Source organism: Flagellimonas sp. S3867, assembly GCF_014698935.1.
GTDB lineage: Bacteria > Bacteroidota > Bacteroidia > Flavobacteriales > Flavobacteriaceae > Flagellimonas.
In genome coordinates this window covers 304590-535275 of sequence record NZ_JACVMN010000003.1, presented here as the reverse complement: position 1 = coordinate 535275, position 230686 = coordinate 304590, and the positions used below count along the sequence as shown (strand labels likewise).

The 230686-nt window shown below is 39.1% G+C and carries 199 protein-coding genes, 3 tRNA genes, 1 pseudogene and 2 riboswitches (1 of these 205 running past the window's edge); of the genes and pseudogenes, 83 read left to right on the top strand and 120 right to left on the bottom strand.

Going from position 1 to position 230686, the window contains the following annotated elements; translation table 11 throughout:
* The 11 genes from IAG46_RS15780 to IAG46_RS15730 form a co-directional block, all read right to left on the bottom strand.
* Nucleotides 1-544, bottom strand: partial view of a dicarboxylate/amino acid:cation symporter gene (locus IAG46_RS15780; RefSeq protein ID WP_190811350.1) — the beginning only. Its footprint begins 773 nt before the window's first position; only the first 544 of its 1317 coding nucleotides appear in the window; the start codon lies at nt 542-544; the stop codon falls past the left edge of the window.
* Nucleotides 545-573: 29 nt separating this feature from the next.
* Nucleotides 574-1878 carry a fibronectin type III domain-containing protein gene (locus IAG46_RS15775; RefSeq protein ID WP_190811349.1) on the bottom strand — a complete coding sequence of 435 codons (1305 nt, stop codon included), beginning with the start codon at nt 1876-1878 and terminating at the stop codon, nt 574-576.
* A 14-nt stretch (nt 1879-1892) separates the two neighbouring features.
* Nucleotides 1893-3422 (bottom strand): glutamate racemase, encoded by a 1530-nt coding sequence (locus tag IAG46_RS15770; RefSeq protein WP_223826727.1) that lies wholly within the window; start codon nt 3420-3422, stop codon nt 1893-1895.
* Nucleotides 3423-3460: 38 nt separating this feature from the next.
* On the bottom strand, nt 3461-4984 hold the full coding sequence (locus tag IAG46_RS15765; protein ID WP_223826726.1) for an amidohydrolase family protein: 1524 nt from the start codon (nt 4982-4984) through the stop codon (nt 3461-3463).
* Between the two features lie 13 nt (nt 4985-4997).
* The gene (locus IAG46_RS15760) at nt 4998-6185 is read right to left on the bottom strand and encodes a M14 family metallopeptidase (protein ID WP_190811346.1); all 1188 of its coding nucleotides are present in this window, start codon (nt 6183-6185) and stop codon (nt 4998-5000) included.
* A gap of 342 nt (nt 6186-6527) precedes the next feature.
* Nucleotides 6528-7688, bottom strand: coding sequence for a hypothetical protein (locus IAG46_RS15755; protein WP_190811345.1), 1161 nt, complete (start codon nt 7686-7688; stop codon nt 6528-6530).
* A gap of 14 nt (nt 7689-7702) precedes the next feature.
* On the bottom strand, nt 7703-9304 hold the full coding sequence (locus IAG46_RS15750) for a SusD/RagB family nutrient-binding outer membrane lipoprotein (protein WP_190811344.1): 1602 nt from the start codon (nt 9302-9304) through the stop codon (nt 7703-7705).
* 20 nt (nt 9305-9324) lie between these two features.
* Nucleotides 9325-12756, bottom strand: coding sequence for a SusC/RagA family TonB-linked outer membrane protein (locus IAG46_RS15745; RefSeq protein ID WP_190811343.1), 3432 nt, complete (start codon nt 12754-12756; stop codon nt 9325-9327).
* A gap of 82 nt (nt 12757-12838) precedes the next feature.
* Nucleotides 12839-14047, bottom strand: a complete 1209-nt coding sequence (locus IAG46_RS15740; RefSeq protein ID WP_190811342.1) for a FecR family protein — start codon at nt 14045-14047, stop codon at nt 12839-12841.
* A 159-nt stretch (nt 14048-14206) separates the two neighbouring features.
* On the bottom strand, nt 14207-14794 hold the full coding sequence (locus IAG46_RS15735) for an RNA polymerase sigma factor (protein ID WP_190811341.1): 588 nt from the start codon (nt 14792-14794) through the stop codon (nt 14207-14209).
* Nucleotides 14795-14924: 130 nt separating this feature from the next.
* Nucleotides 14925-16160 (bottom strand): hypothetical protein, encoded by a 1236-nt coding sequence (locus IAG46_RS15730; protein ID WP_190811340.1) that lies wholly within the window; start codon nt 16158-16160, stop codon nt 14925-14927.
* Between the two features lie 135 nt (nt 16161-16295).
* Here IAG46_RS15730 and IAG46_RS15725 point away from each other — a divergent pair, with 135 nt between their 5' ends.
* The 8 genes from IAG46_RS15725 (at nt 16296) to IAG46_RS15690 (ending at nt 27458) form a co-directional block, all read left to right on the top strand.
* Nucleotides 16296-18626, top strand: a complete 2331-nt coding sequence (locus IAG46_RS15725) for a TonB-dependent receptor (RefSeq protein WP_190811339.1) — start codon at nt 16296-16298, stop codon at nt 18624-18626.
* A 105-nt stretch (nt 18627-18731) separates the two neighbouring features.
* A complete protein-coding gene (locus tag IAG46_RS15720; RefSeq protein ID WP_190811338.1) occupies nt 18732-20795 on the top strand; it encodes a hydantoinase/oxoprolinase family protein in 2064 nt (687 codons plus the stop codon).
* 2 nt (nt 20796-20797) lie between these two features.
* A complete protein-coding gene (locus tag IAG46_RS15715) occupies nt 20798-22459 on the top strand; it encodes a hydantoinase B/oxoprolinase family protein (RefSeq protein WP_190811337.1) in 1662 nt (553 codons plus the stop codon).
* Nucleotide 22460: 1 nt separating this feature from the next.
* Nucleotides 22461-23258, top strand: a complete 798-nt coding sequence (locus IAG46_RS15710; RefSeq protein ID WP_190811336.1) for an aspartate/glutamate racemase family protein — start codon at nt 22461-22463, stop codon at nt 23256-23258.
* Nucleotides 23258-23581 (top strand): hypothetical protein, encoded by a 324-nt coding sequence (locus IAG46_RS15705; RefSeq protein ID WP_190811335.1) that lies wholly within the window; start codon nt 23258-23260, stop codon nt 23579-23581. Before IAG46_RS15710 ends, IAG46_RS15705 begins: the two co-directional genes overlap by 1 nt.
* A gap of 4 nt (nt 23582-23585) precedes the next feature.
* Nucleotides 23586-24785: a cytosine permease gene (locus IAG46_RS15700; RefSeq protein WP_190811334.1), complete on the top strand. Its 1200-nt coding sequence runs from the start codon at nt 23586-23588 to the stop codon at nt 24783-24785.
* Between the two features lie 2 nt (nt 24786-24787).
* On the top strand, nt 24788-25870 hold the full coding sequence (locus tag IAG46_RS15695) for a DUF917 domain-containing protein (RefSeq protein ID WP_190811333.1): 1083 nt from the start codon (nt 24788-24790) through the stop codon (nt 25868-25870).
* A 4-nt stretch (nt 25871-25874) separates the two neighbouring features.
* Nucleotides 25875-27458: a hydantoinase/oxoprolinase N-terminal domain-containing protein gene (locus tag IAG46_RS15690; RefSeq protein ID WP_190811332.1), complete on the top strand. Its 1584-nt coding sequence runs from the start codon at nt 25875-25877 to the stop codon at nt 27456-27458.
* A gap of 416 nt (nt 27459-27874) precedes the next feature.
* Here the strand turns inward: IAG46_RS15690 and IAG46_RS15685 are convergent, their stop codons facing one another.
* From IAG46_RS15685 to IAG46_RS15670, 4 genes are all read right to left on the bottom strand, one after another.
* Nucleotides 27875-28588, bottom strand: coding sequence for a VIT family protein (locus IAG46_RS15685; RefSeq protein WP_190811331.1), 714 nt, complete (start codon nt 28586-28588; stop codon nt 27875-27877).
* Between the two features lie 41 nt (nt 28589-28629).
* On the bottom strand, nt 28630-29274 hold the full coding sequence (locus IAG46_RS15680) for a class I SAM-dependent methyltransferase (protein ID WP_223826725.1): 645 nt from the start codon (nt 29272-29274) through the stop codon (nt 28630-28632).
* Between the two features lie 52 nt (nt 29275-29326).
* A complete protein-coding gene (locus IAG46_RS15675) occupies nt 29327-30232 on the bottom strand; it encodes a hypothetical protein (RefSeq protein WP_190811330.1) in 906 nt (301 codons plus the stop codon).
* A 95-nt stretch (nt 30233-30327) separates the two neighbouring features.
* A complete protein-coding gene (locus IAG46_RS15670) occupies nt 30328-30999 on the bottom strand; it encodes a DUF6799 domain-containing protein (RefSeq protein WP_190811329.1) in 672 nt (223 codons plus the stop codon).
* Between the two features lie 258 nt (nt 31000-31257).
* Here IAG46_RS15670 and ppdK point away from each other — a divergent pair, with 258 nt between their 5' ends.
* From ppdK to IAG46_RS15650, 4 genes are all read left to right on the top strand, one after another.
* Complete coding sequence (ppdK, locus tag IAG46_RS15665; RefSeq protein ID WP_190811328.1) at nt 31258-33987, top strand: pyruvate, phosphate dikinase; 2730 nt, start codon at nt 31258-31260, stop codon at nt 33985-33987.
* A gap of 271 nt (nt 33988-34258) precedes the next feature.
* On the top strand, nt 34259-35509 hold the full coding sequence (locus tag IAG46_RS15660; protein ID WP_190811327.1) for an NAD(P)/FAD-dependent oxidoreductase: 1251 nt from the start codon (nt 34259-34261) through the stop codon (nt 35507-35509).
* A 19-nt stretch (nt 35510-35528) separates the two neighbouring features.
* Nucleotides 35529-35837, top strand: a complete 309-nt coding sequence (locus tag IAG46_RS15655) for a TusE/DsrC/DsvC family sulfur relay protein (RefSeq protein ID WP_190811326.1) — start codon at nt 35529-35531, stop codon at nt 35835-35837.
* Between the two features lie 51 nt (nt 35838-35888).
* Nucleotides 35889-36365 carry a DsrE/DsrF/DrsH-like family protein gene (locus IAG46_RS15650; RefSeq protein ID WP_190811325.1) on the top strand — a complete coding sequence of 159 codons (477 nt, stop codon included), beginning with the start codon at nt 35889-35891 and terminating at the stop codon, nt 36363-36365.
* Between the two features lie 84 nt (nt 36366-36449).
* On the opposite strand, the gene IAG46_RS15645 is transcribed toward IAG46_RS15650, so the two are convergent.
* Nucleotides 36450-37760, bottom strand: coding sequence for an OmpP1/FadL family transporter (locus IAG46_RS15645; protein WP_190811324.1), 1311 nt, complete (start codon nt 37758-37760; stop codon nt 36450-36452).
* A 337-nt stretch (nt 37761-38097) separates the two neighbouring features.
* Between IAG46_RS15645 and IAG46_RS15640 the strand changes: the two genes are divergently transcribed.
* From IAG46_RS15640 to IAG46_RS15625, 4 genes are read left to right on the top strand one after another with little or no spacing between them, the layout of a single operon-like run.
* Nucleotides 38098-39318: a sulfite oxidase gene (locus IAG46_RS15640; RefSeq protein ID WP_190811323.1), complete on the top strand. Its 1221-nt coding sequence runs from the start codon at nt 38098-38100 to the stop codon at nt 39316-39318.
* Nucleotides 39318-39806 carry a monoheme cytochrome C gene (locus IAG46_RS15635; protein ID WP_190811322.1) on the top strand — a complete coding sequence of 163 codons (489 nt, stop codon included), beginning with the start codon at nt 39318-39320 and terminating at the stop codon, nt 39804-39806. The genes IAG46_RS15640 and IAG46_RS15635 overlap by 1 nt, the downstream gene beginning before the upstream one ends.
* A complete protein-coding gene (locus tag IAG46_RS15630) occupies nt 39790-40740 on the top strand; it encodes a sulfurtransferase (RefSeq protein WP_190811321.1) in 951 nt (316 codons plus the stop codon). The genes IAG46_RS15635 and IAG46_RS15630 overlap by 17 nt, the downstream gene beginning before the upstream one ends.
* A 3-nt stretch (nt 40741-40743) precedes the next feature.
* Nucleotides 40744-41622 (top strand): sterol desaturase family protein, encoded by an 879-nt coding sequence (locus IAG46_RS15625; protein ID WP_190811320.1) that lies wholly within the window; start codon nt 40744-40746, stop codon nt 41620-41622.
* A 121-nt stretch (nt 41623-41743) separates the two neighbouring features.
* Here IAG46_RS15625 and IAG46_RS15620 read toward each other — a convergent pair whose 3' ends face one another.
* Nucleotides 41744-42424 (bottom strand): hypothetical protein, encoded by a 681-nt coding sequence (locus tag IAG46_RS15620; RefSeq protein ID WP_190811319.1) that lies wholly within the window; start codon nt 42422-42424, stop codon nt 41744-41746.
* Between the two features lie 50 nt (nt 42425-42474).
* On the opposite strand from IAG46_RS15620, the gene IAG46_RS15615 reads away from it, so the two are divergent.
* The 12 genes from IAG46_RS15615 to IAG46_RS15560 all read left to right on the top strand — a co-directional run bounded on the left by IAG46_RS15615 (nt 42475) and on the right by IAG46_RS15560 (nt 52680).
* Entirely contained in the window at nt 42475-42699 is a 225-nt protein-coding gene (locus tag IAG46_RS15615) for a hypothetical protein (protein ID WP_190811318.1), read from the top strand.
* On the top strand, nt 42672-42932 hold the full coding sequence (locus tag IAG46_RS15610) for a hypothetical protein (protein WP_190811317.1): 261 nt from the start codon (nt 42672-42674) through the stop codon (nt 42930-42932). The genes IAG46_RS15615 and IAG46_RS15610 overlap by 28 nt, the downstream gene beginning before the upstream one ends.
* Before the next feature lie 936 nt (nt 42933-43868).
* Entirely contained in the window at nt 43869-45023 is a 1155-nt protein-coding gene (locus IAG46_RS15605; protein WP_190811316.1) for an AraC family transcriptional regulator, read from the top strand.
* A 173-nt stretch (nt 45024-45196) separates the two neighbouring features.
* The gene (locus tag IAG46_RS15600; RefSeq protein ID WP_190811315.1) at nt 45197-46417 is read left to right on the top strand and encodes an alpha/beta fold hydrolase; all 1221 of its coding nucleotides are present in this window, start codon (nt 45197-45199) and stop codon (nt 46415-46417) included.
* A gap of 101 nt (nt 46418-46518) precedes the next feature.
* Nucleotides 46519-46728, top strand: a complete 210-nt coding sequence (locus IAG46_RS17860) for a DUF2834 domain-containing protein (RefSeq protein ID WP_190811314.1) — start codon at nt 46519-46521, stop codon at nt 46726-46728.
* A gap of 348 nt (nt 46729-47076) precedes the next feature.
* Nucleotides 47077-47754 carry an outer membrane beta-barrel protein gene (locus IAG46_RS15590; RefSeq protein ID WP_190811313.1) on the top strand — a complete coding sequence of 226 codons (678 nt, stop codon included), beginning with the start codon at nt 47077-47079 and terminating at the stop codon, nt 47752-47754.
* 21 nt (nt 47755-47775) lie between these two features.
* Nucleotides 47776-49026: a glycosyltransferase gene (locus tag IAG46_RS15585; RefSeq protein WP_190811312.1), complete on the top strand. Its 1251-nt coding sequence runs from the start codon at nt 47776-47778 to the stop codon at nt 49024-49026.
* A gap of 3 nt (nt 49027-49029) precedes the next feature.
* Nucleotides 49030-49473 (top strand): SRPBCC family protein, encoded by a 444-nt coding sequence (locus IAG46_RS15580; protein WP_190811311.1) that lies wholly within the window; start codon nt 49030-49032, stop codon nt 49471-49473.
* Nucleotides 49474-49705: 232 nt separating this feature from the next.
* On the top strand, nt 49706-50197 hold the full coding sequence (locus IAG46_RS15575) for a deiodinase-like protein (RefSeq protein WP_223826735.1): 492 nt from the start codon (nt 49706-49708) through the stop codon (nt 50195-50197).
* A gap of 102 nt (nt 50198-50299) precedes the next feature.
* Nucleotides 50300-51523: an alpha/beta fold hydrolase gene (locus IAG46_RS15570; RefSeq protein WP_190811309.1), complete on the top strand. Its 1224-nt coding sequence runs from the start codon at nt 50300-50302 to the stop codon at nt 51521-51523.
* Nucleotides 51524-51635: 112 nt separating this feature from the next.
* Nucleotides 51636-51815, top strand: a complete 180-nt coding sequence (locus tag IAG46_RS15565) for a hypothetical protein (RefSeq protein WP_190811426.1) — start codon at nt 51636-51638, stop codon at nt 51813-51815.
* 319 nt (nt 51816-52134) lie between these two features.
* Nucleotides 52135-52680, top strand: a complete 546-nt coding sequence (locus IAG46_RS15560) for a BfmA/BtgA family mobilization protein (protein ID WP_190811308.1) — start codon at nt 52135-52137, stop codon at nt 52678-52680.
* Between the two features lie 109 nt (nt 52681-52789).
* Here the strand turns inward: IAG46_RS15560 and IAG46_RS15555 are convergent, their stop codons facing one another.
* From IAG46_RS15555 to IAG46_RS15480, 16 genes are all read right to left on the bottom strand, one after another.
* Nucleotides 52790-54013: a site-specific integrase gene (locus IAG46_RS15555; RefSeq protein WP_190811307.1), complete on the bottom strand. Its 1224-nt coding sequence runs from the start codon at nt 54011-54013 to the stop codon at nt 52790-52792.
* Between the two features lie 229 nt (nt 54014-54242).
* Nucleotides 54243-54316, bottom strand: a tRNA-Arg gene (locus IAG46_RS15550).
* An 8-nt stretch (nt 54317-54324) separates the two neighbouring features.
* The gene (locus IAG46_RS15545; RefSeq protein WP_190811306.1) at nt 54325-54777 is read right to left on the bottom strand and encodes a GatB/YqeY domain-containing protein; all 453 of its coding nucleotides are present in this window, start codon (nt 54775-54777) and stop codon (nt 54325-54327) included.
* A 102-nt stretch (nt 54778-54879) separates the two neighbouring features.
* Nucleotides 54880-56832, bottom strand: coding sequence for a cell division protein FtsZ (ftsZ, locus tag IAG46_RS15540; RefSeq protein ID WP_190811305.1), 1953 nt, complete (start codon nt 56830-56832; stop codon nt 54880-54882).
* Nucleotides 56833-56862: 30 nt separating this feature from the next.
* Nucleotides 56863-58188, bottom strand: a complete 1326-nt coding sequence (gene ftsA, locus IAG46_RS15535) for a cell division protein FtsA (protein ID WP_190811304.1) — start codon at nt 58186-58188, stop codon at nt 56863-56865.
* A gap of 3 nt (nt 58189-58191) precedes the next feature.
* Nucleotides 58192-58911 (bottom strand): cell division protein FtsQ/DivIB, encoded by a 720-nt coding sequence (locus IAG46_RS15530; protein ID WP_190811303.1) that lies wholly within the window; start codon nt 58909-58911, stop codon nt 58192-58194.
* Nucleotides 58901-60253, bottom strand: a complete 1353-nt coding sequence (gene murC / locus IAG46_RS15525) for a UDP-N-acetylmuramate--L-alanine ligase (protein WP_190811302.1) — start codon at nt 60251-60253, stop codon at nt 58901-58903. The genes IAG46_RS15530 and murC overlap by 11 nt, the downstream gene beginning before the upstream one ends.
* Nucleotides 60250-61338, bottom strand: coding sequence for an undecaprenyldiphospho-muramoylpentapeptide beta-N-acetylglucosaminyltransferase (murG, locus tag IAG46_RS15520; RefSeq protein ID WP_190811301.1), 1089 nt, complete (start codon nt 61336-61338; stop codon nt 60250-60252). The genes murC and murG overlap by 4 nt, the downstream gene beginning before the upstream one ends.
* Complete coding sequence (locus IAG46_RS15515) at nt 61325-62533, bottom strand: FtsW/RodA/SpoVE family cell cycle protein (RefSeq protein ID WP_190811300.1); 1209 nt, start codon at nt 62531-62533, stop codon at nt 61325-61327. Before IAG46_RS15515 ends, murG begins: the two co-directional genes overlap by 14 nt.
* A 10-nt stretch (nt 62534-62543) precedes the next feature.
* On the bottom strand, nt 62544-63878 hold the full coding sequence (gene murD, locus IAG46_RS15510) for a UDP-N-acetylmuramoyl-L-alanine--D-glutamate ligase (RefSeq protein ID WP_190811299.1): 1335 nt from the start codon (nt 63876-63878) through the stop codon (nt 62544-62546).
* The gene (gene mraY, locus IAG46_RS15505) at nt 63879-65099 is read right to left on the bottom strand and encodes a phospho-N-acetylmuramoyl-pentapeptide-transferase (protein ID WP_190811298.1); all 1221 of its coding nucleotides are present in this window, start codon (nt 65097-65099) and stop codon (nt 63879-63881) included.
* 8 nt (nt 65100-65107) lie between these two features.
* Nucleotides 65108-66571: a UDP-N-acetylmuramoyl-L-alanyl-D-glutamate--2,6-diaminopimelate ligase gene (locus IAG46_RS15500; RefSeq protein WP_190811297.1), complete on the bottom strand. Its 1464-nt coding sequence runs from the start codon at nt 66569-66571 to the stop codon at nt 65108-65110.
* The gene (locus IAG46_RS15495; RefSeq protein WP_190811296.1) at nt 66568-68577 is read right to left on the bottom strand and encodes a penicillin-binding protein; all 2010 of its coding nucleotides are present in this window, start codon (nt 68575-68577) and stop codon (nt 66568-66570) included. The genes IAG46_RS15500 and IAG46_RS15495 overlap by 4 nt, the downstream gene beginning before the upstream one ends.
* Nucleotides 68577-68894: an FtsL-like putative cell division protein gene (locus IAG46_RS15490; RefSeq protein WP_190811295.1), complete on the bottom strand. Its 318-nt coding sequence runs from the start codon at nt 68892-68894 to the stop codon at nt 68577-68579. The genes IAG46_RS15495 and IAG46_RS15490 overlap by 1 nt, the downstream gene beginning before the upstream one ends.
* 93 nt (nt 68895-68987) lie before the next feature.
* Nucleotides 68988-69890, bottom strand: coding sequence for a 16S rRNA (cytosine(1402)-N(4))-methyltransferase RsmH (gene rsmH / locus IAG46_RS15485; RefSeq protein ID WP_190811294.1), 903 nt, complete (start codon nt 69888-69890; stop codon nt 68988-68990).
* Nucleotides 69883-70338: a division/cell wall cluster transcriptional repressor MraZ gene (locus IAG46_RS15480; RefSeq protein ID WP_190811293.1), complete on the bottom strand. Its 456-nt coding sequence runs from the start codon at nt 70336-70338 to the stop codon at nt 69883-69885. The genes rsmH and IAG46_RS15480 overlap by 8 nt, the downstream gene beginning before the upstream one ends.
* Nucleotides 70339-70602: 264 nt before the next feature.
* Between IAG46_RS15480 and IAG46_RS15475 the strand changes: the two genes are divergently transcribed.
* From IAG46_RS15475 to IAG46_RS15460, 4 genes are all read left to right on the top strand, one after another.
* Nucleotides 70603-71367, top strand: coding sequence for an alpha/beta fold hydrolase (locus IAG46_RS15475; RefSeq protein ID WP_190811292.1), 765 nt, complete (start codon nt 70603-70605; stop codon nt 71365-71367).
* Between the two features lie 3 nt (nt 71368-71370).
* Entirely contained in the window at nt 71371-71985 is a 615-nt protein-coding gene (gene yihA, locus IAG46_RS15470; protein ID WP_190811291.1) for a ribosome biogenesis GTP-binding protein YihA/YsxC, read from the top strand.
* Between the two features lie 140 nt (nt 71986-72125).
* Nucleotides 72126-72821 (top strand): hypothetical protein, encoded by a 696-nt coding sequence (locus IAG46_RS15465; RefSeq protein WP_190811290.1) that lies wholly within the window; start codon nt 72126-72128, stop codon nt 72819-72821.
* A 47-nt stretch (nt 72822-72868) separates the two neighbouring features.
* Entirely contained in the window at nt 72869-73984 is a 1116-nt protein-coding gene (locus IAG46_RS15460) for a helix-turn-helix domain-containing protein (RefSeq protein ID WP_190811289.1), read from the top strand.
* Here IAG46_RS15460 and IAG46_RS15455 read toward each other — a convergent pair.
* Entirely contained in the window at nt 73981-74355 is a 375-nt protein-coding gene (locus IAG46_RS15455) for a GTPase (RefSeq protein ID WP_190811288.1), read from the bottom strand. The genes IAG46_RS15460 and IAG46_RS15455 overlap by 4 nt on opposite strands.
* Nucleotides 74356-74551: 196 nt before the next feature.
* Between IAG46_RS15455 and IAG46_RS15450 the strand changes: the two genes are divergently transcribed.
* A complete protein-coding gene (locus IAG46_RS15450) occupies nt 74552-75052 on the top strand; it encodes a hypothetical protein (protein ID WP_190811287.1) in 501 nt (166 codons plus the stop codon).
* Between the two features lie 3 nt (nt 75053-75055).
* On the opposite strand, the gene gldC is transcribed toward IAG46_RS15450, so the two are convergent.
* Both gldC and gldB read right to left on the bottom strand, forming a co-directional pair.
* The gene (gene gldC, locus IAG46_RS15445) at nt 75056-75388 is read right to left on the bottom strand and encodes a gliding motility protein GldC (protein ID WP_190811286.1); all 333 of its coding nucleotides are present in this window, start codon (nt 75386-75388) and stop codon (nt 75056-75058) included.
* A complete protein-coding gene (gene gldB / locus IAG46_RS15440) occupies nt 75389-76378 on the bottom strand; it encodes a gliding motility lipoprotein GldB (protein WP_190811285.1) in 990 nt (329 codons plus the stop codon).
* A gap of 66 nt (nt 76379-76444) precedes the next feature.
* On the opposite strand from gldB, the gene nadE reads away from it, so the two are divergent.
* The gene (gene nadE / locus IAG46_RS15435; RefSeq protein ID WP_190811284.1) at nt 76445-77233 is read left to right on the top strand and encodes an NAD(+) synthase; all 789 of its coding nucleotides are present in this window, start codon (nt 76445-76447) and stop codon (nt 77231-77233) included.
* A gap of 155 nt (nt 77234-77388) precedes the next feature.
* Complete coding sequence (locus IAG46_RS15430; RefSeq protein WP_190811283.1) at nt 77389-78018, top strand: response regulator transcription factor; 630 nt, start codon at nt 77389-77391, stop codon at nt 78016-78018.
* 54 nt (nt 78019-78072) lie between these two features.
* On the opposite strand, the gene dnaG is transcribed toward IAG46_RS15430, so the two are convergent.
* The gene (gene dnaG, locus IAG46_RS15425; RefSeq protein ID WP_190811282.1) at nt 78073-80046 is read right to left on the bottom strand and encodes a DNA primase; all 1974 of its coding nucleotides are present in this window, start codon (nt 80044-80046) and stop codon (nt 78073-78075) included.
* 152 nt (nt 80047-80198) lie between these two features.
* Here dnaG and IAG46_RS15420 point away from each other — a divergent pair, with 152 nt between their 5' ends.
* The 5 genes from IAG46_RS15420 to IAG46_RS15400 all read left to right on the top strand — a co-directional run bounded on the left by IAG46_RS15420 (nt 80199) and on the right by IAG46_RS15400 (nt 83471).
* Complete coding sequence (locus IAG46_RS15420; RefSeq protein ID WP_190811281.1) at nt 80199-80780, top strand: hypothetical protein; 582 nt, start codon at nt 80199-80201, stop codon at nt 80778-80780.
* Nucleotides 80781-80792: 12 nt separating this feature from the next.
* Nucleotides 80793-81674, top strand: a complete 882-nt coding sequence (locus IAG46_RS15415; RefSeq protein WP_190811280.1) for a hypothetical protein — start codon at nt 80793-80795, stop codon at nt 81672-81674.
* A 74-nt stretch (nt 81675-81748) separates the two neighbouring features.
* On the top strand, nt 81749-82633 hold the full coding sequence (locus IAG46_RS15410) for a bile acid:sodium symporter family protein (RefSeq protein WP_190811279.1): 885 nt from the start codon (nt 81749-81751) through the stop codon (nt 82631-82633).
* 195 nt (nt 82634-82828) lie between these two features.
* Complete coding sequence (locus IAG46_RS15405) at nt 82829-83164, top strand: DUF6150 family protein (RefSeq protein WP_190811278.1); 336 nt, start codon at nt 82829-82831, stop codon at nt 83162-83164.
* 70 nt (nt 83165-83234) lie between these two features.
* The gene (locus IAG46_RS15400; protein ID WP_190811277.1) at nt 83235-83471 is read left to right on the top strand and encodes a zinc-ribbon domain-containing protein; all 237 of its coding nucleotides are present in this window, start codon (nt 83235-83237) and stop codon (nt 83469-83471) included.
* A gap of 90 nt (nt 83472-83561) precedes the next feature.
* Here the strand turns inward: IAG46_RS15400 and IAG46_RS15395 are convergent, their stop codons facing one another.
* From IAG46_RS15395 to IAG46_RS15380, 4 genes are all read right to left on the bottom strand, one after another.
* Entirely contained in the window at nt 83562-84632 is a 1071-nt protein-coding gene (locus IAG46_RS15395; RefSeq protein WP_190811276.1) for a hypothetical protein, read from the bottom strand.
* An 87-nt stretch (nt 84633-84719) separates the two neighbouring features.
* The gene (locus tag IAG46_RS15390; RefSeq protein WP_190811275.1) at nt 84720-85445 is read right to left on the bottom strand and encodes a hypothetical protein; all 726 of its coding nucleotides are present in this window, start codon (nt 85443-85445) and stop codon (nt 84720-84722) included.
* Between the two features lie 9 nt (nt 85446-85454).
* Entirely contained in the window at nt 85455-86027 is a 573-nt protein-coding gene (locus IAG46_RS15385; RefSeq protein ID WP_190811274.1) for an RNA polymerase sigma factor, read from the bottom strand.
* 132 nt (nt 86028-86159) lie between these two features.
* Nucleotides 86160-87137: a polyprenyl synthetase family protein gene (locus IAG46_RS15380; protein ID WP_190811273.1), complete on the bottom strand. Its 978-nt coding sequence runs from the start codon at nt 87135-87137 to the stop codon at nt 86160-86162.
* Between the two features lie 31 nt (nt 87138-87168).
* Here IAG46_RS15380 and IAG46_RS15375 point away from each other — a divergent pair, with 31 nt between their 5' ends.
* Nucleotides 87169-87306, top strand: a complete 138-nt coding sequence (locus tag IAG46_RS15375; protein WP_190811272.1) for a hypothetical protein — start codon at nt 87169-87171, stop codon at nt 87304-87306.
* Between the two features lie 23 nt (nt 87307-87329).
* On the opposite strand, the gene rlmN is transcribed toward IAG46_RS15375, so the two are convergent.
* From rlmN to rsgA, 8 genes are all read right to left on the bottom strand, one after another.
* Nucleotides 87330-88370: a 23S rRNA (adenine(2503)-C(2))-methyltransferase RlmN gene (gene rlmN / locus IAG46_RS15370; RefSeq protein ID WP_190811271.1), complete on the bottom strand. Its 1041-nt coding sequence runs from the start codon at nt 88368-88370 to the stop codon at nt 87330-87332.
* 80 nt (nt 88371-88450) lie between these two features.
* A complete protein-coding gene (gene queA / locus IAG46_RS15365) occupies nt 88451-89500 on the bottom strand; it encodes a tRNA preQ1(34) S-adenosylmethionine ribosyltransferase-isomerase QueA (protein WP_190811270.1) in 1050 nt (349 codons plus the stop codon).
* Nucleotides 89501-89587: 87 nt separating this feature from the next.
* A complete protein-coding gene (locus IAG46_RS15360) occupies nt 89588-90817 on the bottom strand; it encodes a 3-phosphoshikimate 1-carboxyvinyltransferase (RefSeq protein ID WP_190811269.1) in 1230 nt (409 codons plus the stop codon).
* A gap of 69 nt (nt 90818-90886) precedes the next feature.
* Nucleotides 90887-91213, bottom strand: a complete 327-nt coding sequence (locus IAG46_RS15355; RefSeq protein WP_190811268.1) for a nucleotide pyrophosphohydrolase — start codon at nt 91211-91213, stop codon at nt 90887-90889.
* A gap of 3 nt (nt 91214-91216) precedes the next feature.
* Nucleotides 91217-93160, bottom strand: coding sequence for a transglutaminase domain-containing protein (locus IAG46_RS15350; RefSeq protein ID WP_190811267.1), 1944 nt, complete (start codon nt 93158-93160; stop codon nt 91217-91219).
* Between the two features lies 1 nt (nt 93161).
* The gene (locus IAG46_RS15345) at nt 93162-95069 is read right to left on the bottom strand and encodes a DUF3857 domain-containing protein (RefSeq protein ID WP_190811266.1); all 1908 of its coding nucleotides are present in this window, start codon (nt 95067-95069) and stop codon (nt 93162-93164) included.
* A gap of 80 nt (nt 95070-95149) precedes the next feature.
* Nucleotides 95150-95602 (bottom strand): D-aminoacyl-tRNA deacylase, encoded by a 453-nt coding sequence (gene dtd / locus IAG46_RS15340; RefSeq protein ID WP_190811265.1) that lies wholly within the window; start codon nt 95600-95602, stop codon nt 95150-95152.
* Nucleotides 95603-96553 (bottom strand): ribosome small subunit-dependent GTPase A, encoded by a 951-nt coding sequence (gene rsgA, locus IAG46_RS15335; RefSeq protein WP_190811264.1) that lies wholly within the window; start codon nt 96551-96553, stop codon nt 95603-95605.
* A gap of 93 nt (nt 96554-96646) precedes the next feature.
* On the opposite strand from rsgA, the gene IAG46_RS15330 reads away from it, so the two are divergent.
* Both IAG46_RS15330 and IAG46_RS15325 read left to right on the top strand, forming a co-directional pair.
* Nucleotides 96647-97087 (top strand): hypothetical protein, encoded by a 441-nt coding sequence (locus IAG46_RS15330; RefSeq protein WP_190811263.1) that lies wholly within the window; start codon nt 96647-96649, stop codon nt 97085-97087.
* A 117-nt stretch (nt 97088-97204) separates the two neighbouring features.
* On the top strand, nt 97205-97645 hold the full coding sequence (locus tag IAG46_RS15325; protein WP_190811262.1) for a hypothetical protein: 441 nt from the start codon (nt 97205-97207) through the stop codon (nt 97643-97645).
* Between the two features lie 58 nt (nt 97646-97703).
* Here IAG46_RS15325 and IAG46_RS15320 read toward each other — a convergent pair whose 3' ends face one another.
* The 5 genes from IAG46_RS15320 to IAG46_RS15300 form a co-directional block, all read right to left on the bottom strand.
* A complete protein-coding gene (locus IAG46_RS15320; protein WP_190811261.1) occupies nt 97704-98378 on the bottom strand; it encodes a head GIN domain-containing protein in 675 nt (224 codons plus the stop codon).
* Nucleotides 98379-98504: 126 nt separating this feature from the next.
* On the bottom strand, nt 98505-99587 hold the full coding sequence (locus IAG46_RS15315) for a bifunctional 3-deoxy-7-phosphoheptulonate synthase/chorismate mutase type II (protein ID WP_190811260.1): 1083 nt from the start codon (nt 99585-99587) through the stop codon (nt 98505-98507).
* Between the two features lie 8 nt (nt 99588-99595).
* Complete coding sequence (locus IAG46_RS15310) at nt 99596-100456, bottom strand: prephenate dehydrogenase (protein WP_190811259.1); 861 nt, start codon at nt 100454-100456, stop codon at nt 99596-99598.
* An 81-nt stretch (nt 100457-100537) separates the two neighbouring features.
* Nucleotides 100538-101683, bottom strand: a complete 1146-nt coding sequence (locus tag IAG46_RS15305; RefSeq protein ID WP_190811258.1) for a pyridoxal phosphate-dependent aminotransferase — start codon at nt 101681-101683, stop codon at nt 100538-100540.
* Complete coding sequence (locus IAG46_RS15300) at nt 101680-102510, bottom strand: prephenate dehydratase (protein ID WP_190811257.1); 831 nt, start codon at nt 102508-102510, stop codon at nt 101680-101682. Before IAG46_RS15300 ends, IAG46_RS15305 begins: the two co-directional genes overlap by 4 nt.
* A 378-nt stretch (nt 102511-102888) precedes the next feature.
* Between IAG46_RS15300 and gldA the strand changes: the two genes are divergently transcribed.
* Nucleotides 102889-103782 carry a gliding motility-associated ABC transporter ATP-binding subunit GldA gene (gene gldA / locus IAG46_RS15295; protein ID WP_190811256.1) on the top strand — a complete coding sequence of 298 codons (894 nt, stop codon included), beginning with the start codon at nt 102889-102891 and terminating at the stop codon, nt 103780-103782.
* A gap of 9 nt (nt 103783-103791) precedes the next feature.
* On the opposite strand, the gene IAG46_RS15290 is transcribed toward gldA, so the two are convergent.
* Both IAG46_RS15290 and IAG46_RS17785 read right to left on the bottom strand, forming a co-directional pair.
* On the bottom strand, nt 103792-106116 hold the full coding sequence (locus IAG46_RS15290) for an outer membrane beta-barrel family protein (protein WP_190811255.1): 2325 nt from the start codon (nt 106114-106116) through the stop codon (nt 103792-103794).
* A 65-nt stretch (nt 106117-106181) separates the two neighbouring features.
* Complete coding sequence (locus IAG46_RS17785) at nt 106182-107165, bottom strand: LuxR C-terminal-related transcriptional regulator (RefSeq protein WP_305069279.1); 984 nt, start codon at nt 107163-107165, stop codon at nt 106182-106184.
* A 124-nt stretch (nt 107166-107289) separates the two neighbouring features.
* Between IAG46_RS17785 and IAG46_RS15280 the strand changes: the two genes are divergently transcribed.
* A complete protein-coding gene (locus tag IAG46_RS15280) occupies nt 107290-108726 on the top strand; it encodes an aminotransferase class V-fold PLP-dependent enzyme (protein WP_190811254.1) in 1437 nt (478 codons plus the stop codon).
* A gap of 8 nt (nt 108727-108734) precedes the next feature.
* Here IAG46_RS15280 and IAG46_RS15275 read toward each other — a convergent pair whose 3' ends face one another.
* The 24 genes from IAG46_RS15275 to metK all read right to left on the bottom strand — a co-directional run bounded on the left by IAG46_RS15275 (nt 108735) and on the right by metK (nt 137040).
* Nucleotides 108735-109136 carry a group III truncated hemoglobin gene (locus IAG46_RS15275; protein WP_190811253.1) on the bottom strand — a complete coding sequence of 134 codons (402 nt, stop codon included), beginning with the start codon at nt 109134-109136 and terminating at the stop codon, nt 108735-108737.
* A gap of 194 nt (nt 109137-109330) precedes the next feature.
* A complete protein-coding gene (locus tag IAG46_RS15270; protein ID WP_190811252.1) occupies nt 109331-109939 on the bottom strand; it encodes a MarR family winged helix-turn-helix transcriptional regulator in 609 nt (202 codons plus the stop codon).
* Between the two features lie 55 nt (nt 109940-109994).
* Nucleotides 109995-110258, bottom strand: a complete 264-nt coding sequence (locus IAG46_RS15265) for a DUF2024 family protein (protein WP_190811251.1) — start codon at nt 110256-110258, stop codon at nt 109995-109997.
* Nucleotides 110258-110980, bottom strand: a complete 723-nt coding sequence (locus tag IAG46_RS15260) for a hypothetical protein (RefSeq protein ID WP_190811250.1) — start codon at nt 110978-110980, stop codon at nt 110258-110260. The genes IAG46_RS15265 and IAG46_RS15260 overlap by 1 nt, the downstream gene beginning before the upstream one ends.
* A 44-nt stretch (nt 110981-111024) precedes the next feature.
* Nucleotides 111025-111258 (bottom strand): thioredoxin family protein, encoded by a 234-nt coding sequence (locus tag IAG46_RS15255; RefSeq protein WP_190811249.1) that lies wholly within the window; start codon nt 111256-111258, stop codon nt 111025-111027.
* 54 nt (nt 111259-111312) lie between these two features.
* Nucleotides 111313-112383, bottom strand: a complete 1071-nt coding sequence (locus IAG46_RS15250; RefSeq protein WP_190811248.1) for a serine hydrolase — start codon at nt 112381-112383, stop codon at nt 111313-111315.
* A 73-nt stretch (nt 112384-112456) separates the two neighbouring features.
* On the bottom strand, nt 112457-113209 hold the full coding sequence (locus IAG46_RS15245; protein WP_190811247.1) for a head GIN domain-containing protein: 753 nt from the start codon (nt 113207-113209) through the stop codon (nt 112457-112459).
* On the bottom strand, nt 113206-114306 hold the full coding sequence (locus tag IAG46_RS15240) for an acyloxyacyl hydrolase (RefSeq protein WP_190811246.1): 1101 nt from the start codon (nt 114304-114306) through the stop codon (nt 113206-113208). The genes IAG46_RS15245 and IAG46_RS15240 overlap by 4 nt, the downstream gene beginning before the upstream one ends.
* Nucleotides 114307-114447: 141 nt before the next feature.
* Nucleotides 114448-115401: a methylenetetrahydrofolate reductase [NAD(P)H] gene (gene metF, locus IAG46_RS15235; protein WP_190811245.1), complete on the bottom strand. Its 954-nt coding sequence runs from the start codon at nt 115399-115401 to the stop codon at nt 114448-114450.
* A 2-nt stretch (nt 115402-115403) separates the two neighbouring features.
* On the bottom strand, nt 115404-118109 hold the full coding sequence (gene metH, locus IAG46_RS15230) for a methionine synthase (RefSeq protein ID WP_190811244.1): 2706 nt from the start codon (nt 118107-118109) through the stop codon (nt 115404-115406).
* An 18-nt stretch (nt 118110-118127) separates the two neighbouring features.
* A complete protein-coding gene (locus IAG46_RS15225; RefSeq protein ID WP_190811243.1) occupies nt 118128-119132 on the bottom strand; it encodes a homocysteine S-methyltransferase family protein in 1005 nt (334 codons plus the stop codon).
* A 72-nt stretch (nt 119133-119204) separates the two neighbouring features.
* Nucleotides 119205-119351: riboswitch (SAM riboswitch) on the bottom strand.
* A gap of 141 nt (nt 119352-119492) precedes the next feature.
* On the bottom strand, nt 119493-120554 hold the full coding sequence (locus IAG46_RS15220) for an NAD(P)/FAD-dependent oxidoreductase (RefSeq protein ID WP_190811242.1): 1062 nt from the start codon (nt 120552-120554) through the stop codon (nt 119493-119495).
* Nucleotides 120555-120638: 84 nt separating this feature from the next.
* Entirely contained in the window at nt 120639-121415 is a 777-nt protein-coding gene (gene cobA / locus IAG46_RS15215) for a uroporphyrinogen-III C-methyltransferase (RefSeq protein WP_190811241.1), read from the bottom strand.
* On the bottom strand, nt 121408-123498 hold the full coding sequence (locus tag IAG46_RS15210; protein WP_190811240.1) for a HEPN domain-containing protein: 2091 nt from the start codon (nt 123496-123498) through the stop codon (nt 121408-121410). The genes cobA and IAG46_RS15210 overlap by 8 nt, the downstream gene beginning before the upstream one ends.
* Nucleotides 123499-123576: 78 nt before the next feature.
* Nucleotides 123577-124824 (bottom strand): sulfate adenylyltransferase subunit 1, encoded by a 1248-nt coding sequence (locus tag IAG46_RS15205; protein ID WP_190811239.1) that lies wholly within the window; start codon nt 124822-124824, stop codon nt 123577-123579.
* A gap of 55 nt (nt 124825-124879) precedes the next feature.
* Entirely contained in the window at nt 124880-125782 is a 903-nt protein-coding gene (gene cysD / locus IAG46_RS15200; RefSeq protein WP_255512549.1) for a sulfate adenylyltransferase subunit CysD, read from the bottom strand.
* A 58-nt stretch (nt 125783-125840) separates the two neighbouring features.
* Complete coding sequence (locus tag IAG46_RS15195) at nt 125841-126464, bottom strand: phosphoadenosine phosphosulfate reductase family protein (RefSeq protein ID WP_190811238.1); 624 nt, start codon at nt 126462-126464, stop codon at nt 125841-125843.
* An 11-nt stretch (nt 126465-126475) separates the two neighbouring features.
* Nucleotides 126476-126739, bottom strand: a complete 264-nt coding sequence (locus tag IAG46_RS15190) for a DUF2061 domain-containing protein (RefSeq protein ID WP_190811237.1) — start codon at nt 126737-126739, stop codon at nt 126476-126478.
* Nucleotides 126740-126914: 175 nt separating this feature from the next.
* On the bottom strand, nt 126915-127328 hold the full coding sequence (locus IAG46_RS15185; protein ID WP_190811236.1) for an Rrf2 family transcriptional regulator: 414 nt from the start codon (nt 127326-127328) through the stop codon (nt 126915-126917).
* A gap of 61 nt (nt 127329-127389) precedes the next feature.
* A complete protein-coding gene (locus IAG46_RS15180) occupies nt 127390-128565 on the bottom strand; it encodes a PLP-dependent aspartate aminotransferase family protein (RefSeq protein ID WP_190811235.1) in 1176 nt (391 codons plus the stop codon).
* A 38-nt stretch (nt 128566-128603) separates the two neighbouring features.
* Nucleotides 128604-131993: a bifunctional aspartate kinase/homoserine dehydrogenase I gene (gene thrA / locus IAG46_RS15175; RefSeq protein WP_190811234.1), complete on the bottom strand. Its 3390-nt coding sequence runs from the start codon at nt 131991-131993 to the stop codon at nt 128604-128606.
* 80 nt (nt 131994-132073) lie between these two features.
* Nucleotides 132074-133366, bottom strand: a complete 1293-nt coding sequence (locus IAG46_RS15170; protein ID WP_190811233.1) for an O-acetylhomoserine aminocarboxypropyltransferase/cysteine synthase family protein — start codon at nt 133364-133366, stop codon at nt 132074-132076.
* A 173-nt stretch (nt 133367-133539) separates the two neighbouring features.
* Nucleotides 133540-133647: riboswitch (SAM riboswitch) on the bottom strand.
* Nucleotides 133648-133761: 114 nt separating this feature from the next.
* Nucleotides 133762-135696, bottom strand: coding sequence for a CocE/NonD family hydrolase (locus IAG46_RS15165; RefSeq protein ID WP_190811232.1), 1935 nt, complete (start codon nt 135694-135696; stop codon nt 133762-133764).
* 90 nt (nt 135697-135786) lie between these two features.
* Complete coding sequence (metK, locus tag IAG46_RS15160) at nt 135787-137040, bottom strand: methionine adenosyltransferase (RefSeq protein WP_190811231.1); 1254 nt, start codon at nt 137038-137040, stop codon at nt 135787-135789.
* Nucleotides 137041-137263: 223 nt separating this feature from the next.
* Here metK and IAG46_RS15155 point away from each other — a divergent pair, with 223 nt between their 5' ends.
* The 3 genes from IAG46_RS15155 to IAG46_RS15145 all read left to right on the top strand — a co-directional run bounded on the left by IAG46_RS15155 (nt 137264) and on the right by IAG46_RS15145 (nt 142166).
* Nucleotides 137264-140554, top strand: a complete 3291-nt coding sequence (locus IAG46_RS15155) for an amidohydrolase family protein (RefSeq protein WP_190811230.1) — start codon at nt 137264-137266, stop codon at nt 140552-140554.
* A 124-nt stretch (nt 140555-140678) separates the two neighbouring features.
* Nucleotides 140679-141293 carry a deoxynucleoside kinase gene (locus tag IAG46_RS15150; protein ID WP_190811229.1) on the top strand — a complete coding sequence of 205 codons (615 nt, stop codon included), beginning with the start codon at nt 140679-140681 and terminating at the stop codon, nt 141291-141293.
* A gap of 171 nt (nt 141294-141464) precedes the next feature.
* The gene (locus tag IAG46_RS15145; RefSeq protein WP_190811228.1) at nt 141465-142166 is read left to right on the top strand and encodes an energy transducer TonB; all 702 of its coding nucleotides are present in this window, start codon (nt 141465-141467) and stop codon (nt 142164-142166) included.
* A 163-nt stretch (nt 142167-142329) separates the two neighbouring features.
* Here IAG46_RS15145 and IAG46_RS15140 read toward each other — a convergent pair whose 3' ends face one another.
* From IAG46_RS15140 to IAG46_RS15125, 4 genes are all read right to left on the bottom strand, one after another.
* Nucleotides 142330-144690: a sodium-translocating pyrophosphatase gene (locus tag IAG46_RS15140; protein ID WP_190811227.1), complete on the bottom strand. Its 2361-nt coding sequence runs from the start codon at nt 144688-144690 to the stop codon at nt 142330-142332.
* Nucleotides 144691-144805: 115 nt separating this feature from the next.
* A complete protein-coding gene (locus tag IAG46_RS15135) occupies nt 144806-145330 on the bottom strand; it encodes an inorganic diphosphatase (protein ID WP_190811226.1) in 525 nt (174 codons plus the stop codon).
* A gap of 76 nt (nt 145331-145406) precedes the next feature.
* Nucleotides 145407-147902, bottom strand: a complete 2496-nt coding sequence (locus IAG46_RS15130; RefSeq protein WP_190811225.1) for a DUF5686 and carboxypeptidase-like regulatory domain-containing protein — start codon at nt 147900-147902, stop codon at nt 145407-145409.
* Nucleotides 147903-148061: 159 nt separating this feature from the next.
* A complete protein-coding gene (locus IAG46_RS15125) occupies nt 148062-149039 on the bottom strand; it encodes a pyruvate dehydrogenase complex E1 component subunit beta (protein WP_190811224.1) in 978 nt (325 codons plus the stop codon).
* Nucleotides 149040-149213: 174 nt separating this feature from the next.
* Here IAG46_RS15125 and IAG46_RS15120 point away from each other — a divergent pair, with 174 nt between their 5' ends.
* The 8 genes and pseudogenes from IAG46_RS15120 to IAG46_RS15085 all read left to right on the top strand — a co-directional run bounded on the left by IAG46_RS15120 (nt 149214) and on the right by IAG46_RS15085 (nt 155937).
* Nucleotides 149214-149960: an electron transfer flavoprotein subunit beta/FixA family protein gene (locus tag IAG46_RS15120; protein WP_190811223.1), complete on the top strand. Its 747-nt coding sequence runs from the start codon at nt 149214-149216 to the stop codon at nt 149958-149960.
* Nucleotides 149961-149982: 22 nt separating this feature from the next.
* Entirely contained in the window at nt 149983-150951 is a 969-nt protein-coding gene (locus tag IAG46_RS15115; protein ID WP_190811222.1) for an electron transfer flavoprotein subunit alpha/FixB family protein, read from the top strand.
* A gap of 90 nt (nt 150952-151041) precedes the next feature.
* A complete protein-coding gene (locus IAG46_RS15110) occupies nt 151042-151674 on the top strand; it encodes a bifunctional nuclease family protein (RefSeq protein WP_190811221.1) in 633 nt (210 codons plus the stop codon).
* Nucleotides 151675-151683: 9 nt separating this feature from the next.
* On the top strand, nt 151684-153147 hold the full coding sequence (locus IAG46_RS15105; protein ID WP_190811220.1) for a NupC/NupG family nucleoside CNT transporter: 1464 nt from the start codon (nt 151684-151686) through the stop codon (nt 153145-153147).
* Nucleotides 153148-153239: 92 nt separating this feature from the next.
* Nucleotides 153240-153580: pseudogene (locus tag IAG46_RS17780) on the top strand (four helix bundle protein).
* A 131-nt stretch (nt 153581-153711) separates the two neighbouring features.
* Complete coding sequence (locus tag IAG46_RS15095) at nt 153712-154536, top strand: thymidylate synthase (RefSeq protein WP_190811219.1); 825 nt, start codon at nt 153712-153714, stop codon at nt 154534-154536.
* Between the two features lie 8 nt (nt 154537-154544).
* Nucleotides 154545-155039 carry a hypothetical protein gene (locus IAG46_RS15090; RefSeq protein WP_190811218.1) on the top strand — a complete coding sequence of 165 codons (495 nt, stop codon included), beginning with the start codon at nt 154545-154547 and terminating at the stop codon, nt 155037-155039.
* 106 nt (nt 155040-155145) lie between these two features.
* Nucleotides 155146-155937, top strand: a complete 792-nt coding sequence (locus IAG46_RS15085) for an FRG domain-containing protein (RefSeq protein WP_190811217.1) — start codon at nt 155146-155148, stop codon at nt 155935-155937.
* A 128-nt stretch (nt 155938-156065) separates the two neighbouring features.
* On the opposite strand, the gene IAG46_RS15080 is transcribed toward IAG46_RS15085, so the two are convergent.
* Nucleotides 156066-156260, bottom strand: coding sequence for a hypothetical protein (locus IAG46_RS15080; RefSeq protein ID WP_190811216.1), 195 nt, complete (start codon nt 156258-156260; stop codon nt 156066-156068).
* Between the two features lie 232 nt (nt 156261-156492).
* Between IAG46_RS15080 and IAG46_RS15075 the strand changes: the two genes are divergently transcribed.
* Nucleotides 156493-157353 carry an isoprenylcysteine carboxylmethyltransferase family protein gene (locus IAG46_RS15075; RefSeq protein ID WP_190811215.1) on the top strand — a complete coding sequence of 287 codons (861 nt, stop codon included), beginning with the start codon at nt 156493-156495 and terminating at the stop codon, nt 157351-157353.
* Between the two features lie 65 nt (nt 157354-157418).
* Nucleotides 157419-158228 (top strand): phytanoyl-CoA dioxygenase family protein, encoded by an 810-nt coding sequence (locus tag IAG46_RS15070; RefSeq protein WP_190811214.1) that lies wholly within the window; start codon nt 157419-157421, stop codon nt 158226-158228.
* A gap of 528 nt (nt 158229-158756) precedes the next feature.
* Here the strand turns inward: IAG46_RS15070 and IAG46_RS15065 are convergent.
* Entirely contained in the window at nt 158757-160994 is a 2238-nt protein-coding gene (locus IAG46_RS15065; protein WP_190811213.1) for a spondin domain-containing protein, read from the bottom strand.
* A gap of 226 nt (nt 160995-161220) precedes the next feature.
* Between IAG46_RS15065 and IAG46_RS15060 the strand changes: the two genes are divergently transcribed.
* The 5 genes from IAG46_RS15060 to IAG46_RS15040 are packed head-to-tail and all read left to right on the top strand — an operon-like array spanning nt 161221 to nt 165910.
* Nucleotides 161221-161934 (top strand): response regulator transcription factor, encoded by a 714-nt coding sequence (locus IAG46_RS15060; protein ID WP_223826723.1) that lies wholly within the window; start codon nt 161221-161223, stop codon nt 161932-161934.
* A gap of 15 nt (nt 161935-161949) precedes the next feature.
* Nucleotides 161950-163443, top strand: coding sequence for a cell wall metabolism sensor histidine kinase WalK (locus IAG46_RS15055; protein ID WP_190811212.1), 1494 nt, complete (start codon nt 161950-161952; stop codon nt 163441-163443).
* Between the two features lie 36 nt (nt 163444-163479).
* Nucleotides 163480-164640 carry an ergothioneine biosynthesis protein EgtB gene (gene egtB, locus IAG46_RS15050; RefSeq protein ID WP_190811211.1) on the top strand — a complete coding sequence of 387 codons (1161 nt, stop codon included), beginning with the start codon at nt 163480-163482 and terminating at the stop codon, nt 164638-164640.
* Nucleotides 164641-164656: 16 nt separating this feature from the next.
* Nucleotides 164657-165625, top strand: a complete 969-nt coding sequence (locus tag IAG46_RS15045; RefSeq protein WP_190811210.1) for an L-histidine N(alpha)-methyltransferase — start codon at nt 164657-164659, stop codon at nt 165623-165625.
* Nucleotides 165626-165628: 3 nt separating this feature from the next.
* The gene (locus IAG46_RS15040; protein ID WP_190811209.1) at nt 165629-165910 is read left to right on the top strand and encodes a DUF427 domain-containing protein; all 282 of its coding nucleotides are present in this window, start codon (nt 165629-165631) and stop codon (nt 165908-165910) included.
* 24 nt (nt 165911-165934) lie between these two features.
* On the opposite strand, the gene IAG46_RS15035 is transcribed toward IAG46_RS15040, so the two are convergent.
* Both IAG46_RS15035 and IAG46_RS15030 read right to left on the bottom strand, forming a co-directional pair.
* Nucleotides 165935-166231 (bottom strand): isoamylase early set domain-containing protein, encoded by a 297-nt coding sequence (locus tag IAG46_RS15035; RefSeq protein ID WP_190811208.1) that lies wholly within the window; start codon nt 166229-166231, stop codon nt 165935-165937.
* A 161-nt stretch (nt 166232-166392) separates the two neighbouring features.
* Entirely contained in the window at nt 166393-167472 is a 1080-nt protein-coding gene (locus IAG46_RS15030) for an aminotransferase class V-fold PLP-dependent enzyme (RefSeq protein ID WP_190811207.1), read from the bottom strand.
* A gap of 55 nt (nt 167473-167527) precedes the next feature.
* On the opposite strand from IAG46_RS15030, the gene IAG46_RS15025 reads away from it, so the two are divergent.
* Nucleotides 167528-167917 (top strand): 2TM domain-containing protein, encoded by a 390-nt coding sequence (locus IAG46_RS15025; RefSeq protein WP_190811206.1) that lies wholly within the window; start codon nt 167528-167530, stop codon nt 167915-167917.
* The gene (locus IAG46_RS15020; RefSeq protein WP_190811205.1) at nt 167914-168405 is read left to right on the top strand and encodes a dihydrofolate reductase; all 492 of its coding nucleotides are present in this window, start codon (nt 167914-167916) and stop codon (nt 168403-168405) included. Before IAG46_RS15025 ends, IAG46_RS15020 begins: the two co-directional genes overlap by 4 nt.
* A gap of 5 nt (nt 168406-168410) precedes the next feature.
* On the opposite strand, the gene murI is transcribed toward IAG46_RS15020, so the two are convergent.
* From murI to IAG46_RS14980, 8 genes are all read right to left on the bottom strand, one after another.
* Nucleotides 168411-169190, bottom strand: a complete 780-nt coding sequence (gene murI / locus IAG46_RS15015) for a glutamate racemase (RefSeq protein ID WP_190811204.1) — start codon at nt 169188-169190, stop codon at nt 168411-168413.
* Between the two features lie 90 nt (nt 169191-169280).
* The gene (locus IAG46_RS15010) at nt 169281-169790 is read right to left on the bottom strand and encodes an OmpH family outer membrane protein (RefSeq protein WP_190811203.1); all 510 of its coding nucleotides are present in this window, start codon (nt 169788-169790) and stop codon (nt 169281-169283) included.
* A 45-nt stretch (nt 169791-169835) separates the two neighbouring features.
* Nucleotides 169836-170672 carry an OmpH family outer membrane protein gene (locus IAG46_RS15005; RefSeq protein WP_190811202.1) on the bottom strand — a complete coding sequence of 279 codons (837 nt, stop codon included), beginning with the start codon at nt 170670-170672 and terminating at the stop codon, nt 169836-169838.
* 99 nt (nt 170673-170771) lie between these two features.
* On the bottom strand, nt 170772-173444 hold the full coding sequence (locus tag IAG46_RS15000; protein ID WP_190811201.1) for an outer membrane protein assembly factor: 2673 nt from the start codon (nt 173442-173444) through the stop codon (nt 170772-170774).
* Nucleotides 173416-174156, bottom strand: coding sequence for an isoprenyl transferase (locus IAG46_RS14995; RefSeq protein WP_190811200.1), 741 nt, complete (start codon nt 174154-174156; stop codon nt 173416-173418). Before IAG46_RS14995 ends, IAG46_RS15000 begins: the two co-directional genes overlap by 29 nt.
* A 1-nt stretch (nt 174157) precedes the next feature.
* Nucleotides 174158-174841, bottom strand: a complete 684-nt coding sequence (locus IAG46_RS14990) for a DUF6089 family protein (protein ID WP_190811199.1) — start codon at nt 174839-174841, stop codon at nt 174158-174160.
* Nucleotides 174842-174953: 112 nt separating this feature from the next.
* Nucleotides 174954-175835, bottom strand: coding sequence for an NAD kinase (locus IAG46_RS14985; RefSeq protein ID WP_190811198.1), 882 nt, complete (start codon nt 175833-175835; stop codon nt 174954-174956).
* Between the two features lies 1 nt (nt 175836).
* Nucleotides 175837-176493: a CBS domain-containing protein gene (locus IAG46_RS14980; protein WP_190811197.1), complete on the bottom strand. Its 657-nt coding sequence runs from the start codon at nt 176491-176493 to the stop codon at nt 175837-175839.
* Between the two features lie 85 nt (nt 176494-176578).
* On the opposite strand from IAG46_RS14980, the gene IAG46_RS14975 reads away from it, so the two are divergent.
* The 7 genes from IAG46_RS14975 (at nt 176579) to clpX (ending at nt 183715) form a co-directional block, all read left to right on the top strand.
* On the top strand, nt 176579-177295 hold the full coding sequence (locus IAG46_RS14975; RefSeq protein ID WP_190811196.1) for a pyridoxine 5'-phosphate synthase: 717 nt from the start codon (nt 176579-176581) through the stop codon (nt 177293-177295).
* On the top strand, nt 177295-178065 hold the full coding sequence (locus IAG46_RS14970; protein WP_190811195.1) for an alpha/beta fold hydrolase: 771 nt from the start codon (nt 177295-177297) through the stop codon (nt 178063-178065). The genes IAG46_RS14975 and IAG46_RS14970 overlap by 1 nt, the downstream gene beginning before the upstream one ends.
* A 132-nt stretch (nt 178066-178197) precedes the next feature.
* Nucleotides 178198-179778 carry a G-D-S-L family lipolytic protein gene (locus IAG46_RS14965; protein WP_190811194.1) on the top strand — a complete coding sequence of 527 codons (1581 nt, stop codon included), beginning with the start codon at nt 178198-178200 and terminating at the stop codon, nt 179776-179778.
* Between the two features lie 75 nt (nt 179779-179853).
* Nucleotides 179854-180204 (top strand): phage holin family protein, encoded by a 351-nt coding sequence (locus IAG46_RS14960; protein ID WP_190811193.1) that lies wholly within the window; start codon nt 179854-179856, stop codon nt 180202-180204.
* A 93-nt stretch (nt 180205-180297) separates the two neighbouring features.
* Nucleotides 180298-181620, top strand: coding sequence for a trigger factor (gene tig / locus IAG46_RS14955; protein WP_190811192.1), 1323 nt, complete (start codon nt 180298-180300; stop codon nt 181618-181620).
* Nucleotides 181621-181709: 89 nt separating this feature from the next.
* A complete protein-coding gene (gene clpP / locus IAG46_RS14950; RefSeq protein WP_190811191.1) occupies nt 181710-182390 on the top strand; it encodes an ATP-dependent Clp endopeptidase proteolytic subunit ClpP in 681 nt (226 codons plus the stop codon).
* A gap of 89 nt (nt 182391-182479) precedes the next feature.
* Complete coding sequence (clpX, locus tag IAG46_RS14945; RefSeq protein WP_190811190.1) at nt 182480-183715, top strand: ATP-dependent Clp protease ATP-binding subunit ClpX; 1236 nt, start codon at nt 182480-182482, stop codon at nt 183713-183715.
* Nucleotides 183716-183717: 2 nt separating this feature from the next.
* On the opposite strand, the gene IAG46_RS14940 is transcribed toward clpX, so the two are convergent.
* Nucleotides 183718-184257: a hypothetical protein gene (locus tag IAG46_RS14940; RefSeq protein ID WP_190811189.1), complete on the bottom strand. Its 540-nt coding sequence runs from the start codon at nt 184255-184257 to the stop codon at nt 183718-183720.
* Between the two features lie 159 nt (nt 184258-184416).
* Nucleotides 184417-185940, bottom strand: coding sequence for a GH3 auxin-responsive promoter family protein (locus IAG46_RS14935; protein WP_190811188.1), 1524 nt, complete (start codon nt 185938-185940; stop codon nt 184417-184419).
* A gap of 100 nt (nt 185941-186040) precedes the next feature.
* Here IAG46_RS14935 and IAG46_RS14930 point away from each other — a divergent pair, with 100 nt between their 5' ends.
* From IAG46_RS14930 to IAG46_RS14915, 4 genes are read left to right on the top strand one after another with little or no spacing between them, the layout of a single operon-like run.
* Nucleotides 186041-186835 carry a DUF2797 domain-containing protein gene (locus IAG46_RS14930; RefSeq protein ID WP_190811187.1) on the top strand — a complete coding sequence of 265 codons (795 nt, stop codon included), beginning with the start codon at nt 186041-186043 and terminating at the stop codon, nt 186833-186835.
* A 24-nt stretch (nt 186836-186859) separates the two neighbouring features.
* On the top strand, nt 186860-187591 hold the full coding sequence (bla, locus tag IAG46_RS14925; RefSeq protein WP_190811186.1) for a subclass B1 metallo-beta-lactamase: 732 nt from the start codon (nt 186860-186862) through the stop codon (nt 187589-187591).
* 25 nt (nt 187592-187616) lie between these two features.
* Nucleotides 187617-187853: a DUF1059 domain-containing protein gene (locus IAG46_RS14920; RefSeq protein WP_190811185.1), complete on the top strand. Its 237-nt coding sequence runs from the start codon at nt 187617-187619 to the stop codon at nt 187851-187853.
* 40 nt (nt 187854-187893) lie between these two features.
* Nucleotides 187894-188718 (top strand): endonuclease/exonuclease/phosphatase family protein, encoded by an 825-nt coding sequence (locus tag IAG46_RS14915; RefSeq protein WP_368668188.1) that lies wholly within the window; start codon nt 187894-187896, stop codon nt 188716-188718.
* Here IAG46_RS14915 and IAG46_RS14910 read toward each other — a convergent pair.
* Genes IAG46_RS14910 through sppA form a run of 3 tightly spaced genes read right to left on the bottom strand, consistent with a single transcriptional unit; the run spans nt 188715 to nt 193920 of the window.
* On the bottom strand, nt 188715-191408 hold the full coding sequence (locus IAG46_RS14910; RefSeq protein ID WP_190811184.1) for an AsmA-like C-terminal region-containing protein: 2694 nt from the start codon (nt 191406-191408) through the stop codon (nt 188715-188717). The two genes, IAG46_RS14915 and IAG46_RS14910, sit on opposite strands and share 4 nt — an antisense overlap.
* Before the next feature lie 39 nt (nt 191409-191447).
* Nucleotides 191448-192155, bottom strand: a complete 708-nt coding sequence (locus IAG46_RS14905; protein ID WP_190811183.1) for a queuosine precursor transporter — start codon at nt 192153-192155, stop codon at nt 191448-191450.
* A gap of 4 nt (nt 192156-192159) precedes the next feature.
* On the bottom strand, nt 192160-193920 hold the full coding sequence (sppA, locus tag IAG46_RS14900) for a signal peptide peptidase SppA (RefSeq protein WP_190811182.1): 1761 nt from the start codon (nt 193918-193920) through the stop codon (nt 192160-192162).
* A gap of 69 nt (nt 193921-193989) precedes the next feature.
* Here sppA and folK point away from each other — a divergent pair, with 69 nt between their 5' ends.
* Nucleotides 193990-195135 carry a 2-amino-4-hydroxy-6-hydroxymethyldihydropteridine diphosphokinase gene (gene folK / locus IAG46_RS14895; protein ID WP_190811181.1) on the top strand — a complete coding sequence of 382 codons (1146 nt, stop codon included), beginning with the start codon at nt 193990-193992 and terminating at the stop codon, nt 195133-195135.
* Nucleotides 195136-195240: 105 nt separating this feature from the next.
* Here the strand turns inward: folK and IAG46_RS14890 are convergent, their stop codons facing one another.
* A complete protein-coding gene (locus IAG46_RS14890) occupies nt 195241-195792 on the bottom strand; it encodes an RNA methyltransferase (protein ID WP_190811180.1) in 552 nt (183 codons plus the stop codon).
* A gap of 143 nt (nt 195793-195935) precedes the next feature.
* Between IAG46_RS14890 and mutS the strand changes: the two genes are divergently transcribed.
* The 3 genes from mutS (at nt 195936) to IAG46_RS14875 (ending at nt 198794) form a co-directional block, all read left to right on the top strand.
* Nucleotides 195936-198518 (top strand): DNA mismatch repair protein MutS, encoded by a 2583-nt coding sequence (gene mutS / locus IAG46_RS14885; RefSeq protein WP_190811179.1) that lies wholly within the window; start codon nt 195936-195938, stop codon nt 198516-198518.
* An 82-nt stretch (nt 198519-198600) separates the two neighbouring features.
* Nucleotides 198601-198676, top strand: a tRNA-Gly gene (locus IAG46_RS14880).
* 34 nt (nt 198677-198710) lie between these two features.
* A tRNA-Leu gene (locus IAG46_RS14875) sits at nt 198711-198794 on the top strand.
* Between the two features lie 226 nt (nt 198795-199020).
* Here the strand turns inward: IAG46_RS14875 and IAG46_RS14870 are convergent.
* The 5 genes from IAG46_RS14870 to IAG46_RS14850 all read right to left on the bottom strand — a co-directional run bounded on the left by IAG46_RS14870 (nt 199021) and on the right by IAG46_RS14850 (nt 207120).
* The gene (locus IAG46_RS14870; RefSeq protein WP_190811178.1) at nt 199021-199359 is read right to left on the bottom strand and encodes an SdrD B-like domain-containing protein; all 339 of its coding nucleotides are present in this window, start codon (nt 199357-199359) and stop codon (nt 199021-199023) included.
* Between the two features lie 106 nt (nt 199360-199465).
* The gene (locus IAG46_RS14865; RefSeq protein WP_190811177.1) at nt 199466-201463 is read right to left on the bottom strand and encodes a SusD/RagB family nutrient-binding outer membrane lipoprotein; all 1998 of its coding nucleotides are present in this window, start codon (nt 201461-201463) and stop codon (nt 199466-199468) included.
* 11 nt (nt 201464-201474) lie between these two features.
* A complete protein-coding gene (locus IAG46_RS14860; protein WP_190811176.1) occupies nt 201475-205053 on the bottom strand; it encodes a SusC/RagA family TonB-linked outer membrane protein in 3579 nt (1192 codons plus the stop codon).
* A gap of 185 nt (nt 205054-205238) precedes the next feature.
* Nucleotides 205239-206387: a FecR domain-containing protein gene (locus IAG46_RS14855; RefSeq protein WP_190811175.1), complete on the bottom strand. Its 1149-nt coding sequence runs from the start codon at nt 206385-206387 to the stop codon at nt 205239-205241.
* Nucleotides 206388-206529: 142 nt separating this feature from the next.
* Nucleotides 206530-207120 carry an RNA polymerase sigma-70 factor gene (locus tag IAG46_RS14850; RefSeq protein ID WP_190811174.1) on the bottom strand — a complete coding sequence of 197 codons (591 nt, stop codon included), beginning with the start codon at nt 207118-207120 and terminating at the stop codon, nt 206530-206532.
* A 424-nt stretch (nt 207121-207544) separates the two neighbouring features.
* Here IAG46_RS14850 and iolG point away from each other — a divergent pair, with 424 nt between their 5' ends.
* Both iolG and IAG46_RS14840 read left to right on the top strand, forming a co-directional pair.
* Nucleotides 207545-208555 carry an inositol 2-dehydrogenase gene (gene iolG, locus IAG46_RS14845; RefSeq protein WP_190811173.1) on the top strand — a complete coding sequence of 337 codons (1011 nt, stop codon included), beginning with the start codon at nt 207545-207547 and terminating at the stop codon, nt 208553-208555.
* Between the two features lie 3 nt (nt 208556-208558).
* A complete protein-coding gene (locus IAG46_RS14840; protein WP_190811172.1) occupies nt 208559-209551 on the top strand; it encodes an SMP-30/gluconolactonase/LRE family protein in 993 nt (330 codons plus the stop codon).
* Here IAG46_RS14840 and IAG46_RS14835 read toward each other — a convergent pair.
* The 10 genes from IAG46_RS14835 to IAG46_RS14790 all read right to left on the bottom strand — a co-directional run bounded on the left by IAG46_RS14835 (nt 209548) and on the right by IAG46_RS14790 (nt 223583).
* Nucleotides 209548-210960 carry a DUF2231 domain-containing protein gene (locus IAG46_RS14835; RefSeq protein ID WP_190811171.1) on the bottom strand — a complete coding sequence of 471 codons (1413 nt, stop codon included), beginning with the start codon at nt 210958-210960 and terminating at the stop codon, nt 209548-209550. The two genes, IAG46_RS14840 and IAG46_RS14835, sit on opposite strands and share 4 nt — an antisense overlap.
* A 3-nt stretch (nt 210961-210963) precedes the next feature.
* Nucleotides 210964-211881, bottom strand: a complete 918-nt coding sequence (locus tag IAG46_RS14830; RefSeq protein WP_190811170.1) for a hypothetical protein — start codon at nt 211879-211881, stop codon at nt 210964-210966.
* A 19-nt stretch (nt 211882-211900) separates the two neighbouring features.
* Nucleotides 211901-213352, bottom strand: a complete 1452-nt coding sequence (locus IAG46_RS14825; protein ID WP_190811169.1) for a DUF1501 domain-containing protein — start codon at nt 213350-213352, stop codon at nt 211901-211903.
* Nucleotides 213352-216309: a PSD1 and planctomycete cytochrome C domain-containing protein gene (locus tag IAG46_RS14820; RefSeq protein ID WP_223826722.1), complete on the bottom strand. Its 2958-nt coding sequence runs from the start codon at nt 216307-216309 to the stop codon at nt 213352-213354. Before IAG46_RS14820 ends, IAG46_RS14825 begins: the two co-directional genes overlap by 1 nt.
* Before the next feature lie 81 nt (nt 216310-216390).
* Nucleotides 216391-217395: a LacI family DNA-binding transcriptional regulator gene (locus IAG46_RS14815; RefSeq protein WP_190811168.1), complete on the bottom strand. Its 1005-nt coding sequence runs from the start codon at nt 217393-217395 to the stop codon at nt 216391-216393.
* An 88-nt stretch (nt 217396-217483) separates the two neighbouring features.
* Nucleotides 217484-219082, bottom strand: a complete 1599-nt coding sequence (locus IAG46_RS14810) for an endonuclease/exonuclease/phosphatase family protein (protein WP_190811167.1) — start codon at nt 219080-219082, stop codon at nt 217484-217486.
* Nucleotides 219083-219261: 179 nt separating this feature from the next.
* Entirely contained in the window at nt 219262-219969 is a 708-nt protein-coding gene (locus tag IAG46_RS14805; RefSeq protein ID WP_190811166.1) for a DUF6090 family protein, read from the bottom strand.
* Nucleotides 219970-219990: 21 nt separating this feature from the next.
* Nucleotides 219991-221178 (bottom strand): acyltransferase, encoded by a 1188-nt coding sequence (locus IAG46_RS14800; protein ID WP_190811165.1) that lies wholly within the window; start codon nt 221176-221178, stop codon nt 219991-219993.
* Nucleotides 221179-221299: 121 nt separating this feature from the next.
* Complete coding sequence (locus IAG46_RS14795) at nt 221300-222187, bottom strand: AraC family transcriptional regulator (protein ID WP_190811164.1); 888 nt, start codon at nt 222185-222187, stop codon at nt 221300-221302.
* Nucleotides 222188-222578: 391 nt separating this feature from the next.
* Nucleotides 222579-223583 (bottom strand): carboxylesterase, encoded by a 1005-nt coding sequence (locus tag IAG46_RS14790; protein WP_190811163.1) that lies wholly within the window; start codon nt 223581-223583, stop codon nt 222579-222581.
* Between the two features lie 88 nt (nt 223584-223671).
* Between IAG46_RS14790 and IAG46_RS14785 the strand changes: the two genes are divergently transcribed.
* On the top strand, nt 223672-224925 hold the full coding sequence (locus IAG46_RS14785; protein WP_190811162.1) for an NRAMP family divalent metal transporter: 1254 nt from the start codon (nt 223672-223674) through the stop codon (nt 224923-224925).
* Here IAG46_RS14785 and IAG46_RS14780 read toward each other — a convergent pair whose 3' ends face one another.
* The 3 genes from IAG46_RS14780 to IAG46_RS14770 all read right to left on the bottom strand — a co-directional run.
* Nucleotides 224926-226866 (bottom strand): OmpA family protein, encoded by a 1941-nt coding sequence (locus tag IAG46_RS14780; RefSeq protein ID WP_190811161.1) that lies wholly within the window; start codon nt 226864-226866, stop codon nt 224926-224928.
* A 1-nt stretch (nt 226867) separates the two neighbouring features.
* Nucleotides 226868-227866 (bottom strand): type IX secretion system membrane protein PorP/SprF, encoded by a 999-nt coding sequence (locus IAG46_RS14775; RefSeq protein ID WP_190811160.1) that lies wholly within the window; start codon nt 227864-227866, stop codon nt 226868-226870.
* A 7-nt stretch (nt 227867-227873) separates the two neighbouring features.
* The coding region (locus tag IAG46_RS14770; RefSeq protein WP_190811159.1) for a gliding motility-associated C-terminal domain-containing protein at nt 227874-230686 on the bottom strand (2813 nt) is incomplete at its 5' end.

The window sequence follows — 230686 nt, the reverse complement described above, 5'->3', positions numbered from 1 at the left end:
CGGGAATCAAGATCAACCCAATGCCAAAAAAAATGGCGAAGAAAATTACCTGCAGCATATTTCTGTTGCTTGTGGCCGAGGCAAAAATGTTATCGGTGACCAAATCTTCCAAGGGCTTTAACGGGCCAGCTTCTTTTTGCTGCTTTGCTGTTTCTTTATAGGTCTCAGTGCTCTGGGAATAATTTGAGACCATTTCCGTGCGGGTAGATTCACTGATTGAGGACCCAGGTTTTATTAAATTTACAAGAAAGAGCCCGATACTCACCGCCATAATGGTAGTTGTTAGATAAATACCGATAGTCCTACCTCCCATTTTGGAAAGTTTTGAAATATCCTTTAAATCGGAAACACCTTTGATCAATGCTGCCAAAATGAGGGGGATGGCAATAAGCTTTAGGGCGTTGATAAATATTTTACCAAAGGGTTTTATCCAATCTTGCACAAATCCCTTGCCCCAATCAAAGTTGGATAGTATTAGCCCCATTAAAACACCCAAAGCCATTCCTATCAAAATTCTCCAGTGAAGTGCCAATTTTAGTTTCATTGATTTAAGTTTTGTGGTTGATTTATTTTTTAATTGAAAACACTTTCCAGGGCATTGCTCATTTTGGCCCAGCCGGTCGCATCATCACGTAATTTGGTTTTTTCTTGCTCGATATGAATAAATCTTCCCGATGTTGCCGTTGCAGAAGTGGAACATGGGTTAGTTGAACCATTGATTAATCGCCCTTGGGTGTTGGTAAATCCAATCAAGCGTGTCCAATCAGTATCAATATGGGCTATTTTAAAGGTTAAAGATGCATCCTCAACCAACAACGCATCCCTAATCCCAACAGCGTAATCCGCTGTTGGGGTTTCCCTTGTTCCATTGCTCAATATTACAAAGGGGTCCGAATCATTTTTGCCAAAGCCGTGTAATTGGATAAAGACCGAATTGGCAACAGAGTTAAATACATTTTCTGTTGTTTTCTGAAAAACTGAAACGGTGTTGTGCGCCAAATCTGAAATTCTATAAGGTTGCGACCCAGAGTTGCAAGTGCTTGTTGTTCCGGAACAGGAAGAAGCACCACTGTGGTTACAACGATGCGTACCACTTATAAAAACCGCTTTGGCCATGGTGTTCTTAAAGCAATAAACCGCCTCCTTTCCTGTATTAATGTCATTTTTTATATGTGGAGCTTGTATAATGAGGTTATCAATTGTCGGTGTTTTGCTAAACACATATGTTCCCCAATAGTTGGATTTCGGACTTTTTTCTTCAACAACATAAAAGGCCATACTTGGAGTTACCGAAGTATCGGTGAATTCGTTTATTTGGTAATTCACCTCAGCTGATTTTGACACCGCTGTCGTGATGTCCTCATTCAAAATGGCATCAACAACCATATTCCATGTGTTCAATTGTTCTGTGGTTGGTTGTTGATAATCGTTTCCAGAATCTCCGGGAGCAGTATCGATAAAGTCTCCTAAATAGGTTTCGATATCCCCTGATGTGGTTACCAAAGTCGCCGTATTGTCTTCAGTCTGAACATTGATGGCATTGCTGAACCCAGATTCGTTACCAGCTGCGTCCCTTGCCTTAATTTTAAAGGAATATGTTGTATTGGCTGCAAGTCCGTTCACCGTGTGGGATGTGGATGGAGTGGAAACCAAAGCCACATTATCTTGAAAGACACTATAACTTGTTACTCCAACATTATCGGAGGATCCCGTCCAATTCAAATCTGTGGAAGAAATCGTTGTATTGGAAGCAGAGAGGTTTGTAGGTGCATTTGGAGCCGAGGTATCCGAAGAAGAGGGTCCTTCGGAAGAACTATCGCTGGAGCATCCTAATAGGATAAAAAGAACGGCAAAAAAAAGAGGTTGATAAATCTTCATCGTATTAGAATGCTTTAAATTTTACTTTCTTCCTTTAATTCCTTCACTTTTGAGCTGGTTTGGTTAAAATTTTGCATCAGCTGGTATACATAGGGAATCTGTTTTTGGAATCGAGTTAAAATATCATCCGAAATATTATCTCTGCTAAACGGAACTATTTTTACATATTCCTGAATTTCCCCAGCATTCCGTCCATATTTATAATCGTATGGAAACCGTCCTGTTTGGTCAATTACATTTGTTTTGTTATCTCGATTGGCCACACTGATGTAGAATTCGCTTTTCTTCATATTCCCTTCTGGATTAAACAGTGATTGTTCTTTTAAATGGGCATAAAGTTCTTTTGCGGTATAGACTGCCGGGTCTATCAATTTAATATCTTCCACCATGAAAGTGCGATATAGATAATCGCCATTTTTTAATTTGTAGTTGTAGAGTTCGTGTAAAATCTTTCCAATTTCTTCGGTCATGTACGGGTAATGGGTACACCCCAAAATCAATGATTTAAGCTTGTTATTAGTGCCCGATTTCCTGATTTTCTCCATGAGGGTAACCAAATGATAACGCACATAATTTTCGGCATCATTGATTTGCAACATCGAACAGTCATCAACATTTTTGGAATCACAGAGCATTTTGTTGCTATCAAAATCAAAATTGTAGATATCAAAAAGTGTTTTGTCTATTTTGAGGTTCCCATCTAATCCCGGGCCTTTGTAATCTTTTCGTGGAGCTTTTAAATTTTTATTGAAATAATCTGGGTCTTCATCCACTGCTTCGGCAATACCTACCCCTCCTTGTGAATAGACCTCAATATTACCGGTATATCCCATTTCATCCTTGAGTTGTAGTATGGTATTGTGGTATCCTTTAGAGGATACGGTGCCTGCAGTGGCCAAAACACCAATAATGGCATCTTCAGATTTATCGATTCCGTTCAGCGTTCCCCTTACCCCTGCATCAATGACTCCGATTACTTTTAGATCCGTATTTGCTTTCTTTAGAAACTCTTCAATGTATTCTTTACCATAAGCTGTAGCAGTATTACAGGCAATAACTAATGCTTTTACCGGTTTTTTGTCCTTATTCACCTCCTGGTCAGCTTCATTGGTGTAGTATTTGTTTCCTAATAGAAACTGGGCATCTTTGATGATGTGCTCTTTCAATAAATCAATTTTTGCGACTTCAGAATAGTTGCCGTAGGGCATATTTGCCTGATCACCTAAATAAATAAAGGTTTCGTTGTCAAAATCAAGTTGCCCGTCACTTCCATTAGTTAATAATCCATTGTTGTTTTGGTCATAATTGACAATCGCCTTTAACACGGTCAATCCCCCGGTGCCCGAATCAAAAACTCCAATCGGAAGGGTTTTATCATTGATGGGGTAATTTTTAAAATCGATATGGTAAAAATTATCCTCATTATTGATGATGGTGTTGACAATATCTCCTTTAGCTACCTCGGATTGTTCATTGTTGATAACTGTCTTTTGTTTGCAGGCAACAACAAACAACACTGCTAAAAGTGAAGTAAAAATCTTCATTCTTTTCATGTTTTTTATGTTTCAGTTTTTTGATGAAACTATTTTTCCAATACCCTTCCGTTCAAGTTTTTGGTGAACTCACCTTTTTCCACGGAAACCTTTCCATTGATGATACTGTACTCCAATCCCTCTGAAAATTGGAATGCATCTGAGTAATCTGCCTTGTCCTTGAAAGTGTTAGGGTTGAATATGATGATGTCGGCGAAATAGCCTTCCTTAATCTCACCTCTATTCGGAATTCTGAAAATTTTAGCTGTCTTAGAGGTACTTCCATTTATAAAAGTGGCCAAATCCATTACGCCATCTTGTTTTACATATTTATGGTATTTTCTGGGAAAGGAACCATATTTGCGCGGGTGCCCGGTGTTCCCGTCAGATCCCGTAACCACCCAATCCTGTTTCATGAAATTTTCAATGTCATATGGGTTCATATTGAAGGAGGCCACACGAACATATCCAGTTTCCAAAATGGGATAGACTGCTTCTTCCGGAGGAATCTCCAAAGTTTTGGAAGCTTCCAATAACGTTTTGCCAAGAAACCTATTGTCATCGCACTTCACTATCAATAATTTATCAGGGCCTCCCCGCTTGGTAATGTTCTTTTTGGTTTCAGTAAAAACCTTTTTTTTGATTTTTGGGTCTTTTGCCCTGATCAACAATGAATCTTTACCTCCACTCTCGGCCCATCTTGGCGAGACAGCTGCATTCAGGCTGGTGGCAGAAGCGTCATAGGGATATTGGTTTGCCGTAACCTCCAAACCCTTGGCACGGGCACTTTCCACAAGTTTTATAATAGAGTCACTTTTGTGCCAAACATCGACCCCTAAACATTTGATATGTGATATATGAATAGGCAGTTTTGCCTGTTGTCCTATTTCAATGGCCTCCTTTACCGCATTGACCAAACCAACATTGCTGGAACCTTCATCACGAAGATGGGTATCATAGACACCTCCGTTTTGGGCTACCACTTTTGCGAGTGCCACTACTTCATTTGTCTGGGAATAGCTGCCAGGGGCATAATACAGCCCTGTTGACATTCCAAAAGCACCGGCTTCCATCTCTTTTTGCACCAACTGTTGCATTTTCTCAATTTCCGATGGTGAAGGCCTCTTGTCACTTCTGCCAAGTACTGCTTTGATAATTTCATGGTGTCCCAACAGGGGAACCACATTTGTGCCTATACCCTGTTCTGCGTACAGCTGTTTATATTTTGATAGCGGATAAAAACTGTTTCCATCGTTGCCAACAATAGTTGTAGTAATGCCTTGCATCAAAAAAGGGAGGTTGTGTGCGATTTCGGGTTTGTTTAAATCCCTATCTGCATGGGTATGCGGATCAATAAATCCCGGAGAAACGATTAAACCGGAAGCATCAATTGTTTTCTGTGCGGTTATGTTTTCTGATTTATCACCAACAAAGACAATCTTGTCATCCTTTAAGCCAATAGCGACCTCTGAAGGCTCAGCATCGGTACCATTGTACACCTTGCCATTTACAATGAGTAAATCTATATGCTGTTGTGGCCCGGAACAGGAAATTACAGTGGACAATAGCCCCATTAGGAATAAAACTTTACTTTTTAAACACACCATCTTTTTGTTTTTCCAATAAGGTTTGCATTAGGTTTTCGGCATATACTGCAGCTCTTTTTCGAATTGTATCCCGATCAATTTCATCGCCATCTTCATAGGTGACCGCTTCGGCTCCACAGTTGTTGAAGAAATAGTTGTAACAATAGGGCAGCGCTTGACTTCTTCGCCTTGTTTCCACTTTAAAGGATGAATTTGATTCTATCTGCGCTATCCAGTTTGGAATGATTCCTGAAGTTTTGATTTCATTTATCGAATCCAACACCAATACATATGGGCCACTATAGGAAGTATGAAAATCCAAAGCGAAGCGAACTTTTTTACCCTGTTTTAGCTTATTCTCCACAAAACGTTTGACCATTTTGGTCTCCGGTTGGGTGAAATCGACCCAATCCCTGTTTAAATCAACACCTTTGGCATTGTGCCGCCAATTTCCCATATCCGCTCCATCTGGATTTAGCAGTGGAAAGGTGTATATATTGAAATGTTTTCTAAATTCTTTTGAGATATCGGAATCAGAAACCATGGTTTCATAAAACTTCTTGAATGCAATGGTTCCGCCTGGAACCTCTGGAGGGTGTTGCCGGGCAATTAAAACAACACAGTCTTCTGCTTCCGTTTCATGCTCCAATACATAATTGGGTTTGTTAAGTGCGGTTTTCCCAGCCTCTTTAATATTGATGCCATAGTTGCCATTGGCATAATTGTTCATCCAACTATAGGTCTCTGCAGAGGTTTCAATTTCTTGGGCTGCGACATATATTTTTTGAGGGGATACATCAAGAATTAATGTGGCATCCCCATTAAGGGTGTCCATTTTTACCTTGGAAGTATCCAGTGCTTTCCAATGGATCTTATTTGTGCTGATTTTGGGGATATAACGGTGGGGATAAGCTCCATAATCAAGTGTGATCTGAATGGATTTTTTATCATTTGCTGTTACACCAAAAGCAAACCATGGGCTATTGTTGACGGGTTCGAATTCAGGAAAAATTTCACCTATATATTGGTTTTCCTCTAACCGATAAACTTTACTGAGTCGTGCACCATTAAAAGAAGTATCAAAAGTAACCCCATCACCCAAAAGAGGAGTTTCTGCATTTCTTTTCTGCTTGCAAGCAAAAATCAGTAGGCAAAAACCACATAATGTTACTATTTGTCTAGTTGACATGATTTTTTATTGATGGTTGGATCCGTGTTAAACTAAAATCGCTGAAAATCGTGTTGCTTTTTGGTCTTTAAAGAATTACTCCTTGAATCTTTTTTAAAAGAAGAATCTAAATTCATTTTTTATCCCATTGGCAGGCCGTTCCATTCCAGCAAGAACGACCTGCTTTAGAGAACAAAAACATAATCACTAAACTCAAACTAACCCTATGGTGTGTTTTCTGACCTTTAATAAGAAGCTGCCCGAGATGTATTCAAACAGCTTCTTATTTTACCAAACAAAATCTAGCTAATTCTTGATTTTTGAATGTCATTTTTTAACGCAGAAGCCTTAGGAAGTATGTGCCTAATCTTCTGGTTCAAAAACTACAATATTATCAAAGTCAAAAGATTCTGTTGTTGCTCCGCAGGATGCCTCAATCACCAATTGATAGGAACGCACTCCTTGCAGAAATCCAGTATTATATTCATTCCATACTCCGGCAACGGCTTCAACATCATCATCGAAAATATCGACCATGTCGATGGTATCGTTTCCTGAATCGGTGGTTATGTTAACAAAGGCATGTATGCCATCTTCCGACTCCCAAGAGGTGTCTCCAAAAAAGGCTTGGAATGAAATTCCAGAATTGTTCTGTCCAGCAGGAACATCAACGGTATCGAATGTAATTCGGATACCTCCATCGGCATCTTCAATATGATATCCTTGAGTACCATCTGGGTAGGCTTCGTAGTCTTCAAATAGGCTATATACGCCTATTCGTTCCTCAGAAAACCCTAAACTACTACTGCTGATACCGGGTATGGCAAAATATTCTGTATTAAAGCCAATTTCATTATCCGCACCTGTTCCAACAGCCGTGTAATCCACAAAAGGTGGATTGATCCCATTGATTAGGTCTCCTGTTTCATCATTTCCTCCGTTACGATCATACACATCATCGGTATTAGGACCAATGGCAACTTCTTCGAAGGATGTGCTTCGTATCGTTTTTGCCGGTGGTAAAAAGAAAGTGACATCAAATTCTATGGCATCTTTTAAGCCGGTCGCTTTTAATCGTACTGTTGAATCACCACCCTGATTTACGTTGTTTTCATCATAGGCCGGAGTCTCCCCTGAGAAAACACCGGTTGGTGTTGTAACCATCGCCACTAGGGTTATTCCCTCGCTTAAACTAAGATCGCTGTTGGTAATGCCCAAGGAACTTAAAATATCGCCAACTGAAAGATTTAAGTCTGCAGGAAAAGATGTTATCTCAACAATATTGTTGGCCACATTACCGTCATAAACGGCAGATAGTGAATAACTGGTTATATTGTTGTTTGGATCGACCAATCTTGCAGAAATCGTTTGGGAATCTGCTTCCAATATGTTGAAATTTAGGTCAGGGACGTCGACAAACTGTACAAACCCACCTCTTACAGCTATATCTTCCAATAGGTTATTATCATCGGAACACCCCATTATCAGAAAAAAGCAGCTTAGTATTTTGATTATTTTTTTCATGCTCTTAATTTTTGTTATTTAATGAACCCATCAGGATTTGTGTCCCAAAATACTTTGACTGTATTTTGTTTTTGTGAAATTGATGCATTTGTTGAAACGGCATCATCTGCGTATGGAAAACTCCTTGGAAATGTTGGATTGTCATCATCGATGGGTATTTGGATGTTCGACGGATATCCGGTTCTTCTGTATGCATTATATGCCTCAATAGAATTCCCAAATGCCGCCAAATAATACTCGGTTACAATAACATCCAATCTTTCTTCGTCTGAAGTGGCAGCAGCATAATTGGCCAAAACCTCATTTACATAGTCATCAACATCGGCACTTGTTGCGGCCAATGTTGAAGTCACTCCTCCAAATCCTAGAACTTTTTCCATTGATGCCCTAATCGCTTCTTCCAACAAAGAGGCTGGGTCTCCGTTCGTGCCCAATACCAAGGCCGCCTCTGCGGATAGGAATTTTACGTAGGATGCGGTTAGTATCGGTAAAAAGCCGGCTCCTGCTAAATTTTGAGTATCCGGAGATTCTTGAAACTGATCTTCATCAAATGACCCACCAGCTGGGTAAACTCCATAAACAGTCCTTAACAGATTGTCACCACGCCCGGTTCTACTTTCTCCATGATCAAGCCCCCAATATTGGTCGCCCACATAACAAAAATCCACTTCTGGGTCTCCTTGACAAGCCAAGAATGGAGGTCCACTGAATGGATCCTCGTTGGACTGACGATAGAGGTAATAGCGAATTCTTGGATCACTAATGCTCTTGGAATCCTTCAACATAAACATAAAATAATTTCCGATGTACTGGGAGAAACCATTGATATAGCCTCTTGTAAAATAGGGGTGTCTGCTTTCAGGTTCTTCAACAGCCGCATGGTTGTAGACAAAATCCTCAGATTCGCTATCAATAATATTTGAACTCAACAAAGTATTTATCTCACTTTGTAGATTTCCAACATTCAAATCTCCCCCTGCCAACCTGGCTTGTACCAACAGTCTAAGCTTAAAAGAATTGGCAAATGCAATCCATTTTGCTTTATCACTTCCATAGAACAAGTCAGATGAAACATTAAAGGTAGCTGCATTGATATCCGAAATGGCTTGATCAATATCGCTCAAAACCTGTCTGTATAAATCCACACCACTGTCTAATTTTGGACTTGGAAACTCGCTCGGATTTCCAGCCTCTACGTAAGGTATACTACCTACATAATCTATCATGGTAATGGTGAGATAGCCCAATAAGAGCTTATTAATCGCATTATGAAAGAGTAAATTTGAATCTGATGAAGCTTGATCTTCAATAGTTCTTGAGATGTTCAATGCTTCATAGAATCTTTCCCACTCGGCATTGAGAACAGCTACATCGGCTACATCTCCATAACTATCGGTCATTGCTTCATAACGCATGATATCATCTGTATTGATGATCATAGCGCCCATGATATCTTGAAATAGATATTGTACTTCGTTGAGTAAAAATTCAGGGTCTGCGCTTTCCGGACTTAAAAAGTTTGGGTTCTCCTGCAAATCAAAATCACTGACCTCACAGGACAAAAGCATCAGGAAAGCAGCTACACTTAAACTGAAATATTTTGATATTCTTTTCATCGTATTACTGTTTTTTTTAATTAGAATGTCACTGTTAGGCCAAAGGCAAATCGCTTTGTGGAAGGAATGTTGTTCCTACCTAAACCGCGATCGTTTTCTGGATCATAGTTCACATATTTTGGAAAGTTTGGTGCTACATACCATAAATTCCGTCCTGTTAATGTGAAATCGATTTTTTCAAAAGGAAGCTTATGGATGCTCTTCCCTTGCAGTGTATATCCCAGTGAAATTTCCCGTATTCTAAATACGGAAGCATCCCACATGCTCAGATCATTGGCATTATAGAAATTGGAGAAAACGGTTCTTAATCCGTTCAACTGAATGGTATTGGGTATTTTGTTTCCGTTAGGGTCCAATAATAGTTCTCCAGTATCGTCATCGGCCAAAAAGCCAGGAAGTACAAATGAGCCTTCCCTATTTTCTGTATCACGTGTCACACCTCTTTCCAAAATATCTTCTACGGACCTTGAGGAAATTTCTCCACCGTGCCTGTATTCCAACTGAGTAGAAAATGAAAAGTTTTTATAGGTAAGATTGTTGATGGTTGTCAACCTCCAATCAGCGTTTGGATCACCTATCACTCTATTATCCAAACCAACATCAGAGCTAACAATAACTTCACCGACCCTAGAACTAGATCCATTGCCACTGATTAACAAATTGCCTTCGCTATCCCTTAAGGCATAATCACCAACTATGGCGTTTATAGGTCTTCCTTCAACAGCCCATCTATCTGCATCAGTAGGTGATAGTCTGATATCGGCACCGGTTTCAGTGGTTTTGACCACTAAAGACTCATCTGCAGTAAAAATGTTCCTCCAGTTCCATCTAAAGTTTTCTTTTCTAATCAAATCAATGCCCAAATCCACTTCAATACCCTTGTTATCTACCCGACCCAGATTAATAAACTGAATGTCAAATCCTGTTGAAGGGGATAAAGGTGATTCTACAATTTGGTCTTCTGAAATCCTTTTGTACAATGATGTTTCTAGGGTTACCCTGTTGTTGAAAAGCTTTGCTTCAATACCCACTTCAAATTCCTTATGCAATTCGGGCTTTAAATCTGGGTTCGCAAATATTCTACTGAATCTATTGGTTACAGGAAAAGTTCCATCGGCTGCGGCGAAGCGGTTAGCATCAATGATCAAGGTGTTCCTTGTTCTAAAAGGTTCCGGGAATCCAGAGGAAGTGGCGTAAGCACCTCTAAACTTTAAATAGTTGACAAAACTGTCTCCAAAATCAAAGGCCGAAGTAGGCACAAACGACACCGAAGCACCTGGATAAAACAAGGTCTGGTTTTCAGATTCTACGGTACTTCCCCAATCGTTTCTTCCAGAAAGTGTGGCGTACAAAAAGGTCTTATAGCCTAGTTGAAACTGTCCAAAAGCGCCGGCAATATTCTCTCTTGACGATGCAAAATCAGTTTCCGAAGTACCATAATTGCTAGGTCTTAAAAAACCATAAACAATTTGTCCATCGGAATCCGATGAAATTCGTTTTGACCTTGTCAATTTGGAGTTAAATCCAATTTGGGCATCTAAATTTAAGTTCTCTGTTAGGTATTTATTATACCCAAGAATTACGGTCTGATCCACGGTTACTTCCTTTCTGTAATCCAAATCCAAATAACCATTTCTAAATTCGTCGTCCCTAAACCCTCCTTTATTGGAGTAGTCAAATGTGTCCCAATGCTCACTGTCATAACCAACCCTATACGTAAGGTTAAGGGCATCATTAAACTGATAATTGGCATTTACCGTTCCGAAAACACGGACAACATCATCCCTAATTCCAGAGTTGTTAAGCACCCAAAGCGGATTTGTGTCATTTCTATAATACACAGATTCGCCAGTCACCGGATTTTGGAATGGCAGCTCCGTAATATCAATGTTTCTAGGTAAGTAAAAGATCCTCCTAAATATTTCCTGCGTTTGGATTCGATCTACCTTTCGGGTCGAATAATTTAAGGTTGCAGAAATGTTTAAGTTGTCCGTCACCTGAGCATTACCTCCAATGCCAATATTGAACCTTTTCAAATCGTTATCACCGATTATTCCTTTTTCATCGGTATAACCTGTTGAAATATTATAGGCCAGTTTCTCTTTTGATGAAGAAACGGTAAACGAGTGAATGGTCCCAAAACCAGTATTGAATAGATTTCGAACATTATCTGGTTTTGCTTCATACGGGATTGTGGCATTTTCGAACTCAGGGAAGATATCGCTTTGCCCTGCAAAAGGATGGGCTACTTCATCCAACTCGGAGAAAGCAGGCCCCCATACAGATAAAAATGTAGGGATAAAATTACCCTCTTGTCCTTGACCAAAGGTGTTTTGGTATTCAGGTAATTGTGAAACCGTGTTTACATAGGTTGTTGTTGAATACGATGCGGTTGTCTTGCTCTCACCTAATGCGGTATTTCCGCTTTTGGTCTGAATCAAGATAACTCCGTTTCTACCCTCGCTACCATACAAGACCGCGGCATTGAACCCTTTCAGTACATTCATACTTTGGATATCGTTGGGATCTATGTCCCTAATACTACCGGCAAAGGGAACATTATTAACAACCAGTAATGGTGCGTTGGACTGGGTAAGGGATATTGAACCCCTTATTCTAATTTGTGCCGCCGACCCGGTTTGACCATCCGTAGTAGAAATATTTACCCCGGCGATTTTACCTTGTAATGTTTTTGCCAAATTGGCCTCTGGTCTTTTTTCTACATCTTCTGAATTCAATTTTGTAACGGAATACCCCAGCGCCTTTTTAGATTTCTTTATACCCTGAGCGGTTATCACTACCTCTTCCAAAGATTGAGCATCTTCTTTTAAGACCACATTTATTACGGTCTGATCACCTACTGAAATCTCGGTTGTGGCATATCCGATATAACTGATTACCAAAACAGTATCTGTGTCGGGAACTTCAATGGAGAAGTTTCCATCAAAATCCGTTGTTGTTCCAGTGGTGGTGCCCTTAATTACAACACTTGCACCGGCCAATGGCCCCAAATCATCACTGATCACACCAGTAACCGTAATTTGTGCTTCATCTACCACCTGCGGTTTTGCCACCACAGGCACTTCGTCTTTTTTGAGCACTACCTGTCTACCATTTATATGGTAATCAATATGGTTTGGCTTAAAATGACGCTTCAATGCCGCATCAATAGTCTGGTTTTTAATTTTAAAGTCCCCCTTTTTTTCGTTTAAGGCAGGTAATAGATCTTCACCATACATGAAAACAAACTCACTTTGATCCTCGATGCTATAGATTATATCTAATAGTGTGGCATCTTTTAGGTTGACTTTTAACTTTGTCTTTTGTGAGTAAGCGTCCGTGTAAGAATAAAGTGTGAAGAGCAATAAAAATAGTGTCAGAAACCTCATCACTTTTTTGATTTTGTCCATAAAATTGCCATGGCAATCATATGGAAACCCCTTTTTTTCCATAATTTAGTTAGTTGTTTGTTTAAACAATTCCTGTTTTTTACAGGTTACACGCCAGAGCATGGTACGAACATGCTCTGGTTTTTTATTTAGTAATCACATATGCATTGATTCCATTTTTTTCATATTTAGCTGAAGCAGATATGGCTAAATTCTCCATAGTCTCTTCAATTGAATCGTTAAGATCCAGTTTGCCTGTTAACCTAAATTGTTGGTTGATATCTTCTGCTAAGCTTATTTCGACATTATAATAAGTTTCAACACGTTCTATAATATCTTGTAATGTCTCTCCCTTGAATATTAATAATCCCCTTATCCAAGAAATATACATTTCGGTGTTCACCTTCATTTTGCTTTGGATAGCTTTGGCCGAAACACTCCATTCTGCAAGTTCTCCGGGCTTCATAACAGTTTTCTTTTCTTTGCCGAACAATTTATTGGATTGGTTGGTCAAATGAACTTCCCCTTCGGCCAAAACCGTAGTTACCTTGTCATTTTTGCTATAGGAATTAACATTGAACTTGGTTCCTACCGCAGTGATGGAAAACCCTTCATCCTTGATCACATTAACTGTAAAAGGTTTGTCAGTGTTTGACTCCACTTCAAAAAAGGCTTCGCCATCTAAATACACCTCTCTAGAGTTTCCTGTAAATCGTTTAGGAAAAACAATTCTAGATCCTGAATTTACATGTACAATAGACCCGTCGCTCAATGTAATCTTACTGTGCTTTCCGAACGGAACGATCAACTGGTTCATTTGTGGAACATCTGAGGTGTTTTCACCACCAATATCCAAGGTGTCTTTTTTGTTGATGACCAAATTGTCCTTGTTTGAGTAGTTGATCACTGATCTCTTTTGATCAATGGCTATTTCCTGATCGTTTTCAAGAATCAATTTTGTGTCCGTTGCAGAATCAATGGAAACTTGTAGCAATGCCTCTATATTGACCTTGTTCTCCTTAGGAGTTCCGAGGCTGAAATAGATCGCGGAACCAATAAGAACCACAAAAATCGCTGCATATTTTAAAATGCTTAAATAGATAGGGCCACCTTTGGACTTCTCCAGACCCACTTTGCTATATATTCTACCTAATATTTCCTTTTTTTCATCTTGTGAGAGCTTTTTGTCTGTTGCCTCCAAGGCCTCAAGGAATTCCTTTAATATTTGGATTTTCGTTTCCTCGTCAGGATTTTCTAGGATATAAGTTTCCCAGTAAGCATTTTTTTCCGCTGTAGGATGGGCTATCCAATCCACAAATTTTTCATCATCAAGATATCTGGTAAAATCGTCCAATTCTATGCTATTTGTTCTATAGGGACAGAAGTTTGCATTTTGTAGACACTTTTTTTAAGATTTTTTTAATAATTCATTTAATTCCCTGCATTTTTAGAAATGAAGGCTTTAAGTTTTACTACAAAAATGGTTTTAATAAAAATCGAAAATCAAGAAGAATTAAAAAATTCTTAGAGTAGAATAAAAGAGGACAATCCCCTTATAATCGTCAAAAGCTTTACTATTCCTAAGTTTCTTTACAGCCCTGTATACTTGTTTTCGAACAGAGGAATGGTCAATGTTTACAATTTCTGAAATGTCATTGTAGCTAAGGCCCACACTAAAGCGCAGGTACATTATTTCCTTTTGTTTTGATGAAAGAGAATCCAACGCTTCGTTGACCAATCGCTTTTTTTCCTCATCCAATTCGGACAAAATTCTTTTGTCCTCAAAATTGTGTCCAGCACTAAAACTAAGTGGCGTTTGTTCGTGCAATTGTGCTTTTTTTCGTTCTTTTTTTTGCTTTTTGAAAATAGTGTGCTTAAGTGCCTTTAGAATATAAAACTTGATGTTATTGGGTTCGGATATCGCGTTTCTATGCTCAAAAATGTCTATAAACACCTCTTGTATACTATCCTTGACCAATTCCTTATCTGAATCCAACTTTAGGCCATATGCATACATATCATCAATGCATGATTTATAAACTAACTCGAAAGCAGCTTTGTCACCGGCTCTAAATTTTGACCATAAATTGCCCTGATCCATATATAATCGAGTAATTAACTGAGCATAGACCCTGCCCTAGTCTTCAGTTGACTATAAGCAAACTTAAAAAATATATTTAATCTTGTTGGAAAGCCAACTTCTCCGTTTAAATCGGAAATTCTTTATGTTGTCAAATGATTCCTGATATTTTTACGATACCAGAAACAATGTTGTTGTTTATGTCCACTCCATTAAAATTTCCTTCTATTCCTTTGTTGTGGTCAATAAAATCGATCGCATTAATATAAATAGACGTTTTTTGAAGGTGAAACATTCCAGAAATTGCAAAATCAAGGTTTAGAATCTGCCCTTTGTTCAGGACAAGGACTTTATCCTCCTCAATAATTATCGAATCATTCAAACTCACAATATTGTAATGGTATTTTTCTATTCTTAGTTTTAATCCATGTTTCTTACCCTCTATGGCAAATTCAAATAAATAATCTCCGGCAGATCTAGTCAAAACTTGTGCATATGGGCTCTTTTTGGAGAACATCAAAGGGTTTTTTCTTATACTGCTTTCCACAACCAACCTGACTTTATTAAGGTCTTGGCAAATAATGGGGTCAAATGATTTGTTGTTTACCTCATCTTCAATTTCCGTTTTGGTGCCGTATTTTTTTAAAATCATTTTTCCGGCTATGGCCCTGTCATATTTATCGAATCCAGAATAGGTCCCTATGAGATATTGCCGTTCATTGGCGGATGACTTCCCGATAAAAAAAATGAATTTTGCTCCCTCACTTTTCTTGTTTCCCACAAAATACTTCGTATCGAAATGGGCAAAATCTTCACTTTGACTTATAGTTCCATAAAAGGTATAAATGCCCTTAGCTCCATTTTCATCAACATAGACATATATCATTTCAACAGTTTTCCAATCATTGTAAATGATCACTTGCCCCTTGTTCATCTTGTTGTCTTCCCCAAAATAATAACACACGTAATAATGATCAATTAAACTGCCTCGTCGACTTAACAAATCAAATTGTTTATCGCGTTGTTTGGAGGTAAACAAATCACTTTCAATGAATTCAATAACATCCCTATATCCCAAATAGTTAAAAAATAGTGACCTATATTCCCTACTTATCTTAATTATCGGTTTGCCTGAGGAAGCCTCCCTATGTTTGTTATACAAGTACTTTCCGTTCACATATCCGCGTAGGACCAGTTCCAAGTCATTTTTTAGATTGGGTTTTTCAGTATCATAGTTTCCAAAACCATACAATTGAGAGTCTTTATACTTTCCATCGATATGATGTGACACTTTGAAATGAGATATAACATTGTCTAACAATAGATTAAATACCAGTTTTGTCAACAGCAGTGTCTCACTTTCGTTTCTCTTCAATACATTTTCCATTATTTTCCATATTATTAAATAGGAATTACTAAAATAGAATATATAATTGGGAAAAAAAATTTAGGAAAATTGACCTGTCTATATTTAACCAACTAATTTTTAATCAGATAACCAATGCTACGATCAACTTTACTAATGATATTGCTACTTCCACTTTGGGGCTTATCCCAAAACATTGAGGTTAGCGGTAATGTTCAGTCTTCAGATGGACCTCTTTTAGGTGTTTCAGTCATTGAGCAAGGAACAGCCAATGGTACTACAACAGATTTTAAGGGCAATTATGCTATCAGGGTGAATTCAGGAGCAACCCTGGTCTTCTCTTATCTTGGTTTTAAAACCCAAGAAATTACCGTTAACGGTAATACGGTAAATGTAACTATGGAGGAAGACGCCTCTCAACTTGAAGAGGTTGTTGTCAAGGGGTTTGACAATGTTGTAGGTAGGGCACGACGACGCGCCGAATCCGTGCAATCCATTCCAGAATCCGTTGTCACATTTACGGCCCAAGCCATCGAAACCAAGGGTATAAATAATGTGCAGACATTCGCAGATCAAATTCCAAACGTAAATTTTACCAATTCACAGAACATTGGGAACAATTTTATCACAGTTAGGGGAATTTCACACATACGTAATGGCGAATCTCCCATCGCATTTGTTATAGATGGAGTCACCTTGCCCGATGCCAATTTAATCAACCAAGAATTGTTTGATTTGGCACTTATTGAGATTGTAAAAGGACCTCAAGGAGCACTTTATGGTAGAAATGCCATAGCTGGGGCAATCAATATTGTTACCAACGAGCCTACAAACACATCACGTAATAAGATTCAATTTGGTTATGCCAATGGAAATCTTTTACAGGCGCAACTATCATCCACCGGGCCTTTAGTAAAAGACAAACTTTTCTATAGGATTTCTGGTTCCTATAAAAAAGGAGATGGTTTGTTAAACAACGTTACGTTGAATACGGCTCCAGATTTTGTAGAGGATGTATCCATAAGGGGACAGTTAAAAGCGATATTATCATCCAATACCACCGCTACGCTTACAGGTCAGTTTATAGATGCAGAAGCCGGAGCGGTATATTATGCCTCTCCGACAACGGGAAATGCAACTATTGACCCAGATGATTTTGACAATCTTGCTATTCAAGGAGATCAGTTCGGCCGGTCTACACTTGATGCTATCTACGGAAACCTAAAGTTTGATTTTAATCTTGGCAATGTGAAGCTCACATCCTCTTCTTCCTATAACAAAGGAGAACGTAACCACATTGGTGATTTGGATTTTACTGCGGCCGATGTTTTAAGACAAATTCAAGATAGCAATACCGAAACTATTAACCAGGAATTTCGATTAAGTTCGACTGATACTGACAGTAAGGTTGCTTGGGATTTAGGAGCTTTCTATCAAAAATTGGACAAACAGCTCATTACAGACGCAACTGCTGACTTTGGATTTTTTGGACCGCCATTTCAACCTACAGGAACACAATCCAGATTAGCGATTGGAAACTTTACCAATACCTACAATACTATTGCTGCGTTCGGTTTTATGGACCTCCAAGTTTCAGATAAGTTGACAGTATCCGCTGGACTTCGATTTGACAGAGACAACATTCAACAAGATAACGTCACGGAAAATACCAATCCAGAAAAAACGAACACACAACTGCAACCAAAGCTGTCGTTGGCCCTAAACGCAACTGAAAACATGCTATTGTATGCTAATTACGGTCGTGGGTATAGAACTGGAGGCTTTAACCAGGGTACTACCGTAAGATATGATTCGGATTTTGAAGCGGAAACTACCGATAATTATGAAATTGGAATGAAAAACACCCTATGGGGTGGCCGTTTCATATTGAACTTATCAGGATATTACATCGATTTCAGTAACCAACAGCTATACGCCCTTGTGCTTGACGGTGGTAACGGAAGCATACTCATTGGTAATTTCAATGTTCCGGAAAGTGAATCTGTCGGGTTTGAAGCAGACTTAAAATTGAGGGCCACAAGTTGGTTGGATATCTTAGGAAGTTATGGCGTAAGCAAGGCCAGAATCACCGAGGGTACTTCCACAGTGAGCACTGGTGCCAATGAAACCATAAATGTATCAGGAAACAACACTCCGCTAGTACCGCAAGACAGTTATAGTTTTGGTTTGGAGTCCAACTTTGATATTGCGCGGAATGTCTCCTTTAATGGGAATGTCAATTTAGAAGGAACCGGTAAAATCTATTGGCACGAAGACAATGCCGCAGTGTCTTCGGGCTACAATCTTTTGAATGCTAGGCTTGGTGTTAGCTTCGATAAGTTTTCAATAAACCTTTGGGGCACCAACCTTACCGATACAGAGTACATTACCGAATTTTTTGCGCAAACATTTTCCAATGGTGGTTCTGATCTAGCATGGCTTGGACAACCAGCCACCTACGGGGTCAGTATAGCCTACAAGTTCTAACTCCAGTAGGCCCGATTAAGTTTTGAGTTAGTTTAAGTGATCCATTGCAAATGCAAAGCCACTAAAACCCATTAGTGGCTTTCTTTAAAATTTATCAATAATACTATGAGAGTCGCAACAGATATAGGCGGGACTTTTACGGACCTTGTTTGCCTGGAGTTTGACAAAAAAACAGGTAAACCAACAGGAGTAAAAGTTGCAAAATCAGATACCACACCTTCCAATTTTGAACAGGGTATATTGGATACCATAGAAAAAGGAAAGGTAGATTTAAAAGAAATAGAGTTCTTCGCACACGGCACCACAGTGGTCATTAATGCACTTACAGAACGTAAAGGTGCAAAAACGGCCCTGATAACCACCAAAGGATTTCGAGATGTGTTGGAGATTGCTCGTTGCAATAGACCTGACCTCTTCAACTTCAATTTTGTAAAACAACCTCCTTTCGTTCCAAGGCATCTAAGGTTTGAGGTGGAAGAACGAATAAATTACAAGGGTGAAGTCATCAAAGAGTTGAATCTGGCCACCTTAAAAGCCATTCTAAAAATCTGTAAGGAAGAAAACGTTGAAGCCCTTGCGGTTTGTCTTTTACATGCCTATAAAAACCCAGAACATGAGATCCAGCTTATTGAGGAATTGTCCAAGCTCGAAAGCTCTATCGAAATTATCGCATCACACAATGTTACTCGGGAGTGGCGCGAATATGAACGAACAAGTTCAACGGTATTATCCGGCTATGTCTTGCCCATTGCCAAAAAATACCTAAACCAGCTCAAAGAAAAATTGAGTTTAAAAGGGTTACAGGACACCCCTTACATAATGCAATCCAATGGTGGCATCACCACTTTGAACGATGTAAAGAACAATCCAATAACCATGGTAGAATCTGGTCCTGCAAGTGGTGTTTTTGGAGCTATTGCTTTGGGAAAGGTAATTGGAAAGAAGAATCTGATTGTTTTGGACATTGGCGGAACCACTGCTAAATGTGCCTTAGTGGAAAATGGACAGGTAAAAATCACCACCAATTATAAAATTGAGCATTCAAGAACTGAGGCCGGTTATCCTATCCAAACCCCAGTAATCGATATTGTTGAAATAGGTAACGGAGGAGGAAGCATAGCTTGGATTGATGAAGGAGGAAAAATGCATGTAGGCCCCAAGAGTGCTGGAGCCATGCCCGGACCCGCAGCTTACGGCCGTGGCGGAAAAAATCTAACAACAACTGATGCCAATATCATCACAGGACGAATACATCCTGATTATTTTTTAGGAGGAGAGCTTCAACCCGATTACCCAAGTATTGAAAAAGCATCCAAAGTGTTATGTGAGAAACTAAATGCATCAAAAGAAGACATTGCCAAAGGTATTCTACGAATCGCCAACTCCAATATGGTAAATGCCTTAAAACTTATTTCCGTAAATAAAGGACATGACCCCAGGGATTTTACCATGGTTGTCATCGGAGGCGGAGGTTCAATGCATGGAGCCGATCTTGCAAGAGAGCTTCAAGTATCGGAACTGATTGTGCCACCACACGCCGGAGTGTTTTCCGCTTTCGGGATGCTCATGTCCGATATCCGAAGGGACTTTATCAGAACCAATGTGATAACCTTAGAACCAGAACAAAGGGCCATTATCCAATCAACCTTCTCAGAAATGGAAAATGAGGCCATCAAAAACTTCAAATTGGATGGTTATACAAACGACGATATCAAGTTTACCTATTATACCGATTTACGCTATGCCGGTCAAGAACACTATGTAAAAGTGTTGCTGTCCAATTTTGATGACAATACTCCACTGGATACCATTATCCAGCATTTCCACAAAGAACACAAAAAACATTATTCATTTGAACTGGATGCAATTGTCGAGTTGGTGAATTTTCATTTAGTAGCAGAAGTAGTAGTGGACAAACCGGATTTTCCTAAACTGCTTACAACAGATAAAAAAGTCGAGGACGCGTTATTTGACACTAGGGAGGTCGATTTTGATGATTTGGGAATTCATCAAACAGCCTTCTATCACAGACATCTTTTAGAACCGAAAATGAAGATTCAAGGACCTGCCGTAATTGCCGAAAAAGCTACCACCACCATGGTTACCCCATTGCATGTTTTACATATAGATGAGTATGGTAACCTAATCCTAACATTACAAAAAGCCTAGCTATGGAAAAATTCACCTTAGAAATCATACAAGATACGCTGGTGGCTGCTGGTGATGAAATGTTTCAGACGTTACAGCGGACCAGTATGAGTCCCATCATATATGAATCACTTGACTATGCCGTGGGCATAACCGATGCGAAAGGGGAACTTTTGGCCCAAGGTAACGGAGTAACAGCATTTTTGGCAGCTTTGGATTCTGTTGTAAGGGCCACCTTGGAAAAATTCAACGCAGAAAACGCTTTGGAAGAAGGAGATGTGGTTATAGCCAATACACCCTATGCAGGTGGGGGAACCCATTTATCCGATGTGTCGGTGATATATCCTGTTTTTTATAAAACTGAACTTGTTGCATTTACAGTCAACAAAGCACATTGGACCGAGTTAGGGGGAACATTCCCAGGTTCTGTTTCCACAGTAGCCACAGAAATTTATCAAGAAGGGCTTCACTTTCCATTTATAAAAGTGAGGGAAAAAGGTAAAATTAATCAAGCCATTGTTGACCTGATAAAATCCAATGTTCGATTACCAGATAGTACCCTTGGTGATCTTTATGCGGGAATAGCAGCATCGGAAGTAGGTGCTCGAAGGGTAATTTCAATTATTGAGAAATACGGTTTGAAAACATTTATCAAAGCAAAAGAAGATTTCCTCGATTACGGGGAGCGCATGTGCATTGAAGCCTTAAAGAAGATTCCAAATGGAGTGTATGAAGGACTGTCTGAAATTGAAGACAATGGTTTTGGAGAAGGCCCATTTCCTATCAAAGCTAAAATCACGATTACAGACAATGAGTTCATAGCCGATTTTAATGGTTCACACCCTCAGGTAAAAGGTGCTACCAACTTAGCTTTTAGTGGGTTGGTCACGGGTTGTCGAAGTCTTTTTAAGGCCATAACCACACCACGAATGGACGCCAATGGTGGTGCATTCAGGCCCATGAAAGTCATCTGTGAACCGGGAACCATTGTTAGCGCCGAAGCACCTTCGGCAGTATCGGTTTACTATGAAGTTTTGATTACCTCCATAGATTTAATCTGGAAAATCTTGGCGCCAATGATTCCCGATAAATTACCGGCGGGACATTTACGTTCGGTCTGCGCCACATTTATTTCTGGAATGCATCCGGACACAGGTCAGTTTTACATTCAGGCCGAACCGCTAGCTGGTGGTTGGGGAGCTTCTTCTACACATGATGGAAACCGAGGACAACTCTCCTGTGGTAGTGGTGAATCTTACAATATTCCCATAGAAATCCGTGAAATGCGCTATGGCATTCAGGTTGAACAGTATGCTTTTCACAATGAAGGAGGTGGGTATGGTGAATATCAAGGAGGCAACGGACAGTACGTAGATTATAAAATTGTTTCCGACGGAGCTCATGTTACAGCTGCATTTTTAGGCGAAAAAACAAAAACCTGGGGCATGAATGGAGGGCATGATGGGTCCTATAATTATTTCCTGATCATCCGAAAAGATGGAATAGAAGAAAGGCATAGCCTGGGCACCAACATAGCCTTGGAAAAAGGAGATGTCGTAAGATGTGTTACCGCAACCGGAGGTGGTTACGGAGACCCTAAAGATCGTCCAAAGGAGAAAGTACTCCTAGATGTGAAAAATGGATTTATCACTAAAAAAGAAGCAAAAGAATTCTATCATATCTAACATGGAAGATATACTAAAAATAATGTACCTGAACCCAGTTGGCTTTGATGCATACGACGCATTTTTTGCCGAGATGATCAAAGAAAATAAGAATCTAAACACCGAAGTTCATGTTACCTCTTTAAAATCATCAGTGGGTCTAATGGATAACCTAGAGTATAGAACCTACAATGCACTTATTGCCTCTGATTTGATCAAGGCCACGCGGCAAGCTTCAGTAGAAGGTTTCGACGCAATGATCATTGGTTGTTTTTACGACCCTTATCTATTGGATGCCAGAGAGATTTCTGGTGATATGGTCGTCGTTGCCCCTTGCCAATCCTCCATCGAGATTGCCTTAAAGCTATCCAACAAATTTTCTGTAATCATCGGTCAAAAAAAATGGGAACATGAAATGCACTCGACCATAAAAGAATATGGTTATGGAGAACATTTAGCATCCTTCCGGGATGTTGGCATGAACGTCTGCGAGTTTCAAAAGGACCATGATATCACGGCCAACAATTTGTTTACAGCAGCTAAAAAAGCTGTAAATGAAGACTTTGCAGAATCCATCATATTAGGCTGTACTTGCGAATTTGGCTTCTTTAATGAAATTCAGGAAAAACTTAAGGTACCTGTTATTGATCCCTCTTTAGCTGCACTTAAACAGGCAGAACAGGCAGCCATTTTAAAAAAACAATATGGATGGAAACCATCAAGAAAATGGAGCTGTGAACCCCCTTCGGAACAAGATATTACACAATTTGGATTATTCTCCGAGCCCTATCAATTTGGTAATAGAATCATCGTGAGTTAATGGAGATAAAAAAAATCACATACCCATTGCCCAAAGAGCATTATAACAAATCCCTTTTTCATATTCAGAAAGAGCAGACAGAGTTTCAATTTGGTACCGTATCCTTAAAAAAAGGAACCAGAATCCCAGAAGTTGGGTTTACAAAACATCCAAGTCATGAAATTTCCATTATTCAAAAAGGAAATATTGAAATGCTCAATGAAGATGGTTCAATTAAAGGTTATCTAAAATCAGGGGATGTAGTTTATCTGGAAGCTTTCGAGGCCCAAGCAGGAAATGTACTGGAGGACACAAAACTCATTTATATATTAATCAAGGCATGAGCATATGGAAAACAATCAAACTAATACAAAATGGTATAGCCTTGCTGGCATTTGGTTCGGCGGTATTGTAAGTGTACCGGCTTTGCTCATCGGAAGTTCTTTGATAAGTGCCCTAAGTTTTGGCTCCTCTATTTGGGCAGGTCTTATCGGTTTCGGTTTTGTGGTGCTGTTTATGTCGTTCTTGAGCATGGCAGCTGTTGACAGAAGAAAAGCTACCGTAGCGTTGGCTTCGAGTAGTTTTGGTGAGAATGGGGCCAAAGTAATTGTAGCACTGGTCATTGGTTTATCCACCTTAGGGTGGTTTGGAATCCAAAGTAACATCGCTGGGGCTTCCTTTTCAAAAATTCTCTTGGAAATGGGTGGACCTGAAATCCCCATATGGGCAACCTCAATTTTTTGGGGTATCATCATGGTTCTTACCGCAGTTTTTGGGTTCAAATACCTAAAATGGCTCAATTATGTGGCTGTACCAGCAATCGTTTTATTACTGATTTACGGTCTTGTTATCACCTTTAAAACCCATAGTTTTCAAGAAGTATTGGATTTTAAACCTGAGAGCAACATGCCATTTTTACAAGCTATAGGGCTCACTATAGGGTTTATCTCCGTAGGCGGTGTCATTTCACCAGACTACAATCGTTTTGCGGCAACTAAAAGGGATGCCGTTTTGGGTTCAATCTTTGGAATCATTCCTTCAGCATTATGTCTTCTGGCCATTGGAGCAATTTTAGCCATTACACAGGGAACTTATGACATTGTTGAAATATTTTCAAGTTTAGGATTCCCGTTTTTTGCCATGTCTATTCTTATCCTGGCTACATGGACTTCCAACGTTATGAATATCTATTCCTCTGGATTGGCCTTTAATGACCTTTTTAAGTTAGAGGACACCTCTCGTTCCAAGACCACTTTACTGGTTGGAATTGTTGGAATACTGCTTGCAGCCATTGGAATTCTGTCTCATTTCATGAGCTTTATTACTCTTCTCACCATTACAATTACCCCAATAGCCGGAGTCATGATTTCTGATTATTACATTGCCAAAACATACCAAGAAGAAGCCGCCAAAATAAACTGGAAAGGAATAGTTTCTTGGGCTGCAGGAGTAACAATTATGTTGATCATGGATTCTGCAGTGAAAAACATTTTGGGGATTGTAATCGCGGCAATGGTCTATTATATCCTTAAAAAAATTATGAAGTAAGTATGCGAAAAATCGATACGAAAGACATTGAATATATAGCTATGGGGTCCACTGTTTTGGGGACAGGAGGCGGAGGTGACCCCTATATTGGAAAGCTTCTGGTAAAACAAGCCATTAACACCTATGGTGAAGTTTCCCTTATCGCAGCAGAAGAACTAAGAGATGATGCGCTGATAGTTCCCATAGCGGCTTTCGGAGCACCTATGATTCTTGTTGAAAAGCTTTTTTCAGGAAATGAATTCATCAAGGCCTTTGAAATGATGGAGGAATATTTGGGAAAAAAAATAGATGCTGTTATGCCTGCTGAAGCTGGTGGACTAAATGGAGTAATCCCCTTTGCGGTGGCCGCTGAAAAAAATATTCCCATAGTGGATGCTGATGGTATGGGAAGAGCATTTCCCCGTTTGGAAATGGTTACGTTTACCCTACATGATATTCCTGTTTCACCTATAGCACAAGCCGATGAAAAAGGGAACAGAAACATATATCACACCATTGATAATGTCTGGGGAGAAACCCTTGTCGGGGCCACTACAATTCAAATGGGAGGCAGTTGCGCCATTGGGTGTTATCCCATGAGTGGTGCACAAGTAAAGAAAGCCGCCGTGCACGGTATTGTTACCTACGCCCAAAAACTTGGAGAAGCCATCCTGGATGCAAAAGACAAAAACCGTAGTCCACTAAACTCTTTGATAAAAGAAGCTTCGGCCATCAAACTTTTTACAGGAAAAATAAGCAATGTTACCATCAAAACGGAGGGCCGATGGAATAAGGGAATTTGCGAGATTATGGGTCTTGATGAAAATCAAGGGTCATTTATGGAATTGGATTTTCAAAATGAGTTTTTAATGGCGAAAAAAGACGGGCAGCCTGTGGCTATCACTCCAGATTTGATTGTACTTATAGATGCAGAAAATGCACAGCCTATAACTGCGGAATCAGTTCAATTTGGCACCAGAGTAGTGGTTTTGGGCATGAAAGCCGATGTGCAATGGAGGACCTCAGATGGTATTGCCCTAGGAGGTCCGCAAAAATTCGGCTATGAGGAAAAATTTATTCCTATCGAGGAGTTGAACAAAAATTAGAAAAATGTATTACAAAATAGGGGTCGATGTCGGAGGCACCAATACAGACGCCGTATTGGTATCCCATACCAATGAAATCTTGGCTAAAACCAAGCAGACTACCACGTTGGATGTTAGCACTGGCATCAGAAATGCTATCGGTGCGGTTATTTCCAAAGTAGATGTTCCTAAAGCGGACATCAAATACATCATGTTGGGTACGACACATTGTACCAATGCCCTGGTGGAGCGAAAAGAGTTGAACAGAATTGGGGCCATTAGAATTGGTCTTCCTGCTAGTAGTTCCATACCTACCATGGCAGACTTTCCCGAAGATTTGAAAGCACTTTTGGGAGAGCATAATTATATGGTTCATGGCGGTTATGAATTTGATGGTCGATTGATAAGTCCTTTAAATGAGAAGGAAGTAAAAAAATACCTTTATGCCATGAAAGGGCATGTTGAATCTTTGGCTATAACTGGTATTTTTTCCAAGACCCTTCCCGATCAAGAACTACAGGTAGCTGTCTGGGCCAAGGAAATCTTGGGTAACGAAGTAAGAACAAGCTGTTCTCATCAACTTGGTGGGCTCGGTTTACTGGAAAGGGAAAATGCAGCCATTTTAAATGCTGCACTTCAAAAGGTAGCTTCTAAAATGGTGAATGCCTTTAAGGACACTGTGCACGGGCTGGGACTATCTTCCCAAATGTTCATTGGACAAAATGATGGAACCCTAATGTCATTGGAGCAAGTACAAGATTATCCAGTGCTCACTATTTCTTCCGGACCTACAAACAGTATTCGAGGAGCTGGAGCTCTATCCAAAGTAGAAAATGGAATTGTAATTGATGTTGGCGGCACTACCTCCGATGGTGGGGTGTTGGTCAACTTTTTCCCAAGAGAAAGTACCCAAGCTGCACAAATAGGTGGTGTGCTCACCAATTTTAGAATGCCAGATGTTGTAGCAGTTGGAATTGGGGGTGGAACCATAGTGCGATTCGCAGATGGCGAATGTTGTCTAGGTCCAGATTCCGTTGGGTATCAACTTAAAGAAAAGGCCATAGCTTTTGGGGGTGATACACTAACCTTATCAGACTTTTTTATTGCAAATAATGAATTGGAAATAGAAAGCGCCGAAGAAGCATCAACCTTGCGTAAAGCAATTGAAAAAAATGTGGGCAGTACATTTTCAGAGGCACTTTCCGCTGCAAAATATCAGATTCAGTTGACCATTGAGAAGTTAGTTGACAAACTAAAAACAGATTCGAAAGAAATTCCTGTTATCGCATGCGGTGGCGGGGCATTTTTATTACCTAAAAAAATCAACGGTGCTTCAAAGGTGATTTTTCCAGAACATTTAGAAGTGGCCAACGCATTCGGCGCTTGTATAGCCCAAATAGGTTGTGAGGAAGAACTGGTAATCAACACTATGCAAAGCGATGAGACTGAAGCTTTGGAACAGCTTCTTCAAAAAGTCAAGACTGAGCTATTGAAAAACGGAGCGTTTGAAAATAGCATTAATATACTTGCTAAAGAATCAATACCGTTAGCATATCTTCCAGGAGCAGTCAAATTAAAAGTAAAGCTTTGTGGCGATTTGATTAAATAATTCGGAAGGAACTCAATAAGAAGTTCGGACAAATAAAAAAGCTTTGGAAAATCGATTTTTTAAGGCTTTGATTTATCGTGACCACGGTAGGGTGTTTGAACTCTCAATATCTATCCGATATTCAAAAAGTTATAATTTCGTTTGTTCTGGGTGCGCACCGAAATGCCAGCTGGATTACACTTGGATTTTAAATGAACTTATTTAAAGATAAATTTAACCATTTTTTTCAGTTCAAAAGCAACAAGGTCAATCCATATGAAGAAAGAAAGTTTGTAGCGAATTAGTTTACATAAAGGTGGGGTTGTTTCCATATATGAAAAGTTCCAAAAAACCTTCTTTTTATGAAACTATTGAAAATGCATTGTTGTTAATTAAAAATTGGAAAATTCAGCCTCGTTGTTGTGTACAGTTATTTACTATCCAACATTCACATTAAACAAATACCCAACGAGCGCGGTCAATCCCATCGCGATTGTTCCCCAAAATGTAATTCTCAATATGGCCTTGCCAATACTTGAACCTCCTGTTTTGGCTGCCAATGCTCCCAAAACAACAAGAAAGAAAATAGCAAAACCGTATAGATAATACTCCATGCCATGTAAAGGCAGAAAAAGGGCTACTAAAAAAGGAAGTATTCCCCCTCCGGTAAATGCAGCGCCTGAAGCAAATGCAGCCTGTATTGGTTTGGCCTGGCTTATCTCGTTTAAACCCAATTCGTCACGAATATGTGCTCCCAACGCATCGTGTTCAGTCAATTCTTTAGCGACAACTATTGCAGTTTCTTTTTTCAAACCTCTCTTTTCGTAAATTTCCGCTAAACGTTGTAGCTCTATTTCGGGCATTTCCTTCAATTCTTCCCTTTCCCTTTCAATATCAGCTTTTTCCACATCTGTTTGTGAACTTACTGAAACATATTCTCCTGCTGCCATTGACAAAGCACCGGCCACCAACCCTGCCAAAGTTGCTAGCACAATGGGGTCCCTTGAACTGCTTGCTGCGGCTATACCGATTGCTAGACTTGCGGTTGATAAAATCCCATCATTTGCACCAAGAACAGCTGCTCTTAACCAATTACTTCGAGTTATGTAATGAGGGTCCAAATAATTATCCAAACTGTCAGTCTTCTCCATCTTTATTGTTTTAAATCTTTAATATAATTTAATTCCTTATTTCAGAGTTCTTTTATTCTTAGGTTCCTGAAACTACAAAAAACAAAGTTTTGTATTGTGCCAGATGGTGTTATATGGTCAACAATCTTACATCCTATTTTTTTAAAGTATTTTTTGAATTTTTGGGCCATACTCGTTTCTGAGTATTGCCGGATTTCGATTCCACTACATTGCTTTGGCCCTTTATTGGAAAAGGTTCCCAGTATCAGAATCCCGTTGGGTTTTATGCCCCGATAGGCATTAATGAGATAGCTTTGGATATCTTCTTCCTCCGTTAGAAAATGAAATGCGGCACGGTCGTGCCAAAAATCATATATTTCGATAGGTTTAAAATCCACGATATCGGTGATGATCCAGTTTACTTGAGAAGCTTTTTCACCTAGTCGCTGTTTTGCTCCTTTTATTGCAGCTCCGGAAATATCCAAAACCGTGACATTGGTATAGCCCAAATCGAGTAAATGGTCTACCAAAAAGCTATTTCCACCACCTACATCAATAATTTTTGCATTTGTCGGGGGATTAAATTGTTCTATTAACCGCAAAGAAGTTTCAGGATTGGGTTGATACCAGCTGACCTCGTTAATCTCCTTCATCCTATATAGATTTTCCCAGTGCGTTTTTCTATCAAATTCTTCGATTCTTGTCATAAATTATGTTCTCATTTATGTAGGTAATGGCCAAGTAGAAGAAGCGGTGGGGCTACTGCTCCCTCTTTTTGGTGTTAAACCAATAACTCATCCCCACCGAGAAGTAGAAAACACTTTTTAAATCCTCGGCTATTATTGAATCTTCAACGGTAATCGTGGCGCTGCTTTGTGGCAGGGCCAAGGCAGGAGTAAAAGAAAGAATAAACCGTTTATGATGGTATTGAATGGGAAGACTCAGTTCCACATTCAGGATATTGAACTCCGAAGCTTCCTCAATCTCAATTGTGGTAGCTGCAGCAATATTTGAGGCACCCGTTTGACCTTGTCCCCGAACCTTTCGGTTTCCAAGACGGCTTGTTCGATAATATTCCTGATAAAAATATTGAGATCCAGCATAAACAGCGATGGTCGGATCGATCAAAAAATTTTTATCATTGCTGTAAAAAATACGGTCTAGTATCAATCCAGTAAAAATATCCGCAGAACTTCCATCATTAAAATAGGTACTTGCCATTAGAGATACTTCCAATGCCTTGAAATCATAACTCAGAAAGCCTGAAATATCTCCTACGATTTCTGATTTTACGTTGTAGCTATCCTCGTTAAAAAAATATGCTGTACCCGAAATACCTCCGTTGAATTTTTCAGCATCTGACACATAACCAGTACTGATCAGAAAGAGGTCAATCCGATTCTCTTCTGAGCTGACTAAATAGGAGGCCGAGGCATCGATAAAAACACCTGATTTATCATAATACCCAATGGAAGCAAAAATGTAAGGAGTAGAAATGGAATCACGCCTGCCCATAAAAACGGCATCGTTGATATAGCTGACATCCATTAGGACATAGGATTCCCCATTACTTGACATTTCTTCTGCGGATTTCTTGTTGTTCTGAGCCAATACGAACGTAGGCAGAATGACTAAATTGAAAAAGAAAATGAACCAAGCTTTCATAATGAAGATTTTAAAATTGTCATAGATTCGGAATGCCCGGGAAGAAAATCCACCTCAAGTTCCGTCTTACATCCAAAACATTCCTTTTAAAAAACCTATAATGTGCTCTTCTTCTTCTTTTTCATTGAAGTTTTGCCCGCTTTGTTCTTCATCATATTTTTACGGGACAGCTTATTTTTTTGAATCATCATTTTACGATGTTGGTACATATTTGTGAATTTGGCACCATCCATATTAATGCACTCACCATCGCGAAGACGAAGTTGTTTTTGCTGTGCATTTTGATAACTTCCATCTGGATTCACCACTAGACCATCACCAAGATTGACTTGATTTTGAAGCCGGTTCTGTTCCCGGTTTCTAATTTGAAAGGCCTGACCATCAATCACCATAACTTGGTATCTATTTTGGTTTCGTTTTTGAATTTGGGCTTGCGTCAATCCATTGTTTTCTTTTTTCACTTTGTACCGATATTGATACTCGTTGCGATATTTGATACCATCATTGTCCAAACATTCACCATCGCGCAAACGTAACCTGTCCCGGTCTCTTGTCATGTAAGAACCATCTGGGTTTACCACAGTACCGTCATTTAAGGTAATCGGATCTTGCAACCGTATTTGGTCACGATCACGAATTTGAAGTACATCGCCATCTACCATCATCAAACGGTCCTGGTCACGATCTTGTACCCTGTCCTGATCTTGTGCATTGAGCATGATAGCTCCTAGAACTACAAATGCTACTGTTACCATTATCTTTTTCATTGTAAAAGGTTTTATTTAATATCTGGGTAAAGGTATTTTTCAACTGGGGCAAGTGAAATGACCTAGGTCAGCAGCCCCAATAGGTGTTCATGTTTTGCGAACTTTCTTTGTAACCATGATTGAACTCAACTTTTTTAGGAAATTTCCCTTCCTGTTTGGTTACCATTACTTGGCCTACTTGATATATATCATAAAAATGTACCTGGCGAGATAGTAATTTTGACAACTATTTACAGGTACTCATTTAATATATTAATTATGGAAGCATTGCAAGAAGTCCAGACAATAGTTTATCAATTTGGAAACAAAACTGCAGATGGAAATAGCAAAATGAAGAACCTCTTAGGTGGCAAGGGGGCCAATCTGGCAGAGATGAGCGCCATAGGAGTTCCTGTACCGCCTGGCTTCACAATTACCACTGAGGTCTGTACTGAGTATAATCGACTTGGTAAGGATGCCACAATAAAGATGTTGGAAGAAGATGTTGCAATGTCCATAACTAATATCGAATCCATAATGGACGCCAAATTTGGTGACAGTGAAAATCCATTGTTGATTTCCGTTCGATCTGGGGCTAGGGTTTCCATGCCTGGCATGATGGATACCGTGTTGAATCTCGGACTTAATGATGAAGTGGTTCAAGGTTTGGTGGACAAAACCAATAATGAACGTTTTGCTTGGGATTCATACCGTCGTTTTATTCAGATGTACGGAGGTGTGGTCTTGGGAATGAAACCTGAATCCAAAGATGATATAGATCCGTTTGAGGAAATCATGGAGCATCTAAAGGAAAAAAGAGACATTCAATTAGATACCCAATTTACTGTTCAAGATTTAAAAGATTTGGTCTACGATTTCAAAGACATCGTAAAAAAGCGCACAGGGCATGATTTTCCCACAGACCCATGGGAGCAGCTATGGGGTGCGGTAATGGCTGTATTCGATAGTTGGAATGGTGACCGGGCCATTTATTATAGAACCATGAATGGGTATCCTGCCGATTGGGGAACCGCGGTCAATGTTCAGGCGATGGTGTATGGCAATATGGGTGAAAATTCTGGAACAGGGGTATGTTTTACAAGAGATGCCGGAACCGGAGAAAATGTATTTAATGGAGAGTATTTAATAGATGCCCAGGGAGAAGATGTGGTTGCCGGGGTTAGAACTCCCCAACAAGTCACTAAACTTGGCTCTGAGCGTTGGGCTAAACTAGCAAAGATTGAGGAAGCAGACCGTTTAGAAAATTATCCTTCGCTGGAAGAGCTAATGCCTTCTATTTATGAAGAGCTGAAACAGTATCAAGATGTTCTTGAAAAACACTATCGCGATATGCAAGATATGGAGTTTACTATTCAAGAAGGAAAACTCTGGATATTGCAGACACGAAATGGTAAACGTACGGGAGCAGCAATGGTGAAAATCGCTATGGACCTACTAAAAGAGGGGCTTATAGATGAGCAAGAATGCCTATTGCGAATTGAACCCAACAAATTGGACGAGCTACTTCACCCAATCTTTGATCCCAGGGCATTAAAAATGGCCAATGTGATAGCTCAAGGCCTACCCGCTTCACCAGGGGCGGCGACGGGTCAAATTGTATTTTTCGCGGATGAGGCAAGGATGTACAAGAACACCATCTTGACCCGGATAGAAACCTCTCCCGAAGATTTGGAAGGCATGAATCTGGCAAAAGGAATATTAACCGCACGTGGTGGAATGACATCCCATGCGGCAGTGGTAGCAAGAGGAATGGGGAAATGTTGTATCTCTGGAGCCGGAGCCTTGAAAATAGACTATAAAAAACGTGTCCTGACCGTTGACGGAAAAGAATACCATCAAGGCGATTGGATTTCGTTAAACGGTTCTACAGGGAATATTATAGAAGGAAAGGTTGCTACCATGGAACCTGAACTGAGTGGAGAATTTGCCCAAATTATGACGTTGACCGATAGGTATGCAACCATGGAGGTTAGAGCCAATGCAGATACCCCAAAAGACGCTAAAATTGCACGTAGCTTTGGTGCAAACGGAATTGGTTTGACGAGAACCGAACACATGTTTTTTGAAATTGACCGGATTCGGGCCATGCGTGAAATGATTTTGGCCGATACTGTTAAAGGCAGAAAGCATGCTTTACAAGAATTACTGCCCATGCAAAGAAGTGATTTTGAAGCTATTTTTGAGGTCATGGAAGGGCTTCCTGTAACAGTTCGCCTACTAGACCCTCCACTACACGAGTTTGTACCCCATCAATTAGCGACTCAAAAAGAATTGGCTGAAGATATGCACATTTCTCTCGCTGCAGTCAAAAACAAGGTTGCCGAACTGGAAGAATTTAATCCTATGCTTGGACATAGGGGATGCAGATTGGGAAATACCTATCCAGAAATCACCGAAATGCAGACAAGGGCCATTATTGAAGCAGCTTTGAACCTTAAAGAAAAAGGTATTACAACCAAGCCTGAGATCATGGTGCCATTGGTAGGTACCTCAAATGAGTTTATTGAACAAGAAAAGGTGATTAGAGAAACTGCAAATAAAGTATTCAAAGAACGAAATGATTCCATTGAGTATTTGGTAGGAACCATGATTGAAATCCCAAGGGCCGCTTTAATGGCTTCTGAAATCGCAAAAAGGGCGGATTTCTTCTCTTTTGGCACTAATGACCTTACTCAGATGGCCTTTGGTTATTCACGAGATGATGCTTCCAAATTTTTGCCTGTTTATATAGAAAAAGGAATTTTAAAAGTGGATCCTTTTGAAGTATTGGATCAAGAAGGTGTCGGACAGTTGATTCAAATGGGTACTGAACGAGGTAGAGACACAAAGCCAGATTTGAAAGTTGGCATTTGTGGAGAACATGGAGGCGAACCCAGTTCAGTTGAGTTTTGTCACAATACAGCAATGAACTATGTCAGCTGTTCACCATTTAGGGTTCCGATTGCTAGACTGGCATCTGCACAGGCTGCCGTTAGAGCAGCAAGATGAAATGACATCAACCACTTTTATAGAGTTATGAGGAGAATGGGACAATGATCACAAACGGGGGCAAATGCTCCCGTTTTTAGTTTCACATAAGATTTAACTCAGTTTCACATTTCAACACCAACACCCATGCTTCCAAAGCATTAAAAAACAACACATTATACAATTTAAGTTACCAAACTTTTTCAAAAATATGACAATCGTCATACCCTCTGAGGTGCTCATCAAATATCTTTATTGCTGTAAAAAGAAGGATAAACAAAATTAAAGAAAGATGAAAAATTTGGTCATATTGGGTGCAGGGACTTCAGGAACGATGATGGCAAACCATCTCATTAGAAAACTCCCCAAAAAGGAATGGAATATTACGATCGTTGACCAATATAAAACGCACTATTATCAACCAGGGTTTTTATTTCTTCCTTTTGATATTTATACGACCAAGCAGGTAAAGAAAAATGGCACAAAATTTATTCCCAAGGGAGTTAATTACATTCAAGAAAAAATTGAATTGATTGAGCCAGAAAAGAATATCGTTCAGTTGGAAAAGGGCGGGCAACTACCATACGACATACTTATTATTGCAACAGGCACCGATATTGTTCCTGAGGAAATTGAAGGTATGAAAGGCCCTAAATGGCAAAAAAACATCTTTGATTTTTATACATATGACGGCGCTAAAGCCCTACGAAATAAATTAAGGGAATGGGAAGGGGGCAAACTAGTGGTCCATATTACCGAGATGCCCATAAAATGTCCTGTTGCACCATTGGAATTTGCCTTCTTGGCCGATTCATTCTTCAAGAATAAAGGAATGCGTGATAAAGTGGACATTACGTTTGTAACCCCACTTGGTGGTGCATTTACTAAACCAAAGGCCACAAAGGCCCTTCATTATCTTCTAGAAGAAAAAGGCATTAAGGAAGTAACCGACTTCAATATTGAACGTGTCGATTATGAAAACAACAAGATTATAGATTACGGTGATACCGAAGTGGATTATGATTTGCTGGTAACGGTTCCCACAAACATGGGCGACGCACTGATTGAACGTTCTGGCATGGGTGATGATCTAAACTTTGTGCCCACGAACAAAGCATCCTTGCAGACCCTTGCTCATGAAAACATTTTTGCCATTGGTGATGCCACCAACCTGCCCGCTTCAAAAGCAGGTTCTGTTGCACATTTTGAAGCAGAAATTCTGACGGAGAATATTATAAGATATATCAATGGGGAATCCTTGAAGGAAGAATTTGATGGCCATGCCAACTGCTTTATAGAGACCGGTAATGGTAAAGCCCTGTTGATTGATTTCAACTATACCCATGAACCTGTTGAAGGAACATTCCCTTTTCCAGGGGTTGGACCGCTACAGCTGTTAAAGGAAAGTAGAACAAACCATATGGGTAAAATGGCCTTCAGATGGGTGTATTGGAACATGCTCATCAAAGGTATACATATCCCTTTTGTATCGGCCACCATGTCAACCAAGGGAAAACAATTAGAGGAAATAAATAATAATTAAAAGTATAAATTCCAATAACATGAGAAAGCTAATAGCACATACGGAAATTGAAGTGAACGAAGAAGGGTATCTGACCAATTTCAGCCAATGGACTAAAGAGATTGGCGAATGTATCGCAGACGAAAATGGCATATGCATGAACGACAGACATTGGGAAGTCATCAACTATATCCATGAAAAGTACAATAATGAAGAACCTTTATCCATTAGGGGCATCAAAAAAAGTGGGGTTATAAACATTAAGGAGTTTTACAGCCTTTTCCCGGGTGGCCCACTCAAGAAAGCGACCATGATTGCCGGAATACCAAAGCCTAAAAGTTGTATCTAAAATTTTAAGGCTATCAATACAAAAAACAGATAATTATTAAATACTAAGATTATGAGCGGTACCAAAGTCAAAAAAATGCTTTTCATTCTTTCAAAAGGAACCATTGAAAATGCGTACGCTGCGTTTGTTATGGCTAACGGAGCTAGAATGGAAGGTATTGAATCGGAGATATTTTTCACATTTTTTGGTCTAGAGGCCATACAGAAGAAAAAATTGGAGCACCTACGAGTTGCAACAGTGGGCAACCCCGCAATGCACATGCCAACTATGTTGGGTGGATTACCAGGTGTTGAGGCCCTTGCCACAAAGATGATGAAAAAGGAAATGGAGAAATTGGATATGCCACCAGTAGGTGAGTTTTTAGAAATTTTATCAGATTCAGGATGTAAACTATGGGGCTGTAAATTAGCGGTTGATATGTTTCACTTAGAAGAGGAAGATTTGATTGATGAATTGGATGGTGTTATAACTATTGGTGACTTTTATAGCAGAGCAGATCAAGAGGGAACGCACTTGCTATTTATCTAGAAGGTTCAGAACAAGACCTTAAAAAGGCGATATCTATACGAGATATCGCCTTTCCTTTTTGTTATACCATACTGTTACATCCCTTTACTTTATAAAGGTGTAACTAGCACCAACCATGATCATTGAAGTGGTCATGTCATAAGAAATCTCACTACCGGGTATAGCACCATACGGAGGAAAGTTTGGCATAAACTGTGGGTTTAGCACAGGTCCGGAAGTAGCATCACCACTATCTCCATAATGAAATACAGCATCCAAAGAAAACCTCTCACTTGCTTCATAGGTCAAACCTAGCTGAAATGCATTTTTGATGATCGCCGTTGCTGGGATATTAAAAAAAGCTACATCATCGTTAATCGGGTTAGAGCTATAGGTGTAGCCAACACGAATGGGCAATTTGTCGACACCTTTATATTGTATACCAGCAGAAATGATATTGATATTCTCCCAACCAAATCCGGACACTGAGGCAGTTGGTGTCCACCCTGTTTCCGAAAAACCATCAGTATTTTCATAATCCACAAATCTATAATCCACGGCCATATCAACATTGCCCAAAGAATATCCTAAACCCAATGATAATATCGCGGGATAGTCTATATTAAACTCATTGGTTGCAGTAGAACCATCCAGATAAGTATTGTCCAATTCAAAATCACCAAAGTACTGGGATGTTTTGTACGAAGCCCCTACTTTGAACCCCGAACCAGAATCAAAGAACAAACCAACCTGCCCTCCAAAACCGATTGCTGAGGCATTGTCAGTGGAAGGATATCCAGATTGATTTGGATTTGCCGTTGGATTCGGAATCAATTCCAAAGAGGCATAGTTTGCCGTAGGTTGTAAACCTATCGAGAACTTGTCTGACAATTCATAGGCCCATGTAAAGCCAACTTGCAACAAGGAATAATCAGATTCAATTCTGCCAAAACCTCCTTGATTTTGGGGCAAATTTATGGGATTGGTAGTACTTTCTGGAAAAGTGACCCCAAAACCGCTGATTCCAAATGCCGAAGCGCCGAAAGTATGCTTACTGCCTTCCTTGCTCCAGACAAATGCTAGCGCCGGAAGTGGAGAAACACCCCGGTCATCTTCTGTAACACCACTGAAAAAATTACCTGTTGGCTGTCCACCAGTATCAAATTCAGGAACTGTTGAACGCAATTCTGGTGAAGAAAAGAAGAATCCAATATCAAATTTCAAAGTGGTTTCATCAAAAGCCGAAATTGTGGCTGGGTTCCAATGCAAGGCACCAGAGATATCCAAAGGTTGTGCTGTGGCAGCACCACCCATTGACATGTTTACCGACCCAACACCCTGCATAATGTGGCCTGCTTGTGAAAACATGGCCGTTGAAAAGAGCAAAACCAAAAAATTTAAATAGTTGTTTCTCATGATTTTATAGTTTTAATTTTTGAACATAAAACAATGCCGTAGCTATTATGAAATCGCAGGTTAGAGATATGCTGATTTTAATAGCTAAAGTATCTGATATTTAGACAAATAAGGATGATTAAAGTCATTGTTCAAAAATGGGAAGGAACATACTTTTATACTAAATTCGGGTCTTCCGATAATATAGAAGATTACTTTGGTTAGACCCTTGCCAATTTATTCATATGCTATTTGTTTTTAGATACGTTCACTTATTTTTCAAAAGTGACTCATATCACCTGAGAGAGTTAGAAAAAAAAATAACTTAGTATCATATTGGTTTTTTAAATAAAAGCAAATGAAACGAAGAAACTTTGTTAAGCATACCATGCTGGGTTCAATGACAGCAATCATTGGCACAGAGATAGTTTTTGGTTCATCCATGCCACAAGGTTATATGCCTTTGGCACTTCAAGATCCGGATCCGTTTAAGATGTTCAATAAGAATAAGGAAATGGTTGTCCTAAACGACAAGCCATGGAATATTGAGGCCCAAGCCCATTTATTGGATGATAAGATTACCCCAAACAAGTATATGTTCATTCGCAACAACGGATTAATTCCAGAAAATATCGAAGCAGATAAATGGACTTTGACCATTGAAGGAGAATCCGTAAAGCAAAAGAAAACATTTACACTTGCTGAAATAAAGTCAAAATTCCCACAATATACCTATCAACTTACATTGGAATGTGGTGGCAATGGCCGTAGCGAATTTAATCCGCCTGCTAAAGGAAACCAATGGACCGTGGGTGCCGTTTCCTGTGCCACATGGACAGGGATAAGACTTAGGGATGTGCTTGCCGATGTGGATATAGCAGACGATGCCATTTACATAGGCTATCATGCTGCCGATGTCCATTTGAGCAGGGACCCAAATAAGGAACCTATTTCACGAGGTGCTCCTATGTCTAAGGCAATGCAGGAGGAAACACTTTTGGCATTCAAAATGAACGGAAAGGATATTCCATTGGCACATGGTTTCCCACTGCGATTGGTAGCAGGTGGTTGGCCAGCTTCGGTCTCAGGTAAGTGGGTTAACCGGATTAGTGTGCGCAACAAAGTCCACGACGGAGCAAAAATGACAGGAACAGCCTATCGAGTTCCGTGTAATCCGGTGGCGCCAGGTGAAAAAGTAAAAGATGAGGATATGTGCATCATCGAATCAATGCCTGTAAAATCATTGATTACCTATCCTAAATCAGGGGCCACAATACAACAAGGAAAAAAACTGAATATTAGGGGACATGCCTGGGCAGGAGAGCTGGAGGTCTTCAAAATGGAATATTCTATCGATTTTGGGTCTACATGGGCCACCTGTCCCATAGAAAAACCTGTGAGTCGTTTGGCATGGCAGCATTTTTCAGCCAGTATAGAATTCCCGAAAAAAGGCTATTACGAAGTATGGGCCAGGGCTACCGACCAACACGGTGTGTCCCAACCCATGGTTTTGCCAGGTTGGAATCCAAAGGGCTATTTGAACAATGCATGTCACCGAATCGCAATTAAAGTAAGTTGATGGATAATTCGGAAAACGTTAGAAAAGCGATAAAGCAGGTATCTCGGTTAATGACGGTAATATTTGTTGTATTTGGTGTTATGGCAGCCATACTCGTTTACCTGATGGTGGATCCAACGCTTTCTGCCTTTAACCCTGCTGCCCCTACTGAAGAATATGTAACTGTCCCACTTATCGATAGCGACGAAGACTTTGATAAAATTGAGAATGGCATTCATGTACGTACAGGTCTTGTGGAGGCCGAAGGGTTGATGGAGGTGGTGAATAATTGTACCAATTGCCATTCAGCTAAATTGGTTACCCAAAATAGGATGGACAAAGAACGCTGGATAGCTACCATAAGATGGATGCAGGAGACCCAAAATTTGTGGGATCTGGGTAACAATGAGGACATCATAATCAATTATCTGGTCATTAACTATCCAGCCAAGAAAAAGGGAAGAAGGGGGATATTGACAAATATTGAGTGGTATGAGCTTCAAGAATAACATATGGCTCATTTTATTCATATCTGTTGCACTGTCATGCAAAAGAGACAAGGACAATCCCCTAGCAGATACAAAAACCTATGCAAGTGTCGAACATATTATTGAAGCAAAGGAACTGCTGAAAATGGATTGGCTTGAAAAAGTTGTAATAATCGATTTTAGAAAAGACGAAGAATATATAAAAGGCCATATTGAAGGTGCCTTAAATATTTGGCGAACTGATGTAGAAGACGCCTCTTACCCATATAGTGGAATGGTGGCAAGAAAAGAGCAAATCGAGACACTTTTTAGCAAATTGGGAATTAACAACAATGATATTTTAGTGGTCTATGGCGACAAAGGCTCCAGTGACGCAGCACGGTTATGGTGGCTATTGAAGTATTATGGTTTTGATTCGATCAAATTATTGAACGGAGGACTAGATGCTTGGATAAAGGCAGGAGGAAATATCAGTTCCAAAATTAACAATAGAGAACGGTCAACTTTTAGGCTTCCAGTTAAAAAGACTTTGGATGTATGGACAGGCAAGGATGAACTTTTTGAAATAATAAATTCAAACAACAATGTTATCATCCTAGATGCCAGAAGCGAAGATGAATTTAGCGGAAAAAGAAGAAAGAAAGGGGCCGCCAAGGCTGGAAGAATACCAAAAAGTATATCTATTGATTGGGCAAACGCAATTGATTATGAAGGAACAAAGAAGTTTAAAACTTTCGCTGAATTGGAAGCTGTTTATGGCAAAATGGAAGCATCCAAAGATGATACCATCATTGTGTATTGCCACACCGGTGTAAGATCCGCAAATACAGCTTTTGTTTTGACCGAATTATTGGGCTATGAAAATGTGAGAAACTATGATGGTTCCTGGACGCAATGGAGCCAGTTTGATGAATTACCTTTTGTAAAAGACAGTATAACAATAGTAAATAAATAAATTATGGAAAAGTATTTAGAAGCATTTGGAGCTTCCTTTATGGGCAGCTTGGAATGGACCTGGAAATCCATTTTGTTTGAGGTTCCGTGGTACACAAATTATGTTTGGGGCCTTACGGCCATTTCATTAGTGGTATGGATATTGGAAATTCTGTTTCCATGGCGAAAGGAACAGTCTATCTTTAGAAGAGATTTTTGGTTGGATGCTTTCTATATGTATTTCAATTTTTTCATTTTCGCCATAGTTATCAGTGGTTTTTACAAATTGTTGGAAGTTTTCTTTTTGGATATTGGGGTTACTGCCAAGAGTCTAGCCATCGTAGATCTTACAACGATGCCCATGTGGTTGCAATTGTTGTTCTTTTTTATCGTCCTCGATTTTGTACAATGGTTTACGCATGTTTTACTCCATAAATATCGTTTTTTATGGAATTTTCACAAGGTACACCACTCAGTCAAGGAAATGGGATTTGCAGCTCATCTCCGTTATCATTGGATGGAAAATATTCTCTACAAACCCTTAAAGGTTTTTGGCGTCATGATATTAGGAGGTTTTGAACCCGAACAGGCCTATGTTGTTCATTTTGCAGCCATAGCCATAGGACATCTTAATCATGCCAACATTAAAATTACCTGGGGACCTCTAAAGTATATTTTCAATAACCCAGTAATGCACCTGTATCATCATAGCTATGTACTTCCAAAAGGTTCATATGGAGTTAATTTTGGCATTAGCCTTAGTCTTTGGGACTACATTTTTAAGACCAACTATATTCCTGAGGACAGCGGCACTATTGAGTTAGGCTTTCCGGGAGACAAGAACTTTCCCCAGGATTTTATCCATCAAGAAATATATGGGTTTAGAAAATCTAAAAAGTTATAATTCGGAAACCCTACATGGCGATTTAATTTTGAGGGACAATACATTTTAATGTTAGCAAATACAAGCCAATAAGAGGTTGGTATTTGCTAACAAAAATTTGAATCCTTGATTAATAGTGACATCAAGTTTTGGGTTCTGGAAGTTTTATTCCTTGGCGCAATATGAATATTCCCATAACCATCAACCAAACAGCTTTGATATGAAAAATTGGTTTGTAAATTTCGAAGTTGTCGGGTATACCCATAACAATTCCCATGGCCGCAAGACCCAATAGAACCGTAAACCAACTTAGCCATCCAGAGATAATTTTCCATTTCACAAATCCCAAGCCCAACAATACTAGACCAACTCCTGAAAAAACACGCCCAAAGCGCACAAAACATGTAACATACTGGTTCGTATAAAGGATTTTATCCATAAACTCTTGAATTTCTGCAACGGACTTGCCAGCGGTAAGGCCAACACCCCAGGCACCGAAGTTATAATAGAATGCAGACGCAATGGCCAAGGTGAAAGTTCCTGCCACTACCATCCCTGCACCAGGTAATATTAGAGTTCGATACGGTTTTTTAAATGTTATTGATACAAGGGCAAACAAAGCTATTGCCATGGTGACCCATCCAAAAATATGAATTCTATACATCCAAATCCAATACCATAAATCCTCTCCAATTGCGGTAAAGTCCGAGGCAACTAAATACTCCCCTACATGATGTGGAGATAAAAACCATCCACCCCAAAGCAGTGCTGCAGCAACAATAAATGTCCAACCCGTAAACTTAGTTTCAAAATCTTTTTTCATAATTTTTCAATATTTCGTTCCGAAAGTATTTAGAAACAATGTTTTGTGAAATGATCAACATCATTTTTGAGCTACTGGCACAAGACGAAGAAGCTAGTGATTTTTATGAGGCATTGGATGAATTTAAGGGAGACGAAGACCTGATAGAAATCGATACAATTACCGGTGCCAAATTTATGGTCGCCAAACCTTTTAGTTATACAATGAATGCTGCAGGCTTTTTGAATGGTGTTTTTTTAATAATCAGATGGTCAGTATTACACTGGACAAATTGATTCAGCATAATCAATTTGAAAGTAATCAGGAATCTACCCATCCAAATTACAATCTAGATTATGGCTATTCAGATTATTTGATGGCAATATTAAAATTTCCAAATGATATAGAAATACTGGATATTGATAGGTATGATATTGATTTTAAGAATGAATATGGGGAATATCATTTAAATCGGTTGGGGGCAATTAAGTCACGCTTAAATCCAATTATAAAATCAATATGGAAATGATTCCTAAGGATGAATACGAACAGTTGAAGAAAATAAACCTATTGCTTCAGAAAATCAAGAACAGGAGTAGACTAATTACATAAAAGTTAATCCTAAAAATGCCACACCATGATTCCATTTACAGAAATAACCCATGGGGCAAAAACTAACTCTTACCGATCGTCAAACCTAATGCATTGACTTCAAAAAAATATTCTCCACGGGGTAAGAAAATTACATTTCCAAGTGATTGAAAATCAGTAAAAAGTAAAGATAGCTTGATTAATTTTTATTTTAGTGACCACGGAGGGATTTAATATCCATACAAAGCTCCGTTTTTAAAATCAAAAAGCTCCACTAACAAAATCAAGTAAACTTGATTTGACGCGAAGCATTTTGGTTTATTCGTGACCACGGAGGGGTCGTTATACCTCAATTATCCATCTGATATTCAGAAAGTTATAACTTTATTAATTCTAGGTGCGCACCGAAATGCCAGCCGGATCGCACTTGGATTTTAAATGAACTTATTTGACCCTAAATTTAACCATTTTTTTCCAGTTCGAAAGCAATAAGGCCAGTCCATCTAAAGAAAGAAAGTTTGTAACAGAATTAGTATGGATAAAGGTGGGGTTTATTACTACTTACCTAAAGGATTAAAAGCTCCGAAAAAGGTTCTTTTTGTGGAACTAATTTTTCAAGTAAATAGTCATTTTTTGAGAGTCCAACTTTTTTCCTATTCAAAGCATAATTCCATAAAACGGTTGATCGAACGGAAAAAAGAAAAAGCAAACCACAGTCTCAATAGTGTTATTTTTAAGGGCTAATACCTATTTACATCAAACCTTTAGACATATTGGCTATATTTAAAAGTGTAATGGGTATTCTTTAAAACTTATTTATAACCAAAATCCCTTTAATTGATTTTAAAATTTCCATGCAAATAGAGTATATACTATGATTTTCATCAATATCATCGGTATCGGTATTCTTGCCATTTTCCTTTTATTCATCATTCAAAAAAAAGGGAAGGTGTTAAGCGACTATATGCTTATTCTTACAATAATCCTCATCAGCACTATTTTTATAAGTAATTTATGGATTAGTAATGGGCTTAATGATTTCAATTTTATTCTAGAAAAATTACCAAGTTTTTATATCGTCCCTGCTTTTCTAACTTATTCAATGCTCCTTATAAGTGATGATAATAAATTAAAGAAAAAATGGTGGTGGTTTGGTTCTTTCGCAATAGCCTTCACTATTTTTATTTTCGTTGACTTTACTTTTTTGACTAATTATAATGGTGATAAATTGGAAATTCAACATAAAACACCCTCTTTATTTTATCAATTTTTTTATAGGGGAGGTAATATTTTTGTGTTCTTTGCTCTACTGTGGTATTTGAAAAAATTGAAGGAATATCGTAAAAATCTAAAGAATGATTATTCCTATATTGAAACCATTAGCTTGACTTGGCTGCGGAATTTTACATGGGTTTATTTTATAAATAACCTCTCAATCTTGTTACTATCTTTAGCTTTTAGTTTTTTGCATATAGGTAGTCTGGACGCCCTTTATTTGATTGTTTATGCTTCTATTATAATTTCTTTATTTTATTTATGTTACAATGGTATTAGACAATATACTTTAACGGAGTATGAGAACTACTTAAAACAAAATGGAACAGACTTAAGCATTAGAGATAAATCAGAGAAAAAAAACATAGCTCATTCTACCTCTAAATATAAATCTTCATCACTTTCCGAGGATGAAATGAATAACTTACATATAGCGATTAAAAGGTTTTTTGAAATTGATGAAATTTATTTAGAGCCGCAACTGAAAATCGATGAAATTGCTACACAATTGGGAGTTACCACTCATAAAGTATCCCAAACAATTAATACTATATCAAAGAAATCGTTTTACGATTATGTAAACCATTATCGGGTTGAGCATTTTAAAAATTTACTTTCTAATCCCAAAAACCGAAAATACACCATTTTAGCATTGGGAATTGAAAGTGGTTTTAACTCCAAGGCCAGTTTAAATAGAATATTCAAAGGTTATGTGGGGCAATCTCCAAAAGAATTTCAAAAGTCACAATTTTAAAACAAAATTACCTCAAAGAATACCCCTCCCCCATTATCTACTTAATTCAAAGACTCAATTTATAGGATAAGCCTTTTTCATACTGAACAATAGGTATCAACTTACCGTTTGAAGCATTTCATAGTTACCTCTCTTTCATATTTGCAACTTATAACCATAAAATAAATGCAATCATGAATAAAATTAGATTAATAGCACACTTGGTCATTTTAATAGTAACTGTCTTATTGAGTATTACAAGTTGTAGTGTCGAAGTTGATGTTGATGAGGTGGTGACAATTGGACCTAAGTTTGAAGACCTTCAAAGTTGGGAGTTATTGGCAACCGTATCGGAGAATCAAATTAGAAATTTGGTAAGTCAAAATGAACCTGGACTAACACCAATTATCACTAGTAGACAACTAAAAGACATAAAAGTTTATAAAATCACTTATAATACCATAGATGTTGATGGAAACAATATTATAGTCTCTGGGCTAGTGATTATACCTAAAAACAGCGTTGACCTTCCTTTGGTATCCTATCAGCATGGGACACTACTTACTGATGATGACGCTCCTTCGAGCTACAATACTGAAAAACTTGCCACTCTTTTTGCAATGACGTTAGCTTCAGCCAATTATGCGGTAATAATGCCTGATTATTTGGGGTATGGCGTTTCTAGGAATTACCCACACCCTTTTCAGCATAGAAAAACTTTAGGAAGTACATCTTATGATATGATAAGGGCAGTAAAGGAAGGACTTAATTTTGTAGACAATCTAATTATAAATGATAAACTGTTTATAACCGGTTACTCCGAAGGAGGGTTTGCCACCTTGGCTTTGCAAAAACATATTGAGGAAAATTCAATTTTGGAAGTAACAATGAGCGCACCTGCGTCTGGCGTTTATAATAGTTCTGCTTTCTTTCAGGAAATGATGTTGCTAAATGAAGATTACAATTATCCTGGCCTGGCAATGTGGGTTTTTGATTCCTATGATAGGATATATAATTTAAACCGTGATTGGAGTGATTATATTAATGAGCCATACGCTACTATCATTGAGGACGTAAGCCACCCATTTGATTTTTTTAGTACGGACATTTCTAAAAATCCTCAAGACCTGTACACAGAAGAATTTAGAAATGGATTGGTCAACGGTTCAGATATTGAGTTCTTGAATATCATAAGCGATAATGATGTTTTCAATTGGACTCCAAATTACCCTATTACATTTTTCTATGGTACAGATGATAATTTAGTATTCCCATTAAATTCCGAAACGGCATATGAAAATCTTTCAACTGATAGTGCAAATGTTGATAGGGTCATTTATGAAGGTGAAGATCACTTTACTACTGGAATACTTTATATCAACGATGTATTTGAATTGTTTGAGTCTTTAAGATAGAATTATGATTAAAAAAGTATATCTCTCTTCTATTTTATAAATTTAATTATAAGTACAGTTCATTAAGAAATAAGAAAGAAATTAAAAAAACAATATATTTATTGCTGACCATAATAGGATTCATTTTACCAACAATATTGGTTATCATAGAATCCATCGACATGGGTAATATCTTACTTTATGCAGACCCTCTAGCAACTCTGAACGGAATGTTTGCAAACAGTATATCCTCAATATTTGCGATTGATCTTTTCTTTACGGTCCTAGTCTTTTTTATTTGGTCTTATCATCAAGCAAAAAGTTCAATCTAAAATATCTATACTTCATTTGGTTGTTTACTTTGTTATTTGGTTTGGCAGGAGGTTTTCCTTTATTTCATTTTCTTAAAGAATCTCAAATCAACAAAGAGGGAAGGCATGAATAGTACCTCCTCCGTTATATGTTCTTTGTACATGCAGTTTCTGTACTCTGCATTTACCCAAGCTCCAAACTTCTTAAAACCAATCCAATGTAGCACTGTACATAATTACACCAAACTAAATTCTCTTGCTTTTTGACCAATTGATGTTTGATATTTAATATGTCTCAACTTATCACTTGAAGCATTTTATAGATTATATATGACAATTTTTGTCCAACAATCACTAAAAATAAAAATCATGAATCTAAAATTAATTAAATACGGAAAGTTAACATTCAAGCGTGCAAGCTTGTTATTGATAGTTTTTTCTGCTTCTATTTCAGTAGCCCAAAATCAAGAGGGAAAATCAGATATACATAAATATTTTGATGGATTCCACGTAGGGCTGAGCTTTGGCTCACAGAACATATTTGGTGGGGCCTTCATTGACAATCTAGATGTGCTTGGTCAAAAATCGGGGTTTGTTATTGAACTTTCTTCGGGATATAGAATGCAGCTGTTAAATGATAGATTATTAGTTGGAGCTGAACTTCAATTTGGAATTACCGATGGCGGTTTGACACAAACTGACTCTAGAAATCAATTGGATATTGAGTATGAAAACAATAGTCAATTTGGCTATGGAATTAACTTAGGTTTGGTGCTTGGAAAAAAGAAAAATATACTAGTGTATACCTATGGCAGTATAACTAAAAGAAACTTTGACATTACAATTCTGGACACCTTTGGAGCATCTTTTAATCAAGAAGACGGGCAACGATTTTTACGATATGGTATGGGATTAGAGACACCTGTTTATAAAAAGTTCAATATCAAGGCAGCGGTTGGCCGAGTTAGTAATGATTACGATGAAGAGATCAATATGGATGTTGATGATAAATTCGATTTCATCTTAGGTTTGGTGTACCAATTTTAGGCTGTCAATAAATTTTGAACTATGAGAGTACTCCTTATTTCGGTCGGTACCCGTGGAGATATAGAACCTTTTTTAACAATCGCAGAAATGCTGCGGCAAAAAGGACATAATACTATTTGCTGTTTTCCTGAACAATTTAGGGAAATGGTTACAAAATCTGATATTGAGTTCTTAGGGTTGAACTCCAAATTTCTTGAACTATTGGACAGTCGTGCCGGTAAAATAGCCATGGGAGGCAAAGCTTCCATTTTGGAAAAAACAAAAGCTTATTACCATTTATATAAAAAATCATCAATCATCAATAAAACCCTTATAAAGCAACAACATAAATTCATACAAGAAATAAACCCGGACAAAGTAATCTATAATATTAAATCCATCTATCCATTGGCTTGGAGCGTTGAGAATATGCAAAAAACAATTTTAGTAAGTCCAATACCTTACCTAATTCATTACACAAAGAATCATGGACATATTGGTTTCAACAGGAATTACGGTCTATTTTTCAACAGAATTACATATACCTTGGCGAATTTCGCATTCATAAGAAATGTGAAGTCAGTAATGAATGAAATACCGCGATACCGCGATGTAGGGCATAGGCAACTAAAAAAAATACTATCGAGTACTCCAATGCTTTTCACTGTTGCGCCTGCAATTATTCCAAGACCAGATTATTGGAAAGAGAATGTACAAGTAGTGGGTTATCCAGAGAAGCCTCAAAAACAAAGCAAGCTTCCATATGATTTAGAAACATTTTTTGCTAAACATAAGAAGGTGCTTTTTATCACTTTTGGGAGTATGGTGAATGAGGCTCCCGAAGAAAAAACAAGATTAATTGTAAACCTTTTAGAAGACTATCATATTCCGGCAATTATCAATACAGCTTCTAACGGTTTGATTGAAACAGAATCATACAATCCTGAATTGATAAAGTTTGTACATGGCATCCCATATAATGCTGTATTTCCTAAAGTTCATGCTGTGGTTCATCATGGTGGGGCGGGCACTACACACTTAGGGCTAAAACATGGTTGTTCTTCCCTTATTATACCTCATATCATAGACCAATTTCTGTGGCAGAATATTATTTACAACTTAGGGGTCGGGCCAAAAGGAATAGCCATAAAGAAAATGAACAGACAGAATTTGGAACCCCGGCTATTAGACCTTTTCCAAAATAATGTTTACAAGGAAAGGGCAAAACAAGTTTCTGAAGAAATGATGGAAGAAAGAAACAGTGATTCATTATACAAATTCATTGTCAATTAAACCATGAACAAAACCATAGACATATCTGCGCCAGTAGTCAGTAACAAAATAGTTTTAATAAATGCCTCTCCTGAAAATGTTTGGGAAGTTTTGATCAATATTGACCAATGGTCAACTTGGCAAAGCGATGTTACCAGTTCCAAATTAAAAGGAGAATTCGGGTTGAATTCAACTTTTATCTGGAGATCGGGTGGAACAAAAATCAATTCAACCATTCATACAATAGAACCCTTTGAAAATTTTGGGTGGGCAGGAAAAACACTTGGTCTATTAGCCGTACATAATTGGAAATTAATAGACATTGATGGGGGAACAATAGTTAATGTGTCGGAAAGTATGAATGGCTTTTTGGCGAAACTATTTAAAAGGCAATTAAAAATGGCCATAGAAAAGGGAATGCAAAATTGGGTTGATATGTTGAAAATTGAATGTGAAAAGACAACCTAGTTAATCATAATAATGGTCTAACAAATTAAGTCCGAAAGCATAAAATCAGTTAAATGCAATTTTGTACGAATGATGAAAACAAAAAAAACAAATACAATTACAAAAACTTTAAACCAGAATATTATGATATGCGTAATTTTTATGGACCCAAAGCCGGAGATAAATATATAGTATTGATTTGTATGGTCTAGATGGTGTAAAAACACCTCTTTCTTCATTGAATTATAAGCCTATGGTTATTGAAACAGGTAGTAATACTTGTCCTATGTACGTCAAATGCGTGCCAAAAATGGAAATTTTTAGGGAAATGTGTCCTGAAGTTAATTTTCTAATGGTTTATGTTAGAGAAGCACATCCAGGAGAAAGAGTTAAAAGTCATGAATCATTGACTGACAAAATTATTGAAGTACGGAAAGTTCAAAAACTTTATAACGATAATAGAACGGTGCTTGTAGATTCTATTGATGGACTTTTTCATAAAACTTATGGATCACACCCTAATATGGTTTATGTAATTAATGCAGAAGGAATAGTATTATTTAGAGGCGATTGGAATAACATATCAAAATTAAAAAAAGTGCTAAACAGTATAAATGATAACAAAATATATACTGAAGAACATTTTGAACCAACAAAACCTAATCCTGCGGTAGCAATTAAAGCACTAACGCATGGTGGGGCTATTGCAGTTTGGATTTTATTAAAGGAATTCTTGGGCTTATAAAGATGCACAGAAATGCTAATAGACATTATTTAAATAAAGAATACTAGTTTGACCAAACGAGACAAAAAGTACTAGTGATGAGATTTGATAAATACAGCCATTATGAAAGTTAGTATAACTTCTATAGAACTAAAATCTCCTTTAAGTTTTTTTAAACTGTCTTTTTTAGCTCTACATATAGCAAATCAGCTGAAAATCTCACCGTATATTGAGTTTAAGAAAAAAGGTTTTTGGACAAAGCATTACGCCATGACTCTATGGAGGAATGAGGGAGATATGAGAAGGTTTTTTCATAGCGAAGCTCATCTTGAAGTAATAAAGAAATCTGAATCAATAGCAAAAGAAATTAAGATTATAACAATCGAGGTCGACCGATTACCTCATTGGAAGGAAGCCTGTATTCTATTAAAAAACAAGGGGGAAGTATATAGGTCAAACCCATTTCAAAAAAAATTCATATCATCATCAATCTACAAAAGCGACCATGTCAAAACTGAACTTTTAAAGCTATATAACAAGAAACAAAAAAGTTTAAAAATCCCAACAGAAGATATCTATGTAGATACATTTGCAGGCAGAACACATATTCTTGCCTCTGGCGATGTTCACAATCCGCCTGTAGTGATATTACATGGAATCAATGCCGGTGCTCCAATATCCTTAGAGGCAATTCAAGGAATATCAAAAAATTTCAGAATCTATGCTTTAGACACTATAGGTCAAACAACCAAAAGTGCTGAAACTAGATTATCCGCTAAAAATGATGATTATGGAAAATGGCTGGAAGAGGTCCTAATATGTCTAAAGATTGAAAATGCATGTTTTGTTGGAATTTCTTATGGCGCTTTTTTACTACAAAAACTGATTCAATTTGCACCTGAAAGAATTAATAAGGTCATTTTAGTTGTTCCCGCAGGTATTGTCAATGGTGATTTTTTGAACTCAATGAGTAAACTGACTTTTCCCTTGCTTAAGTTTTTAGTAACAAAAACAGAAAAGAGCTTAGTCCAATTCATGGATGCTTTTTATATGACGAAGAAGGAAGATGATATTTTGTTCCAGAAAAACATTCTTCTAGGTACCAAAATGGATTATAGAAGACCACCTTTATTGAAGAAAGAAAATCTAATTCACTTTAATTCGCCAACATTTATAATGGCAGCGGATATGGATGTGTTTTTTCCAGGACACAAAGTTCTTGGTAGAAGTATAGAACTCTTTAATAATTTGAAAGATTATCATGTATTAAAAAAGACTAAGCACATTCCAGATGAAAGCATTTACTCTGAAATAGAAAACAAAATCATCGATTGGTTAAACTATTGAAACATAAAATGAATATTACCGAAATCACGCATGGGCTTGATTCTGGTGAAGAAATTGTGACCAATGGGACCTTCACAGTGGATGCCGCGGCACAATTGCAAGGCAAAAAAGTATGATGAACAAAACTGGCGGCAAGACTATGACGGGCAATGAGGGCTATATGGGGATGCAGAAAGATACGGGTTCAGACAGTTCGGGAGAAATGATGAAAATGGAATTTTCGGATGGTTTTATGAAAGATTTCGAGGCAGTATTGCCTGCCTACTTAAAATTAAAGGATATCAAAAGGTGATCGATGAATTTCCGTGAATCTTAAACGATTGATGCATTATTTGTAAAACGCTCCCATTCAATTCCTTAAAATCCGTTCAACCCGATTCTCTTTTTAAAGTGCCTTTTACCTTAATTTAAAAGGTTCTTCGAAATCACCTTTGGTGATTGTTGGGAGAAGCGAGAGGGTAGCACGGCAAGCCGGTGCTACGATAATATTTTTGCTCCGCAAAACCCTATGAACAAAGGAGTTAATGGAAAAATGAAGATTCCCGTGGAATTGGGAATTTACTGTAAACCCTGTCGAAGAACCCTGAAACACTGAAAAAAGTTACTGTAAAATGGTCCAGAAAGTAAAAGAACATGGGTTTTCAGCCATCAGCATCAAGGTAAATGTCGCAAAAAGGTTCCGTTGTTTCTCCAAGAGGATCGCCAGGTCACATACCGAAACATTGACGTGCATTATGGACTTTTTTGAGTGGCACGGGTTCACTCCCAATGAAAAATTCGAAAAGAACATTCTTCAAGAAATCCTTAAGAACCGGAAACGTACTGAAGCGTCAATAGCCATCATCCGTGATATTGAGATAACGCAGACAAGACCCACCAATGCCATTCTTAACGCCTTACTGGAACAAAAGGCCAAGCATGAAAAACCGATGAGGGTTGAACAAAAAGCAGTCAAGAAACGGCCTGAGATCGAAGTAACCGTTCCCAGGATTCGATATGAGCGCCTAACAGATAAAATGGAAATGCTCAAAAGAGAGAGTCAATATGTAATTGACCATGTGAGCTTGACAAAGCCCTCTTTTGGGAAACCCTATCTGAAGTTGGAAATCACAGAAGGGGAATTGGAGAATTATAAACGGACACTTCAAAACCTATAGATAATTTACGAACTGTGATTTAGCTTTGCACCAAGCTCAGCAGGTTTGTTTTGGTAAGATTGGGCTTGCAGCGCAAAACCCGGTTTTGCTCGCTGATCTTGTATCCATATCATCCCCCGATCTTGAATTTGGCCCTTACCAGCTCCATGTCCTCCATAAGTTTTTTGTCCAGCACCTTGGCATAGATCTGAGTGGTCTTTAAAGATTGGTGCCCCAACATTTTACTGACCGATTCTATGGGGACCCCATTGGCAAGGGTGACGGTCGTGGCGAAAGTGTGCCTCGACAAATGAAAGGTGAGCCTCTTTTCAATGTTGCATAGACGCGCAATTTCCTTTAGATAAAGGTTCAATTTCACATTGCTGACCACAGGGAGAAGCCTGCCCGTGTTGTCCGTTCCGTTGCATACACTGTATTTGTCCAATATCTGTTCGGCGACCTGCAACAACGGGACACTGCTCTTGGTATCGGTCTTTGTGCGCTTTATCTTTATCCATTTCTTTCCATCCATTGCCAACACGATATGGTTGCCCGAAAGTTTTTGCACATCGATATAGGAAAGGCCGGTAAAACAGCAAAAGACAAAGATGTCCCTCACCTGGTCCAATCTTTTTGAAGGAAGGACCTTTTCCATTATGGCTTTCAGTTCCCGTTCATTGAGGATCTCACGATCCACCTTTTTCCATTTGGCCTTCCAATGGTAGAAGGGATCCTTTGAGATCCAACCATTGGCATAGCATATCCGCATTATCTTCTTGAGATTCGTCACATATTTGGTCACTGTGTTCTGCCCACAGTCCTTCAAAGTTGTCTTTAGGAAATGTTCAAAACGGTTGATGAATTTCAGGTCCACCTTTTTTACACCGATGTCACTATAGCCATATTCTTTCTTTATGAAAGCTTGTAAATGTTTAGCGGTCCGTAGATGTCTTTGGTATGCCCCCGATGAGAATTCCCTTCCGACCAATTCTGAAAGTTCTTCATTATGGTCGCCATAAATTGATAAAAGTGTTTTTTGCCCGTTGCCCTTTCCCTGAAAGGCATTTAGGACCATGTCCGAGGTATAGGGAATGCCATCGGAGATGAATTCCCCCTGTATCTGATAGACCCTCGATACTGTCCCATCGAGGAACCGGTTCAGTTCCAGGGTGGAAGGAACCGTGCCCCTGACCCTTCCTTTTTTAGGGTCCCATTTCTCGGGCCTTGCCTTTCTTTGCAGGCTCATCTCTGACCTCTTGCCATTGACGGTGACCCGCAAATAGATAAGGCTCATGCCATTTTTATCGAGCCTACTGCCCCGGATGTAGAACAATGTAGAAAAGGAATCTCTCATTTTTTCCAAACTTTAGGTTACTGAATTTCTAATAACTTTCCGTTTAAAAACCCCATCTCCGGTTCTTTAACACATATCGGATATTCTTTTTACGAATCATGAAAAAGAGCGCACCGAATCGTCCACCGAATTGCATGGTTTTATATGATATCAGATGGATTTGGTAAAAATGAAAAAGTCCGTAAACCATTGATTTACAGACTTTTCGAATTTGGATGATAATCCTCAGTGACCACGGAGGGATTCAAACCCCCGACCGCTGGAGCCGAAATCCAGTGCTCTATTCAGCTGAGCTACGTGGCCGTTTTATATTACGAGCTTAATTTAGCTCTTACAATGGTAGAAATGGTCTTTCCATCAGCTTGACCAGCCAATTCTTTGGAAACCATGCCCATTACCTTGCCCATATCCTGCATTCCTGATGCACCAATGGAATCAATTGTTTGCACTACCACCTTTTCAATTTCTTCTTTAGTGAGCTGTTCGGGTAAAAACTTTTCAATTACTGCAACTTGCTCCAATTCGGGTGCTGCGAGATCTTCTCTTCCCTGCTCTGTGAAAATGGATGCACTGTCCTTACGCTGTTTTACCAATTTCTGAACCAGTTTCACTTCATCTTCTTCCGAAAGCTCTCCGCCACCGCCCTTGTCGGTCTTTGCCAATAAAATTGCCGATTTAATGGCTCGCAAAGATTCCAAGGCAACAGTATCCTTGGCTTTCATAGCCGTTTTCATCTCTGTCATTACTTGTTCTTGCAAACTCATTTTCTCGTTATTTTGGGCTGCGAAGATAAAAAATAAACCCGAAAGTCTCTTAACTAACGGGTTTAGGTTTTCCATTAAAAAATGGAGTCAATTTAAACACTACTAATCAACATTATCGTGCAAGAAGGAGTTGTTGGAACGCAATTGCAAATCGTCATTGCTATCCTCACTCAAGGTTGTTCTGGACACCTTCTGTTCTTGTGGGGTATCATCCAAATCAACGCCCTGTCTTTTATACGCAGGTTGTTTTTCGATTTCGTCTATACTGTTTCTATTGTTTTGAAATTTATAGTTGAAATTTTTCAGCTTTTTTCTCCGTTCATCAGCTCTATCTTTCAACAAATCACTGATAGAACTATTGAATGGGTCAACATTTCCTGATGCATCTTCATTTTTTGTAGACGCTTCAGTTTTAATCGTTTTCTTTTCAAAAACAAGTTCATCTTCTACCAATTTGGGCTCATGGGTCTCGGCCACTGATCTAGCGCCGGTCAACTTCGTTTCCAATTCCATGTATTCTTCAAGGTCGTAACGGGTCTCTCCTTCTTTTTTATACTCCAAGACGGGTTTAACCTCAACATATTCGTTTACGTCGATGTCCTTTACGCTATCATCTAAATTAAAAGTGATGGTATGTTCTTTTTCCTCCTCTACTTGATTCGTATTTAAAGGCATATCAAAACTCAATGCAAATTGATCTTCAGATGCATTGGGAGAAACTGTTTCCGGCTCAACGACCTCAATGTCATTTAAAATGCTTTTAGCCTCGATGATCACAAAATCATCTTCCACATTTTCAGGAACTACTTCTTCATAAAAAACGTTGAAGTTTTTAATGTAATTGGTAGTCGGAATAAGTTCAGATTCTGGTTCTTTGGGTTTCACCTCCTCTGGTTCCTCCATTTCCAGGGTATGACGCACAACTTCTGGCTCTGGCTGCGCAGATGTTTTTTCTATTTTGATATCTTGAATAGCGGTAGCTTCAGTGGTCAATTCTTGCTCTGCAATTTGCTCATCTTCAAGGGTATAAAAAACTTTTTTGGTTTCGGTGTTTACGATCTCATCTTGTTGATCAATATTAAAACCCGTCGCTATTACAGTAACTGCAATAGCATCGCCCAAGTTTTCGTCTTCACCCACACCCATTATGATGTTGGCACCGTGACCTGCTTCTATCTGGATATAATCATTGATTTCCCCAATTTCATCAATAGTGATTTCTTGGGAACCTGATACAATTAACAGGAGTACATTTTTAGCTCCGTTTATCTTGTTATCGTTCAATAATGGAGAGTCCAATGCTTTGGCAATTGCTTCACCTGCTCTAGCTGAACCAGATGCTGTAGATGAACCCATGATGGCAGTGCCACTATTGGAAAGTACCGTTTTGGCATCTCTAAGGTCAATATTTTGTGTATAGTGATGTGTTATAACTTCTGCAATACCCCTTGCTGCAGTTGCCAATACTTCATCTGCCTTGGAAAATCCGGCCTTGAACCCCAAATTACCGTATACTTCCCGAAGCTTATTGTTATTGATTACAATTAACGAATCTACATTGGCCCGTAATTTTTCAATACCTGCCTGAGCCTGCTTGTTTCGCATAGCTCCTTCAAACTGAAAAGGAATAGTAACAATTCCCACGGTAAGAACATCCATTTCCCTGGCCACTTTGGCAATAACGGGAGCTGCACCAGTTCCTGTTCCCCCGCCCATACCAGCGGTAATAAAGACCATTTTAGTGGTATGCTCCAGCATAACCTTAATGTCTTCCATACTTTCCAGTGCTGCTTGTTCACCAACATCAGGATTGGCTCCAGCGCCAAGTCCTTCGGTCAATGAAACGCCCAATTGAATTTTGTTGGGAACGGAACTGTTCTGCAATGCCTGCGCATCTGTATTGCAGATTACAAAATCAACTCCGTTAATTCCAGCTTGGAACATGTGATTTATGGCATTGCTACCTCCACCGCCAACGCCAATAACTTTTATAACGTTGCTCTTGTTCTTTGGAAGGTCAAAACCAATATTGTCAAATTCGGTGCTATTACTCATGACAGTTTTTTGTTTGTTGTTTAGGGGTTATTATTCTGCATTGTCCAAGAAATCCTTCAATTTCTCAGACCATTTATCAAAAATTGATTTTCTGGGTGCTGTCTGTGTATTTACAGACTTACCGGCCACACTCTCTTGTCCAACCAACATTTCTTCCTCTGCTTGCTCCATTTCACTTTCCAGCACATTATTGTTGGTTGTTTCCAAAGCATTCATAAGCAGTCCAACTGCAGTGGCATATAAAGGACTGGCAACTTCTTCATCTGAATCTCCGGCCAAATGTTCGTTGGGGTATCCAATACGGGTATCCATCCCGGTGATGTATTCCACCAATTGCTTCAAATGTTTCAATTGGCTTCCGCCGCCTGTTAAAACAATTCCGGCAATCAGTTTTTTCTTCTGCTCTTCGTGTCCGTAATTCTTAATTTCAACATATACCTGCTCAATTATTTCAACTACACGGGCGTGGATTATTTTGGACAGATTTTTTAATGTTATCTCTTTTGGTTCACGGCCTCTTAAACCGGGAATGGAAACAATCTCATTGTCCTTGTTCTCTCCTGGCCAAGCTGAACCGAATTTTATCTTGAGCAATTCTGCTTGCTTTTCGATAATGGAGCAGCCTTCTTTTATATCTTCTGTAATCACATTTCCTCCAAATGGAATCACAGAGGTATGACGGATTATTCCATCTTTAAAAATGGCCAAATCGGTGGTTCCACCTCCTATGTCTATCAAAGCAACACCTGCTTCTTTTTCTTCTTGGCTTAAAACTGCTTCTGCGGATGCCAGTGGTTCTAGTGTGATATTTCCAAGATCAAGTCCTGCACTTTTGATGCATCGACCAATATTTTTTATAGAGGAAACCTGACCGACCACAACATGAAAATTGGCTTCCAGTCTGCCGCCATACATTCCCTTGGGTTCTTTTATTTCACACTGACCATCTACTTTATACTCTTGTGGTAAAACATGAATAATCTCTTCACCCGGAAGCATGACCAGTTTATATACTTGGTTGCACAATTTTTCCAAATCATCATCATTGATTACTTCCTCAGAATTTGGTCTGGTTATGTAATCACTATGTTGCAGACTTCTGATATGCTGACCTGCTATGCCCACGACAACGGAGCCGATCTTTAATCCTGCATCCACCTCTGCCTGCTCTACAGCTTGCTGTATAGAGGAAATAGTTTGGGTGATATTATTGACCACTCCACGGTGAACCCCCAAACTTTTGGATTTTCCCGTTCCTAAAATCTCTATTTTGCCGTATTCATTTTCCCTTCCAATGATCGCAACGATCTTGGTAGTTCCAATGTCCAACCCAACTGAATAATTACCTTGTTCCATATTTTAAATTTTGGTACAAACCACTTGATTGTCAAATTCTAAACTAACAATGGCATATTTCTCCAAAGATTTGTCTTTGGTTGCTTTTGCATAGAAAGCCATAAAATTTTTGAACTTCTCATTGAGGTTCTCCACCCCTCCTAAATTCACCACAAAGTTTTCCAATCGAAACTTGAGCTGATATTTTCCTTCTTCCTCAATATGAATGCCAATAACATTTTTTCTTAAAAAATCATCCTCGTTTATATAATTGAGAATGGTGTAGGCATCTTCCAAGGTTTTACCCGTGATTTCGCCTGTTATTATAGGTACTCTTGCCGAATGATTCTTGGAAAGTGGCATACGCTCTCCTATATCATCCAAATAAAATTTAGAGACTCCTTCTATTCTCCCAATCGGTTTACGCTGAACAATCTTAGATATAAGTTCTCCATTTATAGTAAGATAGACCTGGGCTTTTTTCACCATATCGTTGGACAGAATTACCTGCTCTATGGTATTCAAAGCTAACTGTTCTTTAGGCCTATTTTTTAGGCTTCCATAATTTTGTATTAACAATTTATTAACTGAAGCTTCAGTTAAATATAAACTGTTGTCTCCCAAAAAATTAATGGAGATATCCGCCACTTTTTTCTGCTGACTCCGGTAGTCAGCAAAGCCATAAAGTCCGATTACGGCCACGCCCAAGACCGTTAACTTGATGTGATTCCAATTAACTCGCATAAGCCAATTCTTTTTTGATTTTTGGCACTTCCAATCCAATGTCTCCAGCTCCCATGGTTACCAAAACTCCAGTTTTACAATTCGTTATTTCTTCTATTAGGTTTGATTTTGAGATCAATTTCTTTTTGGGATTTTCGATTTTATCCAACAACCAAGTCGATGTTATTCCTTCAATGGGTTCTTCACGCGCGGGATAAATCTCCATTAATAAGATGGTGTCAAATTTTGACAGGCTCAAAGCAAATTCATCTCCAAAATCCCTTGTTCTTGAAAACAAATGCGGTTGAAAAACTACGGTCACCTTGTCATTTGGGTGCATTTCCCTAATTGCTTCATGAACTGCATTTATTTCGGTAGGATGATGCGCATAATCATCAATGAACACAAAATCCTTTTCTTTCAATTGGTACGAAAATCTGCGTTGTACACCCTTGAAAGTCCCCAAAGCTTTAGCTAGGCGGCGGGGTGGGGTCCCTGTTTGCACCGCCATTGCAAAAGCAGCTAATCCATTGAGCAGATTATGCCTTCCCGGCTTGGTAAAGCGAACTTGCTTCAATACTTCGGAAGGCGTGATTAAATCAAATACGTAGGTGCCACGTTCAATTGAAATATTTTCTATGCGATAGTCAGCATCGTCTCCGATACCATAGGTATATCCAGTCAAAGGCAGCCCATTTCTCACGAAAAGGACCCCTTCGGGTTTTATTTTTTTAGTGAAATCAACAAAAGATTGTTGCAATGCTTCATCCGTTCCATAGATGTCCAAATGATCGGCATCCATCGAAGTTATGCAAGCCACATTAGGTGATAACTGTAAAAAGGAACGATCAAACTCATCTGCTTCCACAACAGAATATTCGGTTCCCTCAAGCACAAAGTTGCTATTAAAATCTTCTGAAATTCCACCTAAAAATGCGGTAAGCGGTGTTCCAGTTTCTTTTAGGATATGTGCCAAAATACAGGATGTCGTGGTCTTTCCATGAGTGCCAGCTACCGCAAAACAGAACGTATCTTTTGTAACGATGCCCAAGACTTCTGAACGCTTTTTCACCTCAAAACCGTTGTTTCGAAAAAATTGTAATTGTGAATGCGACTCGGGAACCGCAGGGGTATAAACCACCAATGTATTTTCTATGTTTTTGAAAGATTCGGGAATCCAACTCAATTCGTCTTCAAAATGAACTGCTATTCCATTTTCAACCAGTTCATCTGTGATTGGAGTTTGTGTTTTATCATATCCCATAACTTGCTTTCCAACAAAATCGAAATATCGTGCCAATGCAGACATACCTATCCCTCCAATGCCAATAAAGAAGACGTTATGTATATCTTTTAGATTCATTGTAGCAATTTTTCTATTTCATCAACAATATGTTCCGTAGCCTTTGGCAAAGCCAATTTTTTGATGTTAGCACCCAATGATACTTGCATATGGTCGGAATTCATTAATTCCAAAAAGGTGCTTTCGAACTTTTCATCCAATTCGTTTTCTTTCAATAGTATGGCTGCCTCTTTCGAAACCAAAGCATTCGCATTTTTAGTTTGATGATCCTCTGCAACATTGGGGGATGGGATAAAAACAACCGGTTTTCCTGTCAAACAAAGCTCAGATACTGACCCAGCTCCTGCTCTTGATATGATAATATCTGCAGAGGCATAGGCATAATCCATTTTATTTAGAAATGCTTTTACCTTAACCCTATTGGAATCATATTTTTTATAGTCGTTGTGATAAAGTTTACCGCATTGCCAAAGTAATTGGATTCCATTTTTTTTAAAAAAACCAAGTTCTTTTTCAATCAATTGGTTGATTCTTCGCGCGCCTAAACTTCCGCCGATAATCAATACGGTTTTTTTACTCGGATTCAATCCGAAAAATTGAATCGCTTCAGACCTATCAACCTGAAGATTGACCAAATCGGAACGCACCGGATTTCCAGTTTTAATTATTTTTTCTTGCGGAAAAAATTGCTCCATTCCATCATAAGCGACACAAATGACCTTTGCTTTCCCGGCCAATAGTTTATTTGTAATTCCCGCAAAAGAATTTTGTTCTTGAAGCACACAAGGAACTCCGACCCCGACCGCCATTTTCAATAATGGTCCGCTAGCAAAACCACCAGTCCCGATGGCTACATCTGGTCTAAACCTTCTTACTATGCTACGCGCTCTAATCAAACTACTTATCAGTTTAAAAGGAAACATCAAATTTTTTAAAGTCAGTTTCCGTTGTAATCCACTTATCCAAAGGCCTTCAATTTTATAACCAGCCTGCGGCACTTTTTCCATTTCCATTTTATCCTTGGCACCCACAAACAAAAACTCCGCTTTTGGATATCTTTTTTTTAGCTCGTTGGCTATGGCTATTGCCGGATAAATATGTCCTCCCGTACCCCCTCCAGAAAGTATAAACCTATAATTGTCCACTTAATACTTCTAAAGGATTGGTTTCATCTATATCGTAGGATTCCTCCTCTAAATTTTCTTTTTTGTTGCTCGCACTCAGTACAATTCCAATGGCCATACAGGTCATCCAAATGGATGTTCCCCCCATACTGATCAATGGAAGGGGCTGCCCGGTCACGGGAAACAACTGTACCACCACGGCCATATTAATAAAAGCTTGAAAAACGATGGGCAAACCCACACCTATCACCAATAATTTTGAAAAAACGGTTTTGGCTGAATTGGCCACTACCACTATCCGAAATAGCAAGAGCAAATAGAAAAATAGCAGCGCTCCTCCTCCCAACAGTCCATATTCTTCAATAATGATGGCAAAAATAAAATCTGATGTACTTTGGGAAAGCATGTTCTTGATCACGCTTTTTCCCGCACCTTTGCCCACTACTCCCCCTTCTGCAATGGCAATCTTAGCCAAAGTCAATTGGTGTAAATCATCTTTTCCTGCTTTTTCCGGACTCCAAAAGGTTTCAATTCTTGATTTCCAGGTGGTGGCCCTTTGTCCTGGAATCACCTCTGGGGTTTTAAAAATCACAAACAAAAACATGGAAGCCAGCACGAGACCTGCTCCTACAATACTGAGTAAATACTTTAAGGGATATCCTCCTAAAAAGCACAATACCAATACTAAAAAGCAGATGATAGCCGCTGTAGAAAAGTTTTCTGGTAAAATTAGCAAGACCACTAAAGCAGTCGGTAACCAAAGCGGCAGTATACTTTCCTTAAATGTGATGGCCACATCTTTGATCTTGGTCAAATAGCGAGCAATCCAAATCATCAAAACAACCGAGGCCAAAGTCGAGGTTTGGAAATTAACCCCTACAAATGGAATTTTTATCCACCTGTTTGCGGTTACCCCACCAATTTTGGTCTCTACAGTTAAAGTGTAACCCAAAAGAATCAGTACAATGGGCAAAGCTATGATTGAGAGTCCTTTAAAATAATGAGTTGGTATGCGATGGACGGCGTAAATAATTCCGAAGCCCAAAAACAAGAGTATAGCATGCTTTATTAAGTGTCCGATGGTTGTCCCATCGTCATTTACATAAACTAAATTGGTGCTGGCACTGTACACCGGTAAAAATGAGAAAAGTGCCAATAGGGCCACTACGCCCCAAATGGCTTTATCACCTTTCAAATTTTTAAATACTGCCAACATTTTACTCTATTTATAGATTTTTTATTGCTGCCTTAAATTGATTTCCCCTATCCTCATAATTTTCAAACAGGTCGAAACTTGCACATGCCGGAGACAGTAAAACTGAATCTCCGCGCTCTGAAATTTTATAGGCCACTTTTATGGCTTCTTCCATGGAATAGGTCTCAACCATCAAGTCAATTACATTTCCGAAGGCATCTTTTAATTTGGAATTATCCATTCCTAAGCAGATGATTGCCTTTACTTTTTCACGAACCAAAGGCATCAATTCTGAGTAGTCGTTGCCTTTATCAACACCCCCTGCAATCCAAACAATGGGTTTTTTAATACCATCAAGCGCATAATAGGTTGCATTCACATTGGTTGCCTTGGAATCGTTTACGTATTCCACATGGTTAATTTTCAGTACTTGCTCCAATCGGTGTGGAACGCCTTGGAATGTTTGGATACTATTACGGATGGTTTCCTTCCTCACGTTGACCAACATAGCAGCCAAACCCGCCGCCATGGTATTTTTAACGTTGTGCTGCCCTTGCAGGGCCAAAATATCTGTACTCATTTCCAAGGTTTTATGTTCTACGTTCACTTTTATTATTTCATTTTCGAGCCATGCTCCTTGTTCTTGCTTTTCCTTTAAGGAAAAGGGAACTAATTTGGATTGAATTGGATGTTTTTTTAACCAATCTTGAATCACATCATCATCGGCATCATAAATCAGGTAATCATTACTATCCTGATTCAGTGCTATTCGAAATTTAGAAGCGATATAATTTTCAAACCGATAATCATATCTATCCAAATGGTCAGGTGTGATATTGGTCAAAATGGCGATGTGAGGTTTAAAATCCACAATGCCATCCAATTGAAAGCTGCTTATTTCCAATACATATTGGTCAAAATCCCGCTCTGCCACCATTTTAGCATAGCTGTCGCCAATGTTGCCGGCCATGCCCACATGAAAACCATCATCCTTTAACAAATGGTGTGTTAGCATAGTTGTGGTGGTTTTTCCGTTGCTTCCTGTAATCCCAATTAAGGTTGCATCGGTGTATTTTGATGCAAACTCAATCTCTGAAATCACTGGAATTTTCTTTTCGACGAGTTTTTTCACCAATGGCACCTTGTCTGGAATACCGGGGCTTTTCATTACCACATCTGCATTTAGAATCTTGGATTCCGTATGTTTACCTGACTCCCATTCAATCTCAAAATGTTCAAGAACGTTGCTGTACTCTTTTTTTATTTCTCCTTTGTCCGAAACAAAGACTTCAAATCCTTTTTTCTTGCCCAGAATGGCTGTTCCCACCCCGCTTTCACCTCCCCCAAGAATCACCAAACGAGTCATTTATCTGATCTTAAGCGTCACAATACTAATGATGGCCAATAGAATTCCTATAATCCAAAATCGTGTGACTATTTTGCTCTCGTGATATAATTTCTTTTGAAAATGATGGTGTAAGGGAGCCATCAGGAACATGCGCCTACCTTCACCAAATTTCTTCTTGGTATGCTTAAAATATCCTACTTGTAACATCACAGAAAGTGATTCTGCAAAGAAGATTCCGCATAACATGGGAATCAACAATTCTTTTCTTACAATTATGGCTATCACCGCGATAACCCCACCGATGGTGAGACTTCCCGTATCACCCATAAACACTTGGGCCGGATAGGCATTGTACCAAAGAAAACCAACCAGAGCTCCAACAAAAGCCGCTAAAAAAACCACAAGCTCTTCTACTCGTGGCAAGTAGAAAATGTCCAAATAATCCGAAAACTGAATGTTTCCGGAAACCCAGGCAAATATTGCTAATGCCATCGCTATTATGGCGGATGAGCCAGCAGCCAAGCCATCAATGCCATCAGTTAAATTTGCGCCATTGGATACCGCGGTAATAATAAAAATTACTACTGGAATAAAAATCAACCATGCATAGTCTGCCATTCCTTCTCCTGCCCAAGAAATCCAATCGGCATAATCCAATTCGTTATCCTTCATGAAGGGAACATTGGTTTTAACCGTCTTCATTTCCTGTCCAAAGACTTCTTCTACTCTAAAATCTTCCGTAATTCGAGTGGTATCTTTTTCCTTGATTGTTACTTGCGGATGGAAATACAAAATAGAGCCCACGATTAAGCCCAGTCCCACCTGACCCATTATCTTAAATCTCCCTTTTAGACCTTCTTTATCCTTTTTGAAGATTTTGATGTAGTCATCTATAAAACCTATGACACCCATCCAAATGGTGGTTATTATCAGAAGGATCACATAAATGTTCTTGATATCGGCGAACAACAGTACAGGTAAAAGTGTGGATATGATAATGATCAATCCACCCATTGTTGGGGTTCCAGCTTTTTGTTTTTGGCCTTCCAAACCTAAATCACGAATGCTTTCACCTATCTGCTTCTTTTGAAGAAAGAGAATGATTCGCTTACCATATACCATTGCGATTAAAAGTGACAACAACACAGCCATGGCCGCTCTGAAGGTCAAGAACCCAAAAAGACTTGCTCCAGGCAGTTGGTACTGTTGTTCTAAATAATCGAATAAGTAGTATAACATTGGCTACATTATTTGTTTAAATCGGTCAATGCCGCTTTTACTTCTTTAAAATCATCAAAATCCACTCGAACCCCATTGGTTTCCTGGTAGGTTTCATGTCCTTTGCCCGCCACCAAAATGATATCATTGGCCAAGGCCAACTTGCATGCTGTTTTAATAGCTTGCTTTCTATTTTCAATGGACAAGATCTTTTTGGTATTATGGGCCTCAACTCCTGCTTCCATTTCCTCAATAATTATGGAAGGTGATTCTGTTCTTGGATTATCGGATGTGAAAATGGCCTGATTGCTCATTTCGGATGCGATATGACCCATAACCGGACGCTTAGACTTGTCACGGTCACCACCACACCCCACTACGGTGATGACGTTTTCATTTCCAGTCCTCAATGCATTGATCGTAATCAACACATTTTTTAGCGCGTCCGGAGTATGGGCATAATCAACAATTGCCGTTATTTTATCTTTTGATATGTAATATTGAAACCTGCCATCGACGTTTTCAAGTTGACTGATCAACTGAAGGGTTTCCATTTTTTCAAGACCCAAAATATCTGCAGTGGCATAAATCGCTAATAAATTGTACGCATTGAAATCTCCTATTAACTTAGACCAAAGCTCATTTTTATCAATTTTCAGTAGCTGTCCGTTGAACTGCTTTTCCAAAATCTGTGCTCTGTAATCTGCGTACGATTTTAAAGCGTAGGTATGTTTTTTTGCTTTAGTATTCTGCAGCATGACCAAGCCATTTTTATCGTCTATATTGCTCAAAGCAAAGGCTGTTTTGGGCAGGTCATCGAAAAGTTTTTTCTTGGTGTCGCGGTACTCAGCAAAAGTTTTATGATAATCCAAATGGTCATGGGAAAGATTGGTAAAGATCGCTCCTTCAAAATGTAAACTCTCCGACCTTTTTTGATGGATTCCGTGCGAACTCACCTCCATGAAGCAAAACTCCACACCTTTTTCATTCATTTGGGAGAGATACTCATTTATTGTAAGTACATCTGGTGTGGTATGGCTGGTTGGATGTTCAGTATCATCCACCATTACCTTAATAGTGGAAATTAATCCAACTTTAAACCCTGCTTTTTTAAACAGACGGTACAATAAGGTGCTCACTGTTGTTTTACCATTTGTACCGGTGATACCCACCAATTTCAAATTCTTCGATGGATGTTCGTAAAAGTTGGCGGCTATGGTTGCCAAAGCGCTATTGCTATTTGGAACTTTAAGGTAAGTAACACCACCGACCAATATTTCAGGAAGCTCCTCGCAAACCACTGCCTTGGCCCCTAACTCCACAGCCGTTCCAATGTATTTATGCCCATCGGTGATTAAACCTCGTACAGCAACAAAAATATCGTCCATTCCAACTTTTCTAGAATCAAAGTGGACATTGTTGACCATAACATTGGTATCACCACTCACGGCGGCAAGGCTAACCTTATATAATATGTCTTTCAATAATTTCATGAAAGTTCCAATACAATTTTTTTAACTTGATCAATATTTGTTCCGTGATCTACTGATTGCTTCTTAACCTTTCCATTACCTCTCACCTCTACCTGCAATCCCAAATTCTCTAAAAGTGAAATGGCATCCATACCGCACATTCCTTTTACATTTGGGACTTGGGCATGGTTCTTTTGCACTTTTGCGTAGTACTTTTCATATTTTTCCTCCAACTCCTTTTCATTTAAGGCCTTCCCTTCGACCTCATCAACTGTTGGGGATGTGGTATAGATTTTTTGTGCCATCGATTTGAAAACCGGTCCGGAAACGTCCGCCCCATAATAGCCTACACTTTTATCTGGTTCGTGGATAACCACAATGCAAGAATATTTTGGGTTGTCCGCCGGAAAATATCCTGCGAAAGACGAGATATATGCCATCTTATCGGGGTCTTTGGCTACATAATTCTTCTGGGTAGTGCCTGTTTTTCCTGCCATAGAAAAACTCTTGGAGTAAAGCCTATGTCCTGTTCCATAATCTTTCTCCACGACATCTTTTAGCAATTGCTGAACCTTTTCCACAGTTTCCTTTGAGCAGATGGATGGATTTACCACTTCTTTGTCAAAGCTCTTCAGGACTTTATTCCCTTCCCGTACGGCTTTGATCAACCTAGGTTTTACAAATTCACCATCATTGGCAATGGCATTGTAGAATGCAAGTGTCTGTATAGGGGTCATAGACACCTCATATCCATGTGACATCCATCCGAGGGATATCCCTGACCAGCCTTTATCTCCAGGATACCGAATCACAGGCTTTCCTTCACCGATTATGGGTAATCCCAATTTTTTATGGAGTCCCATATTCATCAAGCGATTGACAAATTTTTCAGGGGTTTCTTTATAGTTTTCATGAATAATCTTGGCAAATGCCGTGTTTGAGGAGACCGCAAAGGCATGTGCAGCTGATATTTTGCCATATCCTCCCCATTTTGAATCTTTAACAACACGGTCATAAATACGATACCTTCCTTTTTCGGTATCGATTACAGTGCTGGTGTCAATGACCTTATCTTCAAGTGCTGCCACCATGGACATCAATTTGAATGTTGATCCCGGTTCATGGGATTCACCAACTGCATAATTCAGTTTTTCGTAATATTTTCCTTCGGAAGTACGGCCTAAATTGGAGATCGCCTTAATCTCACCTGTCGCAGTTTCCATTACCACAACACAACCGTGATCTGCATTGTATTTTTCAAGCTGTGCCAAAAGTTCGTGATGCGCTATGTCTTGAATGTTTATATCGATAGTGGAAACCACATCCAGCCCATCTTGGGGCTCAACAATATTATCCAGACCGACCGGCTTCCATTGTCCTTTGGCTATTTTTTGTTTGAGTCGCTTTCCTTCCTTACCTCGTAAGTATTGCTCACCAAAAGCGCCGTCAAGTCCTACTCGAGTATAATAACCGTTTTCATCTACACGCTCATATCCAATGCTTCTGGCTGCCATTTTACCCAAAGGGTATTCACGAACCACCCGGTGCGTTTCAATAAAACCACCCTTATAAGGTCCCAGTTTGAACAATGGAAATTGTTTGATTCGAACGTAGTCCAAATAATCCACATTTCTTGCGACAAGTTTATAACGATTGCTATTGGCCTTTGCCTTTCTGAAAAGCTGTCTGTAATACGAAGAAGGTCTATTAAAAAGATTGCCCAATGAATCGGACAGGGCCGCTACATTATTTTGAAAGTTTTCTTCGGATACTGTTTTGGCATCAAATCGGATCTCATATTTTGGAACGGAAGCGGCCAACAAACTACCATCGTCAGAATAGAGATTGCCCCGGTTGGGCTCAATGGTGAACATTTTTTCAGTTTTGTTCAGTGCCAGTTCCTTGTAGTCCTCACCCTTGATCATTTGGATATCTACGAGTTTCACTATCACACAAATAGCGAAGACCAGCAGACCCCCTGCAACCAAGTAAAGTCTGTTCATGATATTTTTTTCGGTTATCGCCACTACTTATTCGATTTAACCTTTATTTTTTGCGGAGGAATTTTTGATGGCTTCAGTCCTTCAACCGCGACAGTCTGCCGCAGGGTGGACTCCAGTTTCATTTGCTGAACCATGGACCGATGTTCGAAGAATTCGCTCTTAAGCTTTCGTACTTCTTCGCTCAAGGCTGCGATTTCATGAACTTTTTTATCTGCATTGTGGCTACTGGAAATCATCATTGCTGCCAAAAAAGAGGCGAACAACAAAAACATCCAGTTTTTGGGAGCATCCCCGCTCACCAAAAACTTTCCTTTTAATAAATCCAGTATTCCCTTTTTCATTTTTGTGTTCGGTTATTTATTTTCTTATGCACTTCGGTAATGCTCAGTGCAGGTAAGCTCAGTGTGACATTCTCAAGGAGACCATCTCAACTTTTATATTCGTTCTGCGATACGGAGTTTTGCACTCCTTGCACGGTTATTTTTTGCAATTTCTTCAGCCGATGGAACTATTAATCCTCCGACTTTTTTTAATGGAACATCTATATTTCCATAAAAGTCCTTTTCTGCCAACCCTTCAAAACGTCCGTCTCGAATGAAACGCTTTACCAATCGGTCTTCCAATGAATGATAGCTTATCAAACTCAACCGTCCTCCTTCTTTCAACACTTCAGGTGCTTGGAGTAAAAATTCCTTGAGCACCGCTATCTCTTGGTTTACCTCAATCCGAATGGCTTGATAGATCTGAGCCAAAATCTTGTTCTCCTTCATTTTTGGCAAAAACCTAGTCAGCACCTTCTTCAAATCATCTGTGGTTTTTATAAAGTTCCCTGCCCTTGATTCGACAATTGTTTTTGCCATGGCGTTTGCATTGCGCAATTCGCCGTATTGAAACAGAACTGAAGCCAAATCTTTTTGGGAATACTTGTTGACCACTTCATAGGCGGATACCTCATTGTTTCTGTTCATCCGCATATCCAAATCCGCATTAAAACGAATGGAAAAACCTCTGTCCGCCTCATCGAACTGATGTGAAGAAACACCGAAATCTGCTAAGATTCCATCAACTTTCCGAATGCCATAGAACTTCAAATATTGTTTGAGAAACTGAAAATTTTGATTGATCAATTGAAACCTCTCATCATCTATCACATTTGCCAGGGCATCTTCATCTTGATCAAAGGCAATCAATCTGCCCTCACTTCCCAATCTTTTCAGAATCTCTTTGGAATGTCCTCCGCCACCAAAAGTGACATCAACATACACTCCATTTTTTTTAATGTCCAACCCATCAACTGATTCTTGGAGCAAAACTGGGTTGTGATATTCGCTAGTCATCGTCGTCAAAAATCTCCTCTGCTAAATCGGCATAATCTTTTTCACCTTCTGCCAAGACGGCCTCATAGTTATCCTTGTTCCAGATTTCTATTTTATCGAAAACCGCATTGAGAACCACTTCTTTTCCAATTTCGGCATAGGCGACCAAATTTTTCGGAATCTGTAATCTACCTGTATCGCCATCAATAGTGACCTCTTTCATTCCCGCTACAAAATTTCTAACGAAGGCATCGTACTTTCGGTTAATTTTGCTTTTCTTCATGACCTTTTGCATCAAAACATCGAACTCCTCTTTAGGGTACAACTCCAAACATTGCTGAAAAACGGATCGTTTGATCACAAAGCCGTCCTTTAAAACAGGCAACAACTGATTCTTTAGGGAAATGGGTAAAATCACCCTTCCTTTGGCATCAGCTTTACAATCATGTTGTCCTATGATATGGGTCACTAGAAATCAATTGGTTAAGAATAATAACTCAAATATATAGATTTTATTTCCACATTTCTCCACTAAACGACACATTGTTGATAAATTTTCCACTTTTTGATCTATTTCATCATGTTTTTCCCAAAAAACTGAATCCCTATTTGTTTTTGATAATTAACACCCATTAAGCAGCAACAAAATAGATGTAAACAGAAGGCAATAATGCAGAAAATGGTGTGATATGAATTGCCTATATTTGCCCTTCTTAGGACCAACTAACTTTAGATGGAAGAACAAATCATCAAGGAAGGCAAATACCGTTACATTGAAAAAGGAGAAGGCACTCCCATGATTATTTTACATGGATTAATGGGTGGATTGAGTAATTTTCAAGGGGTATCGGACAATTTCCCATCCAAGGGTTATAAGGTGCTTATTCCAGAGCTTCCTATTTATGAAATGCCCATGTTAAAGACCACGGTGAAAAACTTTGCCAAGTTTTTAGAGGATTTTATCGAGTTCAAGGGGCTAAAGGATGTAATTCTATTGGGAAATTCCCTAGGAGGTCATATTGGACTCTTGCACACCAAAATGTTCCCTGAAATGGTCAAAGCTTTGGTGATTACTGGTAGTTCTGGTCTTTATGAAAGCGCCATGGGAGATGGATACCCTAAACGTGGGGATTATGAGTTCATAAAAAAGAAGGCACAAGATGTTTTCTATGACCCAGCTGTAGCAACCAAAGAGATTGTGGATGAGGTATTTGCCACGGTAAACGATCGTATGAAATTGGTAAAGACGTTGGCCATTGCAAAGAGTGCCATTAGACATAATATGTCTAAGGATTTACCCCATATGAAAACACCCACTTGTATTATTTGGGGCGAAAATGATACGGTTACCCCCCCCAAAGTAGCTAAAGAATTCCACGAACTGCTGCCCGATTCTGATCTGTTCTGGATTGAAAAGTGCGGACACGCGCCTATGATGGAGCACCCAGAGGATTTTAACAAGATTCTAGAGGCCTGGCTCAACCAAAGGAACTTCTAACTTATGAAAATTACTTCGGCCGAATTTGTGATGAGCAACTCCAGTGTGGCCAAATGTCCGAATGAGCCATTACCCGAATATGCTTTTATTGGACGTTCCAATGTTGGCAAATCTTCTTTGATCAATATGCTTGTAGATCAGAAAAGTTTGGCCAAAACTTCTGGTCGCCCCGGAAAGACCCAGCTTATAAATCATTTTAAAATCAATAAAAATTGGTTTTTGGTGGATTTACCTGGATACGGATACGCCCGTGTTTCCAAAAAGGACAAAAAAGTCTTTCAGAAATATATTACAGAGTATTTTCAAAAAAGAAAACAATTGGTCTGTGGTTTTGTTCTGGTCGATATCAGGCACGAACCGCAACCTGTAGATTTAGAGTTTATGGAGTGGTTGGGAACACACCAAATTCCGTTTGCCATTATTTTTACGAAGGCTGATAAATTAAAACCGGCTGTAATCGACAAACAGGCGGGTACTTATCTTCAAAAATTATTGGAGGGTGCTTGGGAAGAAACCCCTCCGCACTTCATTACCTCTTCGGCGAACCGTATTGGCCGTGACGAATTGCTCGATTATATTGATGAAATCAATCAGGAGTTTTTCGGACAGAACACTTAGCCGTAATACCTTTACAGACCATATTTAGCCATCTTAAGTTTTATGTAGTACGCTTACGGTATATGTACGTTTTGCGTCCTATTTTCTTTTAATTCAGGCGTATTCCTCCATTACATTTGGCCAAACAAAATTACATTCTTATGAAATCATTAAAAAAACAATTCCCTACACTCTTATTGATCCTTTGTGTTTCAACCACAATTGCTCAAGAAAAGAAAATCGCTTTCAATTTTAAAAAGGGACAGGTTTTCGATATTATTTTTTTAAATCAAAAACCGGATAAGGGCGATTTGCTGCAAGAATATTTTAAACTAGCATTTCCTGTAGCGATTAAAAATGGGTACAACAAACAACCTGGTTTTTCCATTAAAAAATCCACACAAGGAAATTATCATCCCCAAAGTATGATTTTCGGTTATTGGAACACTTTGGATAGTAGATCCAAGTTTCTTGTCGAAATTGAAAATGTACTCCCAGATTTCCATAAGCGAAGAAGAGATCTATGGTCAACGTTTGCACTTACCTACTGGGAGTTGAAAGAAGATCTTTCATTTGAGATAAATTCCAATAAGTACAATGTGGTCACCTCCTATTGGAAAAAGGAAGGGAAATCTATTGACCCATTTATAAATAAATGGTCAAGCAAAGCAAAACAACAAGGTGCCAAAATAAAAGTAGCCCTTGTTAATGGAGCTTCACCTTTTGGGTATTATTACAACCCAGATTGTTTAATTATTACAGAATGGGAAAATGAAGCTGCCTTTAATGCATTCCTTAAGTCCAATTTGGCTATGGACCACAAGGTTGTGGAGCATGTAAATCAATTTATTCTTTAACAACAACCGAGCAGATCATTTAACAATGGTCTGCTTACTTTAGCACCATGCAAACAGTAATTAACCAGTTCGTATATTTCGCTTACTTCCAATGCCTCTTTTTACTGTTCATTTATGCTTTTTCTCCTAATAACCGAAAAAACATTAATGGCTATTTGGTTTTTTTGGTGTTGCTATTGGCGATAGGTTTAACAGGCCGTATTATTTCTATCTCAGAACTTTTTGAGGAGAACTTTCGTTTCTATGCATTTTCCGAATTTTCAATCTTAATGTTCGGCTCTACCATTTATCTGTTTACCCGTTCATCCCTTACCGGGAAAAAATTTGAGGCAATGGAATTGCTTCACTATCTCCCCGGTACAATTTATATACTCATCATCATTTTCTATTTCATGATACCTTCTGACCAGGTGATCGGGGAAAGATTTAAAAGTGGCGAACTAAATCGAACAATTACTTTGCTTGTTGGTATCGGACTAGCATTTAATATTACATATTGGATATTGAGCTGCCGCCTCTTTTTTGTGACCAAAAAGAAATTGCGCAACGAGCTTAGCTATGCAATTAAGACACGATTTTTCTCAAATTTTCTTATTGCAATAGGATTATGCCTTGTAAGTTGGCTAATCATATACTTGGTAAGCACTTTGGAACACAATACTTTGGAAAGAACAGCACGCAGAACCATTTGGTTGAGTATTGCCCTAATTATTCTTTTTATAACCTATTATGGCATGAAAGAACCGGAACTATTTAAGGTAGGCGAGCAGGTGAAACCAAGAAAGTACCAACAGTCAAAACTTTCTATAGCAGAGCTCGATAATCTGAAAATCCGGTTAGAAGAGTTGATGATTGAGAAAAAACCATACCTCAACAGAAAATTGGTAAAGTCTGAACTTTCAGAAATGCTCGGTATCAGCAATCCAGAAATTGCTCGACTGTTGAATGAACGTATTGGAATGAATTTTTTTGAATACATCAATTATTACAGAATCAAAGAATTTGTAGCATTGGCACAATCTGATAAAGCCAAAAACTTAACGTTTTTTGGACTAGCCCAAGAAGCTGGGTTTAACTCAAAAACTACGTTCAATAAATCTTTTAAGAAACTGATGGGCACATCGCCGAAGGAATATTTTAATCAATCTATCTCACAACTCTAGGTTTGCTTCTCTATTGACTCGACTAAATCTTGGGCTGTCTTTAATTGATTTAATTCTTCGGTAGAAATGAAAATTTTCAATCCTTTTTCGCTATCGGAAAGTACAATGGGAAGGGTGAATTTATTTACCAATTTAGATCCATATGCTCTAGCAAATTCATCTTTGTGGAGGAACACCATCTTATATTGACTTTCCTGCCTGAACTTTTTCCATGTTTTGTTTTCAGAAACAATTCCAAAGGTAATGTCGCAAAGGTTGCATTCATATGTAGAAGGGCTAAAAACCTTATGCATACTATCTAGAATGGTATTTCGTATTCCTGAATTAGCATTGTAGACAAATAAGAGTTTGGCTGTTTTTTCCCTTTTCATTGCTCAAAATATACGGATTAGTCTTAAAAAGGATCCATAATTGACAATAACAGCTTTGTATTTTGCACCCACCTATTAAAAATATCAAACCAAACCCTATATCTTTTATTTCACATAAGGGTTTAATCAATTGACACATAAGTGTTATGATTATTTTACATTCCTTTATATATTAAGGAACCCTAGAATCATTTGTATGGAAAAACAACCCAATCAAACCACGCCCGGTGGATTTATTTGGAACTTGTCCGTCATACATTTGGGGCTGGCAATTAGCTGCATTGTTTTTGGGATACTTGCTTATCGGGCAATACCAAACACCCATTTTAGTTTTAGGGAAGTGGACAACATGTTCTTAATTGTTGTTCCTGTTTTTGCCTTAGTATGCATATTTATAGGACATTTTATTTATAAACAGTCCGTCAAAAACATTCCACCTACAGCAGCTCTTAAGCACCAGTTGGTCCAGTTTCAAACAGCTTCGATTATTAATTATGCTTTGATTGAATCTGCTATTTTATTCGGAATCGTCTCTTTTTGCATCAACAAAAATCTCATTTTCCTTCTCCTATCATCAACAATCTTATTGTATTTTTTTCTAATCAGGCCTACAAAACAAAAAATTGTTCGTGACTTAAATCTAAAAGGGCCTAACAAGGATTTGTTCTATAGACTGGATCAACAGTTAGATCCATAAGGTTTATTTAAGCTCCAATTTTTCCGCGAAGTATTCGCAAAAATCTTTCATCGTAGCGGTCATTTTCTCATCCTGTGTAGCCTTCATAAAAGTATCCGCCATGGTTACCAGGGTTTGATGAAAAAAGATCTTCATCTCATCCACTGGCATTTCCTTGGTCCACAAATCTATTTTTAAGGATTCTCTATTCTTACTATCCCAGACCGAAAGCATCATTGCTTTTGCATCCTCATTTTCCACGCCTCCATCTTCAGCCGACCATGTCAGCGTTTCAGGAACACGATTTTCATCCAATCCTACCGTTAGTTTTATTTCAGAAGTATGTGCTATCGCCATCTATTTTCTTGGTTTGTATTTTGATTTATTAAAAATTTCGTCGGCAGGCAAGCCCAACAATTGCTGTAAGGTAATATCATTTTTATCCATAAAGGCTCTTACAATTTGCCATCCTATGTACCGTCCCACTCTGCCTGGTGATTCACTATCCAACTCTAGTCTAAATTTTGAAAATGGGGCTGGATCCAAAAAACGCCTATCCAATTCAGATTTTGTACTATAAAGCAATTCGTTTTCCACGAAGTAGCGCCACATTTGCTCTTCATTTTCCCTTGCCCATTGTATTTCTTCATCTGTATATCCAATTTTTTGGGCATCGGTAATCTGTGGAAGCAACTTGTCCTTCAAGTATAATTCTTTACCATAATGTACCATTCTTGATAAGAATGTTCGATTTCTTGGATATTTCAACACTTTCTTGGCAAAGGCACTTGCCACATCAGAGGTAAGGTATTTTTCATCTAGCCCGGCAGCTATATAACGTTGAATACCTTCGTAAAAATGGTGTTGTGCACCCAAATAATTATCCAATCCAACCAATAAAAGGGTATCTGTCAATATTATTCTGTCGTTGTATCGGACGTCGGAAGTAACCGTAACCACCTTTGGAATGTTGAATTTTGGGAAATAATAGGTAATATGCCGAAAAAGCGACTCCAAATCCGTGGATTGTTCTGTGAAATCGCCAAAAGCCTTATCAACTTCTTGAGATAGCTCTAGCTGTATGGTATCCGTGAGTTTGGCCACCCAAATACTATCTGGAAACTGAGATGGAAACAAATAGGGATATTTACTTTTTAATAACGAAATCCCATCTGGCTCTGCACGGGCAAACTCTCTATCAAAACGTGAAATGGTCAGGTCAATAGGAATTTTGGCAATTGATTCTTCGGTCTTATCAACTTCCTTACATGCCAAATACAGCGTTGAAATCAGAAAAAGTAAAAGGATATGCGGGTGAAAGTCCAAGTATTTTGACAACCTCTTCATTTTTAACACAACAGCGTTTAAATTTACAGCCAACAAAGGTAATTTATTGAATCTAAAAAGAAAGGCATGCAAACCGAAAAGGTAATAGAACACATTGTTGAGTGGTTAAAGGATTATGCCACAAAGGCAAAGTGCAAAGGTTTTGTTATAGGTATTTCCGGTGGAATAGATTCTGCTGTCACCTCCACGCTATGTGCCAAGACCGGTCTTGACCTTTTATGTTTGGAAATGCCCATTCACCAAGGAAAAAATCAAGTAACCCGAGCTGATAGGCATATTGAGTGGCTCATTGAGCATTTCCCAAATACCGCACGCCAAGAGGTAAACCTTACCCCGGTGTTCGATAGCCTGGTCGAATCCTTTCCAAAAGTTGATAGCGAAGAAGAGCGGTTTATGTCGCTAGCCAATACTAGGGCAAGGTTGCGCATGACCACATTATACTACTTTGCGGCCTTAAAAGGGTATTTGGTAGCCGGGACCGGCAATAAAGTAGAAGATTTTGGTATCGGATTCTATACCAAATATGGTGATGGAGGTGTAGATCTTAGTCCAATTGCCGACCTATTAAAAACAGAGGTCTACGCACTGGGCAAGGTATTGGGTGTTAACCAAGATATTATGAATGCCGCTCCAACCGACGGGCTTTGGGGTGACAGCAGAACAGATGAAGATCAAATTGGCGCATCTTATCCAGAACTGGAATGGGCCATGGAAATGGAAAATAACGGAAAAACAGTTGACGATTTTTCTCACAGAAAAATGGAAGTATTCTCTATCTATAAAAAGTTTAATACATCTAATAAGCATAAGATGATTCCTATACCCATTTGTGAAATCCCTGAGCACTTAAAATGACCTTTCAACCTAAAAATCCCAGCTTAAGACGAAAAAAACCATAGAAATTCTATGGTTTTAAGAAAAATTACAGAGTTTTACGCTTACAAATTGTTATCTTGCTCGCCACGCCGCGTAAGTAATTAAGTACTAAACACGAATAAAACTCAAACCAAATGATTAAAGTATTAATAGCTGACAACCATCCCATAGTTCGACTCGGCATTAAGCAGGTGCTCGAATCTAGTTCAGATATTGAAGTCATTGCTGATGTTTCTACCACTTCTGAACTATTTGAGCTTTTGGAGAAAGTCTCTCCGGATGTTGTAATGCTCGAAATGGATATTCCTGAAATCAATGGGATTGCTACCCTTAGAAAAATGAAACAGGAGTTCCCCAACGTAAAAACCCTAATGTACAGTGGACAATCTGAAGATGTCTATGCCCTAAGCACCATTCGTGCAGGAGCCTTCGGTTATCTAGCAAAGTCTGCCGATTTGGATTACATTATCACTGCTGTTCGCAAAGTAAGCGAAGGCAACATGTTCATCACCAATGAATTGGCCCAGCGCCTAGCGTTTGATGAGGGAACACAAAAACCTCGAAGGTTCTTTAGAAAGTTATCCTCCCGTGAAGTTGAAGTACTAAAACTTCTAGCCAGCGGAAAACGTAACAAGGAAGTTGCCGAAGGGTTAAACCTAAACGAAAAAACCGTAAGCACCTATAAGGCACGTTTAATGAAAAAATTGAATGTGGACAATTTGGTAGATCTTTTGCAACAAGCAAAAGCGTTGGAGCTTTATTAAAATAACCAGTTCAAACTGATGAAAATCTCGGGTATTAACTCGGGGTTTTTGTTTTTAGGAAAGTACTCTATTCAATTTAGCATTCAGCAATTTGTTGAGTTGCAAATAATTGACAATTTCTTCCAATACCTCAGAGTTATCCCCATTGTTGTCTTCTGTACTTTTCTGAAGTTTCAAAATGCGATTTTTTATCAAGTTGCATCGCAAAGTTAGGATCGTCTCCCCTACCAACTGGGCCACTCCTTGCTGTTTCTCTTTGGGATAAATATCCTTTCGGGTCCAATCATCCAAAGCATATTTTTCCTCTTCCATCAAAATAGAAGAGACCTCACTAACCATTTCTTGATCTAAATTGGACAGAAATGTGTTTACAGCAAAATCTTCACTCTCGTTCAGGTCCTCAATAAGTTTATAGTAGATTGTCCTAAACTGCTCGTTCGTTAACTCAATTTCATCCTCCTGAAGGTCAAGGTATACCTTCTCATATACCCTGGCTTCAACAACCTCTGGTTCTAGCACCAAATCGCCTTCTTCATTTTCCTTCAGTACCAAATCCTCAAACTCCTGTTTTTGATTTCCGTATAAAAGGAGCATTTCAATGATCTTCCGCTCTAATTCGTACTGAACATCTACTTTTTCAACGGTCTGTTCGTTTTTTACTACTTCAAAAGCCTTTTGCTCTTGTTTAAGCTTCTTTGAGGCGTCGGTAAACCCCTTTTTTTCAATTTGGGCCAATGTATTATAGAGCACCTCTTCTGAAATCTGCATTATTTTAGCACATTCCTGAATATAGATCTCCTTTTTTATGCGATCGGGAATCTTGCTGATACTATTCACAATGTCCCTTACCGTATCAGCACGTTTTATAGGATCATTGGCTGCTTCCTTGGCTAAAAGAGAGGTCTTGAACTGGATAAAATCCTTTGCGTTCTCTTCCAAATAAAGCACTAAATCCTCATAGGTGTTGCTCTTGGCAAAACTGTCGGGGTCCTCCCCTTCGGGGAAACTGCACACCTTAACGTTCATCCCCTGTTCCAAGATCAGGTCTATTCCTCGAAGCGAAGCCCTTAGACCCGCAGCATCTCCATCAAAAAGAACCGTGATGTTCTTGGTAAGCCGATTGATCAGTCGGATTTGTTCTGGAGTCAAAGCAGTTCCACTGGAAGCCACTACATTTTGTACACCCCGTTGATAAAATTGAATCACATCGGTATAGCCTTCCACCAAATAGCAATTATCCTCTTTGGCAATGGCCTGTTTAGCAAAATAGATACCATAGAGCACTTTGCTTTTATGATAAATTTCGCTTTCAGGAGAGTTCAAGTATTTGGCCGCTTTCTTGTCGTTGGTCAATATTCTTCCACCAAAACCGAGCACCCGTCCACTCATGGAATGAATAGGAAATAGGACCCGTCCTTTAAAACGGTCAAATTTTCTGGACTCTCCCCCTGCCTGCTCCTTAACAATGGTCAAACCGGTTTTTTGCAAAAATTCTAGCTGATATCCATTTTCCAACGCGGTTTTGGTAAAGGCTTCCCACTCATCAAGAGCATAACCCAATCCGAATTTTTTAATCGTATCATCCGTAAAACCACGTTCCTTAAAATATGTGAGTCCAATGGCTTTTCCTGGTTCGGAATCCCAAAGGGTTTCTGCAAAATTTTTCTGGGCATATTCAGATACCAAGTACATACTTTCCCGCTCATTGGCCTGCTCCTTCTGTTCATCGGACTGTTCCGTCTCCTCAATTTCAATATTGTACTTTTTGGCGAGGTATTTTATGGCCTCGGGGTATGTAAAATGCTCGTGTTCCATTAAAAATGCAACCACATTGCCCCCCTTGCCACTACTAAAATCCTTCCAAATCTGCTTTACCGGTGAGACCATAAAACTGGGAGTACGCTCATCGGTAAAAGGGCTCAGTCCCTTAAAATTGGAACCCGATTTCTTCAACTGTACAAAATCCCCGATGACCTCCTCTAAACGGGCGGTTTCGTAAACTTGGTCTATGGTGGTTTTTGAAATCAAATCAGCGTTTTATAATAGCCATTAAAGGTAACCAAAAAACGAAATTTTCCTAGAAATGGATTTTTGGTCAGATCATATTGGACTTTCATTAGTTACGGGTAAAATTAATGGTAGATTCTTAAGATATTATATGAACAAAATAAATCACCGCCATGAGGTTTTTTTTATTCATTTTTTCTCTTTTTAGTTTAATTGCCTGTAATCAATTCGAACAAAGTAGCAATGCAAAAATTAAAAAATCAATTCCTGCAAAAGCAAATGACTCAGTGAAAAAAGTGGAAGTTATTAACTATGCAGAACTTTCAAAGTTAACCATTGGAGAAAATTATATAACCAATTCAAGTCTTGTTGATTTCAATACCAAATTTAAAGTTATCGATTCCGTTATTCACTCCAAAGATGAATTTGGAGATGGTGATACAATTGCAACATTTTTTATTGGTAAATCTAGATTCAACTATTCTAATTCAATAGTATACTTCACTCATCTAGATTTAAGCGATATGAAAGTTCAGTACCAAGGTTTACCTTTGAATTTCCTTCATATAGATTCAATTCACAATAATCTAAGTATTTCCCAAGAAAAAATGGAAGTTTCTAAAGATTCCGTTGGAAATTCTATAAAGCGGATTTTTCTTAATACTAAATCGAATGAATTAACGGATGACCAAATGATTCTGGTTTTTGTTAATGATATCCTTAAACAAATTCAATATTTCAATGGAAATGACTAAATACCACAAGAAATGAAGCTGTTATACTCGAAAATCTTATTCACAATCTTCACAACTACAGCCATTGTTACATCTTGCAGCACTGATAAAAATACCCCTATCAGTCCCAAACTCATCTTTAAATTTAAATTCGACCCTGACCAAGAACGTTTGGGGAATTTTGGCGAACCCCAATCCATCCCTGAAGGGCACGCCGCCCAAACCCCAACTTTTAATCTTATGGGTGCACATTATATCGAATTGGCCAAAAAAAATGACATTCCAGCTTACAATGGCACCTTGGTGTATGAAAGTCCCGTGACCAGCAAAGGTGGGTCCGAAGCCATAGATTTTGATCAAGCACTGTACGCCTCGGATGGCGAAATTTTCTATGAAACGGATTTACGGAGTATCGAATCCGGAACTTACCAATATTTACGGATATCGCTTTCCTATCAAAACTACGACATTGCATTTCGGGCGCAAAATTTGGGCTTTACCGGAACCATTGCATCCTTTGTTGGTGCCAATACCTATATCGAATCCTTCGAGGTGAAGAATCAGGCAGTAGCAGTGAACGGTAATAAATTGCAAGGGTATTGGGCTTTTGAAGCTGATATTCCCAGAATTTCCGTTTTGGAAGGGCAAGCTCCACCCAATGCCACAACGGTTCCAAATCCTATTAGTGAATTTTCTCCAATTCCTCCCGGTTCTTGTTTGGTGACGGGATCTTTCATAACTCCATTCGAAATTACTGGCAATGAAACCGAAGATGTTGTCATTATATGCTCTATCTCCGTCAATAATAGCTTTGAGTGGGTAGATGGTAATGCCAATGGCAGCTTTGAACCCACCGAAGGCGATGTGGTGGTGGATATGGGAGTTCGGGGGCTGGTTCCCATTGTGGAGCAATAAACAACTGATCATCTTCAAATAAATTGTACTTTGCCCAATACAACCTCACCATTTAAAATAGAAATAACCAACCTATGATCACTACCATATTGACAAAAGTGGCACTTCCGCTATCTCTCGCAATTATTATGCTCGGAATGGGAATGACTTTAGTCCCTGCTGATTTTGCTAGAATTGCAAAATATCCTAAAGGAGTTTTATTGGGCCTTACCAATCAACTCATTTTTTTGCCTCTTATTGGTTTTTTTCTCGCCTGGGCTTTTAATTTAGATTCCACCATGGCGGTTGGCATTATGATCTTGGCAGCTTGTCCCGGTGGCCCTACCAGCAACCTTATTACTCAGGTTTGTAAAGGTAATATTGCACTCTCTGTAACTTTAACCGCCATCGCCAGTTTCATAAGCATACTCACCATTCCTTTTATTATTTCATATGCCTTAAATCACTTTGGTAGTGGGGGTGACATTGTGATAAAACTTCCTATTTTGGATACGATTCTACAAATAATGGTAATTACAGTAGTACCTATTTCCATGGGTATGATTATTCGTCGATTAAAACCTGATTTTGCCCATAAAATGGAACGGCCAATGCGAATTGCCTCGACTGTCATTTTTACTCTCATATTTATTGCAGTGATCGCGGCCAATTTCAGTCTGCTCGGGGAAGCCATGAAAAAAGTTGGCCCAGTTACATTGCTCCTTAACATTGGTACCATGGGAATGGGATATTTGACCGCCAAATTTCTTCGACTGAATCTAAAAGATGCCATTTCAATTACAGTGGAAAGTGGCATTCAGAATGGCACTCTTGCCTTTGTAATTGCAACCACGATCCTAAACAATATAGAAATGGGAATTCCTACAGGTGCTTATTCCATATGGATGTTCGCAACAGGAGGGATTTTGATGTGGACATTAGGGAGGCGCAAGGAATTGAAACCCAATCTAGGCCAATAATATACCATGCCTAATTGTAAACCTTCTTATCTGCCAATTTAACAAGCAGATTGCTAACTTTTCAATAATCTTCTTTTTGGCAAAATCGCCAATGAAACTCTTTTAAACGACCATGATTCCATCTTTTGGAACAAAACTTGATATAAAAAACCCATTATATTGTTGCTTTGATAGCTTACTATTAAAATTCGGAATATGAAAGTATTACTTCCTCTAGTTCTGTTCTTGTTCGGCATTGATGGTTTAAATGCACAAAAAGTTTACTCCACTGACCAAGATTATAAAGCCGATGTAAAAATCTACGTGGTCAATCAAGAGTATAAGGCCGATCTTTTAGTATACAAGGTAGATGCGGCTTACAAAGCCAAAGAAAATAATGGCAAGTGGTACTTTACCGATGCGGAATATAAATCACAAAAGAAAATTTACTTTGTTGACGCGGATTACAAAGCTGATCTCAAAGTTTATTTTGTGGATTCAGACTATAAGTCTGGTTGGAAGGATAAATCAAAGCAGTACTTAATGTATTGACATTTAAATACTCCACTTTTCAAATCCTTTTCATTGAAGTTTTTTGAAAGTACTTTAGATTTGCAATACTATGATTCTCTTCTTTGGTACAAAATCAGGTAAAAAAGAAACCAAAACATTATTTAATGTTTCTTGTCCGCATTGTACCCAAACGGGAACATTGACCGCCGTTTCGCAAGCCAATTATGTGCACTTGTTCTGGATTCCCATTTTTAAATTGAAAACTTCGCAATTTGCAGAATGTTCGCATTGTAAAAGAGGGTTTTATAATGAAGAATTCTCACCTGAAATGAAAAGAGCGATTTAAAATTCTCGCGCATGAAGTCAAAACGAACAAAGCCGAGTGGTGGATTAAATTCTCGACTTCGCTCGAATTGATAATATAGAGGTTGATTGGTTATAAATCGAACCGAAGGCCCAAGGAAATGTTTCGTTGTTCTACAACAGCATCCTTAAATATGGGATTCAAATCATATTTCACATACAACAGCACCCCATCATATCCGGCATATGCGCTGAGCCCGTAAATCAGGTCGGTGGTATTATAATCCCTTTTGAATTTATCTTTTACCTGCTGCCCATCACGGGAGTATTTTAATTTTTGACGAGTTCCCAAATTGAAACCACCGTAGCCTCCAATTCCAAACCTAACTTGATCTTGAATAGAATATCGAACACTTTTTTCGGTTTCTCGGAATCGGGAAGGACCAAATTCAAAATGAACAGGAAAAACCAAATTGTCCATCCGTAGTTTTGACTTATCCAAGTCAAACTCAAATTCCTCCAGAGTGGTTTGATTACCATTTTGGACAAAAATTTGATTGTCATCTGGTTTTAGACCATTAAACTGAAAAGAAAAACCATAATGGAAACGTAACCAATTAGAATTTCTAAAAACTCGTGTTCGCCATTGCCACCCCATTTCAAAAAAGCGACTTCCACCAACTTTATAAGGAGAATCATCCAAAGATTGTCCATCGATAATTGCATTGTTTAGTCCAATCGCAAAAACAAAATCGGAGTAGGTACGTCTGTCATAAGTGATTTCTCTATCATGTCTACGACTTTTGAAGGAGAAAGCCCGCTTGCCGTCAATATCGATTCCAAATCTTACCCGGGAACCATCTATGGAGTCTGTTTCCGTCAAAGTCAAAAGCTGACCTTGGTTTCTTTGAACCAATAGTATCTTATTTTCTATAATGGCAACGCGATTTTCAATATTTAAAGCTCTTTTTCTGGCCACTTCAGCCTTTAGGAGCTTTGCTTCCTCAGAAGTCAAGGCTCCGCGTTCCATTCGCCGGTTAATATCTTTTACTTCTTGTTTTAGCGCTTCCTTTTCCTGTTGTACAATTTGCTCCTTTTGTGTCTTTAAGTCCTCTATTTCTCGTTTATACCCTTCTTGTCCAAAGAGGTTTTGACTAAGTAAAGACAATAACATTACTGCGAAAAACAGTGTAATATTTCTCATGATTGATTTTGATTTTATCCCTTCTTTCCTCCCCTTCCCAAAAAAGGGGAAGGGAAAGTAAAAAGGTCTTTTGATTGATGAATATTTTTAATTGTTCCGGTCGGCGACGGCGGTTCGTAGTTTAACGTAGCCATCTTTAAGGGCGTCAAATATTTGATCCCTAAAGGACTCGTCCAGTTCATCCTCCACTTCGGTCAACAATGCCATGGCATCAACTTTGTCCGATTTAAATATTTTGTCTGAAAGAATTTGTCGTTGAGCTGCTCTTAAAAGAGAGTCAATCTCTACATCACTAACCTCATTGTTCATATTTTCCAACAATGTAACTTGGGCCACCACTTCATTTACTTTTTGGGCTATCAAGCCATCTGGAGTTTTTAAGATATCATCCTTTAAAGGTTGATTACTGGCTGTTTCGGATATCGTTTCTTTGGATGTTACGGATGCAATCTGGGCTAAATCTGAATTTTCGACTGGTATATTTTTCATGTCAGTTTCAGTAACCTCGTTTTGATTTTGCTCCATTTCCAATGGAACCAGATTATCATTGCCTGGTTGGACAGATTCTTCTTGTGGATTTTCTTTATCTACAACTTGCGGAGTGTTTTCAAATGGCTTCTTTGTTTGGAAAAAGAATACGGAAACCAAAATTATTCCGATAAAACTGGCAGCCACTGAATACATAAACCATCTATTGTTTGAATGCTTTTCGGGTACCTTAAACTGGCCAGAAACCTTGTCCCAAGCTTGGGCAGACGGAACAATTCTCCGTTCTTCCAAAGTTTTTTTGATATGTTTTTCCAACTTTTCCATGATACTAAACTATTGCCCCCTAGTCTTCACTTGAGGTGATATTCCTTTTAATTTTAAATTTTCTTGGAGCATTTTTCGTGCCTTGAACAGCTGTGATTTCGATGTGCCTTCTGAAATTTCCAATATTTTAGCTATTTCATGGTGTTTGTATCCTTCTATCGCATAGAGCAAAAACACCATTTTATATCCCTCGGGCAGGTTATCTATCAATTGCTGCACATATTCTTCATCCAATATGGATGCACTATCATCTGATTCTTTGGGTCTAGATTCCAATATCTCATCATCATAGACCACAAACTGTTTTTTGCGCAAGTATGAAATACTCTCCCTCACCATTATTTTCCGTATCCAACCTTCAAAACTTCCCCGATGTTGGAACGAATCCAAATTTTCAAAAACCTTCACAAAGCCATTTATCATAACGTCTTCTGCAAACTGTACATCCTTTACATATTGTCTGCAAATGCTCAACATTTTCGGGGCATGTTTCTCATAAAGAAATTGTTGTGCTTGCCGATTGCCCGAAATTGATCTTTTGATCAACTGCTTCTCGTTATTATATAAAGAAATAATCTTCAAAAGTGGTTCTCGGTTTTGTTTCTATAAAGATAGACGAGGTGAATTCTAAAAAGGTTGCCTGGACCGGAATTTTTTAGTGCCTATCCTTCGACAAACTCAGGGTGACTCATTCACGTAAAAACTATGTCGATATTATTTTTTGCGGTCCACAACATAGTTGACCATAAGAGTAAGGGCACTTTTGTAATCAGAATCTGGGTAGTTATCTAACAAAGACAATGCTTCATCTTTAAACTCAAGCATTTTGGTCACAGCGTATTCCAGTCCACCCATTTCTTTTACATAGGCGATTACTTCTTTGACCCTTTTTTTGTCCTTGTTATGGTTTTTTACGGAATTGATCAACCAACGCTTTTTTTCACTATCACTTTTGTTGAGTGCGTAAATTAGAGGCAAAGTCATTTTCTGTTCCTTAATATCTATCCCGGTAGGTTTTCCGATTTTAGCGGCGCCATAATCGAAAAGGTCGTCCTTGATTTGGAAGGCCATTCCGCAGAGCTCCCCGAACCTTCTAAAAGTTTCAACATGTTCGGAATCGGGTTTTACAGAGCAGGCACCCATGCTACAACAAGCAGCAATTAAGGTAGCTGTCTTTTGGCGTATAATACTATAGTATACTTCTTCGGTTATGTCGAGCAAGCGTGCTTTTTCAATCTGAAGGAGTTCACCCTCACTCATATCCTTGACCGCGTTGGAAATGATATGGAGAAGATCATAATCTTTGTTCTCCAAGGCTACCAAAACTCCTTTTGAAAAAAGGAAATCTCCCACCAAAACCGCAATCTTGTTTTTCCAAAGGGCGTTAATGGAGAAAAAGCCCCTTCGTTTATTACTGTCGTCCACAACATCGTCATGCACCAAGCTTGCTGTATGTATCAATTCGATAATGGAGGCTCCACAATAGGTGCGGTCGTTAACCTTGCCACCATTGATCAGTTTGGCGGTAAGAAAAACAAACATGGGACGCATTTGTTTTCCTTTACGGTTTACAATGTAATATGTAATACGATTGAAAAGGGCCACTTTAGATGACATGGATTTTAAGAACTTTTCTTCGAAAAGCTCCATTTCCTGCTCTATGGGCTCCCTAATTTGCGAAACTACCTTCAATGCAACCCTGGTTTGGTGAATTCGGTTTTGAATGTCTAAAAGTAGGGAAAATGAAAGAGTTGATGGTCAGAATCTTTCATATTTAGGTCGGTCGGGTAAAACCATCGATAATCTACAACACGAAGCGGTCAATGGACTACTACAACTAACAATGGACAATGATAATTGATAATTGATAATTGATAATTGAATTTAGCTTTTATTGGCCAACTGTCCACAAGCGGCATCAATGTCTTTGCCCCTAGATTGTCTAACAGTTACTGTAATTCCGTTTCGTTCCAATATATTGGTGTACATCTCGACTGCGTCTGCAGATGCTTGTTGGAACTCTCCATCGTCAATGGGATTGTATTCGATTAAGTTGACTTTTGACGGGGCGAATTTGCAGAATTTGACCAAGGCATTGGCGGCTTCAGGCGTGTCATTGATACCTTCCCAGATTACATATTCGTAGGTAATCCTGTTTTTGGTCTTGCTGTACCAATACTCCAAGGCTTCTCTTAAATCTTTGAGTGGAAATGTGGCATTGAAGGGCATAATGGAGGTTCTCACTTCGTCTATAGCGGAATGCAATGAAACGGCCAATCCAAATTTAACCTCTTCGTCTGCCATTTTTCTAATCATTTTTGGTACACCTGATGTAGAAACAATGATTCGTTTGGGAGACATTCCAAGTCCTTCTGGGGAAGTTATTTTTTCAATGGCCTTAAGTACATTCTTGTAATTCATCAAGGGTTCACCCATGCCCATAAACACAATATTGCTCAACGGTCGATTGAAATACAATCTACTTTCTTTGTCGATGGCAACCACCTGATCATAAATTTCATCTGGATTAAGGTTGCGCATTCGTTTTAACCGTGCTGTAGCGCAAAATTTGCAATCCAAGCTGCATCCAACTTGACTGGACACGCATGCTGTTGTTCTTGTGTCCGTAGGAATCAGTACAGATTCGACAATCAATCCATCGTGGAGTCGAACCGCATTCTTAATTGTCCCGTCAGAACTCCGTTGCATCTGGTCTACCTGAATGTGGTTGATGACAAAATTATCTTCGAGCATCTTCCGGGTCTCTTTGGAAATATTTGTCATTCCATCGAAGGAGTGTGCCGATTTCTGCCATAACCACTCATACACCTGGTTTCCACGAAAGGGTTTGTCGCCCTGCTCTTCGAAAAAGCTGCGAAGCTGTTCTTTTGAAAGTGCGCGTATATCCTTCTTTTTTACTTCCACGGATCAAATATAGTCAAGAAAAATCCCGTAAGGTTTTTACCAAACGGGATTTCTATTATGGTTAACTTTTGTAAAGTTTTTTAAATAATCAGCATGGCATCTCCGTAGGAGTAAAAACGATACCCCTCTAAAATGGCCTGTTTATATGCTTTTTTCATTAGATCATGACCAATAAATGCCGAAACCATCATTAATAGGGTTGACTTTGGCAAATGAAAATTGGTAATCATGCAATTCGCAATACTGAACTCATACGGGGGGAAAACAAATTTGTTGGTCCAACCTTCAAATGTATTCAGCGTATGCTCCGATGAAACTGCGCTTTCCAAACCTCTCATCACAGTGGTTCCTACAGCACAAATACGTTTCTTGTTTTCCTTGGCGCTGTTTACGATTTCGGTTGCCTTTTCATCAATCACCAATTCTTCACTATCCATCTTGTGTTTGGATAGGTCTTCTACCTCAACAGGATTAAAGGTTCCCAATCCTACATGCAGTGTTACTTCAGCAAAATCAAGTCCTTTGATTTCCAATCTTTTCAACAAATGTTTTGAAAAGTGTAGACCAGCTGTTGGTGCGGCTACCGCTCCTTCATATTTCGCATAAATGGTCTGGTAACGTTCTTCATCTTCTGGCTCAACATCTCTTTTGATGTATTTTGGTAAAGGTGTTTGACCCAATTCTCGAAGTTTTCTTCTAAAATCGGTATAAGACCCATCATAAAGGAAACGTAATGTTCTTCCTCTAGAGGTTGTATTGTCGATAACTTCAGCCACCAAACTCTCATCTTCCCCGAAATACAATTTGTTTCCTATACGAATCTTTCTGGCTGGATCTACCAAAACATCCCAAAGACGCTGTTCTTGGTTTAACTCGCGCAAAAGAAAAACCTCGATACGAGCCCCAGTTTTTTCTTTATTTCCGTATAATCTCGCTGGAAATACTTTGGTATTGTTCAAGACCATCACGTCTCCTTCATCAAAATAATCGATTAGGTCCTTGAACATTTTGTGTTCAATTTTTCCAGTTTCGCGATGAATCACCATCAGCTTGGATTCGTCCCTGTTTTCAGCAGGATACTCCGCCAATAATTCATCAGGTAATTCAAAGTTGAAGTTTGATAATTTCATGTAGGCTTTATTAGGATGTTTTTAAAAGAGCGCTAATATACAATCTCGACATAGGGGATGTCAAGTATTTTGGTAATTAAATGCGAATTACAGCTCGTTGATTGAAAAGCCCAATGTTTTTAGATCGTTCCAGAAATCGGGATAGGACTTAGAAACCACTCCTGCATCATTGATTTTCAGGGATGTACACAATCCCAAGGGTCCAAATGCCATCGCCATCCGATGATCATTATAGGTATCTATGGCAACCTCTGATTTTATGGTTTGACAGGGTCGAAGGGTCAAACTTTCAGAATCAATGTTCACTTTGGCTCCAAATTTTTCCAATTCGGTCTTCATTGCACCTAAACGATCTGTCTCTTTAATAGGCAATGTATGGAGACCTGTAAGATAACAACCCATTCCAAGTCCAAGGCAAGTGACAGAAATGGTTTGCGCAATATCCGGCGCATTGGATAGGTCATAAGTGACCTTTTCGAGATTGCAAATTTTTGTTTTTGAAAGGGTAATCTGATTGTTTGAAAATTTGGTCTCTACACCAAAATCGGTATAGATTTCTGCTAAAACGCTATCGCCTTGCAAGGAGTTCTCTTTGTAGGAAGATAATTGAATTTCCGTTCCCACATCGCACATAGCGACAATGCTATAGAAATAACTGGCAGAACTCCAATCGGATTCCACCACCAAAGTTGTATCGTTCACTTTTTGGGATGGTGCGACTTTGATGGAGTTCCCTTCAAAATGGGTTTCAATTCCTATCTGTTCCAAAAGTCCCAATGTCATTTTTATATAGGGCACTGATGTTATTTTCCCTAAAAGCTCTATTTCCAGACCGTTTTCCAAACTAGGTGCTATCAGCAACAACGAGGAAATATATTGGCTACTGATGTTTGCGGGGAGCGAAACTTTGTTTTTACTCAGTTTCTTTCCCGTAATTTTTATGGGCGGGTATCCCTCCTGGTTTTCATAGGCTATTTGCGCACCCAATTTCCTTAGTGCTTCGACCAAAACTTTTATGGGACGTTCCTTCATTCGTTTAGAACCTGTCAACACCACTTCCTTTCCTTCTTGAGTAGCAAAATAACCGGTTAAAAACCGCATGGCCGTGCCCGCGTGATGGATATCCACCTCTTCTGAAGTTTTTTTCAAACCTGCCTGCATTACCCGGCCATCATCAGAGTTGGACTTATTTTCTATAGTAATATTGGGAAAAAGTGCTTGTAATAATAAAGATCGGTTGGTCTCACTTTTGGAGCCTGTAATCTTTATTGATTTAGTGATTTTTTTATTGTTCGGAAAGGAAAGTCGGAGTCTCAATTACTTCTGGTTTGATTGAAACACCAAAACTAGAAAAAACCGCTTTATCATGCTGTGATGTAAACCGTTTTATTTAAGTTTTTCGTTATTCTGGTGACGATCGTGGTCACGTTTGGTCTTTAGCTCCAATTTTTTATCAAAAGCGTCTTGTAAATCTACTCCTGTTTGATTGGCCAAACATAAAACCACAAACATGACATCGGCCAGCTCTTCACCCAGATCTTTGGTTTTATCGGATTCCTTTTCACTTTGTTCACCGTAACGTCTTGCAATTATTCTTGCCACCTCACCTACCTCCTCGGTCAACTGGGCCATATTGGTAAGCTCGTTAAAATAGCGAACGCCATGGGCCTTAATCCATTCATCTACTGCTTCTTGGGCGTTTTGGATGTTCATCGTCTATATTTTTGACAAAATTAGCTGTTCTGATTCTTTAGCAATAATTTGTTTGAAAAATTCCCTTAAAAAAGGGTAAGAATCGGACGCAATCATTTCCCTATTTATTTCAAAGTTTACCCGAACACTAACCTTTTCAGGCGCTTGCGCTACAATGTATCTGAAAGTGCCCAATTTTTCCGGCAAACTTACAACTACCGATTCTGGTGCATGTTCAACTTTATAACCTTCTGGAATATTAATATTGACCATATAGGTATCCTTGAATGAATATCCAAAATCAACAGGGTACTCTCTTTTTTCCTTTTTAAAAGGATTTTCTTTCATTGACAGAAACCCGAGCGGTTTCAAGAAAAGTTTTCCATCAATGGCATCAGCTCCATAGTCATCAAAAAAGTCAAACGATTCACTTACATTGCCTTCATGACTATCTGCGTTCTTGACCGTATAATTATCGATTTCAATATTGGATAACTTGTTTTCTTTACTTGTTAGGTAAGTATCTACATCCTGCCCATTATATTTTTTTCTAAAACTCATCGCGCTATGCCTGTTAAACCTTGTCTTGCAAGTTCCTTCACAAGACCCATCATCTTGTAAATTGATGTCCATAACATAGAAACTGGTAGATTTACCTGGAGAGGCAATATCGATTTGTTTCCAAACTTTTTTGTTATTGTCGATAAGAATGCCTTTCCAATTATAATCTCTTGTCGGTAGCACGTTTAGGTCACTGAATTCTTCGGTAGCATCCATAAAATATTGCTTTTCATCTATAACAGCATATGCCAACACATAATTCAATCTGTTTATGGTAGGAAAAAATGGGATTAAATTGTCTTTTGTACTTATAACAACTGGATTGGAATCTATACCTGCGTATCTCAGCATTGCCACCACCAATAGATTTATGTCAGCAGAGTTTCCTTTTTTCTCACTCAGTGTTTTCTTAATTCCATGGTAAAAATATTTACCGTCTACCCCGTTCCAAGTGATATTGTCTTTCACATATTTAAAAATGGCTTTCATTTTGTCCTCTTGACTTTCTTTGCCTTCTAAAAGAGCATCGATTTCGTCATCAAAAGACCTTGTCCTATCTAACTGATTTTTATAGTCATCTGAACCACCAATTACCTTTGCCACATCTCCCCAGGTTCGTGAATAACTCCTAAAATAACCTGGAAAGTCAACTGAAACCAACTCAAAAACTACTCCTGAGCGATAATTATCAATGTTATCCACATAGCTCTCTTGCTGCAATGCTGGCATATTGTGAATATTGTACTCTCTAACCACAACCTCCATTCCAATGCGGTTATCCTGTTTGGTATATGTTTTGGGATAAACATTCTGAAATCCCTTTGGGGTTTGCTTAAATCTAAATCCTTTTGGTGTTCTAATTTCTGCCTTCATCCACTTTACGGGGATGTCGTATTGAAAACGAAACTCGTCTATGTTCCAAATAAAAGGAGAGGTTACTTTATATGTAAATTCGACAATCGAACCTACTTTTACGTTTGGCATTGTAAATTTTACTTGATTATAGTTTGGGCTAGCTTCCGTCTTAAATATCTCTTCTTTCTGAAGTTCACTTTCAATTATCTTTCCGTTTTCCAAGTTATAGGTAACGGCTTTTATTTTTTTCACCTGCTCATCATCGTTGCCACTTTTAAAAAGATTGATTTCTTCGGTAGCATAGTCAAAACCGTCATTACGATATATCTTGATTTTTTCATGTATCTCGGTCACCAAACGGCTAACACCATTGTTTGAGAGCAAATAGGTGTTTCTATGTTTGTAAAGAATAACTGCGCTTGCGGACTCATCATTCACATATTCTGTCTCCTCTAGTTCAGCTTTCTCAATTTGTCCAAACTTGATTTCCTGAGCTACACTAGGTGTAAAAATCAACAATAGTAACGCTGAAACAACTATTTTTTTAATCATACTATATCTTTTGTATTAATACTGCTTTTGAGTTATCAAATTTTACGATGCTTCTTTTAAAACTGCGGTATAATTTGTAATCTGAGCTCGGATATGTGCCTTCTTTTATAAACAACCTTCGCTTCACTCTGATTTTATTCGCTTCTTTTTCAAATTCCATTTGGTATTCGCCGAATTTGGTTTCTAAATTTACGTTTTGAGGTAGGGATTCTAGACTATAGCTTTCCGGCAGTTGCAATTCATATTCATCTTCATCCAGGTATCCTCGGGAAATTTCTAATGGAAATCTTCTATTTCTGCTTCGGGCAGGTACATATTGGGAATTATTGAATGCATTTAAAACCAAAATCAATCTATCATCAGACGGAATACCGTATTTAGTGGCTGTAATCTTTATGTTTTCTTCAAAAACAACATCGTTTTTGTTATTCTTTGTGGAAAACTCCTCAATTTTAAGATTATTGATGTTAGACCAGTAATTTTTATAGTATTTATCTACTTCCAAATCTGGAATTCCTTCTAACGCGAAATGCTGGTCATACTGAATACCTTTTGTCCAAATTGTAATATCGCCTGTAATACCTCCTTTTTCATTTAGTATGTATTTGGCTTTGGTCAATTGATGATTGTCTTCGTTCACATATGCATCGGTATTTGCAATTTCACCACCATCTGGTTTCATAAGTAACACTTTTCGGTCATCGGTAAAATCTCCAAGAAACCCAAATGGGTGTACCTGCGATGTACAATCAATCCAATAATATTGATTGTTATGTGGAATGGCCAAAATAACATGGTTACCTTGACCAAAAGAGGCCATATTATCTTCAAAGTCTACCTTATCTTGCCCAGCTTCCACATGTACATAATACGATTCAATATCGATAGCTTTTAATAATGCCTTGGTGTAATTTGCAAGTCCTTTGCAATCTCCATATTTAACCCTGTCGACCTCTATCGCACTTATGGGTCTTAACCCTCCTATGCCCACTTGAACGCTGATGTATCGCGTATTTTCCTGAACATACTGGTAAATCTTTTTTGCCTTTTCCAAGGGGTCTTCAATTTCCTCAACCAATTTTTTTGCAATTGAAATGGTGGAAGGAGTCAGTTCGTCCTGATCTTTTAGAAGATTGTTGTTCATCCAGTGTCCGGCCTCTTTCCAATTTGTGATATGCCCATTATATCCTTCATAATAAAAGTTTACTGGACTAACCATTAGTCTTGGAAAAATTTTATGAAGGGGTGGTCTTAAGTTTTCATCTTTGAGAGGTTCTATATCCCTGGCTTCATAACTAATCTGATTGTCGGATTTTTGGGGTGTGATATTGTAATCACCAAAATTCTTTTCAAGAATGGATGGTTTAAGATTCTGATCAGAGAACTTGACCGTATATTTCGAGTACTCGGTGCTCACTAAAAACCCCGACAAAAAATACCAGGAGGGAATAGTGCCGGTATTATCGGTTTTCATTTGATAGGAAAACTTAACGGTATACGGATAATCAACGGGCAAATATCCCATATAAAGAACTCTGGAATCAGAATATAAGGTTCCTCCGTCAACGGCGCTTACGTCCAAAAAGTCCTTTTTCCTAATTTTTTTTATGCTTTCACCTTTCTTATCGTAGACTTCGGCATAGATTCCCTTTATAGTAATCGCATTGTTATAATGGACAAAAGCCTGAACATGTTGGTTCCCTTTTTCATTGAGAACGGTAACCGTTCGTTTATAATTGACCAACATTTCACGCCTAGAAACCAATTCCACATCCATTTGATGGTCTCTTACAATTGCATTTGCACCGGATATTAAGTGCTGTGGAATTGAATCTGTAGTTATGTTGCTATCCTGAGAAAATGAAAAAAAAGAAATTAGCACAAAAAGGGGAAAGGTAAGAATTCGCATTAAGGTTGGTAGGTTGATTTAGATGGTACTAAAATGCTGATTTTCCTACAAATTATAAAAACAAATTCGATTAAAGGTTATTATTCCTTGTTTTTTGTATCTATAAATATCGTGACCGGGCCATCGTTCAACAAATCAACTTTCATGTCTGCCCCAAAAATGCCTGTCCCAACTTTTTTACCAAGATCCTGTTCTATTTGCTGGACAAAACTCTCATATATAGGAATGGCTATGTCCGGTTTTGAAGCTTTGATATAGGACGGACGATTTCCTTTTTTGGTCTGGGCGTGCAGGGTAAATTGACTTGCCACAATAACATCTCCATCCACGTCTTGAAGCGAGCAGTTCATTACCCCTTCTTCATCATTAAAAATTCTAAGGTTGACAATTTTTTTTGAAAGCCAGCTTATGTCTTCATTATTGTCGGTATCCTCAATTCCCAATAAAACCAAAAGCCCCTCATCAATCTTTGAGATTATTTTTCCATCCACAGTGACGCTTGCTTTCGAAACTCTTTGAATTACAGCTCTCATTTAACGCTCTTTATGTATATCAATCCTGTAATTGTCATCTTCACCTGTAAGCATTTGAACATAGCTGCGATAGCGGCTCCATGAAATTTCATCATTTTCCAAGGCCTTTTTTATGGCACACTTGGGTTCATCCAAATGCATGCAATTGTTGAACTTACATTCTGGTTTAAGCTTAAAAAATTCGGGGAAATAATCTCCTATTTCATCTTGTTCCATATCCACAATACCAAATCCCTTTATTCCCGGGGTATCAATAATCTGTGCATCAAAGGATAGGTCGTACATTTCTGCAAATGTGGTCGTATGCTGTCCTTGAAGGTGCTGCTGGGAAATTTCTGCGGTTTTTAGTTTCAGTCCAGGTTCCAATGCATTGACCAAAGTTGATTTTCCAACACCGGAATGGCCTGCAAACATGCTGGTTTTTCCAATCATTAAATCCTTTACCTGATCTACATTATCCCCTTCTTTTGCCGCTATTTCTATACATTGGTATCCAATTTCTCGATATAATTGGACCAAATAATCCACTTCCACCATTTCGTCCTTATCATATACATCCATTTTGTTGAACAGTAGTACGACCGGAATTTCATAGGCTTCTGCAGTAACCAAAAAACGATCTATAAAGCTTGTGTAAGTTTGAGGATTGTTCAAAGTAACCAACAAAAACACTTGATCTAAGTTGGCAGCAATAATATGGGTCTGTTTGGAGAGGTTTACGGATTTACGGATAATGTAATTCTTCCGTTCCATGATCTGGGAAATCACAGCAACAGTTTCATCACCAACCTTTTCCAAATCAAAAATAACCTCATCTCCAACGGCTAAGGGATTGGTGCTTTTAATCCCCTTTATTCGGAACTTACCTTTTATACGGCATTCATAAAAACTACCGTCTTCCGACTTTACGGTGTACCAGCTTCCGGTAGATTTATAAACAGTTCCTTGCATTATTCGTTAAAATTTTCACTGCAAAGAAACAATAATCCTCTAATTGGTACGATATATGTAGTTAACAGTTTATTAAACCAAAAAAATCCAATCATGAAAAAAATCTTTTTTATCGCAGTGATAGCCCTAGCTGCAACAGTTGAAATTAATGCACAACAATTTAAGGTTATTACCAGCGTAGAGTCCATTGTACCAAACGGTTTGGGACGTTCCAGAATCGTTAATGCTTTGGAGGATAAAGATTACAGAGAATATACCAGCGTGCAGACCGATGAAGACAACACAAGGAACAAGTCCAAAAGGGGCGATATCCGTGTGAAGAACTTTGAGGAAACCAAATTGTTGAACTTCTACAATCTTGGCGGTATTCGTTTTCAGAATATAGCTGCCAATGATGCTTTGATCACTTCTATGATCAACGACATGGTTGCCAACGGATGGGAACTTGCCTTTGTGAACAGTGCTGTTGAAAGTGAGGGAGGAAAAGGCGATGGCCAAGGTATTTTTATCACTCGATATATCTTTAAGAAATAAAACATAGCGTTTTTAATACAAGAGGCCCTTTGATTTTTCAAAGGGCTTTTTTTATTTGTCATATGCAACCTTTTGATCTTCACACTTGTCTTTCTGGTATCATAAAGAAAAATAATCATGAAGAAATTTTTATTAGTTGCAAGTTTAGCCTTGACCATGAACTTTGGTCTAAGCGCTCAAGAGTATAAGGTAATCACCAGTGTAGAGTCTATCGTTCCCAATGGATTGGGGAGGTCTCGAATTATTAATGCTCTGGAAGATAAAGACTATCGCGAGTACACAAGTGTACAAACGGAGGATGACAATACCCGAAACAAATCGAAAAGAGGAAAAATCAGGGTGAAAAATTTTGAAGAAACCAAACTGTTGAACTTTTTCAACATTGGTGGAATCCGTTTTCAGAATATTGCAGCCAACGATGCCTTACTGTCGTCCATGATCAACAACATGGTAATCAACGGCTGGGAACTCGCTTTTGTTAGCAGCGCCGTTGAAAGTGATGGTGGTGAAGGTGATGGCCAGGGAATTTTTATTACCAGATATATTTTCAGGAAGTAATCATGGAAAAAATAAAAGCCCCTTCTTAAGAAGGGGCTTTTTGTTAATCAACTTTTTGTTAATCCACCATGTACACCCTTCCGCCAATAAAAGTATTCTTATATACTTTCTTGGGTTTTCCATAGACATGCACATCTCCGCCTGCCTTTACGCTGATATCCACAACTTCAGAGGCAAACACATCGGCTTCACCTCCAGCTGAGATTTTAATATCGGTTGTGGCCGTGCGCAAATCCTTACCGTCGAAAATACCACCTGTGTTGATTACAATACTTTGATTTTTAGCCAATCCGGTCGCTTGAACAACTCCTCCGGTCACCGCTCTTATATCTGCATATTCTACATCCATCCCAATACGAATGACGGCACCTTCTTGTGCTCTAAGTTCTATTTTATCCTTCTTCACCATTTCATTGCACGTTATTTTGGCACCTTCATTGCCATCAATAACATCCAAATTGGTGTAGAAGACCTCAATCAAGGTATCTTCTCCCAAGAATTTTTTATCCAACTGCATGCGGAGCTTCAAAACTCCATCCCTGTTCATCCAAATAATATCGTCCACATTTCTACCCTTGATCACAATCCGATCTTCATCGGCTTGAATCAAATTCACTTCTATCAAATCAAAAACCTTGATTTTATTGAATTCACCCACTTCCGTATCGATCATACGTTGTGAAAAAATGGCCGTAGTTAGTAAAAAAAGACTTAGTGTGAAAAGTGTTTTCATAGTAGTGTTATTTAATATAACAAGGATACGGTTTTTTGATAGCTGTTACAGTTTTAAACAAAAAACCATTTAGAACAGAAAAACATCCCGCCCTAAATGGTTGAATACCTCTAAAAAAATCAAAAACTATTTATTGATGATCTTTTCTTGGTGGTTGATGGATTCTTGGTGAATGGCTTTGAACATTCGTAAAACGAATTCTTCGCTAAGCCCACGTTGTTCACCTTCAAGAATCATGTTGCCCAAAATGGCGTTCCATCTGTTGGATTGAAGTACGGCAACATTCTTTTTCTTCTTAAGTTCTCCTATATCATCCGAAATTTTCATCCGCTTGCCCATGGTATCGATCAATTGGTTGTCAATAACATCTATCTGGGCCCTAAGGTTACTCAATTTGCTATTATATTCGGCTTCTTGATCGGTTTCTTTACGTATGCGAAGATCTCTCATAATCTGAACCAAGGTTTTTGGGGTTACCTGCTGGGCGGCATCACTCCAAGCATTGTCAGGGTCATGGTGCGTTTCAATCATCAAACCATCAAAATTCAGATCCAAAGCAGTTTGTGAAACATCAAAGATCATATCTCGTTTGCCTGTGATATGGCTTGGGTCATTTATGATGGGCAAATCAGGAAACTTGGACTGCAATTCAATCGCCATTTGCCATTCTGGAATGTTTCTGTATTTGGTCTTTTCATAGGTTGAGAAACCTCTATGAATGACGCCTAACTTCTTGATATCGGCGGTATACAGTCTTTCAACTGCTCCTAGCCATAACGACAAATCAGGATTCACCGGATTCTTGACCAACACTATCTTATCCGTTCCTTCTAAAGCATCAGCAATTTCCTGAACTATAAATGGGCTTACAGTAGAACGGGCACCAATCCAAAGTAAATCCACATCATGTTCCAATGCAAGATCTACATGAGCTCTATTGGCCACCTCTGTAGCCGTTTTTAAACCGGTTTCCTCCTTTACTTTTTGCAACCACTTTAATCCGATGGCGCCTACTCCCTCAAAGTTACCCGGACGTGTTCGGGGTTTCCAGATTCCCGCACGATAGTAGTTTACATCCGTATCTTTTAGGTCGTGGGCAATTTTGAGTACTTGCTCCTCCGTTTCAGCACTACATGGCCCAGCTATTACCAAAGGATGTGGTAAATCCATACCATCCAGCCATTTTCTCATTTCCTTACTGTTTTCCATCTTCTTTTTTATTTTTTTGTAAGTGGTATTCCTTTTAATATTTGTTTGATTCTATTGGTATTACTCATTTCGTTGTAAACGTTCTCAAAATCGTTGTCGACAAGCAATTGTTTAAATGTTTCCAGATTTTGAATGTACTCTTCCAAGGTTTCGATTACATTTTCCTTGTTTTGTTCAAAAATCGGTGTCCACATGTCCGGAGAGCTTTTCGCCAAGCGCACTGTGCTTTCAAAACCACTGCCAGCCATGTCAAAAATATCACGTTCATTTTTTTCTTTTTCAATAACCGTCTTTCCCAACATAAACGAGCTGATGTGTGATAAATGGGATACATAAGCTATATGCTTATCATGTGCTTCAGGATTCATATAACGAATGCGCATTTTCAATTGTTGAAAAATCTCCAATGCCCTTTCTTGTAGCTTGAAAGCTGTTTTTTCAACCTCACAGATAATATTGGTCTTTCCTTCGTACAAGCCAGAAATCGCTGCCGAAGGACCTGAAAATTCAGTTCCAGCAATGGGATGACAGGCTATAAGATTCCTTCGTTTTGGATGGTCTGCTATTGCTTCACAAATCAGTTTTTTGGTAGACCCGGCATCTATAACAACGGTGTCGTCACCTACTACATCTAAAATCTTCGGCAATTCCTTCACAAGAGCATCAACAGGAATAGATACAAAAACCATTTCGGTATCGGCAAGAGCATCATATGAACCTTTTTGATCAATAAGTCCAAGGTCCAAGGCCTTATCCAGATTTTCCTCACTCGCATCGATTCCAATGATATTGGAATCGGGATGCAACAACTTAATATCCTTTGCAAAAGAACCTCCTATTAACCCAACTCCGATGATAGCTATATTCATTTATTAGATTTTGGATGTGAGTGTTGGGATTCTCGATTCGCCGTTTCCATTTTTTATCAATAACTGGTTTCTCATAGCTGACTACTCAAATCTATTTATCGCTTCTTTTATCTTTTCTTCTTTCACGCAAAGTGAAAATCGGATATATCCTTCTCCATTGCTCCCGAAAATGGTTCCGGGAGCAATAAATATGTTCTTTTCAATTAGGATATTATCTATGAATTCTTCGGACGAAGCGGCATCTTCTGGAAGTTTACACCATACAAACATGCCTACAGCATCTTTTAAATATTCACAGCCCAGTTTTTCAACCAGTTGGAGCATAAGTTTCCTTCGTTTGGTATATACTTCATCAAGGGCTTCAAACCATTCAGGTCCGCTTTTTAACGCAGCGATTGCCCCTTTTTGGATACCATAGAACATTCCCGAATCCATATTGCTTTTAACCTTGAGCACCGCATTGATATGTTCGCTACTGCCCAAAAGCATCCCAACTCTCCATCCTGCCATGTTAAAAGTTTTGCTTAAACTATTGAGTTCAAGTGTGCAGTTTTTGGCTCCTTCGATAGACAAAATACTTATGGGGTTGTTGGATAGGACGAAGCTATACGGATTGTCATTCACCAATAAAATTTCATGGGTATTGGCAAAATCCACCAATGCTTTGAGTTGCTCAATATTCGCAGTAGCTCCGGTCGGCATATGCGGATAACTTACCCACATTACTTTGGTTTTGGACAAATCTTGCTTTGAAAGTGCTTCTAAATCCGGAAACCATCCTTTGTCAGCATTTAAATCATAGGTTTTGGGTACCGCTCCAACCAATTTGGTCACTGAAGCGTAGGTAGGATATCCTGGGTTGGGCAACAACACCTCATCTCCTTCATTCAAAAAGGCCATACTGATGTGCATGATACCTTCCTTAGAGCCCATTAACGGCAATATTTCAGTGGCTGGGTCGGCTTGCACCTCAAATTTCATCTGATAAAAATCAGCTATGGCTTCGCGAAGCTCAGGCAATCCCTGGTAACTTTGGTATTGGTGTGCCCCAATATCGTCCATGGAAGCTTTTAAGGTCTCCAGCACCTTTGGTGATGGGGCCAAATCAGGACTTCCAATTCCCATATTAATAATAGGCTTTCCAGCATTGATCATAGCTCTGACCTCCCTCAATTTTCTAGAGAAGTAGTATTCCTGAACTGTATTTAGCCGCTCAGCTGTTATCATGATATTAGTGCGTTTTTATATTCTCCCAAAATCCTAAAATCTTCTGACATAATTTCCAGCAACGATTTAGCCTTGGCAAATTGATCATAAGTGTCAAATGTGACATCGACAAAAAAGGCATACTTCCATGGCGTCTCAATCACAGGTAGGGATTGGATTTTAGTCAGGTTCAAATTGCAATCGCTCATTACATTCAAAACAGTTGCCAAACTTCCTCTTTTATGATCGGTAATAAATCTTAGCGAAGCTTTGTTGATTTCTTCCTTCGGAAGAACCTTGTTCTGTTTTTTAAGGACTATGAAACGCGTTGCGTTATTCTTTATAGTCTGAATCTCCGGCGCTATAATTTCCAAATCGTAGAGTTCAGCAGCTTTTTTAGGGGCAATTGCCGCAATGTTGGTTAGTCCTTGCTCACTTATCCTGTTTGCAGTTTCTGCGGTATCCACACTTTCCACCAACTTGATTTTGGAATATTTTCTGAAAAATTCCTTGCACTGCAACAATGCCATAGGATGCGAATGTACCTCCTCAATATCTTCAATAGACCTTCCTGGCAAAACCATCAAATTATGATGAATACTCAAGTAATGCTCTCCAATAATGTGGATATTGTTATGGTAAACCAGATTATAATTTGGGATTATGGAGCCGGCAATGGAGTTTTCAATGGCCATAACACCTTTATCAGCGGTTCCACTGCACAAATGGTCGATCATGGCATCAAATGAGAGGCATTCCACCAAATCAATGTCGTTCCCAAAAAAGTCATTCGCTACCTGATGATGGTTGGATCCTTTAATTCCCTGTATGGCTACTTTTAAACTCATGGCAAAAAAAAATCCCGATTTACATCGGGACTTCATATCTTTTTTATACTTAATGCATATCTAGAACAGTCCCGTACTTCTCTTAAAAAAGAAGTAGAAATAAAAACCGTTCCAGAAATACGTCTTTGTCATTTCATTAAATTCTTGGGCTAAGATAGGTATTCAATTGAAAAACAAAAGACAAACCCAAAATTTTTTCGATTTTTAGTAAAATTGTTCAATTTGTTACATTTTGCTTCATAGAAGCATCGATTTTTTAAGGATTTGGAATTTCAGGAAGCCTAAAGATCCATTCAAATCGCTAATAGAAATCCAAAATATGATTTCGATTTCCCATAGAGAATTCTAAAACAGTATTTTTGATTTCAAATTCACATCATGTCGATTACCGTTAATAATATCACCAAAACTTTCGGAAAACAAAAAGCATTAAATGATGTTTCTTTTTCCATTGAAAAGGGAGAGATTGTTGGTTTTTTAGGACCCAACGGTGCTGGAAAGTCAACCATGATGCGAATATTAACTACCTATTATAAGGCCGATCAAGGAGAAGCCGCCGTCAACGGACATGATGTCCTTACCGCAGAAAAAAATGTTCAAAACAGTGTTGGATATCTACCAGAACACAATCCTTTATACCACGAAATGTATGTAAAGGAGTATTTGGCCTTCAATGCCGATGTCTACAAAACGCCCAAGACTAGAATCGAAGAGGTTATTGAACAAACTGGGCTTTCACCAGAAGCACATAAGAAAATTGGGCAGTTATCCAAAGGATATAAACAACGGGTAGGTTTGGCGGCAGCACTGTTGCACGACCCCGATGTCCTGATTCTTGATGAACCTACCACGGGACTTGACCCCAACCAATTGATTGAAATCCGAAAACTTATTCGTTCCATTGGTAAACAGAAGACCATTTTACTTTCAACCCATATCATGAAAGAAGTTGAGGCTGTCTGTGATAGGGTTATTATTATTAATAAAGGAAAACTGGTAGCCGATAAAAAACTGGAGGAACTACGTGAAGCAACAGAGCAGATTATTGAGGTGGAGTTTGACTATCGAGTGGAGGAAGTATTGTTGAAAAGCTTACCGCATGTTTCTCAAATAAAAAACACAGGAGGTTTTGTTTACGAGATAACATTTAGTACTTCGGAGGATATGCGGCCTGCTGTTTTTGATTTCGCACATGACAACAAGTTGAAAACGCTTCAGCTGAGCAGAAAGAACAAAAATTTGGAAAGTTTGTTTACAGAGTTGACCTCATAACCTAATTCCTCAATTAATTCGCTCTAAATTAGAATCCACATCTCTATTTTTAAAATTGGTGTTGTTGTTATTTCCAAATCGATATTTCAATGAAAGTGCAACTTCTTTAACATCCGCAAAATATACCCCATCTGCAATAACTCCATTTAAAGCGTACCGTTCCTCAAAGTTCATTGCTCGCGTAATATCATTGAGCCGGAATGTACAATCCCAATTTTTGAAAAAGGTTTTGGAAAGGGAAGCCTCAAAAACCGCAAGGCCATTTCTTTTAAAGATACCCACTTGCCTTCTGCCCATGGCCCAAGCTCCTAAAACCAAAGTGGTATCTTTTGCAATCTTCAATTGGTGATTGGTGTAAGCGTAGATATAAGGTTTAGCTGAAGAAAAGGTCGCACCAGTATCTTTCAACTTGTTGTAATTTAAAGTCACTGTGTTGTTCGAGGTCCAAATTCCTTTGGAATAGGGCAGGGTAACTCCAGCATAGAATCCGTTTTCCTTTTCAAGGTTCACTAGGGAAAGTAAGGCGGTATCGGCTTGGGGGTCGTACGAGATGGTAAAATTGGTAGGATTTGAACTTTTGTAATATGTCATGAATAATGTTTTATTTCCTTTTTGATAGTTTATCGAAAGTTCATTGGTCAACGTAGGTCTTAAATTAACGTTGCCAGATCCTTCCAAAAACGGGTTGATAAATGCAGTAATGGAACTGGTTCTTGAGAAATCTGGTCGTCGAATGCTTTTGGCATAATTGAAGCTAAGTGTTTGGGTACTGTCCAAAACGAAAGAAACATTGGTCTTTGGGAACAGATTGGTGTTTGCCCTGAAAATAATTGGGGAATCTTCGGAAGCAATAGCACCATCAACGGTGTTGTGCTCAATACGTAGACCCATCTCAAAATCAGTCTTTTTAGTTAGTTTTCCCGAAACAGAACTGTATGCCGCATATAGTTTTTCTTCATAACCAAAATCGATAAGCGTTTCATTATCTGTTGAAAATTGCTGGATTTCTGTAAAAGCATCCGCTTTGGCCTGACTTATATTTACACCTAATTCGCATTTTAAATCGTCTGAAAATGTCTTTTCAACATCAAGTCGAAATGCCAGCGAGTTTATGCTATATTCTTGCGCTCTTGTTTGGTCCAAGATAAATTCAGAATTATCAATGTTGTTTTCAATTTCAGTCGCCAAAGTTTGTTTGAACCCTGAATATTGAACCCCAGTAAAAAGATTCCAACTATTGGTCAATTTTTTATTGAAGTTGAATGAAGCAGTGTAATAGTCTTTTGCATTGTCATTTCCGGTTTGGGTTTGTATAAATTCTTGATAATTGCCATCCCTCAAAAAAGTATCCGTGAAAAAGGGAGCATCATCGGTTTGTGTGCGTATTGTGGAATTGAATGAAATATAATCGGCATCATTCCATTGAAAATACACCCCAAAGCCTCCATTTAATTGAACCCTATCATTTCTTGGAATCAATACAATATAATCTACCAAGACATCTCTTTCTGGAATTTCAAACAAAAAGCTATTGCTTTCCCATTGTTGTAACTGATTGTACCCTAAATTTCCTCGAACTGTCCAATTTTCGTTCGCGAAACTTGTATTGAATCCTAAATAATTGTTGAAGTTCCGTCTTGCGGATGCTGTCTCTGTCACACTTCCACGCAAACCTTGGTTTGTTTCTTTTTTTAGGGCTATTAATATAACTGCTCGACCTTCAGCTTCGTATTTGGCCGATGGATTATTGATCAGCTCAATCGTTGCAATACCATCAATGGGCAACGCGCTGAACTCCTCCATGGAAATACGTTGATTTCCCAAATACAGTAACGGATTACCCATGCCCAAAATCGATACAGATTCCCTGTCTGGAGACAATTGCACATTGGGAAGACGGGACAACAGATCCAATGGATTGGGAATTGATGAGAAATATGGGTTTTGAACATCCACTTTTAGATTGCCCCCTTTGTATGCAATAGGGTTTTTAGCTGCAATGACTTCAACTTCCTTCAACTCCGTTACTTCTTCATTTAAGGTTATGGTGAAGTTTCGATTTCTATTTAAGGACAAGGTTTCTTGGTGCGCTTCAAAACCCAATGCCGAAATCTGTAGCATATAATCGCCTTGAGGAACGGTTTCCATAACAAAAATACCTTCCAAAATGGTAGTGTACTTCTCTAATGTATTTGTCTCGGCTTCAAGCAGTAGCACATCTCCTATCGAAATGACATCCCCATTTTCATCAAAAACATGCCCTTCCAAACTGTAGAAATCTTGAGCATATATGCTACAGGTCAACAAAAGGAATGCTAAAGTAATTCGTCTCAAAGTATTGCGTTTTGAGACAAAATAAGTTCGGAAAACAACTTAATGCAGCATCTTTGGGGTCTGATTTAGGTACTAGTCCCCGTACTTTTTTGTAGTAGCTCCTTTCTATTGGCTACGTTTAGCTTGCTATAAATATTGGTGATATGGGTTTTTACAGTACTTAAACTTATAAAAAGCTCATTGGCAATTTCTTTGTTACTTTTTCCCTGAAGAATGAGATTGCGGATGGTTCGCTCTTGTTTGCTCAGGTCCGAAACCAGAAGTGTATATCGTTTTCTTCTTATTTTCAATGCTACCAAACTTAAAACTAGGGTCAAGAAAAATAACCCTACATTCAACCATTTGCTTTGCGCTAGCTTTCGTTCCAAGTCTACATTGGTCAAATAAGCCAGTTTTCGCTCTAAAAATGCATAGGTAGATGGATTCAATTCACTGGACTGTAATTCTGAAAGCAAGTTTAAGTAATAAGCTTCATTTTCGGTAATGTCCTTTTCCAACAATTGTTTGCTCTCCAATTGTTTTATTCCAACCAATTTTACCAATAATATCTGCAAAGAATCTTTTACAAAACCTTTTCTAGGTTTTACCCTTTCATCCTGGGCCAAATATTGGAGAACCAGTTTTGACTCGAAGTCTTTTAATTTTTGCCATTCCCTGTCCGCTTGGTTGGTAGTGATATAATCACCAAAAATCTGTGTGCCTTTTTTAAATTCAATCCTATCTTTTTCGGATAACATGAAAGTGACATTCTTGATAATTGTGTCATTTACAATTTTTTGTATCCGTTCAACATGTAATCGGTATATCTTGTCGCTGTTTGAAAAATGTTTTTTATCAAACTTGAAGAAGCCATTTTTTTGAACATCTTCAATAGCAATGGTCTTTACTTTCGCATTATTTTCGATATCGGATAAATCCACCTGACTGAGATAAATTTTAAGCTTCCAAGAATCAGAATCATCAAAATTTACAAATCCGGAAACAGCCTGCTGTGCAGTAAGCTGCATTCCAAGGAAAACAAAGACTAGAACTACTACTTGTTTGAGCATCGGTAAAACTTACTGAATAAAATTACGGTATTTGCATGGTAGATGCAATTCCAATTTTATATCAAATATCATGTTATTGCCACCTCCAAATCGGTATTTTTGCAGTTCCGGCTAAACTGAATAAATGAAAAGGAACCCTTCCAAACTAGAACTATCTTCAGAAGACATGAAAACCTATGGTTATCAAGTTGTAGATGCCATTGTAGAACATTTTGATTCCCAAAAAAACAAGTTGCCCGTTGCTATGGGATCCAGGGAAGAAATGGATTCTCTTTTTCTTGAGGAAGCTCCGGAAAAGGGCACTTCCCCAGATAAGGTAATAGATTTTGTTCTTGAAAAGGTAATGACGAATAGTACGGATATGTCGCATCCAAAATCTTATTCTTTTGTTCCAGGTCCAAGCAACTATGTAAGTGTTATGGCCGATACATTGGCCACGGGATTCAATATTTTTTCCGGTGGATGGGTGGCATCACCTGCCGCGGCGGAACTTGAAATCATTACCATTCAATGGTTGCTAAAAATATTCGGTTTTCCCCAAAAAAAGGGTGGCGGAATTTTTACCAGTGGTGGATCTATGGCCAATTTAACAGCTATTACAACAGCTCGAAAGGTCAAATGTGGTGAAGATTTTTCCAAAGCCGTAATTTATCTTTCTGATCAGGCACATTCTTCCAACATTAAGGCCATTCAGGTTTTGGGATTTAAGAAAGAGCAAATTCGTATCATTCCAACCGACATTGAATTCAAGTTTGCCATTAATAAACTTAAAAACTGCATTGCCAAAGATCGGTTGGAAGGACTTCATCCTTTTTGCCTGATTGCCACATCTGGGACAACAAATACAGGTACGGTCGACCAACTATCAGATTTGGCCAAAATTTGCAAAAAAGAGGACATTTGGTTTCATATCGATGGTGCATACGGCGCAGCAGCCATTCTTTCACCAAAGGGAAAACAATTGATGAAGGGGATTGAAAAGGCAGATTCCCTGACCGTTGATCCACACAAATGGTTTTTTCAGCCTTATGAGATGGGGTGCCTTTTGGTAAGAAATCATAAGCATTTAAGCCACACCTTCACCGAAAAACCTGAATATTTAAGAGATATCGAAGGAAATACATCGGAAATCAACTTTTACGACCATGGAATTCAATTGACTAGAAGGTTTAGGGCGCTTAAATTTTATATGTCGATTAAAACCTTTGGCCTTCAGGAGTTTCGAAACGCCATTAGCTATAATATTGATTTAGCAGAGGAAGTGGAATCTATTTTACGGAAAAGCGGAAAATGGGAGGTTGTATTTCCTGCGACTCTGGCAGTGATCAATTTTAGGTACAATCCGATTGGGAAAAAATATTCTCAAAAGAAATTGGATGAAATCAATCAATACATTTCAGAAAAGGTCGTTTCCTCTAGAAAAGCACTTTTAGTTACCACTATTCTTCACAGCCAAATAGTTTTGCGCATGTGCCTCATTAACCCAAGAACAACTTTGGATGATGTAAAGGAGACATTAGCACTTTGCGAAGGTTTTGCCCAAGATTATCCCGATAATTAAAACGTTGGTTATTTAGCAGAAAGACGCTTTCGATGCTCAAAAATGGTAATGAACATGCGTACACTGATATTTCTGGCCCTTTGTTTAGCCTTTTCGGCGTTGTCTCCTATGAAATTGGTATCAATAGTATCAATCCAATGCCTTAACCAAATTCCGAAATGCTCGTTGGTAATGGTTTGGTCCACTTTTTCATCTACCTCGGCATGAACCACTAGTGGATTGCCCTTATATTTTTGAACAAAAAACAGATTGGTTTCCCAAAAGTTGGTCAACTTTTCAATATGCTCCGGCCAATCTTCTATGATTTCGTTAAAAAAATGACCTATTTCTTCATCTTTTCTGACCTTTTCATAGAATTTGGTCACCAAAAATTTCACGTCTTCCCGTGTTTCGATATTCTTTCTAGACATACTATAGCAAATTTAGGATTAATACCACAGTACTGAGCACTATACTAATAATAAACAAGTTAAAAACCACTTTTGGTCTTGCCAGAGCCCACTTGGCAGAAATATCGCGCCTGAGTATCAACAGCAAAGAGTACTTCTCTTTTTTACGAGATGTGTTTCTGAAGCTCCGTACTTTTTCAACAATGCTTCCGAAATCATGATCTTTCTTCAAATTCCACACAATCCAATCGGATATCGGAGTGTTTCAATTGTTTTTCCAATAGATTACAGTAGTGGTTATCAGCCGATTTTGCATAGAACTTGCAGGCAAAACATGTGCGTTGCACGGTCAATACCCCAATTTGATTCAGTTGATAAATCAATTTGCTCAAGGTTTTGAATAGATTTTCTTTTTCAGCAGATTCAACAAACTCCAATTGTTCTACCAGAGGATTGGCAAAATGCTCGGTCTCGGTTACCATTTTTTTGCCTTCGCCAGAAAGAAGAAGCGAATAACTTCGATTATCGCTTGAAGAATGGTCTTTGACCACTAACTCTTTTTTCACCAAAACACGTATGGCATCACTGATAGTAGGTTTGGTCACATTGAATTCTTGGGCCAAAAAACTCACATTGTTGAATTCGCTTTTATGATAAGCTACAAAAATCAAGATTTGAATCTGGATGGGGCTTAACCCCAATTGTTTTGCTTTTTCCCATAAAAGGGCTTTGAACGCTTGTGAAATACGTTCCAATCCAGCAATTATTTTGCTCGAAAGATCATCTTGCTGCTGTTTTGGGTCAAAAACGCTTCTTTTATCCATAGTGAACAATGCCTGCCGAGAGTCTCGACAGGCAAAGTTAGTTATCCTAATTAAATTAGGAACAATTTTCCATTTCAATGATGTAATATCCTTCCGCTTTAATGTTTTCTACCACATTGGCAGGAGCTGATTGCATATGACAGAATCGGCATTCATTCGAAGCCAATTTTCCAGTCTGAAAAGGTTTGGACCGTAAATATTCTCTTCCATGCTCAAAAATAACATCAGTATCCGTCGTGGACGATGGAACCAGAATGTCAAAATGCATCACTTTACCATCTTCCCTAGGCACATATGTGTCCCAAACCGAAACTTCCATTACTTCACGGTATAGGGTAAGGACAAGTCGCCACTTGCCACGCTAAAAACTTCATACACTCCAAGCATCGGCTTATCTTCTATACTTGTATTCACCTTCATAAAAGCAGCAACTCCATCATATTTAAAATCGATTTTGTTGTTGATTCTATAATTGGGCACAACAACTTTTATGCTATTGCTTTTAGTTGTTACAGGATACCCAGGAGAATCCATATACATTGGCATACCAGGGTTTGTTGGCGGTAACACAATTGTTTCATCGGCTTTTTTGAACTGTTTTACCGAAAGTCCACCTGCTACCCGTTTGTCTTCAGAAAGTATAACCCAATGGGGATGCCATATTATTCCGTCGTTGTCAAAAATTGAATCACTGTTCTCGTCCCATAACGGGGTGTCATCAAAATCGGGATGTGAGGTCAGGGCCAAAGCCACAATACCTTCTGTTGCGTTAAAACCAACATCGGTGGGTTTTAGACTAGTTGGAAAAACATAACCCAAAACGGGTGCTCCATCCAACTGTCCAGCTGGTACTGGAACCGTAGAGCCAGCTTGACCATTTACAGTAATCTCCCAAACCAACACTCCCAAGTCAGCTTTGTTGCTAACTTCAACTGTTTTAATTTGAAAATCCGCATTGTCGTATGGGCCTTTCTGGGCGCAAGAAGTAAACAGACCACAGCCCAACAACAAGCTTAGCATAAATAAATTTTTGTTTTTCATTTTGAATAAATTTTATTAGGATTCCTAACTTTAAAGAATAAAAATTAATTCTTTAAATCTTCAATAGACGCACCATAATTAATATGTAATACGTTACCATTGGGAGTTACCAAAGCAGGAACTGATTGAACACCTCTCCCCTCAGCTTCACTTATACTTTCTTTGTTTTGACCTATATTTATAATGGATACATTTTCAGAACCAAGAAGATTTACCAAATCTTGTTCTGCACTTACACATACAGGACAACCTGCATGATAAAAAATTGATTTACTCATTTCTTTAAATTTTTGAGTTTTTGCAATATTGCTTTACAAATATAGTAAGGATTCCTAATTAAATAAAATATTTATCAAATCAAGTTCTTTTTGAACTTTAGGATCAGTACAATTAATCAAAATGGAAACCACAATTTTCTTGTTTGGATACACATAAAAATTGGAATATGCCCCAACACTGTTACCAACATGTCCAACAAAATTTTTACCATTGGCATCTTGGCTCACCTGAAAGCCCAAGCCATAGTAAGTTGGATTCCCGCTAACATTTTGTGACGTAAGAACAGCCTTAAGAATTTTAGGTTCTATTACATTGTTGTCCAATATTGCGTTACCCAATTTGGCAATATCACTACTTGTAGATAAATAACCACCTCCTGCCATCTTGTAATGATTGTTTATGGATGTGGCCTTTTTAAAACCAGTTGTTGATGTGGTGTAACTTTCAGCAAGGTTATCCACACCATTCAAATTGGCCTTATTTGAATCAGGAGGAAAAGTATTGTTCATACCTAAAGGATCCAGAATTTTTTCCTTGACATAGTCTTCAAAAGGGATTCCGGCAGCTTCTTGCATTGCTAGGGAAAGTAACACAAAATCGAAGCTATTGTACAAATAGCCTTTTCCTGGCTCAAAAACCAAAGGGTCATTCTTAAAAACCTCAATACTATCTTTTATGGAGAAAGGGCGGTTCAGAGCAAATTCTTTTCCTCTATACCCACGGATTCCAGCTGTATGTCCTGCTAATTGTCGAAGTGTAAAATCATAGTTCTTTTTCGGATAATATGGCACGTATTTATAGAATGAAGTATCCAGATCTATCAACCCCTCCTCTATCATTTTGGCCAAAGCCATTCCTGTAATACATTTTGAAATACTGGCTATCCGAATTATGGTGTTTTGGGGATCTACAGGGATTCTTTTTTCCAGATTGGCATAGCCATACCCTTTTTCAAGCATGGTCTTACCTTCATTCAAAATGGTAACGGCCATTCCGGGCACTTTCCCTGCTGCCCATAAATTATGGAACATGGTATCAGCCTTTTTTATTCCCTGCAGACCTTCCAAAGATTTAACCTGATAGGAGTCTAAAAGATTCCTAAAATATGTGAAGAGTGATTTCAAATGTGTAGATTTCCTTGAATCGAATTTAATGAGAAATCAAAGACTCTGTTTAATTACGGTTTTTAACTTTCGATTAATTCCTAAAAATTAGCCGCCCATTAAATAGTTCCTCTACCTCAACAGTCGGTGGGCGGTTGACACTAATGACATCTCCTGTACCTCTTATTATTCCCGAAATTCTCAGTTGGGGATTCACCAATATATCATTGGACCCACGATGGTTCAAACTCACATTCTGTGTGATTAACCTCTCTGCTTCAATACGAGAATCACCTGCAGCCAAAGTGATATTAATATTATCGGTTGTTCCCTGCAACTTAAAAAAGGCTATTCCATTGACAACAATTCCGATATTTTGAGCATTTACATTCAAATCAAAAGAACCATCTGTGGTTTCCGACTCCGGATTATTGAAACTTTCAGAAATCAAGCTAAGATTCGGGTAATTCAGAATCCCATCACTGGACACCAACAATCCAGTACTGCTGCGAATTTGGGTAATATTGGGTGAAGTCACATAAATAGTGGTCAAACCATAATCCCGAATAAAATTACAACCATTTTCGTTTCTTAAAATGAGTCGATTATCTTCTACCGATGCTGTAACATCATTTTGCAAAAACTCTCCAGTCTCAATTTCTACTTGCTGTTCGGTTCCTTGTCTTATGACCAAATTGATATTCTCGAAAACTGTAATGGTCGTGAAACTTGGAACTTCAACCGTTATCCTGACTAAATCACCGGCATTTTGGAAACAATCGGGAGTGTTTTCCCCATTACAGGCAATTAAAAGCAGGGCTAGATATGTGATTATTCCTTTCTTCATAATCGAACTCCTATTCCAAATTCAACTGTTTCCGCTTTGGCTCCGTGAGACTTTAAGGTGATGGCCCCAAAAACTTTATCCCCAAAATAGCGTTTCAATCCAATCCTATTGTACACCTTGCCTTCAAAATCAAACGGGTAATAGACATAATAACCCAATTGGGTCTCGACACTCATTTTATTGATGAACAACTCATGCCCAACAAACAATCCAATACGTTTAAAATCGGTATCTGCATCCACATTAAGTTCAGGAAAAGCAATAGATTGAAAACGAATTAATTCCTTCAAAAAATTGGAAAAAAACACATCTGTTCCGAATTGAATTGCACTTATTCTTCCCAAACGTTTGTCGGCATAAGCTGAAAGTATCCAAAATCCATATCGCCCTGAATTGATCACATCACTTTCGTTTACTCCTGTTCTTAAGGCTAGATTATAACGAATTGGTTCTGAGATTTTTTCTTTGGATTCCCGAGTTATAAATTCAAAATCATCCCCTCCATCCAAATCATAGGTCAAACCTACATTTAATGCCATGCTATTTGTGGATGTATTAGGTGCTTTAAAGTTGGCATTGGAGTAATGAATCAACGAAAGTCCCGCTTTCAACCCTAGTTTTGAGAATAAATTTTCTTTATGATAATTAATCATTACCAAAGTTGACGCCAACAGATGAGAGCCGTAGGCATTGTTACGGAAATTGGTATTCTTGTCGTATGGATTTGTATTATAGGCCACTCCTTGACCCACACGAAACTGTAAATTCCGCCTAAGAAAATAGAAGTTATAATGGGCATATAACCCATAATTTTCGCCCAAGGTGAAATTGTTCATATTCTGATAAACAAAAGAAAAACCAGTGTCTGGATATCCATAAAGTGATTCCCATTCATTGTTACCGAACCTTTTACGGTTAAATCCAAGGATTAGACCACCGGGATGGTTGGTTATCAGATGGGAAATGTCAGTGTTGTGGAGTAGTACCGAACCATAAAACTGGCTCACATCCAGCACGTATTTTTTAGGAATTTCCTTGTGCTGGGAAAATCCATAGGAGCTGCATAAAAAAAAACATAAATAAAGTAGGCGCTTCATGAGGCGCAAAAATAGACATATTTGGTTGATGTGGGAAAATGTTGGATGTTGGATGTTGGTAAAAATACCTCTTCAAAGAAGTTAGTCCAATTCGTGTCAAACCGTGAATATAAAAAAGTTGTTCCTTAAACTTTAACTAACCTAGAAAACCTCCTTGGCAATCGCTTTGATATTATCTGATTTCCCCATGGAATAGTAATGCAATACCGGAACACCAGCTTCTTTAAGCTCTTTGGATTGCTGGATGCACCACTCCACCCCCACCTGCCGTACCTCTTTGTTATTTTTACAGCCCTCAACAGCATCAATCAAATCTTCAGGAATGTCTACCCTAAATACTTGTGGCAATAACTGCAGATGCCTTTTTACGGCTATGGGCTTGATTCCGGGAATTATAGGCACATTTATCCCCATTTTTCGAGCTTCATCCACAAACTCAAAATACTTTTTATTATCGAAGAACATTTGAGTCACCACATAATCGGCTCCCAAATCCACCTTGTGTTTTAACCGCTTTAAATCGGATTTTAAGGAAGGGGCTTCCATATGTTTCTCGGGATAACCGGCCACACCCACGCAAAAATTGGCACAGTTATCCGTCTCTATGACCTCATGCAGATAGTTACCCTTGTTCAAATCATTGATTTGCTGTACCAAATCTGACGCAAATTGATGCCCGCCACTAGTAGCCAAAAAATATTTTTCTTCTTTCATGGCATCACCCCTTAGCGCCATCACATTGTCGATTCCTAAATAATGACAGTCTACCAAAAGATACTCGGTTTCTTCTTTGGTGAACCCTCCACACAACACATGGGGAACAGTATCAACATTGTATTTATGGGTAATGGAGGCACAAATACCAAGTGTTCCTGGACGCATTCGTGTCAATTTTTTGTCCAAAAGCCCATCACGATCTAAATAAACATACTCTTCCCTTGAAGTGGTGACATCAATAAATGGAGGCTTAAATTCCATTAAAGGGTCGATGTTGCCATAAAGTTCTTGGATACTTTTTCCTTTTACAGGGGGTATAATCTCAAAACTGAAGAGTGTTTCTCCTTTTGCTGCTTGTATGTGGTCGGTTACTTTCATTATTATTCATCTATACTATTGGGGGCAAGCCATTTTTGTGCTTTCTCCAATTCAATTTCTTTTCTTTTGGCAAAATCCTTTACTTGATCTTGCTTAATTTTTCCCAATCCGAAATATTTGGACTGCGGATGTCCAAAATAATATCCGCTAACACTAGCTGCCGGCCACATGGCCAAACCATCTGTTAGTTTGACCCCTATTTTTTCTTCTACACCCAATATTTCCCAAATGGTGAGTTTTTCTAAATGATCAGGACAGGCAGGATAACCAGGCGCAGGTCGTATTCCCTGATATTTTTCATCAATCAATTCCTTGTTCGAAAAACTTTCACTACAAGCATAACCCCAATGCTCCGTTCGTACTTCTCTGTGAAGGTATTCGGCGAAAGCTTCAGCAAGACGGTCCGCCAGTGCCTTTACCATGATAGCGGAGTAATCATCCAGTTTTTCTTCATATTCCTTGGCCAATTCTTGGGTTCCAAAGCCTGTGGTCACACAAAAACAGCCCATATAATCTTGTATTCCCGAAGTTTTCGGAGCAATAAAATCGGCCAAAGCGATATTCGGAACTCCTGCTCTTTTTTTTAATTGTTGGCGGAGAGTTCTGAAAATGGATTTCTCACCTTCGTTCGAAATGACTTCGATATCATCTTGGTTTTCCGAATTGGCAGGAAACAATCCAAAAACGGCCTTTGCTTTTAGTTGCTTTTCGTCCAAAATTTTCTTCAACATCTTCTGCGCATCCTCAAAAAGCTCTGTTGCCTGTTTTCCTACTACCTTATCCTTTAGGATGTTGGGATATTTTCCATGTAAATCCCAGCTTCTGAAAAATGGAGACCAATCAATGAAATCCAGCAGTTCTTTTAAATCAAAATCTTCCAATACTTGAATTCCGGTTTGCTTGGGTTTCGCTATGTCAGCAGGATTCCACTTGATTTGTAGTTTGTTATTTCTGGCCTCTTCGAGGGTCAAATATTCTTTCTGTTTGCTTCGGTTCAAGAATTTATCTCGAAAACTCTCATAATCCAGCTTGATGGATTTTTTATAGTTATCCGATGATTCTTTTTTCAATAGATCGCCAACAACTGTTACTGCGCGCGAGGCGTCGTTTACATGCACAACAGCTTGGCTGTATTGCGGGTCGATTTTAACCGCTGTATGGGCCTTGCTAGTAGTAGCTCCGCCTATCAACAACGGTACAGCGAACTGCTGGCGCTCCATTTCTTTAGCTAAAAAGACCATTTCATCCAATGAAGGGGTGATCAAACCACTCAAACCAATAATATCGACCTGTTCTTCTTTGGCTTTATTGATGATTTTTTCCGGTGGGACCATCACACCCATATCCACAATTTCATAATTGTTACAGGCCAAAACCACACTGACTATATTTTTTCCAATATCGTGAACGTCTCCCTTTACCGTCGCCATTAAAATTTTACCTGCAGCTGATGTGGTTGCATCTTTAGATGCTTCTATAAATGGGGTAAGATGTGCAACAGCTTTCTTCATCACCCTTGCAGATTTCACCACTTGGGGAAGGAACATTTTTCCGCTACCGAATAAATCGCCAACTACGTTCATTCCGGTCATTAGATTGCCTTCAATCACTTCCAATGGTCGGGAAGCAGCCAATCTTGCCTCTTCAACATCTTCAACTATATATTGATCGATTCCTTTGACCAAGGCACGTGTGATTCTGTCCTGCAATGGCTCTTCCCGCCATGATAAATCCACCTTGCTCTCCTTGGCTTTCCCTACTACAGTCTCCGCGAATTCCAACAAACGTTCTGTAGCATCATCCCTTCTATTCAATATCACATCTTCGACATGCTCTAAAAGGTCTTTGGGGATATCATCATAAATCTCCAGCAAAGCTGGGTTCACAATACCCATATTCATTCCAGCTTTGATAGCATGATATAAGAAGACGGAATGCATGGCTTCCCGTACAGGATTGTTTCCCCTAAAAGAGAAAGACACATTACTGACCCCTCCACTCACGCTGCAATGCGGTAAGTTTTCACGCACCCATTTGGTTCCCTGGATAAAATCAAGGGCATTGAGTTTATGCTCGTCCATTCCTGTTGCCACAGGAAAGATATTAAGGTCGAAAATGATGTCTTCTGGTGCAAAATTCACCTCATCAACCAAAATATGGTACGAACGTTCGGCGATTTCAATTCGTCGCTCATAAGTATCTGCTTGGCCAACCTCGTCAAAGGCCATAACGATAACAGCAGCCCCATATCGTTTAATCAATTTGGCCTGCTGGATAAACTGCTCTTTTCCTTCTTTTAAGCTGATGGAATTCACCACACATTTTCCTTGAACCACCTGCAGCCCTGCTTCTATTATTTCCCATTTAGAACTGTCGATCATAATAGGAACACGGGCAATATCAGGTTCGGCGACAATGAGATTCAGAAACCTAACCATAGCCTCTTTTCCGTCAATAAGGCCATCATCCATGTTAATGTCTATGATCTGCGCTCCTCCTTCTACCTGGTGTCGGGCAACATCCAAAGCTTCATCAAATTTTTCTTCTTTGATTAGACGAAGAAACTTTTTAGATCCGGCCACATTGGTCCGCTCCCCTACATTGATGAAATTACTTTCCGGGGTTATGACCAAAGGCTCAAGGCCTGACAAACGCAATGGACGTTTATGGTTAACGGTTGATGATTGATGGTTATCTGTCTGCTTCATATGAATCCTTGTCATTAACTAAAAACTATGAACTGTCAACTTACGCGGAGCGTATTCTTTAACCAAATCGGCAATGGCCTTAATATGTTCTGGGGTTGTACCGCAACATCCACCAACAATATTTACCAATTCTTTTTCCACATATTCCTGTATTTGGGAGGCCATTTCTTCTGGAGATTCGTCATATTCCCCAAAGGCATTGGGCAAACCAGCATTGGGGTGTGCAGAAACACCATAATCCGTTTTGGCTGAAACTACTTCCAAATGCGGAACTAGTTGTTTTGCGCCTAAAGCACAATTAAAACCGACCGAAAGAATGGGGATATGGGAAATGGAAATCAAAAATGCTTCTGCGGTCTGACCTGAAAGTGTCCTGCCTGATGCATCGGTAATGGTGCCACTCACCATAATGGGAACTTCAATATTTCGCTCATCTTTTACCTCTTCAATGGCAAATAATGCAGCCTTTGCATTTAAAGTATCAAAAATAGTCTCCACTAAAAGGATATCGGAGCCCCCATCCAATAAAGCTTCCACCTGCTCTTTGTAAGCCTCTCTAAGTTCATCAAACGAGACAGCCCTAAATCCAGGGTCATTGACATCTGGAGACATACTGGCCGTTTTATTGGTCGGACCAATACTTCCAGCTACAAATCGAGGTTTATTAGGTTCTTTGGCGGTAAATTCGTTTGCTACTTCTTTTGCTATTCGGGCAGATTCATAATTGAGTTCGTATACCAATTCTTCCATATGGTAATCTGCCATGGCGATGGTAGTTCCTGAAAAGGTATTGGTTTCAACAATATCTGCTCCGGCGGCAAAATATTTTCTATGGACTTCGGCGATTGCTTCCGGCTGGGTCAAGGACAATAAATCATTGTTTCCCTTCAAAGGGTGTTCCCAATCCTTAAAGCGTTCCCCTCTAAAATCCTCTTCTTCGAATTTATGGCGTTGCAGCATGGTGCCCATAGCTCCGTCCAACACCAAAATTCGTTCTTGTAATATTTCTTCGATATTCTTCATAACACAACTACCCTTTTAAAGGGTTATATATGGTATCAAGAAAAATGTAGGAATATGATGTAAAATCTTCCTGCGTTATCCTTCCCTGACATGAACGGTTTTTTCCTCCATGAGGTCCTGAAACTAGTTCAGAACAGGGTAGAATTTAGCACCTTCTTTATAAGTAAAGGGTTGCTAAGGTTTCACAGGGTCCAATCCCTCCACCTTTCTTGATAACAATTTCAATCTTTTAATGAACTGGGGACAAAATAACCACACTTTATAATCAAAAGCAACTTTAATATCCCTTTTTTCTACGTTAAAACCTTCCAAAGTGGAACAATGGAAGGTTTGACTAACTCAAATAACCTAAAAAAACTTTTAGACTATACTTTGTACCACTTCTTTTTTAGCTTCTTTTTTAGAGCCATCAAAACCTTCTACGCCTCCTACAGTGGTATATTTCATCACAAATCGTTTGTCGGGATTGATAATTTGGTAAGCATATTGGCACATCACCGCAGCTTCATGGAATCCTGACAAAATCAATTTTAATTTTCCTTCATAGGTATTTACATCGCCAATGGCAAAAACTCCAGGTATGTTGGTCTGATAGTCTTTTGCATTATTTACTTTGATGGCATTTTTCTGAATTTCCAAGCCCCAGTTTCCAATTGGACCCAGTTTTGGTGAAAGTCCAAAAAGTGGAATAAAATGGTCTGTTTCCACATAGGTTTGTCCTTTAGCTTCGTCATTGTGCTTGACAACCACAGCTTTTAACTCACTTTCTCCATGTACTTCTTTTACCTCTGCTTCTGTAAACAATTGGATTTTACCCAATTTGGCCAACTCTGAAGCTTTTTCAACAGAATCCAAAGCTCCTCTAAATTCGTTTCTACGGTGTACAAGGGAAACTTCGGAGGCTACATCAGCCAAAAATATGGCCCAATCCAATGCCGAGTCGCCCCCTCCGGCAATAACCACTTTTTTGTTTCTGAACACTTCCGGGTCTTTGATGATATACGAAACCCCTTTGTCCTCATAATCCGCTATGTTGGGAATTATAGGTTTTCTGGGTTCAAATGAGCCCAATCCGCCGGCAATTACAACAACCGAAGCATGGTGCCTAGTGCCTTTATTTGTAGTAACGATAAAAGAACCGTCTTCCTGTTTGTCTAAAGTCTCAGCACGTTCACCTAAGGTGAATCCAGGTTCAAAAGGCTTAATTTGTTCCATTAATTTATCCACTAAATCTCCCGCCAAAATCTCTGGATAAGCTGGAATATCGTAAATAGGTTTCTTTGGATAAATCTCTGAGCATTGACCACCTGGTTGGGCAAGTGCATCAATCAAATGCGTTTTCAGCTTTAACAAGCCAGCTTCAAAAACGGTGAACAGTCCTGTAGGTCCTGCTCCAATTATTAGTATATCTGTTTTGATCATAATCTTAATTTAATGGTCTTGACTGCTCCATAGCTAACACTTCGACAAGCTCAGTGCGACAATGGTGACAACTCGACTTGATATTTAAACTTTTTCGAACAATTTTATTCCCTCTCTTGTATGGTTCTTTTGAATCTCTATTATTTTTTGTCGATGGTTAACAACTTCGCCAATCACAATGATAGCCGGATTTGACAGCTGTTGTTTTTTTGCCTTTTCCACGATTGTGGAAATAGTGCCAATTCCTACTTTTTCATCTTCCGTTGTACCATTTTGAATGATGGCAACAGGTAGATTGGATTTTCCTTCTTTTTTAAAAAGCTCTGCTATTTCCACCAATTTTGACATACCCATCAAAATCACAACAGTTGCGTTAGATTTTGCTGCCAAAGCAACATCTGCAGATAGTTTATGTTCTTTTGTGGTGCCTGTAATCACCCAAAAACTCTCCGTTGCACCTCTTTTGGTGACTGGAATATTTTGGGACGCAGGTACGGCAACAGCAGATGAAATTCCAGGAACGACCTCAACTTCCAACCCATTTTCAGCAGCGTATTCCATTTCTTCAGCTCCTCTTCCAAAAACAAACGGGTCACCTCCTTTTAAACGTACCACATGCTTGTTTAAACCCGCACGTTGCACAATCAACTCATTGATTTGATCTTGTTGAAAGGCGTAGCATCCTTTACGTTTACCCACAAAAATATGCTCAGCATTTGGGGCATAATTCAACAATTCAGCATCCACCAAGGCATCATACAGTACAACATTGGCATGCTGTAATGCTTTGATGCCCTTTAAGGTTATCAAATCTACATCCCCGGGGCCTGCCCCTACCACTGTTAATTTTCCGTTATACATGTGCCAATTCCAATTTTCTATAAGCTTCCAATCTATCCAAGATTATTTTTGCATCTTCCATATAGGCTTGTGCAAATTCTTTCGAAGGTTTGTTCTTATTCAATTGAAGTGTCAATTCTTCAAAACTTCCCGTGAAATCAATCTTTCCGGACTCAACATACAATCTGTCAAAATCCCTAATGATTCCAGAATGGGTATTTACTTTAACTTTTTCAGATGTTAAAAGTGCCTTTGCAGAGTTGACAATGGATTGATAGGAGTAGTAAATACTTGCCGCCCATTTTTCTTCGTCCAATGCTTCTTCTGCCTTTTCAATCTTTTCCTGACTTTCAAAAAATAGGGTAGCGACCAAATCCACAATTACCCCAGCGCATTCTCCAATTCCAATCTCCTTTTTATATTTTACTTCGGTACCCCAATCAATAAAGTCGTCTTGGGTAAGGTTTTCAATATCGGAAAGTGGTTTAAGAAACTCATAGAAATAATGTTCTCCTTTTTCCCAATAGTAATCCGCAAAGGAAGCCCCATTGCCATTTGCATTAAAATCATCCAGAATCAATCGGAGGGCTTGGGGGCCTCTCTTACTAGGAATTTTTACCACTTTATCGGCAAAACGTGCTTTACCATTTCCAAAGTTTCCACCGCCCAACAACACTTGAAGTGCCGGAGCCACCAATTTATCCTTGGTACGGATGGACATTCCCTGGAATCCGATGTTTGCCATATTATGTTGTCCACAAGCGTTCATACAACCGCTTATTTTAATAACCACATCTGGATTGTTGATGTATTGTGGATATTCTACCTTGATCATACGTTCCAATTCCTCGGCGATTCCCGTACTACTGGAAATTCCAAGGTTACAGGTATCGGTTCCCGGACATGCGGTAATATCCAATGCCTTGTTGTATCCAGCTTCAACAAATCCTAATTTTTTGAGTTCTGAATAGAAAAATGGAACCAATTCCTCTTTTACATATGGAATCAGGATATTTTGACGAAGCGACAAACGAATTTCTCCTGCGGCATATTCTTGGACCAATTTGGCCAATTCCCTAGCCTTATCGGTATAAAAATCCCCCAATAACACCTTGATTCCGATGGCTACATAACCTTTTTGTTTTTGTGAAACCAAGTTCGTGGATTTCCATTGTTGAAATTCCTCATTCTCCTCAATTTGAATTGATGGTGCTTCAGCATTGGCAATCACAGGTTGTGGATAGCTTTCAAAATCTATGGGATAGGTTTTAATTGGAATGGCCAATTGTTCTTCTTCCAACAACACTTTGAATCCTTCAAGACCAATATCCTTCAGCAAGAATTTCATCCGCGCTTTTGCACGGCTCCTACGTTCTCCGTATCTGTCAAAAACACGGATTACACCTTCCATTAATGGAACAATTTTGTCTGTCGGTAAAAAACTGTAGAGTTCATCGGCATGACGGGGTTGTGAACCCAAACCACCGGCCAACATCACTTTAAATCCTCTTTCTCCATTTTTGATTTTTGCGATAAAACCAAGATCATGCATATAGGAAAGTCCTGTGTCGGCATCGCTAGACGAGAAGGAAACTTTAAATTTTCTACCCATTTCCTGCCCGATAGGATTCCGAAGAAAGTATTGGAAAACAGCATGGGCATAGGGAGAGACATCAAAAGGTTCGTCAATATCGATTCCGGCTGTTTCACTAGCGGTTACATTTCGAACGGTATTTCCGCAGGCTTCGCGAAGCGTAACATCATCCTTTTCCAGTTCGGCCCAAAGTTCTGGGGTACGGTCAAGGTCCACATAGTGGATTTGAATATCTTGACGGGTGGTAATGTGCAATCTGCCTCTTGAATATTCGTCAGAAACATCGCAAATGCGAAGCAATTGGTTGGAGGTTACTTTACCATATGGTAACTTAATACGTACCATTTGAACTCCTTGTTGACGTTGTCCGTAGACTCCACGAGCTAGACGTAGGCTTCTGAATTTTTCTTCGTCCAATTCGCCACCTTTGAATTGGCGAATTTTTCTTTCCAATTCTATAATGTCCTTTTCAACAATTGGGCTCTCTATTTCTGTTCTAAAGCTTCTCATTATTCTATTTTTCCTATCTGGTTAATAGATTTTATTCACAACTATGTTATCACCTATGCATTCTGGTCTGATTTCTTTTTAGTTTATGAAACCAACACCTGCAGTGGTATTTGTTCTACTATCGATAATTATAAAGGAACCGTTTGTACGATGGTCTTTGAACCGATCGTAAAAAATGGGTTTGTTGAATTTCAACCTCACCTTTGCAATGTCGTTCATTTGTAGGGTTGAAACATTTTCTTCAATACCTGAATAATCGGGATGAATCTTATGTTCAATGGCATCAACTTTTGCCAATACTTTATTTATTCCATGTTGTACCACATATTTGCCTCCTGTGGTAAGATTATCTGAGTCCATCCAGGAAATTGTGGCGGTCAACTGCTTGTCTATGGTCGGCAAGTCACCTGCTTTGACCAACATATCTCCTCGACTTACGTTTACCTCATCTTCCAAAGTAATGGTCACAGATGACCTTCTTGGCGCGGTTTGGTATTCTTTATCGTAGAAATAAATGTTTTTAATCTTGCTTCGGGTCATTGACGGTAATACGACAACTTCGTCACCAACATTTAATTCACCACCATATACCTTTCCAGCAAATCCACGAAAATCATGAAAATCCTCTGTCTTGGGTCGGACTACGTATTGTACCGGAAATCTTGGGGTTCCCACGTTGGACACGGCAGCCAAATCCAAGCTTTCCAAGTGTTCCAGTATGGTTTCGCCATCATACCAAGGTGTATTCTTGGATTTCTCTACTACGTTATCTCCTTTTAATGCGCTAACGGGGATAAAGGTGATTTTTTGTCCTGCATAATCACGTTTGCTCATCAATTGTTCGAAGTCGGCCTTGATGGCGTTGTATTTCTCCTCAGAGAAATCTACCAAATCCATTTTATTTACGGCAACAATAACTTCTTTTACACGCAGTAGGTTGTTGATGAAAAAGTGTCTGTTGGTCTGCTCAATCACACCTTTTCGAGCATCAATCAATATGATTGCCGTCTGTGAAGTAGATGCTCCAGTAACCATGTTTCTGGTATATTCCACATGCCCTGGGGTATCTGCTATGATATAGCTTTTTTTCGCCGTTGAAAAATAGATATGTGCAACATCGATAGTAATTCCCTGCTCTCTCTCAGCTACCAAACCATCGGTTGCCAAAGAAAAATCAAGGTAATCGTACCCTTTTTGCTTACTAGTTTTTTCAATGGCCTCCAATTTATCGTCGGTCAACGATTTGGTATCGTATAACAGTCGACCAATCAAGGTACTTTTACCATCATCTACACTACCTGCGGTAGCTATTTTTAGTACTTCCAATTTTTTTATTTTTTATTCTTTTGGATTCCCGCCTGCGCGGAAATGACAAATTGATTTAGAAATATCCTTGTTGTTTACGTTTTTCCATTGCTGCTTCGGAACGTTTGTCATCAATTCTGGCTCCGCGTTCTGAAATTTTTGATTCTCTGATTTCAGCCACAACTTTTTCTATGGTATCGGCATGGGATGCAACTGCCGCAGTACACGACATATCACCCACAGTTCTAAAACGGACCATTCGCTCTTCAACAACCTCATCATCTGCCCTAAATACCACACCATCTTCCGCCGACCAAATCAATCCATCTCTTAAAAAGATATTTCTTTTATGCGCAAAATAGATGGAAGGAATCTCAATATTTTCTTTTTCGATATAGCTCCAAACATCGAGCTCCGTCCAGTTACTGATTGGAAAAACTCGCACATTTTGTCCCATTTCAATTTCACCGTTCAGCATATCGAACAATTCTGGGCGCTGATTTTTTTCATCCCACTGACCAAAATCATCACGAACAGAAAATATGCGTTCTTTGGCACGAGCTTTTTCTTCATCTCTACGCGCTCCACCAATACATGCATCGAATTTGAATTCTTCAATCGCATCTAACAATGTTGTAGTCTGCAGCATGTTTCTACTGGAATATTTTCCGGTTTCCTCAACCACTTTTCCTTGATCTATGGAATCTTGAACGTTTCTTACAATAAGTTCAACCCCAAGTTCCTCCACCAATTTATCTCGAAACTCAATGGTTTCGGGGAAATTATGGCCGGTATCGATATGCATTAACGGAAAAGGAATTTTTGCAGGCCAAAAGGCTTTTTGTGCCAATCTTACCAATGTTATGGAATCCTTTCCGCCTGAAAACAACAATACCGGTTTTTCAAACTGTGCCGCAACCTCACGCATGATATAAATAGCCTCATGCTCCAATGCATTGGCTTTTGGTCTTTTTTCCAAATCCAATAGTTCTGGTTTTTGTATTTCTTCTAAAAGTGTACTCAATGTCCGATTTCTTTTATGTATGTAATCCACACTCCCGGTTTTCTAAAACCTTTGTGGGATCAAAATATTTATGCTCGTTAGGTAAATTACGCTGGTTCAAATATGCATCCAATTGGGTGTCGCTCCAGTAATAAAATGGGCTTACTTTAAGTACGCCATCTTTGCTCAAGCTCAACACATCCAATGAATCTCTATGGGTGGTTTGCCCTTTTCGCAAGTTGGTAAACCAAACATCGGGCTTGTGCTCTTCCATTGCTCTTTTAAAAGGTTCAAGCTTTACTTGTTCGGTAAAAATGGCATGTCTTGGATCATCTATTTGTGGAATTCCCATAACTGCATCACGATGTGCAGCTGTTTGCCTTGGCACATATAATTTGATGTTCAGGTCCAATCGAGAGGTCAACTCATCAGCATGCTTATAGGTATTTGGTGTATTATATCCGGTATCACACCAAATCACAGGAATGCTGTTATCAATATCCGTTACTGCATGAAGTATGGCCACTTCGTAAGGACGAAAATTTGTGGTCACCACTGGAGACTTTCCGTTCGCAATCGCCCAAGAAATTATTTCTTGGGGATCAATGCCCTTAAAATGCTTATTTAATTTCGCTATGCTTTCTTGTGAAAATGCCATGACATAATAATTTATTTACCCCAACCTATCTTGTTCCAAAATCTTTCATGGAAGAAGTACAGAATCATCTTGGTAACAAAATCTATAGAGGCTATAGATGCTGCCAATATCACTTCTTCAACAAAAAAATAGGAGATAATCAACGTGTCCAAGGTTCCAATAACCCTCCAGCTAACCGCTTTGGCAATACTTCTAATTGGTCTCTCGGAATTCTTATCCTTTTCAAAGGATGTCTTGGTTTCTTTCGAATTCAATATTAATTGGTCTGCTATCATAATATTACCCTATCGATTTACTAGGAAATACAAACATAAATGTTTTATTTCAATGGAATCGTTAAAAGCTGCATAAAATTACTATTACCCTATAGTTTTTATAGATTTTAATGGATGAACGCACAAATTTTATGGATTTATTGATCTTAAATGCCAAATACTGCAGAATATAGACCTAAGAAGCTATCAAATCGGCTAAAGTATTGCTTCGATAGACTTCCAACGCACTATCTCGCACTTGAAGCATCAATTTGTTTACTGAACATTTGTTTTCATCGGGGCAGTCAGCACATTTTTCGTAGAAGTTTAGGCTAACACAGGGCACCATTGCAATAGGGCCTTCCAAAACCCGCATTACCGCGGTCATTAAAATGTCTTCTGGTTCTTTGATTAGATAGTACCCCCCTCCTTTTCCTTTTTTGGATCCTAAAAATCCATTTCTTCGAAGGGTGAGCAAAATGCTTTCCAAAAACTTTTGTGAAATGTTCTCGTGCTTGGCTATTTCAGCAATTTGAACGGGTTCCCTAGTTTCTAAAGAAGCTAGGTAAGTAAGTGCTTTTAAACCGTATTTTGTCTTCTTGGAGAGCATCTAACGAAGATAGCGAAAATTAACAATCGACTGTTCTAATTTGGTTGAAAGTCAAGATTAGTTAGTCCAACGCCTGTTCAATATCAGCGATGATATCGTCAATATGTTCCAAGCCAACGGAAATGCGCACTGTTCCATCTGAAATTCCCACCGATTTTCGTTCTTCAACGCTCAATTTGCTATGTGTTGTTGACGCTGGATGGGTAACAATACTTCTTGAGTCTCCCAAATTGGCGGAAAGAGACAGCATTTTAACGGAATCGAAGAATTTTCTTCCCGCATCAAGACCTCCCTTTACTTCAAATGCCACAACGCAACCTCCTGCTTTCATCTGCTTTTTTGCAACCTCATATTTGGGGTGCGATTTTAAAAAAGGGTATTTAACCCACGCTATCTTCGGATGGTTTTCCAAGTATGTTGCCAATTGCAATGCATTAGCACAATGCCTATCTACTCTAAGTGCCAGAGTTTCTAAGCTTTTGGATAAAACCCAAGCGTTAAACGGAGAAAGTGCAGGTCCTGTTATCCTTGAAAAACGGTAGACCTTATCAATAAGGTCGCTATTACCAACAGTGATTCCGGCCAAAACCCGGCCCTGGCCATCCATCAATTTTGTTCCTGAATGAATAATCAAATGGGCACCAAACTTAATGGGTTGCTGCAAATAAGGCGATGCAAAACAGTTGTCGATAATAAAAATCAAATTATGTTTTTTGGCAATGTTGCCCAAAACTTCCAGGTCCAAAACATCCACTCCTGGGTTGGTAGGGGATTCGGCATAAATAATCTTGGTTTTATTCGTAATCAAACCTTCAACCGCATCTAAATTATTTACATTAAAATAGCTCGTTGAAATGTTCCATTTTGGAAAAAACTGAGTAAAAAGCGTATGGGTAGAGCCAAAAATGCTCTTACACGAAACTATATGGTCTCCACTTTCCAGTAAAGCAGCAAAAGTACCGTATACCGCGGCCATACCTGATGCAAATGCGAAGCCGCTCTCAGCTCCTTCCATTTTGCATACCTTATCGATAAATTCCGAAGAATTTGGATTGGAATATCTTGAATAGATATTTCGGTCTTTTTCTTCAGCAAAGGAAGCTCTCATATCTTCGGCATCTTCAAAAACAAAGCTAGAGGTCAGATACATTGGACTGGAATGTTCCAAGAATTGTGTTCGCTCTATTTGCGTTCGAATCGCTTCAGTTTCAAAATTTCGTTGCTTATTATTTTTCATAAAAACACCCCTAAAATCCCCTTAAGGGACTAATACTATTATATTTTTTCTGCTATTCTTAAAATATCTCCAAAAACACCTCTAGCGGTAACCGCTGCGCCAGCTCCTGCTCCTTGAATCACCAATGGATTTTCTCCATAGGATTCTGTATAAATCTCAATAATGGAATCTGAACCACTCACCTGCCCCAACGCACTTTCTTTGGGCACGGACACCAATTTAACATCCAAATTACCCTTGTCTTGCTGTAAATCGCCATGCAAATCTCCAATATATCGAAGAACATGATCTTCTTTTTGTGATTTCTTGACTTTGCCATATACCTCATCCATAACCGCAATATGTTCCATAAATTCATCAAAATCCAAAGATTGCAATTCCTTCGGAATTAGGTTTTCAACCTTGATATCCGAAAACTCATTTTGCAAATCGAGTTCACGGGCCAAAATCAACAATTTTCTACCCACATCATTTCCTGAAAGGTCTTCCCTAGGGTCTGGTTCGGTAAACCCTTTTTCCATGGCTTCTTTTACAATATGGGAAAATGGGATTTCATTTTCTGAAAATGTATTAAAAATATAACTCAACGAACCAGAAAACACGCCTTTGATTCTGGTAATATTCTCACCGGAAAGGTGCAATAGCTTTATAGTATCTATAAGCGGTAGTCCTGCACCCACATTCGTCTCGTACAGGTATTGCTTTTGATTTTTCTCAAGATGCTTTCTTATGGATTTATAGTAATCAAAACCTAAAGTGTTCGCTATTTTGTTTGAAGAAACCAAATCAAATCCATTATCGATGAAGCTTTCATAGTTTGATACAAATGCTTCGCTGGCTGTATTGTCCACCGCAATCAAATTTTCTAAATGATTTGCCTTTGCAAATTCGATTATATCCTCGATTTGATAGGGAATCCCGTTTTTATCCAGATCTTTCTTCCAATTTTGGGATATACCTTCGGTATTCAACACTACTTTTTTGGAATTGGAAACAGCAAAAACTCTGAGGTCAATGTCCTTTCTTCTTTCAATGCTCAGCTTGGAATCCAATATTTGGTCAATCAAGGTTCCGCCAACATTACCATGGCCAAAAACCGCAAGGTTCACCTTCTTGGCAATGCCAAAAATTTGCCCATGCACCACATTGATTGCTTTGTGCAAATCGGATTTTTTTAAAACCAAACTCACATTTTTACCCGTCACCGTGTTATTAAAAAGTAATGGAACCACTTGATTTTTAACCAGCGCGTTATATGGTTTGTGAAAAGTGCTCAGGTCCATTCCCACAATAGAAATAACAGAAACATCCGTCACCACGGTAATTTGGTTGACATCATGGGAAGAATAGTCTGTTTCAAATTCTAAATCCAGTACTTTTTTGGCTTTCTGAGCTTCTTTTGCATCAACCACCAAACCAATGCCCCGTTCTGAAGATCCTTGGGAAATGATTCCAACATTAATGTTATTCTGTCCGAGTGTCTTAAAAATTCGGGCATCGATTCCAATTTTGCCCAAAAGTCCCCTTCCTTCAAGATTGATCAAGGCAACATCTTCCAAAACGGACAAGGATTTAATTCTACCGTTATCGGTTTTCGGTCCAATCAGCGTTCCATTGTTGTCATCATTAAACGTATTGAGAATCCGCAACGGAATATTTTTTTCAATAAGCGGAATAATGGTCTTTGCATGTAATATAGTGGCCCCAAAATTGGCCAACTCATTAGCCTCGGCATAAGAAATGACATCGATAAGTTTGGCATCGGATACCAAATCAGGATTTGCTGTGTAAATTCCATTTACATGGGTATAATTGAGCAATTCACTGGCATCTAAAAAATTTGCCAGAAGTGCTGCGGAATAATTAGTCCCATTTCTTCCCAAAGTAGTGGTCTCTCCTTCACTATTGGATGCAATGAAACCTGTAACTATTGGAATTACATCTGAATCCAAATTTTTAAAACATCTGATTACATTTTCTTTGGAGATTCCCTCTTCTACTTCTGCATTTGTGAAGGTATCGTCAGTTTTAATCAATGCTCTTGAATCTATCCATTGGGCATTGACACCCAATTGTTGTAATAGGGTAGTTACCGATTTACCAGAAATCAACTCGCCATGTGACATAAGTTCATCTTTGGTTTTTGAACTGTAGTCACCTGTAAGTGAAACTCCTTTTAGTATTTTTTCAACAGTCTGAAGTTCATTTTCAACTACGGAAATATCCGATAGGCCCTCTTTTTGATAATCAGAAAAACGTTTCAATTCGTTATTAAAATCATCACCGGTTGCTGCCGTTTTGAGCATGGATTCCAACTGATCAGTTGCTCTTCCACGTGCAGAAACCACTACGGCAAATTGTTCTTTTGTATTGGCTTTATTTGAAATGATCTTGAGAACTCGTTCAATTCCCTCGCCATTGGCCAAGGATTTACCGCCAAATTTTAGAATTTTGATACGCTCCGGCTTTCCATTTTTTTGGAACACTGGTTCCAAGAGTTTTTCCAACTGTTCAAACTCCATCAAAAAAGCATCATGGCCATGAAGTGACTGTACTTCACCATAGGTGACGTTGGTATTTACCAATGCCAATCGCCTGAAAGTCTCCTTGTTTTCTTCAGCTGTAAAAAACAAATCTGAGTTAACCCCAATAATATGAATCTTGGTATCACTTTCTTGAAGCGCTTTGAAAGATTCATCTCCTTCTCTGGTGATATCGATGGTTCTCAACAATTGGTTCATCAATTTATACGCAGATAACTGAAATCTTTCTTGCAACTTTTTCCCGTGGTGCATCAACCAACTTTCCACATTGAAAACCTGAAGTTCTTCATTGGTACTCCGTTGGAATCGCTCTTTGAACGATTCCGGCGTGCGATAACAAAGCATGGCATGCATCCGAGCATCATGCACAGGTTGTTTTGAGTTGATCAAAAACTGCTCTTGAATCTGGCAATTTGCAATCAACCAGTCTGTAGACTTCCAATCCGAAGCTACCGGAATTAAATGTTCTGTTATTTTAGGGTTTAACGCCGTCATTTCCCAAGCAATGCCCCCTCCCAATGAACCGCCAATAATGGCGTACAATCGGTCAACTTTTAACCGTTGTAATCCTTGCAAAAAGAGTCTTGCAATATCTCCGGCCACAAAATCTTTATAATTATCAATGACAAAACCATCGTATCCATTTCCAGGGATATTGAAGGCCAAAATCGTGTACTTGTCGGTATCAATGCTTTTGTTTTTGCCAATTATTTCTGACCACCAACCTGAATCTCCAGTTACGTTGGAGTTTCCTGTCAACGCATGATTGACCAATACAATGGGTGCTGTATGCAATTCCTTTCCGAAAATCTGATAGGAGAGCTGGAAGTCTTGCAAGACCCCATTTATGGTGGTGAAATTCTTTATTTCTGTTTTGTGGAGCATTTCTTAAAAATTGATGCTGATTCAAGGACAGTCGAGATACTTAAAACAAGATCATCTCGACTGCGCTCAATATGACATTTTTAGGCTAAAACTGATTTATCAATGGTTGCAAATGCTTGCTCCAAATCGTTCTTTAAATCGGATAAATCTTCGAGTCCCACCGACAATCGAATCAAATCTTTGGTCACACCAGCAGATTCTTGCTGGGCCTCATCCAATTGTTGGTGCGTAGTGCTAGCAGGATGAATGATCAAAGATTTAGTATCACCTATATTGGCCAATAATGAGAAAATATTGGTTTCATCCGCAATTTTCTTGGCTGATTCAAATCCACCTTTTACACCAAAAGTGACAATGCTGCTCTGTCCGTCGGGTAAATACTCATTAGATAGTGATTTGTACTTGCTTGATTCCAGTCCCGGATAGTTAACCCATATTACTTCATCCCGATCTTCCAACCATTTTGCCAATGCCAATGCATTCTCACTGTGTTTTTTCATGCGAATTTCCAAAGTTTCGAGTCCTTGGATAATTTGAAATGCATTGAATGGACTCAAACAAGCTCCATGATCTCTTAGACCTTCAATTCGAACTTTAGCAATAAATGCAGCTGGACCAAGCGCTTCATGATAAACCAATCCGTGATATCCTGCAGATGGCTCGGTAAATTCAGGAAATTTTCCATTGGCCCAATCAAATGTGCCGGCATCAATAATCGCACCACCCAAAGCGGTTCCGTTTCCATTGATGTATTTGGTCAAAGAATGGATTACAATGTTGGCTCCGTGCTCAATAGGATTCAATAAGGCAGGTGAGGCCACCGTATTGTCCACAATAAAAGGAACCTTCGCCGCTTTCGCTTCTTTGGAAATTGCTTTGAGGTCTAAAACGTCCAATTTGGGATTCCCCAAAGATTCCACAAAAAATGCCTGTGTATTTTCTTGAACGGCTTTTCCAAAATTGGATGGATCGGAAGGGTCAACAAAAGTTGTGGTAATTCCCAAACGTGGTAGAGTTACGCTCAAAAGGTTATATGTTCCTCCGTAAAGACTATTGGAGGCAACAATATGGTCGCCAGTCTTTAACAATACCAACAATGCCGTGTTAATTGCACCGGTCCCGGATGAAGTCACCACAGAAGCAATTCCACCTTCCAAGGCTGCTAAACGCTGTTCCAGAATATCGTTGGTAGGATTGTTGATTCGGGAATAAATGTTTCCAAATTCGGCCAATGAAAAAAGATTGGCAGCATGGTCAGCATTATTGAACACGTATGCCGTACTTTGGTAAATGGGCACCGCTCTTGTTCCTCCATTAAGGGTTACATCGTGGCCTGCATGTAAAGCATTGGTTGAAAATTTTTGATCACTCATGATTTTTTGTTTTTAATTAAACCTGTTCTGTTTTTAGATTCCCACTTTCGTGGGAATGACAATGCTTTTCAATTTCATTTAAAAAGCATAAAAAAGCCAAACCCTACTCGACTATTCTGTCGATAGGAAAAATCAAAAAGTTATAAGAAAGTGAAACCAAAATAAATTGGTCGTTGTTATCTATTCCCAAATGGGATAGAATTTAGCACCTTCTTGACATTGGAAGTCAAGGGTTGCTAAGGCTTCATAGGGTCTATTCCCTCCACCTTTCTTGATAACTATTCAATACGTGTTTGAACTTGTGAGGACAAATATAAAGGCAGAATCTTTTAATATCCTAATCTTTTGCGAAAAATTCACAGAAGATTGCAAATGGTTTAAAAAAACCACCCATTTTATCTCAAAACCGAAAATTCCACATTAGAATCAGTAAAAACCGTATGTGTCTGGGTCTTAAAATCCTCCTCATCAGCCTTAAAAATGTTGTCTACATAGGTCTGTGGATTTAAATCTATTAAAGGAAACCATGTGCTCTGCACCTGAATTTGAAGTTTATGTCCCTTTTTAATGGTATGAAAAACATCTTGTAGCTTAAGGTTTACATCTGTTTTCTTATTTGGTGTAAAGGGTTCGGGGTTGGAAAAACTGTTTCTGAACCTTCCCCTTAACACCTCACTACGAACCATGAGATGATAATTGGCCATTTTTAAATGGTCTTGCATCTCCTCGTTGGTTTCTGTTTCCGCTGGATGTACGTCGATTACTTTAACAATCCAATCAGCCGCGGTTCCAGTCGTTGCTACCTTTAACTTTGCCAGAATATCACCGGCCAAAGTCAAATCTTCTTCCAATACATCTGTTTCAAAAATGAGCACATCTGATCTGCGAGCTGCAAATCGCTGATCATCGGTCATGTACTTTCTGGGTGTAAACACAGACTTGATATCCTCTGAGTAAGGAACCGGTTTTTTTACATTGCTAACAAATTGAATGCCCGAAACTTCTTTTTGTTCTGAGGTCAATTTTTGATTTTCTGAAAGAAACCTGGTCTCTTTTTCAACTCCTCTCGGAGGCCATGAGTCATATGTTTTCCATTCTTTACGACCCGAATCGAAAACATAGGCTTCTGGAAGTCCACTATTCTCATCCCCTTCTCCTTTTAAAAAATGGTTGAAGAATTTCGTTTCAATATTTTTCTGGTAGAACAGCGAAATGGAATCTCCGAAATAATAATTGCCAACTACATTCCTATCCTTTTTCCGTGCCCATCCACCATGATCCCATGGTCCAAAAACCATGGTATTGTAGTTGCCTTCGTTATGTTGTTCAATATTTTTATAAGTCTCCAGTGGGCCATATAAATCCTCCGCGTCAAACCATCCACCAACGATCATGGTGGCAACATTGGTCTTTACATTTTTTAGATGTTGAATGATTCCCCTACTCTGCCAAAGTTCGTCGTAGTTAGGATGTTCCTTCAGTTCGTTCCAGAAAAAGTCGTCAGTAACCCCGTCAGGTCGCATTGTCGGTGTGTCTACCGTTTCATATTCAAAAAAGGAGTTCAAGTTCTCTAAAGGGCCTACATCCAAAAAGAATTGATACTGGTCTTCCGTTTGAATATCCGGTAAAGTGTACCAAGCCGTGTCTATGGGTTGATCGTTATTGGGTCTTGGTGTTCCAAAAAGTGATGTTGCCCTAAAATAACTCAGTAAATATGCTCCGTTATGGTGGAAATCATCAAAAAAGAAGTCCCCAATACAAGCTTGCGGTGAAGAAGCTTTTAAAGCTGGGTGGGCATCAACGGTTGCGTAAGTTGCATAAAATCCAGGATATGAAATGCCCCAAACGCCCACTCTACCATTGTTGTTCTCCACATTGTTCACCAACCATTCAATGGTATCGTAAGTATCCGAACTTTCATCAACATCCTGATCAGAAGTCTTATTGGGAATATACGCCCGCATGTTCTCATAATGTCCTTCACTCAACCATCTTCCTCGAACATCTTGGTAGACAATGATATTTCCTTCCTTCATTAAATGCACATTGGGACCAATCTGCTTTCTAAAATTTTCTTCACCATATGGTCTAGAACTGTATGGTGTCCGCTGCATTAAAATGGGATATTCCTTTGAGGTATCTTTTGGCGAATAAATGGTGGTGTGCAATTTTACTCCGTCCCTCATCTCAATATCCACTTCTTGCTTGTTGTAATTATCAGCTACGTAGGTATCCTCTTGCTGAATCTCCTTTTTGACGGTTTTTTTGCAGGATGATATTGCCAATGCCAAAACGAACATTAGCATAACCGGACGAAGTACTCTTTTCATCTTAATAAAATTTTGATTGACGCCTAAAACTACAAAGAAATCTTTAGCTGATATTTCTTCAAGACGGGTTAGAAAGAAACAGAAATGAGCTTAAAGCCCAAAAACCTCTTTTACGGCTTCGACCTTGTCCAATTTTTCCCAAGTGAAAAGTTCCACTTCTTTTTCAACTCTTCCGTTGTAAGGTGATTCAAAAACCTTGGCGATTTTTTGCGGTTGTTTTCCCATATGACCGTATGCCGCGGTCTCCAAATAAATCGGATTTCTCAATTTTAAGCGTTCTTCAATGGCAAAAGGTCTCATATCGAATAATTGCGAAGCCTTTTCAGCAATTTCACCATCAGATAGATTCACGTTTGCCGTACCGAAGGTATCCACAAAAATGGAGGTTGGCTCAACCACGCCGATAGCGTAGCTTACCTGTACCAATATCTCATCTGCCACCCCAGCTGCCACCAAGTTTTTAGCCGCATGTCGCGCTGCATAAGCTGCACTTCTATCCACTTTGCTTGGGTCTTTTCCACTAAAGGCACCACCGCCATGTGCGCCTTTTCCTCCGTAGGTATCAACGATGATTTTGCGTCCGGTCAGTCCGGTATCTCCATGCGGACCACCTATAACAAACTTACCTGTTGGGTTAATATGGTATTTAATGTTGTTATTGAAAAGCACCTGAATGGATTCCGGCAACAACTTTTTTACTTCTGGAATTAAAATAGTAAGAATATCCTCTTTGATTTTAGCCAACATCTTTTCATCAGCATCGAAATCATCGTGTTGGGTAGATACGACTATGGTATCTATTCGCTGCGGCACATTATCATCCGAATATTCGATAGTCACTTGGGCTTTGGCATCCGGTCTTAAGTATGAAATTTTTGTTCCCTCTTTTCTTAAATCTGCTAAAACTTGAAGGATCTTATGTGAAATATCCAATGCCAAAGGCATATAATTCTCAGTCTCTTTGGTTGCATAGCCAAACATCATACCTTGATCACCTGCTCCCTGTTCTTCTTTGCTTCCCCTATCCACCCCTTGGTTGATATCTTGAGATTGTTCATGAATCAGAGAAATAACGCCACAAGAATCTCCACTAAACTGATATTCACCTTTGGTGTATCCTATTTTATTAATGACCTCCCTGGCAATATTTTGAACATCTAAGTAAGTGTCACTTTTAACTTCTCCTGCCAAAACTACTTGGCCCGTGGTTACCAAAGTCTCGCAAGCCACTTTGCTTTCGGGGTCAAAAGCTAAAAAGTTGTCTAAAAGCGCATCACTGATTTGGTCGGCTATTTTGTCTGGGTGTCCTTCACTAACAGATTCTGATGTAAACAGATATGGCATGTACTTCTATTTTATGTGGTGAGATTTGACGATGCAGCCCAAAAAAGTTTACACACCTTTTTTAGCATTTTTTTTTGGAGGTTGCAAGCAGTCAAATCTTTCCTCATTAATCGTGGGCAAAAATATGAAAATGTTTTGGTCTTAAAAACCTAATATTTTTAAAAGCCTTATATCTATTATAAGTGGTTTATCCGTATTTTGCTGTCCGACTAATTTACATATCATGAAAAACAAAGCATTACTTTCATTTCTCTTATTCTCATTTACATTCTTAGTTGTAGGTCAAGATAAAAAGGATGAAAAAAAGTGGGATGTATCCAATCCCTATTCTGATTGGAAAATCAATGACGTTGCTTTATCGACTGATGAAGGCACATGGATGAATCTAGATGTCAGCCCAGATGGAAGGCAAATTGTTTTTGATATGCTTGGGGATATATACATCATGCCCGTTTCGGGAGGAAATGCAAAAGCTTTGCGTACTGGATTGCCTTTTGAAGTTCAACCTCGTTTTAGCCCAGATGGAAAAAAGATATCCTTTACTTCCGATGCTGGAGGCGGAGACAATATTTGGGTGATGGATATTGATGGCAGCAATGCGAAACAAATCACCAAAGAAAACTTCAGATTGTTGAACAATGCCGTTTGGACACCGGATGGCAACCATTTGATTGCCAGAAAACACTTCACATCGCAACGTTCCTTGGGTGCAGGCGAAATGTGGCAATATCATATTACAGGTGGAAGTGGTTTAAAGTTGACAAAAAGAAAAAATGACCAACAAGATGTCAACGAACCTTCGGTTTCTAATGATGGTAAATACTTGTACTACTGCGAGGATATGTACCCAGGTGGATTTTTTCAATACAACAAAGATCCCAATTCACAGATTTATGCCATCAAACGTTATGATTTTGAAACCGGAAAGACCATCACCATAACTGGAGGTCCTGGTAGTGCTTCAAGACCAACTGTTTCACCTGATAACAAAAAGCTTGCTTTTGTAAAACGTGTTCGAACTAAAACTGTTCTGTTTATCCATAATTTGGAAACAGGTGAAGAGTGGCCTATTTATGATGCTTTGAACAAGGATCAGATGGAAGCTTGGGCCATTTTTGGCACCTATCCCAACTTCAGCTGGATGCCAAATGGCAATGAAATCGTTTTTTGGGCAGGAGGTAAAATTCAAAAAATCAATATTGAAACCCTTCAGGTCGGGTCTATTCCATTCCAAGTAGATACAAAAATTAAAATTGCCGAGACGCACCGGGTTCAACATCAAGTAGATGCAGATGAATTTACAGCTAAGGTAATTCGCCATGTTAAGACTTCCCCAGATGGAAAAAGAATTGTTTTCAGTGCATTGGGACGCCTTTGGACCAAAACTTTACCAAATGGTAAACCAAAACGCCTAACAAAAGGTACTGATTTGGAGTTTGAGCCTTCTTTTTCTCCTGATGGAAAGGAAATTATTTATGTGACCTGGGATGATGAGCTGCTGGGCGCCATTCATAAAATAGCATCAACAGGTGGCAAATCGACCAAACTGACTTTGACCAAAGGAATTTATCGTTTTCCCGCTTTCTCAAACAGTGGAAATTACATTGTTTATGGGAAACAAAGCGGTAGTAATGATCAAGGTAGAACGTTCACTAAAGAGTCTGGTATTTACACGATGGCCACCAATGGAAACTATATCAAAAAACTTACCGAGAATGGGTTAACGCCAACATTCAGTGCTGATGACCTTCGTGTCTTCTTTCAAACCGGTGGAAAATTCTTCGGATCGTTGACGAAGGAACTTAAAAGTGTTGATTTGAATGGTAAGGATGAACGCGTTCATTTCAAGTCCAAATACGCCAATCATATTGTGTCATCACCTGATAACAAATGGTTGTTATTTTCCAATTTACACAAAGCGTATGTGGCGCCGATGACCATGACGGGCCAAACCATTGAATTTGACCCAAAAAGTAAAGCGTTCCCTGTGACACAAGTAGCCAAGGATGCGGGTTATAACCTTCATTGGTCCAATGACAGCCAAAAACTACATTGGACTTTGGGGAGTGAGTATTTCTCCAACGATGTGAAGCAAAGGTTCACCTATCTTAAAAATTCTCCAGACAGCATTCCACCCATAACCGAAAAAGGCATTGAAGTGGGGTTAATTGCCAAAACGGATAGACCAAAAGGCAGAATTGCGTTTACCAATGCTAGAGTCATCACCATGGAAAATGATGAAATACTAGAAAATGCCACAATAATTATCAAAGACAACAAAATTGAAAGCATAGGTACCGCTTCAGAAATCACCATCCCATCAAATACTGAAATAATTGATGCCAAGGGCAAAACCATAATGCCCGGTATTGTAGATGCCCATGCCCATATTGGGGCTTTTAGATCAGGCTTGAACACCAAAAAACATTGGCAATTGTATGCCAATCTCGCTTTTGGCGTCACTACATCACACGATCCTTCAGCCAACAGCGAAACGGTTTTTGGCTTATCTGAACTTGTAAAAAGTGGTGAGATGGTCGGACCCAGAATCTATTCAACCGGTTTTATTCTTTATGGGGCCGATGGAGATTTCAAGGCAGTTGTCAATAGTTTGGACGATGCCCGTTCCGCCATCCGAAGAACAAAGGCCTTTGGAGCTACGTCTGTAAAAAGTTATAATCAACCTCGACGTGAACAACGACAGCAAGTAATGCAAGCTGCCAAAGAATTGGGTGTCAATGTAGTGCCCGAAGGGGGATCTACCTTTTTTCACAACATGAGCATGATCATGGATGGTCACACAGGAATAGAGCACAATATTCCAGTGGCTCCAGTTTACAAGGATATCATCGCGCTTTGGAGCAATAGCCAAAGTGGATATACCCCCACTCTTATTGTAAATTATGGCGGTTTAAATGGAGAGTATTTCTATTATGAACGTGACAATGTCTGGGAAAATGAAAAATTGTTGAAATACACTCCTAGGCATATTATTGATTCTAGAAGTCGTCATCGAACCAAAGCACCGCAAGAAGAATATACCAATGGCCATGTTTTGGTTTCAAAAACGGTTACCGATTTGTCCAATGCTGGGGTCAAGGCCAATCTTGGTGCCCATGGTCAATTGCAAGGTTTGGGAGCCCATTGGGAACTTTGGATGCTTAAAGCCGGTGGAATGAGCAATATGGATGCCTTAAAAGCTGCTACCATCAATGGAGCCGAATACATTGGTATGGGCAATGAAATTGGCTCGTTGAAAGTAGGCAAGCTAGCTGACCTAATTGTTTTGGATAAAAACCCACTGGAGAATATCGAAAACACCAATTCTGTTCGCTATACGATGATCAATGGACGCCTGTACGACACCGAAACCATGAATGAAATTGGCAACGAGCCTGAAGAGCGTGGCAAATTCTATTGGGAAAACAATAAATACAATCAAGCTTTTCCATGGCATGAACAAACCCAGAGTTTTACCATTCCCGGTTGCAGTTGCCATGCATTAAAGCACTGATAATGGTTTTTCATCGAAAGGTTGACAAAACCATCAAGGTTGGTTTTACCTTCCACAAGATTCGTTGTATATTGTATGCCTTTGCAACTAAACACTGTAAAATAACCATTCAAGATCAACACGCATGCACATTGCCGTAGCCGGAAACATTGGAGCAGGAAAAACCACATTGACCACCTTACTGGCCAAACACTACAAATGGAATGCCCAGTTTGAAGATGTTGTTGACAATCCTTATTTGGATGATTTCTACACTCAGATGGAACGCTGGAGTTTCAATCTTCAGATTTATTTTTTGAACAGTCGTTACCGTCAGATTCTCAAAATCAGGGAAAGTGGAAAAAATGTAATACAGGATCGGACCATATATGAGGATGCGCACATTTTTGCACCTAACCTCCACGCTATGGGACTGATGACCAACAGGGACTTCGAAAATTATAAAAGTCTCTTTGAGCTGATGGAAACTTTAGTGCAACCACCCGATCTGTTGATTTACTTGAGAAGTTCCATTCCCAATTTGGTGAATCAAATTCACAAACGCGGTCGGGAATACGAAAACAGCATCTCTATAGATTACCTCAGTCGATTGAACGAACGTTACGAAGCTTGGGTGAACACCTATGAAAAAGGCAACCTTTTAGTAATAGATGTTGACAATATCAACTTTGTTGATGAACCCGAAGACTTGGGGCAGGTAATCAATAAAATTGATGCTGAGATTCATGGTTTATTTTAGCTGAACAAGGCAATTCATAACTTCTTTTTGTATTAATCTCTTTTTCCCTCACTGAGAAGGCCTATTCACTCATTCTTGGTTTTATTCCCTTTGTTTTCAACCTAGTTTTAGATTAGGGTTAACACCCATAATTTCTAACTCGAAGCTTTTTGCTTCATAAATTTTGCAAACATGGAATTAAAGAAAAATCCAAAATTAGAACTGAAAAAGAACAGTACGCTCTATTTTTTGATAGGGTTGACCGCTATTTTACTATTTGCTTATGTCGCCATCGAATGGAAGACATATTATAAAACCCCGGAGTTTGTCCAAAACTTAGATATTCCTGATAGCCTAGATGAAGAACCTCCTATTACTTTTCATGAACTTAAGCTCCCCCCACCAAAAATTCAGGCACCCCCCGTTATTGAAATAATTCCTGATGACCCTGATATTGAAGACTCCATAATTGCTTCTACAGAGATAGACCATACGACCGAAATTGTTCCCATAGATGATATTCCTGTAATTGAGGATAATATTCCTGACGAAATATCTTTTATCGTAATTGAAGATGTGCCCATTTTCCCAGGTTGTGAAAACGAAAAGAATAAACGAGCTTGTTTTCAAGAAATGATGCAAAAGCACGTTCGAAAGAATTTCCGTTATCCCGAAATAGCCAAAGAAATGGGATTACAAGGTCGGGTCAATATCATTTTCACCATTCAAAAAGATGGAAGCATCGATGAAGTTCGAATGCGAGGTCCGCATGAAACTTTGGAAAAAGAAGCGGCTCGAATCATCTCCAAATTGCCAAAAATGACACCTGGAAAGCAACGAGGCACTCCGGTTAAAGTTCCTTTTTCCATTCCCATAACTTTTAAACTACAATAGATATGTCATAGTGAACAAATCAGGTTGTCGGCAATGAGGCGTGGAAATGATTTACAGGTTGATTGTGTTCATGGTGACAATCCGTGATGTCCAACAAAATGGACAGCACAAAAAAGGGCCGCACTAAAGTGCGGCCCTTTCGTATATTAATTGAGAATTGAAGTTACTCCTTCGCTTCTTTGTATTCATTTACCAACTTTTCCACTTCTTCTTTAGTAGCAGCAGTAAATTCTTTTGCTTCTTCTGTAATATTTCCATCAACTTCAGACGTAGTTATTACAATGGCTTTGAAAGCACCATCTTCAGTATTGCTCATCTCAACATTAATGTGCTGCTCCATTTGTCTTTCAACAACTTCTGTGGCAACATTAGTTTCGTTATATGCCATCATCTTATCTGCACTTATTGCAATACTCGGAGCAATAACCAACGCTACAACTGACATCAATTTCAACAAAATGTTCAAAGATGGACCTGAAGTATCTTTAAATGGATCACCAACTGTATCGCCTACAACAGCAGCTTTATGGGCATCTGTTCCTTTACGACCATCAGACTCTATCATTTTCTTTGCATTGTCCCAAGCTCCACCTGCATTAGATTGGAAAATTGCCATTAAAACACCAGCAGAAGTAACACCGGCCAATAGACCACCTAACATTTCGGCTCCACCAATAAATCCTACAGCAACAGGAACCGCTATCGCCAAAAGACCTGGTAATACCATTTCTTTAATTGATGCTTTTGTAGAAATATCAACACATTTGTCATATTCAGCATAACCATCGGCAGCATCAAAAGTAGCACGCTGCTCCGGAGTCGCTTTAGACATATCTGAATCAACAGCTCTCATTACCTCTAAGGCCGCTTTCAATTGCGGAATATCCCTGAATTGACGACGTACCTCTTCAATCATTGCCATAGCGGCACGACCTACTGCATTCATCGAAAGTGCAGAGAATACAAAGGGTAGCATTGCACCTACAAGGAGTCCTGCCATTACCGTAGGTTTAGAAACATCAATAGATGTAACGTTTGCAACTTTCATAAAGGCAGAAAATAACGCCAAAGCCGTTAAGGCAGCAGAAGCAATTGCAAAACCTTTACCAATAGCAGCAGTAGTATTACCAACAGCATCCAATTTATCAGTACGCTCGCGAACTTCTGGGTCTAGTTCAGCCATTTCAGCAATACCTCCAGCATTATCAGAAATTGGTCCGTAAGCATCAACTGCTAATTGGATACCTGTATTTGCCAACATACCAACTGCAGCGATAGCAATACCGTAAAGACCTGCAAAATGGTGTGAGACCAAAATCGCAGCAGCAATTAAAAGAATAGGAATCATTGTTGACATCATACCAACACCTAAACCTGCAATAATATTTGTAGCAGCACCAGTTTCCGATTGTTTTACAATAGAATTTACTGGTTTTGTACCTGTACCTGTATAGTACTCTGTAATCTTACCAACACCTAAACCAGCAACTAGACCGGCCAATGTTGCCCAAAAAATACCCATAGCTCCAAAAGGTAATCCATCGACTGTCTCAGGAATTAGAGCATTAATAATGAAATAAGAAGCAACGACCATTAAACCAGCCGATCCAAATTCACCAATATTTAATGCTGTTTGTGGATTTCCACCATCTTTAACTCTTACAAAGAAGGTACCTATAATTGACATTATTATTCCTACCGCAGCTAATACCAATGGAAGGTAAACTGCACCTAAACCGGCAAAATCAGGAGTAATAATAAATGCTCCCAAAACCATTGTACCGATTATGGAACCTACATAGGATTCAAAAAGGTCAGCTCCCATACCTGCAACATCACCAACGTTGTCTCCAACGTTATCCGCAATTGTAGCCGGGTTTAATGGATGATCTTCAGGAATACCTGCTTCAACCTTACCTACTAAATCTGCACCAACATCCGCAGCCTTGGTATAGATACCACCACCAACACGTGCAAAAAGTGCAATAGATGATGCACCTAGTGAGAATCCAGATAATACATTCAATACTAAACCAAGATTATCAGCTCCAGGCCACATATTTTGATAGACAATAAACAATCCACTTAGTCCCAATACCCCAAGACCAACAACGCCCAAGCCCATTACGGCACCTCCGGCAAAGGCAACTTCCAAGGCTTTTCCCAAAGACGTTTTAGCTGCTTGTGTAGTTCTTACGTTTGCCTTTGTAGCAACACGCATACCAATGAATCCTGCCAATGCAGAACAAATTGCGCCTACAACAAAGGATAGGGCTACCATACCGTTGGAGCCAGTTTCACTACTGCCTTTGAAATAAAGCAATACAGCTACGGCAATTACAAAAATTGATAGAATTTTATACTCGGCCTTTAAGAAAGACATAGCGCCATCTGCAATATTTTTAGCAATTCTTGCCATTTTTGCATCTCCTTCATCTTGCTTTCCAACCCACATATTCTTTATGAATACGAAGACAAGTGCCAAAACACCAAATACCGGTAAATAGTTTACGATCAGTTCCATTTTATTTGATTATTTATATTTTTTTTAACGGATGCTAAAGTAGTAAAATACGGACTAATAAAAAAAATGCGCTTTTGGCAATCAAAAGCGCATAAATCTTTACTTGATTTTTACCTTAAATGGTAAAAGTTCTTTTCTTTTTGTGCTCACTTTCATCGTAGCGTTTCACACATTGATGATAGATTTCTATGGCTTCATTAACGTCTCCCCATCCACCGGTATCCACCTTCTTCTCTTCCAAATCTTTATAGACCGCAAAAAAGTGTTCAATTTCCTTTTTCCTATGTGGATTTATATCAGTAATATCCGCTTTATTGTTCCAAACAGGATCATGCACAGGCACACAAATAATTTTTTCATCAGGTCCTTTTTCATCAGTCATATGAAATACACCGATTGGCTTCACCTCCATAACTACCATAGGGTAGGTAGGTTCAGTACCTAACACCAATACATCCAAAGGATCTTTGTCCAGGGCAAGTGTTTCTGGAACAAAACCATAATCTCCAGGATACATCATAGATGAGAACAAAGTTCTATCGAATCGAATTTTGTTCAGGGTAAAATCATATTCATATTTATTTCTACTTCCTTTTGGAATTTCAATCAGCACATCGAAGGTTACTTCTTTCTTAGACATTGTAAGGTTTTAAATTTTTTGCAAAAATAGTATGCAAAATGGGAATAAGGTCAACAAATCTCAACCTTTCTGTTATTTAAAAATTAAATCCGAAGGTCCCCGTGACACCAAATGGCCGGGCATCTGGATTGTCGAGATAATTTCCTCTGAAGTTGAAGTCAATTCGGAAAATCTTGAAGATATTCCCGACCCCAAAAGAATACTCCCAATAAATCTGGTCTTCAGGAGCTATCAGCGGGATATTGGTAGGTGAGCTCAAAGCTTTGTTCTCATCTGAAAGTTGTCCCCATGCGCCTCTTAAACCAACAATTTCTCTTAGATTCCAGTTTCTTAAAATTGGTATTCTTGAGAATAATCTACCATTAAAATTATGCTCCAAATGCACAGTAGCGTAAGTATCGGTGACGAACTCGTAAAAATCCAGATTGGGAAAAACATTGTACAAGGAAAAAAGGGTTTGATTACCTGGCACCACACTCAACAGACTCAATGGCACCTCTCCAAAGGTCTTTCCAAGTTCAATACTACTCGTCAATCTTCCAAAACCTCCTATCTGCCAGGGTTGGCGATATGAAAATTGCAGTCGTTCGTAGTCAAAATCGCTTTCCAAAAATCCGCTGATTCCCTTGGTGTAATTTAAAAGCAGCGTACTATGATTATCATTAATATTGGCACGTTCCACCCCGTAGCCTATTGTTCTTTTTCCAGGAGTATATATTAAGGTAGTATTAATGTCGAATTGTTTTACCTCTGATGATATTCCAGTTGGTGACTCGGGGTCTATATAATCAAGACTAAAGGCATCTGGCAGTGCGGAACTCAACGTACGAAATGAACTTCCCAATCGAACCCTAAAGTTTTTTACAGGTTCCATTTCCAAGTTAAAGGTGGATAAATTGATGTTGGTCAATCGGTCATTAGCGCCGACAGTTACCAGTGAAGAAGAGGCAATACTTCTACCCAGCACATCATTTGTACTGGTCAAACTGAGTCCCAATTGCTCCACATCCCGTCGATTTCCTCCAGAAAGAATAAGCCTGCTCTTTCTATCTAATAAGAATTTACCAGATAAGCCATGTTTCGCTTTTTTGTCGGTAAATCCATAGGCCATATAACCTTCCAGTCGCCAAGTATCATTTTGCCCAAAATAGGTTCTAGCACCGAGCCTGACCCTGGTTCCTTCAGCGTCATTAAAACCAAGAACACTGTAAATATTCCCGATGTCAATGTTCCATTTGTCTATTTCAATATATCCAGAGCCCAAAATGCTGACAATATCATAATATGTTCTAAACTTGGGTACCGTTTTTAAGGTATCCAAAAGTTTGAATATGCCAGATTCATCTTCATTAAGGGTTTCCAATCGGGCATTTTTCCAAAAGGTACTATCCCTTGCAAACACCCGGGGGTCGTAAGGATCAGACTCCGCCTTGTAGAATTCTTCAGGGCGATTTGTGTCAAACTGATAATTATCGTAAACCGTGGTTCGCTTGCCATACACTCCTCGTGATTTTTCCTTTTTGGAGAAACTAAAATCACTGAGCATATAATCTCGTTGCAACAGAAAAATGGAATCGTTCACCACATCAAAATCTTGTTCAATATAGATTTCCTTTACCCAGTTGATGTTGGCGCTTTTGGTAACTTGTAGATTGATTTTTTTGATGGCATAGGTAGAATCGTTCACCCAAAAATCCCCTTTAAAGGTCAATTCATTTTTCCTCCGCGGATAATATATAATATTATAGCACCATTTATTATCTATAAAAGTACTGTCAGAAAGTACATAATTATAAGTGTCAACTCCGGTTTTTGATAACGGACTGGTAAAGCTCTTGTCAAAAAATTTGAGGTAGTTGTTATATATGTCGTAATCGGAATACAGGTCCTCTACAAATGCGGTTATAGCCTGATTTCCACTAAAACCTGAGTTTTTGTTCCCTAGAACATCTTCCTTTTCTTCTCCCAGAACATTATCTCCATAAACTTTGGAGAAACTTTCGTTCAAGAACATCGGTAGATAGGTCTTTCCTGTGATTCGGGAGGTATCCAAATCTGCAAACATGAATTCCAACCCCTTGAACATTTTGCTTTTGATCAAAGCACTATCTATAGTATTAAGGTCAAACTCTACTTTTTCGTACTTGTCGTATTGGTATTGTTTGAACTTGCGAACTCCATTCTCCCGCTTTTTGGCCCAGATTTTCTTTAAAATATCTATGGCCGGATTGTTCTTTTTGGATTGTTTTCCAGTATACACGATAACCTCTCTAAGTTGCTCGGTAGATTCGGCCAATACAATCTCCATGTTGAAATTTACCTTCTTTTCTAGCTGAATTTCCTTGGTTTCATAGCCAATAAAAGAAACAAGGATTGTGTTGTAGGTTTCATCCGATTCAATATAAAACCGCCCATTATCATTGGTGATGGTTCCTTCCGAAGAATCCTTGAAAACAATATTGGCAAAGGCAACGGGTGAACCAGAATCGTCCAAAACGATACCGCCAACTTTGGTCTGGGAAAATGCAAAAACGCTAAACGTAAGAGAAAAAACTAAAAGGAATCTTTTCATGTTTTGATATGTGTCATCTTTGAAAACCCTAAGCAAGGATTTTCAAAAACGAAATGGTCATTTTGGTTTAAAAGTAATTTCTTATCAAAAACTGTTCCTTAAAAAAAGCCTTGACGACATTCGTCGACAAGGCTAATATACCTTACAAATATAAGTTAGCTATTTATATAACACTTTCTTAACAGCTTTGACAACATCTTTGGAATTTGGTAACCATTCCGCTAAAAGCACCGGAGAATAAGGCGCAGGGGTGTCTGCCGTGTTAATTTTCACTATCGGAGCATCCAAATAATCGAAAGCCTTGTCCTGTACATGGTAAATAATCTCCGTGGCAACATTTCCAAAAGGCCAAGCCTCTTCCAAGATCACCATTCGGTTTGTTTTCTTTACTGAATTTAAAATGGCATCATGATCCATTGGTCGAACAGTTCTTAAATCGATGATTTCGCAATTAATTCCTTCCTTCTCCAATTCATCAGCAGCTTTGTACGCTTCTTTGATGATCTTTCCAAAGGAAACAATAGTTACATCCGAACCTTCTCTTTTTATTTCTGCTACGCCGATTGGAATAGTGTATTCACCTTCAGGAACTTCACCCTTATCACCATACATCTGTTCTGACTCCATAAAAATAACCGGGTCATCATCTCGAATTGCAGATTTCAACAATCCTTTAGCATCAGCAGGATTGGAAGGCACAACTACTTTTAGACCTGGACAGTTGGCGAACCAACTTTCAAATGCCTGTGAGTGTGTAGCCGCCAATTGACCTGCAGAAGCTGTTGGCCCCCTAAAAACGATAGGGCAAGCAAACTGACCACCAGACATTTGCCTGATCTTAGCTGCATTATTTATAATCTGGTCTATCCCGACCAAAGAAAAGTTAAAGGTCATGAACTCAATAATTGGACGGTTGCCAATCATAGCAGAACCAACCCCGATACCGGAAAAGCCCAATTCAGAAATGGGAGTATCCAAAACCCTTTCAGGTCCGAATTCGTCCAACATTCCTTTTGAGGCTTTATAAGCGCCATTGTACTCGGCAACCTCTTCACCCATCAAATAAATTGTATCGTCCCTGCGCATCTCTTCGGACATAGCCTCCTTGATAGCCTCTCTGAACTGTAGTGTTTTCATTAAGTAGTACTAAAAAGTTTAGTTTGTGTGCATTAAAAAATGCATGCAAAAATAGCAAAATCTGCAAGAATAACCCCCGCGTACAATTTAAAAAAAGAATGAAATTTTATTATGCATGCATAATAAATATAGAATATTTATGGCTATCTTAGCGGCGTTAAATTCAAATAGACTATGAAGATTTTAGTTTGCATCAGCAACGTACCGGATACCACTTCCAAAATCAACTTCACGGAAGGGGACACCAAGTTTGATACAAATGGTGTTCAATTTGTTATTAATCCCAATGATGAGTTCGGACTTACCCGCGCCATGTGGTTCAAGGAAAAACAAAGTGCAACGGTGCATGTGGCCACTGTAGGAGGTCCACAAACCGAACCTACCATCCGAAAAGCTTTGGCCATTGGAGCTGATGAAGCCATTCGAGTAAATGCAGAACCAACAGACGGTTTTTTCGTAGCCACGCAGCTTGCGGAAATCGTAAAAACCGGTGGATATAATCTAGTTATTGCTGGTAGGGAATCCATAGATTATAATGGTGGAATGGTCCCAGGAATTTTAGCTACGCTTCTGGATATGAATTTTGTGAATACCTGTATTGGTTTAGAAGTTGATGGAACCAATGCTACCGCCACTCGCGAAATAGATGGCGGAAAAGAAAAATTAAGCACCTCATTACCTTTAGTAATAGGAGGTCAAAAAGGCTTGGTGCAAGAAAGTGATCTTCGCATTCCAAATATGAGGGGAATTATGATGGCAAGAAAAAAGGTGCTCAATGTAGTTGAGCCCGTTGATGTCGTAAAGCACACCCAAGATCAAAAATTTGAAAAACCTACACCAAAAGGACAGGTAAAATTGGTTGATGCAGAAAATGTCGGAGAATTGGTCGAGCTATTGCACAACGAAGCTAAAGTGATTTAAGAACTAGAATCCAGAAAAAATTATGTCAGTATTAGTTTATACCGAATCAGATAAAGGAAAATTTAAAAAGAATGCCCTCGAGGCAGCTTCCTATGCGCACAAAGTAGCTCAGGAAGTCGGCGGAAGTGTAACCGCTGTTACCATAAATACAGAAGATGATGCTACTTTGGGCAATTATGGTGTATCCAAAGTACTAAAGGTTTCCAATGGTCAGTTGGACACGTTCAATGCAAAGGCCTATGCCAATGTTTTGACCCAGGCTGCTCAAGCTGATGGTGCTAAAGTCATTATTGTCAGTTCAAGTGCCGATACAAAGTTTTTGGCTCCAATTTTGGCTGCCAAATTAAGTGCAGGCTATGTTCCTAATGTAGTTGCCGCACCAGAGAGCACATCACCCTTTGTTGTAAAAAGAACCGCTTTTAGTAACAAGGGCTTTGCACATACCGAAATAAGCTCTGATGTCAAAATCATTGGAGTATCCAACAACGCATACGGAATTCATGAAAATGGAGGTTCAGCCAATGTGGAAGATTTTAGTCCATCACTTTCCGGTGCGGATTTTGCTGTAAAGTCTATTGAAGTGGATAAAGTAGTCGGCAAAGCTACTATTGCAGATGCAGATATCGTGGTTTCTGGAGGTCGTGGCCTAAAAGGTCCTGAAAATTGGGGCATGGTTGAAGAATTGGCCGATGTATTGGGAGCTGCTACCGCTTGTTCCAAGCCGGTGTCCGATTTAGGATGGCGCCCACATGGCGAACACGTTGGCCAAACCGGAAAACCTGTTGCCAGTAACCTTTATATTGCCATTGGTATCTCAGGGGCAATTCAACATTTGGCTGGAGTAAGCGCCTCCAAAACCAAAGTAGTCATCAACAATGACCCCGAAGCTCCCTTCTTTAAGGCCGCGGATTACGGAATCGTTGGGGATGCCTTTGAAGTGGTACCAAAACTCATTGAAAAATTAAAAGAATTTAAAGCCCAAAACGCTTAAATTTTGTTAATTTGCCTTTTGCAAGGGGCTGTTCAGATAACAGGTATTGCCACTTATTTGAACAGCTTTTTTGCGTTTTAGGAAGATCATATGAGCTTAGTACGGTTAAAAATAAAGGGGATTTCATACAGCCAGACACAAAATGGTGCCTATGCCCTTATTTTAAATGAGGTTGATGGAGATAGAAAACTTCCCATTGTCATTGGTGCCTTTGAGGCACAATCCATTGCAATTGCACTTGAAAAAGAGATAAAACCACCCAGACCATTGACACATGATCTGTTCAAAAACTTTTCGGACAGATTCGAGATTGTGGTCAAACAGGTCATCATCCATAAATTAGTTGATGGCGTTTTCTATTCCAGCATCATCTGCGAACGTGATAAGGCAGAAGAAATCATCGATGCAAGAACCAGTGATGCCATTGCATTGGCTTTACGCTTTAACGCGCCCATTTTCACTTATAAAACCATCTTGGACAAAGCTGGCATTTTCTTGAAGTTCTCTTCCAAGGAAGATGAGGAAAATGAAGATGATGACAGCATCGTAGTGGATGAAATCCTTCAGGAAGGAGAAACCGTGGAAATTGAGTCCGGGGCTTCATCGCAAGGGTATAGGGAAATGACCTTGGAAGAACTCCATAAAGAATTGGATAAAGCAGTTGCCAACGAAGACTACGAAAAAGCTGCCAAACTACGGGACGAGATTTCCAAGCGCAAATAAACCAACTACATGCCGAACCAAACCAGAAGTTTACTCATACTTTTATTCTTTACCTGTGCAGTCACTTTTGGTCAGAACGCACTTCCAACAGATTCGCTAAACCTTGCTGTTGAAACCACAGTTATTGACGATATCACCCCTCAGCAAACGCCTGAACTAATTGCAAATCAGGGATTTTCCATAAATAGTCTTTGGCGCGGTGCCCTGGGTATGGCCGTTTTGATTTTTATATCTTTTCTTTTTAGTTCTAACCGAAGAGCCATCAATTGGAGAACCGTGGGCATTGGTCTTTCACTCCAACTATTAATTGCAATTGGAGTTTTAAAAGTTCCTTTTATAAAGCTGGTATTTGAAAAAATTGGACAAGTATTTGTCAGCATCCTCGATTTCACTAGAGCAGGAAGTAAATTTCTATTTGAGGGCCTTGTGGTGGACATGGATACCTTCGGATTTATTTTTGCCTTTCAAGTTTTGCCCACAATCATTTTCTTTTCGGCATTGACATCCGTGCTCTTCTATATGGGAGTGATTCAAAAAGTGGTAAGAGCTTTGGCATGGTTACTCACAAAATCCTTAGGAATTTCGGGAGCGGAAAGTCTTTCAATCGCAGGAAATATCTTTTTAGGCCAAACCGAAGCTCCTTTGCTCATCAAAGCATATTTGGAAAAGATGAACAAGTCGGAAATCCTTTTGGTGATGATTGGGGGAATGGCCACTGTGGCCGGTGCAGTATTGGCAGCTTATATTGGATTTTTAGGTGGGAGTGACCCTGCATTGCGTCTCGTCTTCGCAAAACATTTATTGGCCGCATCCGTGATGGCAGCTCCCGGAGCTATCGTGATTTCCAAAATTTTGTATCCACAGACCGAAAAAGTAAATACCGACGTAAAAGTGTCCACAGAAAAAATTGGCTCCAATATTTTGGATGCCATTGCCAACGGAACCACCGAAGGACTAAAATTAGCCATGAATGTGGGGGCTATGCTGCTGGTTTTTGTGGCTTTTATTGCCATGATCAATGGAATTTTAGGTTGGGTTGGAGATATCACCACATTAAACGGTTGGATTGCCATCAATTCACCTTATGATAGCTTCTCGCTTGAGTCCATTTTGGGAACCGTCTTCGCTCCTTTGATGTGGTTGATCGGCGTTTCAGGTGACGATGTTATGCTTATGGGGCAACTTTTAGGTATTAAACTGGCGGCTAGTGAGTTTATCGGATATATTCAGCTTGCCGAACTCAAAAACATGGGCAACAGTTTACATTTCACCTATAACAAATCGGTAATCATGGCCACCTATATGCTCTGCGGATTTGCCAATTTTGCTTCCATCGGTATCCAAATCGGCGGTATCGGTTCTTTGGCGCCAGGTCAACGTAAAACACTCTCCGAATTCGGCATGAAGGCCGTTTTAGGGGGATCACTTGCTTCCCTCCTTTCAGCTACCATTGCTGGGATGATTCTTGGATAATAGGGTGAAGGGGTAAAGTTTAGCCACCGAAATAAACATATAAAATCAACCTCAAGATTTTAAAGGTTTATACCATGTGAAATTTTCGAGAGCTGGAGATTTGGAAAGATGCCAGAAAATTGGTCAAAGAAGTTTATTATATCACCTCCCAACTACCTGAAACTGAAAAATACGGACTAGTCTCACAAATCAACAGATGTGTTGTTTCCATTCCAGCAAATATTGCCGAAGGTTCCAGCAAGTTTTCGCAAAAGGATTTTGTCCGTTTTTTTAGATCAGTTTAGGTTCGGCCTTTGAGCTTGAAACGCATATCATTTTATGCCAAGATTTGAATTTTATCCTCCAAGAACAATCCGTTCCACTACTTCAAAAAATCCAACGCTTACAAAAGAGAATCACCGCACTAATAAAGTATAACAAACAATATCCATAACCCTTCCACCTTTATTCCCTTTTCCCTTTTCCCCTTTTACCTTCACCCCAACCCATCGTTAATAAAATCTAATAAATCACAACCCTTCACCTTTTACCTTTCCCACTTTACCCATTATCTTTAACCCCATTATGAAACAATACCACGACTTACTAAAACACGTATTGGAACACGGAAACCAAAAGGGCGACCGTACAGGAACAGGAACAAAAAGTGTCTTTGGCTACCAAATGCGGTTTGACCTCTCCGAAGGATTTCCCATGGTGACCACCAAAAAATTGCATTTAAAATCCATTGTACATGAATTGCTTTGGTTTTTAAAAGGAGATACCAATGTGGGTTACTTGCAGAAGAACGGCGTACGTATTTGGAACGAATGGGCCGATGAAAACGGAGATCTAGGCCCGGTGTACGGACACCAATGGCGCAATTGGAACAGCGAAGAGATCGACCAGATCAAAGAAGTGATAGAAACTTTAAAAAACAATCCCAATAGCCGTAGAATGTTGGTCTCTGCCTGGAACCCCAGTGTGTTACCAGACACTTCGGTGTCTTTTGGTGAGAATGTGGCCAACGGAAAGGCAGCCCTACCCCCCTGCCATGCTTTTTTTCAGTTTTATGTGGCTGATGGCAAACTCTCTTGCCAGCTCTACCAACGTAGTGCCGACATCTTTTTGGGCGTGCCCTTTAACATTGCCTCCTACGCCCTGTTTACCATGATGATGGCCCAAGTATGTGGCTATGAGGCCGGGGATTTTATACACACCTTTGGTGATGCCCATATTTACGACAACCATATGGAACAAGTGGAGCTACAACTGAGCCGCGACCCACGCCCCTTGCCTACTATGCGGTTAAACCCCAGTGCACAAAACATTTTTGACTTTACTTTTGACGATTTTGAACTGTTGAACTACGACCCCCACCCACATATTAAAGGGGTTGTTGCTGTATAAAAATCTAATTGGACTCAGAAAAACTTAAAATAATTGATTGGAAGCCAAAATGGGATGGTGGCGCGCCAATGCCTAAGGTATACAATGGTGACTTTAAAACTTATCTGACCTATGTTGTTGCTGACTGGGATGAGGAATCCATTTCTGAATTTAAGACCCTGGAACATGATGGCTATGCCGAATATTTTGCCTTGGTTGGATTTCATGGAAAGACATTCAAATTCGGGATTGCCAACGATGAAGTTTTTAGCGGCTTACCTCTATATTCACAAGGACTTGAATGGGCTCAAACAATTGAAAACTCAAAATGGATTGAGGAACTAAAAACAATTCATAAGGTTCACCCATATTTTAACGAATCCAAATGGGAAAATCGAAAACACTACCTTTTGACTTTTAAGGATGAAATTTTTGAGATAATAGCCACAGGCTTTGAAATTGAAATTTTCAAAACCTCTTATAAACGTATGGCCCAAGAGGTTGTTGAAAGAATAAATGGATAACCTCTGGGATAACACTATAAAGAATTAAAACATACTGTTTTATGCCATATTTAGGTGTATATGAATGCATTTTACATCTATGCAAAAAGTAGGTAAAATGTGAAAAATGATTGGACCCGATATTAATAGTTGGAAAGATTGGACTGATTTCATTGAACATAAAATGAAAGGGCACATTATTGACTTTGGTGATGCTATTCAATTTAGGGGACAATCTGATTATTACTGGAATATAAACTCTTCTTTTGCTCGTTTAATCAAAGGCGATAAAAAAAGTGAATCTTTAGCAGAGTATTATGAAGCCCAATCTAAAATGGAATTTAATTCTCAGGTTCATCTGCTGGATCCAAATATGAGCTATGAAAATGTAGATTCAACTTCTTTATTATTAGATATGCAACATTATTCTTGTCCGACAAGATTAGTTGACTGGACTTTATCACCATATGTAGCTCTCTATTTCTGTGTTTCTGAAAATTTACAAACAGACGGAGCTTTTTATGCTTTCGATTTTAAAAATTACAATAATAATTTAATAACCAACCATCCAGATTTTAAAATGCCAAAAAATCAAGACTTTCTTGACTTTAAAGAGTTTGATATTATAAATGTAATTTATCCGATTAAAAAAAATCATAGAATTGTGAGACAACAAGGATGTTTTCATTATTCGAATAACATTTTACGAGACCATGATGACATAATTGAATCGGAATCAAACGAAATAGAAAATTTTAGCGGTTTATTTAAATTGAAAATACCTGCTGAACTCAAAATGGAATTTGTTGCCCGTTTAAGAACTATGAATATCACCGCAGAAAGTTTATTTCCTGGGTTAGATGGACTTGGAAAATCATTACGTGATATGATGTTGGTTAGAAAATGGAGAAGAAAGTAACATTATCTAATATTGGTTTTAAATAAACCTTTGTTATGGCTTAATTCTAATATCCCTATAAAATGCTCAGTCAGGTGTATCCTTACAAGTTAAGAACAAAACCATACAACTGCGCCTAGTCCAAAACGCTACCCTCTCAAAATCCCAACAATCTCTCTAATGGCGGTGACCACATGCTGTATTTCCCTTTGGGAAAAGGCACCTTCCTCTATATAAAAAAGCATTTCCACACCCAGATCTAAAACATTGGCCATTTCGGCCGGGTTGCCATAGCCTTCTTTTATAAGTTCTTCTAAATTTTCAAGTTGTTTCGTATCCAACATCTGTGCTTCAATTACCTTTTACCCTTCACCTCTTCGCAATGATTTTCCAAAAGTGCAAAACCTTCTTCAAACTAGTAGCCCTATATATCGGTCAAAGATAAATCTCACTGTGGTTTTAAGGGTCATAACAAATTATGACTTTGCTATATTTTGAGATAAGCTGTCAAATTTTGATTGTTCTTTTTTCAATAATATTTGCATCTTTAAGCATCATAAACCATAATTCTAGTATTTGAAAGGAACGGCCTATTTAGTACAATCTACCCTTATCCTGCTTTGGTGGTTGGGATTATCCATAAACCCCAATTTCTTTGCAGCGTTCCAATTTCCCGAAATCAGCAGTCTAGCATTCAATTCGTTTTTAGCTCCTGATATTATAATTATAACAGTTCTATCAATTATAAGGGCTTATCGCTCCATAAGGGATTTAGAACTTATTATTCTTGGAGGTTTTGCCTACGGAAGTTTTTACTGCCTTAATGCATCCATACTTTCAGGAGGAGGCTATTTGGCAACAACTATCATGTTGCTTGGTTTAGGCTACAATTTATTTTTAGTCTATTACGATCATGCCTTCAAAGAATCAAAATCCAGTAACATATGGGTAAATGCCTTAAAAACATTTGTTCAGATCATTTGTGTTTGGGTTATAACCCTTGTATTCTTCCCGTGGTTGATCATACAAGCATTTGAAATAGATATAAGCTCGAACAACATAATTTTTGTTTCAAGCATTGTTCTATTTGTGCTTTCAAGTTTTCTGGGCCTTTTTAGTGCTTACTCAATTGTAAGTAAAGGAGAAGGTACACCTCTACCCATTGATCAGACCAAAAAGTTAGTTACCTACGGTCCATACAGATATGTTAGAAACCCTATGGCCATTGCAGGTATGGGACAAGGAATTGCAATAAGTTTATGCTTTGGCTCAATTCATATCTTGGTCTATACCTTAATTGGAGGGTTGGTTTGGCACATTGTTGTAAAACCGATTGAAGAAAAAAATATGACCAAACGTTTTGGCGACGAGTATATCGCCTATCAAAGAAAGGTCAGGTGTTGGATTCCAATCCTAAAAACACGGAAATCTTCCTAATTGTTGGCGCTTCTTTTATAACTTGCTGTTTTAGAACTTTTAATCCTTCACCTTTTACCCAACCTATGAATCTCAATATCCTCCAACAACCTTTCACCTTGACCCAGGCACAAATCGATTTTTACCAACAAAACGCCTTTATAAAGATCAAGGAAGCGTTGCCGCCGGAGGTAGTTGGGCACATCAACACGGTAATATCCACCAAAGTGGATGAATTGAACACCCAAACCACCGCCCTAAAAGATCGGGACACCTACGGCAAGGCCTTTTTACAGATTTTCAACCTCTGGACTCAAGATGAGCAGATTAAGGAAATTATGTTCAGTAAACGACTGGCTCAATTGGCCACTGATCTTATGGAAGTGGATGGGGTTCGCATGTACCACGATCAAGCCCTTTTTAAAGAAGGTGGCGGAGGCATCACGCCCTGGCATGCCGACCAGTATTATTGGCCGCTATCCAATAACAATGTTATTACCGCTTGGATTCCGTTGCAGGGCGTTCCCATGGAAATGGGTCCATTGGAATTTGCATCCGGCAGTCAAAATATATTAACTGGAAGGGATTTGTCCATCAGCGATGAAAGCGAAACCTTGATCGGTGAAAAATTACGATTGACCGATTGCCCGAAAGTTGCAGAAGCTTTTGATATTGGGGAAATCAGTTTTCATTCCGGCTGGATTTTTCATCGTGCAGGGGCCAACACCACCGATCAAACCCGAAAAGTGATGACCTGCATTTATATGGACAAGGACATCACCTTAAAAAAACCGGAAAACGATGGCCAAGTCAATGATTGGGAAACTTGGTGCCCCGGTGTGGAAATCGGTGCCGTCATTGATTCGCATTTAAACCCAATTCTTTTTGAGCGGTAATCTTCAATTTTAAAGCATCACACCGAGCTCGTCGAAGTGTGGGAAATAGATAGAAATTTTCATCCTTCGACAGGCTCAGGATGACATCAGCTCCTAATTCAACATGAATTCCGTTAAATATTTTAAGTCCCAACTGTCACTTCGAGCGCAGTCGAGAAGTAATTTAGGTCTCACTCCCCGACCCCACTCAAGATGACATCAGCATCCAATTCAACTCCACTTTAATGCGTTCAACGATGAAGTTTTCCCAGAAATAGCTGTAAATCGAGCATAATTGCGTTTTGCACAGCAAAAAAGAACATGGAGCGTTTGGATTTATCAGCGATTTTGTGATTTTATCGCAAAAATTTCCTTGAAATCTTCTTGAATTTTTGGCTTGGTTTATCCTGAGCGAAGTCGAAGGGTTTTGTTTCTAGACAAAATGAACACACTAATTCATATAAACAAAAACACCCAGGCTGATCAACCTGGGTGTCTTTTTACAAACAATTAAACAAACTACCTACTCAATTTTCTCTTTCATAGCAATTAATTGGCAGTGATGGTAATCTTGATCATGTCGGCAATAGCAGGTACGTTTGCTGGAATGTCCGTTTCCAACGCAACATATCCGTTTTCATCTTTTCCAGTATTTGGTCCAGATTGTCTAGGAGCCTGATTGGCACCCGCACCGGGATATTCGTCCACCTCGGTTCCAGAATCGTAGATACTGAACTTATAGGTGATATCTCCAGACAGAGCTGTATCACCATCAAATAGGGCAATGTTGTTAGCGCCAACTACCCAATCGTTGGACTGTACCAACATCGTTGCCAATGAAAGTACATCCCCTGCCTGTCCCGTAAATTCAAAACTGTAGGCTTCGCCAGGGAATATGGGTGCTGGCCCTCCCGCTCCCACAGGAGTGTTAAAGACGTTGTCATATCCCGAAGGGTTACCGTCCTCGGCCAAGGCTTCGAATGCTGCTGAAGAAACCTCTCCCGTGGTAAATACCTGTCCGTTGATCTCGTATGCACCAGGTGCAAAAGGTGAAACCAGTCCGCTGGCAGCGGACAACTCGGCATCGGATATGCTCACATCACCGTCTTCGGCAATATCTTCCAAGCCTTCTGAAGCTGGTTCTCCTTCCACAAAGAGCGGCGTTTGTCCACCACTATGGATTACCCACGTGCCGGGCGCAAAAGGCGTCGCAATGGAACAGGTGTTGGAAATGTTATGAATGGTTAGTGTAAATTGCGTTCCTCCGTCGTGCTCCAGTTTAACCTTTATAGTCTCTGAAACTGCGGGATATGAATAACCGTCATTGATATTCTGAATCAATTCAACGGTTCCATTTTCGGCATCTCCCGTGTTTGGACCCGACTGTCTTGGTGCCTGATTGGGTCCAACCCCAGGTTCTTCGTTCACTTCGGTACCCGCATCCCATAATTCAATTTTATGGGTGATGTTTCCAGTTTTTGCATAACCATTGGAATCATACAAAGCTATTCCTCCTTCATCCGGCGCAAAAAACAAGTCATTACTCTGTACAAACATGGTAGCAAAACTCAAATAATGTCCCACACCGGCGTTAAAAGTGATCGATTCTGAATTACCAGGTTGAATTAACCCTGTGGTTCCATTGGCAAAATAACTCCTAGGCTGGAATACATTTTCAATGGTCACCTTAAAACTGGTGGATTGCAAGGCATTGCGAGTAACCTTTATGGAGTTTGAAAGGGCATAATTTCCACTAAAATCGGCCACATTTTTACCAGCTTCCAATCCTTCAAGGTTATCTTCATAGGTCAAATGCCAAATAAAGCAAGTGCCCGCTCCAGCGGCATCAAAGTCTACCCCTTCCACAGCCTCAAGACTTGGTGGTAAACCTAATATTTTATTCTGGTCATCCGTGATAACATAAGTCTGGTTGGTTCCATTAAGTTCTGCATCATCCAAAGTGATACCACTTACCATATCAGGAGTTCCATCAACTGTAAAAGTGAAAGGTCCACCAGAAAGCATCCCTGCATTTAGACCATTCCTGGTCACCATTATGGAGTTGGAAAGTGCATAATTTCCGCTAAACCCAGCTACGTTTTCGCCAGCTTCCAAACCTGAAAGTCCTTCTTCGTAGGTCAAATGCCAAATAAAGCATACCCCAGCACCTGCTCCATCGAAATTTACTCCTTCAACATCAGTAAGCGTCGGTGGAAGGCCTAAAATCTTGTTTTGGTCATCTGTGATCACATAAGTTTGATTGGTCCCATTAAGATCAGTATCATCCAAAGTGATTCCGCTTACCATATCAGGAGTACCGTCAACCGTAAAAGTGAAAGGGCCGCCTGCCAGTATTCCAGCATTTAAACCGTTCCGTGTAACCATTATGGAATTGGAAAGCTCATATTCTCCAGATAAGCCATCGGTATTTTCTCCCATTTCCAGCCCGGAGAGGCCAGTTTCGTAGACAATATGCCAAATAAAGCAAACGCCAGCACCTGCTCCATCAAAGTTCACTCCTTCAACGTCTGCCAATGTTGGGGGTAGTCCCAAAATTTTCCCCGTATCATCGGTAATAACATAACCTCTGTTGATTCCTACAACATCGGAATCATCCAAGGTGATTCCGCTTACCATGTCGGGAGTTCCATCAACAGTAAAGGTAAATGGTCCTCCAGATAATGTTCCAGCATTCAATACCAATGGCGCATCATCCGATTCCGCGTCACACGAAATCAGAAGCATACCCACGCCCAATAACATTAATAAAGATTTTAAGTTGCTCATTTTCTTGTTCTTTTAAATTGTACTACAAATGAAAAAGGAAGATGTTGCAGAAATATCACGTAAAAGTCAAAATTCATTACGCGTTGAATTTCAAATAGTTATGATTTAAAAGAGCGAAATATGTAAAGATTTACCCCAAAAACAGACTGTTAAGGAGGTATACTATCAAAATTTTATACGGAATGGTGAACTTTCCGTGATATTTTACTTTTTACTTCGCTGTATCATGAAAAAAGTGTTGATTGTTGAGGATGATGTTGAAATCATTCGTCTATTGGAAATACATCTAAAGGATTTGGGCTGTTATGTGATAACAGCGAATCGAGGCGACATTGGCCTGCAAAAGGCCGTTGATGAAAATCCAGACCTTGTTATATTGGATGTAATGCTACCCGAAATGGATGGCATTGAAATTTGCCAGAAGCTACGTGCGCGCGAGATCAAAACCCCGATCATGATGTTAACCGCCCGTTCCGAAGAAATTGATAAGGTATTGGGACTTGAGGTTGGAGCCGATGACTACCTAACCAAACCTTTTAGTGTTAGAGAATTTATCGCAAGAGTAAAAGCCATATTCCGACGACAAAAGATGGATACCACGGAGCTTTCTTCAGAAGAGAACCCTAAACTGATGGAGTTCGACATTCTTTCGATAGATGTTGATATGCGGAAAGTGTTGCTCGATGGCAGAAAAATTGAACTTTCTCCAAAGGAGTTCGAGCTACTGGTGCTGCTATCCTCCAATCCCGGAAAAAGTTATGACAGAACCAAACTTTTAAATATGATCTGGGGATATGATTTTAAAGGATATGAGCATACTGTAAACTCACATATTAATCGACTTCGCTCTAAAATTGAGCCCGATATGAGCAACCCAATGTTTATTTTGACCACATGGGGCGTAGGATATAAATTCAATGAGGAACTTAGAGGTGCCTGACCAAAAAACTGACCAATGAAAAACAGCATTCTTTCCGGAAGATTCATCCTAAAGCTTTCCCTTTCTTTTTTGGCAATTTTATTGTTGGCAGGAATCGGGTATACCGTAACCTCCATATATCTTTCGAACAAATATTTCCATGAGACCACGCAACGGTTGCATGCTAATCTTGCCCAGGATCTTATTGATGAAAAGTTTAAGAACGAACACCCTTTTGACTCAACCGGAAATGTAAACAAAGCTTTGTTCGGTGACCTTATGCATGATATGATGGCCGTAAACAGGGCCATTGAGGTCTACTTATTGGATAATGAAGGGTACGTACAATATTCGGTCGTCTTAGATCATGATGCTCCTGAAACCAAACAAAAAAAGATAGATCTAACACCCATAAAAACGTTCATTAATGAAAATGGGACTAACTACACCCTTGGGGACGACCCCAAGGATCTTGCGAAGCAAGCCATCTTTTCTGCTGCCCATTTCAATAAGGATGGGCATGAGGGTTATGTCTACATCATTTTGGCCGGAAAGGACTTTTTAGCAACCAGAAGTGACCTTTTCAATAGCTATTTTATGCGTTTAGGGCTTGGTGGTTCCATATTGACCCTGATTTTTGCCACTTTATTAGGTGTACTTGCCATTTGGTACTTGACCCGAAGTTTACGGAAAATTATATACGCTGCTAAACGTTTTCAACAGGGCGATTTGGAATACCGCATTGAAAATGCTGAAAAAACAGACTTGGCAAATGTAGCCAGCACATATAACCATATGGCGGATACAATCCTGTCCGATATTGAAAAAATAAAATCCGTAGATCAACTTCGTCAGGAACTTATCGCCAATATTTCGCACGATCTGCGGACTCCGCTTTCCATTATTCAAGGATATATTGAAACCTTGCATATGAAGGATAGTGAGTTAAGTGCAGAGGAAAGAGGAGAATATTTAAAGACTATCTCACGAAGTAGTGAACGTTTATCGAAACTGATTTCCCAATTGTTCGAATATTCCAAACTCGAAGCCAATCAAATTCAACCTCAAAAAGAGCCTTTTCTAATCAGTGAACTGGCCAATGATATCCACCGCAATTATATGCTGTTGGCCGAGCAAAAGAATATTGATTTAAAGCTTTCCATGGCCAAGACCACTCCTTTGGTCTTTGCTGATATTTCCTTGGTGGAAAGGGCCATTCAAAACTTGATGGACAATGCTCTTAAATTCACTCCAGAAGGAGGAAAAGTTACTGTAAAAATCGAAACAGAGGACGACCATGTCGAGGTAATCATCAAAGATTCCGGCCCGGGAATAAAAAAGGACAATCAAGCATTGATCTTTGAGCGTTACAGACAAACCAAAGCGGGTGAGCAAAAAGAAGGTGCTGGTCTGGGGCTTGCCATTGTTAAAAAAATTGTTGAAATACACGATAGCAGCATCAAGGTGTTCAGTAAGCCCAATGAAGGCACTTCCTTCAGTTTTAGTCTTCCAGTTTACGCCGTTGGCTAAACCATATTCGTTATCTTTAAGGAGTAAAAAGCAGCTATGATCTTAACCGATTCCTTGTTGGGTTTCTTTCTCGAAACCAGAAAACATTCCGAATCTATTTGTGAACCTTTGGAAATTGAAGACTACGTGGTGCAACCCGTTGTGGATGTTAGTCCGCCCAAATGGCATTTGGGCCATACCACCTGGTTTTTTGAGGAGTTTATTTTAAAACCTCACTTTGATGGCTATGTTCAATTTGATGAGGATTTCTCCTTTGTCTTTAACAGCTATTATGAAACGGTAGGTAAAAGAGTGGTACGTTCAGATCGTGGAAATCTTTCAAGACCTTCGGTGAAGCAAGTTTATGCATATCGAAAGTATGTCACCAAAAACATCCAGAAACTTTTTGAAACTGCTCAAAATAATGAACTGAATTCTTTATTGGAAATAGGCATTCATCATGAAAAGCAACATCAAGAGCTTTTGCTGACGGATATCAAATATATTTTGGGAAACAATCCTTTGTTACCTGTTTATTCCGAGCAATTCCAAGATCATCCTATCGAAACGCATGAGCAAGAATGGATTTCCATGGAGGAAGGCATTTATGATATCGGACATAATTCTGAAGGTTTTTGCTACGACAATGAATTGGGTAAACACAAAGTGTTTCTGCACACTTATGAGATTTCCAATAAACTGGTCACCAATGGTGAATTTATCGAATTCATAAATGATAAAGGGTACGAGCGTTTTGACCTTTGGCATGCCGAAGGTTGGGATTGGGTCAACCAAAACCAAATTACTTCTCCCCTATATTGGCATAAAATAGATGGGGAATGGCATCATTACACTTCTAAAGGCCTTGAAATAATCAATTCGGATACTCCATTGACCCACATTTGTTATTTTGAGGCTTTTGCTTATGCGCAATGGAAAGGCCATCGATTACCCACTGAATTTGAATGGGAAGTTGCCCAGGCTTACTTTCCTTGGGGAAAACGCTGGGAATTGACCGAGAGCTCGTATCTCCCCTATCCCAATTATCAAAAAGCTGATGGAGCCCTTGGTGAATACAATGGCAAATTTATGGTCAGCCAAAAAGTATTACGTGGCGGTTCGGTGGCCACACCCGAAAAACACACCCGACATACTTACAGAAACTTTTTCCACCCCTATTTACGTTGGCAGTTTACCGGTTTAAGGTTGGCCAAATAATTTCGACATAGATTCCATGCAAAAAAAACAAGCTCCAACTCTTATTTCAGCCTTTGAACAAGAAGTTTATGAAGGATTGACTGCTTTTCCCAAACATCTATCCTCAAAATATTTTTATGATGAGATAGGTGATAAGCTTTTTCAAGATATTATGGCCATGCCGGAATATTATCTTACCGATTCCGAGTTCGATATTCTTGAGGCCAACAAGGTAGAAATCGCAGAACTATTCAAAAAGGATGGTCAACCTTTCAGCATATTTGAGCTAGGGGCGGGTGATGGCAAAAAGACTAAAATTTTGCTCAAGTATTTTGCAGAAAACCAAATTTGTTTTGATTATCGACCTATTGATATTAGTCAGAACGCTTTAGATCAACTTGAAACATCCATCACCAAAGAAATTCCGCAAGTTGAGATCAATACGCTGCAAGGCACCTATTTTGAAACGCTTCGGGATATCAGTGAAGTCAATGGAAGACGCAAGGTCATCCTATTTTTGGGCTCCAATATGGGTAACTTATTGCACCCACAAGCTGTGGAGTTTTTAAAAAATATGCGAGAGTCCATCAACGAAAATGACCTGATCTTTATGGGGCTGGACCAAAAAAAGAATCCACAAACCGTTTTGGATGCCTATAATGACAAAACTGGAATTACGGAGGCTTTCAATAAAAATATCCTCACACGTATCAATACCGAGCTGGGAGGAAATTTTAATGTGGATAGGTTTCTACATTGGGAAGTCTATGATCCTGAAACGGGTACCGCCAAGAGTTATTTGGTTTCCAAAGAGTCCCAAGTGGTCAGGATTGAAAGTTTAGACTTGGAAGTACGTCTTAATGCCTGGGAAACCATCCATACCGAGATTTCCCAAAAATATGATGACACTGTTGTAGCATGGTTGGCGAATCAGGCCAATCTCAAAATTGTCACATATTTTACAGATGACAAACAATGGTTCAAAAACTATGTTTTAAAAAAATAAGATATGAAGGCAATTTGGAATAATACCGTGATAGCAGAAAGTGATGATACCGTGGTCATAGAAAACAACCATTATTTTCCTGCGGAAAGCATCAAAAAAGAATTTTTCAAATCAAGTGATACCCATAGCACATGCCCTTGGAAAGGTGTTGCATCTTACTATACTTTGGAAGTTAATGGAGAAGAAAATGCCGATGCAGCTTGGTACTACCCAGAAACCAGTGAATTGGCCAAGGGTATTAAAGGAAGGGTCGCCTTTTGGAAAGGAGTCACCATTGAAGCGTAATGCTCCAATGGCGACATTGATAGGTTAAAGTTCTAGAACAGCGTTCTCTGTTCCAGCGTAATCGTTCCACTGATAACGGTCTGCCTCAGCATCGTTGATATAGGTGCTATCCACCAAATATCTAAACTCGAAAGTGTTTTCCTTTGGAAGGTCAAAAGTGCCTTTGAAAGTTCCATTTTTTAGCTTTTTCAAGGTACTTCCTTTAGGGTTCCAGTTGTTGAAATCACCAACAACAGCTACTTTTTTAGCTTCTTCTGCAGGCACTGTAAATGTAACTTTACAAACAGGCTTGCTTTTTAGGTATTGCTTTTTTATTGCCATGGTATTTTATTTTCTGATTAAAAACTAGGGCAAAACAATAGATAAAACCTCTTATGCACAACAAGTTAAGTACGATTTATCAAATTGATAAAATGTGCCTAACAATGGGATTACTTTTATAAAATAGAGGGTGGTTTTTTTAATAAAAGAAATATTGGCAACTAAGATTTGATGATATCCATAATCCTATCAATTTCATTTTCTGTATTGTAGAAGTGAAAACCTAATCGGATTCCGTTGCCTCGTGGTATGCACACCACGTTTTCGTTCAATAATTTAGTATATAACTGGGTATCTCCTTTGATATTGAATATGGTACTGTGAACCGCCCTGTCTACCACTGTATTCTCCAATAAGCCCTGAGAAGCGAATCCATTCCTCGCTTTTTGCGATAGTTTTTGCAGTTGGGCTCCGATATGGTCCATGCCAATGGTATCCAGAAAGTTTAAAGAAAATTCGAGGCTTCCAAAATTGAATGAATCCAAATGTCCAGGTTCCAAATATTTGCAAAATGGGATGGAATTTCTTTTATCGATATCCCTGTCAACGGAACCATTTCCAATAAACTTGGGCTCAAAACGTTCTTTGGCCATCTCTGAAACCAAAATAAAGCCATTTCCGTAGCCTGCCAAAAGCCATTTATAACCACTTGCCCCTAACACATCAATTCCGGAATCGCTAAAGTCAAAAGCTTGTGTTCCGCAGAATTGGGTTCCATCGGCAATAATCAAAAGATTCGGATAGTCTTTTTTAAGTTTTTTAATGAATTCAAGGTCAATTTTAATTCCATTTATCCATTGTATCATACTGAATGCCAAAACATCCACCTTTCCAGATTCAACTTTGGAATAGATGTTTTCTTCTAATCGCCCGTCTATTTCGACATAATCTCGGTTAAAATTCCTAGTCTCAAAAGGCCAGTTCAAAGATGGATAGTCATTTTCAAGTAAAAGTACTCGACTGTTCTTGGGTAATCCTTCTAATAAGATATTTAAGCCCAGTGTAAAATTTGGGACCAGACCTACATTTTCCGATTTACATCTGAAAAATCGACCAACAGCATCCCTGATTTTAAACATGTTTTTAAAATTCTTTTGTTTGGCATTGCTGCCTCCTATTAAATAATCCAGATCATGCTCTTGTCGCCATTCCAATAAGTCTTCATACAATAATCCAGTAGCGGGAGTGTTTGCATAAATACACTGTTTTAGTACAGGGAATTTTTTTCGGAGATTCTGCATTACCAATTATTTTGAGTCTAATTAAGTTATATTTGTTGATAAAGATAGCCATTCAATGTTATCCAAAAAGAAGCCCGAAAGTACTGTTGATATTGAACAGCATGAGCTGTTGGAAAAAGCCCAAAAGTGGGTAAGACAGAAGAAAAAACTGTTTTCCCATTTTGTTATGTTCTTGATTGGGAGTGTACTATTGTTGCTCGCAAATAAAATTCTGAAATATGGTGAAGGGTACGACTGGTCTATTTGGGCCATTCTTGTTTGGGCTTTTTTGTTGATCCTACATACATTTAATGTTTTTGTGACCCATAGATTTATGGGAAAGGATTGGGAAAGACAACAACGGGAAAAGTTGGTGCAAAAGCAAAAACAACGTATTTCAGCAATACAAAAGGAAATAGAAACGGATTTCCCCATTTCCAATATCAATAAAAAAAAAGATCAATGAAACAATTGATCATCATTGCAGCAGCAGCCGAAAACAACGCGCTGGGCATTAACAATGACCTTCCTTGGCACTTACCTGACGATTTTAAACGTTTTAAGGCCTTGACCTCGAATCATAAAATTATTATGGGCAGAAAGACCTTGGAAAGTTTTCCGAAGGCATTACCCAATAGGGAACATATTGTGGTCACCAGAGACCAAGGATATAAACCCAAGTTTCCGTGCACAGTGGTCCATACCTTGGAAAGTGCCATTGAATTAGTTGAGACTGATGAGCGTGCTTTTATTATTGGTGGAGGTGAAATTTATAAACAGTCATTGGTATTTGCCACCGACATTGAATTGACCCGCATACATCATGCATTTGAGGCGGATACTTTTTTTCCTGACATAGATGATTCCATTTGGGAATTGGTGAAGGAAAAATATCATCCAAAGGATGATGGGCACAAATACGACTTCACCTATCTTACCTATAAAAAGAAGTAGCCTAACTAAAAATCTAAATAATTAATTGTAATGCTCGGACCCTTGACCAAGTCTTGCAACACCATAATTGGTGCGTTGGAATAAAAATTATGTTTGGATGTCCGGCTTTCGGAAATCTTCATTCCATTTTTAATGAGTACGGCCTTCGTTTGACGCGCCACAGCTTCTCCTGAATCAATAATTGTGATGTTTGTTGGAAGTATTTCTTTAAGTACGGGTATCACATATGGGTAATGAGTGCAACCTAAGACAAGGCAGTCCATTCCTTGTTCAAGCATGGGGTTCACATAAGTTTGAAGAAGGTTTCGCATTTCCTCGGAATCTACCTGACCTGCCTCGACCAAATCCACCAATCCTTTTCCTTCTTGTTCAAAAACTTCGATTCCTTCGGCAAACATTTTAGAGGTATTGTGAAAAAGACTGCTAGAGAGCGTTCCTTTGGTTGCCAAAACTCCCACCTTTTTGGTTTTGGTATGAAAGGCTGCTGGTTTTATGGCTGGTTCAATACCTATGAAGGGCACTTTGTAGTTTGAACGCAAATAATCTATGGCATTTGTAGTAGCCGTGTTGCAAGCAACCACAATAAGTTTGCAATTTTTTTCGAGCAAAAGCTCGGTGTTCTTTATACTTAGTTGAAGTATTTGTTCTTTGGATTTTGCACCATAGGGTGCATTTTTACTATCCGCCAGATAAATAGTGTCTTCTGAAGGGAGCATCGTATGAATCTCTTTCCAAATTGAGGTTCCCCCAACACCCGAATCAAAAATGCCTATTGGATTGTGCATGTTCAAAAATATGTACTATTGAATCAATGGAATAAAAAAACCGCCTTTTTCTGTTGAAAGAAGCGGTTTAAATATATTGTGTAATGCGATTTAGAAGCCCAATTCTTGCTTTACAGCAGGAAGTAAATCTTTTCCTTTAGCTACTATAAGACTAAGTCCAGGACTGGCATCTACAACGTAGTCAAAACCTTCGGCAGCGGCCACCTTTTCGATTGCATTTTTAGCTTTATCGGAAATGGGAGCAAACAATTCTTGTTGTTTTTTCTGCATTTCTTGAACAGCAGCTTGTTCTGCTTCTTGAATATTTTTCTCGAACCCTTGAAGCTCTTGTGCTCTTTTATCGTTCTCTTCCTTGGACTTGGAAGTGGCTTCGTTTGAGTATTGAGTGTATTTATTTCTAAGTTCCGTCATAGAACTTTCTATATCGGCCCTATATGTTTCTTGTAATTTTTTAAGTTCTGCTTGAGCTGCTTTCATTTCAGGCATTTCTTGCAATAACTGCTGCACATTAATGTGGGCAACCTTGCTCTGTGCATTTACAAAACCCGTAGCCGCAACAAATAAAACTAAGGCTACAGTAATTTTCTTTACATTTTTCATGATTCTAAGTTACTATTTTGAGTGTTAATTTTAGTGTTTCAATATTTACTGTTGTATTGAATCTTTTTCTTGTTCCTGCGTTTTTTTTCTTTCTTCTAGCTTTGCTTTCCGTTTGGCTTCACGCTCTTCCAATAATTTTTGTCTTCTGGCTTCGTATGCCTTCTTTCGTTCTTCCCTCAATTTCAGTTGTTCGGCCCTTCGTTCATCTGCAGATTTTGCTTTCGCATCTCTGGTTTCTTCTGCTTTGGCCTGACGTTCTTTTAAGGCTTCACTTATTTCTTTGTCCTCTTCGGTCTGCTCTTCTTTAAACTTGTCCAATCGGCTCTTTTCCTTGGCTCTTTTGTTTGACTTGCTGACTTTCCGTGTCCGTGCTATCTCCCTTAAAATCAAGTCACTGATATCGTGTCTTTTTTCGGAATACAACATTACAACATCTGCCGATTTATCAAAAATAAAATCGTATCTTTTATTACCGCCTATTTTTTGGACCTCGTTAAAAACTTGGTCTTGTATGGGCTGAATCAATAGTTGCTTTTGCAGAACTAAATCTCCTTGTGGTCCAAAGCGATCTTGTTGATAATCGAGCATCTCTGCTTCCAAAATTTGGATTTCCTCCTCACGTTCGGCGATGAGCTCATCCGTCAACAATACTTTTTCCGCCATCAAATCTTTCTTCATTTGCTCAACAACACTTTGTTTGAGCTCAATTTCTTGCTTCCATTTAATGGCCTTGGCGTTTAGTTGCTCGGTCGCTTCTCTATACTCTTCTACATTTTCCAAGATGTATTCCATGTCCACATATCCTATTCGCACACCTCTTTGGGAAAAGCTATTTAAGGATAGCAATAAAACAACCAATGACAAAAGAACTTTACTATTCATTTTTGATTCCGCTTTTACAAAGAAAATATCGTGCCAAAATAACTAATTAATTAAAAATGAGCTATTTATTAACTTATTCAAGCCCTTGTTTTCTTATAGTTAAAACTGCTGACCGATAATGAAGTGTGTTTGCCAGCCGCTTGGTCCTACGGAGGTTGGATTCGCATCTGTATCAAATCCATAACCAAAGTCGATACCCAAGAGACCAAATGCCGGCATAAAAATACGTAGCCCCACTCCGGCAGATCTTTTTAATTCAAACGGATTAAATTCACTAAAATTGTTAAATGCATTCCCTGCTTCTAAAAAAGACAGCGCATATATGGAAGCCGAGGGTTTTAAGGTAAGCGGATACCTAAGTTCCAAAGAAAATTTGTTATAGATGGTGCCTCCGTCCCTTTCATCTTGACCTGTTATCGCATTTCTACTAAACGGAGTCAACGAACTGTTTTCATAACCTCTCAGTTGGACTATGTCCCTACCATCAAGTGTGAAATTTCCTAAACCGTCTCCACCAACAAAAAAGCGTTCAAAGGGTACGGCTCCGATATCGTTGTTATAACTACCCAAGAAACCAAATTCGGCATTGGTACGCAACACCAATTTATCAACCAAATTGGTATACCAATCACCTTTGAATTTTATTTTGTAAAATTCCAACAGCTTAAAACGTTCTTCTTCCAAGTTTTCCACCTCATCACCAAGACGCACAAACTCGGCCTGTTCTTCAACGGTTCCGATATTCGGTCCTCCAATTTCAATTAACCTGGTTGTTTTTTCGTCGATTTGATTACGAATGTCTTTGAAGTCTTTGTTTCCAAAAAGGGAATAGGGAGGGGTAAACTTAGCTGTTAACTCAAAATTTGATCCACGCAAAGGAAATATTCTACTAGGTCCTTGTGAACTTCTAGAAATTCCCAAGGTATAACTCAATGAATTTGAACTACCGTTACCGAAATTAAAGAGGCCGTTGTTGAAATTGTTAAAATCATACAGTTGATAGCTCACCGAGTGGGAAATAGTAAAGAAATCATCCGGCCATTGCACCCGTTTTGCCAAACCTGCAGAAACTCCGGTAATGGCAAATCCTCTGTCTTTATCAACATCAAATCTTCCACGGTTATTAAAACTTGTTGCGAATTGCTGTGTTCTGGACAAGGATAGATTAAATCTAACAGGCTTTTTACCTCCTAACCAAGGTTCAGAAAAGTTTAAACTGTACACCCTAAAGGTTCTGCTCGCTTGCAAACGTAAAGCAAATGTTTGCCCATCGCCCATAGGAACTGGTTTGTACGCCTCGCCATTAAAAATATTCTTTAGAGAAAAGTTACTGAACGATAACCCCAAGGTTCCAATGAATCCACCTCCACCGAAGCCTCCTTGCAGTTCAATTTGGCTGGAACCGGATTCTACCAGGCTATAGTTTATGTCAACCGTACCTGCATTGGGATCAGGGTTTTGGATGTCCGGTGCTATTTGCTCCGCATCAAAAAATCCAAGTTGCCCTAGTTCTCGAATACTCCTTACAATATTATCCTTGCTATACTTTTGTCCTGGTTTGGTACGTAACTCCCTGAAAATAACGTGGTCGTTGGTCTTATCGTTTCCGGTTACGGTTACATGATCTAAAAAGGTTTCCTTACCTTCTATGATCCTAATTTCAAAGTTGATGGTGTCATTAATCGCCGAAACCTCAACTGGATTGATACTTGAGAAAAGGTATCCATTATTTTGATAAAGGTTGGTAAGGTCTTCCCCGTCGGGCTTAGAATCGTCTGCAATTCGTTTTTTAAGCAACACACCATTATAGGTTTGCCCTTTTCGAATTCCTAATACTTGACTCAATATCCTGTCAGAATACACCGAATTTCCAACAAAATTCACGTCACCGAAATAGTATTTGTTACCTTCTTCAACATCAATCTTTAAGTCAATGCTGTTTTCATCCACTTTAACAAAGGTGTCGGATAACACCCTTGCATCTCTATAACCTCTTTCGGCATAGGTGTCTATTAGATTGGACAAATCTTCCTTATAGTCGTCTTCTATGTATTTTGATTTTTTCCAAAAACGATAGAACTTCCTCTTTTTGGTTTTTTTAAATGATTTTTGAAGTCTTTTGTCGGCAAGCTGTTCGTTGCCATTGAAAACAATGTTCCTAATTTTTACCTTATCTCCTTTTTTAACATTGATGACCATACTTTGGGCGTTGGCGCCCACTGTATCATTAGCCGTGGCAATGGTCACTTTGGCATTAAGAAAGCCTTGCTTTTTGTATTTGTTTTGAAGATAGTTTTTGGTGTTGGCAATTAAACTTTCCGTTATTTTTTTGCCCTTTTTAAGGTCTGTATCGTTGAGAATGTCCTCAACTTTACGCTTTTTAACTCCGTAAACGGTAACATCGGTAAGTGTAGGACGCTCCAAAATGTTAAGCTCCAAGAATATTTGGTTGCCTTCAATTTTGGTGTAGTAAAACTCCACATTACTAAACAACTCCAGGCTCCATAATTTCTTAATTACGGCACTAATTTCATCTCCGGGGATGGTAATTGGCTGACCAACTCGCAGACCCGTATATGTCTTTACGGTTTGCTCATTATAACTTTGAAGACCAGTTACTGTTAACCCTCCTAAAATATAATCCTTACCATTCTCGAAAGAGGTGTCCTGTGCAAAGCTTTGGCCTGTGTAAAGTAAAAGAAGGAGTAGTTTTAAGTATAGTTGGGTGGTATTTTTTATAACCTTAGTTAAGTTGTTCGCTTGTTTTTCCAAATCGTCGTTCTCTATTTTGGTAATTTAGTATTGCCTCTACCAAATGATGTTCACTAAAATCGGGCCAAAATACGTCAATAAAATGTAATTCGGCGTATGCTATCTGCCAAAGTAAAAAATTGCTTATCCTTTGTTCACCACTGGTTCGGATAAGCAAGTCCACATCTGGCATAAAATGCGTGTAAAGATGAGTATTAATAACCGTTTCGTCAATATTTTCAGGTGAAATTATACTATTTTTAACTTTGATGCTGATTTCCTTAACAGCTGATTTTATTTCTTCGCGGGAGCCATAGCTCAAGGCAACAGTAAGTGTCATTCCCGTATTATCCTTGGTTTTTGAAATGACCTCCGCCAATTCTTTTTGTGCTTTTGAAGGAAGGGAATTTATGTTTCCAATGGTCGTTAACCGAATATTGTTTTTATGGAGTCTTTTCCACTCTTTCCGAAGTGAAGTGACCAAAAGCCTCATCAAGGTTTCGACCTCTAATTTTGGTCGATTCCAATTCTCGGTGGAAAATGCGTAAAGTGTTAGGTATTGTATTTGTAGTTTGGCGCAGTTTTCAACGGTGTTCCTAACCGCTTCCACCCCATGCTCATGCCCAAAGATTCTAAGTTTGCCACGTTGTTTGGCCCACCTACCATTACCATCCATTATAATGGCAACATGTTTGGGAAGTTTGTCTTTATCTACGTCCTCTAATGTGTACATTTTATTGAAAACAATCCTGGCAGGGTTTGCGCCCAAAGGTATACGTTAATGTAATACCTGAAAAGACATACCAGTCGTCGCTCAATATATTTCCGAATCTAAATTGCTCAAAATTGGATCCCTCGGGATTACTTCCATCCAGATTGTCTGTAAATGTATACCTGGCCCCAATCTCAGCACCTAGAATCAAAAACTGATTCAAACGATACTTCGCCCCTACCGTCATTGGAATTGCAAAACTACCGTCTTTTTGGTTAATATCCTGCACTTGTAGGGCATCAAAATAATTAAAATCGTACCTAAAGTAGGTGAAACCTGTATAAAGATAGGGTGTGAAAGCTGGTCCAAGCTTATGAAGATTGTATTCAACGAAGTTAAATTCAATGCCTGCGGAGAATTCCAACACGGAATTATCTATAATATATTGTCTTTGTCTACGCGAGGACATGCTGGATTTTGAGTCATCGGCAGTAAAAGTTCCATAAAGCACACTTGCCCTCCATGCGTATCTTTTGCTTTTGTTCCATTTAAAGACTCCACCAAATGCCGGCCCTGAAGGCAAAATGAAATTTGTTCTTCCCACATCACCAATGGTGTTGGCACCGCCTGCAAAAAGACCAATCTCATAGGTCTGGGCGCTAACCTTAAACACACAGCAAAGTAAAATAGCCAAAACTATCCGCATACAATCAAAAAATTAAACATATTAGAGGTAAAGGAAAGTCTATAAGGTATACTGTTAGAATGTTCTCTTTTGTTAAACAGTTTTTAGCTTCTTTTATTGTTTTTTAATGGATTCAATTACGCTTATCTTGACCCCAGAGCAGTTTGTTGCGAAGTGTTTTTAAGAAGCTTTCTGATGTATACTCTATCATTCTAACGGTAAAATTTGATTTTTGCACCCTGATTTCCTTGCCATTGGGTATATCGGCTATTCTAGAATCCAAGGAAACAAGGTGGGTTTCTTCCCGCCCTGAAACCTTTAATCGTATTTGGGTGTCGTCTGAAATTACCAATGGACGTGCATTAAGGTTGTGGGGAGCAATAGGTGTCAACACCAAAGATTTAGCAGTTGGCTCAATAACCGGCCCTCCGCAACTCAACGAATACCCAGTTGACCCTGTTGGGGTGGATACAATTAGACCATCTGCCCAATATGTGGTTAAATATTCGTCATTTAAATACGTTTCCACATTGATCATCGAAGTGGTATCCTTTCGGCTTACCGTAATCTCGTTTAAGGCAAAGTTCAGCTCTCCTATTTCGTTGAGATCGGAATTTACTTCAACCTCTACCAAGCTTCGTTCTTCAACTTTATAATTGCCTGCTGTAAATTCGGTAACCACCCTACGCACATCCTCTTTTTTGAAGGTAGATAGAAAACCCAATCGACCGGTGTTCACACCCACAATGGGTATGCCCAAATCTTTCACATAAGTTACTGCCCTAAGCATGGTGCCATCTCCTCCAAAGCTTATGAATATATCAAAGGATGAATCAAGACCAGCATCCTGCGAAAAGGCTCCATAATCATATTTGGAGATGTGCTTATTCACAAGTTGATCAAATCCCGTTTCAACAAAAATAGATGCATTAACTCTTTGGAGTTCTTCCAACAACGCTATGATATAGGTTTTGTTCTCTTCCTGAAAACTTTGCCCGTAGATAGCTACTTTCATGCTAAACGTTAAGGTATTTTTCCAGATAATCCGACCGCTGTTTCAAGTCTTCCAAAAATTGGTCGTCGCTGTTTCCAAAAACAATGGTGTAGTTATATCTTCTGAAGGTCTGTGCTACCTCATTAAGATTCTCGGAACCAACTTTGAGTGTTATTTCCACAATGTCATTTTGCGAATCGGTAATAAAGGCACCTAACAGACGTGCATTGTTGCCTTCAACGATTTGCGCAATCTCACTAAAAGAATAGTCTTTTATGCCAATGGAAATCACAAGAATTCCGCCAGGTTCCCTGAAAAATGGCGTATTGATAAAGACCGATACAATATCCTCCAAATCATAATATCCAACGATTATTTCATCCTTGTCAAGCACTGGAAGAATATTGGTCTCATTTCTAGAGAACATTTCCAAAACATCGAGCCAAGCGGTTTCCTTGGTCACAAAAAAGGTTTCCAATTCAAACCGAAAATCTTCGATTTTCTTTTTGGGTTCAAAACAAGCCAAATCGTTCTCGGAGAGCAATCCAATAAAAACCCCGTTCTCTGTCACCGCCACATGAGAAAAAGTAGTCTCCTCAAAAAACTGGATAACCTCCTTCAAAGTCTCTGAGACCTCAAAAATGGGAACCGTTGATATTATTTGACTATGGATTTGCATAACAATTTATTCGGTCGCAAAATACTAATTTTAAATCGCAAAAGGCGTGCCTAATTCTTATTTTTGACGTTCTAAATTGGAATACATGACAAAACTGAGTGTCAATATCAACAAACTGGCAACCCTAAGAAATTCAAGAGGCGGCAACATGCCCAACCTCATTAAATCGGCAAAGGATATTGAATCATTTGGAGCCCAGGGTATAACCATCCATCCAAGGCCGGACGAACGCCATATCAAATACCAAGATGCCCGTGACCTCAAAAAAGTGGTCACTACTGAATATAATATTGAAGGTAATCCGATTCCGAAGTTCATAGATTTGGTTCTTGAGGTAAAACCAACCCAAGTTACACTGGTACCCGATGCAGAGGATGCCATTACGTCCAACGCCGGTTGGGATACCATAAAACACAAAGACTTTTTGGTTGATATCATTCAAACGTTCAAGGAAAATGACATTAGGACTTCAATTTTTGTAGACCCCAACATTGAAATGGTAAAAGGAGCAGCAGATACAGGTACCGACAGAATTGAATTGTACACCGAAAGTTTTGCCCACGATTTTGCATTGGGAAGAAAAGCGGAGGGTGTTAAAACTTTTACCGAAGCCGCCAAAAAAGCTAGCGAACTTGGTCTGGGGATAAACGCTGGACATGATCTTAATCTTGAAAATATTCAATTTTTTAAAGAAAACATTCCCAACCTTCTGGAAGTCTCCATAGGACATGCGCTTATATGTGAGTCGCTATATTTGGGCTTGGAGAATGTGGTCAATATGTACTTACACCGATTGAAATAATGGAGGCATTACATTCTAAAATCCTGGGCGAAGGAACACCATTGCTGATTTTACATGGTTTTTTGGGTATGTCCGATAATTGGAAGACACTCGGCAACCAATATGCACAACATGGATATCAGGTGCACCTTGTTGATCAGCGCAACCATGGAAAAAGTTTTCATTCCAACGATTTTGATTACGAATTCTTGAGTGCTGACATCATCAAATACATGGATTCACACCAAATGGACGGTGCAAATTTGATAGGACATTCCATGGGAGGTAAAACGGCGATGCAACTAGCGGTTACGGTACCAGAACGAATATCCAAATTACTTGTAGCTGATATTTCTCCAAAATACTATCCACCACACCATCAACCAATAGTTGATGCTTTGGCTAAATTGGATTTTAACACAATTGAAAGTAGAAAAGAAGCAGATCAGGTACTTTCCAACTACCTGCCCGAATTTGGCATACGTCAATTTTTATTAAAAAATCTGTATTGGGAAGCACCGGGAAAATTAGGATTTCGATTCAATTTTGAAGTTCTTAAGGATAAAATGGATGAAATTGGCGAAAACATAAGTTCCAATGCCAAATATGAAGGCCCTACCCTATTTTTAAGGGGTGACCGTTCAGAATATATTTTGCCAAATGACTTTCCCGAAATAAAAAAACACTTTCCAAATGCCGAAATTGACACAGTTTCCAACGCTGGTCATTGGCTACATGCAGAAAACCCCATACAGTTTTTTGAAAAATCGCTTCACTTTCTAAATTCATAAAATTCTACCCATTTTATTATGCATGCATAATTTTTTTATCCATTTTATTGTCTGTATAACAAATTTCACCTAGTTTTGGTAAGACTGGTTTGAACATAAATCTAACTTAAGCTAACTCAAACAGATTTGAATATGAAAAAGTTATATGCCCTGCTCCCCTTCTTAGGGTTATTCTTGATCGCATGTGAAGACGATGAAACTTCAATTGTCACACCACCAGACCCAAATCCCATAGTTTACACAGCTGGTACAGCCAATTTCTCAAACTATGTGGCCGTAGGAAACTCATTAACAGCCGGTTTTTCGGATAATGCATTGTTCCGTGCCGGACAGGAAGCTTCTTTTCCCAATATGCTGGCATCTAACTTTGCCTTGGTTGGTGGGGGTTCTTTTGAAATACCTTTTATGGCCGATAATTTAGGAGGAGCTACACTTCAAGGAAATCCTATATTGGGAAATAGATTGATTCTAGCTTTTTTACCTGATGGACCATCGCCGGTTCCAGCTACAGGAACGGGAAGCACTGAAATTTCAACAAAATTATCGGGACCGTTTAACAACATGGGTATCCCCGGAGCTAAAAGCTACGAATTATTAGCCCCAGGGTACGGAAGTTTAGCCGCTTTGGCAGTTGGAGCTGCCAACCCTTATTATACGCGAATATCTTCAGCAGAAGATGCCACGGTAATTGGTGATGCCGCCGCTCAAGGTGCTACTTTCTTTTCCGCATGGATTGGAGCAAACGACATTCTTTTGTATGCCACCAATGGAGGTTCCGGAGTAGATCGAACAGGAAATTTGAATCCTGCCTCCTATGACAGAAATGATATCACAGACCCTAACGTTTTTGCCGGTTCGTTAAATGGCATTCTTACGGCAATGACTGCTGGAGGAGCAGATGGGGTTATCGCCAACATTCCAAATGTTACCGATATTCCATTCTTTACCACAGTTCCATATGCACCCTTGGATCCCACAAATCCCGCATTCGGTCCGCAAATACCGGTTTTAAATGCGCAATTTGCTGGATTGAACCAAGTTTTTCAAGGTTTGGGAGTTCCAGAACGACAGTTTACCTTCTCTGATTCGGCCGCAAGTGCCGTAATCATCAAAGATGAAGATTTACCAGATCTATCAGCTCAAATAACAGGTGCTTTAATAGGGTTTGGAATTGATGCCGGAACCGCAACCGTGACAGGTTTATTGTATGGTCAAGCTCGCCAGGCCAATGAGAATGATTTATTGGTGTTGACAAGCAGAACGGCTATAGCAACCTTAAATGAAGATGCCTTTGCCATGTTACAAGGTCTTGGTGTTGATCCCGCCACAGCCGGACAGTTGGCAATTAACGGAGTTACTTTTCCTTTGGAAGATCAATGGGTGTTAACTCCAGAAGAACAAACTGCCATTGGCAATGCACTAACAGCATATAACGCAACAATAGAGGCATTGGCTGCACAGTTCGATTTAGCGTTTGTAGATGCTAACGCACTATTAGGTGAATTAAATGCCAGCGGCTTTCCTTTAGCTGATGGAAGCACGGTCACTTCTACTTTTGCCACGGGCGGAGGGTTTTCTTTGGATGGTGTACATCCGGCTCCAAGAGGATATGCTATTTTAGCCAATGCATTCATCGAGGCGATAAACGCAAAACATGGATCTAACCTCCCAGGAGTAAATCCATTGGATTTTACAGGCCTCTATATCGATTAGATAACACTACTTAAATTCACTATATTTTAGGCACCGTTTAAGCGGTGCCTTTCTTTTTTTAAAATTGTTGAGCTTATGAAACTTCTTTTAAAACTTCTTTTGAATGCCGTAGCAGTTGTTATCCTGTCCTATATTCTACCTGGTGTAGGTGTTGACTCACCAACCACTGCCATCATAGTAGCTTTGGTATTGGGTATTTTAAATTTCTTGGTGAAACCCCTTCTAATTATACTCACCTTGCCAATTACCATTGTTACTTTGGGTTTGTTCCTCTTGATCATTAATGCAATAATCATACTTATTGCAGCCCACTTCATCTCCGGTTTTGAGGTGTCAAGCATTTGGTGGGCACTAATTTTCAGTCTGCTGCTATCATTTTTACAATCCATTTTACACTCCATTTTCAAGGAGGATAAAAAGAATTGATTTTGTTTGGCACTCAATGTTTTAAAAAGTTGCTGTCAATCAGAAAATGCATTACTTTTGCCTCCCATTTTTGAATAGCAAATTAGGTAGGAGATGAATATCACAAAAGAGCAGATTGACGAACTAAATGCAGTTGTTAAAGTTGCCATTAACAAGGATGACTATCAAGACAAAGTAGAAAAAATCCTTAAAGACTACAGAAAACAGGCGAACATACCTGGTTTTCGTAAGGGACAAGTACCCATGGGGCTTATTAAAAAGCAATATGGCAAGGCCGTTTTGGTAGATGAGGTGAACAAATTATTACAGGATAATCTCAATAAATATCTTACCGAAGAAAAATTGGACGTTTTGGGCAATCCTTTGCCAAAACAACAAGAAGATTTTGATTGGGACAAGGATAATCTGGATTTCGAATTTGAATTGGGTCTTGCCCCAAATTTTGAAGTGAAGGTAAAAACCAAAAAAGCAGTAACCCAATATAAGATTGTTGCAGATAAAAAGATGATCCAGGAACAAGTGGATCGCATTCAAAAACAATATGGGAAACTGGTTTCTAAAACAGAATCAGGTAAATCTGATGAAATCACCGGAACTTTTGCCAATGAAGCTGAAGAAATTGAAAACAAGACCACAATTGAGCTAGATAAAATCAAAGGCAAAAAAGCTTTGGATGCCCTTGTCGGAAAAAAAGCCGGCGACACTGTTCAATTAAAAACAAAAGGTCTTTTCAAAGAAGACTATTTATTGACCAGCGCATTGGGCATCAGTAAAGAAAAGGCAGAAAAACTCAACATCGAGGTTGCATTTACCATTGAAGAAATCAACGAACGCCAACCTGCTGCGCTTGATCAAGAATTGTTCGATAAATTGTTTGGAAAAGACAATGTAAAATCGGAAAAAGAGCTTCAAGAAAAAATCAAAGAGGATTCGGAAAAGCAATTTGAGCAACAATCTGATCAAAAATTGTTGAACGATATCACTGAGAAATTAATCGATGACACCAAATTTGACCTTCCTTCTGGATTCCTTCAAAAATGGATTCAGGTAAGCGGTGAAAATCCGCTATCCGATGATGAAGCCAAAGAAGAGTTTGAAAAATCAGAAAAAGGACTTCGTTATCAACTTATAGAAGGCAAAATAATCAAAGAAAATGACCTTCAGGTTCAATTTGATGAGTTGAAGGAGTTTGCCAAAGGATTTATCAAATCCCAAATGGCACAATACGGACATCTAGATCCACAGGAAGAAGAATTGGAAAATATTGCCAATAGAATCATGGGCAATCAAGACGAGGTCAAAAGACTTTCAGAGCAATTGATGAGTCAAAAATTATTGACTTACTACAAGGAACATGCTAACCTCAAAGTAAAAGAGGTTACTTATGACGACTTTGTTAAGGAAGCCTATAGTTAGATTGAGCTAAAAAGAAAATTAAGTATCTTTACGGTGCCGAAAGCCCAGTTTTCGGCACCTTTTTTTTAAGCAAAATCGAAGAAAATCCTATGGATTACGGAACAGAATTCAAAAAATACGCCACCAAACACCACGGAATCAATAGCATGTATTACGATCAAATCGTAAGTAGTATGCATCCAGTGGGCATGACCCCAAATATTATTGAGGAAAGACAATTGAACGCCATTGCAATGGACGTTTTCTCCAGATTGATGATGGACCGAATCATCTTTATGGGAACAGGCATCAATGATCAAGTGGCCAATATAGTTCAGGCTCAATTACTCTTTTTGGAAAGTGCGGATGCCGTTAAAGACATTCAAATTTATATCAATTCTCCAGGTGGAAGCGTTTATGCCGGTCTTGGTATCTATGATACCATGCAGTTCATCAAACCCGATGTTGCCACTATTTGTACCGGTATTGCCGCGTCTATGGCCGCTGTACTGTTGTGTGCAGGGGAAAAAGGGAAACGTAGTGGTCTGTCACATTCTAGGGTTATGATTCACCAACCCTTGTCCGGTGCACAAGGTCAAGCAAGCGATATTGAAATTGCGGCGCAAGAAGTACTTAAGATCAAGGACGAACTATATCACATCATAGCCAATCACTCAGGACAATCATTCGATAAGGTTTATGATGATAGTGATCGCGACTACTGGATGAGAGCGCCAGAAGCCAAAAAATACGGTATGATCGATGAAATATTGGTAAGGGATAAGTCCTAATTCCGTACTAAGAAGTCAAAAAAAGACCGTCGATAACAAACAAAATCTATATTTTTTACGTTATTAGTGGTTGAACTTTAAATGTTTATATGGCAAAGGAAAACTTGGAATGTTCTTTTTGTGGTAGAAAAAAACCAGAGACCAATCTTCTTATAGCTGGTCTTGATGCACATATTTGCGACAGATGTATAGAACAAGCCCATAGTATTGTAGCAGAGGAGTCCAAACAATCCAAAAATCAAGACCTTTCTTCAGAGTTGGTTTTGAAGAAACCCGTTGAGATCAGAGACTTTTTGGACACATTTGTTATTGGACAAGAACGCACCAAAAAGGTGATGTCAGTTGCCGTATACAATCATTATAAGAGACTTTTGCAGCCTAAGGGCAATGAAGATGATATAGAAATTCAAAAGAGTAACATTGTTATGGTCGGGCAAACAGGGACAGGAAAAACCCTGATAGCCAAGACCATTTCGCGCATGCTCAACGTACCTTTAGCCATTGTAGATGCTACTGTTTTAACTGAGGCTGGATATGTTGGTGAGGATGTTGAAAGTATATTGACAAGATTATTACAAGCTGCTGACTACAATTTGGAGAAAGCAGAAAGAGGTATTGTTTTTATTGATGAAATAGATAAAATTGCCCGCAAAAGCGATAATCCATCCATTACCCGAGATGTTTCTGGTGAAGGTGTTCAACAGGGACTTTTAAAATTGCTCGAGGGAACGGTTGTCAACGTACCACCTAAAGGTGGAAGAAAACATCCAGACCAAAAATTCATTGAGGTCAATACGGAGAATATTCTTTTTGTGGCTGGTGGTGCCTTTGATGGCATAGAGCGTATTATCACTAAACGCCTGAATATGCAAGCCGTCGGCTATAGTGCATCCAAGGCAGAAGATAGGTTAGACAATGAAAACATCCTTCAATATATCATTCCTAAAGATTTAAAGGAATTCGGACTCATTCCGGAGATTATAGGTAGACTTCCTGTGCTTACACATATGAATCCTTTGGATTCAAAAACATTAAGGGCTATTCTTACCGAACCGAAAAATGCCATCATCAAACAATACGAAAAATTGTTTTCTATGGATGGCATCTCCTTTAATATTACCGAACAGGCATTGTCCTATATTGTTGAAAAAGCAGTAGAGTATAAACTGGGCGCCAGAGGATTACGCTCACTTTGCGAAGCTGTTTTCACCGATGCCATGTTTATATTACCGAGTAGTGAAGAAAAGGAGTTTAAGGTCACCAAGGCCTATGCGGAAGAAAAACTATCGCATGAGACCATTAAAAAGTTAAAAGCGGTTTCTTAGCGTTATACTGCCTTTTTTGTCACCTTATTTAGTAGATTCAGACAAACTTCAGCAATTATTTTTTCGTCGGAGTACAGTTGATGCCCGAAGTTGGGAATCACATTGATGTCAACTCCAAGTTCATCTACCCATGCAGTGTTTGGGCGGAATTCGTCTTTTCCCCCATAAATTAGGTTCATGGGCACATCAGGTTTCTCATTTTCCAGTCTTATCCTGGTAGGTGAAATAGCCGTTAGCGATTTCATAGGCAAACCTTCTAGTGCAGCTTTCCATGCAACTGTTCCTCCCATACTGAATGCCAAATAATGGCTAGCCTCATTTTCTTTTTTAAGCAAATGGGCAACAGCTGTATCAATTCCGCCTTCTACAAAGGCTTTATGGATATTTTCTTCTGTGGAAACAGGCGTATCTACGTTGCCCAATTGTTGACAATCATAAAAAACGATGTCGTAGTATTGTTGCAGATATCCAAAATAGGAAGTAATCCAAAGTCCTTTCTTTACTCCCCACATATCGGAGATAATAACAAGTTTTTCAGCCATAACGAAATCTATATCAGTTTATTAAGAAGAGGGAACTCAAAACATTTAAACCAAACTTCAGTCTTTAACGTTAAAAATCCTGATTTATTTGTCCAAAATAAAAGATTGTTCGATGAATGGACTGTGTTTACGAAAACGTTTTCGTAAATCTTGGAAAGTTTAATTTTGACCGCTCACGTTCATCTGTAACAATTCCTCGATATACGCCCTTTCATTGGACAGTCGGGGTATTTTGTGCTGTCCTCCCAACTTGTTCTTGGATTTTAACCAATCGTGAAAGAGATTTTGCCTAGCAACGTGCACTTTGGGCATCCGTAGTGTAGTATTATTATAACGTTTAGCCTCGTAGTCCGAATTCAAAGACTTAAGGGCATTATCCAGAAATTCTGTGAAATAAGCTACATCCTTTGGTGGTTTCCTAAACTCGATAATCCATTCATGAGCTCCTTTTTCGCTTCCATTCATATAAATAGGCGCTGCGGTATAATCCATGATCTGGGCATCTGTTTTTTGACATATTTGGTTTAGGGCCTCTTCTGCGTTTTCAATTATAAGCTCTTCCCCAAATGCATTTATAAAATGCTTTGTGCGGCCAGTTATCCGTATTCTGTAAGGATTTATTGAAGTAAAACGTACCGTATCCCCAATTTTATAACGCCATAAACCGGCATTGGTGGTGATAACAATAGCATAATTCACCCCTACTTCAACATCCCAAAGCGGAACCGCCTTCTCTTCCTTTCCATAAGAATCCATGGGTATGAATTCATAAAAAATACCATAATCCAACATCAACAGCAGGTCTTGGGAATTATTCCTGTCCTGAATTCCAAAAAAACCTTCCGACGCATTGTACGTTTCATAATAATTGAAATTTTTTCGAGGCAACAACTTCCTATATTGATCCCTGTAGGGTGCAAAGCTTACCCCACCATGAAAATAAACTTCCAAATTTTCCCAAATCTCAAAAAGATGATTTTTACCTGTTTTTTCCAATACATCATTGAGCAGCACTAACATCCATGAAGGAACACCTACCAAGCTGGTTACATTCTCCTGAATACTTTCGTCAATAATAGCCTTCAATTTGGGTTCCCAATCGCTCATCAAGGATACTTTATTGCCCGGGGTACTACTATATTCTGCCCAAAGGGGCATATTATCAATCAAAATTGCCGAAAGGTCTCCAAAGAAAGTACCGTTATCCTCATATAGTTTTTTACTGCCGCCAAGCCGTAAACTCTTTCCGCGGAACAATTGCGAATTCTCATTGTTGTTCAGGTACAAACAGAGCAAATCCTTACTGGATTTATAGTGGCAATCCTCCAACGCCTCAGTACTAACAGGTATAAATTTACTTTTGGCATTTGTAGTACCGCTGCTTTTTGCAAACCATTTTATTGCAGTAGGCCAAAACAAGTTTTGCTCTCCTCGGCGACTTCGCTCTATCAGATCCGCAATGCCTTCATAGTTTACAATGGGTACCCTATTCGCAAAATCCTCATACTTTTCAATATCACCAAAACCGTACTTTTTTCCTATCATGGTGTCTTTAGAAAAATCGACTAAATGTTGCAACACCTCATCCTGCACATCCAAAGGATATTTTAAAAAAAGCTCAATCTGATGATAGCGTTTTTTAAGTAACCAAGAAGCTACGGAATTGAATAATGGTATTGGCATTTTTAGGTATCTTTAACCTATAATGAGGTTAGGTGCTATAGCTAAAATAGGTCATCTTACCTTCATTTTCAAATCAGTCTAAAAACATATCCAATTCATCATGCTTTACGAAGGTGTACTGCGCAAAATGCAAACCGAAATAGGAAATCCCATTCAATATTATTTGGTCTTTGAAAACGATTTTTTGAATATGAACCAACTGTTGGACAAGGAAATACAAATTGATTTTATAAAATACCAATGTCTGAATTGTGGAAGAGAAAGACCCATTTACAGACAAGGTTTTTGCAAATCGTGTTTTTATGACTCTCCAGCGGCGGGTGACTGGATCATGAAACCTGAGTTGAGTACTGCCCATTTAGACAAAGAGGATCGTGATTTGGAATATGAAAAAAAGGTACAGCTACAGCCGCACATAGTGTACTTGGCCAATAGCAGTAATGTTAAAGTCGGAGTTACCCGAAAATCGCAGGTACCTACACGATGGATAGATCAAGGTGCACATGAGGCCATTGAAATTGTGGAAACACCCAATAGGTATTTGGCCGGAATCACCGAAGTGGCCCTAAAGGCGCATGTAAGTGACAAGACCAGTTGGCGCAAAATGCTTACCAATAGTATAGAGGATGTAGATTTAGTAGAATGGAGAAACAAGTTAAAATCCATCGTCCCGGAAGAAGCCGCTGATTATTTTATCGATTCCAACGCGGAAACCCACATGGATTTTCCAGTATTACAGTATCCGGAAAAAGTTAATAGCCTCAATTTGGACAAAACACCAAGCTATACAGGGGTACTTAAAGGCGTAAAAGGTCAATATTTACTTTTTGAGGATAGTACTGTTTTCAATGTTAGGGGAAGCGAAGGCTATTATGTGGGTATTGATATAAAGTGATTTTATTTCTTCCTAGCTAAGCCAATGAAAAAAATACTTTTCTTATTGATCATTTTGGTCTTGTCCACAGATTGTTTCAGCCAGAACATGCCTTCAATGTATGAATCGGAAACATTGAAGGTCAAACCTCTAAACAGCAATGTTTTTGTACATGTTTCGTATTTACAAACCAATGATTTTGGAAAAGTGGGATGCAATGGTATGGTTTATTTCAATAAAGATCAGGCAATAGTTTTTGATACTCCAACGGATGACAATGCATCCAAAGAGCTTATTGAATGGATTGAAAAACAGCAGAAAAAGAAAATTATCGCCATTGTAGTCACTCATTTTCATGAGGACTGTTGGGGTGGACTTAATCAATTTCACACTAATCACATAAAATCATACGGGAGTCAAAAAACCATTGGTTTACTTAAACAAAAAGGGTTAGAACTTTTGCCGCAACATGATTTCAAAAACAATATTGAAATTGAAGTTGGTTCAGCATCGGTCCTTATAAAACATTTTGGGGCTGGTCATACAGAAGACAATGTAGTTGGTTATGTGCCCATGGAAAAAGCATTATTTGGTGGTTGTCTTTTAAAATCAGTAAAAGCAAGCAAAGGCAATCTGGAAGATGCCAATGTCTCTGAATGGGCCTCGACTGTTCGAAAAATAAAACAGGAATTTCCCGGATTAAACATTGTTATCCCCGGACATGGTAAAGGTGGGGGAATGGAACTTTTGGATTACACCATTCAATTGTTCGAATAATAATTTAAGCAGAAAATCATTCTTTATGAAAACAATGACTTGTAAACAATTAGGCGGTGCATGTGAACAAACGTTCACTGCTGAAACATTTGAAGAAATGGCCGAATTGAGCAAAAATCATGGTATGGAAATGTTTCAAAAACAAGACAGTGCACACTTAAGAGCTATGGAGGAAATGCAATCATTGATGCAATCTCCAGAAGAGATGCAAAAATGGATGCAGGGCAAAAGAGAACTATTTGATTCATTGCCCGACAATTAATGACCCACTTATTCAACAAAAAACAACAAAATAAACATCTGTGAAAAAAGAGCTGATAGTTACCATTCTCCTACTAATGGCATTGGGTATAAATGCCCAAAAATCTATAATGACCTACAATATTCGGTACAACAATCCCGGAGACAAGGAAAATTGGTGGGAAAACCGGAAAGAAGATGTTTCGGTGTTGATACAATTCTATAATCCTGATATTTTAGGTATTCAAGAAGGTTTACATGATCAAGTAAAATATTTGGACGACACGTTGAAAAACTATGCTTTTGTAGGTGTGGGCCGAGATGATGGAAAAGAAAAAGGGGAATATGCTGCGATTTTCTTCAACACAGAGAAGGTCGAATTAATAACAACCAAAACACAATGGCTTTCAGAAACACCTAATATCGTTTCCGTCGGATGGGACGCCTCAATGGAACGTATTGTCACCTATGCGAAGTTCAAGGATAAAAACACCGAAAAAATAATTCATGTTTTTAACTGTCATTATGATCATATAGGAAAACTGGCTCGGGAAAATTCATCCAAACTGGTACTTGATCTTATTAAAAAAATGGGGATTATGAATAAGCGCATCGCCGTAATTGGAGATTTGAACAGTCACCCAGAGGAAATCCCTATTCAAATTTTAACCGCAGCGTTGCCGGATGCTTTTGAAAACAGCCCTACCCCCGTGTATGGCCCTATTGGAACCTTTAATGGTTTCAATCCAAATGAAAAGCTGACTAGGAGAATCGACTATATTCTAACCAAAAACCTAGATGTTCAAAGTTTCCGTACTATTGATGATCGAAGAAAAAATGGGTTGTACCCATCCGACCATTTACCTGTATTGATTACGTTGGATTAGTTGTTGACCGTATCTTTTTTCTTTTTGCCCAAAAGACCGCCTAAAATGGACTTTGCGGTATTTTTTACAGGATCTTCAGACTTTGTAGAATCACCCGTTTGGGTGCTATCTTCCTTTTTTCCTCCCAAAAGAGTGCCTAATGCTTCCTTAACTCCGGTAGACTCCGTTTTCGTAGAATCTGTATCATCTTTAGCAAATACATCAGATAGTAAATCCTTTGCCGTATCCTTACCCTGATTCAATAGTTTTTGCTTTTGAATCTCTACCAATTGCTTTGTTAATTTGGTAACCCCTGAACTTAAATCCGTATTGACCGTAGGGTTGGTGTAATTACCTCCAATATTGGCAACCACAGGAATCGTGATATCCTTCAAACTTTCATCATCCATTTTGGCTATGAGGTTGTTTACATCATTGCCTAAATATTTGGCCGGAACATCCAAGGTAGCTTTGTATTTTAATTGCTTATCGAACGTATGGCTACCGTCTACATTTACCGCTATATCCTTATATTTTAATTCAAATGGTTTTACTTTAACCGAACCATTGTCAAAACTCAGGGCGGTTTTAAGGTCGCTCAAGTCCAAGTCATCGGTATTTAAAAAACTGAGTTTACCGCTCATAACTGAAAGTAAAGGTGCGCTTTCGGCATTTACCTTGGTTGACAACAATTCTGCTAAAACATCGCCCGAAATTGAAGCTAGATTGGGTGTAAAATCTTCCTTCAAGTTACCCGATATTTTGACATCGGAATTTAATTTTCCTTGAAGGGCATTGGCCAAAGGAGCCAACACCTTAAAAAGCTCTAATGAGGAAAAGGATTCTCCAATATTAAAATTGCTCATGCCCAAATCCATATCGAAGGTGGATGTTTCATTTTTTGTGGATACAGCACCGGAGACTCCCAAAGTGCCTCCGAACAAATCGGAGGTTAAATTTTGTACTGTTGCGGTTTCATCCTTAATAATCAATGTTCCCTGTACATTTTTCAGATTGAGGTTATCATAGAGAACAGTTCCTGCGGCAGCATCAATAGTACAATCCAAAAAAGATGGAATCTTGATACGTTCCTCATCTTCCGAATGCATATCATCCGAACCATCCTCAGAACTTGTTCCCTCGACCATAAAATCATTCAGTGCAAAAGTGTTTGACGAAAGCTTAAAATCCCCTTTGATATTTTCATTATTGAACAAGAATCCGAGTAGATTCGTCAAAGTGCCAGAGGCATCAAAATCTGTTTGGCCTGTTTTTCCCTTAAACGAATTCAATGAAACCGTCTCTGGCGTAAATGTCACACCTGCCGAATTAATTGCTACAGGATTCTTCAGTTCCTCGGATGCATATTCAAAGTTGGAAAGCTCCAAATTGCCATTGGTCTTTGTCTTTTGATACTGATTGCTTTCCAGGGAAGCCATATCAAAAGAAGTGGTAACATCGGCTTCTAAAATACCTTTTAAATTATAGTCAGAAGAAACAGGATAAGCTTTGGAAATGTTGCCAAGGTTCATTTTTCCATCCAAATGGGCGTTCACCTTAGTATTGCCCATTAAATTACTGATCTTGGATTTTAGTTCAAACTTATCTTGATCTATGGTGAAAGTGGCCTTTTTAATGTCTACATAGGTATCCTCTGCAATTCCAGTTGTGTTATTGATTTCGGTATCGATGAATACATTTTGTACTGATTTGGGCAGATCCGGATATTTGAAAGAGGCATTTTCGGAGTTTATTTTAATGTTGAACGCAGGTATATGGTCTTCATCGACAATGCCCTTAAATTGTCCGGCCACTTCAAAATTCCCTGTGGTTTGTACATCTTCAATATTCTTAGAATAGGCTTCAGGTATCACTGCCAAAAAGTTTTTGAAATCGGAAGAAGGCGTCTTGAAACTAATATCCACCTCCTGATTTTCGTCATTCACCTTCACAAATCCATCAAAAACCAGCGACAATTGATTTATCATGGCCTTATTTTCCAGAAAGGAATATTTGTTTTGATTCAGGTCAATGCCAATCAAGGCATCTAAGAACAGTTTATTGTTATTCAGATATTTGATGCTGTCCAATTCAAAAGAGACTAGCGCATCTGTCATGGTTTTTAACTCAGATGTTTCCAAAGAAAGGTCACCAGCACCGAAATGGTTCAGTTCGGAAATGGTCAAGTGCATTCCACTAGAGATATCATCATAGGTAATCTGGGAATTGGTGAGCTCATAGGCATCCATGGCCAGGGTAAAATTGGCAGATTCCTCTCCTGAACCGGAATCCGAACCGGATTCATCTGTTTTTGCAATATCATAATTGGCATTTTCTGAAGAATCAACCTTAATGTGGAGCTTTGCTCCATCAACTTTTAGGCTTTTAATGGTAATCGGCTCTTCAGCGGTCTTGAATAGTTCTTTAATAGACATTTTGAGTGCTATCTGGTCAGATGCAAACAAGGTATCACCTTCAAAAGGTGCATGATTTACCAAAGAAAGCCGTTCCAATTCAACATGGGCATTGGGAAAGTTCTTGATCAAGCTTAAACTGGCATTTTCAAAATCCAGAGTTGCATTAATGTTATTGTTGACCTTGTTTTTGATGATTTCCGATATCTTCCCTTCCAGTAATAAGGGTAGGGCAAAAAGTAGTGAAATCAGGACAAGTAGGGTTATGCCAATGATTTTAAAGGCTTTAGTTCTCATAATTTGGGCGTTTATAACGACAAAATAAGAAAGAAGTGCTTAATTAAGGGCTATTTCTTCCCCTAATTTTAGGTTAAATCTTCTTCGTATGAGATATACGAAAAGATAGAGCAAAGGGGTGTCGAGAAGGGCAATAAAAATCTTAAAAACAAATCCGCTGATGACAAGACCATAAAAAAGCTCCCAAGGAATTTCTCCAAAACTGCATAGCAGAAGCACTACGGTAAAGGTGTCAATGAACTGTGAGGAAAAGGTTGAGAAGTTATTTCTAAGCCACAGATATTTTCCTTTGGTGAGCCTTTTCCAGAAGTGATATAACTGAATATCCACAAATTGGGCCAACAAATAGGCCATCATAGAAGCAAAAACGGCAACTATGGTATTGCCAAAAACTGAATCGAACAATGCGTTGGAAACAGGGGACCAATCCGTTGCCGAAGCGGCCGAGGCCGTAGAAACAATCAACAAGGAAAAGAAAGAAGCAAAAATACCTGCCACTACTACTTGATTGGCCTTCTTTTTCCCAAAAATCTCAGAAATAAGGTCCGTTATCAAAAAGGTGATAGGATAGGGTAAAATCCCCACGGAAATCTCAAACAAGGGCGCTCCCAAAATGGTAACATCACCAAAGGGGTGCCAGTAAAAGAATTTTTGAAAAATAAGGTTGGACACCACCAAGGAAGTGATGAACAAAGCTCCTAAATAGAGGTAAATGGAAAACGCAACTTTTTTATCCTTTTGCGTCATCCCGCTATTTAATGTTTAGGCTAAATGGCATTTTGGCCTGGATTCCTTTTTGCTTGGTCAATTGTTTGAATTCTTTCAGTATTTGATAGGCCTCGTTTCCTATTTCTTCTTGAATCAAGGCTTCTCCAATTTTGGCTTTAGCGCCGCCAAAATTTTCCATAAAACGCTCAAAGTCTGATTTGTATTTTGGGTATTTTCGAATACCGTAGGTATCCATTTCGGCCATTTCCGCTGCAGCAGCAATAGCATCTTCCAAACTTCCCAATTCGTCTACCAGACCATTTTCTTTCGCATCTACACCGCTCCAAACTCTTCCTTGGGCAAGTGCATCTACTTCTTCAACGCTCATATTTCTTCCGGCTGCTACACGCTCCAAAAAGGTATTATAGGTGTCTTCTATACCTTCTTGTACCACATCTCGAAATGAATTGCTCATGGGTTCAAACAATGAGTAATCCACAGAATTCTTGTTGGTACCCACCTGTTCTGCATTGATTCCGATATCACCTGCTAATTCGCTTATATTGGGAATAGTTCCAAAAACGCCTATGGATCCCGTAATTGTTGTTGGCTCTGCATAAATTTTGTCTCCTCCTACCCCAATGTAATATCCACCGGAAGCGGCAACGTTTCCAAAGGAAACAACCACAGGTTTTTCTTTTTTGGCCAATTCTACCTCACGCCAAATAATATCTGAAACCAGGGCACTGCCTCCAGGAGAGTCAATTCGAAGTACAATGGCTTTTACGCGGTTATTTTTCGCTGCTTTTTGAAGTGCACTTGACATTAAACCCTGTCCGATAAACTCTTTGGAGCCTTCTCCATAGTATATTTCACCTTGGGCATAGATTACAGCGACTTTGTCCTTGCCCGTGTGAAATCTGGTTCCGCTAGCAATTGGAATATAATCTTGAAAACTAACATAGTTAAGGTCGTCATTTTGGTCAATTCCAATGCTTTCCTTCATTAAGTTTTCATATTCATCAAAATATAGATTCCCGTCAACCAAACCAGAAGCAACCGCAAACTCAGGGGTTCGTCCTCCGAGGGTATCGGCTACCACGTTAAGTCGGTCCGTGCTCATACCTCGAGAAGTACCAATCTCGCCCAGCATTTCATCCCATAAAGACGTTATCAGTTCCTGAATCTGCTCTCGATTTTCAGGACTCATTGTATTGGAAAGATATGGCTCGACTGCACTTTTATATTTTCCATGACGAATCACTTCCATTTTAACCCCCGTCTTTTCTTGCAAATCCTTAAAATACAATACTTCAGTGGAAAGTCCTTTAAAATCCATCCCTCCCACCGGGTTCAAATATATTTCATCCGCAACGCTGGCCAAATAATAATCCTTTTGTGTAAAATAATCGGAATGGGCATAAATGAATTTTCCGGTATCCTTAAAATCTTTTAGTGCTTTACGTATTTCCTGCACTTGGGCAAGACCAGCTTGCACAAAACTGGTGGTAAGGCTGATTCCTCTTATATTTTCATCGTCTCCCGCCACTTTTATGGTGTGCACTATCTCATCCAGACCGGCCTCATCATCCCAAAATCCAGCAAAAGGGTCGGTTTCATCCTTGCCTAAATAATCCCGGATAGGTTCGGTAAAACTTATTTCCAAAATGGAGTTTTTCTTTACCACAACACCATCATCTGCGCTGCTCACCAATGCCAGAAATATCATGAACATGCCAAACAGCAAACCAAACGCCACCAAACATCCTAAAATTGAGGCTAAAAGATTTCTCAAAAAATTCATTAAAATAATTTTATTCTTGGTCAAATATAACCATTGTTATATTGTTTTGTTTACTTTGTTTTTCTGATTATGGGTCGAAAACAACAGGTATATCTTTCTTTGGGAAGCAACATGGGCAATCGCTTTCTTACACTACAAAATGCCCTGTTCAGTATTCAGGAAAAAGCTGGAGAGATTCTGAAGGTTTCTGCTGTATATGAAAACCCCGCGATTGGTTTTGAAGGAGGCGACTTTTTAAATGCTTGTGTGGCCATTGAAACAGAGCTGTCCGCTTTGGATTTACTTGAAACGCTACTACAGATAGAAAGGGATTTTGGTCGGGAAAGAAGTGAGCACGAAGGATACCGGTCTAGAATATTGGACATTGATATCATTCTATATGGAAATGAAATAATCAATACGGCAGCGTTGACCGTTCCGCATCCCAGTATGGCAAATCGGAACTTTGTCTTGAGGCCTTTGGCCGATATCGCTCCTCAGTATTACCATCCTGTTTTAAATAAGGATATCCGAAATCTGTTGCAACAGTGTAAAGATCGAAGCGAATTAAAAAAAACAAAACATCGGCTTGTTAAAAGTAGGTTAGAGCTTTTTTCCCAGCTTCAGTTCATAGCCATTGAAGGCAATATTGGTGCAGGTAAAACCACACTATCAAAAATGATTGCTGCTGACTTCAATGCAAAATTGGTCTTGGAGCGTTTTGCCGACAATCCATTTTTACCCAAATTCTACGAAGATCAATCCCGCTATTCGTTTCCACTCGAAATGTCTTTTTTAGCTGATAGATACCAGCAGTTTACCGACGATACCACCCAATTTGATCTTTTTAAAAACTTTATGATCAGTGACTATGATATTTTTAAGTCATTGATCTTTGCAAAAATCACTTTGCAGCAAGAGGAGTTCAACTTGTATAAAAAAGTGTTCAACTTCATGTACAAAGAGGTCAAAAAACCTGAAATCTATCTATATCTCTATCAAAATACAGCGAGTTTGCTGGATAATATCAAAAAAAGAGGACGTGATTATGAGCAAAATATAAGTCCCAACTATTTGGAGCAGATAAACAGAGGGTATTTGGACTTTATTAAAGGCCATCCCAACCAAAATAGCCTGATTTTAGATATCAGTGAACTCGATTTTGTTAGCAATATTAACGATTACAACACCATTTTAACGGCGCTTTCCGACCAGATCCTTTTATCAAAGATTTAAGAGAATTTTCTGAAAAAGTTTGGATATAACGAATGGTTTTATTTTATTAGCCTTCTCTTTATAGAGGAACTAACTAACTCAAACTATATGTTTAGCCCTGATTTTTCAGGGCTTTTTTGTTTTTAGGGCATTTATTTTCGACCAAATATCCCAAACAACAACCCCAGCACTTACCGATATATTCAATGAATGTTTTGTACCAAATTGTGGAATCTCCAAGACGATATCACAAGCTGAGACCACCTCTTGTGAAACACCTTTTACCTCATTACCAAAAACAAACGCCATTATCTGATCGGAAACTATATCAAAATCATGAAGCATTATGGCGTCTTCCGCCTGTTCAATAGCTATCACTTTGGCGTTATCGGCTTGAAGCTCTTTTACCAGCTCAAGGGTGCTTTGTTTATATTCCCAATCCACACTTTCAGTGGCGCCAAGAGCTGTTCTTCTAATGTCTTTGTGTGGCGGGCTTGCTGTTATTCCACACAAATAAATTTTTTTGATCAGGAATGCATCCGCGGTGCGAAATACCGATCCAATGTTATTCAGACTTCGGATATTGTCCAAAATCAATATAATGGGATTCTTCTCCACATTCTTAAATCCCTCAACATCCAACCTAGCGAGTTCGCTATTTTCAAGTTTACGCTTCATTTTTTCAACATCAAAGTGAAATATATCAACAAAAATTTTTGGACTATTAGGAAAACGGTACATTCGTTTCTACCCGGTTCAAAAATAACGGAAAATCCATCGCTTTGGCAGCTTCTTCAAAAACAAAGAAAATAACTCCTTTAATGCAGCAGTACAATGCCATCAAGGTAAAGCACCCTGATGCATTGTTACTTTTTCGTGTAGGGGACTTTTATGAAACCTTTGGTGAGGATGCCATTAAGGCCAGTAAAATTCTGGGAATCATCTTAACCTATAGAAATAATGGTGGAGATAAAACGGAATTGGCCGGTTTTCCCCATCACTCAGTTAACACCTATTTACCTAAACTGGTCAAAGCAGGTCAACGTGTGGCCATCTGCGACCAGTTGGAAGACCCAAAACTCACCAAAAGCATTGTAAAAAGAGGGGTTACGGAGTTGGTTACGCCCGGGGTAGCGCTCAACGATGACATTTTATCTTCCAAAAGCAACAATTTTTTATGTGCGGTCCATTTTGGGCGCAATAGATTGGGGGTCGCGTTTTTGGACATCTCAACAGGAGAATTTTTAACTGCAGAGGGCTCAGTTGAGCAGGTAGATAAATTGCTGCAAAACTTTTCCCCGAACGAGGTTTTGGTCTCAAAAACGCATAAAAAGGAGTTTTCTGATCAGTTTGGGACACAGTTTCACACTTTTTTTCTTGAGGATTGGATTTTCCAAGAAGATTATGCGCACGAGAGTCTCACCAATCATTTTAAGACCAATAATCTTAAAGGTTTTGGCATAGATCATTTGGGAAATGGGATAATTTCATCAGGTGCGGTATTGCATTACCTGTCCGAAACGCAACATCGGCAGTTGCAGCACATTAACAAAATTCAACGAATCGCTGAAGAGGAATATGTTTGGATGGATCGTTTTACTATCCGAAACCTCGAATTATACCATTCCCATAATCTCAATGCGGTCACTTTGTTGGATATCATTGACAAAACGATATCTCCCATGGGAGGTCGACTTTTAAAGCGATGGTTGGCACTTCCCCTAAAGAATATCGAAAAAATACAACAACGGCATCAGGTAGTATCTTATTTAAAGTCAGCCGAGGCACAACTTGAAAAAACACAGCATTGGATCAAACAAATGGGCGACCTTGAACGTTTGATCTCGAAACTTGCTACAGGAAAAATAAATCCGAAAGAAGTCATCCAATTAAAGAATTCACTGGAGGCTGTTGGACCAGTGAAACAATTGGCCACTGAAAGTTCAAATACTTCACTTCAACGTATTGGTGAGGAATTGGATGATTGCGAAGCCCTTCGCAATAAGGTGAAGGAAATGCTGAACGAAGAAGCCCCCATCAATCTGCAAAAAGGAAATACCATTGCGGTAGGATATTCGGAAGAATTGGATGAATTACGAGACCTAGCATTCTCGAGCAAAGACTATCTGGACAAAATGTTGAAGCGGGAAACGGAACTCACCGGAATTACATCTCTTAAAATAGCCTCCAACAATGTTTTTGGCTATTATATCGAAGTACGAAATACGCATAAGGATAAGGTCCCTGAAACTTGGATTCGAAAGCAAACCTTGGTCAATGCTGAGCGGTACATCACGGAAGAACTCAAAGAATACGAAGCTAAAATATTGGGTGCCGAAGAACGCATTTTGCAGTTGGAGCAGCAATTGTTCGAACAGCTTTTGGTATGGTTGCAGGAATATATTGTTCCGGTGCAAAAAAATGCGCAATTGATTGCGCAACTGGATTGTCTTTCTGGATTTGCCCAGTTGTCCAATGAGTACAATTACACCTTGCCCATCATGGATGAATCAACCCAACTGGAAATTAAAGATGGGCGCCATCCGGTCATTGAAAAACAATTGCCCTTGGGTGAAAGTTACATTACCAATGATGTGGTCCTAAATCGTGATGAACAACAAATCATCATGATTACAGGTCCTAATATGAGTGGTAAATCGGCCATACTTCGGCAAACCGCCCTAATTGTCCTTTTGGCCCAAATGGGAAGTTTTGTCCCGGCTTCGGAAGCCACTATTGGGGTTGTAGACAAAATATTTACCCGTGTTGGCGCGAGTGATAATATTTCTATGGGGGAATCTACCTTTATGGTAGAAATGAACGAAACTGCTTCGATACTCAATAATCTTTCGGAACGTAGTTTGGTTTTATTGGATGAAATAGGCCGAGGAACCAGCACCTATGATGGTATTTCCATTGCTTGGGCCATATCGGAATACCTGCATGAACATCCGTCCAGAGCAAAGACACTTTTTGCCACGCATTATCACGAACTCAATGAAATGACCAACACCTTTGAACGCATCAAAAACTACAATGTTTCGGTCAAAGAATTGAAGGACAACGTACTTTTCCTGCGTAAATTGGTTCCAGGTGGTAGCGAACATAGTTTTGGAATTCATGTGGCTAAAATGGCCGGAATGCCCCAACAGGTGATTCAAAAAGCCAATAAAATCTTGAAAAAGCTCGAAAAATCCCATTCCAGTGAAGAGATTTCGGATAAACTACAGGCATCACAGCAAGAAATGCAATTAAGCTTTTTTAACTTGGACGATCCTTTGTTAGAAGAAATCAAGGAGGAAATTCTGCATTTGGACATTGATACCCTCACCCCTGTAGAGGCATTAATGAAGCTTAACGAGATCAAACGTTTGCTGGGTAAAAAGAAAAAGGCCTCCTCTTAAAATATTTCTTTCTTTTTTGCGGAAATGTTTTAAATTTGCATCCGCATCGGCAGTAACTGGTGCTGCAGATGTTCTTTAAAATGCGAAAGTAGCTCAGTTGGTAGAGCATCACCTTGCCAAGGTGGAGGTCGCGGGTTCGAATCCCGTTTTTCGCTCCAAACGCTGCTTGCAGCGTTTTTTTATTTAAGTCCTGCTCGAGTGGTGGAATTGGTAGACACGCCGGACTTAAAATCCTGTGGGCATTTGCCCGTGCGGGTTCAAGTCCCGCCTCGAGTACGAATTAGCCGAGATTTATATCTCGGCTTTTTTGTTGCCCTACCCCAAACAAAAAGCTGAAAATCTTCAATGCTTTTCTTAGCGATTAGCTTCTTAGTTCTGTTTCTACTTTTAAAAAAAGAAAGCCGACCATAAATGGTCGGCAATCCAACTAACATAACTCAAACAATATTCGATGTAATTCTTTGTTCAAAAAACTTTGAGTTTTATGAACAAAATCAAATAGTTACTTCTGGTTTAAGGTGAGTACAACTTCCTTGGCAACTTCCCCTCCTACATACACAATTTGAGGAGTATTACCTGTATCCCAAACAACATCACCAACAGTAATGGTAGCACCGACATAATAATTGGCCGCATCTAAGCTTGTAAAGGTAAAATTACCTTCTGCATCCGTGGTTGTTTGTAGGAGCAAGGCCGTATTCTCAGAATATAACTTTACGGTAATACCTGATAGTATGTTGCCGTCATCTCCACTTGCGTTTCCGAATATAGATCCTTCATCATCTTTGGTACAAGAAACCACCAAAACCAACGTCAGGATAACATAAAAAATTCTTTTCATTTGTTTATTATATTTTTGACCGCAGTAAGAACCCAAAATTTTATTTACAATACCCATCGTTTTAAGCATTTTGGCTCCATGATATCTATTCGGTCATGTTTAGACTTTATTCAAGTGTATTTCTCCATTTAGTATCGCGTCCGGTAAACCAAACTGGGATATTGGGATCGTCAGTTTGGCTAATGATCGCCCAAGCCGCTGGATCTGTTGCTTGAATACTAGGATTGTACAAAAAGCGCTCCTTCCATTGAAATATTTCATAAGGTGATCCGGGATTGTCTCCTAAATATTTTATCAAACGTCTGGCAGATGTCCATGGCACCTCAAAATTAAATAAGCCATAGTGCAGCTGCAATTGATTGAAAATGGCTTGAACCTTCTCCTCATCTGTCATGGTGTCGAACTGCTGGGCGGCATATTCAGCGAAGGCAGTAGCATTATATTCCTTTGTAGGTCTATCCCTTTCAATTCTGGATGGATCCATGTTGCTTGGGAATGAAGGCACCGTTTGCTGACTATATGAGTTGTCGTTATTAATGTCATACCAATAATCACAGGATAATTTAATGGCATTTGCGTAATGTTCACGGGCCGATCCGACATTGCCAAAGCCACGTACTGCGGCCTCAGCCAAGGAAAGCTCGGTTTCCACAGCATGCAAGGTGGGATACCTGATGTCAAAATTATACAAAGGGCGCACGTTGAATTCTGCAATCATGTTATTGTCAGTACCAATTTGAAAATTAGTATCACTAGAACTTGTAAGGTAGCCACGGAAAGCATCTAATAAGAAAGCCTCGCGACCTACCAAGGTCCCCTCCAAGTCTGCACTAAGCGCAATAGTTTGTTCATCCCCATCTTCAGAACCAAAAGAAACTTCAGTAACACTTACATCCGTCATAATGGGATCGTTAATATAATAGGTTCGAATTATTTTATTCAAATAACTATTGGGGTCGCTACCATTATCCCAGCTGGTTTTGGCACCGATGTACCGTCCTAATATATCCGAAGAGAAAACGTATTTGATTCTTGGGTCCACCGTTCCATTCTCAAGTCCCTCAGCAGCATTATCACCACTAAAATAGTATAAGGTTTCTCCTTCCACTACCACACTTTCTTCCGTTGGGATGCAAAACATGGTATCTTCCAAATAACGTTTTGGAGCACGACTTTCATCTGCTCTTTCCCGGAAAGCCCGTGTTATTCCCAATTCACGTTGCAAGCGGGCGGGATCAACAATAGCAATATCCGCTAATCCAGCTACATCGTTGGCTTCATCGAAAAGTGGTTTTCCTGTCAATTCATTGATAGTTGCCGTGGTAAGGTCCGGAAGTCGTTCGCTAACGGTCATGGCCCATCGTAGCCGCAAAGAGTTTATATACTTCCTCCATTGCAAGATGTTACCATTAAAAATAACATCTTGATTTTGAAAAACACTCTGCTCGCTAGAATCCAATTCCAAATTGGCCAAATATTCCTCAATCTCACCCAGTTCAGCAATAATAATGGGGTATACTTCCTCTTGACCTAACCATTCAGCTCTATCCCCGTCCAAGGCTCCGGCAGACCCGGTCTGAAAATATGGTACGTTCTCATATCCGTCAATTCCGCGTTGGTAGGCATATCCTTTCAAGGCATGCAGTAATCGCATAAAAAGCACATCCAACTTGGTACGATCTGCTTCAGCAATGTTATTGAACTCCTTTTGGGCCCAAAGGATACCCTTTACCCAATTGCTGTTCAATTGATTAAAAACTGATCGGTTAAACCCATTGGACCCCCAATCGTTTTCAACATCACGTAAGGTGTAAGGAACCCCAAATGCTTCAGGTGCTGTAAAATATAACTGCACCCCAGTTCCCATTACACGGGATCCGCTTCGCAACTGATGATATTGGGCACCGTAATCGCCCCTTAAATAAAATCCTTGGGTCAACTGGGAGGTAAAGTATCCGGCGATAATACTAACGCCGGCTTCGTCTGCCTGGGTTTTGGAAAAACCGTCTGGATCTTGGTACAATTCCTCTAGCTGATCCTGACAACTATAGGATGTGGCCAAAACCAGAACACATAAAGTCAATTTAGTTAATACATTTTTCATAATTCGCAATTTTATAGTTTAACTCTTAACGATAATCCTAAAGATCTCTGTAGCGGTAATGCCGTAGTGGAAAAAGCGCCAGCCGACCAACCAGTTCCATTGCTAGCTTCGGGAATGGAGTTTGGTGCAGCTTTATAGAGATAAACGACATTATTGGCAAAAACAGAGATTACGGCTTCCGATAACCCCATTTTATCTGCAATAACGGGAAGTCTATAATCCAATGACACATTACGTAGCGCTATATAATCACTTTTAAAAATTCGATCTTCAGGAAAGAAACCATTGGAAAAGTAAGATGACCCATAATAATCCTCGGCAGATACAACCTGGGTATTTGGTGTACCATCGCTACGCACACCATTCAATATAACTCCGTCATTAAAAGTTGCCCCAGCTCCAGGGTTTGTTCCTGCTACTCTGGTACCTTCATCATTTATATAATAGGCTTGACCTCCATTAGCAGCATCCCTAAAGGGCAAACTTTCTCTCAAGACTCCTGCGGCCAACATATAAGTCTCAGCTTCACTTACAAAAGTAGCGCCAAAGGAATAATCTATATTGGCCACTAAAGTGAAGTTCTTATAGCTAAATCTATTGAACGCACCACCTGTAACATCAGGAAGCAATTTTCCTACCTTTCTGTTACTGCTCCTGTTATATGCATAGCGAGCTCCACCATTTTCAACAATGCGTGCCCCGTTATTGGGATCATTGTCATCAGATGGGTTTATGTAATTCCGGAATCCTTGTTGTTGGATGATAGTCCCGTACTCTCCCCCAACTTCAGCAACATAGTTAAGGCCGTTTCTCTCGAACAACAATTGGGAAGTAAGATCATCCGTTAGACCGTTTACCTTGGTCTGGGCCGAAGCAAAGGTCATATCCAACCCCCATTGGAAATTCTTGTTGAATATTGGCTTGGTCCTAAGTCCCAATTCCCATCCGGTGTTCTGTACATCAGCTGCATTTACCCTAATTGTGTTTACCCCAAGTCCTGGTGGAGCGGTAATGGCCATGATCTGATCATAGGTATTTGCCCTGTATATGGAAAAGTCAATGCCTATTCTTTGGTTTTCAAACAAGAAGGCCTCGAGACCTGCTTCAAACTCACGTTTTCGTTCCGGTTTCAGGTTTTGTACAAACTGGGCATCGATCGGAGGCAAGGAATTGGGAGGGCTTAGAATAAATCCATTCCCGGATTGTGATACATCAAGGTTTACATTACCAAAGTACAATGGCCCTGGTCTTCCTACATCTGCCCAAGAAGTCCTAAGTTTAAGAAATTTAACAAAAGAAGGAAGATTCAAGGAGTTGGAAGCGATCCAAGTAGTACTTACACCAGGGTAAAAGTAACTGTTGTTATTCGGAGGCAGGATGGAAGACCAGTCCTGACGAGCCTGCGCCTCGACAAAAATTTGATCCTTCCAATCCACTTGAACAGATCCTAAAACTCCATAAAGTACATCCCGCCCGTTATCGTTAATGTAGTTGGGCTGTTGGCCAGAAGGTAAATTACTGAAGGAGAAGAAGTTAGGTATTACAAATCCACCAATACGCTCAGCTCCTTTAGTCTGAAAGCGATTATCCCTATGTATGGCACCTACAAGACCAGAAATACCCCAATCATTGAAGCGCTTATTAAAATTAAGTGTTCCTTGAATGTAGGATCTTCTAATTTCACGATTTTGATCCCTGAACACTGAGCCACTATTTGGTCCTATTAAACTGGGGTCTTGCAGCTTACCCCTATATATACTTCTTTCATCAGTATTATCTATCCCAGCAAGGATTTGTGCGCTGAAGACTTTACTCAAGGTTACATCCAAGGTTAGGGACTGTATACCATGAATACGTCTAAATTCACTTTCGTTCTGGGTCCAATCCCAAAGCGAGTTTACCACGGTCCGTCTCCCTGTGGAGATAAATTCCCTTTGCTGATCTTCGCCTTGAAAAAAGTTAAACCCATTTTCAGTTACCAAAAATCTGCGTAACAGATCAACATCAACATCTCGGGTATATCCTCCCAAACCAGAAGTGGAACCTTGTGAGTCCGCAGACCCCTCAAAAGAAGCATTTAAATTATCGGTCACAAAATAGTTCCCTACATATTTAAGCGAAATAGCATCATTTAGTTTATACGAAGCGTTTATGCTAAAGGTGTTTCGGTCGTAATCTCCACCTCGGGTAATGGGTTTGTAATCCATATTGGTGTATGCAAAACGTACGGACCCCTTTTCTCCACCTGAACTTACAGCAACATTAAGAAGTCTTTGACTACCTGTTCTGAAAAGTTGGTCAAAAACATCCTTTCTTGTGGGTTGCCAAGGACGTAGAGAACCATCCCACCAGCGAAGCTGTACACTGGGGTCATATCTGGGACCGAAACCGGGGCCGCTAACATCAAGCGCCCTTTCGCCCGCCTCATTGATATAAAAGCCTTGGTCGTCGTTTGCATCTATACTGGCACTACGACCTGTTCCATACTGATTTTGAAGCACTGGTGTAAACGCACTTTGTTCAATCGTTGTGGTCATAGAAGCGCTAATACCAAGCCCTCTACTTTTGGAGCCTGACTTTGTGGTAATCAATATTACCCCATTGGCCCCTTCACTACCATAAAGAACTGAAGCTTTTGCCCCTTTAAGGATTTCCATGGAAGCAATGTCCTCGGCATTAATATCATTAATTCCCGTTCCATTATCCCTTCCTGTTCTTGCATTTGACGTAATCCCGGTATCTTGATCATAAATTGGGATACCGTCCACAACAATCAAAGGCCTCGTGGTAGAGTTCTGGTCAAAGGATACCGCATTACGAATATTGATCTTAAAGCCTCCGGTGGGTCCACTAGCCGTACCAGCAACCTGTACCCCAGAAGCGGTTCCATAAAGTGATTGTAAAGCATTAACGGGAGATCCACTGGCAAGGACCCGATCTGAGTCTACCTTGGAAACTGCGTAACCCAATGCTTTAGCATCTTTTCTAATACCCAATGCAGTTACTACCACTTCATCAAGTTCGCTTGCGTCTTCCATCATAGTCACATTGATCGCGTTCTGATTCTCCACAGGAACTTCCACAGTTACAAAACCTATATAGGAAAACACCAAGACGGCAGAATCACTGGACACATTAATGGTATAATTACCATCAAAGTCAGTAGATGTTCCATTTCCTGTTCCTTTTTGCACCACATTTACCCCAGGTAAAGGTTGCCCAGTAACATCAACGGTGGTCCCTGAAATAGTTCTTTGCACACTGCCCACGTCTTCATTTGACTGCTGTGACTGGTTCTTTTTTAGTACTATCTGTCTGCCCAATATGGAGTAAACCACATCCCCACTGTTGAATATTCTATTAAGAATGGACTTAATCTTTTGGTTTTTAACTTTGATAGTAACAATTCTCCCCAAGTTAATTTCTTGGGTATCTGCCAAGAACTTAAAATCCGTATTGCGCTCTATCTCATCGAGCACTTGTTCAACACTGACCTGATTCAGGTCAAGTGTGATTTTCGTTGTTTGAGAGTATGTGCTGGCCTGAATTCTGAACAACGAAACAATCAAGAAAATTGTAGTGAGTTTCATTTTTAAGTCAAATTTCGGGATGCCGCATATTAGCACACCTGAATTAGTTGTTTTTTTCATACTTTTAATAGCGTTATTGTGGTTGTACATTAGTTAGAATCACGTTAAGCTATCGGGGGATGTTGCCGCATCCTCCGATTTTGTGATTAATAGGTTCATTAGTTTGCTTTCATACAAGCTGGTTTTTAGTTAATAATAATTTGGTTGTCGGTTATAGTGTAGTCTATATTGTAATTTTCCCTAAAAGCCTCCATAACTTGATGAATAGTCTCTATATCGAAAGAGGCGTTATAAAATTTTTCGTCTAAAGACTCATTGTTATTGGTTATCGTTACGTTGTAGCGCCTTTCCAATTTTTTTCTGATATTTTTAAAAGGAATGTTCTTAAAAATTATTCTTCCGTTAATCCACGAAGTGTAAATATTGGTATCCACTTCCTTAATCGTCATTTCACCCAATTCCTTGTCCCATGACGCCTTTTGGCTAGGAGTAATAACAAAGGAATTTTCAGCATGCTCCGAATCCGTATTAAACAATTGTACTGATCCTTCCACCAAAACAGTATGGATATCTTCGTCTTCTGGATAAGAGGATACATTGAACTTTGTGCCCAACACTTTTATCTGAATGTTGTTGGCATTGACCAAAAAGGGATGGTTTTCATCCTTGGTAACATCAAAATAGGCTTCACCCCATACTTCAACCTCCCTTGAGGCGCCTTCAATAAATTGAATTGGATATTTAATAGTACTGCCTGCATTGAGCTTTACCATTGTTCCATCTGACAGTACCAAATCAAACTTTTTGCCTAAGGGCACTGTCAATTCATTATAGACCAGTTCTTTGGTTAATGTAGTTTTTGGCTCGTAAGCTATGGTGTTACCCGTTTGGAAACCTACAACGTTTCCTTTAGAATCGGTTATCTTTTTTTGATCGTTCTCTGAAATCACATCGACATTTCCATTGTCCAGTTTTAGCATAATCGAATTTGAAGTTTCAACATCAGATATTGCTGGAAGGGAAGATTCTTTTTCATTAAAGTATACATACAGAACTCCAAATAAGATTGCAATACTGGCTGCATATTTCAAAAACCTATTGGACCTAATCAGTTTTAGCTTGTTTTTATGAGATGCTTTCGATTCGATATTTTGCGAAATTCGTCCCAACATCTTTTCCTTAAGTTCTTGTGGATCTCCCAATTCTATGGGCCACCCATCAAGTTCACTGTTCTGAAAGCTATTGAAATAGTTTAACAGCAACTTTTCTTCTTCCTCAGTTGTAACTCCTTTGAGGTATCTATCCAATAAGGTCAAAAATTTCTTTTTATCCATATAAATGCTATTGGCCAAATCATGGCCTTTTATATATAGTGTTGATAATTTTGGGTATCCCCTACTTAAATATTTTTTTTTTGAATTTTTATTTGCCAAAGTTGAAACATCAACTAAAGCAAGGAGGGTGATTGAAGAAAAATCAATTTAGATACCACAAAATAAAGAGAAGTGCACTCCCAACAGAATTTCTAAGTATTTTAAGTGCTTTGGTCATGTGGTTTTCCACAGTTTTCGTAGAGATGTCAAGTCGGCTGGAAATTTCGGCATGGGTCAAATGCTCATTTCTGCTCAGTTTATATACTTCCCTACATTTCTTTGGTAAATGCTCGACCGAAGAATTAATTCTTCCAACAAGCTCGTGGTACAAAAATTCCGATTCAGGGCATCTATAATGTATTCTTTGTTCAAGATTTTCGTAAAGCTCCGCTCTAGGGTTTTTTTCTCTTTTTCTAATTTGAGCAAAAACCTGATAGCGTACACAGGAGAAAAAGTAACTTTTGAACGTGGTTTTTATAGTAATTTTTTGCCTTCTATTCCAAAAATCCAGAAATAGCTCTTGCACTACGTCTTCACAGAGTTTTTTATCCTTTAGCACGTTGTATGAGGCCAAAAACGCAGCATCCCAATATCTATCATAAAGTTCCGTCAAGGCATCTGCATCGTTCTTTTTTAAACGATCCAACAAGGCCTCATCGGTATGAAGAATAGTTGTTTTTTTTTGGTTTATCATTAGAATATCATACTTGATTTATACCAAGCAAAAAAATCCACACAACCAATAACTAAAAAAACGAAGTACAAACATTCCAGTTTTTTAGCAAATTCCAATACTTTTTTTGCAATTGAAGTTCATTTTAATAAAAAACGGTAAAAAATTACATTATTTCCATTATTTTCCAGATAACAACGATTAAAACAAAGAATCAATTCCGCAAATGACCAGTGAGCATTACAAAATCAATATTTAATCTGTTTTGATGCGAGGATTTTAAAGGGGTTTTAACCCTATAGATTTAGATTCTTATTAAACCATGCACAACTACTATTGGAAGGGTTGTACCAAATGGATTTATAGGCATTAAACACCAATTTTCACAACAAAATCAAGTTGTATTAATGGCCTATGTCCCGTATTTTTATATAAACCGAGGCATATGATAAAAATTGGAATTATCGGGGTGGGAAGAATGGGCAAAATCCATCTCGAAAACCTTTCCAGAAAAATTGAAGGTGTAGACCTAATCGCTGCCGTCAATCCTGGAGCAGAAGGTCAAAAATTTGCTTTGGAGCAAGGGGTCAAAAACGTTTCTGATGATATTGACATCATTCTTCAAAATCCAGAAATTGATGCAGTGCTTATCAGTTCGCCCAGTGATACCCATTCGGAGTATGCGATAAAAGCCGCTCAAGCAGGAAAAGCGGTTTTTTGTGAAAAACCTATTGACAAATCCCTTAAAAAGTCAAACGAGACCCTTAGAACCATTTCCAATTTGAATGTCCCATTTATGATTGGTTTCAATCAACGGTTCGATACCAATTTCTCCAAGGTAAGGACCGAGATTTCCAATGGAAAAATTGGGAGTTTACGCAGTCTCCATATTGTTAGCCGAGACCCGCAACCACCGCCAATTTCTTATATCAAAAAATCGGGTGGACTGTTCAAGGATATGACTATTCATGATTTTGATATGTCTCGATTTATTATGGGATCCGAGGTCGAAGAAGTTTTTGCTTATGGCAATTGTTTGGTTGATCCAGCCATAGGAGAGGCTGGAGATATTGACAGTGCCACAGTTCTGCTGAAATTTGAAAATGGCGCTGTCGGCACAATTGAAAATAGTAGAGAATCCAAATATGGCTATGATCAGCGATTGGAGGTATTTGGCTCTAAAGGTGTCATAAAGGTTGACAATCCCTTGAAAAGTAACGTAAGCGTAGCCACGGAAACCGGCTCCGATTTAGATAGACATTTAAACTTTTTTATGGACCGTTATGAATCCTCCTATCTTGAGGAGATACGGGTTTTTGTGGGTGCACTACAGAACAAAAAACCAATGCCAGTTTCTGGGGAAGATGGTCTTAAGGCCATGATATTGGCCGAAGCCGCCAATACATCCTTACAAGAAAACCGACCTGTAAAAATAGCAAGCATTAAAATCGATTGACCTATGGAAATTTCAAATAAAATAATTGGTGTGCTCTTGGCATTCCTATTGATTTCTTCCTGCGGGGAACAGAAAAAGACCAAACCACAACCAAAAACTTTCCAAACGGTTGGCAAAATTGAAAGATTGGACAAAGCTTTGGACGATGTCATCTCACCCCATGCCGTTATTGAAGTTCTATCCACCGCACATGCCTGGTCGGAAGGACCAATCTGGTTAAAGGATGAACAAAAATTGGTTTATACGGATGTTGGACATCAGAAATTATATCAATGGACAGAAAAGGATAGCGTCACATTATATCTGGATATGAAAGATTCCGACCCAGAAAGACCGGGACCAAGTGCTCTTTTGGTTGACCAAAATGATTCGTTGGTCATTTTGCGGTATGGCCATGGGGAAGCTGTGCGAATGAAAAGTTCAATAAATAATCCAACCAATGATTTTGAGGTTTTTGTGGATAATTATAAGGGAATTCGATTTAATAATACCAACGATGCCACCTTTCACTCCAACGGAAATATGATCATGTCCGACCCACCTCCGGTTGAGGAAGGACGATTGAAAGCGGCAGTATATAGCATTTCACCTTTAGGTGAAATCGAGGTGGTTACCGATTCGCTTTCCAGCCCCAATGGTATTGCTTTCTCACCCGACGAAAAAACGGTCTACATTGCCAATGCAGATTGGCAACATGCTATTTGGATTGCAGCCGATGTAGATGAAAATGGTGTTATTTCCAATGGAAGGAAGTTTTTTGATGCCACGGGTAACGCTCCCAAGGAAAAAGGACATCCTGATGGATTGAAAGTCAATAAAAAAGGAGTCATTTTCGCTACCGGTCCAGGAGGAGTTTATATTCTGAGTCAGGAAGGAAAACATTTGGGTACTATTCTAAATGATGAATTCAATACCAATTGCGTTCTGGATGATACGGAGGAGACTTTGTATATTACCTCCGGTCCTAAATTGATGCGGGTAAAATTGAAGCCTTAACGCTTTTCTTCAAAGACTATTTGCAAATTTTGATGCTCTCGTCGGAGCTGCGCTACGGTTATGCTATCGACTTTGGATTCAGCGAGGTATAGCCTTTTTAAATTGGGAAGCTTCGGAACTAAGGTAAGTAGTCCTTCTGAAACATCAGTTTTATAAAGATTAATAGATTCCAAGTTTTGCAACTGGGACAAATGCATCAATCCTTCGTCAGAAATTACATTTGTACTGAGATTCAATTTTATCAAATTTTCCAATTGGCCTATGTGTTCCAGTTGGGCATTCTTGATTCCCGAATTACTCATGTTCAGCCAAATGATTTGGTCTTTTAATACCAGAAGGGTTGTCAATGCCTGATCATTTAGTTCTTGTTCACTCAAACTAAAGTTTGCATCCATAAAATGATTATCCATCATCAATGGATTTAAAATAAAACCATGGTTCACTAATGAATCAACAATCGCTTTATTTGGTGCCTCAACTTTCTGATTCAACAGATTGTTCTTATCCAGACCCAGATATTTTTCTACAATAATCTTTATTTTATCGTCAGGACCCATTTCCACAAAATAACCCGCTGGAGGTACATTCTTCTCAATCCACCAACCGATTATTGCCACCTCATCATCGGACAATGGTGGCTTGCCCTCAGTAGGCATAAAATCATCGTGTGTTTCAGGCAGGGTTATTCTCCTATATATATCGCTTGTATTGAGGTCGCCAGGAACGACAACCTCACCGTTCTCTCCGCCTAAAGCAAGATTTGCATAAGAGGTTAAGTCTAAATCTCCTTTCTTTTTATCATCGTTGTGACAACTAACGCAACGCCTATCTAATATGGGTGAAATCAAATCTAAATACACATCGGCTGAATCCAACACCGTCACCTTTTCGCGTGGAATTGCTTTGTCCGGCATTCCGGCCAGATTCCGAACCACATTTGGAGCATGTTCCAACAAATATGTAGATCCATGGGTAAGGTTGCCACCCAAATGACCTGTATAAAAAATGGTAAATACGACTAAGGATATCAAAATAGACTTCCCATAAAACGGGAGTTTCCATTGTTTTTTGGAAACAAGGTAACAGACAAGCGAAAACAAGAAAACAGCAACACCCATCCATTTGTGCCAAAACAAAGTATCCTCATTATAATCACCAGAAAGTGAAAGAAAGTAACCAAAAAGTACCGCGAAAAAAGCACTTAAACTTCCCAAAGCCCATACATAGTGTGTGTAAGTTTTTAGGGGTCGAAATTTCGGTTTTTTAGCTACGAGTTCTATTAAAGCAGCCAACAACAAAAATCCAATGGGTAAATGAACCACCAGCGGATGTATTCTACCTAAAAAAATTAGAAAATCCGAAGGACCTTCAGTGACACCACTATTTAATAAAACATCGAACAAATTCATTCTTTATTTAAGCGGAGTTCCTTTTACCGGTTTACCATTAGTGGTCAATATTTGAAAATGATGGGCTCTATAATCGGTGTAAGTCCACACGATATTCTTGTTTTTATCCACTTCAAATAGTTTGATTCCTTTTTGGGCACCGTAGCTGGCAATCACTGTGTTTCCATTAGGAAGTCTTTGCGCTCCGCAAGGGTCTACCAATGGATTACCGTCGAAAATGGAATTATCTATCTGCCAAATAATCTCGCCCTCAGCATTCAACTCCACTACTCTATTGCCGTTGGTAAGGGTGACCAATGTATTGCCGTTTTTTATTCGAATTGCTGTGAATGGCCAGGTCTTGGCCTCACGCCCTCCAAATGCAGCATAATCGGTACTGAAAGTTTTTACAATTGCTCCATCTGGTTGATATTCCTTGACCGCGAATGCCAGTAAGTGAGGAACAAGGTAATTTCCATTTTTAAGCTTTCGTGCCATGCGTGTTTGCATATGCACATTTTCGGTTTCGGGTTGAAGTGGGATACTTTTGACCACCTCGCCTTTTTTATTGATTTCTACAATTCTAGGTTGGGTTCCCGATTCAGTAATCATGGTATTCCCATTTGAGAGTCGAACCGCAGTGCCCAATTCCATATGTTCTTCAGATCTTTTATACTTTAGTATAACCTCCTTCTTTTTGTTGTACTCCCTTACCTCATCAGCCCAACAAATCAAGATGTTTCCGTTTTTAAGTACGTAGCCATCTCTTGCGGACGGTTTTTCTGCATCCCAGGCAACATTGCCAGCTTCATCGATAATACCAGTAAATTGTGGCCCTGCTATAAAAAATGAGTGGCGAATCGTCGATGAGGGGTTTTGAGCCATTAAAAACAATGGCATTAGTAAAATGGATATTAATCCAACTTTTAAAACTGATTTCATTCGCATTTGGTTTCTTGAGTTAAGCTAAAACATCTTTTATTACATGCCCGTGGACATCTGTCAATCTCATATCACGACCTCCAAAACGAAAGGTGAGGTGTTCATGATTTATACCCATTAAATGCATAATGGTTGCATGAAGGTCGTGCACGGTCACTTCGTTTTCAATGACCCGATATCCGTATTCATCGGTTTTGCCGAAAATAGTGCCTCCTTTTATTCCAGCGCCGGCCATCCACATACTAAATGCCGATGGATTGTGATCCCGACCGTCCAAGCCTTGGGCAAAAGGGGTTCTACCAAATTCACCTGTCCAGACCACCAAGGTCTCCTCGAGCATGCCTCTTGACTTCAAATCTTTTAACAACCCTGCAATAGGTTGATCCACAGCATGCGCATTTTTCTCATGACCATCCTTTAAGTTTCCATGCTGGTCCCAACGATCAGCGCTTACTTTTGGACATGTCAATTCAATAAACCGGACCCCTCTTTCTACCAATCTTCGCGCCAATAAGCATTGGGCAGCGTATCCGCGGGTGTGGGGGTCATCAGAATCAAAACCATATAGTTTCTTGGTCGCTTCGGTTTCTTCCTTGAATTCTGTCAGTTCCGGAATGGAAGATTGCATTTTATAAGCCAATTCATAGTTAGAAATAGCAGATTCTATAGCATCAGCTTCGCCCACGGCTTCCAATTGTTCTTGATCTAATTGTTTGATGAAATCCAACTTTTGCTCTTGAAGGTTAGCAATGTTCTCTTTTGGAATGATATTGGCCACAGGCTGTGGTCCTGCTCTGAGTATCGATGCCTGATACGAAGCGGGCAAAAATCCATTTTTAAAATTATCTAATCCACCAGGAGGAATCAACCCTCCATCTAAAACCACATAACCTGGAATGTTCTTGTTTTCGCTTCCCAAACCATAGGTCATCCAAGAACCCATGCTTGGTCTCCCCTGAAGACCACTTCCGGTATGCAAAAAGTAGTTAGCATTGGTATGTTCAGGAAACTGGGAAGTCATAGATCTGATCAATGCAATATCATCAACGCAGGTTGCAATATGTGGAAAAAGGTCGCTGACCGGCATTCCACATTCTCCATATTGTTTAAAATCCCAAGGGCTTTTCAATATTTTGCCTACGTTGTCAAACTGAGTTGCATCAACCTTGAATTTTTTTCTGGGATCTTGCCCGTTCTCCTTGGCAAGCCTTGGCTTGGGATCAAAGGAATCTACTTGGGATACGCCTCCGTCCATATAAAGAAAGATTACATTCTTAGCCTTGGGCAAGTGGTGCGGTCCTAAGAGCAAATTGGAACCGGAATCTAATACGGTGTCCTTGGAACGACTACAGGAAAACGCCGTAGCTCCAAATAAACTCATAAAGGCAAGAGATCCAAATCCTCCTTTACATATGGTCAACATTTCACGTCGTGAAAGCGGTTTTTGCATAAAATTGTGGTACTTGCTCATTAGATCAGGTATATGAATTCTTTCAGGTTAAAAATACTATGGCAATACTCCTTCCATACATCCAAGTCTAGGTCATCGGTATTACCTTCCATCTTTTTCATCGCTTCTATTGTAGTTATGAATTGGGAAGCATTCTCAATTTCTTTCTCTGTTGCTTTTCTAGAAAATGTACGCATATAAATCCATTCTATTCGTTCCTCGAATGACAACTCCTGGGCCAACAATTTTTCGGCCAGTATTTTGGATTGTGCAATCACAAAAGGATCATTCATGAGGATCAGGGATTGAGCCGGCACATTGGTCACATCGCGCCTTCCAAAGGTTGTAAACGGAATTGGCCGATCAAAGGTGGTCATCATGGGTTCCAAAAAGTTTCGTCTAACTTCTTGGTAAATACTTCTTCTTCCATCACCATCCAAAGGACCTGATTGTTCTGGTTTACCTCGCCCTCCCATAAAATCTGTTAGGTACGTGGGTATTGGAGGACCATACAATGTGGCATCCATACTTTCGGAAGCAGCAAGTATTCCATCGCGAATGGCTTCAGATTCCAATCGTCTAATTGGAAAAGAGGCCAGAAATATGTTGTTTGGATCTTTTTCAGATGGTTTCAATTCGTTAATGGCGCTTCTTTTAAAGGTTTCGGAAGAAACAATGTATCTAATCATTTTTTTGACTGACCATCCTTCTTCCCGAAATTTTATGGCCAAGTGATCAAGCAATTGTGGATGCGAAGGTAATTTTCCTTGAAGTCCAAAATTATCCACCGTCTCAACAATTCCTCTTCCAAAAAGATGATGCCAAATACGATTAACCATGACTCTGGATGTAAGTGGGTTATCGTCATGCAACATAGCTTCTGCCAGTTCCAACCTACCGCTTCCCTTTGATTTAAATGGCACGTCGCCCTGAGGTAGTGTTGACAAAAATCTTCTTGGGATGTTTTCTTCAGAAGGTTCTTGATATCTTCCTCGAATAAACACAGGACTATTGATAGCTGATCCATCTGAAACACCGTAGATAAATGAATCGCTCTTGAGAGCATCGGAGAGCTTCCTCGCACTTTCCTTGGTTTTTATCAATTCTGGAAAACGAAGATTTAATTGGCCGCTTTTAATACTGGCATTAAATGCATGTACCTTATCAAAGGAAAAATCTTCGGAAGATGTTTCATTATTCAAAGGTTTCACTTCTGTAGGCCATTCCGAATCATAAGAAATGGCATACTGGGCCTCAATAAAAGCATTTGGAGATAACTTGAAATTATGTTGATCATATCCCCCAGGTAGTATTTCAATATAGGCTTTATGTCCTTTCCATGACTCAACATTAAACTTGTAATTTTTCCATCTTGTACTGCTGACCGACTGGGTAAGTCCTCCATAAATGGGCCATTGAATCAATTGAAAATTATCGATGATGATTCGAATAGTGCTTTGCTCTCCTCTGGCACGAACGCCTATAACATCGGCATCCAAAATAAAATCAGGAGACCGTAACGTTCCTAAAACACCTGGACCAAAAATCTTGCTTGATGCTTTGCCCTCATCCAAGGACAATAACTTTCCGGAGGAGGTTTTTAAAACGGGGTTCCCCAAGGTTGTTCCATCACCAAAGGCTAACCCAGTGCTCACCCAACCATCAAAATCTTTGTTTCTAAAATCACCAAGCTTCTTGAATTTTAAGGCTGGCCTAGGTTTTGATGTGCGATTAAAGGTTGAATTGACAACTTGTTTTTCGGCAATTTTTTCAGTGACGGTTTTCCTCACATAACTCTGAATATCCAATATTTCTTTTGCAGTGACCTCTTTTGAAATGGATTGACCGGCATCTAAAGGGGTAAAACGGGTGCTTTCCATAACACCGTACATTGCATAGTAATCAGCTGCGGTAATGGGATCAAACTTGTGGTCATGGCATTTTGCGCAGGACACGGTTAGACCTTGAAAGGTTTTAGTGGTAACATCGATCATATTATCAATACGGTTGGCTTCATCCTGTTTAATGTCGACGGGACTGTGGGTGCCCTCTCCCATGGCGTAAAATACTGTTGCTATTTGGGATTCCAATACTCCCGTTTTCTCATCGTAACGCTTTTCCTCCAAAAGATCACCGGCTAGGTGTTCTTTCAATAGCTGATCATAGGGTAAATCATTATTAAAAGCTCGAATAAGATAATCCCGATATTTCCAAGCTCCGCTAATGGCATAATCAAATTCATGCCCCTTGGTTTCTGCATATCTAACTAAATCCATCCAATGTCTCGCCCAGCGTTCTCCAAAGGCCGGGGTATTCAAATAACCGTCCACCATTTTTTCATAGGCATCTTCGGAGGTATCTGAAATATAACTCTCGACCTCCTCTGGAGATGGGGGAAGCCCTGTTATCAAATAAGCAACTCTTCTAATAAGTGTATTCTTGTTGGCCATTGGAGCCTTCACGAGGGCTTTTTGTTCCAATTGGCGGTCAATCAGTTGATCAATGTCCGCATTCTTATCTTCTTCTTTTAAATTGGGTTTAATAAACGACCAATGCGGTTTCCATTCAGCATCTTGTTTAATCCATTTTTGTAAAAGGTCTTTTTCTCTTTGAGTGAGCTTGTTATTGGTTTCTGGTGGAGGCATGATCTTGTCTTCATGCTCATGGTTGATACGGAACATCAATTGACTTTTACTTGGTTTCCCAGGAACTACGGCAAAACCTCCTTCTTTTAATTCGGCGGTGGCACCTTCATAGATATCCAGTCTTAGCTCCGCTTTGCGACTACTGGGGTCTGGACCATGGCAGAGGTAACAGTTTTGAACCAATATGGGTCGGATATGAAAATTGAAGTCAACTGTTTTAGGAAGTGGTTCATAGCTAGTATCAGAATTACCACAAGAAAATAGGGCGATAGAAAGCAAACTCAGCGCTCCCATTTTCTTTAGTTTTCTAATGACATCCATGAATTTGAACATAATAGTCAAGTTATAAAATTCTTTTGATCGAAAAATTTGGTTCTTCCGTTCCATGCTCACGTAAGCTGCTCATTCAAAACATTATACTGAACCCCTGAATATAATTTTGGGTTCGATAATCTTCTTTTCAAAACTCAAGGTGCTGCTTCTTATCTGCGTCAGTAGTAGTTCAAATGAACCCATTACCATTGATGGTATTGATTGTTGCACAGTTGTCAATTCAGGTTCACATGCAATGCCCATTGGATCATTATCAAACCCTATTACAGCCACATCATCTGGTACACGAAATCCATTTTTCTTTAAATATTTAATTACTCCAATACCGATTTCATCCCTTACAGCCAAAATACCATCTGGTTTTTCTTTCAGTTCCATCAATTTCTTGGCATGATGAAAACCATCTTTCATAAAAAACCCTCCCTCAACAACCATTTTATCAGAGAAGGGTAGATTATTATCCTTTAATGCCTGTTTGTACCCCGCCAAACGGTCGCGGAAAATTTGATGTTTATAATGCGTTGAAATATAGGCTATGCGCTTTTTCCCCGATTGTATCATCGCCGTTACCGCATCATATGCTCCTTTAAAATTGTTGACCAATACTTGGGAAGCCTCTGTCTGTTCGGGTGCTCTATCAAAAAACACATATGGGATGTTTTCTTCCTTCAATATATCGAAATGGCTTTCATGAACTGTGTCCTGGGTAACGGAGGCAACAACCCCGGCCACTCTATAACCAATGAGAGAATCGATAATATCTTTTTCAATACCTGGTTTTTCACCAGACTGGAAAATCATTACTGAATACCCTACCTCCTTGGCTATTTCCATAAAATCAGATACAAATTTTGCAAAAAAGTAAGGTCTTAAATCGGGAACCACCACTGCCAGAACATTGCTTCGTTTATTTCTAAAGTCCTGGGCTAAACGATTGGGTTTATAGCCCAACTCACTGGCTTTCTTTTTAATTAAATCCCGTGTTTCCTGCTTTACAGCCCCAGTATCCCTCAAGGCACGTGAAACCGTAACATGGTGAATTCCCAGTTCGCGAGCTACATCTTTGATGGTTATGGAACCTTTCATTTTAATTTTTGATATGTAAATATAAAATGCTCACGTGAGCTTTACAACAATAATTGAAACAATTTGTATAAAAACTGTTCCTGAATTTTTATTTTAATCTGAAAGTAGTAATTACGCCCGCATGATCGGAAGGAAACATTATTGGGTGATAATCAATCACTTTGGACTCAATTGCATTTAATCCAATGCCTTTATAGTAGATATAATCAATTCTATCCCTTAATCCATATTTATCGGATGAGGTTGCGGCGCGAGGCGTCCATGTAAAACCAGGGTCCAATAATGGGTTAATATGCAGTTCGCGATAACTGTCTAAAAAACCAGAATCAGTCATTTCTTTGCTCACCGGCCACTCTACTACCTTATTATTATGGATTGCCTTGGTATACTCTGTCCAATCTAAATGGGAGCCTACATTGAAATCCCCAGCCATAATAACAGGTATCTTATCGGAGTTTTTAATATATGAGGTAATCTCTTTTACTATTTGTTTAATTTCACCATGTCTAGTCTCCCCTTCAGCTTCTATTAGCTCGTTTGTAGTCTTTTTTCCTTCAAGAACCTCTTTGCCGTAATCAGGAAGGTAATGAAGCCAGGTATCAAAAAAAATAAGGTCCCTTTTTCCAATCTTAAGTTTAGCTCCACCAAAATTAAAAGGTTTGTAAGCCGTAATGGTTTCTGAAATTGGGTAGCGACTCATAATGGATAAATTGGAACTTATGAGATAAAAATAATAGCCCAAAGCATCAGCGATAATCTCACCGGACCCGTAGGTTTCAACCAGACCAATAACGTCAGCATTTGTTGCTTTAATCGTCTCAATTACCCGTTCCAATCCAACTACTTCACCATATCTGTGCCCACCATGCCAAATGTTCCAAGAGAGTACTTTTATGTGCTGTGGTAAGTTGTCCCTCACATCAGATTTGTTGTTAGGATAAAACTGTTTGTACAGCGTCTCCACTTCTTTGGCTTTTAATGGTCTGCTCCACATCTTCACTTCGTCTAAAAATCCATTAAAGGCGTTCCACTGCCCCTTGGATCCATACTCCCATTTTTCATCAGATCCGCCAATTACCGTAGCCAAATCTGTTTCAAAACCAGCAAGATTTGGTGTATTATAAATAGCCACATTCTTTCCATCAAAGTACATCCATGCCTCTTGTTTTGCACGATCTACCGTGAATACTATTTGATGCCATTCTCCATCATTTATACGTTGTCTTTCTGCTGTGGGTCGATATTCATACCGACTCTTTCCATCATTCAACAGTAATGCCCAAGCACCATTCTCACGGGTATATAGCTGCCATCCCTTTGTTGTTGGGTCGTTGGCTTTTTTATTTCCCATAATTGGAGAGCCCATTTTTGCATTGGGCAAGGTTTTGACCCAGATCTGCATGGAAAATGAAACATCTTTAGTAAAGTTTGGCAATTTCCCTGTTTCCAATTGTATTGGTCTTCTTAATGCAGCATTTGCTGAAAGGTCCAAAGCCCTACCTGTTAATCCGTTTGTATATTGCGATTGCAGTAAATCTACCATATATACGGCTTCTTCTTTTGGAATGATGGTTTCTTCAAATCCGTTAGCATCAAAATCCAATTGAAAAATAAGATCCTGGGCGCTTGTTTTGATAGAACAAATCAGGATAAAGACAATTACAATACATACTTTTATTAGCTTCATGTAACCGATACTATTTCATTAGTTATTCCAAATCAATGGTTTCTTCATTTTTAAGAAACAACAAGGTTTATGACTTTTAGAAGCTCAAGATAAAGTTCTTTTGAGTTATAGGGGCATTTCATTCAAGATTTATTCAGTATAGGATACTCCTTTAATTGTTGGTTTATTTGGAGCAAAAATCAAGCTGGAGCAAGTTCATCATCAATTAATTCAGTAATTAGTTCAATCTCGTTCAAAGCTTCATGGTATACCTTATCTTTTTCTGTCATAATTTGAATTAGTGACAGTACAAGGTTTTGAAATTGATAGTTATATAATTGGTCGGGGTTCTGGACTGAAGCATTTGAAAACTTAAGTATGGGGCTTATAGCTATAATTACATGCCTCATAGTCGCATCATAATGGATATTCTCCATTCTATTGATATAGGTATACTTTTCTTCCAATTCTCTTATACTCTTTACAATTGAATGATTATGAAGTAATTTTACTTCTCCACTATTTACCAGTGTTTCATAAATATTTCCTTTTTTATCAAAATCCGAATATTGCGTAAGATTACGAACAATAAGTCCCAAGGTATCCATTCGGCTTTTGTCATCAGATTCCAGAATCTCATTGGCATATTTGAATTCAGCCATATACCGATTATTAAAATGTAGTTGCTCCACAACCAAATCCCTATCGTCGGCAATTTGAGCTCGAATATTTTTATAATAACCAACCTCTGTGTTTTCTTTTACACGATTTTCATTCCAATTGTCCAGTTGGAATGCTAAGCTGATACCTATCATCACTAAAAGAATTTCTCCAACAGCGTACAGTAGATATTTTTTAAATTTTCCATTCGAGATTAGTTTTTGACGTGTTTTTCTGAAAAATTTCATAACTGGTTGGTTTTGATTAAATCATTTATTAAATGCATGGGATTTTGACACTTGATTGTCCAACGCAATTTGTTTTTTTTGCAACCACTTCATTCCAAAGGCAACCCTGAGGACATTGAATCTTTTAATAATGAGGTAGGTTGTTATAATTGAAACCAACGATAGTACAGTTATCAACAGTGCTTGAAGACCATAAGAGATATCCCATTGCAGCACCGCGTAGCCCACAAATATCAAGGCCGGTTGGTGTAAAATATAAAAGGGGTAAATGGCTTCGTTCAGTGCTTTTCTGAATTTATGATCTTTACTAAAGTATTGTTTGAAATACCCAATTGCCGTCAATCCGCAAGAGAGCGAAATTATCATCTCTGTAATACCACGTGAGTAATCTTGAACTATAGAAGGTTCACTAAAAAGCGATGGTAATGCAAATAATATAATGGTAAACAAGATGGTTTGGTACAGATACAATCTTCGATTGGCAGCAAGGGCATTTATAATTTTATCACTGGTAAACAGCATAAAGCCACTTAAAAAGAATAGCAAGTAGTAGGTAAAATAGGCCCAATCGTTATAAAGTGCATGTGTACTTTTTGGAAAGTACTGTCTTAATATTACCTGGGATATGATGATTATTGGAAGAAGCCAGTTTAAGCCCATTTTTTTGGAAACTATTGCTATCAATTTTCCCCTTACCATATTATAATGCCCACTCTTTGTATAGTTCAAAAATGGGGTGATCAATAGAGAGATGATAAACAAGTACAAAATAAACCACAGGTGATGCCAAGAGATATTACCAATTGGATAAGGTCCACCATCAAACATATGTGGAATAAAATCCAATAGCGAACTATACTTATCAATACGCTCTACATAGACCATTAAGGGCACAATTGTGAAAAACCCAATAGTGAATGGTATATACAGTCTGGTAAAGCGCTCTTTTAGATATTGCCAGCTAGTTCTATGGCCAATGGCATAAAAAGTTCCCACTCCAGACACCAAAAACAATAATGGCATCCTCCATAAATGTAACCACCACATAATGGGGTCTAGAAAAGCAAAAGATTCCGTGCTGTTTACATGCCATTGCTCAGGTCTAAAAATCATCCCCACATGAAAAAAGAAAACACTGATAATAAGGCCAATCCTAAGCCAATCGATAAAATACTTTCTTTCTTTTTTATCCTTTACTTGAGCATTCATAACTGTTCGTTTTTTGATTTGACCCAAAAGTATTGACAGTTACAGGCTACGCACGAATCTGCCGATAAGCACGGTGTTCGAGCTTATAAGTATGAACTAATTTTAATTGATAATCAACTACTTACGAATCTCTGTAGGAAGATGGAGTGTGGGACGTAATTTTCTTAAAAGCAGTATTAAATGCCGATTTGGAGTTGTAACCCACCCTCTCGGCTATCTCTTCAATGGTTAATTTCTTGCCCATTTCCGTATTTAATATTTCTTTGGCCTCCTCCACTCTATATGAAGCTAAAAGTTCAAAGAAAGAGAGTCCCAGTTTTTCATTAATGACTTGGGATACATGATGGGAACTTTCATTAATGGATTTTGCCAATCCGGACAATGATGCTGTACTGCTCAGAAAGTATTTTTCATTTTTCATCTGGTTTGAAATGGCTTCCAAAATGATAGCTTTGTCCTCCTTTGCCAAAGACGATTTTTCATACTTTAAAACTGGGCCTTCCAAAAAAGATGAGGTTTGTAAATAATATGATGAAGCATTCATGATTTGATAGGAGGTCAAGAAAATCATAAAGCAGATATACAGAAAAATCAGGTAGTCCCCCACATCACTCTCGTAAGTGGATTTTACAAATATTAGAATTAGGGTTACGATTAAAAAGTGATAAAACGAGTTTCTTATGGAACGTAAGTTTTCATCTTTGGTATTGAACACGGTTTCACCTTTTTTGCGCACAGCCAGCAATAATCTTCTTGTCAGGATAATGTTATAAATAACAATGTGAATAATTGTAGCAATGTTCACATAATTTCTAAGTCCTAAAGGGTCTCCCGTATATGTCGTTGTTTTAATGGGTGGAATATCTAAGTTCATTACGATAAGACCGTCATTGTACTTAAAAACATCTGGCTGCAAAAAAAAGAACATACAATATACTAACCAAATCGCAAAAGGCACAAAATGTAGCCAATCTTTCCTTGTTCTCTTATCTCCTAATTGCGATGACATGAACAAATAAATAACCGGAGCAATTGTAAAATTGAGAGGTTCCGAAAAATTGGTCAGTGGTAAAATTTTAAAAATATAACTGGTATAGTTTAACCACCCTTCAAACATAATAAGCGACAAAATCAACAGAAATAGTCCCATATAAAGATTGGGAGATTTTGTTTTAATTGATTTCGTGATAAGAAAATAGGAAATATAAATACCCAAGAGTATCCCAAAAATTATAATCGTGGAGATAAGATTTATCCTAATGGGTATTTCTTGCATCATATTTAAATGTAAACATTTTTGTCTTCAAAAGTGACTACCTTTTTAGACAACTCGTGTTTGAAGACAAAGACAATGCAATGAGTTTTACACGTCTCTCTGGGAGAATTAATAAGAAATCAACTTATCGAGGAGTTAACCTAAGCACCTCTTCCAAAAACTTTTCTGTTTCCTTTTGAACGGATTCCAAATCCATGGAAGTAATTGAACTTGTCATTACATGATCCCCTGTATTTGGAAAAGCCCTTTTTCTTTTCAAATCCACATTTGCACCCAACTGATCATACATTTCAAGCATGGCAGGAACGGACACCACCTTATCTTGAATGGAATCATTTTTATAGAAATAGCCTAAAAATGTGGGCTGTATTACTTGCTGAAATGTTTCTGGAATCATGGTATTGTCAACCAATGCCTGTAGTTGCGTTAAAGCTTCCATCCGATATTTTGTGGTCCAGTATTTTTTCTTTTCATCAGTGGCCTCAAACTCATAATAGTCACTTTTTTTGACAGCTTTGGCCAACTGAATTCCCCAAGGTCCAGTCAATAGTTTTGCGTTTGGATCAAAGATTTCAATGTTTGGGGAATACAGTAGTATTCCGGCAATATCCTCGTCGCCTCCTGCAAGATGAAGAGCCAATGTGCCTCCTGTGGAAGTCGCCATTATTAGTACTTTGTTTCCCAATTGCTTCGCAACTGCGATTGCCTCTTTTGCCGAATTCAACACATCATCCGCTGTCAAATTCAACATTCCTTCTTTTTCAATCAATCCATGACCTGCCAATCTCGGCAAGTATAGATTGCATCCATATCGCTTGGCTGTTTGCAGATGAATGGGATCCCCCTCTTTACTGCTGGCAGACCATCCGTGAATATATACGATGCTATATTCCGTTTTTGTTGGAATGCTGTCAAACCATATGATTCGTGATTCATTTTCCGGTTTGATATTGGGGATTCTATCTTCTTTTGCCTTAATCCATTTTTCCAATTGCACCAAATTTGAAGTTACCTTCGGAAGCGCTTTGTCCAAATTTGGTTGGTCAACTTTCGGACCCAAGAGATAAACAATGGCGAAAAGGGCCAAAATCAGCAAAAAGCTTTTAAAAATCTTCAATAGTAATTTCATGGAAATGTGTTTAAGTAGGCCCTGGTTAAAACGTTTAATACGGAGTGATATAAATATACTATTTTAGTCAGACGTACTTTTAACCTTCATGTCAAAACTTAAGATTCTTCTAAAAAACCTTGGCCCTGGACTGTTGTTTGCCAGTATGGCCATCGGGACTTCCCATTTGGTACTTTCGACAAAGGCAGGCGCCCAATTCGGCTGGGTCATGGTTATTCCTATAGTATTGGCCAATATCTTGAAGTATCCCTTTTTTGAATTTGGTATTCGATATACCACGGTAACCGAAAAAAGTTTGATTCAGGGTTACCTTAATCTGGGCAAAAAATATTTATGGATTTATGCTTTTGTCACCATAATTTCGATTTTTACCCTTTTGGCCGCCCTTTATGTGGTCACCTCTGGACTCTTTATGAACTTGTTCAATATTTCCAACGTTGGGGTTGGAACGGTCGCCCTTTGCTTATTTGCCTTTATCGGGGTGCTATTGATTATTGGAAAGTATCGATTTCTTGAAAATTCATTGAAAGCTGTCATCTCTATTTTATTTGTAGCGTTGATTATTACTACCGTTGTAGTGCTTAATAAGGGAGGTGTTCCCGGCGCGGAAACTTTTCAGAGACCTGAAATTTTCAACGAAGTTGGCATTCTGTTTTTGATAAGCCTTATGGGTTGGATGCCCACCGCGGTGGAAGCTTCGGGCTGGGTAAGTCTTTGGAGTATGGAAAACATGAAGACCATGAAAGAAAAACCATCGCTCAAAGAAGCTCTTGAAGAATTTGGGCTAGGTTACCTTTTAACAGCGATATTGGCAATTTTCTTTCTAATCATTGGTTGGATGACTTTGTATGGAACAGGAACGGTACTGAGCGGCAGTGCTGTTGTTTTTGCCGACCAAGTGGTAAGTCTATTTACTTCCCATATTGGTAACTGGGCTTATTTTCTGATTGCGGTGGCGGCTTTTGCGACTATGTTCAGTACGTGTATGACCGCTCATGATGCCGTATCGAGGGTAAGTTTGGATGTTCTCCAGAAACTTTTCCCCAAGATTACATCCTTTTCGAGCAAACAGGCTTTCCCAATTACCGTAATTCTAATGGCGATTATAAATTGGATTGTGATTGTAGGTTTTGGTGCCAACATGGGCAATTTGGTAGCCCTTGCTACCTTCGTTTCATTTGTAATGGCTCCATTGATAGGATGGATGAACTTAAAAACAGTAATGGGCAATGATATGCCCATGGAATATCGACCTAAAAAGAGATTGCAGTGGCTTACCTATATTGGAATGTTATTCCTAGCGCTCTTTGCCTTGTATTATTGTTGGATTTTGTTTTCCTGATCAATTGAAAAGTACATTATCATTAAGCACTACAATTAATGATCGCTGATTTTGCTTGTGCAACATCTCTATGCAATAAACGCCGTTTGTACAATTGTTCAGAATTTTATCCTCTCCATATCCTATGGAATAGATAATATTTGTTGAAGGAACACCCTTTTTTATCAAATATGTCTTGATAGCATCTGAACGACTTTGCGTCAACCTGAAGTTGGTACTACCACCACCCCTACTGTCCGTATGCGTTTCTATGCGCAATTGTACCGATGGAAAACCCTTGACAAAGGCAACCGCTTTGTCCAATTCGGCTTCAATTTCAGGTGTTATTTGTGTAGCGCTTCTCCCGAAAAAGAAATTTTTCATCTTAACCACCATCTGGCCCTCCTTTTCTTCGACCAAATCATCATAAGAAGCTATTTCAATATCAAAAGGTGAGTTTCCTATTGCATTCAGTTCTTCTTCACCAAGCTGTTGGTTAAGGGTTGAGAAACGCTCTTTACCTGCTTCCAGTATCACTTGATCCTTCCATGGAATTTCTAGTCGATAATTTCCATCATCATCCGAATATGTTTCAGCCAGTAAGGAGCCATCCATTGCCAATAGGCGCACTGCTGTTTTTTCGACAACTTCAGATTTTCGGTTGGATTTCACAACCTTTCCCTTAAGCGCAATTGTTCTTAGTCCTGGTTTCTGGTCAACTTTAAAGCCATACAGGTCGTCCTCTCCATTTCCTCCAGCTCTATTTGAGGCAAAATACCCCAAAAGTCCATCACCATCGTTACGCATGACCAAGCCAAAATCATCTTCTGAAGAATTGATGCCCATTCCTAAATTCACTGGAATGCTAAAATTATCACCTTCAATATTGGATTTGTAAACATCCATTCCTCCCAATCCATAAAAAACATCGGAGGAGAAATAGAAACTATTTTCAAAAATGAATGACGCTATTTCATTTCCTGAAGAGTTTATTCTTGGTCCCAAATTTATAGGAGCGGACATAATTTGCCCGTTGTTCGTGTACACAAAATAGATATCTGTACCTCCATAACCATCATCAAAATTGGCTGAAAAATAGAGTTTTCCGCTTTTATAATCGTAAAAAGGATAATAAAATGATGTGCTCAAATCTTTTAACAACAGCCTAAGTGGACCGCCTTTTTGTTGCATTGCAATGGCCAACGCATTTTTTCCATTTTCGTCAAAGGAAAGTTCCCCATCCTCTGTGTTGGACATGACATAAAATATGCTTTGCAACTCTTTGGAATAGCTTGGTGTTGCCTTATGAAAATTGGAGCTGGCTATCCCTGAAAATGGAATAGCTGAAGAAATTTGACCATCTTGCAGCACCGAAGCTTCATAAATATTGAGGTAATTATTGGTTCGTGAACTTTTCTTTTTGTCTAAAATCCGTCCACTTGAAAACAATAGTTTGTTGTCATAAAAACTAGGTGAAAAATCCAACTGTGGACTATTCGTCTTAAGATTAAATACCACAAAATCTAAATTCCCTCCAAGTGTTTCTCCACTTAACAACTGCGTATTGAACTCTAAATTCTCTAAAAATTCCTTGGGGAATTTGGAAGACATGGTGGCCAAAAAAGCATCTTTTCTTTCTTTTTTTGAACTCTTGGAAATACTTTGCAACATTTTGTTCAAATGATGCTGATCATCCAATTTGTCCTTCTCATATAATTCAATATAGGCCTTGGATGCTTTTTCAAAGTTATTGGTCTTAAAATAGGAATCGGCGAGATTAAGGTATTGTTGTTCGTTCAATATCCCTTTGGCCAAATCAGATTCATAGGCAACAATAGCATTTCTATAATCGTATTGAAAAAAATAGGTGTCTCCTTTTGACCGTTTGGATTGGGCCAAACCTACCATCAAACCCAACATGAAGAAAGATAGTGCGAGGGATATTTTTTTTGTTTGTGCCATGTTAGAAGAATCTTGGGGAATCTATTTGTTTGGGTTTGCCTTTTTGTTTTTTGTCTTTGTTCTTCGTTCTAGAGCCTCTGTTTCCGGAACTCTCACGACCGATATAGAATTTTAATATGGCCTCATGGCTACCTCCGGAGTACTCACCAAGTCCATTCGTGTTATAATCATAGGTATATCCCAAAAACAACGTATTGGAAATCTGAATACCTGCCAATCCGCTTACTGCATTGTCAAATCTGTAGGAAGCACCTATGGTGAGTGCATCTATAAACTGAAAATTAGCTGATAAATTTATATTTACAGGCGAACCTGATAAATAATTTACTAGAAAAGCTGGTTTGAATTTAGTCCTATCCGAAATTTGAAAAATATAACCCCCTATGGCATTAAACTGCATATTATCTTCCACTATGGTGGCTACTTCATCGTTATAAAGTCCATTCGTCAAGAAGTTGGGAACCGATAGTCCAAGATACCACTCTTCTTCGCCATACATGAACAACCCGGCTCCCACTGTCGGGTAAAAATTGCTTTGATTTTCACCTATCAATGTTGGGTCTGATGGGTTTACAAAGGTCCCTTCGGAATAATCCAAGTTTAAAAAAGAGCCTCCAGCAACCATTCCAAAAGAAAGTTTGGTATCATCAGAAAGATTGACCTGATAAGAATAGGAAAGATTGGCATAGGTTTGCTTGGAAGGTCCCAGTTCATCTTGTACAACATTCAGTCCCAATCCACTTTTTTCATTCGCAAATGGAACGTTTACACCAAAGCGCATAGTGGTAGGTGCTCCTGGAATATCCACCCATTGCGCTCTATACAGACCAGCTATCTCAGGGCTTTCCACCGTTCCCACATATCCCGGATTAAAACTTCCAATATTGTACATGTATTGGGTATACTGTGGTTCTTTTTGCGCATGGGTTTTTAACACAAGGCCCATCAAAAGCACAAGTACAGTTATCTTATATAATTGTAAACCAATGTTTTTTGGCATATTCACTTTATCTTAAGATTTGAATCCAGCCTTTAACCACTTCGCTTCCATCTCCATTTAAATCTAGTATATAAAAATAGGTTCCTTTCGGTAAATCACCATTGCTTCCTGTTCCATCCCATGAACTATCGTATCGATCCATTTGGAACACGCTGTTTCCGTATCGGTCAAAAACTTCTATGGTATTATTCGGATATTCTCCATTGGGGTCAATAAATACCAAGGTATCATTGACACCATCCCCATTTGGTGAAAATATATTACAGATAGTACCGGGATCATTGCATGGACTCTGACTCACTCTTACATCAACGGTAGCTACATTGTTGGACTCTACACCATCCAAGGGAAAAGACGCAGTTATTGTTGCTGTATTTTGAAGCTGTCCCGCTGTAGAAACTGTTGCCGTTATTTCCAAGGTAATCGTTTCTTCTGAGGTTAACTCAACAATAGACCACTCACCGGTTGTTTGATCATAGGTTCCTTTTGAAGCTGTATGGGAAACATAATCAAATCCTGTATTTCCACCTATCAAATCGGTTACCACAATATCAAGAACTCTATCCATTGTAGTGTTCTCTAGTGTAATGGTAAACGTAATATTGCTATTTAGCAAAGGTGAATCATCATCCACTTCTTTTGTAATGGCCAAATCAATAGGGTCCGGGTTACATGCAGGTGTTAAGAACGGGTCACAATCGTCTAATGGATCCGTAGCATTTTCTGGAATGGCGGTAGTATTGGGGTCGTCTACATTCAAAACTTCCTCCCCGTCTGTTAACCCGTCACCATCCGTATCCGCAAGATTTGGGTCTGTGCCCAAATCAATTTCTTCGCCATCTGTTAATCCATCTCCGTCCGTATCCACAACACAATCACTTGCCGAAATTGTTACTTGTACGGAACTATTTGTGCAGGGTGCTGATGCTTCATTAGTAGTATATTCAAAAACATAGCTCCCATCAGGTAAACCTTCAAAATCAACATCGTTATCTGCACCAATTGAAAGAGTTCCACTTGATGGGTCAGTAATTATGGCCCAAGTTCCAGGGTCTGCACCCGTAAGAGTACCATCTAAATCAATTACAGTTGGGCCTCCATTTCCTGCTGCATTACAAGCTTCGGTATTGGTAGGTGTACCTGCGGAAGGGGTTTGATTTACTGTTGCAACAACTTCAATCCTTGCTGTACTACAACTATTGGCAGTAGCATCAACATAAAAAGAAGTTGTAGTAGTAAGGATTGGTGTTTCAAAGGATGGGCCAGAGCCTAGAATGGTACCTCCGGAGGGTGCATCGTACCAATTTAAAAAACTTCCATCACTTACAGCGGCGCTCAAAGTCAAGGTGCCATCACCACATCTGGTATCGCCAGCAGTACTATCAATCGTGGGTGTATCAAATCGCTCCAGGGTAACGGTAAGAACAGGGCTAGCACAATTATTAGTTGAGTCGTAAAAGAAACCGAAATAAGATCCGGGAGCATTTACCAAACTATTCCTATGCGCAATGGTTTCTAAAGGATCTGGATTTGTACTCCATGTAAGTACACTACCCGCTGGGGCGGTATCGGTAACATAATCGTTCAAATCGGCCAGTACCGTATCACAGAATTCTGTTGATTCCGAGGTGTCCAATGTAGGTGCATTAATTCCAGCATTACAAGGAATGGCACAATCTTGAACGGTTACGGTTAAATCGACAGTTTGATTTACACAAGGTGCAACTGCTCCTGAGGTGGTATATGTAAATGTGTAATCTCCTAAAGGTTGTCCATTAAAATTAACAATATTACTCGCATTAATGGTAATTGAAGCTCCACCGGGCGCCCCTGTCAACGACCAACTTCCCGCATCAGCTCCTGTCAACTGATCATCCAAATCGACAACGCTGTCTCCTTCATTAGAATCATCACAAGTAGCCACGTTGCTTGCTGTTCCCGCGGAAGGTGTAAAATTCTGCGTGATTGATACGCTAAAAGTGGGACTAGCACAATCGTTTAAGTCATCATAGAAAAATCCAAAATAGGTGCCTGGTATACCCACTGTACTTGTGGACAAAAATGTTGTGTCATCGGAGGTATCGGCACTAGTATTCCATCTAAGATCAGATCCTGGTGGTATTGCATTGTTATTGTAAGCATCAAGGTCTTGAGTAAATGCATCGCAGAAATCTCTAACAACAGAATTATCCAATATTGGTGCCGAGTTACCTGCCGCACAGCTATCATCATTATTAAATGTAACAGTCGCTGTATCAGAAATATCAATAGTCAAAGTGGTGCTCCCCAAACTTCCCATTGAGATTGTGACCGTCTCATTACCTTCAATAACACTATCCACATTGGGGGTAACATCAAAAGCTTCAGACTCACCTGCTGTTCCTGCAAAGGTCAAGGTCTGATTTAATAACCCCGTATAATCATTATCAGCAATAGTGGCCGTACCATTTGCTGTTGAAACTTGCACGGTGAATCCGCCATCCACTGGATTATCCAAAGTGGCAGTTACGGTAATCGATCCATCATCTTCATTTCCACTCGCATCTGCAATGGTAACAGCTGCATTATCATCATTATTAATGGTATATGTTGTCGTGGTTTGTCCGCCAAGAGAAGCATCCCCAGTTGGAGTACTTAAAATTAAATTTATAGCTTCATTTGTTTCTACTTGGATATCACCACTGATTGAAAGTGTTGGAATAGGAATTGCAGAGCCGGCTGTACCATCATAAGTATTGGCTGGAATATTAATCACCTGAGGGTTTGTATATGTATAATCAACTCCCGAGGTCGCATCACCCGTGCCCGCGTCCGTGACCG

Coding starts and splice junctions, on each gene's coding strand:
- IAG46_RS15775 (WP_190811349.1), bottom strand. CDS start 1,878: ATGAAGATTTATCAACCTCTTTTTTTTGCCGTTCTTTTTATCCTATTA.
- IAG46_RS15770 (WP_223826727.1), bottom strand. CDS start 3,422: ATGAAGATTTTTACTTCACTTTTAGCAGTGTTGTTTGTTGTTGCCTGC.
- IAG46_RS15765 (WP_223826726.1), bottom strand. CDS start 4,984: ATGGGGCTATTGTCCACTGTAATTTCCTGTTCCGGGCCACAACAGCAT.
- IAG46_RS15760 (WP_190811346.1), bottom strand. CDS start 6,185: ATGTCAACTAGACAAATAGTAACATTATGTGGTTTTTGCCTACTGATT.
- IAG46_RS15755 (WP_190811345.1), bottom strand. CDS start 7,688: ATGAAAAAAATAATCAAAATACTAAGCTGCTTTTTTCTGATAATGGGG.
- IAG46_RS15750 (WP_190811344.1), bottom strand. CDS start 9,304: ATGAAAAGAATATCAAAATATTTCAGTTTAAGTGTAGCTGCTTTCCTG.
- IAG46_RS15745 (WP_190811343.1), bottom strand. CDS start 12,756: ATGGAAAAAAAGGGGTTTCCATATGATTGCCATGGCAATTTTATGGAC.
- IAG46_RS15735 (WP_190811341.1), bottom strand. CDS start 14,794: ATGGATCAGGGCAATTTATGGTCAAAATTTAGAGCCGGTGACAAAGCT.
- IAG46_RS15730 (WP_190811340.1), bottom strand. CDS start 16,160: ATGGAAAATGTATTGAAGAGAAACGAAAGTGAGACACTGCTGTTGACA.
- IAG46_RS15725 (WP_190811339.1), top strand. CDS start 16,296: ATGATATTGCTACTTCCACTTTGGGGCTTATCCCAAAACATTGAGGTT.
- IAG46_RS15720 (WP_190811338.1), top strand. CDS start 18,732: ATGAGAGTCGCAACAGATATAGGCGGGACTTTTACGGACCTTGTTTGC.
- IAG46_RS15715 (WP_190811337.1), top strand. CDS start 20,798: ATGGAAAAATTCACCTTAGAAATCATACAAGATACGCTGGTGGCTGCT.
- IAG46_RS15710 (WP_190811336.1), top strand. CDS start 22,461: ATGGAAGATATACTAAAAATAATGTACCTGAACCCAGTTGGCTTTGAT.
- IAG46_RS15705 (WP_190811335.1), top strand. CDS start 23,258: ATGGAGATAAAAAAAATCACATACCCATTGCCCAAAGAGCATTATAAC.
- IAG46_RS15700 (WP_190811334.1), top strand. CDS start 23,586: ATGGAAAACAATCAAACTAATACAAAATGGTATAGCCTTGCTGGCATT.
- IAG46_RS15695 (WP_190811333.1), top strand. CDS start 24,788: ATGCGAAAAATCGATACGAAAGACATTGAATATATAGCTATGGGGTCC.
- IAG46_RS15690 (WP_190811332.1), top strand. CDS start 25,875: ATGTATTACAAAATAGGGGTCGATGTCGGAGGCACCAATACAGACGCC.
- IAG46_RS15685 (WP_190811331.1), bottom strand. CDS start 28,588: ATGGAGAAGACTGACAGTTTGGATAATTATTTGGACCCTCATTACATA.
- IAG46_RS15680 (WP_223826725.1), bottom strand. CDS start 29,274: ATGACAAGAATCGAAGAATTTGATAGAAAAACGCACTGGGAAAATCTA.
- IAG46_RS15675 (WP_190811330.1), bottom strand. CDS start 30,232: ATGAAAGCTTGGTTCATTTTCTTTTTCAATTTAGTCATTCTGCCTACG.
- IAG46_RS15670 (WP_190811329.1), bottom strand. CDS start 30,999: ATGAAAAAGATAATGGTAACAGTAGCATTTGTAGTTCTAGGAGCTATC.
- ppdK (WP_190811328.1), top strand. CDS start 31,258: ATGGAAGCATTGCAAGAAGTCCAGACAATAGTTTATCAATTTGGAAAC.
- IAG46_RS15660 (WP_190811327.1), top strand. CDS start 34,259: ATGAAAAATTTGGTCATATTGGGTGCAGGGACTTCAGGAACGATGATG.
- IAG46_RS15655 (WP_190811326.1), top strand. CDS start 35,529: ATGAGAAAGCTAATAGCACATACGGAAATTGAAGTGAACGAAGAAGGG.
- IAG46_RS15650 (WP_190811325.1), top strand. CDS start 35,889: ATGAGCGGTACCAAAGTCAAAAAAATGCTTTTCATTCTTTCAAAAGGA.
- IAG46_RS15645 (WP_190811324.1), bottom strand. CDS start 37,760: ATGAGAAACAACTATTTAAATTTTTTGGTTTTGCTCTTTTCAACGGCC.
- IAG46_RS15640 (WP_190811323.1), top strand. CDS start 38,098: ATGAAACGAAGAAACTTTGTTAAGCATACCATGCTGGGTTCAATGACA.
- IAG46_RS15635 (WP_190811322.1), top strand. CDS start 39,318: ATGGATAATTCGGAAAACGTTAGAAAAGCGATAAAGCAGGTATCTCGG.
- IAG46_RS15630 (WP_190811321.1), top strand. CDS start 39,790: ATGAGCTTCAAGAATAACATATGGCTCATTTTATTCATATCTGTTGCA.
- IAG46_RS15625 (WP_190811320.1), top strand. CDS start 40,744: ATGGAAAAGTATTTAGAAGCATTTGGAGCTTCCTTTATGGGCAGCTTG.
- IAG46_RS15620 (WP_190811319.1), bottom strand. CDS start 42,424: ATGAAAAAAGATTTTGAAACTAAGTTTACGGGTTGGACATTTATTGTT.
- IAG46_RS15615 (WP_190811318.1), top strand. CDS start 42,475: ATGATCAACATCATTTTTGAGCTACTGGCACAAGACGAAGAAGCTAGT.
- IAG46_RS15610 (WP_190811317.1), top strand. CDS start 42,672: ATGGTCAGTATTACACTGGACAAATTGATTCAGCATAATCAATTTGAA.
- IAG46_RS15605 (WP_190811316.1), top strand. CDS start 43,869: ATGATTTTCATCAATATCATCGGTATCGGTATTCTTGCCATTTTCCTT.
- IAG46_RS15600 (WP_190811315.1), top strand. CDS start 45,197: ATGAATAAAATTAGATTAATAGCACACTTGGTCATTTTAATAGTAACT.
- IAG46_RS15590 (WP_190811313.1), top strand. CDS start 47,077: ATGAATCTAAAATTAATTAAATACGGAAAGTTAACATTCAAGCGTGCA.
- IAG46_RS15585 (WP_190811312.1), top strand. CDS start 47,776: ATGAGAGTACTCCTTATTTCGGTCGGTACCCGTGGAGATATAGAACCT.
- IAG46_RS15580 (WP_190811311.1), top strand. CDS start 49,030: ATGAACAAAACCATAGACATATCTGCGCCAGTAGTCAGTAACAAAATA.
- IAG46_RS15575 (WP_223826735.1), top strand. CDS start 49,706: ATGGTTATTGAAACAGGTAGTAATACTTGTCCTATGTACGTCAAATGC.
- IAG46_RS15570 (WP_190811309.1), top strand. CDS start 50,300: ATGAAAGTTAGTATAACTTCTATAGAACTAAAATCTCCTTTAAGTTTT.
- IAG46_RS15565 (WP_190811426.1), top strand. CDS start 51,636: ATGATGAACAAAACTGGCGGCAAGACTATGACGGGCAATGAGGGCTAT.
- IAG46_RS15560 (WP_190811308.1), top strand. CDS start 52,135: ATGGTCCAGAAAGTAAAAGAACATGGGTTTTCAGCCATCAGCATCAAG.
- IAG46_RS15555 (WP_190811307.1), bottom strand. CDS start 54,013: ATGAGAGATTCCTTTTCTACATTGTTCTACATCCGGGGCAGTAGGCTC.
- IAG46_RS15545 (WP_190811306.1), bottom strand. CDS start 54,777: ATGAGTTTGCAAGAACAAGTAATGACAGAGATGAAAACGGCTATGAAA.
- ftsZ (WP_190811305.1), bottom strand. CDS start 56,832: ATGAGTAATAGCACCGAATTTGACAATATTGGTTTTGACCTTCCAAAG.
- ftsA (WP_190811304.1), bottom strand. CDS start 58,188: ATGGAACAAGGTAATTATTCAGTTGGGTTGGACATTGGAACTACCAAG.
- IAG46_RS15530 (WP_190811303.1), bottom strand. CDS start 58,911: ATGCGAGTTAATTGGAATCACATCAAGTTAACGGTCTTGGGCGTGGCC.
- murC (WP_190811302.1), bottom strand. CDS start 60,253: ATGAATCTAAAAGATATACATAACGTCTTCTTTATTGGCATTGGAGGG.
- IAG46_RS15515 (WP_190811300.1), bottom strand. CDS start 62,533: ATGTTGGCAGTATTTAAAAATTTGAAAGGTGATAAAGCCATTTGGGGC.
- murD (WP_190811299.1), bottom strand. CDS start 63,878: ATGACTCGTTTGGTGATTCTTGGGGGAGGTGAAAGCGGGGTGGGAACA.
- mraY (WP_190811298.1), bottom strand. CDS start 65,099: ATGTTATACTACTTATTCGATTATTTAGAACAACAGTACCAACTGCCT.
- IAG46_RS15500 (WP_190811297.1), bottom strand. CDS start 66,571: ATGAAATTATTGAAAGACATATTATATAAGGTTAGCCTTGCCGCCGTG.
- IAG46_RS15490 (WP_190811295.1), bottom strand. CDS start 68,894: ATGAAAAAGGGAATACTGGATTTATTAAAAGGAAAGTTTTTGGTGAGC.
- rsmH (WP_190811294.1), bottom strand. CDS start 69,890: ATGACTAGCGAATATCACAACCCAGTTTTGCTCCAAGAATCAGTTGAT.
- IAG46_RS15475 (WP_190811292.1), top strand. CDS start 70,603: ATGGAAGAACAAATCATCAAGGAAGGCAAATACCGTTACATTGAAAAA.
- yihA (WP_190811291.1), top strand. CDS start 71,371: ATGAAAATTACTTCGGCCGAATTTGTGATGAGCAACTCCAGTGTGGCC.
- IAG46_RS15465 (WP_190811290.1), top strand. CDS start 72,126: ATGAAATCATTAAAAAAACAATTCCCTACACTCTTATTGATCCTTTGT.
- IAG46_RS15460 (WP_190811289.1), top strand. CDS start 72,869: ATGCAAACAGTAATTAACCAGTTCGTATATTTCGCTTACTTCCAATGC.
- IAG46_RS15455 (WP_190811288.1), bottom strand. CDS start 74,355: ATGAAAAGGGAAAAAACAGCCAAACTCTTATTTGTCTACAATGCTAAT.
- IAG46_RS15450 (WP_190811287.1), top strand. CDS start 74,552: ATGGAAAAACAACCCAATCAAACCACGCCCGGTGGATTTATTTGGAAC.
- gldC (WP_190811286.1), bottom strand. CDS start 75,388: ATGGCGATAGCACATACTTCTGAAATAAAACTAACGGTAGGATTGGAT.
- gldB (WP_190811285.1), bottom strand. CDS start 76,378: ATGAAGAGGTTGTCAAAATACTTGGACTTTCACCCGCATATCCTTTTA.
- nadE (WP_190811284.1), top strand. CDS start 76,445: ATGCAAACCGAAAAGGTAATAGAACACATTGTTGAGTGGTTAAAGGAT.
- IAG46_RS15430 (WP_190811283.1), top strand. CDS start 77,389: ATGATTAAAGTATTAATAGCTGACAACCATCCCATAGTTCGACTCGGC.
- IAG46_RS15420 (WP_190811281.1), top strand. CDS start 80,199: ATGAGGTTTTTTTTATTCATTTTTTCTCTTTTTAGTTTAATTGCCTGT.
- IAG46_RS15415 (WP_190811280.1), top strand. CDS start 80,793: ATGAAGCTGTTATACTCGAAAATCTTATTCACAATCTTCACAACTACA.
- IAG46_RS15410 (WP_190811279.1), top strand. CDS start 81,749: ATGATCACTACCATATTGACAAAAGTGGCACTTCCGCTATCTCTCGCA.
- IAG46_RS15405 (WP_190811278.1), top strand. CDS start 82,829: ATGAAAGTATTACTTCCTCTAGTTCTGTTCTTGTTCGGCATTGATGGT.
- IAG46_RS15400 (WP_190811277.1), top strand. CDS start 83,235: ATGATTCTCTTCTTTGGTACAAAATCAGGTAAAAAAGAAACCAAAACA.
- IAG46_RS15395 (WP_190811276.1), bottom strand. CDS start 84,632: ATGAGAAATATTACACTGTTTTTCGCAGTAATGTTATTGTCTTTACTT.
- IAG46_RS15390 (WP_190811275.1), bottom strand. CDS start 85,445: ATGGAAAAGTTGGAAAAACATATCAAAAAAACTTTGGAAGAACGGAGA.
- IAG46_RS15375 (WP_190811272.1), top strand. CDS start 87,169: ATGTCTAAAAGTAGGGAAAATGAAAGAGTTGATGGTCAGAATCTTTCA.
- queA (WP_190811270.1), bottom strand. CDS start 89,500: ATGAAATTATCAAACTTCAACTTTGAATTACCTGATGAATTATTGGCG.
- IAG46_RS15355 (WP_190811268.1), bottom strand. CDS start 91,213: ATGAACATCCAAAACGCCCAAGAAGCAGTAGATGAATGGATTAAGGCC.
- IAG46_RS15350 (WP_190811267.1), bottom strand. CDS start 93,160: ATGATTAAAAAAATAGTTGTTTCAGCGTTACTATTGTTGATTTTTACA.
- IAG46_RS15345 (WP_190811266.1), bottom strand. CDS start 95,069: ATGCGAATTCTTACCTTTCCCCTTTTTGTGCTAATTTCTTTTTTTTCA.
- dtd (WP_190811265.1), bottom strand. CDS start 95,602: ATGAGAGCTGTAATTCAAAGAGTTTCGAAAGCAAGCGTCACTGTGGAT.
- rsgA (WP_190811264.1), bottom strand. CDS start 96,553: ATGCAAGGAACTGTTTATAAATCTACCGGAAGCTGGTACACCGTAAAG.
- IAG46_RS15330 (WP_190811263.1), top strand. CDS start 96,647: ATGAAAAAAATCTTTTTTATCGCAGTGATAGCCCTAGCTGCAACAGTT.
- IAG46_RS15325 (WP_190811262.1), top strand. CDS start 97,205: ATGAAGAAATTTTTATTAGTTGCAAGTTTAGCCTTGACCATGAACTTT.
- IAG46_RS15320 (WP_190811261.1), bottom strand. CDS start 98,378: ATGAAAACACTTTTCACACTAAGTCTTTTTTTACTAACTACGGCCATT.
- IAG46_RS15315 (WP_190811260.1), bottom strand. CDS start 99,587: ATGGAAAACAGTAAGGAAATGAGAAAATGGCTGGATGGTATGGATTTA.
- IAG46_RS15310 (WP_190811259.1), bottom strand. CDS start 100,456: ATGAATATAGCTATCATCGGAGTTGGGTTAATAGGAGGTTCTTTTGCA.
- IAG46_RS15305 (WP_190811258.1), bottom strand. CDS start 101,683: ATGATAACAGCTGAGCGGCTAAATACAGTTCAGGAATACTACTTCTCT.
- IAG46_RS15300 (WP_190811257.1), bottom strand. CDS start 102,510: ATGAGTTTAAAAGTAGCCATACAGGGAATTAAAGGATCCAACCATCAT.
- gldA (WP_190811256.1), top strand. CDS start 102,889: ATGTCGATTACCGTTAATAATATCACCAAAACTTTCGGAAAACAAAAA.
- IAG46_RS17785 (WP_305069279.1), bottom strand. CDS start 107,165: ATGCTCAAACAAGTAGTAGTTCTAGTCTTTGTTTTCCTTGGAATGCAG.
- IAG46_RS15280 (WP_190811254.1), top strand. CDS start 107,290: ATGAAAAGGAACCCTTCCAAACTAGAACTATCTTCAGAAGACATGAAA.
- IAG46_RS15275 (WP_190811253.1), bottom strand. CDS start 109,136: ATGTCTAGAAAGAATATCGAAACACGGGAAGACGTGAAATTTTTGGTG.
- IAG46_RS15270 (WP_190811252.1), bottom strand. CDS start 109,939: ATGGATAAAAGAAGCGTTTTTGACCCAAAACAGCAGCAAGATGATCTT.
- IAG46_RS15265 (WP_190811251.1), bottom strand. CDS start 110,258: ATGGAAGTTTCGGTTTGGGACACATATGTGCCTAGGGAAGATGGTAAA.
- IAG46_RS15260 (WP_190811250.1), bottom strand. CDS start 110,980: ATGAAAAACAAAAATTTATTTATGCTAAGCTTGTTGTTGGGCTGTGGT.
- IAG46_RS15255 (WP_190811249.1), bottom strand. CDS start 111,258: ATGAGTAAATCAATTTTTTATCATGCAGGTTGTCCTGTATGTGTAAGT.
- IAG46_RS15245 (WP_190811247.1), bottom strand. CDS start 113,209: ATGAAGAAAGGAATAATCACATATCTAGCCCTGCTTTTAATTGCCTGT.
- IAG46_RS15240 (WP_190811246.1), bottom strand. CDS start 114,306: ATGAAGCGCCTACTTTATTTATGTTTTTTTTTATGCAGCTCCTATGGA.
- metF (WP_190811245.1), bottom strand. CDS start 115,401: ATGAAAGTAACCGACCACATACAAGCAGCAAAAGGAGAAACACTCTTC.
- metH (WP_190811244.1), bottom strand. CDS start 118,109: ATGAAGCAGACAGATAACCATCAATCATCAACCGTTAACCATAAACGT.
- IAG46_RS15225 (WP_190811243.1), bottom strand. CDS start 119,132: ATGAAGAATATCGAAGAAATATTACAAGAACGAATTTTGGTGTTGGAC.
- IAG46_RS15220 (WP_190811242.1), bottom strand. CDS start 120,554: ATGATCAAAACAGATATACTAATAATTGGAGCAGGACCTACAGGACTG.
- cobA (WP_190811241.1), bottom strand. CDS start 121,415: ATGTATAACGGAAAATTAACAGTGGTAGGGGCAGGCCCCGGGGATGTA.
- IAG46_RS15210 (WP_190811240.1), bottom strand. CDS start 123,498: ATGAGAAGCTTTAGAACAGAAATAGAGAGCCCAATTGTTGAAAAGGAC.
- IAG46_RS15195 (WP_190811238.1), bottom strand. CDS start 126,464: ATGGCATTTTCACAAGAAAGCATAGCGAAATTAAATAAGCATTTTAAG.
- IAG46_RS15190 (WP_190811237.1), bottom strand. CDS start 126,739: ATGATAGCAGACCAATTAATATTGAATTCGAAAGAAACCAAGACATCC.
- IAG46_RS15185 (WP_190811236.1), bottom strand. CDS start 127,328: ATGCTCTCCAAGAAGACAAAATACGGTTTAAAAGCACTTACTTACCTA.
- IAG46_RS15180 (WP_190811235.1), bottom strand. CDS start 128,565: ATGAAAAATAATAAGCAACGAAATTTTGAAACTGAAGCGATTCGAACG.
- thrA (WP_190811234.1), bottom strand. CDS start 131,993: ATGCTCCACAAAACAGAAATAAAGAATTTCACCACCATAAATGGGGTC.
- IAG46_RS15170 (WP_190811233.1), bottom strand. CDS start 133,366: ATGAGTGATCAAAAATTTTCAACCAATGCTTTACATGCAGGCCACGAT.
- IAG46_RS15165 (WP_190811232.1), bottom strand. CDS start 135,696: ATGAAAAGAGTACTTCGTCCGGTTATGCTAATGTTCGTTTTGGCATTG.
- metK (WP_190811231.1), bottom strand. CDS start 137,040: ATGCCATATCTGTTTACATCAGAATCTGTTAGTGAAGGACACCCAGAC.
- IAG46_RS15155 (WP_190811230.1), top strand. CDS start 137,264: ATGAAAAACAAAGCATTACTTTCATTTCTCTTATTCTCATTTACATTC.
- IAG46_RS15150 (WP_190811229.1), top strand. CDS start 140,679: ATGCACATTGCCGTAGCCGGAAACATTGGAGCAGGAAAAACCACATTG.
- IAG46_RS15145 (WP_190811228.1), top strand. CDS start 141,465: ATGGAATTAAAGAAAAATCCAAAATTAGAACTGAAAAAGAACAGTACG.
- IAG46_RS15140 (WP_190811227.1), bottom strand. CDS start 144,690: ATGGAACTGATCGTAAACTATTTACCGGTATTTGGTGTTTTGGCACTT.
- IAG46_RS15135 (WP_190811226.1), bottom strand. CDS start 145,330: ATGTCTAAGAAAGAAGTAACCTTCGATGTGCTGATTGAAATTCCAAAA.
- IAG46_RS15130 (WP_190811225.1), bottom strand. CDS start 147,902: ATGAAAAGATTCCTTTTAGTTTTTTCTCTTACGTTTAGCGTTTTTGCA.
- IAG46_RS15125 (WP_190811224.1), bottom strand. CDS start 149,039: ATGAAAACACTACAGTTCAGAGAGGCTATCAAGGAGGCTATGTCCGAA.
- IAG46_RS15120 (WP_190811223.1), top strand. CDS start 149,214: ATGAAGATTTTAGTTTGCATCAGCAACGTACCGGATACCACTTCCAAA.
- IAG46_RS15115 (WP_190811222.1), top strand. CDS start 149,983: ATGTCAGTATTAGTTTATACCGAATCAGATAAAGGAAAATTTAAAAAG.
- IAG46_RS15110 (WP_190811221.1), top strand. CDS start 151,042: ATGAGCTTAGTACGGTTAAAAATAAAGGGGATTTCATACAGCCAGACA.
- IAG46_RS15105 (WP_190811220.1), top strand. CDS start 151,684: ATGCCGAACCAAACCAGAAGTTTACTCATACTTTTATTCTTTACCTGT.
- IAG46_RS15095 (WP_190811219.1), top strand. CDS start 153,712: ATGAAACAATACCACGACTTACTAAAACACGTATTGGAACACGGAAAC.
- IAG46_RS15085 (WP_190811217.1), top strand. CDS start 155,146: ATGATTGGACCCGATATTAATAGTTGGAAAGATTGGACTGATTTCATT.
- IAG46_RS15080 (WP_190811216.1), bottom strand. CDS start 156,260: ATGTTGGATACGAAACAACTTGAAAATTTAGAAGAACTTATAAAAGAA.
- IAG46_RS15070 (WP_190811214.1), top strand. CDS start 157,419: ATGAATCTCAATATCCTCCAACAACCTTTCACCTTGACCCAGGCACAA.
- IAG46_RS15065 (WP_190811213.1), bottom strand. CDS start 160,994: ATGAGCAACTTAAAATCTTTATTAATGTTATTGGGCGTGGGTATGCTT.
- IAG46_RS15060 (WP_223826723.1), top strand. CDS start 161,221: ATGAAAAAAGTGTTGATTGTTGAGGATGATGTTGAAATCATTCGTCTA.
- IAG46_RS15055 (WP_190811212.1), top strand. CDS start 161,950: ATGAAAAACAGCATTCTTTCCGGAAGATTCATCCTAAAGCTTTCCCTT.
- egtB (WP_190811211.1), top strand. CDS start 163,480: ATGATCTTAACCGATTCCTTGTTGGGTTTCTTTCTCGAAACCAGAAAA.
- IAG46_RS15045 (WP_190811210.1), top strand. CDS start 164,657: ATGCAAAAAAAACAAGCTCCAACTCTTATTTCAGCCTTTGAACAAGAA.
- IAG46_RS15040 (WP_190811209.1), top strand. CDS start 165,629: ATGAAGGCAATTTGGAATAATACCGTGATAGCAGAAAGTGATGATACC.
- IAG46_RS15035 (WP_190811208.1), bottom strand. CDS start 166,231: ATGGCAATAAAAAAGCAATACCTAAAAAGCAAGCCTGTTTGTAAAGTT.
- IAG46_RS15030 (WP_190811207.1), bottom strand. CDS start 167,472: ATGCAGAATCTCCGAAAAAAATTCCCTGTACTAAAACAGTGTATTTAT.
- IAG46_RS15025 (WP_190811206.1), top strand. CDS start 167,528: ATGTTATCCAAAAAGAAGCCCGAAAGTACTGTTGATATTGAACAGCAT.
- IAG46_RS15020 (WP_190811205.1), top strand. CDS start 167,914: ATGAAACAATTGATCATCATTGCAGCAGCAGCCGAAAACAACGCGCTG.
- murI (WP_190811204.1), bottom strand. CDS start 169,190: ATGCACAATCCAATAGGCATTTTTGATTCGGGTGTTGGGGGAACCTCA.
- IAG46_RS15010 (WP_190811203.1), bottom strand. CDS start 169,790: ATGAAAAATGTAAAGAAAATTACTGTAGCCTTAGTTTTATTTGTTGCG.
- IAG46_RS15005 (WP_190811202.1), bottom strand. CDS start 170,672: ATGAATAGTAAAGTTCTTTTGTCATTGGTTGTTTTATTGCTATCCTTA.
- IAG46_RS14995 (WP_190811200.1), bottom strand. CDS start 174,156: ATGTACACATTAGAGGACGTAGATAAAGACAAACTTCCCAAACATGTT.
- IAG46_RS14990 (WP_190811199.1), bottom strand. CDS start 174,841: ATGCGGATAGTTTTGGCTATTTTACTTTGCTGTGTGTTTAAGGTTAGC.
- IAG46_RS14985 (WP_190811198.1), bottom strand. CDS start 175,835: ATGAAAGTAGCTATCTACGGGCAAAGTTTTCAGGAAGAGAACAAAACC.
- IAG46_RS14980 (WP_190811197.1), bottom strand. CDS start 176,493: ATGCAAATCCATAGTCAAATAATATCAACGGTTCCCATTTTTGAGGTC.
- IAG46_RS14975 (WP_190811196.1), top strand. CDS start 176,579: ATGACAAAACTGAGTGTCAATATCAACAAACTGGCAACCCTAAGAAAT.
- IAG46_RS14970 (WP_190811195.1), top strand. CDS start 177,295: ATGGAGGCATTACATTCTAAAATCCTGGGCGAAGGAACACCATTGCTG.
- IAG46_RS14965 (WP_190811194.1), top strand. CDS start 178,198: ATGAAAAAGTTATATGCCCTGCTCCCCTTCTTAGGGTTATTCTTGATC.
- IAG46_RS14960 (WP_190811193.1), top strand. CDS start 179,854: ATGAAACTTCTTTTAAAACTTCTTTTGAATGCCGTAGCAGTTGTTATC.
- tig (WP_190811192.1), top strand. CDS start 180,298: ATGAATATCACAAAAGAGCAGATTGACGAACTAAATGCAGTTGTTAAA.
- clpP (WP_190811191.1), top strand. CDS start 181,710: ATGGATTACGGAACAGAATTCAAAAAATACGCCACCAAACACCACGGA.
- clpX (WP_190811190.1), top strand. CDS start 182,480: ATGGCAAAGGAAAACTTGGAATGTTCTTTTTGTGGTAGAAAAAAACCA.
- IAG46_RS14940 (WP_190811189.1), bottom strand. CDS start 184,257: ATGGCTGAAAAACTTGTTATTATCTCCGATATGTGGGGAGTAAAGAAA.
- IAG46_RS14935 (WP_190811188.1), bottom strand. CDS start 185,940: ATGCCAATACCATTATTCAATTCCGTAGCTTCTTGGTTACTTAAAAAA.
- IAG46_RS14930 (WP_190811187.1), top strand. CDS start 186,041: ATGCTTTACGAAGGTGTACTGCGCAAAATGCAAACCGAAATAGGAAAT.
- bla (WP_190811186.1), top strand. CDS start 186,860: ATGAAAAAAATACTTTTCTTATTGATCATTTTGGTCTTGTCCACAGAT.
- IAG46_RS14920 (WP_190811185.1), top strand. CDS start 187,617: ATGAAAACAATGACTTGTAAACAATTAGGCGGTGCATGTGAACAAACG.
- IAG46_RS14910 (WP_190811184.1), bottom strand. CDS start 191,408: ATGAGAACTAAAGCCTTTAAAATCATTGGCATAACCCTACTTGTCCTG.
- IAG46_RS14905 (WP_190811183.1), bottom strand. CDS start 192,155: ATGACGCAAAAGGATAAAAAAGTTGCGTTTTCCATTTACCTCTATTTA.
- sppA (WP_190811182.1), bottom strand. CDS start 193,920: ATGAATTTTTTGAGAAATCTTTTAGCCTCAATTTTAGGATGTTTGGTG.
- folK (WP_190811181.1), top strand. CDS start 193,990: ATGGGTCGAAAACAACAGGTATATCTTTCTTTGGGAAGCAACATGGGC.
- IAG46_RS14890 (WP_190811180.1), bottom strand. CDS start 195,792: ATGAAGCGTAAACTTGAAAATAGCGAACTCGCTAGGTTGGATGTTGAG.
- mutS (WP_190811179.1), top strand. CDS start 195,936: ATGCAGCAGTACAATGCCATCAAGGTAAAGCACCCTGATGCATTGTTA.
- IAG46_RS14870 (WP_190811178.1), bottom strand. CDS start 199,359: ATGAAAAGAATTTTTTATGTTATCCTGACGTTGGTTTTGGTGGTTTCT.
- IAG46_RS14865 (WP_190811177.1), bottom strand. CDS start 201,463: ATGAAAAATGTATTAACTAAATTGACTTTATGTGTTCTGGTTTTGGCC.
- IAG46_RS14860 (WP_190811176.1), bottom strand. CDS start 205,053: ATGAAACTCACTACAATTTTCTTGATTGTTTCGTTGTTCAGAATTCAG.
- IAG46_RS14855 (WP_190811175.1), bottom strand. CDS start 206,387: ATGGATAAAAAGAAATTTTTGACCTTATTGGATAGATACCTCAAAGGA.
- IAG46_RS14850 (WP_190811174.1), bottom strand. CDS start 207,120: ATGATAAACCAAAAAAAAACAACTATTCTTCATACCGATGAGGCCTTG.
- iolG (WP_190811173.1), top strand. CDS start 207,545: ATGATAAAAATTGGAATTATCGGGGTGGGAAGAATGGGCAAAATCCAT.
- IAG46_RS14840 (WP_190811172.1), top strand. CDS start 208,559: ATGGAAATTTCAAATAAAATAATTGGTGTGCTCTTGGCATTCCTATTG.
- IAG46_RS14835 (WP_190811171.1), bottom strand. CDS start 210,960: ATGAATTTGTTCGATGTTTTATTAAATAGTGGTGTCACTGAAGGTCCT.
- IAG46_RS14830 (WP_190811170.1), bottom strand. CDS start 211,881: ATGAAATCAGTTTTAAAAGTTGGATTAATATCCATTTTACTAATGCCA.
- IAG46_RS14825 (WP_190811169.1), bottom strand. CDS start 213,352: ATGAGCAAGTACCACAATTTTATGCAAAAACCGCTTTCACGACGTGAA.
- IAG46_RS14820 (WP_223826722.1), bottom strand. CDS start 216,309: ATGTTCAAATTCATGGATGTCATTAGAAAACTAAAGAAAATGGGAGCG.
- IAG46_RS14815 (WP_190811168.1), bottom strand. CDS start 217,395: ATGAAAGGTTCCATAACCATCAAAGATGTAGCTCGCGAACTGGGAATT.
- IAG46_RS14810 (WP_190811167.1), bottom strand. CDS start 219,082: ATGAAGCTAATAAAAGTATGTATTGTAATTGTCTTTATCCTGATTTGT.
- IAG46_RS14805 (WP_190811166.1), bottom strand. CDS start 219,969: ATGAAATTTTTCAGAAAAACACGTCAAAAACTAATCTCGAATGGAAAA.
- IAG46_RS14800 (WP_190811165.1), bottom strand. CDS start 221,178: ATGAATGCTCAAGTAAAGGATAAAAAAGAAAGAAAGTATTTTATCGAT.
- IAG46_RS14795 (WP_190811164.1), bottom strand. CDS start 222,187: ATGTCATCGCAATTAGGAGATAAGAGAACAAGGAAAGATTGGCTACAT.
- IAG46_RS14790 (WP_190811163.1), bottom strand. CDS start 223,583: ATGAAATTACTATTGAAGATTTTTAAAAGCTTTTTGCTGATTTTGGCC.
- IAG46_RS14785 (WP_190811162.1), top strand. CDS start 223,672: ATGTCAAAACTTAAGATTCTTCTAAAAAACCTTGGCCCTGGACTGTTG.
- IAG46_RS14780 (WP_190811161.1), bottom strand. CDS start 226,866: ATGGCACAAACAAAAAAAATATCCCTCGCACTATCTTTCTTCATGTTG.
- IAG46_RS14775 (WP_190811160.1), bottom strand. CDS start 227,866: ATGCCAAAAAACATTGGTTTACAATTATATAAGATAACTGTACTTGTG.